Source organism: Micromonospora sp. WMMD708, from assembly GCF_049315245.1.
In the GTDB taxonomy this organism is placed as follows: domain Bacteria; phylum Actinomycetota; class Actinomycetes; order Mycobacteriales; family Micromonosporaceae; genus Micromonospora; species Micromonospora wenchangensis.
On the sequence record NZ_CP186060.1, the window covers coordinates 2,125,247 to 2,355,932 of the forward strand.

Consider the following 230,686-nt stretch of genomic DNA (forward strand, 5'->3'; position numbering starts at 1 on the left):
CGCAGATCCCGCGCAGTGAAGCGGGGTCGGTCAGGTCGCCACGGACGTCCCGCGCCGGGTCGGCCGGTGCGGTCGGGTCGTCTGCGCGCAGCATCCGACGGATGTCCGGCAGGCCGGCCCGGGTGAGGCCGCGGTGAACCGCCGAGCCGATGAACCCGGTGGCACCGGTGAGGAGTACACGGGGTTTCGTGCCTTTCACCATGAGGTTTCCTGTCGATTAAGGCTTGCGGTGCGAGGTACCTGTCCGAGAAAATACCGAACGACCGGTTTCTTTAGAGGGGGCGGACCATGGCGAGGCAGGCGCGTGCCGAGATGACGAGGTCCACCATCATCAAGGCGGCTGCGGACCTCTTCGACCGTTACGGGTACGTTGCCACCAGCCTTGTGGACATCATCGCCCACGCCGGGGTGACCAAGGGGTCACTCTACTTCCACTTCTCCTCCAAAGAGGAGCTGGCGCACGCGGTGGTGCAGGAGCAGCATGCCATCTGGACCGACCACGCCCGCTCCTTCATCGACGACGACCCTGCCCTGGAGGCGCTGATCCGGATGTCGTTCAGCCTCTCCATCCAGCTCGTCGAACACCCCCTGGTGCGTGGTGGCATCCGGCTCACCCTGGAACAGGGCACCTTCCAGCGTCCGCTGCCCGACCCGTACCTCGACTGGATCATGATCGTCCGCAGCCTGCTCGAACGCGCGACGGCGGAGCGTGACGTCCGTACCAGCGTCGAGCTGGACCGGCTCGCGAAGTTCATCGTCAGCTCCTTCACGGGTCTCCAACTGGTCGCGCAGGTCCTCAACGAGCGGCGTAACCTGCCCGACCGCATGGTGGATCTCTGGCAGGTCGTCCTGCCCGGCCTGGTGTTGTCCAAGCGGCTGCACTATTACCTGAACTACCTGGTCGCGGTCCACAAGGAGCTCTCCGAGGGCTGAACCGTTCGGCGGGGAAGAGCCGAGCCGACGTGCGCCGACAGGATCCCGGCCTGCCGGATCGTCTCGGCGGCCAGCAGGGGGTCGAACCGGCCGTCCCGTACGCCGCGGAAGGAGTTCCCCCGCGGCCACTGCGCGGCGAGGGCGAACGTGGTCGGGCCCGTCTGCTGCCGGTCGGCGAGCAGGACCTCGGCGACGGGTGGCCGGTGTACCAACTGACGGGGGACCGTGGAGTCGTAGCACAGCTTCATCGGATCGCCGCCGTGTCCCTGCGAAGCTCCGCAGCAGACGCATCGGTCATGACCAGGCCCCCGTAGTCGGTCGACTGGCAGGAGAAAAAGATACCAGTCAGGCTGTTATGACTGGTGTGACGTTTATCACCGTCGATACCTTCCACTCAGCGCGCTGGTCTGAATTGACCAATTAACGATTGATTTATCCAGGCAAATTCCATGATCGCTCGCTGGAGGACCCCAGGTCGGCGGTGACAAAGAGTCATCAGCGATGCGCAATTCCGGTTTGACGAAACGGGTCGGTCGGTTTCTTATTGGAAGTACCGGGGCGTCGTCCCCGAGGTTCCATCAGCACCGCCGCCCGGCGCGTCGACGTGCCGGTCGAGACCGCCGAGTTGTCGTATCGCATGAACCGGGGGAGCCACGTGCACGTACTTGCGGTTGAGCATGACGGTTTCGCGGCGGACCGGCTCGTCGGCTGCGCACGCCGCCTGGGCTATCGCGCCACACCGGTGCACAGTGGGAGGGAGGCGCTCTCCTCCTTCGAGGACAGTGACCTGATCCTGCTCGGCCTGGACCTGCCTGACATCGACGGACTCGACGTGTGCCGGCACATCCGCGCCGCGGGCGACATCCCGATAATCGCCTTCTCCACCGGCAACAGCGAAGCCGATCGGGTGCTGGGCCTGCAAGCCGGCGCGGACGACTGCATGGGTAAGCCGTACGGGCTGCGTGAGCTGGCCGCCCGCATGGAGGCACTGCTGCGCCGCAGCTATCCGGCCCGCGACGGCGGGATGCTGCAGTACGGCGCACTGCGGATCGATCCGGCCCTGCGTCAGGTCGCCGTGGGTCCGCGACCGCTCGCGCTGACCCGCAAGGAGTTCGACCTGCTGTATCTGCTCGCCTCCCACCCCGACCGGGTGTTCACCAGGGAGGAGTTGATGGCACGGGTCTGGCAGGACGGCGGTGCCGTGGCCCGGCGGTCGTCGCGGGCCAGTCGGACCCTGGACACCCATGTGGGCACCCTGCGCCAGAAGATCGGGACGGCTGGTTCGATCATCACCGTGCGGGGTGTCGGGTTCCGCTTCGGCTTCGGTCCGGCGCACGCCCTCGCCTCCTGAGCGACCCGTCGCGCCGGGTGGCCGGGCGGGCGGGGGATGCCGTGCTCCAGTTCCCCCGCCGGCTGCTCCCCGCCCCGTTCGTCGGGCACGGCCGGGCGAACCGGCGGCGTCCCGCCGAGAGGTCCTCAGGGCATGATGACGAGCTTGCCACGTACGTGGCCCTGCTCGCTCACCCGCTGCGCCTCGACGGCCTCCTCGAGTCGGTAGGTGCCGGCGACCGCCAGACGTAGCAGGCCCTGCGCCGCGAGCGTCGCCGCGACGGCGATCCGCTCCGCGGCGCCGGCGGAGCCGGTGGAGATGAACCGGACACCGTGCTGCTGCGCAGCGGGATCGGCGATGGTGAGCACCCGCTGTGGGCCACCGGCGGCCGCGACGAGGGTCGGCAGGCCGCCCCGTCCGGAGGCGTCCAGCGCCGCGTCGACTCCTGCGGGGGCGATCGCCCGGATCCGTTCGGTCAGTCCTTCGCCGTAGGCGACCGGCTGGATCCCGAGCAGGCGCAGGTACTCGTGGTTGGCCTCGCTTGCCGTACCGATGACGTTGGCTCCGGCGCGGAGCGCGAGTTGGCCGGCCACGGTGCCCACCCCACCGGCCGCTGCGTCGATCAGGAGCGTCTCCCCTGCTGCGAGGCCGAGTTCGCCGAGCGCGTACGCGGCGGTGTTGGACGCGATCGGCAGTCCGCCGGCGACGTCCCACGGGAGTCCGGCCGGCTTGGTCGCGACCGTGTCGGCGGGGGCGAGGACCTGCTCGGCGTACCCACCGACACCGGTGGTGCCGAGAACCTCGTCGCCGACGGCGAAGCGGGTGACGCCCGGCCCCACCGCGTCGACGACGCCGGAGACCTCTCCGCCGGGCACGGCCGGGAAGTCGACCCGGATGAACGGAGCCTTCCCGCTGCGCAGTTTCCAGTCGAGCGGGTTCACCCCGGCCGCGCGCACGGCGATGCGTACCTGGCCGCGTCCGGGCGCCTCGACCGGCCGTTCGATCATCCGCAGCACCTCGGGGTCGCCGAACTCGAAGAACGCGACGGCCCGGTAGTGCTTCGTCACCGCGCTTCCTTCCCTGATCCCGCCACTGCCGACGCCACCACCATATGCCGCCGGTCGCGACGGTGAGGGGCGGGTGGGTCGGAGGAACCATGACCTGCGGGACCGACGGGTGCGCAGGCGCGGCCGGCGTGCCGTCGGACGGTGGACGCAGCGGTGCTGTGCCGTACCGCAGGCGTCGTGGCCGCCTCGATCCCGGTCTGCGCCGGGCCGCTCGCCCCGGCCCGGCGCGGCTCGGGCTGATGGAAAGTTTCCGGCTTCGATCCCGATAGTTTCCGTCCACCGACCCTCTCGTCATTGACGAATGTGCATGTCATGCGTAGTGTCCGCTGTGGAAATGTTTCTTGGCGGGGCCCGTTGTCGGCTCCGTGTCCCCGCTGCGAGAAAACCGGGCGCGCGGCGATCGACACGGAAGGGCCCGTCGGGACCGGTGCCGGGGTCCCGCGCCATGGCCGACGGTCGCGCGCCGAAGCCGACCCTCCCGTGGCGGGGAGTGGTCCGGGCGCACCCAGTCCATCCCCGAGAAGGGTCCCCATGAAGAACAGACGCCTCGCGATCTGGGCAACGATCGCTCTCCTCGCCGTCGGCGGTGTCGCGACGGGCGCGGTGGTGGCACCGGTCCACGGTGCGACCGCGGCAGCCGCGAACGACTCGTCAGGTGCGGCCGCCGGCGGCTGCGTCGCCGACCCCGCCCTGCGTGGCGCGACGAAGAGCACGCTCTACACCGTCACGGCGGACGCCAACCCGCTGTTCGTCGAGAAGATGACCAAGTACGCCCCGGAGATGCAGGTGCACTACGCGCACTGCTCGATGGCGGCGGCGGGTACCGCCCAGTTCTCGGTCACCGTCGCCGAGGGCTTCAACTCGTACACCGTGAGCCCCAAGAGCCGGAAGCTCGCCGTCGCCCGCAGCGGCAACACGATCAGCTTCACCAGCGGCCCCAACTACCTGATCGTCCAGTTCGACGCCAAGGAGTTGCTGTTCGTCCTGATCGACGCGCCCGAGGCGGACGCGCCGCAGGTGGGCGACGCCGACGTCAAGAGCCTGGCCGACTACGGCGTCGACAACACCGGGGGGACGCTGGTCACCTCCAAGATCCAGAGCGCGATCAACGCCGCGTCCGGTGCGACCCGGAACATCCTGTACGTGCCGCCGGGCCGGTACCAGGTCGGTGAGCTGTGGATGAAGAGCAACATGACCCTCTACCTGGCCGCCGGCGCGGTCCTCTACGGCTCGAACCAGAAGGCGGACTTCAACACCGGCAGCGGCGGGGTGAACATCGAGGGCATGCAGCACGCCTCGCTGCGGATGTACCAGGTGCGCAACGCGAAACTGCTGGGTCGTGGGGTCATCGACGGCAACGGCAAGTACCTGCGGGCCCAGGGCATCAACCTGGCCGTGCTGAAGATCGAGGAGAGCTCCGACATCCTGGTCGACGGCGTCACCGTCCGCGACTCCAGCTACTGGAACACCCTGGTCTACCGCAGCGACCGGGTCACCATCCGGAACTACAAGCTGATCAACTGCCGGCCGAACTCGGGGTACAACAACACCGACGGCGTGGACTTCGACGAGTCGACCAACAGCCTGCTGTCGAACGCGTTCCTCTACACCGGCGACGACAACATGGCGACCAAGAACGAGTTCGCCAACGGCATCGTCAACACCAGGAACGTCGTCCACGAGCACGTCGTCTGCTACAGCAACTCCGCCTGCGCGAAGATCGGCACCAAGACCGAGGGCACGTCGATGGACGGGATCGTCTTCCGCGACATCGACGTGGTGAAGGCGGGGCGCTCGATGGTGATCGACGCGGTCGACACCGCCGTCGTGTCGAACACCCGGTGGGAGGACGTCCGGGTCGAACAGACCGACAGCCTGATCGACCTCCAGGAGGACCGCCCGCCGTCCTGGCGGACGGTGAAGAACACCTCGACGATTCGCAACGCCTACTTCACCAACGTCTCCTCGGACGTGAAGAAGGTCGTCAACCTGCACGGACGCTCCTCGACGGTCAACATCAGCGGGGTGCACTTCACCAACTTCACCGTCCAGGGTCGACCGGTCACCAGCCAGACCGACTCGGACGCGAGCTGGAACATCAACTCCTACGTCTCGAACATCACCTTCACCACCACGCCGCCGACCACCCCGCCCCCCACCACGCCGCCGCCCACCACGCCGCCGCCGACCACGCCCCCGCCCACCACGCCCCCACCCACCACGCCTCCCCCCACCACGCCGCCGCCGGGTCAGTCCGGTGACTGCGCGGTGGGCTACACGATGAACTCCTGGAACGACGGGTTCACCGCCAGCATCCGCATCACCAACCTCGGCACGTCGGCGATCGACGGGTGGACCCTGGCCTTCACCCTGCCCGCCGGGCAGACGCTCACCAACGGCTGGAACGCCACCTACACCGGCACCAGCGGCCAGGTCTCCGCCCGCAACGTCTCGTACAACGGGACGCTGGCGGCCGGTGGCTCCACCGACATCGGCTTCCAGGCCACCCACACCGGCAACACCGGTCGGCCCGCCTCCTTCACCCTCAACGGGGTCAGCTGCGTCGTCTCCTGACCCGACCGTCACACCGGCCGGTGTGACCGCCTCCCCTCGGAGCCGCGGTCACACCGGCCGTCCATGTGTGCACGCGGGTCCCGTGGTCCATCCGCCCGCCCGCCCTCCCGGCCCGGTCCTCCCGGCGGACGGCCCGACCGGAGGCCCGACCCGGGACGCCTCCGGTCGGCGACGGTTACCCGTCGCGCTTGGTCGACTACTCCACAAGGTGTATCCCGTCAGGTGAGACGGCCATTGCAAGCCTACTAATCCTATCGACAGGATAGGAAATGAACGGGCTGGCATTTTCGTGCTGGTCACCGGTCTGCCGGCGTCGAGAACGACGCGGCTCATGTACCGAAGGATGGGATGTCGATGACCGTCACGCACCCCGTCGGCGTCGAGGAGGTCGTGCTCGGCGGCGGGCGGTCACCCGCGCCGCCGGACCGTCCACCCGTCACCGGCGTCGCCGCGCGCCTCACCCGGCCCCTGCCCGCGCTGCTGCTCGTCGGCCTGCTCGCGGCCGGCTGGCAGCTCATGGCACACACCGCCGGCAGCGCCCTGATCCCCGGCCTCGGCGCGGTCGCCCGCAACCTGGCCGACATCACCACCAGCGGCGCGCTGGCGGAGAACGTCCGGGTCACCCTCACCCGCGTCGTGCTCGGCTTCGCGGCGGCCTTCGTCGTCTCCGTCGCCGCCGGCATCGCGATGGGCCGCAGCGAGTGGCTGCGCCGCTTCCTGGAGCCCGCCGTGCTCATCGGACTGGCCACCCCCGGCCTGGTCAAAGCCCTGCTGTGCGTCATCTGGTTCGGGGTGAGCCTGCTCAACCCCGTCCTCACCGTCGCACTCGCGGCGGCTCCCGCACTGACCATCAACGTCGCACAGGGCGTCCGGTCGGTCGACCCGGCGCTGAGCGAGATGGCCCACGTCTACCGGTTCGACGCGCTGACCCGGCTGCGCTATGTGTGGCTGCCCGCCATCCTCCCCGACCTGTTCACCGGGGCACGCCTGGGCATCGCGATGGCCTGGAAGGTCATCGTGCTGGTGGAGATCTTCGGCCTCGCCGACGGCGTCGGCTACCAGCTCAACCTGGAGTTCTCCCAGCACAACGTGGCCGGCGTGCTCGCCTGGACCGTCGCCTTCGCCCTGGTCATGGCCGCCATCGAGTACGGGCTGCTACAGACCCTGGAACACCGCTCGGTGCGCTGGCGGCGGGTGGCCCTGCGATGAGCGTCCGGATCAGCGTCGACGGCGTCGACAAGGCGTTCACCAGCCGGCGCACCGGCGAACGGCAACAGATCTTCCGCGACTTCTCCCTCACCCTCGCCCCCGACGAACTGGTCGCCGTGGTCGGCGGCTCCGGCACCGGCAAGACCACCCTGATGCACCTGATCGCCGGCCTGGAACGCCCCGACGCGGGCACCGTCTCCACCGGCGACGGGCGGCCCCGCCTCGGCATGGTGTTCCAGCAGCCCCGGCTGCTCGACTGGACCTCCGTCGAGACCAACGTGCGGCTCGCCGCCACGGCGGCCGGGGTCGACCCCGCCGAGGTCGCCCCGATCCTCGACGCCGTCGGCCTGACCGAGTACGCCCGGTCGTATCCGTCGGTGCTCTCCGGTGGGCAACGTCAACGCGTCGCCGTGGCCCGCGCGTTCGTCGTCCGCCCCGAGGTGCTGCTGCTCGACGAGCCGTTCAGCGCGCTGGACGAGCTGACCGCCCGCCGCCTGCGGCTGCTGCTGCAACAGCTCTGGCTGCGCACCCCGCGCACCGGCCTGCTGGTCACCCACAACGCGCTGGAGGCCGCGTTCCTCGCTGACCGGGTGGTGGTGCTCGGCGGACGCCCCGCCGAGGTGGTCGGGGAGTACCGCATCGACCGCCCGCGCCCCCGCAGCCCCGAGGACCCCGACCTGTTCGACGTGCATCGCCGCATCGTCGCCGCCCTCACCTGAACCCGCCCCACCCCTCGGCGCGGCCACCGGCCCGCCACCCACACCCCGCGAGCCGGGGCACCCCTGAACCACCTGGAAGGAACCCCCGTGTCCACGACACCCCTCACTCGACGATCCCTACTGCGCGCCGCCGGGCTTGTCGCCGGCGGCGCCGGCGCGGCCACCCTGCTGAGCGCCTGCGGCACCGACGAGCCGGCCGCCGCCGGCACCCGCAGCGCCAAGGTGCAGCCCCGCAGCCCCGGCACGGCGGGGGCGATCCGCGACTCCGTGGCCGAGCAGTTCGGCCTGGAGGCCAAACACGGGCTCCGCCTCGACCGCAAGGCCGGCGGCGGTCCGGGCGCGGGACAGGAGCAGCTGCTCACCGGCGTGCTCGACATCTACGCCTTCGGCCCGCTGGGCGCGACCGAGGTCAACACCAGCGGCCACGACGTGGTCATCGTCGGACCGTCCCTGTGGAACCACGGCCGCTGGATCGTCCCCGCCGACAGTCCCTACCAGAGCATCGCCGACCTGAAGGGCAGGAAGGTCGGCGTACAGCCACCCAGCAGCGACACCTACCGGGCGGCGGCGCTCGCCGCAGCCGTCAACGGCATCCGCTTCGACCGGGAGTTCAAGCTGTTCACCGGGCAGCCGATCGCCAACCTCGCGCTGTACGAACGCGGCGACCTCGACGCGATCATCGCCATCGAACCCAACGCCACCCGCCTGGTCGGCTCCGGCAACCGGCAGCTCGCCTCCGTCGACGAGCTGTGGCGTAAGGGCACCGGCGAGCGCAGCCCGCTGTTCCTCAACGGCACCGCCGTCCGCCGCGACTGGCTGGCCGCCCACCGGGAGACCGCCAGGGCGTACGTCGACTTCACCCTGGAAGCCTGGCAACTGATCAAGCAGGACCCCACCCTGATCGGGAGGTACCACGCCGACTACGGCGTTCCCGCCACCGAGAAGAAGGCCATCGAGCTGCTGCCGGAGCGGCTCGCCCCGGTGTACGCCGACGTGTGGGACGACACCGTCTTCGCCAACCTGGAGAAGCAGATCGACCTGGCCGTCGAGGTCGGCGTGCTGAAGAAGCGGGCCGGCAAGCCGGTGTACGAGAAGCTCTGAGCCGGCGATGTCCCTGCCCTGGCGCAGCCGCGCCGCCCTGCTGGTGTGCTGCGGCACGCTGTTCCTCGGCGTCCTCGACGGCGCGGCGTTGAACCTCGCCCTGCCGTCGGTGCACCGCGAACTGCGGCTGAGCACGACCGAGTTGCAGTGGGTGGCGACCAGCAACGCCCTGGTGCGGGCCAGCCTCACCCTGCTCTGCGGCGCGGTCGCCGACCGGTTCGGGCGGCGGCGGACGTTCCGGGTCGGGCTGCTGGTGTTCGCGGCGGGGTCGGTGCTGTGCGGGGCGGCCCCGCACGCGCCCGCCCTGATCGCCGCCCGGGGCGTGCAGGGCGTCGGGGGAGCGTTGATGGCCCCGCCCGCCCTCGCGCTCATCGCCAACCTGTTCCCCGACGCGGTACGGCGCGGCCGGGCACTGGGCACCTGGAGCGCGACAGCCGGGGTGTCGGCCGCCTGCGGACCCCTGGTCGGCGGGGTGCTGGTGCAGGCCGCCGGCTGGCGCAGCCTGTTCGCCGTGAGCGTCGGCGGCGCGGCGCTGCTGTACCTGGGCACCCGGCTGTTGCCGCCGGGCGTCGTGGCCGGTCCACCCCGCCGCCTCGACGGGCTGGGCAACACCCTGGCCGCCCTGGTCCTGGTCGGCTTCACGTTCGCCCTGATCGACGGCCCCAGCCGGGGCTGGCTGACCGGCCCGGTCCTGGTCGCCGTCGCCGTGGCGGTGGCCGCCGCCGTCGGGTACGTGCCGGCGGCCCGCCGTCGCCCCGACCCGGTGCTCGACCCACGTCACCTGGCGATCCCCGCGCTGCGCGGCGCGGTGCTCACCGCGGTCGTGGCCTACCTGGCGCTGGGCGGGTTCAACTTCGTCAACACCTTCTATCTGCAACAGGTCCACGGATACAGCCCGCTGGCCACCGGTCTGCTGACCCTGCCGACCACCCTCGGCACGCTGGTGCTCGCCAACGTCTCCGGCCGGATCGTCGGCCGGCGCGGCGGCCGGCTGCCCGCCACCGTCGGGCACCTGTCGTTCGTGGCGTCGATGACCCTGCTCGCCCTGACCGTCACCACCGACGCGGGCCTGGCCCCGCTGCTCGGCGGCTACCTCCTGCTCGGCGCCGGCATGGGCCTGGTCAACCCGCCGGCCACCAACACCGCCGTGAACAGCCTGCCTCGCGACCGGGCCGGGGTGGCCAGCGCCATCACCAGCGCCTCCCGCCAGATCGGCACCAACCTCGGCGTCGCCGTCCTCGGGGCGGTGGTGGTGTCGGTGCTGGCCCTGACCGGTCAGCCCACCGACGACGTCGCCCGGGTCGCCGCCGAAGCGCCCGACGACTTCACCACCGCCCTGCGCGTGGCGTACGGGCTCGTCGCGGCCACCACCGTGTACTGCGCGTACGCGACGTGGCGGCTGTTCCGGCCGCCGTCCGGACCAACCACGGGAGAGGAGGTGGTGGGCAACGGGGACCCGTCGACGGCAGCACCGACCGCCACACCCGCCCGATAACGCACAGCACGACACCAGCACAGAAAGGACCACCACGGTGGCACTCACGAAGGTCAGGAGCGTCCGCAGCGGCGCCATCTTCACCCTGCCGTACCTCGTCGGCATGGAGCACGGCTACTTCGCCGAGGAGGGCATCGACCTGGAACTGGTCGCCCCCGGTTCGTACGACGCGGTGCTCAAGCCGATCGAGGAACACGAACTGGTCAGCTCGTTCGGCGGCATCTCCAAGCCGTTCGAGAGCGGCGACGTCTCCCTCTACCGGGCCTGCGAGTGGGGGCAGATCCGCCGTTCCCACGACAGTGGACGCGGAGGCCAGATCATCGCCAAGCGGGCCTCCGTGGCCAGCCAGGCGATCTTCGTACGGCCCGACTCCGGCATCAGGCATCCGCAGGCCCTGGCCAACAAGACCGTCGGCGTCAACTTCCACCACGGCTCGCACTACCTGGCCATCCAGTCCCTGGAGGGCTTTCTGGAATCCGACGAGATCAAGGTGGTGCACGCCGGCGGACCGGCCGAACGGTTCCGCAGGCTGCGCGACGGCGAGATCGACGCGGTGGCGCTGATGGAGCCGTGGACCACCGCCGCCGAGAAGCTCGGCTACGTGCTGATAACCGAGGCGTTCTACGTCGGCTCGGAGATCGCCAGCGCCGACGTCGACCCGGAGACCTTCGCCGCCGTCGACCGGGCCGTCCGCCGGGCCGTCGCGAAGATCAACGAGGACATCCGGCCGTACCTGCACCACTTCGTCGCCGAGGTGCCCGAGGACCTGGTGAAGCTGGAACCGGCGGACTTCCGGCTGGGCCGGCTGCGCTACGTCGACCCGGAGCCGTACCCGGAGGCCGAGTTCGAGCGCACCTACCGGTGGATGGTGAAGTGGGGACTGATCACCCCCGAGTCGACGTTCGACTCCATCGTGGACAACCGGGTCGTCACGGTCTGACCCTGCTCCGGGGCCGGCCCGTCCGACGCAGGCCGGGCCGGCCCCGTGCCTTCCTCGACGCCGCCACCGCCGGTGGCCTGCCGGTCAGCCCGGCGGCAGGTCGACCAGGCGGTGCAGCAGGCGGCTGAGCCGGGCGCGTTCGGCCGGGGTGAGTCCCCTGAGCACACTTCGTCCTGGGCGGCGTCGACCTTGCCGACCACGACCTGCCGCACCTCGACGAGCCGGTCCCGGCCGCCATGGGGCCCGAGCACGGCACCGCCGCGCACACCCGCCGACCCCCGCTACGCGAGAACCAGCTGTCCGAGTTCCTGGGTGCACCGGGTGAGCGCGACGTAGAGGCCGTTCCAACCGCGCGGCCCGGCGGCGATGCCCTGGGGGTCGACGAGGAGCGCCGCATCCCATTCCAGTCCCTTGGCCTGGACCGCGGTGAGCACCGGCACGTCACCCGGTACGGCGTGGAGTTCGGCGATACGGTCGGCGGGGGCGATGACGCCCACCGTGCCGCCGTGCCAACGTTGCTGCAACTGCCGGACGGCCCGGGCAACGGTGGCGGCAAGCTCCGCAGGGGCGACCGTGCGCACCCAGGGGTCGATGCCGCAGGAACGCACCGCCCGGGGCGGGGAGTTGCGGCTACCGGCCCGCTTCAGGACGGGCCCGGTGAGGTCCATGACCTCGCGCGGGGTGCGGTAGCAGATGGTGAGTTCCGCCGCGGTCCACCGTTCGCCGAAAGCTGCCCGTACCGCCTGTGCCCAGGTGGTGTGCCGGTGCGCCGCCTCCGTCTGATCGATGTCGCCGACCGCCGTGACGGATCGACTGGGACAACGCCGCAGCACCATCTGCCACTGCATCTCGGACAGCTCCTGCGCCTCGTCGATGACGACGTGGCCGTACACCCAGCCGCGCTGCCGGCGGGCGTGGTCGGCGACGAACTCGCCGGGCGGTGGCGGGGCCTCGGTTTCGCCGAGCAGGTCGGCGACGGCGTCGAGCAGGGGGATGTCGCTCGGAGCCCACGGTGCGGGCTCGGTCGATACGGCGGTGATCTCCGCTTCGGACAACCGGGGAACGAAGCGGGTGAGCAGGGAGCGGTCGGTCAGGAGACCTCTCACCAGCTCTTCGGCGTCGAGGGTGGGCCACCAGGCCTCGACGAACCGGGCGATGGCCGCGTCCTCCCCGATACGACCACGGAGAATGTCGATCTCCTCCTCGGAGAGCAGCCCGTCGACGTCACTGCCGGTGGGCCCTCCGCCGGGCCGGTCGTCCTGCTCCATGCTCCGGTCGACGCGGGCGAGGATGTCCTCGAAGCCCTCCTCCATCGCGTGCATCAGCGCCTCGCGTTGATCGACGACGGCTTCGGTCAGGAGGTGGTGCAGCTGCTCGGCGCACGCCTCGCGGGCCCGGTGGTAGGGACGTCCCCGTACCGAGGCGAGCATCTGGACGACCGTCCCGGCGGGGATGACGTAGAACTCGCCCTCCCAGCGCAGCTTCAACTCACGGGGCCGGGGGAACAGCGAGCCGACGTAGTTCTCGAGCGCGGCCTGCCACAGGGCGCGGCCCTTGATCTCGGCGAGAGCGCGGCTCTCATCGCGGCCCACGCGGATGTCGGGCAGCAGGGTGTCGCAGGTCGCCGAGACGACGGCGGTCTCACCGAGCGCGGGCAGCACCTGGGCGATGTACCGGAGGAACCGCGGGGAGGGACCGAGGACCAGGACCGCCTGGTCGGCCATCGTCGGATGGGCGAACAGGAGATAGGCGACGCGGTGCAGGGCCACCACCGTCTTGCCGGTGCCGGGGCCGCCCTGCACGATCAGCGGGCCGGTCGCCTCCGCCCGGATGATGTCGTCCTGTTCGCGTTGCAGCGTGGAGATCGCTGCCGACATGTGACCGGTGCGCCGCTGGTCCAGGGCGGCCAGCAGCGCGCCCTCACCGACGAGTTCCGCTGTCATGGTCCCGTCCAGCGGCTCGTCGTCCACCCCGACGACCACCGGTCCCGTCGTGCGGATGTGCCGACGCCGTGCCTGCCCCTGCGGGTCGACAGCCGTCGCGGTGTAGAACGGCCGGGCCGCAGGAGCGCGCCAGTCCAGCAGCAGCGGCTCACCGTCGCCGTCGTCGCTGCGCAGGCCGACCCGGCCCACGTGCCGCACGGTGCCGTCGAGACCGTCGAGGCGGCCGAAGACCAACCGTTCCTGCGCCCGCCGCAGCTGCTCGTACTGCTGGCGGAGCATGCGCAGCCGCGCCCGTTCCAACACGTCCAGGGCGGCTGAGGCAAGCTCTGCCTGGAGGTGCTCGACGAGAGTGTCGCGCCGGGCCATGGCCGAGTCGAGAAACTCCTGTTCCTCGGCGACCGCGGCTCGGCGCGCGGCGTCCGCTGCGGGGGAGGTCGACGTTCCACTGCGGGTAATTGCCGTGCTGACGTCAGCGATGTCATTGTCCAGAGCAGATTTCCGACGCATTCGCAGATCCTCGGACCGGTGCTTTTCCTGCCGCCCGACCGGCCGCAGGTATTCCGGCGACAAGCGTAGGGTCGCCGTCTCCTCGTCGTGGCCCGATGCGGTCGGCGGAGATCAGCATCTCAATAGCTCGCAGTTTCTTGCCGATCGTGGCCCGGTCCTATCGTGGCGGGTCGGGCCACCCCTTTCGGGGTCGGACGCCGGCGGCAGGGCATGCGTTGACATGTGTCGATGCCTGGGTTAGCTTCGGGGAAAACACGAATGCAATGATCCCGACATTTTTGTCGACGTCGCGTCGTGTCGGCACCACGCTGCCCGGCGCCCGACCCAGGGAACTGTCGTGACCACTTCGCCCGCCTCCGTACAGCATCCGTCCACCCTCCGCCGGCTGGCGTCGGTCTGCCTGTCGGTCGTGCTGGTGGCCGCCGGCATCGCCGGAGGATCACCGTCGGCGTCGACGGCCGCGCCCCGGGTGGCGGCGACCCCCACCACGCCACCCGCGTCCTACCCCGGCCCGGGCCGGGTCACCGGGGACGTCGGGGTGCACGACCCGACGATCGTGATCCGCCCCGGTGGCGGCTACCTGGTCGCGCACACCGGCACCAACATCGCGCTCAAGACCTCCACCGACCGGACCGCGTTCCGCAACGCCGGCACGGTGTTCCCGGGCGGCGCGCCGTGGACCACCACGTACACCGGCGGCAGCAGCAACCTGTGGGCGCCGGACCTGACCTACCGCGACGGCCGGTACTGGCTGTACTACTCGGCCTCCACGTTCGGCTCCAACCGGTCGGCGATCTTCCTGGCCACCAGCACCACCGGCGCGTCGGGCAGCTGGACCAACCAGGGTCTGGTGGTCGAGTCCCGGACGTCGGACAACTTCAACGCGATCGACCCCAACCTGGTGGTCGACGCGTCCGGCCGGTGGTGGCTCAGCTTCGGATCGTTCTGGTCCGGCATCAAGATGGTGGCGCTGAACCCGGCCACCGGGAAACGCTCCGACACGACCCTGCACAGCATCGCGGGACGCAACGGCGGAGCCATCGAAGCCCCGGTGATCGTCCGGCACGGCAACTACTACTACCTGTGGGTGTCGTTCGACCGCTGCTGCCAGGGCGCGGCGAGCACCTACCGGGTCATGGTGGGCAGATCCACGTCGGTCACCGGGCCGTACGTCGACCGCAACGGGGTGCCGATGACCGCCGGCGGTGGCACCCAGGTGCTCGCCGGGCACGGCAGCGTCCACGGACCCGGGCACCAGGCGGTGTTCACCGACACCGACGCCGAGGTGCTCGTCTACCACTACTACGCCGACAACGGCGCGTCGTTGCTCGGCATCAACCTGCTCGGCTACGACACCGCCGGCTGGCCGTTCGTCTACTGACCGGGGCGGGGCCCGTCCCCCGTGCCCCCGGCCGCCGCCGGCCGGGCGTCGTCGGCCACGGCGGCGGCGAGGCGGGCGGCGAGCGCGGCCACCGCCGCCCGCAGCTCGGGCCCCTCCTCGACGGTGAAACCGAACGGGACGGCGGCCAGCCACTCCCCGGCGTACATCCGGGTGTTGGTGGTGCTGCCGGTGAGCACGCAGCGCTCGCCGGCCGGCTCCAGCCGGCCCATCGTCGGCCCGACCCAGGGGGCCACCCGTTCGTAGGGCTCGTGGAACACCACCCGGGTCGGGTACTTCCACCCGGAGCCCAGGTGCGCCTCCAGGGTGGCGACGGGGTCGAGGTCGGCGGGCGGGGTGAACGGCTGCGGCAGCTGCCGTACGGCCCCGATCCGGTCGATGCGGTACGTGCGGACCGCGTCCGCCCGGTGCGAGTGGCACAGCAGGTACCAGCGGCCGTGACGCACCACCACCGCCCACGGGTCGACCTCGGCCTCCCACGAGGCGCCACCCTCGGTGGTGTAGCGCACGGCCACCCGACGACGGTCGGCCACGGCCGTGACCAGCGCGCTGGTCGTGGTCGGGTCGGCGTGCACCGCCCGTCGGTCTGCGGCGGCCGCCGCGTACGTGCGCAGCGCCGCCGCCTGCCGTCCGACGCTGTCGGGCAGCGCCCGGATGAGTTTGCTCAACGCGGCACCGACCAGCCCGTCGGCGTCGATCGCGGCCGGCTGCCCGTCGAGCACGGCCATCACCAGCCCGAGGACCTGCTCCTGGGTGAACACGACGGCCGGCAGCCGCGCGCCCCGGCCGAGCCGGTAACCCCCGTACGGCCCCCGGACGGACTCGACCGGGATGCCGGCCTCCCGGAGGACCTCGACGTAGCGGCGCGCGGCGCGCTCGGTCACGCCGAGGCCCGCGGCGAGCTGGGCGGCCGTCGTGCCGGGCCGGTCGCGCAGGATGTCGAGCGTCCGCAGGGCGCGGGCGGTGGGGCTGACGTTCTCCACGCGACGGACGGTACCGGAAGGAAAACGTCCGGAACCGGCTCTAGGTTGACCCCTATGACGGATGAACGGATCGTCCTGGTCGGTGGTCTCTGGCTCGACGCCCCGGTGTGGGACGGCGTGGTGGCCGAACTGGCGGCACGCGATCGGGACGCGGTGGCGGTACGCCTGCCCGGCCAGGGTGACGGCAACACCACGGCGACGCTCGACGACCAGATCGACGCGGTGCTGGCCGCCGTCGACGCGGCACCGGGCGGGTCGGTGGTGGTGGGGCACTCGGCCGCCTGCTCGCTGGCCTGGCTGGCCGCCGACGCCCGGCCCTCGACGGTGCGCAGGGTGGTGCTGATCGGCGGGTTCCCACCGGGCGACGGCGACTCCTACGCCGACTTCTTCCCGATCGAGGACGGGGTGATGCCTTTCCCCGGCTGGGCGCCCTTCGAGGGCCCGGACGCGGCCGACCTCGACGACCGGGCCCGGCGGGAGTTCGCCGCCGCCGCCGTCCCGGTGCCCGAGCGGGTCGCCCGGGGGACCGTGCGGCTGACCGACACCCGACGGTACGAGGTGCCGGTCGTGCTGGTCTGTCCCGAGTTCTCCCCGGCCCAGGCGCAGGCCCTGATCGACGCCGGTGACCTGCCCGAACTCGCCAAGGCCCGGCGCGTCGACCTGGTCGACATCGACTCCGGGCACTGGCCGATGCTCAGCCGGCCGGTCGAACTGGCCGGCCTCCTGGCCGACCTCTGACGGTTCCGGCGCGCATCCGGCGGACCTGCCGGGCGCGACGGGTGACCCGGCGGCACCGGGCGACGGTGAACGGGGGCGCACCGGTGCGGCCGGCTCACCCGGCCGGGGCCAACGGGGCGGGACGCCACGGCGACGGTCCGGGTACCGTAGCCGGCGAGTCGAGAGGAGCACCGCGTGCAGGATCAGCCCGAGCCGCTCACCGCGACCACGGTGGGGATCAGTCCGGCCACCCCGCCCAGCGGCCCCGGCTGCGTCGAGTGCGAGTCGTCCGGCGGATGGTGGTTCCACCTGCGCCGCTGCGCGGCCTGCGGCCACGTCGGCTGCTGCGACTCGTCGCCGGGCCAGCACGCGACGGCGCACGCCGCCACCGAGGGGCATCCGGTGGTGCAGAGTTTCGAACCCGGCGAGGACTGGTTCTGGGACTACCCGGCGGACCGGTTCCACCCGCACGGCCCGGAGCTGGCCCCGCCGCACTCGCGTCCGTCCGACCAGCCGGCACCCGGCCCCGCCGGCCGGGTGCCGGGGGACTGGAAGCGTCGGCTGCACTGACGGGCGCGCCCGGCGGGAACGGTCCGTTTGGCTCGGTGACCGGCCGGGCAGAACGCCGTGATGACCGCCGCCGATGAACCGCCCGCCATCGAGTTCCGTCGCTCCCGCCGGCGTCAGGTCGCCGTGCTGGCCACGGGCGTGCTGACGGCGGCGCTGGCGGTGGCGGTGGCCAACCTGATCTCCGGTGACCCGTGGTGGGACGGGCTGTGGACACCCGCGCTGTGGATCCTGGCCCTCGGCCTCCTGCGCGGGGCGGCCCGTCCGTCGGCCACCGGTCACCAGCCGCAGCTGCCGCTGCGGCTCACCGCGGACCACCTCGAGGTGTCCGGCCCGGGTGGGCGCACCCTCGTCGTCGGGTGGTCGAACGTCGCCCGCGCGGAGATCACGGGGCGGCTGTACCCGGTCCTGGTGATCGAGCCGGCCGACCCGGAGCAGACCATCCCTCCGCTGGCCCGGTGGGAGTGGGCGGTCGCCGGGCAGAGCCGGCCGTACGAGGTCCGGGTTCCACTGGTCTACCAGCGCCCCGGCCGTGACCTGCTGCGCCGGGAACTGGCCCGCCGCCTGCCCGGCCCGGCCGCCGGCGGCCGGTAGAGCCGGGTGCCCCGGTCGCGGGTCACCGGCCCGCGGCAGGACCGACGCCGGGCCGCCGCACCGGGGTCGGTGCGGCGGCCGGACCGGTCGTCAGACGGCCGTGCGGGACCACTGCTGGTTGGCGCCGCTGTTGCAGGTGTACTGCTTGAGCACCTGGCCGTCGGCGGTCGACGAGGCCGGCACGTCCACGCACTTGTTGCTGTGCCGGGCCCGCAGCTGGAAGTAGCTGCCGTTGGTGACCATCTGGAACTGCTGGTTGGTGCCGCTGCCGCAGGTGTACTGGATGAGTTCGGCACCGTCGGCGGTGGAGGCGCTGGTCACGTCGAGGCACTTTCCGCTGTGCCGGCTGACCAGCCGCCACCAGCCGCTGCCCGCGTCGACGAACTGCCACTGCTGCCAGGCGTTGCCGGCGTAGGCGTACTGGCCGACCCGCGCGCCGTTGTCGGTGTTCGGCTGCTGGACGTCCATCGCCTTGCCGCTGTGCCGCACGGTGACCCGGTAGTACGTTCCCGTGCTCGGCGGCGGCGTGGTGGGGCCGTCGCCGACGGTGTCGCCCCACCCGTAGCGGACCCGGTCGGCCCCGGAGGGGTTGCGGACGCTCAGGTTGAGGTCGGTGCCGCTGCCGCTGAGCGCGTACATCGAGTACCAGTCGTAGCCGATGGTGCCGGGCTTGCCGCCGAGGGCGGGCCAGTAGGTGCCGCCCATCTGGTTGTCCCGCATCACCTGGGCCATCGCCCGGATGTGCCGGACGAAGTTGTCGGAGCTGTTGGCGTCGGCGTAGTTGCGGCCGTCGTTCATCGGCGCGCCCCACTCGGTGGCGACGGCGCGGGAGGCGCAGTTGCCCAGCCGGGTCTGGATGTGGCTGCGGAAGGCGTCGTAGCTCATCTCGCTGTAGAAGAACGCGTAGTGGTGGAAGGAGAGCAGCGTCGCGTTGAACCGGCTGTCGTTGCAGATGTCCCGCAGGTCCTGGCTGAAGCCGGTGCCGCCGATGAGCACCCGGCCGGGCACCGCCGAGTAGTGGTAGCTGAGCCAGTTGGCGGCCACGTTGCGCCACTCCGTCGAGCTGTAACCGTGCGGCTCGTTCATCGGTTCGAAGTAGACGTTGGGGTTGGAGCCGTACGTGTTGGTCACCGTGGACCACATCGCGTTCCAGGCGGCGAGGTTGGTGATCCGGCCACCGGAGGCGGCACCGTCCTCCCAGTACGCCAGGATGACCTTGAAGCCGCGTGCGGTGGCGGCGTCGATGGCCCCCCGGTACGCCTCCCACCACGCCGTCCCGACCGTGTGCGTGTTGACCGGCAGCCGGACGGTGTTGACCCCCATGGTGGCGGCCATGTCGTCGTAGAGGGCGTTGGCCTTGGCCCGTACCGTCGCGTTGCTGTCGGAGGCGCTGAGTCCCTGTACGACGAGCGGGCCGGTGCTGAAGTTGTCGCCCAGCACGGCCCAGTTCATGCCACGGAACCCGCTGGTGGCGGCGGTGGCCGGGGACGACACGACGACCGCGCCGCCGACCATCGCGGTCGCCACGGCGGCCAGCGTGACCAGCAGCCGGCGTAGCGGACGGTGTCGCCGCGCCGCCGCTGAGGGCGACGTGATCCGGGTCGGGGAGTGGTCGGTCACGTGATCGGGCCTCTCTGGTCGGGACATCGCACCGAGATCGCTGTGAGCGTTAACATTGGTGCGTCGCGTCCGGTGCCCTGATTGTTGCCTACGTGTTGCAGACAAGTCTCAGCGATCGTTTCCGGGGTGTCAATAATCGACGGGCATCGTTCGATGAGGGGTGGTGTCGTCGTCGGGCGGCACCCGGTCACGGTGGATCGAAAGGCCCTGGCGTGCTCGCGTCGTCGGCCCGCGACCTCGCCCCCGTCCCGCCCCGACCGACCGTGCGTCGACGGTGCCGCAGCTCCACCGGCAGGCAGCCCACCGCCGTCGCGGCGGCGACGAGCAGCAGCACCACGGCGAGGTTGCGGCCGTACGGCAGCGGCAGCACCGACGGATCGTCCGGCGGGTGGCCGAAGCCCAGCACCAGTGGCAGCGCCACGACGGTGAGCGCGGCGGAACCGATCACCCCGGCCCGTACCACCGGCCGGTGCCGGCGCGGGACGAACCGGGCCAGCAGCGCCCCGACGGCCAGCACCCCGGCCATCCAGACGACGTCGTGCCCGACCAGCACCCCGGCCAGGAACACCAGCACCCCCGCCGGGGCCAGCTCCGGGTCGGCCCACGCGCCCACCACGGCGTACCCGATGAGCAGGGTGCCGGCCGCGACGAGCGCCACCCGGGCCCTCACCCCGCCTCCCGGACGACGAGCCGGCCGACCCACTTGGTCTGGAGCACGCCCGGCCGGTTCGGCGCGATCAACCGGGCCGGGTAGCCGTGGTCGGGATGCAGCGGCTCCCCGCCCAGCCGCAACGCGATAAGCGTCGCCGGGTCGGCCACGTGCGCCGGCCCGACCGTTGACGCCCGGTAGCGGCCGGCCGCCTCCAACGACTCGACGCGGACGCTCGCCCGGCCCGGGTCCGCCCCGACCAGCGCGACCAGGTCCCGCAGCCGCACCCCCGTCCACCGCCCGGTCGCGCTCCACCCCTCCACGCAGGCGATCGGCAGGTCGGCGGTGTGCTGCGGCAGGGCGTGCAGGGCGGCGAGATCCAACGCGACCCGTCCGCCCGGACCGTCGACCACCAGCCGGTACGCCGGATCCCCGACGTCCACCCCGGCGCGGCGGGCGGTCCGGTTCACCGGCAGCCCCTGCGGGCCGACGTCCGGCCGGCGCGGGGCGAGCACCGCCAGGCCGGACAGCGGCCGGACGGTCTGCCCGACCGTGGTCAGGGTGATCAGCCCGGCCGCGGCGGCCACCCCGGCGAGCAACCCGCGCCGGCTGAGCCGCTCCTGCGGCGACCCGACGTCCGGGCGGGCCAGCGCGGCCCGGACCGCCGGCAACTGCACGCCGACGTGCACCAGCAGCGCGCCCACCGCCAGCCACGCCACCCGGTAGTGCCCGGCGGTGAAGAAGAACGGCATCGGCGCGTACCAGCGGGCGACGTTCAACACCCCGCCGACCACCTCGAACAGGGCCGCGGCGACCAGCACGCCGACGCTCGCGCGTTCGACCGCGTGCGCGACCGACCGCACCGGCGGCCAGCGGAACAGGTGGTGGTAGACCGACCACAGCTTGGCCCCGAGCAGCGGCACCGTGGCCAGCCCGGTCGCCACGTGCAGCCCCTGGGTGAACCGGTAGAGCCCCACCGGCCGGGCCGGCCACCGGAACCAGCCCGGCGGGTGCTGGATCAGGTGGCTGAGCAACCCGGTGAGGAAACAGACGGCGAACGCCACCCCGAGCGCGACGCCGAGCTGACTGGTCAGCCGGGTCGTCCGTAGCGGGGACGGGAACCGGTCGGGGCGCAGGGCCGCCGGCGGTGCCATCCACCGCCGCAGCACCGGCGTACGGCCGCTCACGGCAGGTCGAGGGTGGCGAACCACCGGCCCGCCTCGGTCCAGGTGTCCCGTACCCGCAGCGCCGTCTGTGCGGCCAGCGCCGACAGACCGTCCAGGGGTACGCAGGCCCAGGGCAACGGGCCGTCGGTACCGTCCGGCGTCCGCACCGTGGTCGTACCGGACCAGGCCGGTGTCCCGGGCGGGGCGAACTCGACGTGCAACCGACCGTCGGCGGCCAGCAGCCGGCGGCACCGGCGCAGCAGCCGGTACGGGTCACCACCGATGCCCACGTTGCCGTCGGCCAGCAGCAGGTGCCGCCACCGCCCGGCCCCCGGCACCGGCCCGAACACGTCCCGGCGCAGGGCCACCGCGCCGCGCCGCCGGGCCAACCGGACGGCGGTGGCGCTGACGTCGATGCCGAGCGCGGGCCGCCCGGCGTCGATCAACGCACCGGTGAGCCGGCCCGGTCCACACCCGACGTCGAGGGTCGGGCCGGTGCACCGGGCCAGCAGCGACGCGTCCCCGGCGACGGCGTCGCGGCACCACAGCGCCGGGTCGAACCGCAGCACCCCGCCGCTGGGGTGCCGGGCGGTGAACGCGGCGGGGACACCCGACGCGGCCCGGTCGAACGCGGCGTCGAACAACGCCACCGCGTTCACCCGGCCACCGCCGTGGGCGACGGCACGTCGACGGCGACCGCGCGGGCGAACCGGCTGCCCGGCGGGCACAGCGCCGCCACCGCGTGGGCGTCGACGGCGGTGTCCACGTCCCGCAGCCGGGGCAGCAGGTGCACCCGCAGGCCCCGGCGGCGCAACGCGGCCAGGGTCAGTGCGCCGGTGCTCGCCACGGAGGTGGGGACCGTCCGCAGCACCGTGGCGTGGCCGGGGTCGCGCAGCCCCAGCGTCCACCAGCCGCCGTCGTCGGCCGGACCGAGCACCGCGTCCGGCCCGTCCGTCCGGCCGAGCAGGTCCCGCGCGGTCTCCAGGTGCGCGGCGGTGAGCTGCGGGGTGTCCATGCCGACCAGCAGGGTCGCCGCGCCCGCCGTACGGGTGTCGAGGAACGCGTGGGTGAGCCGGTCGGCGAGCGGGCCACCGCGCTGGGCGAGCCGCGTCCAGCCCGGCGGGGCCGGCAGGTCACCGTCGACGACCAGCACCCGGGCGTCGACCGTGGCCGTGCCGACGGTGTCCAGGGTGTCGGCCAGGGCCGCCGCGGCGACCCGGGCGGCCTGCGCGGGCGTACAGGGCGGACAGAGCCGCGTCTTGACCCGGCCGGGCACCGGCGTCTTGGCCAGCACCAGCACCCGCAGGGCGGCCGGTGGACGGTGGGCTTTCACCGGGCCAGCACCGTGCCCATGTCCCGCACGGCGCGGGCGGTGCCGAGCACGGTGCCTGTCACCTTCGACCGGGTGCCGGCCGCCCGGGGATGGTAATCGACGTCGACCTCCAGCACCCGCCAGCCCGCCCGGCCGGCCGCGATCAGCAACTCCAGCGGATAACCGAAGCGGCGGTCCCGCAACCCCAGCGCCAGCAGGTCGTCGCGGCGGACGGCCCGGATCGGCCCGATGTCGTGCACGTCGAGGCCGGTGGTGCGGCGCAGCCGGTGGGCCAGCACGGCGTTGCCGACCCGGGCGTGCCACGGCCACACCCCACGCCCCGTCGGCCGACGCCGGCCGGTGCCCAGGTGCACCGCACCGGACCGCACCGGATCGGCCAGCCGGGGCAGCTGCGCCGGGTCGAACGACCCGTCGGCGTCCAGCACGCACACCACCCCGTCGACCGGGTCGGCCGCCAGCACCCCGGCGTGCACGGCCGCACCGTACCCGGGCTCGGCCACGCTGATCACCTCGGCCCCGCAGGCCCGGGCCACCGCCGCCGACCCGTCGGTCGAGCCGTTGTCCACCACGATCGGCCGGTAGCCGGCCGGCATCCGGGCCAGCAGGTCGGGCAGGGCCGGGGCCTCGTCGCGGCAGGGAAGAACCACATCGGTCATGTAGCGGGACGCTAGGGCACCACCGGCTGCGAAATTCTTACCTGACGATGACGGAATCCCCGACCGCCGCGCAGTTCTTACGAACCACTGACGGCTGGTCGCGGCCGGCGTACGACGGCGGCCACCGGCCCTACCGTCGGCGGGTGACCCACGTACTCGTCACCGGCGGCGCCGGTTTCATCGGCACCCATGTGGTGACCGCCCTGCACGACGCCGGCCACCGGGTGACCGTGGTGGACTCCGGCCACCCCGGCGCGCATCGCCGGCCGTTGCCGGACACCGTGGCGGGCGCACCGCTGCTCCGGCTCGACGTCCGGGACCGGCCGGCCCTCGCCGCCGTCCTGGCCGACGGGGTCGACGCGGTGGTGCACCAGGCCGCCATGGTGGGCCTCGGCGTCGACCTCGACGACCTGCCCGAGTACGTCGGCTGCAACGACCTCGGCACCGCCGTGCTGCTCGCCGCGATGGCCCGGGCGGGCGTGCACCGGCTGGTGCTGGCCAGCTCCATGGTGGTCTACGGCGAGGGCGCGTACGCCTGCGCCGGGCACGGTCCGGTGCGTCCCGCGCCGCGTACCGTCGCCGACCTGGCCGCCGGCCGGTACGAGCCGACCTGCCCGCGCTGCGCCGCCACGCTCACCCCGGGACTGGTCGACGAGGACGATCCGCTGGACCCGCGCAGCGGGTACGCCGCCAGCAAGGCCGCCCAGGAACACCTGACCGCGGCGTGGGCGCGACAGACCGGTGGCGCGGTGGTGGCGCTGCGGTACCACAACGTCTACGGGCCGGGGATGCCCCGCGACACCCCGTACAGCGGGGTCGCGGCGATCTTCCGGTCCGCGCTGGAGGCCGGTCGCGCGCCCCGGGTCTTCGAGGACGGCGGGCAGCGCCGCGACTTCGTGCACGTCCGCGACGTGGCGGCGGCCAACCTCGCCGCGCTGGACGCGACCGGCACCGGCACCGGCTGGCGGGCGTACAACGTGGCCTCCGGCCGGCCGGTCACCATCGCCGAGGTCGCCACGGAGCTGGCCCGCGCCGCCGACGGGCCGCCGCCCGTGGTCACCGGCGAGTTCCGGCTCGGCGACGTGCGGCACGTGGTCGCCTCGCCCACCCGGGCGGAAACCGAACTCGGGTTCCGGGCCGCCGTGGGGCTCGCCGAGGGGATCGCCGAGTTCGCCCACGCCCCCCTGCGCGGGTGAGCGGCACCCCCGGCAACCGTCCGGCCCGGACGCCCGGCACCCGTCCGGCTCCGCCCGAGCGAACGGGCGGCCGTCGGGGCGAGCTGGACGGCGGCGTTCACCGTCGCCCACCGCGCGCCGACGTGATCGCCGCCGCTGCCGCCGCCTGCCTGTTCGCGGTGGCCGCCGTCACCGGCGGGGTGCTCTACCTGCTCGGCCACCCGGTGCACGCCAGCGCCGCGCCGCTGTTCGCACAGTGGCTGCCGCACCTCGGCATCGGCACCCCGGCGGCCCTGCTGGTGGCCGCGCTGGTCTGCTGGCGCGGGCCGGCGGTGGCCACCCGGCTGCCCTGGCGACCGCTGCTCGCGCTCGGCTACGTCACCGCCGTGGCCTGGACGCTGTCGCTGGCCCTGGTCGACGGCTGGCACCGGGGCGTCGCCGGACGGCTGACGACCCGCCACGAATACCTGCACGAGGTCCCCGGCGTCACCGACGTCCCCGCCATGCTGGCCGGCTTCACCGGTCGGATCCTCGACGGGCAACCGGACTCCTGGACCACCCACGTCTCCGGCCACCCGCCGGGGGCGCTGCTCGTCTTCGTCGGGCTCGACCGGATCGGGCTGTCCGGCGGAGGTTGGGCGGGGACGCTGTGCATCCTGGTAGCGGGCCTCGTCGCCGTCGCCGTGCCGCACACCGTACGACTGCTCGGCACCGAGGCGGCGGCCCGCGCGGTGCTGCCGTTCGTGGTGCTGTTCCCCGGGGCGGTCTGGGCCGGGGTGTCGGCCGACGGGCTGTTCGCCGGGGTGACCGCCACCGGGATCGCCCTGCTGGCCCACGGCCTCACCCGGGGGCGTGCGGTGGGGGCGCTCGCCGGTGGGGCCCTGTTGGCGTTCGGCTGCTACCTGTCGTACGGGCTGGTGCTGATGGGCCCGCTCGCGCTGGCGGTCGTCGTGCTGGCCGGCCGGCACCGGCGCACCGTGGGGTGGGCTTTCGTCGGGGCGCTGCCGGTCGCCGCCGGGTTCACCGCCGCCGGATTCTGGTGGCCCACCGGCTACCACCTGGTCATCGAACGCTACTACCAGGGGATCGCCACCGACCGGGCGTACGGCTACTGGGTCTGGGCCGACCTGGCGCTGGTCGTGGTGGCCGCCGGCCCGGTGGCGGCGGTGATCCTGCGGCGGGCGGTGCCGGCCGCCCGGCGGGCCCTCGCGGCGCGGCGGCCGGACGCGGAGCACGCCGCCTGGCTGCTGCCGCTCGCCGCCACGGTGATGATCGTCGCGGCGGACCTGTCCGGTTACAGCAAGGCCGAGGTGGAACGCATCTGGCTGCCGTTCACCGTCTGGCTGACGGCCGGCGCGGCCCTGATCCCCGCGGCCGACCGGCGCGGCTGGCTGGTGGTGCAGGCGGCGGTCGCGCTCACGGTCAACCACCTGCTCCTGACCACCTGGTAGCACCGGTGGGACTTCTTACCGAACCATGACGTACCCGCCCGACGGTGACCGTTGCCCACCCGCCGGGCCGTACCCCCGGGCGACAGCACATCACCGCAGCCGGCTTCCGGCCTGGAGGAGAATTCCGATGAACCGCAGACCCGACGGGACCCCGCTGGTCCACACCCGGCCGGCCCGGATCGCCCTGGCCGCACTGGTGCTGGCGGCCACCGGTGCGCTCACCGCCACCTTCGTCTCCGGTGGCGGCCGGGGCACCGCGGACGCCGCCACCAGCCTGGACCAGTTCGTGCCGATCGAGAAGGTGCCGCCGAACGTACGCGTCCCGCAGCCGGCCCCCGGCGGGTCGACCGGCCGGTTCACCGTGGACTGCGGCACGAACGGCAACGGCAAGTTCAGCCCGGACAACCCGGTGGCGCAGCCCGGCATCCGCAACGGCGCCGAACACGTCCACGACTTCGTCGGCAACCTGGCGATCACCGCCAACTCCTCCGACGCCGACCTGGACGCCTCCGGCACCACCTGCCGCAACGGCGACAGGTCGTCCTACTTCTGGCCGGTGGTGCGCATCGACAAAAGCGTCCGCAACGACGCCCAGGTGCGGCAGGCCCTCGCCCAGACCCAGCCGCTGGTCGTCTGCCCCTCGGTCGGCAAGCGGCTGCGCGCGGTCCCGACCGGGGCCCGGGGCACCGTCGACCGGCTGCTGTCCGACCTGGACCGCCAGCAGGCCGCCGCGAACCAGCGGATGACGGCCAGCCGGGGCCGCATCGACGCCGCGTTCAACCGGGAGGTCACCGACGCGTTGCGGGCCCGCCGCGCCGCGACGATCAAGCAGATCAGCAGCGCGGTCACCACCGCCGGCGGCAACCAGCCCGGCCTGGTCTCGCTGGTCGAGTGCGACATCAGCTACGACGACATGCACGCCCGGATGCCCGGCGACGCCCACCGCGCCAGCGTCACGGCGGCCCAGGAGGCCAACCCGCGCATCCAGTGCCCCACCGTGCGGGACAAGCTGCCCGGCGTGCCCGCCGGGGCGCTCGCCGAGGTGAACCGCAACCTCGACGAACTCGACAGGCAGCTCTCCGAGGCCAACGAACGCCTCGTCACCAGCCGGGGCCAGGGCGGCCCGGACTTCGTCGACAACGCCATCCTCGGCCCGCTGCGCGCCAAGCGGATCGCGGTGCTCGACCGGATCGCCATCGCGATCGGCCGGCAGGCCGCCCGCCCGCAGGGCCTCGACGCGTTCGCCACCTGCACCCTGGACCAGGCCCCCGCCCCGGCGGGCACCCCCACCGCAGCCGCATCCACCACCGCAGCCGCACCCACCACCGCAGCCGCGCTGCCCGACCCGCAGGGGCCCGACCTGGAACTGCCCGGCAACACCGGTGGCATCGTCCGCCCGGCGCAGGTGCTGATCGAGTACCGCGGCAACCCCGTCAGCCGGGTGGTGCCGATGCCGAAGTTCCTCCGGGCGCTCACCGGTGACGCCAAGCCCACCAGCCGTGGCCCGGCCAACGCCCGCGCCACCTGGACCTGCTCGGGCTTCGCCGACCGGCTGGCCGACAGGTACCCGATCTGCCCCGCCGGCAGCCAGGTGCAGCGGGTGCACGACTTCCCCGGCTGCTGGGACGGCCGCAACGTCGACAGCGACAACCACCGCAACCACGTCGCGTTCGCCGACAAGGCCACCGGCGCGTGCCCGCAGGGCTTCCGGGCGATCCCGCAGCTGCGGATCACCGTCGGCTACGACATCCCCCGGGACGTGCAGCTCAAGGGCCAGTACGCGCTCGACTCGTTCCCGGAGGAGAACCACAACCCGTTCTCCGACCACAACGACTTCGTCAACGTCAACTCCGCCCAGACCATGCAGCGCATCGCCACCTGCATCAACAAGGGCAGGAACTGTTCCTGATCCCGTGCGCGTCCGGCGCGGGAGGGCGCGACACCACCGCCACGCCGAGGGCGGTGGTGTCGCGCCGACCCGGACGCACCCGGCGTGGGTCGGGCGGGGCCGGTTACGGGGTCACGGAGAGCAGGTGGGCCCGGTAGCCCTCGCCGTAGCTCTTCGTCGGGGTGCCGCTGTAGTCCTCGATGAGCACGTTGCCGCCGCTGCAACCCCACGGGTTCCAGGTCCAGGCGGTGTAGCCCAGCCGCTCGCTGTCCAGCCAGGTCATCAACCGGTCGATGTAGTCGTGGGCGCAGGTGTCCTGGCCGATCTCCCCGGCGTGCACCGGCACCTGCGCGGCCACCGGCGCGATCTGGGTGTCCCAGCAGGTCTCGGTGACGCAGGCGTTGAAGTTGTACGAGTGCCAGGAGGCGACGAGGTTGTTGCGCGGGTCGGTCGGCTTGTAGGCCAGCCACTGGGTCAGGTCGTTGGTCCAGGTCAGGCCGGGGACGAGTAGGACGTTGGTGGCCCCGGTGGCGCGGACGGCGTCGACCAGGCTCTGCATGCCGGCCACCGGGTACTCGATGCCGGTGCAGGTGCCGCCGTCACGCAGGCAGCGCCACGCGGCCGTCATGTCCGACCAGTTGTTGGCGGCGTCCGGGTACGGCTCGTTGAACAGGTCGAACAGCACTGCGTCGTTGCCCTTGAACACGGTGGCCACCCCGGTCCAGAACTGCGGCGTGTACTGCCTGCTCGGCATCGGCTTCTGGCAGGTGGCGTTCACGTCGGGGCAGGCGGAGATGTTGCCCGTGTACTGGCCGTGGGTCCAGTGCAGGTCGAGGATCGGGTTGATCCCGTTGGCGACGAGCAGGTTCACGTACGCCTTGACCGCCTGCTGGTAGGCGGCCCCGCTGGGCGACCCGGACAGGCCGAGCCAGCAGTCCTCGTTGAGCGGGATGCGCACCGCACGGATGTTCCAGGCCTTCATCGCGTCGACGGAGGCCTGGTCGACCGGCCCGCTGTCCCACATGCCCTTGCCCTGGACGCAGGCGAACTCGCCGCTGGCCCGGTTGACGCCGAGCAGACGGTAGGTCGCCCCGGCCGCGGTGACCAGACGGTTGCCCGAGACCCGCAGGCTCGGCGCGGCCCCACTGGGCGGCGGGGTGGTGGTCGGCGGCGGCGTGGTCGGCGGGGGAGTGGTGGGTGGCGGCGTGGTGGGCGGTGGGGTGGTCGGCGGTGGCGTCGTCGTGGGCGGTGGCGTGGGTGTCGTCGGGCTGACCACGCCGGTGCAGGTCGTCCCGTTGAGCGCGAACGACGTGGGAACGGGGTTGGTCCCGCTCCACGCGCCGTTGAAGCCGATCGTGGTGGACGCGCCGGTGTTCAGCGCGCTGTTCCAGCTCATGCTGGCGGCCGACACCCGGGCACCGGACTGCGACCAGGTGGCGCTCCAGCCCTGGGTGACCCGCTGGTCGGTGTCCGGGAAGTCGAACGTCAACGTCCAGCCGGTCAGCGCCGCGCCGAGGTTGGTGATGGCGACGTTGCCGCTGAACCCGCCGTTCCACTGGCTCTGCACGGTGTAGGTGACGGCACAGCCCGCGGCGGCGGCCGAGGCGGGCAGGGTGGCCGCGGTCAGGCTGGCGGCCACCAGCGTGCCGGCGGCTGTCGCCGCCAGCAGGGCATGACGACGTGTCATGAAGCTCTCCTAGGCATAGAGGGGAGCGTCGATGGGAGCGCGCCTGCGAGCTTTCTTTATTCGCCTTACTAAGTCAAGCGTATCGATGCCTTTTCGACGGGTTGCCAGGTGGAACGCGTTCCCGTGCTACCGGGGTGGGCCGGTCGTGCCCCGGGCGACCACCGTCTCGGTGGCACACCAGCGCTGCGGCACCGGTTCACCGGCGACCAGCCGCAGCACCGCCTCACCGACCGCCTCGCCGAACGAGTGCACGTCGAGGCTCATCGTGGTCAGCGCGGGCGACGCCAGCCGGCAGAGGCTGGAGTCGTCCCAGGCGATCAGGCTGACGTCCCGAGGCACCCGGTGACCCCGCTCGGTGACCGCGTGCAGGCCCGCCACCGCCATCAGGTCGTTGTCGTAGATGATCGCGGTGGGCGGTGCGGGCCCGTCCAACAGCCCGGTGGTCAACCGCGCCCCCGACTCCGCCGAGTAGTCTCCCGCCACCACCACGGCGTCCACGGCCGACTCCGCCGCCGCCGTCAGCATCGCGGCCGTCCGGGTCCGGGTGTGCAGCAGCGCGTCCGGCCCGCTGACCCGGGCCACCCGCCGGTGCCCCAGTTCCACCAGGTGCGCCAGGGCCGCCCGCATCGACCCGGCGTCGTCCCGGCGGACCGCCGGGTTGTCGCCGGTGGGCTCACCCGCGACCACCACGGGCAGCCGCAGGTCCCGCAGCACCGCCGGCCGGGCGTCGTCGACCGACGGGTTCACCAGCACGACCGCGTCGACCAGCCGCTGCCGCGCCCACCGACGGTACGCGGCGATCTCGGCGTCGTGGTGCGCGACGACGTGCAGCAGCACCGACCGGCCGTGCGCGGCGAGCCGCTCCTCGATACCCGCGATGAACTCCATGAAGAACGGCTCGGTGCCGAGCAGGCGGGGCGGCCGGGCCAGCACCAGCCCCACCGCGCTCGTGCGCCACGTGTCGTCCATCGCGTACCCCCGGGTTCCTCAGCCTGCCGATTCGGTGAGCCGGACCCGCTGACCGGACACCTGCTCGGGCGGGCGGGGCCCGTGGCCCGGCGGGACCAGCTCGGACTCGAGGACCAGCGCCGCCGCGCCGATGGCCGAGGCCGTCGCGGCGGAACGGGACAGCCGGACGTCGACGGTGTGCGTACCCCGGGCGAAGCAGGCGCGCAGCTCGTGCCGGACGATCGGCAGGTACACCGACCCGGCGGTGGCCAGGCTCGGGCCGGTCAGCACCAGCACCTCCAGGTCCATCAGGTTCGCCAGCGTCCGGGCGGCCACCCCGACGTGCCGGGCCGACCGCTCCAGCAACGCCAGCGCGTGCGGCTCGCCCCGGCGGGCGGCCCGGCTGATCGCGGCGAAGTCGGCGACCACCGAGGGGCGTCGGACGCCGGGCGTGAACCCCACCGCCCGTGCCGTCGCCGGCTCCGACCGGGCGGCGGCGACCACCGCCGCCGGCCCGGCCAGCGCCTCCACGCAGCCCCGCGCCCCGCACCAGCACCGGGGCCCGTCGGCCGACACGCACACGTGCCCCAGCTCGCCGACGTTGCCGCTCGGCCCCCGATAGGTGCTGCCGTTGATGACCAGCCCGGCGCCGATGCCGGTGCCCATGTAGAGGGCGGCGGCCGAGGTCGCCGTGCCGAACCCGCCCGTCCAGTGCTCGCCCAGCGCCGCCGCGGTCGCGTCGTTGTCCAGCGCCACCGGCAGGGTCGTCACCTGTTCCAGCGCCGCGCCCAGCGGGAACCCGTTCCACTGCCGCATGGCGGGGGCGAGCCCCACGTCCGGCGGGCCACCCATGCCCCGGGTGGCGTTGACCGGTCCGGGGAACACCAGGCCGACGCCGAGGATGCGGTCCCGCTCCACCCCGACCCCGTCGATCAGCGCGGCGATCTCGGTGGCGATCCGGGCCACCACCACCGTCGGCTCCAGCGCGCCGGCACCCGGGCGGGAGATCCGGGCCACCACCGTGCCGCCCAGGTTGGTCAGGGCGTACGTGATGACGCCGTGGTCCAGGTGCACGCCGACGGCGTACCGGGAGGCGTGGTTGAGCTGGAGCAGGACCCGGCGCTTGCCGCCTGTCGACTTCGCGTGACCGGTCTCGACCACCAGGTCCTCGTTGATCAGCTTGCGGACCAGGGTGGAGATGGTCGGCGCGGTGAAACCGGTGGCCCGGATCAGCCCGACCCGGCTGATCGTCCCGGCCGCGCGGATCGCGTCGAGAACGACCGACCTGCTGCTCACCTGGGGTTTGCTCGCTGCTGGTCCGCTCACTGCTTCTCTGCCAGGGGCTGTTAGGTCGGCGGACCAGAGTATACAAGTATCCCGATGGCACAGGATCGTGGTCGAACCGGCCATGTCCGGGTGGCCCGCCCCGGACCGGCGGGCCGGGTGGCTCAGTCGTCGACGGCCGGGCCCGTCCCGTGCCACCCGACGACCGTCGCGTCGTCGGTGGCGACCCCGTGCCGGGCCTCGGCCTCCCGGACCCGGCGGATGATCCCGCCCGGCCCGGCGGTGTCCAGCAGGCGCAGCAGGCCCGCCCAGTCGGTGAGCCCGAAGGTGTCCACGAGCCGGCTCGCCCCGTTGCTCAGCAGCGCCGCCACCGTCACCCCGGCCACCGGGCAGTCGCCGGTGACCGCCTCGTCGACCACCCGGGGGTCGTCCTTGGCCACCCAGAAACCGCCCGGGGCGTTGCGGCGCGCCCGCAGTTCGGCAAGCAACCGCCGGTGCTCCCCGCTGCCCTCGGCGACGCCCACCAGCCGCTGTTCGAAGGACCGGGCGATCACCGGCTCGCGGGGGTCGTGGGCGACGAGCGGCCCGCCGGCCACCCGGCCGACGACCGCCACCGCGTCCCCGAGCACCAGGTGCTCGACCAGCCCGCCTGCGCACCGCAGCACCGCCACCGCCGCGTACGGGCTGCTCGGGTGGGCGACGTCGCAGGTGTCCCGGTGCGCGTCGGTGACCTGCCCGATGCCCTCGGCCAGCACCGACCGCAGGCTCCCGCCCGTCGACAGCCCGCCCAGCAGTGCGCCGCCGAGCCGTCGGGCGTACCAGGCCACGCCGTGCCGGCAGACCTCGCCGGCCCCGGGGACACCGCCCGCGCCGTCGACCAGCACCAGGCCGGCCGGTACCGCCCCGGCGAAGTCCTCGTTGTCCCGCCCGGGGTGCCCCGCGTCGGTCGCCAGCACCACCCGCACCCGCCGATCATCACACGGTCGGGGCTCAGCCGGTGGCGCCACAGTCGACAAGGATCTTCACCTCGCCACCGGCGGCGAGCGCCCGGAACGCCTCGGCCACCTCGGGCAGCGGCACGACCCGGGTGACCAGCCGCCCGGCGGGCACCAGCCCGGCGTGCACCAACCGGACGGCCTCGGTGTAGTCCTCCCGCTCGTACACCCGCACCCCGATCAGCTCCAGCTCGCGCCAGAACACGCGGTGCAGGTCCACCTCCCGGGGGGTGGGGTGGATCGCCACGACGACCAGTCGGCCGCGGGCGGCGAGCAGGTCGGTCGCGGTGCGCACCCCGGCGGCGGACCCGGACACCTCGAAGGCCACCGCCGCCCCGGCCCCACCTGTCGTCTCGTGCACGTGCCGGGCGACGTCGACCGTCGCCGGGTCGACGGTACGCAGCCCGAGTTCGGTGGCGAGGGCCCGGCGGCGCGGGTCGAGTTCGAGCACCGTCACCTCGGCCCCGCCTGCCCGGGCGACCATCCCGATGAGCAGGCCGACCGGCCCGGCGCCGACGACCACCGCGTGTTCCCCGGCGGTCAGCCGGGACCGGCGTACGTCGTGCACGGCGACGGCGGTCGGCTCGATCAGCGCGGCGTGGGTCAGTGGCAGGTCCGCCGGCAGCGGCACCACGATCCGTGCGGGCACCGTCCACGAACGCTGCATCGCGCCGGGGGAGTCGATGCCGACGAAGGTGAGCCGGTGGCAGATGTGGCTGTTGCCGGCCCGGCAGGCGGGGCAGTCACCGCACCAGTCCAGCGGCATCACGGTCACCGGGTCGCCCACCCGGTGTCCCGGCACCCCGGGGCCGACCTCGGCGATGCGTCCGGACATCTCGTGGCCGATCACCGCCGGCACCCGGACCCGCTGGTCCATCGCGCCGTGCGCCACGTGCAGGTCGGTGCCGCAGATCCCGGTGTACGCGACGTCGATGCGCACCTCGCCGGGGCCGGGCGGTACGACGGCGGTCCGCTCGACGACGAAGGTGTGGTCGCCGACGTAGTACGCGCTGTGGTTCACGACTCCTCCTCGGACAGGTGCCAGATCTCCCGCATCGGCGCCCACCAGTGCCCCGGGCCGGGTTCGGCGACCGGCTCCTGGCACGGGTCGGTCAGCGTCCACCACTGCTGCGTCCGGGGGTCGGCGGCGATGCGCCGCTGGTCGGCGTCGTGGTCCTCACCGACGTACTCGTAGTAGCCGAAGAGCAGGTCGCCGTGCAGGAAGATGCTGTAGTTGCGGATGTTCGCCGCGCGTAGCGTCCGTTCGACGTCGGGCCACACGGCGGCGTGCAGGCGCAGATAGGTCTCGCGGTGCTCCGGTCGGAGCCGGATCAACCAGCCGTAGCGCTGCACGTCACGCCTTTCCACTGCGGATGGCGGCGGCGGGACGACCGCCGCCGGGGAAAACATCGGATGTCTCTATATTGGTGGGGGTCGCCGTCGGCCGTCTGCGCCGCAGCGGCCGGGACGACGCGCGACCGGCCGGCCGGAGGGGGACGTGATGGCACTGACCGACGACGCGATCGCCAAGATCCGGAGCATGGTCCAGAGCGGTGAGCTGCCGCCGGGTGCCCGGCTGCCCCCCGAGCCGCAGCTCGCCGAGCAGATGGGCCTGTCGCGCAGCGGGGTCCGGGAGGCGGTCAAGGTCCTCGAGTCGGCCCGGGTGCTCGACGTACGCCGGGGCGACGGGACGTACGTCACCAGCCTCGCCCCCCGGCTGCTGCTGCAGGGGCTGGGGGTCGCGGTGGAGCTGCTGCGCGACGACACCCTGCTGGAGGTCATGGAGGTGCGGCGGCTGCTGGAACCGATGGCCACCGGGCTGGCGGCGCTGCGGATGACCGACGCCCAGCTCGACGACCTCGGCGGCATCCTGGAGGAGATGCGGGCGGCGGCCGACGACGCCGAGAAGCTGATCCGGTTCGACACCGCGTTCCACCACACCGTCGTCGCCACCACCGGTAACGAGACCCTGACCTCGCTGCTGGACGGGTTGTCCAGCCGTACCCTGCGGGCCCGGGTGTGGCGCGGGCTGATCGAGGGCAACTCGGCGCACACCACCATCGACGAGCACCACGCGATCTACCGCGCGCTGCGCTCGCGGGACCAGCTGCTCGCCCAGGCGAGCGCGTTGATGCACGTCAACACCTCCGAGGCGTGGCTGCGTACGGTGCTGGCCGCCAAGGCGGGAGCCGCCTGACCCGGCCGGCCTCACGCGGGCCCCGCCGGGTGGACCGCGCCGACCCGCTGCGCCAGGCCGTAGGTGCGTACGGCGGTGCCGGCGAGGATCTCCCGGTGGTCCCGCTCCGACAGCGGCGGCAGCGCCGCCGTCAACGCCCGCAGCACCCCGGGATAGTCCGACCGGAGCAGGCAGACCGGCCAGTCCGAACCGAACATCAGCCGCTGTGCGCCGAACTCGGCGACGGCCACCTCGACGAACGGGCGCAGGTCGTCCGGTGTCCACGTCGGGGCGGCCTCGGTGACCAGGCCGGACAGCTTCGCGGTGACGTTGGGGTTGGCGGCGAGCGCGGCCAGCGGACCGCGCCAGGTGCGCAGTCCCGCGTCGCCCTGGTCGATGCGGGGCTTGCCCAGGTGGTCCAGGACGAACCGTAACCCCGGCACCGCGCGGGCCGCCCGCGCCGCCGCCGGTAGCTGGTCGGCGCGGATCACCAGGTCGAACGTGAGCCCGGCGTCGGCGAGTGCGGCGAGCCCGCGCCGCACGTCGGGCCGGTCCAGGTGGTCCGGGTCCGCCTCGCCCTGCACCTGCGAGCGGACTCCGGCCAGGTGTCCGCCGCCGCGCAGCCGGCGGTAGCGGGCCACGGTGGCGGGCACGTCGTCGGCGGCGACGTCGAGCCAGGCCACCACCGCCAGGATCGGTGCGGTGTCGGCGGCGTAGCCGAGGAACTCGGCGGCCTCGTCGCGATGGCAGCGTCCGCCCTCGACGAGCACGGTGCCGGTGACCCCGGCGGCGGCGAGTTCGGCGGTCAGGTCCGCCGGGGTGAACGGCCGCCGGATGGCCGCCAGCCCGGGCGCGTCCAGCCAGGTGTACCCGCGTTCGGGCCGCCACAGGTGGTGATGCGCGTCGATGATCACGGCGTCACCGGGTCCGGGGTCGCGGCGGCGTCGGCCCACTGCGGGCCGTCCGGGAACCGGTACGCGGCCAGGGACTCCGGCCGGATCTGCCCGCTCATGCCCGGGGCGGTGGGGGCCAGGTACCGCCCGCCGGTGACCCGGACCGGGTCGACGAAGTGGTCGTGCAGGTGGTCGACGTACTCGATGGCCCGGTCCTCGGTGCTGCCGCTGACCGCGACGAAGTCGAACATCGCCAGGTGCTGCACCAGTTCGCACAGGCCCACGCCGCCGGCGTGCGGGCAGACCGGCACCCCGAACCGCGCGGCGAGCAGCAGGACCGCCAGGTTCTCGTTGACCCCGGCGACCCGGCAGGCGTCGATCTGCACCACGTCGACCGCGTCGGCCTGGAGCAGCTGCTTGAACACCACCGCGTTGTGCACGTGCTCACCGGTGGCGACCCGGATCGGGCTGAGCGCCTTGCGGACGGCGGCGTGCCCGAGGACGTCGTCCGGCGACGTCGGTTCCTCGATCCAGTACGGGTCGAACGCGGCCAGCTCCCGCATCCACCCGATCGCCTCGGGCACCCCCCAGATCTGGTTGGCGTCGACCGCGAGGCGGACCTGCGGCCCGACGGCCTGCCGGGCGATGCCCATCCGGCGTACGTCGTCGGCCAGGTCCCCGCCGACCTTGAGCTTGATCAGCCGGTAGCCGTCGCGGACGGCCTCCGCGCAGAGCCGGGCCAGCTTCTCGTCGTCGTAGCCCAACCACCCCGGCGTCGTGGTGTACGCGGGGTAGCCCTCGGCCCGCAGCCGCTGTTCCCGTTCGGCCCGGCCGTCGGCGGCCCGCCGCAGCAGGGTCAGCGCCTCGTCCTCGGTGAGGGCGTCGCGCAGGTAGCGGAAGTCGACCTGCGCGACTATCTGTTCCGGGCTGAGGTCGGCGAGCAGCTTCCACAGTGGTTTGCCGGCGCGGCGGGCGGCGAGGTCCCACACCGCGTTGACCAGGCCACCGGCGGCCATGTGCACGACTCCCTTGGCCGGGCCGAGCCAGCGGATCTGGCTGTCGCCGACGAGCCGTCGCGCCAGCGCCCCGGGGTCGGCGGTCAGCTCGTCGACGGGCTGGCCGATCACCATGGGGGCCAGCGACCGTACGGCGGCGACCTGGATCTCGGTGCCGCGTCCCACGGTGAAGACCAGCCCGTGTCCCTCGCCGCCCGCCGAGGTCCGCAGGACGACGTAGGCGGCCGAGTAGTCGGGGAACGGGTTCATCGCGTCCGACCCGTCGCGGTGCAGGGAGGTGGGGAAGCGGACGTCGATCGTGTCCACCGCGGTGATGCGCTCAGTCAACGGAACTCCTGGTTGAGGGGGTCGGGGCGTCGGCGGCCCGCCTCGTGGGCGGGGCGCGCGGGATCGGGCCGGCGGGGGCCGTTCAGGTCTGCGCCCTGCCGCCGGTGATGCGGGAGACCACCAGGGCGATCAGGATGACCGCGCCGTTGAGGAAGTTCGTCCACTGTGCAGGCACCCCGGCCAGAGTCAACACGTTGATGATCATGAAGAGCAGCAGGACGCCGGTGAACGCGCCGAAGACGCTGCCCCGACCGCCGTTGAGGCTGACCCCGCCGATCACCGCCGCCGCGAACACCTGGAAGATCGCGCCGTCGCCCTGGGCCGCCGGCACCGCCGCCAGCCGGCCGCTGATCAGCAGCCCGGCCAGGGCGGCGAGCACGCTCGCCACGACCAGCGCGACCCACAGCACCCGGTCGGTGCGGATACCGGCGGCGCGGGCCGCGTCGGCGTTGCCGCCGATGGCGTACAGCGCGCGGCCGGCGCGGGTGTGGCCGAGCACCACGATCCCGGCGGCGAACAGCAGCAGCGACACCCAGACCGAGGCCGGCACCCCGAGCCAGCTCGTCGAGCCGAGGTACGTCATCGACCCGGGCAGCGCGAAGAAGGTCTGCCCGCCGGAGATGCCGGTGAGCAGGCCGCGCAGGATGATCAGCATGCCCAGCGTCACGATGAAGCCGTTGAGGCCGAACCGGACGATGAGCAGCCCGTTGAACGCCCCGACCAGTGCCCCGACCAGCAGCACCACCGGCACCGCCCAGGCGTCCGGGAGCAGGCCGAGCCCCAACCCCCGGGTCAGCTCCGGGTCGACGACCAGCCAGGCGGCGATGCCCGGGGCGAGCCCGAAGGTGGACTCCAGCGACAGGTCCATCTTGCCGGTGATCAGCACGATGGTCTGGGCCAGCACCAGGATCGCGATCTCCGACATGCTCTGCAGCACGTTGAGGACGTTGTCGGTGCTGAGGAAGACCGGACTGATGATCCACCCGACGATCGCCACCGCGACGATCGCCGGCACCAGCGCCAGGTCCCGCAGCCGGGCGACGGCCAGGTGCCGCGACGACGGGCGGGTCGGCGGGGGCGCCGACGCCGGCACCGTGCCGGTGGACAGCGTGTCAGACATGGTGGAGGTCCACCCCTTCCATGGCGGCTACCAGATCGTTGTCACTCCAGCCGTGGGCCATCTCGGCGATCACCCGGCCCTGGAACATCACCAGCACCCGGTCGCAGATGCGCAGGTCGTCCAGCTCGTCGGAGACCACCAGTACGGTGGAGCCCCGGCGGCGGACGTCCTCGACGACACCGAGCAGGGTCTGCTTGGACCGCACGTCGACCCCGGCGGTGGGCGTGATCAGCACCAGCAGCCGCGGATCGTTGGCCAACGCCCGGCCCATCACGACCTTCTGCTGGTTGCCACCGGACAGGTCGGCCACCGGCGTCTGCGGCCCGGACGCCTTGATCGTCAGCGCGGCGATGGTGTCCCGGGCCAGCGCGTCCCGGCGGGCCCGGGAGATGAGTCCGTAGCGCCCGATCCGCTGCGGCACGGTCATCGTGACGTTCTCCGCGATCGACAGCCCCGGCACCAGGCCCTCCCGGTGCCGGTCCTGCGGCACCAGCCCCACCCCGGCGGCGAGGGCGTCGGGCACGCTGCCCGGCCGCAGCACCCGGCCGGCGAGGATGACCGACCCGGCCACCGGGCGCGCCAGACCGACGACCGCCTCGGCGACCTCGACCTTGCCGCTGCCACCACCACCGGCGATGCCGACCACCTCGCCCGCCCGGACCTCCGTCGACAACCCGGCCCCGGACGCGGTGACCAGGTCCCGCACCGACAGCAGCACCGGTGCGTCGGACGCGGGCGGCCGGTGGTCGGCCTCCGGCATGCTCACGTCCTCCCCGGTGATCGCGGCGACCAGCGCCTGCCGGCTCAACCCGGCGACGGGGGCGGTGAGGATGTGCCGGGCGTCGCGGAAGACCGTCACCCGGTCGCACAGGTCGTAGATCTCCTGGAGGTGGTGGCTGATGAACAGGAACGTCACCCCCTGCGCCCGCAGGTCCCGGATGCGGGTGAACAGGCGGTCGATTCCGGCGGCGTCGAGCTGGGCGGTCGGTTCGTCGAGGACGATGAACCGGGCACCGAAGGACAGCGCGCGGGCGATCTCCACGAACTGCCGCTGCTCGACCGAGAGCGTCGCGGCGGGCTGCCGGACGTCGACGTCGACCGACCACTGTGCCAGCAGGTGTCGCGCCTCCCGCCGCAGGCTCGACCAGCGGATCAGGCCGGCGCGGGAGCGGGCGTGCCGGTTGAGGAACAGGTTCTCCGCCACGGTGAGGGTGGGGATGATCGTCGACTTCTGGTAGACGCAGGCCACCCGTCGCCGCCAGGCGTCCCGGTCGGCCAGCGGCGGTGCCGGCCGGCCGTCGAAGGCGACCACCCCGCCGTCGGCGGCCAGCAGCCCGGTCAGGATGCCGACCAGCGTCGACTTGCCGGCACCGTTACGGCCGACCAGGGCGTGCGTCTCGCCGCGCCGGACCATGATCCCCGCCCCGGACAGGGCGAGCGTGGAGCCGAAGCGTTTGGTGACGTCGACCGCCTCGACGACCGGTGGCTCGTCGTGGCGGGGGTGGTGCGGGGCGGTGGTCATCCCTGCCGGCCCCACAGCGAGGGGTCGTCGTACCTCACCGTGGGCTGCCCGGCGACCGGCGCGCCGTCCAGGGTCACCAGGGGTGCCGGGAGCTGGTCCTCCAGCAGGCCGTCGCGCACCTGGATGATGGTGCTGCCGTGGTCGGTGGGTCCGGGCTGGAACGTCCTGCCCCCGATCGCCGCCTTGGCGTACTCCAGCCCGTAGCGGGCGTACAGGTCGGCGGGTTGGCTGACGGTGGCGTCGATCAGGCCCTCGCCGATGTTCTTCAGTTCCTCGGGGATGCCGTCGTTGGACACGACGAAGACGTGCTTCGGGTCGGTCGGCGGCACCTGGAGACCCCGCTGCTTGAGGATCTGCAGGGTGCCCGACAGCGCGAACGACGACTGCATGTAGACGCCCCGGATGTCCGGGTCGGAGGCGAAGCGGGTCTGCAACTTCGACGCCGCGACGTCGGCCTTCCAGTCGGTCGCCTCCCCGAAGACCTTGATGCCGGGGAACTGCTTGCCCATGCACTCGCTGAACGCCTCGGTGCGGTCCCGGCCGTTGATGGAGTCCAGGCCGCCCTGGAGCATGACGACCTTGCCCCGGCCGCCGAGCTTGGTGCCCAGGAACTGGCAGGCCCTGGTCCCGTACGCCCGGTTGTCGGCGCGGACCACCATGAACACCTTGCCGGTGTCGGGCCGGGTGTCGATGGTGACCACCGGGATCTTGCGGCTCTCCAGTTGGGCCAGGGTCGGCGCGATCGCGGCGGTGTCCTGCGGGGCCATCACCACCGCCTTGACGCCCTGGCTCATGAAGGTCTGGGCGTTCGAGATGAGGTTCGCGATGTCGTTCTGCGAGTTGGTGGTCTTGAGGTCGATCCCCAACTCCCCGGCGGACTGCGGCACGTACCTGATGTAGGAGTTCCAGAAGTCGGTGTCCGAGCGGGGGTAGTCGACCCCGATGAGCGGCTTGCCGCCGCCCGTGCCGGTTCCGGCACCCCGGTCGCCGCAGCCGGCGGTGAGGGCGACCGTCGCGCCGAGCAGCACCGTCAGCCCCGCGCTCACCAGACGTCCGTGGTTCATCGTGTTCGCTCCGTTTCTGCGGGAGTGCTCCGGCGGGCACGGCCGTCGTGTGGGGCGGTGGCCGTACGCCCGGATGGCGCACTGCGGGTCGGGCGTGCTGGAACCTTGCGCCGGCTGCCGGGTCGGTAACGGCACACGGAAGGCCCCTCCCCGGGTGGGAGGTGGGTGGTGCCGACGTACCCGGTCGAGACATCAGACGTTAGAGTTTCCATTGTGTAACGTCAATGCCTCGCAGGTGGTGGCGAGGAACGGCGTCGAGTTGCCGGCCGGTGTGCCGGAACCTCCGCCGCGACACCCAGACGTCCTATCAATGCCGAGCCCGGACGGCCGCTGCGCCGCGGATCTAAGAGATTTCCCATCTGCATTGGCCAGCATCGATTCCGATCGCCGCGCAGGGCGGCCGGTCAGAACAGGAGCGGCCCATGTCCGTACGACAGACCACCGACGACACCGCCAGCCACCCGGTCGGCACCCTCCCGGCCGGGCCGGACGGCTGGCGGTCGGTCCTGCTGGACCACCTCCCACCGCGTGACCGGCGGCTGTTCCACCGGTTCGGTCAGGGCCCCCGGGTGCCCGCCCCCGACCTGCGCATCCATCAGGCGTTCGCCAGGTGGGCCGCCACCACCCCGGACGCCGTCGCCGCCGAGCACCTCGGGGTACGGATCGGCTACCGCGAACTGGACCGCCAGGCCAACCGGCTCGCCGCCCAGCTCGTCACCCTCGGCGTGCGCACCGGCGACACCGTGGGCGTGTTCACCAGCCGGTCCCTGCCGATGCTGGTGGGCATCCTGGCCACCCTCAAGGCCGGGGCGGCCTACGTCCCGCAGGACGTCCGGATCGCCCCCGCCGCGCAGTTGCGCCAGGTCGCCTCGACCGCCCGCTGCCGGGTGCTGCTGACCACGTCGGCGACCCTGGACGCGGTGCCGGCGCCGCCCGGTGTGCCCCGGCTCGCGGTCGACGCGATGATGGCCGAGCCGCTGCCCCCCGGCGGGCACCTCACCGCCCCCGTCCCGGACCGCCCGGTACGCGCCGACGACGGCTGCTACGTGCTGTTCACCTCCGGCACCACGGGCACCCCCAACGGCGTGACCGTCACCCACGGCAACGTCGCCAACATCCTGCTCACCAGCCCCGGTGACCTGGGGATACGGCCCGGGCGGACGGTCGCCCAACTGCTCAACGTCGCCTTCGACATGGCCGCCTGGGAGATCCTCGGCTGCCTCGCCAACGGCGGCACCCTGCTGGTGCGCGACCGGGACCTCACCGCCACCGCGGCCCGCGCCGACGTGGTGGTCGCCACCCCCTCGGTGCTCGCCCGGATCGACCCGGACCGGTGCGCCGGGGTGCGGGTGGTCGCGGTGGCGGGGGAGCCCTGCCCGCGTCCGCTGGCCGACCGGTGGGCCGCCGGCCGGATCTTCTACAACTGCTGCGGGCCGACCGAGACCACCATCGTCAACACCATGCACCGGCACCGGCCGGGTGCGCCGCTGACAATCGGCCGGCCGACCCCGAACAACACCGTCTACGTCCTGGACGACGACGGGCGGCCCTGCCGCATCGGCGAGGTCGGCGAGATGTGGGCCGGCGGCGACTGCGTCTCCGCCGGCTACCTGGACAATGACGCGCTCAACACCGAGCGGTACGCCCCGGACCCGTTCCTCGGCGACGGCCGGTTGATGTTCCGCACCCGCGACCGGGGCCGCTGGCGCGCGGACGGGGAACTGGAGCATCTCGGCCGCACCGACGACCAGGTGAAGGTCCGGGGTTTCCGGGTGGAGCTGGACGCGGTCTCGACCGTGCTGGAGACGGTGCCGGGCTGCCGGCGCGCGGTCACCCTCCGGCTCACCGACCGGGACCTGGTCTCCTTCGTCACCCCCGCGGAGCTGGACCCGCAGCGGTGCCGGGAGACGGTGGCCGCCGCGCTGCCCTACTACTGCGTGCCGGCGGCCGTGCACCCGCTGCCGGAACTGCCGATGACCGGCCGGGGCAAGGTCGACCGGGACGCGCTGTCGAGGCTCGCCCTCGACCTGCGGTGGCAGTGGGCCCACGTCGAGGAGGCGGCGGCGTGACCACCACCGGTCTGCGACCCGTGTCGACGCCGCCGCGCACCGGCCCGGCGGGCCACCCCGACGAGGTGCTTCCCCCGCCGGTGTCGACGCTGCGCCGGGTCCTGGCCCATCCCCGGTTCATGCACCACCACCGGCTCGTCGCGGCGGTGCTCGCCGGCAACGCCGCGCTGCTGGCGTACGGGCTGGCCGCCGGCTGGTGGCACGGCCCCGGGGCCGCCGATGCGCTGGGCGTCGCCGCGCTGGGCAACGTCGCGCTGGCCGTGCTGATCCGCCAGCAGTACGTGATCAACCTGCTGTTCCGGCTGGCCACCCGGGCACCCACCAGGTGGCCGCTGCGGGTGCGGGCCACGTTGGGCAAGGTCTACCACTTCGGGGGGCTGCACGTCGGCGCGGCGCTGGCCGGCACCGCCTGGTTCCTCGCCCAGCTCGGCGCGTTGACCGTGCGGGGCGGCCCGACGGGCGCGCTGGTCACCGGGTACGCGGTGGCCGTCCTGCTGCTGGCCGTCGTCGGCACCGCGCTGCCGCCCGTGCGGTCCCGCCGGCACGACCTGTTCGAGCGTACCCACCGCCTCGGCGGCTGGGCGGCCCTGCTGCTGCTCTGGGCGCAGGCCGGTTTCCTGGCCGGTGGGCCGGTCGCGCTGGCCACCTCCCCGCAGGGGTTGGTGCTCGCGGTGCTGACCGTCAGCATCGCCCTGCCCTGGCTGCGGCTGCGCCGGGTGCCGGTGGTGGTGCACCGTCCGTCGTCGCACGTGGCGCTGGTCCACTTCGACCACGGGGTGACGCCGTTCCCCGGCTCGTCCACGGCGGTGAGTCGCAGCCCGCTGTGGGAGTGGCACTCCTTCGCCAACGTGCCGGCGCCGGGTCGCAGTGGGTTCCGGCTGACCGTGAGCCGGGCCGGTGACTGGACCGGCCGGTTCGTCGACGATCCGCCGCGGCGGGTCTGGGTGAAGGGGATCAGCACCGCCGGGGTGGCCAACATCGAGACCCTGTTCCGGCGGGTGCTGTACGTGGCGACCGGCAGCGGGATCGGCCCGGTGCTGCCGCACCTGCTGGCCGGGCAGGTGCCGGCCCACCTGGTCTGGGTGGCCCGCCGGCACCGGGAGACCTTCGGCGACGACCTGGTCGACGAGATCCTCGCCCACCAGCCCGACGCGCTGCTGTGGGACACCGCCCGCGACGGCAAGCCCGACATGCTGCGGCTGGCCTGGCAGGCGTGCCGCCGCTACGACGCCGAGGCGGTCATCTGCATCTCGAACCGCCCACTGACCTGGCAGGTGGTGCGGGGCATGGAGGAACGCGGGGTGCCCGCGTACGGCGCGATCTGGGATTCCTGAGGAGAGGGAGGCGACGATGAGGATCACCGTGGAGAAGGACGACCGGGTGGTAACGGTGCGGCTGTGCCGGCCCGAGGTGCGCAACGCGCTGGACACGGCGCTGCTGACCGAGCTGGTCGAGACGCTGCGCCCGCTGGACCGCGACCCGGGGGTGGGCTGTTTCGTGCTCACCGGCTCGGACGAGGTCTTCGCGGCCGGGGCGGACATCCGGGAGATGGCCGGGAAGTCCTTCCTGGACGTGGCGTCGGACGACCACTTCGCCGGTTGGGACGCGTTCGCCGCGCTGCGTACCCCGAAGATCGCGGCGGTGGCCGGCTACGCCCTCGGCGGCGGGTGCGAGCTGGCGATGATGTGCGACCTGATCTTCGCGGCGGACAACGCCCGGTTCGGCCAGCCGGAGCTGCGGCTGGGGGTGATGCCCGGCATCGGCGGCACCCAGCGGCTGACCCGGCTGGTGGGCGCGGCCAGGGCGATGGACCTGGTGCTCACCGGTCGGCAGCTCGACGCAGCGCAGGCGTACCGCTGGGGCCTGGTGTCCCGGGTGGTGCCGACGGACCGGCTGCTGGCCGAGGCGAAGGCCGCGGCGGCGGTGGTGGCCGGGTATCCGAAGCTCGCGACGATGCTGGCCCGGGAGGCGGTCCGGCAGGCCGAGGAGGTCGGCGTGCAGGCCGGGGTGCTGTTCGAACGGCGGGCCTTCCACGCCCTGTTCGCCACCGAGGACCAGCGCGAGGGGATGGCCGCCTTCCTGGAGAAGCGCCCGGCCCGGTTCGTGGGTCGCTGAGCCACCGCGCCGCCCGGGGCCGTCGGGCCCCGGGCGGCCGGCTCACAGGGCGCCGATCTGGTAGCCGAGGCCGTGCACGGTGCGCACCACCCGGTCGCCGAGCTTGCGCCGCAGGTAGTGCACGTACGTGTCGACCACCGCCTCGGTGCGGTCCGCGCCGAACACCCGCCCCCGCAGCTGGCTGCGACTGTGCACCATCCGGGGTTGGCTGGCGAGCAGCCGGATCAGCTCGAACTCCCGGCCGCTGAGGGTCACCTCCCGCCCGTCGGGCAGCCGCACCCCGCGCTGGGCCAGGTCGAGCTGACCGGCCCCGATGGGAATCAGTTCGGCCCCGTCGAAGCGGCGGCGGGTCAACGCCCGGACCCGGGCCATCAGCTCGGTCACCTCGAACGGTTTGGGCAGGTAGTCGTCGGCGCCCGCGTCGAGACCCCGGATGCGTTCGTCGAGGTCGCCGAGTGCGCTGAGCATCAGCACCCGGGCGGCGACGGAGCGCCGTCGTAGCCGGATGAGCAGGTCGACGCCGTCGATCGCCGGCAGCCGCCGGTCCAACATGATCACCTGGTAGGGGCCGCGCAGCGCCAGGTGCAGGCCCCGCTGACCGTCGCGGGCCAGATCGATCCGGTACCCCGCCCGGTGGAACAGCTCGACCAGCATGTCGGCCAGTTCCGCGTCGTCCTCGACGAGGAGCAACGGGCCGTGCGCCGGGGGTGACGGGTCGGTCATCCGTTCATGGTCGCACCGAAACGGCAGAAGGTTGACCGGTGGAATTTCTCGCCGGTCAGAATCTGCTGGTCGCGCGTTCCCCGCCCGCCCGGTCCCGGCCCGCCCACCAGCAGAAGGGCCACCGGCCGCCGCCCGGGTCGCCGTCCGTCGACAGGCCACCGGCCCGCCCCCCGTCGGACACCGGCAGCCGTACGGTGAAGGTCGCGCCCGCCCCGGGCCGGCCGGTGGCGCTGATCGTGCCGCCGTGCGCGGTGACCACCTCGCGGACCAGCGCCAACCCGAGCCCGGCCCGGCGGTCCCCGGCGTCGGGGCCCCGGTGGAACCGGTCGAAGATCCGGCCGGCGTGCCGGGGGTCGAACCCCCGGCCGGAGTCGCTGACCACCAGTTCGACCCGGTCCGCTCCCGCCGGACGCAACCGCACCTGCACCCGCCCGCCAGCCGGGGTGTGGTGCAGGGCGTTCGCCAGCAGTTCCGCCACCACCCGGTGCAGCGCGGGCCCGACACCGCGTACCGGCACCGGGTGGTCCGCGCCGGTCACCCCGAGCGTCACCCCGAGGGCGGCGGCGCGCGGCGCGTCGGCCCCGATCGCCTCGACGACGAGCGCGGCGAGGTCGACGGTGGCCGGCGGCCCGGTCATCGCCGCCGGATCGGCCAGCCGGGCCGACAGGAGCAACTCGTCGACGATCTCCCCGAGCCGTCGGGTGGTGTGCAACAGCCGGTCCAGGTCCTGCCGGTCCTCGTGGTGCGCCGCGCCGCTCGTGCGCTGGGCCAGCAACTGGGCCGCCGTGTGCACCCGGGTGATCGGGGCGCGCAGCTCGTGGCTGGCGTCGGCGACGAACCGGCGTTGCCGGTCGAGCGCCTCGGTCAGCGGCAGCACCGACCGGCGACGCAGCCGCAGGTCCGTCGCGGTCGCCGCGACCAGGACGGCCAGCGCGGCGGTCGACACCGCCCACAGCAGGTGACGCCGTTCGGCGAGCTGGAAGCGGGCGTCGAAGACCACCTGGACGACCTCGCCGTCGCGCCACTGGGTACGCAGGTGGTAGACGGTGCCGTTGCGGGCGACCTGCCCGACCTGGGGGCGGCCGGTGCGGGCCACGGTGTGGATCGCCCCGTGGTCCGGGAACCCGGCCGGCGGCGCGCCACCGTGCCCGGTGTCGCTCGCGCCGCCGAAGATCCAGGTGCAGCCGGACGGGTCGGCCGGGCGGCCGTGCACCATCGCCCAGTCCAGCTCGTGGCGGATCCTGGCCTGCTGGACGTGCACCAGGGCGGCGTAGCCGACCCCGCCGGCCAGCGCCAGCAGGGCGACGACCAGCAGCCCGACGGCCAGCCCGGTACGCGGCCGGGCGTGGGTCGCCCGCATCCGGCTGCCCGGTATCCGGCCGGGGTCACCGCCGGCGCGTCGGCCAGCGGCGCTGGTCAGCGGCATCGTGCCGCCGCCCCGTAGCTGCGGATCCGATCTCGTCCGCCTGCCCGGCCACCGACCCGCATCCATCGAAGATGACACATCACGCACCGGATCGGAAGGGATCACCGTCGTCTCCCGGATGCCGGACCGGCCCGGCGTTCCGGGGCCCGGGACGCGGAGTGGTGAACGTTAACAGTCGGCCAGGAAGGCTGACCGGCAACGGATCGTGACCGGTACGGCGAGGTGGGCGGGCGCGGGGCGCAACCCTTGAGCCACCCGAAACCCTTTGGTAACATCGCCGGATCTGAATGGAGCCCCTGCCGGTCCGTTCGCCCCCACCAAACCGATCATGCACCCTTTTCGACACGCACTGACCGATGTGAGCGTTCACACTCGCCGGTCGGCTCCGTGTCGACACGGAGCCTCGGTCGGTCAGACCACCTGAGGCCCTCGGCGACCACGTCACCGGGGGCCGCCGCGCAGGGGCCACCCGTCCTTGAGAAGGAGCACCCCATGCACCTCCCGGCTGAGCATCCCGGCCCGGCTCTGCGCCGTCCCGGCCGTCGGCGCTGGCTGTTGTCGGCGGCCACCGCGCTCGTGACCGCCCTGAGCGGCGGTGCCGTCGTCGCGGTCACCGCGACGGAGGCCGCCGCGGCCACGATCGACACCGGCGCGTCGTACGTGCTGGTCAACCGCAACAGCGGCAAGGCCCTCGACGTCTACAACCTGGCCACCAACGACGGGGCCCGGATCACCCAGTGGACCCGCAACGACGGCAGCCAGCAGCAGTGGCAGTTCGTCGACTCCGGCGGCGGCTACTACCGGCTGAAGTCGAAGCTGTCCGGCAAGGTGCTCGACGTCTACAACTGGTCGACCGCCGACGGCGGGTCGATCGTGCAGTGGACCGACAACAACGCGGCCAACCAGCAGTTCAGCATCCAGGACATCGACGGCTACATCCAGCTGATCAACCGCAACAGCGGCAGGGCCGTCGAGGTGCAGGGCGCGTCCACCGCCGACGGCGGCAACATCGTGCAGTACGCCGACTGGAACGGCACCAACCAGCAGTGGCAGCTCGTCAAGATCGGTGGCACCACCACCCCGCCGCCCACCACCCCGCCGCCGAGCGGCAACTGCACGCTGCCGTCGACCTACCGGTGGTCGTCGACCGGTCCGCTGGCCACCCCGAAGTCGGGCTGGGTGTCGCTGAAGGACTTCACGGTCGCCCCGTACAACGGCAGGCAGCTCGTCTACGCCACCACACACGACTTCGGCAGCTCGTGGGGGTCGATGAACTTCGGCCTGTTCACCAACTGGTCGGAGATGGCCTCCGCGTCGCAGAACGGCATGAACTCCGGCACTGTCGCGCCGTCGCTGTTCTACTTCGCGCCGAAGAACATCTGGGTGCTCGCCTACCAGTGGGGCGGCGCGGCGTTCTCCTACCGCACGTCGACCGACCCGACCAACCCGAACGGTTGGGGCCCGGCCCAGACGATGTTCACCGGCAGCATCACCGGCTCCGGTACCGGCCCGATCGACCAGACGCTGATCGCCGACAGCCAGAACATGTACCTGTTCTTCGCCGGTGACAACGGCAAGATCTACCGGGCGAGCATGCCGATCGGGAACTTCCCCGGCAACTTCGGTTCCAACTACACGACCATCATGAGCGACACCACGAACAACCTGTTCGAGGCGCCGCAGGTCTACAAGGTCGCGGGCCAGAACCAGTACCTGATGATCGTCGAGGCGATCGGGGCCCGGGGCCGTTACTTCCGCTCCTTCACCGCCACCAGCCTCAACGGCAACTGGACCCCGCAGGCGGCCACCGAGAGCAACCCGTTCGCCGGCAAGGCCAACAGCGGTGCCACCTGGACCAACGACATCAGCCACGGTGAGCTGCTGCGCACCAGCGCGGACCAGACGATGACCATCGACCCGTGCAACCTGCAACTGCTCTACCAGGGCCGCTCGCCCAGCTCCGACGGCGTCGACTACGGCCTGCTGCCCTACCGGCCGGGCCTGCTCACCCGGCAGCGCTGAGAATGCGCACCGGCGGACCTCGGGGGTTCCCGAGGTCCGCCGGTGGCCTGGGACGAGTCGGGTCACCGGACACCTGAACGACCTCCGCACCACCGATCGGCAGGGCCCGCACCTCGGGCCCTGCCGATCACCGTCTGCCCGCACACAACCTGGTCGCGGGCTGCCGACCTGCCGGCCCGGACCGTCCGGCGGCGTCCACGACCGGGCCGTTTCGTACGTCGGCCGCCTGGCGGCGGAGGTTCCGTCCCGTCGCGCGGCAGCGATCCGGCATCCCGCTGACCATCGCGCCGGCTCGGACCGGGACGGCCCGCCTGCCACCCGGGGTGGGCGGGGCCCCGACGCGAACGGAGAGGGCCGGCTCCGATGTCCGGAGCCGGCCCTCCCGGCCTGCCACCGCCGCGACGGCGGCGGACCGTGCGTCACACCTGGGTGAACCGCCACTGCTGGTTGCTGGCGCCGTGGCAGGTCCACTGCAACAGCCGGGCGCCGTCGGTGGTGGCGGCACCGTTGACGTCCAGGCAGAGCCCGCTCTGCACGTTGCGCACCGTGTAGACCCCGGCCGTGGTGGTGGCCGTGGCGGTGAACTTCTGCCGGTCGGTGTTGTTGCAGGTGGCCTGCTGGAGGAACGCACCCGCCGTGGTGGAGCCGCCGATCACCTCGGCGCACTTGTTGCTGTGCACCGCCTTCAGGTAGACCGCGCCGCTACCGGCGTCGACGGCCTGCCATTTCTGGTTGTTGCCGCCGGTGGCCGCCCACTGGGTGAGCTGCGCGCCGTCGGCGGTGGAGACGCCGCTGACGTCCATCAGCTTGCCGCTGTGCAGCGCGGTGAGCGTCCAGGTCTTCCCCGCCACGCCGGTGCCGGTCCCCGTGCCCGGCTGGCCGACCCCGTTGCCGCCGAAGGTGTGCGAGTCGAGGTCGAACCAGTTGTTCGTGCTGCCCTTGAACACCAGGTAGAGCGGGTGGGTGCCGGACAACGCGGCCACGCTGACCGGCGCGGTGGACTGGTAGTTGTCCCAGCCACCCGTGCTGGGCACCGCAGTGGTGGCCAGCAGCGTGCCGGTCGGCGAGTCGGCCCGCAGCTCGATCGTGCCGCCACCGGACGGCGACGACAGCCGGTAGCTGACCGTCGAGATGCCCGCCAGGCTCATCGGGTTGAACGCGATCCAGTCGTTGTTGGAGATGTCACCGACCCGCTTGGTGCTCTCCGCGGCGGCCTGGTCGACGACCCGGACGCCGGAGCTGCTGCTGAAGTACTCGGCCTGCTTGTGCTTGGGTTGCAGGATCGCCTGCGCGGTGCCGGTGAGCGGGGACGCCCCGCCCGGGCCGCCGCTGTCGGTGTAGCGGGCGTTGAGCACGTAGAACAGGTTCGCCCCGTCGGGGTGCCCGCCGAGCAGGTCGGTGGAGATGGTGCCCGAGCAGCCCGGGTACTCGGTTGTCTCGTGGGCGTGGTCGTCGTGACCCAGCGCCGGGTTGACGACCACCTTGCTGCAGTCGACCGTGCCGCCGTCCGGATCGGTGACGCTGATCTGGTACGACACCTTGTCCCCGAAGGTGAGCATGCCACCGTTGGCCGGGGTGGTGATGGTGACCACCGGCGCGGAGTTGCCGACGGTGATCTGGACGTTGGCGAAGCCCGTCTTGCCGGTGTTGTCGGTGACCTTCAGCTGCGCCGTGTAGTTGCCGTTGCTGGTGTAGACGTGCGACGGGTTGGCCGCCGTCGAGGTGGTGCCGTCGCCGAACGTCCACTGGTAGCTCAGCGTGTTGCCCGGGTCCGGGTCGGTGGTGCCGGCGCTGCTGAACTGGACGGTCAGCGGGGCGAGGCCGCTGGTGGGCGTGCCGACGGCCTTGGCGATCGGCGACCGGCCGCCCTGGATGTAGTCGATCCGGTAGAGCCCGGAGTCGCTGTTGCCGCCGCCGAAGTTGGTGCCCCACTCCAGCACGTAGAGCGAGCCGTCCTTGCCGAACTCCAGGTCCATCGGCTTGTTGAACCGTCCCCCGGGCAGGAACGAGTTGGTGCGGGTCACCGCCGTCGCGGAGTCGAAGTGCACCTCCTTGATGTAGCTGCGGGACCACTCGTAGAAGAAGTGCACGCCGTCGTAGTAGGGCGGGAACTTGGTGGCCGACGGGTTCGCCGGGTCGTAGCGGTAGACCGGCCCGCCCATCGGGCCGGAGCCGCCGGAGCCCAGCTCCGGGAAGTTCGACGAGGTGCCGTAGCCGTACCACATGTTGGGGGCGACGATCGGCTTCAGGCTGGTCAGGCCGGTGTTGTTGGGCGAGTTGTTGACCGGGGCGTTGCAGTTGAACTTGGCCCCGACCACGCCGGTGTCCGGGTTGAACGGCGCGTACGGCTGGTTGTCGCCGTGGCAGAACGGCCACCCGTAGTTGCCGGGCGACTTGATCACGTTGAGTTCGACCAGGCCCTCGGGGCCCCGGTTGGTGGTGGGCGGGTTGCGGTCCGGCCCGTAGTCGGCCAGGTAGACCCAGCCGTTGGCCGGGTCGATCGAGAACCGGAACGGGTTGCGGAAACCCATCGCGTAGATCTCCGGCCGGGTCTGCGCCGTGCCCTGGGGGTAGAGGTTGCCGGTCGGGACGGTGTAGCCGCCGTTGTCCGACGGGCGGATGCGCAGCAGCTTGCCCCGCAGGTCGTTGGTGTTGCCGGCGCTGCGGGCGGCGTCGAGGTTGGCCTTGCCGGGACGCCAGTCCAGCGGCGCGTAGCCCTGCCAGTTGGGGTCGAGGTTCGGCGGGGTGTCGTCGCCGGTGCCGATGTAGAGGTTGCCGTCCGGGCCGAAGTCGATGTAGCCGCCGGTGTGGCCGGGCTCGGGGAAGGTGCGGTCCCGGTAGGCCGGGATGTCGATGATCCGGGCCTCGGTGGAGAGGTTGAGGGTGTCCCCGGACAGCGTGTAGCGGGAGACGCGGTTGACGTCGGTGCTGCTGCTCGCCGGTGAGTGGTACAGGTACACGTAGCCGTTGGTGGCGAAGTTCGGGTCGATCGCCATGCCGGTGAGACCGTCCTCGCCGCCGGTGTAGACGCTCAGCGTGGCGGCGGTCACGGTGCTGTTGGTGGCCGGCTTGAAGATCTTGACCTGGCCGCCGCGCTGGACGTACATCACCCGGCCGTCGGGCAGCACGTTGAGTGCCATCGGGTCGACCGTGTTGTCGTCCAGGGTGCGCTTCTCGAAGTTGCCCCACACGGTGCCGCCGCAGTCGCCGGGCAGGTTGCCGGCCGCCCACTTCACGCCGCCGAGGACGTGGTTGCGGAAGTTCGTCTCGCTGTAGGAGGCGATCGCATGGCCCATCGCGGTGGCCCACACCCGTCCGCCGGCCGCGCTGCGGCACCAGGAGATCGGGTGGTCCGGGCCCATCGCCCGGGAGCCCGGGTTGTACGTCCGCTCGTCGGCGGTCACCAGCACGTGCACGTTGCCGCGCGGGTTGGTGTCGAAGTTGTACCACTCCTCGCTGCGGTTCCACCGGTCCGGCAGGCCCGTCGTCGACGGGTGCTGCTTGTCGGCGACGATGGCGGTGCCGGGCAGTACGCCGGGGGAGTGCTCGGGCATGTGGGCGCCGCCGTTGAGGGTCTGGTCCCACCAGGGGTACTCGGCCTCGATGCCCATGTCCAGGGCGTTGTGGATGCCGACGATGCCCTTGCCGCTGGCGAGGTAACCCTCCACGGCCTGCCGCTGGGCGGCCGAGGTCCAGACCATGCCGGAGGTCTGGAACATGATGATCACGTCGAACGTGGCGAGGTTGGCCGGGGTGAAGACGCTGGAGTCCTCGGTCTGCACCAGCTCGAAGTTCTCCGCCGCCGCCTGCTGCTGGAACATGCTGATCCCGGCGGGGATCGAGTCGTGCCGGTAGCCCACCGTCTTGGTGAACAGCAGGGCGCGGAAGGCCGGGGCCGCCGACGCGGGTGGTGCGAGGCCGAGCGACAGTAACAGCCCGGCGATCATGCCGATGAGCAACGTGGTGCGACGCATGCCGTCTCCTAGGTGTCGGCGGGAACTTCCGGTGGCGACCACGGCCCGTCGGCGTCTCCGGTGGATGCCGGGGACGCGCGCGGGCACGAGCGTGCTGGCCGGGGTCGGTCTGCCGTCCGCCGCAACGGTCGTCCGCCCTGTGCTGCGTCACTGAGAGTGACGTCGATGATGTGCTCGCCCGGTGGGCCGCGAGGCCAGGATGGGTCAGTCATCGATGACTGTCAATGGATAGGGTGAGGTTCGATGTTTCGACGGTCCGGCTGCGGGCGTGCGCCGACCACCGACCCGGTGTCCACGCCGCTCGGGTGCCCGGACCGGCTGTCGCCGAAGATCGAGGATTGTGGACAGGCATCGAAACATCTATCTTCATACGTGTGATGTTTCGTCGATGTCAAGGAAAGTTTGCTCCTTGGCGACGTAAGCGCTCACGAGCGACAGCGAAAGTTCACCGGCCGGCAGCTCGACCGTGCCGGACACGGAACACCGACCACGCCGATGACTACTTTCTGTGAGGGTTTCCGGGATGCCCGATCCGCCGCCGGCACCACTGCTGACCCTCCGGGGCATCGGCAAGTCCTTCCTCGGGGTACGCGTGCTCGACGGGGTCGACCTCGACGTCGCACCGGGCGAGGTGCACGCCGTCGTCGGGGAGAACGGGGCCGGCAAGTCCACCCTCATGAAGATCGTCTCCGGCGGGTACGCCCCCGACGCGGGCACCGTCGAGGTCGCCGGTGCACGCCTGGTCTTCCGGGGCCCCCGCGACGCCCAGCGGGCCGGGATCGGCATCATCCACCAGGAGTTCAACCTCCTGCCGGAGCGCACCGTCGCCGAGAACGTCCACCTGGGACACGAACCGGCCCGGCGCGGGCTGGTCGACCGGCGGGCGATGCGGGAGCGCACCCGGGACCTGCTCGCCTCGATCGGTGAGTCCGACCTGGCCCCCGACACCCGGGTGGGGCGGCTCGGCGTCGCCCAGCAGCAGGTCGTCGAGATCGCGAAGGCGCTCGCCCTGGACGCCCGACTGCTCATCATGGACGAACCCACCGCCGCGCTGGCCGACCACGAGGTCGAGTTGCTCTACGGGCTGGTCCGCCGGCTCCAGCAGCGCGGCATCGGCGTGCTCTACGTCTCGCACCGGCTCACCGAGGTCTTCGACCTGTCCGACCGGATCACGGTGCTCAAGGACGGCCGCCGGGTCACCACCGTGGACACCGCCGACACCTGCGCCGACGACCTGGTCCGGCACATGGTCGGCCGGGAACTGTCCAGCTACTACCCCGACCGGGCCGGCCCCGACGACCTCGGCCCGGTACGCCTGACCGTCCGGGGCGCCGGCAACCGGAAGCTGCGCGCCGTCGACCTGGACCTGCGGGCCGGCGAGGTGCTCGGCGTCGGCGGGTTGCAGGGCTCCGGGCGCTCGGCGCTGGCCCGTGCGCTGTTCGGCGTCGCCCCGTTCACCACCGGCGAGGTGAGGCTGGACGGCCGGCCGGTGCGGCTGCGCTCACCGCGTACCGCGATGCGGTCCGGCATCGCCTACGTCACCGAGGACCGCAAGGGGGAGGGGATCCTGCCCCGGCAGTCGGTGCTCGACAACGCGCTGCTCGCCGGGCGGGCCGTCTTCCCGGCCCGCTCCGGGTACGCCGCCCGCGCCCGCCGGGTCCGCGACCTGCTCGCCACCGTCGAGGTCCGTGCCGCCGGTGACGACCAGGAGATCCGTTTCCTGTCCGGCGGCAACCAGCAGAAGGTCGTCCTGGCCCGCTGGTTGGCGCTGGACCCCCGGGTGCTGCTGTTCGACGAGCCGACCCGGGGCATCGACGTGGGGGCGAAGTCGGCCATCCACGACCTCGTCCGTCGGCTGGCCCGCGACGGCGCGGCGGTCCTGATGATCTCGTCGGACCTGACGGAGCTGCTGGGGATGAGCGACCGGATCGTCGTCATGCGCGACGGCCGGATAGCCGGCGAACTCCCCGCCGGTGCCACCGAGCAGGACGTCGTCGCCCTCGCCGTCGGCCACACCCCGCAGTCGCGAACGGAGATCGACCGGTGAGCGCTCTGGCGTTGCTACCGGCCCGACGTCGGGTGCCGGGGGTGTTCGTGGCGCTGGCCCTGACCCTGGCGGTCGGCTGGCTGGTCGTCCTGGCCGACGGTGGGCAACTGTTCAACCAGGCTACGACGGTGAGCCTGCTGCACGTCGCCGCCGGTCTCGGGCTCGTCGCCGTCGGCCAGACGCTCGTCATCCTCGGCGGGTCGCTGGACCTCTCGGTGGCGTACGTGATCAGTCTGAGCACCCTGGTCGCGGCCGAGACGATGAACGGCAGCGACGGCGCGCTGCTGCCGGCGGTCGGCCTGGCGCTGGCGGTCAGCGCCGGGATCGGGCTGCTCAACGGGCTGCTCGTGACCCGGTTGCGGGTCAACGCGTTCATCGCCACCCTCGGCGTGGGGCTGCTGCTCAAGGGATACCTCGACAGCAACTACGACGGACCGGCCGGGGCCACCTCGCCCGCGCTGGTGCAGTCGTTGGGCTACCAGCGGGTCGGTCCGGTGCCGTTGTCGTTCCTGTTGCTGCTGGCGTTGACCGGGGCGGCCTGGTTCGCGCTGTCGCGGACCCGCTTCGGCCACCACCTGGTGGCCGTCGGCGGTGATCCGGAGGTGGCCCGGCTCTCCGGGGTCCGCAACGACCGGGTCCTCGTCACCGCCCACGTGCTGTGCTCGCTGTGTGCCGGGCTCGCCGGGATCTACCTGGCCAGCCGGCTCGGTTCGGGAGCACCCCGGGTGGGCACCGAGGGCCTCTACGACCTGGAGTCGATCGCCGCGGTGGTGATCGGCGGTACGGCGCTCGCCGGTGGGCGGGGCGGGGTCGTCGGCACGGTCGGCGGGGTGCTGCTGCTCGCCAGCATCGACGCGATCTTCAACCAGCTCGAGGTGGACGCCTTCTTCAAGCAGGTGATCCGGGGCGTCATCATCATCGCCGCGGTCGCCGTCTACGCCCGTCGGGCCCTGCGGAAGGCGGCGTCCTGACCATGCCGACCGTCGCGCGTCGTGCGCTGTCCCCGATCCGCGTCCGGGTGCGCCCCGGCGGGGTGCTGCCGATCCTGGCCCTCCTCGCGGTGCTGCTGGTACTCGTCGGCATCCGGCAGCCCGACTTCCTCGACCCGCCGTCGCTGATGTCCTTCCTCGGCCGGTCGGCACCGGTCATCCTGCTCGCGGCCGGCCAGTACTTCGTGATCGTCTCCGGCGAGTTCGACCTGTCGGTGGGCTCGCTGGTCACCGCGCAGGTGGTGGTGGCGGCCCGGCTGATCGACAGCGACCCGGCCCGCACCTGGCCGGTGGTGCTGCTCCTGCTCGTCTCCGGCGCGCTGGTCGGGCTGGTCAACGGGCTGGTCACGACGCGGCTGCGGGTGCCGTCGTTCATCACCACCCTGGGCATGTTCCTGATCCTGGTCGGCGCGGTCTACCTGTGGTCCGACGGCGCGCCGAAGGGCGGGCTCTCCGAGGAGTTCCGCCGGTTCGGCCGGCGGGCGGTCGAGGACGTGCCGCTGCTCGGCCGGGTGCCGTACGCGCTGCTGGTGCTGGTGGTCGTCGCGGCGCTCGCGGTGCTGCTGATGCGCTCGGACTTCGGCCGGACCCTGGTCGCCGTCGGCGACAACGCGCGCACCGCGCAGCTGAGCGGGGTACGCGTCTGGCGTACCCGCACGGTCGCCTTCGTCCTCAGCGGGCTCGCGGCGGCCGTGGCGGCGATCCTGCTCGGCGGCTACAGCGGGGTGTCCTTCCAGGCCGGGGCGGGCCTGGAGTTCGGGGCGATCACCGCGGTGGTGCTCGGTGGCGTGGCGCTGGGCGGGGGGCGCGGCTCGGTCGTCGGCGCGATGCTCGGCGCGCTCAGCCTCGAACTGCTCTTCGCGCTGATGAACTTCTACGGCGTCCCCGGCGCCCTCAGGTCCACCGTCCAGGGCGCGATCATCCTGCTCGCCGTGGCGGTCTCGGCTACCCGTTCGTCGTCTCGATAAGGGGAAACATAGTGCGACGTTGCCTGGCGGCGCTGGCCGCCGTCACCCTGCTCTCGCTGACCGCCTGCGCCACCGACGAACCGGGCGGAGGGCCGGGTGGCGGTTCCACCTCGGCCGCCGGCTCGGGCACCGGGGAGCAGTCGAAGTTCTTCGTGCAGGCCGACTACGACGCCGAGTTGGCGCTGCTCGGCGCGACCCCGACCGGCCCGGCGGACAAGCCGTGGGAACAGATGCTCAACCCGACCATGGTGGACACCACGAAGTTCAGGAAGGCCGGGCCGCACAAGCTGTGCTTCTCCAACGCGGCGTTGAACAACCCGTGGCGGCAGGTCGGGTTCAAGACCATGCAGGCCGAGGTCGAGGCGCAGGGCAGCCGGATCAGCGAGTTCGTGCACGTCGACGCCGAGGGCAAGGACCAGAAGCAGATCGCCGACATCAACGACCTGCTCGGCAAGGGCTGTGACGCGCTGATCGTCTCGCCGAACACCACCGCCACGCTCACCCCGGCGGTCGAGGCGGCCTGCAAGGCGGGGCTGCCGGTGGTCGTCTTCGACCGTGGGGTCAGCACGAAGTGCCCGGTGACGTTCGTCAACCCGATCGGCGGCTACGGCTTCGGCCACGTCGGGGCCGAGTTCGTCAGCCAGAAGATGAAGCCGGGCGGCAAGGTCCTCGCCCTGCGCATCCTGCCCGGCGTCGACGTGCTGGAGACCCGCTGGTCGGCGGCGAAGGTGGCGTTCGACAAGGCGAAGGTCGACGTGGTGGGGGTCGAGTTCACCGACGGCGACCCGGCCAAGACCAAGAAGATCGTCGACGACTACCTCCAGCGGTACGGCACCATCGACGGCGTGTGGATGGACGCGGGCGCGGTCGCCGTCGCGGCGGTCGAGGCGTTCCAGGACGCGGGCAAGCCGGTGCCGCCGATCAACGGCGAGGACCAGCTCGACTTCCTGAAGGTGTGGAAGGACAAGGGCCTGACCGCGATCGCGCCGACGTACCCGACGTACCAGTGGCGTACGCCGGTCATCGCCGCGCTGCGCATCCTCGACGGTCAGCAGGTGGCCAACCCGTGGAAGCTGCCCCAGCCGACCATCACCCAGGACAACCTGGACCGGTACCTCGATCCGGGCATGCCGCCGCTGCACTACGCGATGTGCGGCTGCACCGACCTGCCCGGTTACCCGCAGCGCTGGAAGTAGGCCCGGTGTACGCCTTCGGGGTGAACCCCTGGGTGTGGGCGTCGCCCGTCGACGACGGGGCCCTCGCCACGCTGGTGCCGCGGATCGCGTCGTTCGGCTTCGAGGCGGTGGAACTGCCGATCGAGCAGCCGGGCGACTGGGACCCGGCCCGGACCCGGGACCTGCTGGCCGCGCACGGTCTGGTCGCGGCGGCGGTCTGCGCGGTCACGCCGCCAGGTCGGGAGCTGGTCGACGCCGCCCCGGCGGTGGTGGAGTCGACGGTCGACTACCTGCGGGGGTGCGTGGCGGCTGCGGCGGCGGTCGGCGCGCCCTGTGTGGGCGGCCCGGTGTACGCCTCGGTCGGGCGTACCTGGCGGATGTCACCGGCGGCGCGGGCGGCCTGCCACGCGGATTTCCGGCGGGCGCTGGCGCCGGTGGCCGAGCAGGCCGGTGAGGTCGGCGTGAGCATCGGGGTGGAGGCACTGAACCGGTACGAGACGAGCGTGGTCAACACCGTCGCGCAGACGATCGAGCTGATCGACGGGTTGCCGTCGAGCGTCGGCATCATGATCGACACGTACCACATGAACATCGAGGAGTCCGATCCGTACGCGGCGCTGGCCGCCGCCGGCCCGTACGTCAAGCACGTCCAGGTCAGCGGGACCCACCGGGGCGCACCGGGGTCGGACCACTTCGACTGGCCACGGTTCTTCGCGGTGCTGGGGGAGACCGGGTACCGGGGTGCGGTCTGCATCGAGTCGTTCACGGCGGAGAACGACACCATCGCCACGGCCGCGGCGATCTGGCGTCCGCTGGCCCCCTCGCAGGACCGGCTCGCCACCGACGGCCTGCGGCACCTGCGGGCGGTCACGGCGGGCGTCCCCGCCGGGGGATAGGACCTTCAGGGCGGCCCGTCGGGACGTCCCGTCGGGGTGGCCGGACGAAGGTCCGGCCACCCCGACGTCCTGCCGGCGGCAGGACTCTCTGCCTTGTCTTGACAAGGCGAGCGGAACCGCAGGACAGTCGTCGTACCTATTGATAATCAACGATTCGTGGCGGGGTGTGACATGCGAAAGTCGCTGACGGCCGTGATCGCCGTCGTTGTCGGCATGGTCGGCGTGCTGGCAGCGGTCCTGCACGCCGGTACGGCCAGCGCCGCCGCCGGGTGCCGGGTGGACTACGTCGTCACCAGCCAGTGGAACGGTGGCTTCCAGGCCGACATCGCGGTCACCAACCTCGGCGCGCCGGTCAACGGCTGGACGCTGCGGTTCGCGTTCCCCGCCGTCGACCAGCAGATCGCCCAGAGCTGGAGCGCCACCTGGGCCCAGACCGGCCAGCAGGTCAGCGCGACCAACCTCAGCTGGAACGCGACCCTGGGCACCAACAGCTCGGCGAACATCGGTTTCGTCGGTTCCTGGTTCCTCAGCAACCCCAAGCCGGCGGCGTTCACCCTCAACGGGATCGCCTGCACGGGCGGGGTCGTGCCCACCGTGACGCCGACCCGCACGACGCCACCGCCGGTCGCCGACTACCCGGCGATCGTCACCTGGATCAGCCCGGCCGCCGGGGCGGTCCACACCGCGCCGGGTCCCATTGCGCTGGCGGCGACCGCCACGGTCGGCGGCGGCCACTACATCACCTCGGTGTCGTTCCGGGTTGACGGCGTCACGGTGGCCCAGGGGACGAGGTCCGGCGGCGACCGGTTCGACGCGTCGTGGACCCCGCCGGTCGGGGCCCCCGGCACCAGCACCACCTACGTGCTGAACGTCTCCGCCGGCACCGACCAGTCGCTGTCCGGCGGTGCCCCACCCCGCCTGATCACCGTGGTCACGCCCCCGACCAGCGGTGCCAACCAGCCCCCGGCCGTGGCGCTGAGCACCCCCGGCGGGCAGACCTACTTCCTCGAACCGACCACCGTCACGCTGGTCGCCGACGTCACCGACGCCGACGCCGGGGACACCGTCGACCGGGTGGAGCTGTACCTCGGCGGGACCCGGGTGGCCGCGACGCCGACCCGCACCGGACAGCGCTTCCAGTTCCAGCTCGACCTGGCGGCGGCCACGTCGTCGACCTTCACCGTCCGGGCGTACGACGCCCACGGGGGCGTGGGCATCTCGAACCCGCTGACCTTCACCATCCGCTAGTCCGGCACCGTCCGCCAGTCCGGCGGCGGCTTTCCCGGCCCGACCCACCCGCACACTGATGTCCTAGGATGCTTTAGAGGCCGTGCCCCGCGTCACCGGCGCGGGGCACGACCACGACCACGCGGCCACGCGCGAGTAGGGGTTCCGGATCGGTCCCCGCCCACTACCATGGGTGCTGCGCCGGAGACGGCGCGACGACGTCTTGTTCTGGTGGCTCGTGTTTCGTGGGGTGGTGGTCGCGGTGGCGGTCGGTACGATTCTCAGCTTCGACGACGTGAAGGGTTACGGCTTCATCAGCCCGGAGGGCGGTGGTGAGGACGTCTTCGTGCACGCGAACGACTTCGGCGACCAGCGGCCGTCGGTCGCACCCGGAATGCGGGTGGAGTTCGAGTCGGTGGAGGGCAACCGCGGGATCAAGGCGCTCTACGCGCGCCTGCTCAACCCCGGTGCCCCGGGCGCACCCCGTGCGGCGGCGTCCGCCGCGCCGACCGTGACCCGGCTGCCGGTGACCGACCGGGGCGACGACGAGGAGTGCGACGTCCTGACCGCGTTCACCTTCCGGTCCAACATCACCGACCTGCTGGTGGAGCAGGTGCCGACGCTCACCGGCGCCCAGATCAGCCAGATCCGGCAGCACCTCACGCAGTTCGCCCGCTCCCACGGGTGGATCGAGGACTGACCCTCGTCCGGTGCGGGCCCACCGGCAGTGGGCCCGCACCGGCGTCAGCCGGCGGCGTAGGCGTACCGCGAGATCCGCTCGGCGAGCCAGAGCCACCGACGCCGCACCTCGCCGCTGGTGGCCGCGACCATGCCGAGCGCGTCGGCGGACACGGCGGCCAGCGCCGCACCGGTCGCGCCCGGATCGTCGAGCAGCGCCGCGCCGTCGCGGAACGCCTCCGCCTCGGCCGCGCCGCCGAACCGGGGCGCGACCTCGTCACGCCAGAAGTCGGCCCAGGCCAGTTCCGGGTCCCAGGAGAACCGGGCGTACGCCAGGTAGCTGATCTCGTTGGTCGGGTGGTAGGCGGACGGCTCGGCGAAGATGGTCAGTCCGCGCATCCCGGCCGCCCCGGACCGGGCGGCCATGTCGGCGTACATCTCGGGGACCCAGGAGTGGCGCTGTCGGTTCCACTGAGAACCGGCGTGGGTGCGCAGCACGTTCGTGGTGTGCGGGAGCCGATCGACGTGCGCGGCGGTCAGCCGGTCCCGCTGGTCGTACCAGAAGGCCCGGTTCACGCAGTACTGGTAGGCGACGTCGTCGGGCAGGTCGGCCAGCGGCTTCTGGGCGTCGAGGTCGAAGATGTTGTCCCAGTACACCTCGACGAGGTGGCGCAGCGGCACCCCGGCCGGTCCGGGCCGCCGGGCCGTCGCAAGCAGCGTCGGGTACACCGACCGCATCGCCTCGTACGACCAGGAGGTGCGCTCGCCCCCGGTGCGGGTGGCGCACCGGGCGCAGGCGCAACTGCCGTAGTCGCCGGTCTCGAAGTTGATCCCGCCCACCGGCAGGGTGTCGAGCAGCCAGTCGATGGCGTCGCGGTGCCAGGCCAGGTTGTCCGGCTGGGACGGGCAGGCCGCCATCATGTACTCGCTGGCCGGGAAGTGCAGGTCACCGAACTCGTCGATGTCGAAGCCGACCTTCTTCGGCAACTCGGCGGCGAGGTCGGGGCGCTGTCGCAGCCAGGTGGCCAGGTTGTAGCGGTGCCGGCCGTCGAAGTAGATGCCGCCGTAGGCGTTGATGCCCACCCCGGCGATGATCCGCACACCCCGGGCGTTGGCGTACCCGCACAGGTCGCGGGCCGCGGCGACGCCGCCGTGGGCGTCGCGCAGCAGCCCGTACACGACGATGCCGCCGATGCGTTCCCGGGAGCAGAAGTCGACCAGGCGGCGGTAGTCGGCGCCGAACGCGTCGGCGGACTTCGCGTACGGGTTGAGCGCGCCGATCTCCTGCTGGCCGAGCTGGCGGGTGTCCCAGTTGGTGGAGTGGTCCCAGGTCCACAGGGTGCGCAGCGGCAGCCCGGGGGCGCTCACCGTGCTGCCCACCGGCAGCCCGGCGGGGGTGGCGGCGGCGACCAGGGCGCGGGCGGCGTACACCAGGCCGGCGAACGGGTCGCCGACCAGCCGGATCTCACCCTGTTCCGGCACGTCGACGCGGTGGCCGCCCTCGGGCAGCGCCGGGTCGGCGACGAACCGGACCGGCACGGCGTCGGCACCGCCCTCACCCCACGCCGCGCGGAGCAGGTCGGCGGCGAACGGGGCGTGCTCGGCCCCGAGCACCCGCACCCCGGAAAGCTTTCGGAACGACGACATCATGACCTCCCGATGGTCGGTGCGGTGGCGGCCAGGTAGTCGACCACGTCGATCGCGGTCCACACCCCGTGCCGCCAGTAGGGGTCCTGTTCGAGAAGGGCGCGGGCGGCGGGCGCGTCGGTGGCCCGCAGCACCAGCACCGAGGCGCGCAGGTCGGCGCGGGCCCCGACGACGAGGGCGGTGCCGTGGGCGAGCAGGTCGCGCATGTGCGCCAGGTGCGCGGCCCGGTGCGGTTCCCGCCGGAGCGCGGCGTCGGCGGCGAAGGTGGCGGTGACCAGGTAGGTCGGTACGAAGCGCAGCTGTCCGGTGGCGGGGTGGCTCACGTGTCGGCTCCGATCGCGCCGAGCAGTCGCTGCATGGCGACCCGGTAGACGGTCTGCGGGCGGCCCGCGCCGGTGCTGACGTGCACCCCGACCTCCTCGGCGAAGCCGGCCGCCCGCAGCGCGTTGAGCAGCCGGCGGGCCGAGCGGGCCTCCACCCCGTACGCGTCGGCGAGGCCCCGGGCGGTGATCTGGTCGGGGTCCATCTGGTGCAGCGCCTCCAGCAGCCGTCGGGTGGACAGTGGGCCGATCCGGAGCTGCTCGGAGACGCGCAGCATGCCGGGGCCGGTTTCGCGTAGCCGGGGACGCACGGCGGTCTGCCGGCTGGAGTGGACCTCCCCGTCGGGGAAGACCACGTGGGTGTCGCCGCTGTGCCGGCCCAGCGCCAGGGCCTTGCGGGCGTTGTCCTCGGCGGCGGCGATGGTGGTGCCGGCGCCGAAGCCGACGGCGTGCTCGACGTCGATGCCGCGCAGGGTGAGCAGCGAGGCGTGCCCGTCGCGGTGCCGGGCCAGGGCGCTCTCCACGGTTCCCCGGGTGGTGGTGATGATCATCGTCCGGTCGTCGACGGTGGCGAGTCGGCCGCGCATCCGTTCGGCGTGCTCCAGCAGCGCCTCGCGGACCCGTAGCCGCTGCCGCTCGGCCTGGTACGGGTCCTGTGCCCGCTGGGTGGGGGCGCCCAGGTCGACCATCATCACCGCGATCTGGGTGGCCCGGGACTGGCGTACCTCGGCGGCGAGCCAGGCCCGGCGCAGCGCGTCACGGACCGACGCCCGGGTGTGCTCGACGCGCCACACCGGCACCCCGCTGTCGGCGAGGTCCCGGTGCACCGCGCCGAGGCAGGTCAGGCACGCCTCGACCGCGCCGGAGGCGTACCGTTCCCGGTGGTAGGCGGTGATCTCGTCGAGGCCGGAGAAGAGCAGCCCGGACGAGTCGGCGATGGGCAGGATCTCGGTGGGCGGCTCGACCTCGATGTCGTGGTACGTCTCCCGGACGGTCTCCGCCTCGATGGTGTCGACGCTGACCCGGGGCAGCCGCCCGCCGGTGGCCAGCAGCATCCGCGACAGCGTGCGGTAGAGGTCGATGCCGGCGTGCCGGACGTAGTCGATCTCGGCGCGCAGTTCGCCGGTGGCCGTGGCGAAGGCGTACGGGATGCGCCCGGTGAACAGCAGCACCTGGCACATCTCGTCCAGCTCGCGGGCCAGGTCGGGGGCCTGCTCCGGCCGGGTGTACGCGCGGGTGGTGATCGACTCCGCGCGGCCCTCCCCGGCCGCGACCTCCCGGACGAGCCGGATCGAGTCCTCCGGGCCGATGATGCCGATCACAATGCCTCCACGTGGTGTGCCGCTGCCCTGGTGGGTGGGGTGCTCAGCCGGTACAGACCGTGCCGGTGAGGCCGGCGCTCGCCGGCGACGCCAGCAGGACCAGCGCCGAGGCGACGTCCTCCGGGCGACCCAGCGCGGCCTCGACGGCGGCGATCCGTCCGCCGTCGGCGCCGTTGGCCCGTGCCTCGGACAGCGACCGCCGCATCAGTGGCGTGTCGATGTCGCCGGGGCAGAGCGTGTGCACCCGGATCCCCTGTGGACCGAGTTGGCGGGCCAGTGTGAGCGCCAGACCGTGCAACCCTCCCTTGCTCGCGCCGTAGGGTACCGAGCCGGAGCCGTTCTGCACGCCCGCCTTGGAGCCGACCAGCACGAGCACCCCGCCGTGGGGGAGCAGGTGCCGGGTGGCGTGCTTGGCGACGAGGAACGGTCCGGTGAGGTTGACGGCGATGACCTGGGCCCAGAGCGCGACCGGCACGTCCCGGACGTCGAGGCCCTGCCCGCGCATCACCCCGGCGACGTGCAGCACGGCGTCGATCCCGCCGAGGTCGGCGGCGGCGGCGTCGAGCGCCTCGGCGACCTCGGTCTCGACGGTGACGTCCACCCGGTGCGCGCAGGCCCGGCCGCCGGTGGCGCGGACCTGCGTGGCGGCGGTGTCCGCGCCGTCGGCGTCGGCGTCGAGGACGGCGACGGCCGCGCCGGCCGCCGCGGCGGCGGCGACGGTGGCCCGGCCGATGCCGGACGCGCCGCCGACGACCACCACCCGCCGGCCGGCGAGCAGGCCGGCGTGTGCGGTGCCGGGGGTGCCGACGCCGGCCGGCGGGGTGCCGCCGTGCGGGTGCGCGGCGGCCGGCCGTTCGTCGCGTGGGCCGGCGGCGGGCGGGACCGTGTCGTTCACGCCCGGACCGTCCGGCGGACGGCGTCGGCGACGGTCGCCGCCTCGGGCACCACGACCGCCTGGAGGGCGGGTGCGGCGGGCATCGGCACGTCCGGGGCGGCGACCCGGGCGATCGGGGCGCGCAGGTCGGTGAAGCACTCGGTGGCGGCGCGGGCGGCGATCTCCGCGCCGAAGCCGCCGGTCAGGTTCGCCTCGTGGGCGACGACCAGCCGGCCGGTGCGGGCCACCGACGCGGCGACGGTGTCGAAGTCGAGCGGGTTGAGCCAGCGCAGGTCGACCACCTCGACGTCGATGCCCTCCTCGGCCAGGGTGCCGGCGGCGTCGAGGGCGGCGGAGACCATCCGGGACCAGGCCACGACGGTGACGTCGGTGCCGGGGCGGACCACCCGGGCCCCGCCGACGGGCTCGACCGGGGCGTCGGTGCGCACCTGACCCCGGGTCGGGTAGAGCATCCGGGCCTCGGCGACCACCACCGGGTCGTCGCTGACCACGGCCGTGCGCAGCATCTGGTACGCGTCGTCCGGGGTGGCCGGCAGGGCGACCCGCAGGCCGGGGGTGTGCGCGAAGTACGCCTCCGGCGAGTGCGAGTGCTGGGCGCACGCGCCGGGGGAGTAGCCCTGCTGCATCCGGATCACCAGCGGGGCCTTCCACCGGCCGGCGCTGGAGTAGTGGATGGTGGCGATCTGGTTGACGATCTGGTCCATCGCGACGAACGAGAAGTCGGCGTACATGATCTCGGCGATGGGGCGCAGGCCGGTCATGGCCGCGCCGAGGGCCATGCCGAGGAAGCCGGTCTCGGAGATCGGGGTGTCGAAGATCCGGTCGGAGCCGAACCGCTTGTGCAGTCCCTTGGTCGCGCCGAACGGCCCGCCGGGCAGCGCGACGTCCTCGCCGAAGTAGATGGTGTCGGTCCGGCTGTCCAGGGCCCAGGTGAGGGCGGCGTTGACGGCCTGGATGTAGCGCAGCGACTCAGACATAGACGTGCTCCTCGGCGGTCGCCGGGTCCGGGTGGGGGACGGCGCGGGCGGCGGTGACGGCGGTTTCGATCTCGGCGGCCACCTCGGCGTCGATGGCGTCGAGCCGGGCGGTCAGGTCGGCGTCGGCGGCCTGGCGGATTCGCGCCAGGGGTTCGCGTTGCCGGGCGGCGGCGATCTCGCCGGCGGGACGGTAGTGCTGTGCGTCGCCGCTGTAGTGACCGACGAGGCGTTCGGTCATCGCCTCCACGATGGACGGGCCGGAGCCTTCCCGGGCCCGGTCGACGGCCTCGGTGACCGCCTCGGCGACGGCGTCGGGGTCGTTGCCGTCGACCACCCGCGCGGGCAGGCCGTAGCCGGCGGCCCGTTCGGCGAGCTGCTTCACGCGCACCATGTCGGAGATCCGGGACATCTCGGAGTAGACGTTGTTCTCCACCACCAGCACCAGCGGCAGGTCGAGCACGGCGGCGAGGTTGAGCGCCTCGTGCACGTTGCCCTGGTTCATCGCGCCGTCGCCGATGCTGACCACGCTGACCGCTCCGCTGCCGGTGCGCTGGGCGGTGAGCGCCGCGCCGGTGGCGATCGGCACCCCGGCGCCGACGATGGAGTTCTCGCCGACGAACCAGCGTCCCGGGTCGGACAGGTACGGCGAGGCCGCCCGTCCGCCGCACAGCGCGGAGTCGCGTCCCATCATCTCGGCGAACAGGCCGGTCAGGTCGACGCCGCGGGCGATCGCCCAGCCGTGGCCGCGGTAGGTGGCGGTGACGTGGTCGCCGTCGCGCAGCGCCCGGCACGCGCCGACCGGGATGGCCTCCTGCCCGTTGCACAGGTGGATCGAGCCCGGGATCTCGCCGGCGTCCTTGAGGGCGGTCAGCCGCTCCTCGAACCGGCGGATCCGGGCCATCAGCCGATAGTCGTCGAGCTGCCCCATCACACCCCCAGAGATAATTGAGCCCTATTCCGGCTCGTTGGTTGAGGAGCCTAGACCAGCAGTCCAGGGCTATGGAAGAGTGCACAAGCAAGTTTGTGGCCGTTATTGGTCTCTAATTGGGGGGAGTCGGCATGGAGATCGTCGAGGTGGAGTCGGCCGTACGCGGGGACGCGCACTTCGTCCAGGTACGCACGTCCGACGGGCGGACCGGGGTGGGCCAGTCCGCGTGCTGGGGATACCCCGACGCGGTGCACGCCGTGGTGCAGACGTTCCGGCCGTACCTGCTCGGGGCCGACCCGGACCGCATCGAGCACCACTGGCACCACCTCTACCGGATGGGCCCGTTCCGGGGCTCGGTGCTCACCGCCGCCGTCTCCGCCGTCGACCTGGCGCTGTGGGACCTGCTGGGCAAGCGGCTCGGGGTGCCGGTGTGGCAGCTGCTCGGCGGCCGGGTCCGCGACCGCATCCGGCTGCACCTGCTGCTGCCCGGCACCGGCGCGCAGGCGCTCGCCGAACAGGCCGCCGCCGCGGTCGCCGACGGCTTCACCGCCGTGAAGTTCGACCCGCTGCCGGCCGCCTACGGCGACCTGTCCCAGGCCCGGCTGGTGGCCGAGACCGAGGCCACCACCGCCGCCGTCCGCGACACCGTCGGCCCGGACGTCGACCTGCTCATCGAGCTGCACCGCAAGCTCACCCCGTTGCAGGCGCAGGCGGTGGTGCCGGCGCTGGCCCGGCACCTGCCGCTGCTGGTCGAGGACCCGGTCCAGATCGACAGCGTGAGCAGCCAGGCCGAGGTGGGCCGGCGGGCACCGCAGGTGCCGATGGCCAACGGGGAGCGGCTGCACACCATCTGGGAGTTCAAGGAGCTGCTGGCCCAGGCCGGCGCGCAGTACGTCCGGCCCGACGTCGGGCTGGCCGGTGGGCTCAGCCACGCCCGCAAGATCGCCGCGCTGGCCGAGGCGCACCACGCGGCCGTGGTCACCCACAACTGCCTGGGACCGCTGCTCACCATGGCTTCGGTGCAGCTCGACACGGCCATCCCGAACTTCGTCACCCAGGAGTACTCGCCGCTGGACGACCAGCTCGCCGACGGCCCGGCGCGGGCCTGCGTCCGCCGCGAGGGCGGGTTCCTGCCGGTGCCACAGGAGCCCGGCCTGGGCGTCACCCTCGACCTGACCGACACCCGGACGCTGGACCTGACCGGCCGGCCGCTGACCCGCATCCCGCTGCGCGCCGACGGTTCGGTCGCGTACGCGGTCTGACGGCGGGCACCGCGACGGCCCGGCGGGGACCTCCCCACCGGGCCGTCGCGGCACGGTCGCGCCGTTCACGGCGGCGGCTGCCCCGGATGGTGGAACACCGGGTACGCCCACAGCGGCTCACCGTCGGCGTCGGCGATCTCGGCGAACAGCTCCGCCAGCGACGCCGTCCAGCGGGCCTGCACCGGCGAGGCGGCGGTCACCGCGCGGGCCTCGGCGAACCCCCGACGGGTACGCAGCACGCAGATCAGCAGCAGGTCGTGCCGGTAGATGTGGTAGTCGTAGACGCCTGCCTCGTCGAGCAGCGCGGACAGCTCCGGCCACACCCGGGCGTGCCGCCGCTCGTACTCGGCCTGCGCGCCGGGGCGCAGCCGGTAGAGGTGGCACACCTGCTCACCCGGCCCGGCCGCCCCGCTCACCGTCGCCCCCGCCGCAGCGGACCGGCCGGCGTCACCCGGGCGGCCGGAGTCACCCGGCTCCGGTCGGCCGGCGTCACTTGCCGGAGCCGGCGAGCGCGCCGGAGACGAGTTGCCGCTGGAAGACCAGGTAGACGATCAGCACCGGCAGCAGCGCCACGATCAGGCCGGCGCTGACCAGCGGCACCGACACGTCGTACTGGCCGCTGAGCAGGGAGACACCCACCATCAGCGTCTTGCTGTCCGAGCCGCCCATGATGACCAGCGGCAGCAGCAGGTCGTTCCACATCCAGACGAAGTTGAAGATGGCCAGCGCCGCGATGGCCGGGGTGGCGATCGGGGCGAGCAGCCGGAACAGGATGGTCAGGTGCCCCGCGCCGTCGACCCGGGCCGCCTCGATCAGCTCGTCGGGCACCTGCTGGAAGTAGCCGGCGAGCTGGTAGGTGCCCAGCGGCAGCCCGAACGCCGCGTACGCCAGGATCAGGCCCTGGTACTGGCCGGACATGCCCAGGTCCAGCACCGTCTGGTAGAGCGGGTAGATGATCGCCTGGCTGGGGATGGTCAGCGTCACGATGATCAGTAGGAAGACCACCTTGCCGCCCCGGAACCGCAGCTTGGTCACCGCGTACGCGACCAGCAGGGCGGCGAGCACCGACAGCACCAACCCGCCGAGCGTGGTGACCAGCGAGTTCAGCAGCAGCCGGGGCATGTCCATCCGGCGGAACGCCTCCAGGTAGTTCTCGAAGGTGATCCCGGCCGGCAGGCCCAGCGGGTCGTCGGCGAAACCGGACTGCGTCTTCACCGAGCTGACCACGGTGAACAGCAGCGGGTAGATCGCCGCGACGGCGACGACGACCAGCGCGAAGGTCAACAGGTAGCGCCCGATCCGGGCGAAGTGTCGCGGGTTCATCGCGGCTTACGCGTCCCCTCGGTGAACATGTGCCGGACGCTGAAGACGGACAGCACGGCGACGAAGACGAACAGGGCGATGCCGATGGCCGAGCCGTAGCCGCGGTCCAGGAACTGGAAGGTGGTGAGGAAGACCAGGTACTCGGGGAGCATGGTGGCGTCGCCCGGCCCACCCTGGGTCAGCGCGTAGATCAGCGGGAACAGCCAGATCAGCACGCCCGAGGCGCACAGCACGCTCCAGTACGCCACGGTCGGGCGCAGCATCGGCACGACCACCGACCACAGCCGCCGGAAGAACCCGGCCCCGTCCAGGTAGGCCGCCTCCAGGGTCTCCTCGGGGATGGTGGCCAGGCCGGCGAGGTAGGTCATCACGCCGAGCCCGAAGAAGCTCCACAGGGCGACCGCCACCAGCGAGAACAGCGCGCTGTAGCGGCCGTTGAGCCACTCGATGGCCAGCGGCTCCAGGCCGACGAACCGCAGCAGGGCGTTCAACGGCCCGTCGGGGGCGAGGATCTGCCGGAACATGATGCCGACCACGATCGGCGCGATGGTGTACGGCACGAAGTACACCGCCCGGAAGAACTTCCAGCCGGGCGAGCGCTGGTGGATCAGCAGCGCCAGGATCAGCGGGAGCACGATCCACACCGGCAGGGTGGCCACCACCAGCAGCGCGTTGCGGAAGCTGGTGAGCACCATCGGGTCGTCGAACATCCGGGTGTAGTTGTCCGCCCCGGCGAACTCGCTGCCACCGAACCCGCTGGACGACTCGAAGCTGGTGACCACCCCCCGGACCAGCGGCACCAGCTTGAACAGCACGGCCAGCACCACGGCGGGGAGCACCAGCGCGGCGCCCAGCCACCACTCCCGGGCGTGCCCGGGGCGCCGCCGGCGGGTCGGCGCGGGTGGGGCGTCGGCGGCCACCGGGTCCGACACCGGCGCGGTGGAGATCGTCATCAGGGTTCCTCTCCCCGGGTCGGGTGGGCGGGGCGACATGGCGTCGCCCCGCCCACCGGTGGTTACTTGCCCTGCTTCTTCGTGGGGCTGCGCTCCAGCGCCTGCTGCATCTGGTCGGCCCACTTGTCCACGGTGAGCTGGCCGAGGGTGACCTGCTGCCAGCCCCGGGCCAGGGCGTCGGCCTCCGGGCCGGAGAGCATCACGCCGGCGTGCAGGGTCGGCTGGGCGACCAGCTCCTGGATCTTGAGGAAGGCCGGCGACGACGGCAGCAGCGCCTTGTCGACGGTCCTGTTCAGCGGCTGGCCCTTGCCGTACTTCACCCAGAGCTCGCCGTTCTCCTTACCGGCGAGCCAGCTGATGAACTCCAGCCCGGCCTGCTTCTTCTCGCTCCACTGGGTGACCCCGTAGACCGCGCCCTCGATGCCGGAGAACTTGCCGGCCAGCGGCGCGGCCGGGTCGATCGCCGGCCAGCGGGTGACGCCGAGCTTGTCGTCGCCCAGCGCCTTGCCGAACGCCTCCCAGTTCACCGCGTCGGAGATGATGGTGCCGGCGAACGCGGCGTCACCGCGCTGGAAGATGTCCGCGCCGTCGGGCAGCATGGTGATCGACGGGGCGTTCTTGTTGGCCCAGCCCTTGGTGGTGATCTCGGCCAGCTTGCCGAGCACCGACACCAGCTTCGGGTCCTTCCAGGACAGCTTCCCGGCGAGCAGCGCCCGGATGTCGTCCTCGGTGAGATAGTTACGGGCGATCTCCGGGAAGTCCCAGTACGCGGGGAAGGTGCCGGACAGGCCCAGCGCCAGGCAGGTCTTGCCGGCCTTCTTCACCGCCTCGCAGGCGGCCCCGAACTCGTCCCAGGTGGCCGGCGGCTGCTCCGGGTTCAACCCGGCGGCGGTCAGGACGGCCTTGTTGTAGTACAGGACGTTGCCCTGGTAGGAGAACGGCACCCCGTAGCAGGTCTTGCTCGTGTCGAAGCCCTCGCAGGCCCCGCTGTAGGTGACCAGGTCCTTGGTGATCTCGGCGGCCTTGTCGCCCAGCGGCACGTACGCGCCACGCCTGTCGAACAGCTCCAGCCCGGCGTTGTTGGCCATCACGTCCGGCCCCGACTGCGAGGTGATGTACGGGCCCTGCACCTCGGGGTACTTGTCGAACGGGACGGACTGCATCTCCAGCCTGATGTCCGGGTGGCTGCCCTCGAAGCTGGTCTTGACCTGCTTCCAGTACTCGGCCCCACCCGGCTCCCAGGTCAGCACCTTGAGGGTGACCGGGCCGTCGGCGGCGTCGTCGCCACCGCATCCGGTCAACAGGGCGGCGGCGGCCATGCCGGCGGCGAGGGCGCCGGCCAATCTCCGTCGAAACATCGGTTAGCTCCTGTCACAAGTGGGGGGCTCAGGGGAGTCGGCGGACCGCGCCACCGCTGTCGGCGCTGCCGGCCACGGCCTCGGCGACCTGCACCACGTGCAGTCCGTCGGCGAGCGGGACGACCGCCGTCGGTGCGGTGCCGTCGATCCGGCTCAGGAAGTGCCGCAGCTCGGCGGCGAGCGCGCCGCCGCCGCCGACCGGGGACAACAGCCAGTCCGGCGCCTCGGTCGGCTCGCCCTGGACGAGCAGCGTGGGGTGGCCGAGGTCGACGTGGGCGACCCCGTCGGTGCCGTACACCTCGACCAGGTCCGAGGTGTGGTGGGGAGTGTTCTCGGGAAGCAGGTAGCTGTTGCGGATCGACGACACGACGTCGTTGGCGTGTCGCAGCTCCGCCCACACCAGGACCGGGGTCGCCGATCCGGGTCGGGTCCGGGCCGCCGCGCGGACCTCGACCACCGGCGCTCCGGCGTACCAGAGGGCCAGGTCGATGTCGTGGACGGCGGTGAGCAGCGCGGGGTGTTCGCGCGGGAAGAGCCGGCTCAGGGTGCGGGGCCGGTCGCGGCGGGACGACACGGCGAGCACGTCGCCCAGCCGGCCGGCACGGATCGCGTCGTGCAGGGCCCGGTGCGGCGGGCTGTGCCGCAGAATGTGCCCCGGCTGGCAGAGCACGCCGGTGCGGCCGGCGGTGGCGACGATGGCGGCGGCGTCGGTGACGGTGGTGGCGAGCGGCTTCTCCACCAGCACCGGCACCCCGGCGTCGAGCAGCGCCACGGCCACCGTCCGGTGCGCCGGGCCGGGCACGCAGACCGAGGCGGCGTCCGGCGTCGCGTCGGCGAGCAGGCCGGCGATGTCGGCGTACGCCTGCGGCACCTGGTACTGGGCGGCCACCCGGGCGCGGGTCGCGGGGTCCGGCTCGACCAGGGCGGTCACCGGCACCCCGAGCGACCGGTACGCGGCCAGGTGCCGGACCCCGAACGCCCCGGCCCCGATCACGGCCACCGACGGGCGGCTCATGCCCGGACCGCCTCGACGGCGCCGACCCGGTCACCCGGGCCGGGCCGGCCGGCCCCGGCGTCCCCGTGACCGTCGGGAGCGGCCAGCCGGCCGTCGAGCACCGCCCGGGTGAGCCGCTCCAGCGCGGCCACCCCGACGCCTAGGCAGCGTTCGTCGACGTCGAACGCGCCGGAGTGCAGCGGCGCGCCGCCCTGCTCGCCGGTGACGCCGAGCTTGACGTACAGGCTGGGGCCGAGCGCGGCGAGCAGTGCGAAGTCGTCGGTGGTCAGTGGGGGTTCGGTCAGGTCGGCGACCTCGACCACCCCGGGCAGTTCGGTGCGGGCGAGCGCCACCAGGGCTGCCGCGTTGCGGACCGGCGGCATCTCGTTGGCCCAGGTGAACCGCAGCCCGAGGTCGAGCGCGGCGGCCTGCTGCCGGGCGATCCGCTCGATGACCTCCTTGAGCCGGGCGCGGACGGCCTCGTCGTGGGTGCGCAGCGTGCCGGTGGCCTCGGCCCGTTCGGCGACCTGGCTCTGGCTGGCCCCGCCGGCGATCGTGCCGATGTTGAAGGCCACCAGTTCGTGCGGGTTGCGGGAGCGGGCCACCCCGGCGTGCAGCAGGTTGACGATGCCGGCGAGGCCGAGGATCGCGTCGCGGCCCAGGGCCGGGGTGGCGGCGTGCGCGGCCCGGCCGGTCACCTCGAACCGGAAGGCGTCCTTGGCCGCCATCGCGGTCACCCGGTCCACTCCGATCGTCCCCACCGGCAGGTCCGGCCAGCAGTGCAGGCCGAGGACGGCGTCGAAGCGCCGGTCGCGCAGGGCCTCGTCGGCGAGCACCGCGGCGGCGCCGGAGGTCGCGCCGAACGGGATCTCCTCGGCCGGCTGGAACAGCACGGTCACCGAACCCCGGGCGGGTGGGTCGGCGGCGAGCCGGGCGGCGACGCCGGCCATCACGGTCATGTGCACGTCGTGCCCGCAGGCGTGACAGACCCCCGGGTTGGTCGACGCCCATCCCACCTGCTTGGCGTCCTGCACCGGATAGGCGTCCATATCGGCCCGAAGCAACACCGAGGGTCCTTCGGCATGTCCTTCGATCTCCGCGAGCAGGCCGGTGCCGGCGACGCCGGTGCGCACCCGGGCGATCGGCGCGAGCCGCCCGGCGAGCACGGTGGCGGTCTGCTGTTCAGTGAACCGCAGCTCGGGGTGCTGGTGAAGCTGCCGACGCAGCCGTACCAGATCGTCAACGTCCTCGTGCGCCTGCACCACGCGGTTCACTCCTCGCCTACGTCCGATAATCCGGACCTAATTGAGACAAGAACCTAAGCGAGGGGTCCTCCCGCGTCAATGGGCAGCTCAGAATCGGTTAGGGTCCGCCCCATGGAACGCGCCGACGCCCACCTGCACCTGTTCGCCGACGGTTATCCCGGCCGGTACGGAAGGTCACCGGCCGGGGGTGACGAACTCGCCGTCTACCGGACGTTGCGCCACGAACACGGCATCTCCCGGGCCCTCGTGGTCGGCTACGAGGGCGGCCAGGAGTTCACCGGCAACAACCGGCACCTCGCCCGGCTCGCCGCCGCGCACGACTGGATCGCCCCCCTGGCGTACGTTCCGGTCACCGGCGTCGACCCCGCCGGGCTGGACCGCCTCCGGTCGGCGGGATTCGCCGGCCTCGCCGCGTACCTGCCGGACCCGGCCGCCGCCGACACCTTCGCCGAGTGGCTGACGCAGGTCGCCGGGGCGCTCACCGACGCGGCAACGGTCCTCAGCCTCAACGCCCCACCCGAGGCCGCCGGACGCCTCGGCCGGGCGCTGGCCGCCCTCGACGGGTGCCCGGTGCTGTTCAGCCACCTCGGCCTGCCCGGCCGGCAGCCGACCGTCCCGGACGCCCCGACCGCCGCCGCCAGGCTCGCCCCGCTGACCGACCTGGCCCGGCTGCCCCATGTCGGGGTCAAGGTCTCCGGCCTGTACGCGGTCAGCGACCCCGCCGAGGGCTACCCGCACCCCGCCGCCCGGCCCTTCGTCGAGACGCTGCTGCACCACTTCGGCGCGCAGCGGCTCTACTGGGGTTCCGACTTCGCCCCCAGCCTCGACCACGTGTCGTTCGCCCAGACCCTGCACCCGGTCGGCCTCGACGGGCTCTCCGCCGCCGAGGCCGCCGACGTGTTCGGCGGCAATCTGCTGCGCGCCCTGAACCGCCGCGCCGCGGCGACGCGCTGAGCGGGGCGGACCGGCCCGGCAGGCGCCGGCGTCCGACCTGCGGGGCAGCGGGCCGCCAGCGTTTTCGGACACTTGACGTCATCGATGTTAGCGATAACGTACGGGAACCACCGCCACCCCGCCGCCACCACCCCGAGGTGACCCGTTGAAGCGTCGTACCCTGCTGTCCGCCACCGGTGCCGCCCTCGCCGGTGCCACCCTGCTGCGCCCCGCCACCGCGTCCGCCGCCCCCGGTGACGGCTACGTGATGGCCTACTTCACCGAGTCGCCGAGCATGACCGCCGCCAACTACGGCCTGCACCTCGCCGTCAGCACCGACGGTCTGAACTGGACCCCGCTGAACCAGAACCGCCCCGTCGCCACCCCGACGCTGGGCAGCCGGGGCCTGCGCGACCCGTTCGTCCTGCGCCGGCAGAACGGCGGGTTCGTGGTGCTCGCGACCGACCTCAACGGCACCGACTGGAACTACCAGAGCCAGTACCTGCACGTCTGGGACTCCGCCGACCTGCGCACCTTCACCGGCTACCGGCTGCTCAAGGTGCACTCCCTGGCCACCCACGCCTGGGCGCCCGAGGCGTACTGGGACCCCGGACGCGGGCAGTACGCGGTCGTCTACTCCGCCGTCACCGGCGGCCGCAACGTGCTGATGGTCAACTACACCGGCGACTTCGTGACCGCGTCCGCCCCGCAGACGTTCTTCGACCCCGGCTACGACGCCATCGACGGCAGCTTCGTCAGCGTCAACGGGATCAACTACATGTACTTCAAGAACAACACCAACAGCACCCTGCTCGGCACCCGCTCCACCACCCTCAACCCGGGCAGCTTCAGCGTCCACACCGCCGCCATCGGCCCCGGCCGGGGAGTCGAGGCCCCACAGATCGTCAAGTCCCACACCGGGAACACCTGGTACCTGTGGGGCGACACGTGGAGCCCCAACGGCCGGTTCTTCTGCTGGCAGACCAGCAACGTGGCAGGCGGCGCGTGGACCCTGCTCAACGACCGGGCGTACACCCAGCCGCTGAACTCCAAGCACCCCGGGATCGTCCCGGTCACCGCGGCCGAACTCACCGCGCTCACCACCGCCTGGGGGCTGCCCACCTGGAACCGGATCAAGTCGTACAACTTCCCCGACCGCTACGTGCGGCACGCCGACAACGTCGGCCGCATCGACACGTACCCGTTCGAGCCGTACCAGGACCAGCTGTGGACCCTGGTGCCCGGCCTGGCCGACCCGACCGGGGTGTCGTTGCGCTCGGTGAACTACCCCGACCGGTACCTGCGCCACTACGACTACACGATCCGGTTGGCGGCCAACGACGGCACCAGCGCGTTCCGGGGCGACGCCACGTTCTACCGCACGGCCGGCCTCGCGGACTCCTCGTGGACGTCGTTCCGCTCCTACAACTTCCCCGACCGGTACCTGCGCCACTACGACTACCTGCTGCGCATCGACCCGCTCACCAGCGGCTCACCGGCCACCGACCGGCAGGACGCCACCTTCCGGATCGGCTACTGACACGTCCGGAACTGCGCACGGCACACCGGCGGTCGGTCAGCCCTGCCCGCCGGTGCCGGCGCGACCGGTCCTATTCTGGCGCGATGTCGTACGCCGAACTCCGTGTCGATGAGTGGAACGACCGGTCCGAGCAGGCCGCCGGCCGACTCGCCCGGGAGATCGCGGCGCGGCACGACCTGACCGTGGTGGGCCTGCGGGACACCGGTTACGCGGGACGCCGGCACCGCACCGCGCTGTTCGACCGGGGCGGGCTGCGGTTCGCGCTGGTGCCCGGCGGCCGGCCGACGCTCGGCTACGACGGGACGCGGTTCCACCCCGGCGCGGGCCAGGCGGCCAGCTACGCCGACAGCGCCGAGGAGTACGGCCTGCCGCCGCTGACCGAGTACGTCGACGCGATGACCTCGCCGGTGCGCGACGTCGACCTGCCGGCGATGCTGGTCGCGGTGGAGGCGTTCGAACCCGGCGAGATGCCGGTGCCGCCGGACGACCCGCGGGTCGGCGAACTCGTCGCGTCCCTCGACCACCGGGGCGACGGGGTGGCCACCGTGAGTTCCGCCGACGGCCTGACCGTCGAGCTGGACGCGACCGGCCGGGTGACCCGCGCGGTGCTGGTCGAGGAGTTCGACCACGACGAGGCGATGGCCGCCCTGACCGCCCTCGGCCTGCGGACCACCAGTCCGGACGAGTGGGAGTGGGCCTGCGGCGCGGGCGCGACCACCCTGTTCCGCTGGGGCGACGACACCCCCGACGACGGCTACCCGGTCGAGCACCGCACCGGGGCGCACCGGACGCCGAACCTGTGGGGGCTGGCGATCGGCCAGGACCCCTACCGGTACGAGGTGACGACCGAGCCGACGGTGGTCTGCGGCGGCGACGGCGGTGTCGTCACCTGCGGCGGCAGTGGCTTCTTCCTCGGCTGGCTGACCCTCGCGACCGCCTACCGCGACGGGGACTTCGGCCGGTGGCTCGCCTCCGACGACGGCTACGCCGACGAGACCCTGACCCGACCGGTGATCAGCCTGACCTGATCCGCCGACCGGCGCGGGCGGTGCCCGGAACCGGTGCGGAAGTGCCGGTCAGCGCAGGCCCACCCGACCCTGGCGGGCGTGTTCGCGGTCGTAGGCCTCCTGCGCGTCGAGCATCGCGCCGAGGTGGTCGTGCGCCCACCGCACGGCCAGCGCGATGGCGGGCAACAGGGTCCGGCCCAGCTCCGTCAGCGCATAGTGGACGCTGCGGGGTGGGCCGGGATGCTCCGTGCGGGCGACGAACCCGTCCCGCTCCAGGTCACGTAGCGCCGTCGTCAGCACCTTCGCCGTGACCGGACCGATCTGCGCCCGGATGGTGGAGTACCGCATCGGCTCCTGCGCCAGCAGGGAGATCACCATCGCCGTCCACCTGTCGCCGATGCGGATCGGCGCGATGCCGGACGGGCAGACCGGATCGAAGCGCGCGGCGGGGTCCGTCACCGGTCCAGCCTAACGAGGTTTCCCGGAGGAAACCCCGGTGCCCGCTACCGTGGCGCAGCCGGTGCCGTCCGCCACCGTACGCGCGGGTGGCACCGGAACACCGGCAGCGCGGGAGAGGAACGAGCAGTGGCCAGGATCGTCGTGTTCGGTGCAGGTGGAAAGGCGGGCAGGGCGGTCGTGGCCGAGGCCGCCGGCCGTGGGCACGAGGTCGTCGCGGTCGTCCGGGACACCGCCCGGTACGCCGACCTCGCGGGCTGCGGCGTCGCGGTGGTCGCGGGCGACGTCACCGACCGGTCGCAGGTCGCCGCCCTGGTCGAGGGCGCGGGCGCGGTGGTGAACGCGGTCGCCCCCGACGCCGGGGACGACCCGCGGACGTTCTTCACCGCCGCCGCGAACGCGCTCGTCGACGCCGTCGCCGCGACCGGCCGGGGCCGCCTGGTGGCCATCGGCCTGGCGGCCTACCTCGACGTCGCGCCCGGCGTCCGGATCATGGACACCCCCGGATTCCCGGCGCAGTTCCAGGAATTCGCCAGGGCCCACGCGGCGGCGCTGGACGTGCTGCGGGAGGCACCGGCGACGGTGGAGTGGTCGGTGGTGGTGCCGGCGACGGAGTTCGACCCGCAGGGCGGGCGGACCGGGACGTACCGCGCGGGCGGCACCGGCCTGCTGACCGACGCCGACGGCGTCAGCCGCATCTCCTACCGCGACTTCGCCGTCGCCGTCCTGGACGAGGCCGAGCAGGGCGCACACCCGCGCGCGCACTTCGCCGTCGCCTACTGACCGCCGGCGACGTGGCGGTGCGGCACCGACCGGCACGGTCACCGCACCGGGATGACGCCCCCCCGGTCTCAGCCCTTCAACGGGTACGGGATGAAGGTGCTGCGGTTCTCGTCCAGGTCGAGCCGGCCGGTGATCGGCGCGGCGGCCCGCTGCGGGCAGGTCATCCGTTCGCAGGTCTTGCACCCCGGGCCGATCGAGGTGACGGCGTCGGCGTCGTACAGGTCGATGCCCCGGGAGTAGACCAGCCGGTCGGCGTGCCGGATCTCGCAGCCGAGCCCGATCGCGTAGACCTTGCCGGGCTGGTTGTAGCCGCCGTGGTGCCGGGTGATGGTGCGGGCGATCCACAGGTAGCGCTGCCCGTCGGGCATCGCGGCCACCTGCACCACCACCCGACCGGGCGCGCCGAACGCCTCGTAGACGTTCCACAGCGGACAGGTGCCGCCGGTGAGCGAGAACGGGAAACCGGTGGCGGACTGGCGTTTGGACAGGTTGCCGGCCCGGTCGACCCGGACGAACGAGAACGGCACCCCGCGCGCCCGGGGCCGTTGCAGGGTGCTCAGCCGGTGGCAGACCGTCTCCCAGCCCATCGTGAAGTGCTGGGTGAGCAGGTCGATGTCGTACCGGTGCTGTTCGGCCGCCGCGAGGAACGGCCCGTACGGCAGGATCAGCGCGGCGGCGAAGTAGTTGGCCAGGCCGACCCGGGTGAGGATCTGGGTCTGCGGGTCGTCGAACCGTTCCTCCTCCACGATCTCGTCGATCACGTCGGCGTACTCCAGCAGGGCGATCTGCGCGGCCATCCGCATCGCCTCCTGCCCGGCCCGCAGCGACGTCGACAGGTGCAGGGTGCGGGTCTGCGGCCGGTAGCGGTGCAGCTCGTCGCCGAGCAGGGTGGCGTCGTCGCGGCGGACCTGCACGCCGTGCCGCTGGGCGAGCCGGTCCTGGAGGGTGGACCGGACCTCGCCGCGACGCATCCCGATCGTCGCGGCGAGCCGCTCGGCCGCCTCGTCCAGATCCGGCACGTAGTTCTGCCGCCGGTAGAAGAACTCGGTCACCCGGTCGTGCGGGCTGCGCCCGACCGTCTCCCGGTCGCCCAGCAGCTCGGCGAGCTGCTCGTCGGCCTGCCGGTAGCGGCGGTGCAGGTCGAGGACGGCCTCGGCGACCTCGGGCAGCCGGGTGGCGAGTTCGGTGAGGTCGGCGACGCCCGGCCGGCCGGGCAGCGCCTCGCGCAGCCCGGCGACCAGCCGGGGGGTGTCCCGGGGGGCGAAGACCGTCGGGTCGACGCCGAACACCTCGGTGATGCGCATCAGCACCGGCACGGTCAGCGGCCGGGTGTCGTGCTCGATCTGGTTGAGGTAGCTGGGCGAGATGTTGAGCAGCCGGGCCAGCCGGGACTGGCTCAACGCGCGGTCCTCGCGCATCCGGCGTAGCCGGGCACCCGCGAAGGTCTTGCTCACCACGATCACCTCCCTGCTGCTCTTTCGGCAGCCCAGCACCCCTTGGCAGAGTGCGAATATACCTGTTCGCAACTTCGCAGAACCGGGTGTGAACTTCTCAGAACTTGGCTTCTTCCGTCCCTCGACCATGCCCCGGGCACCGTGTGACCGTGGGTGACACGCCGGCCGGGCGCCGCGTCCGCACCGCCGGACGGCACGACGGCCGGTGCCGGCGTCACGACATCCGAGGAGACGAGATCATGCAGAACGACGTGGAGCGGTTGCGTACCGAGTGGGAGACCGACCCCCGCTGGCAGGGGGTGCGCCGCAGCTACCGCGCCGAGGACGTGGTGCGTCTGCGGGGGACCGTGCAGGAGGAGCACACCCTGGCCCGTCGTGGGGCGGAGCGGCTGTGGGAGCTGCTGCACACCGAGGACTACATCCACGCCCTGGGCGCGCTCACCGGCAACCAGGCCGTGCAGATGGTCCGGGCCGGACTCAAGGCCATCTACCTCTCCGGCTGGCAGGTGGCCGCCGACGCCAACCTCGCCGGACACACCTACCCCGACCAGAGCCTGTACCCCGCCAACTCGGTGCCCGCCGTGGTGCGCCGGATCAACAACGCGTTGCTGCGCGCCGGCCAGATCACCACCGCCGAGGGCGACGACGGCGGCATCGACTGGCTCGCGCCGATCGTCGCCGATGCCGAGGCCGGCTTCGGCGGCCCGCTCAACGCCTACGAGCTGATGACCGCCATGATCGGGGCCGGTGCCGCCGGGGTGCACTGGGAGGACCAGCTCGCCGCCGAGAAGAAGTGCGGCCACCTGGGCGGAAAGGTGCTCGTCCCGACCGGCCAGCACGTCCGTACGCTGGAGGCGGCGCGCCTCGCGGCCGACGTGGCCGGGGTGCCGTCGGTGGTGATCGCCCGCACCGACGCGCAGGCCGCCACGCTGCTCACCACCGACGTCGACGAGCGGGACCGGCCGTTCGTCACCGGCGAGCGCACCGCTGAGGGGTTCTACCGGGTGCGCAACGGCATCGAGCCGTGCATCGCCCGGGGCCTGGCCTACGCCCCGCACGCCGACCTGCTGTGGATGGAGACCTCCACCCCCGACCTGGACGTCGCCCGCCGCTTCGCCGAGGCGATCAAGGCCGAGTACCCGGACCAGCTCCTCGCCTACAACTGCTCGCCGTCGTTCAACTGGCGCAAGCACCTCGACGACTCGACCATCGCGAAGTTCCAGCGCGAACTCGGCCACCTCGGCTACCGGTTCCAGTTCATCACCCTGGCCGGCTTCCACGCCCTCAACTACTCGATGTTCGACCTGGCCCGGGGCTACGCCGCCGACGGCATGTCCGCCTACGTGGCGTTGCAGGAGCGGGAGTTCGCCGCCGAGCCGGCCGGCTACACCGCCGTCAAGCACCAGCGCGAGGTCGGCACCGGCTACTTCGACCTGATCAGCACCGTGCTCAACCCGGCCGCCGAGACCACCGCCCTGCGTGGCTCCACCGAAGAGGAGCAGTTCGCATGAGATACGAGATCATCGGCCCGCTGGCCGACCGGTTCGACGAGGTCCTCACCCCCGGGGCGCTGGAGTTCCTGGTGGCGCTGGACAGCGAGTTCGCCGCCCGCCGGGTGGCCCTGCTGGACACCCGGCGGGCCCGCCGGGACCGCTACGCCACCGGCCAGTTCCCCGACTTCCTGCCGGAGACCGCCGCGATCCGGGCCGACCCCGACTGGCGGGTGGCCCCGCCCGCACCCGGTCTCACCGACCGGCGGGTCGAGATCACCGGTCCGACCGACCGGAAGATGACCGTCAACGCGCTCAACTCCGGAGCCCGGGTGTGGCTCGCCGACTTCGAGGACGCCACCGCGCCGACCTGGGACAACGTCATCTCCGGTCAGCTCAACCTGATCGACGCCCTGGACCGGCGGATCGACTTCACCGACCCGCGCGGCAAGCGGTACGCCCTCGGCGCGCAGCTCGCCACGATCGTCGTCCGGCCGCGCGGCTGGCACCTGGTGGAGAAGGGCATCGTGGTGGACGGGCGGCCCATCTCGGCCAGCCTGGTCGACTTCGGTCTCTACCTGTTCCACTGCGCGCAGCGGCAGCTCGACGCGGGTGCCGGGCCGTACTTCTACCTGCCGAAGCTGGAGGGGCACCGGGAGGCACGGCTGTGGAACGACATCTTCGTCTTCGCCCAGCAGCGCCTGGGCCTGCCCCGGGGCACCATCCGGGCGACCACGCTGATCGAGACGATCACCGCCGCCTTCGAGATGGAGGAGATCCTCTACGAGCTGCGGGAACACTCGGCGGGGCTGAACGCCGGCCGGTGGGACTACATCTTCAGCGTGATCAAGAACTTCGGGCAGTGGACCGACTTCGTCCTGCCCGACCGGTCCGAGGTCACCATGACGGTGCCGTTCATGCGGGCGTACACCGAACTGCTGGTGGCGACCTGCCACCGGCGCGGGGCGCACGCGATCGGCGGGATGGCCGCGTTCATCCCGAGCCGGGACCCGCAGGTCAACGAGGTGGCCCTCGACCGGGTCCGGGCGGACAAGCGGCGTGAGGCCGGCGACGGGTTCGACGGCTCCTGGGTGGCCCACCCGGGCCTGGTCGACATCTGCCGCCGGGAGTTCGACGCGGTGCTCGGCGACCGCCCGCACCAGCTCGACCGGCTGCGCGACGACGTCGCCGTCACCGCCGCCGACCTGCTCGCCGTCGACAAGACCCCCGGCCGGGTCACCGCCGCCGGGGTGCGGGCCAACCTCGCCGTCGCGGTGCGCTACGTCGACGCGTGGCTCGGCGGCACCGGCGCGGTGGCGTTGGGCAACCTGATGGAGGACGCGGCCACCGCCGAGATCGCCCGCTGCCAGGTCTGGCAGTGGCTGCACCACGGCACCCCGCTGGCAGACGGCGGCTGCGTGACCGAGGACCTGGTCCGGTCGATCCTCGCCGAGGAGTTGGCCGCCCTGGTCGCCGGGCGCGACGGCGTCGACCGGGAACGGGCCGGTCAGGCGGCGCGGATCGTCGAGGAGACCGCCCTCGGCGAGGACCTGCCCGCGTTCTTCACCACCGGCGCGTACGCCCGGCACCTCGGCCCGGCCCGACGGCCCGTGCCGGTGGGCTGACCCGTCACCGCGTGGCCGGGAGGGGCCGAGGACCTCTCCCGGCCCGGCGACGGCCGGCGGGGCGACGGCCGGTACCGCCGCGTGGACCCGACCCGGTGGGGCAGCAGGCGGTGCCGCCGGCATGGGATCGTGGGCCGGGTATCCATCCCGGTCACGATCCCAGGAGGTTGGCGGATGAATCCGGTCGGAGCCGACGCGGTGACCGGGGGTGTCGCCGGCTGGCCCGACGGCACCTTCGCCAATCCGGTGCTGGCCGGCTTCCACCCCGACCCGAGCGTCTGCCGGGTCGGCGACGACTACTACCTGGCCTGCTCCAGCTTCGAGTACTTCCCCGGGGTGCCGCTGTTCCACAGCCGCGACCTGGTTCACTGGGAGCAGATCGGCAACGTGCTCGACCGGCCCGGCCAGCTCACCCTGCCGGTCGACATGCCGTCGTCGGCCGGGGTGTACGCGCCGACCCTGCGCCACCACGACGGCCGGTTCTGGCTGATCGTCACGAACTGTGCCGACGGCGGCGGCACCCTGATCTGCACCGCCACCGACCCGGCCGGCCCCTGGTCGGACCCGGTCCGGGCACCCGGGGTGGACGGCATCGACCCCGACCTCGCCTGGGACGACGACGGCACCTGCTGGTGTACGTACGCCGGGATCGGGCAGGTGCGCCTCGACCCGGAGACCGGACGCACCGTCGGCCCGGTCCGGCGGCTGTGGTCCGGCGCACCGGGCGCACAGGCCCCGGAGGCGCCGCACCTGTACCGGATCGGCGACCACTGGTACCTGCTGATCGCCGAGGGCGGAACCGAACGCGGGCACGCCGTCTCGATCGCCCGGGCGACCAGGCCCGACGGCCCGTACGAGCCCAACCCGGCCAACCCGGTCCTCACCCACCGGGGCACCCACCGGCCGATCCAGAACACCGGCCACGCCGACCTGGTGCGGGGGCCCGACGGATCGTGGTGGCTGGTGCTGCTCGGGGTCCGCCCCGGCGGCGGCACCCCCGGCTGGCACGTGCTCGGGCGGGAGACGTTCCTGGCCCCGGTGACCTGGGTCGACGGTTGGCCGGTGGTCGGGGACCTCGCACCGGTGATGCCCGCCCCGCCGTGGGCCGCGCACCCCGTGCCGCCGCCGCCCGTACGCGACGACTTCGACGCCGACCGGCTGCACCCCCGCTGGGTGTCGGTGCGGTCCCGGCCGGCGGAGGTCTGGTCGTTGGCCGAACGGCCCGGCTGGCTCACGTTGCGGGCCCGGGGCGCGTCCCCGGACGCGCCGGACGTCACGTTCGTCGGCCGCCGCCAGCAGCACCCCTCGTGCCGGGTCCGGACCGTGGTCGACCCGGGCGACGGGCACGGCGGTCTGGTGGTGCGCCTCGACGAGCGGCACCACTACGACATCGAGGTGGGCGGCGGCGAGGTGCGGGTCGTGGCCCGGATCGGGTCGGTGCGCTCGACGCCGGCCACCCGGCCGGTCGGGGCCGGCCCGGTCCACCTGCGGATCGAGGTGCTCGCCCCGGCCCCCGGCGACTGGCACCCCGCCAAGGAACCCGACCTGCTCCGGCTCGGTGTCGAGCGCCCGGACGGGACCTTCGACGTGCTGGCCGAACTCGACGGCCGGTACCTGTCCACCGAGGTCGCCGGCGGCTTCACCGGGCGGGTGATCGGCATGTACGCCGCCCGGGGCACCGTCGCCTTCGACTGGTTCGACTACGAGCCGCGCTAGCCACCCACGTCCGGCGTGCGTCGGTGTCGGGCCGACCGGGTTATCCTGGTCCGGTCGACCCGGTAGGGGACAGTTCGACCAGGACAGGGAGCAGATCATGGCAGGTGACGACGACATCTCCGGGTGAACACCCGGTCGCGGTGACCGACGGCGGATGACCGCCCCGTCGCGTCGCCCCTGTCGTCCTGCCCTGTTCATCCCGGGCAGCGCCCGCGCGCCCGGACCACCTGCCTCCGAGGTTCACCATGTCCGACAGTTTCGTCGTCTGCTCCCACCTGTCCTTCTCCTGGCCGGACGACACCCCGGTCGTCGAGGACCTGTCGTTCTCCCTGCCCGGCGGCCGCACCGGCCTGGTCGCGGCGAACGGCGCCGGCAAGTCCACCCTGCTGCGGCTCATCGCCGGCGAGCTGCGTCCCACCGCGGGCAGCGTCACCGTCGAGGGGGTGCTGGGCCACCTGCCGCAGCACCTGCCCTTCGCGACGCGACAGACCGTCGCCGAGGTGCTCGGGGTCGACCGCGTCGTCGCCGCCCTGCACGCCATCGAGGCCGGTGACGCCACCGAGGAGAACTTCGCCACCGTCGGCGACGACTGGGACGTCGAGGACCGCACCCGTCTCGCCCTCGACCGGCTCGGCCTGACCGGGGTGACGCTGGACCGCCGGCTCGGCACCCTCAGCGGCGGTGAGGTGGTTTCCCTCGGCCTCGCCGCCGAGCTGCTCAGACGGCCCGACGTGCTGCTGCTCGACGAGCCCACCAACAACCTCGACCGACCGGCGCGGGAACGCCTGCTCACCGTGCTGCGGTCCTGGCCGGGCGCGCTGCTCGTGGTCAGCCACGACCGGGAACTGCTGGACGGGATGGACCGCATCGCCGCCCTCGACCACGGCGACATCCGCTGGTACGGCGGCAACTTCACCCACTACGAACAGACGGTACGGGCCGAACGGGAGGTAGCCGAGCGGCAGGTGCGCCAGGCCGAGCAGGACGTGAAGCGGCAGAAGCGGGAACTCCAGCAGGCCCGGGAGCGGGCGGCCCGCCGGGCGTCGACCGCCGCCCGGAACCTGTCCGACGCGGGGCTGCCCCGGATCGTCGCCGGCAACCTCAAGCGGGACGCGCAGGTGTCGGCGGGCCGGGCCGACGATGTGCACACCGCCCGGGTCGCCGACGCCCAGGCCCGGCTGGACCAGGCAGGCGGGGCGGCCCGCCGCGACGACCAGCTCGTCCTGGACCTGCCCGACACCACGGTGCCCGCCGGGCGCACGGTCTTCGCCGGCCACGCGATGCGGGTCGGCTACGCGGGTCGGCCGGTCTTCGCCGGTGACGGGGTCGACCTGACCGTCCGGGGGCCCGAACGGATCGCCCTGACCGGGCCCAACGGTGCGGGCAAGTCGACGCTGCTGCGGCTGGTCGGTGGTCGGCAGGAGCCGGACGCGGGCACCGTCGCGCGGGCGTCGGGGCGGGTGGCGTACCTGTCGCAGCGCCTCGACCTGCTCGACCCGGCCCGTACGGTCGCGGAGAACCTCGCCGGGTTCGCGCCGTCGAGGACCGACGCGGAGCGGATGAACCTGCTGGCCCGGTTCCTGTTCCGGGGTGCCCGTGTCCACCTGCCGGCCGGCGTGCTCTCCGGCGGTGAGCTGCTGCGCGCCACCCTGGCCTGCCTGCTGTCCGCCGAGCCGGCACCGCACCTGCTGCTGCTCGACGAGCCCACCAACAACCTGGACCTGGTCAGCGTGGCGCAGTTGGAGAGCGCGCTGCTGGCGTACCGGGGGGCGTTCGTGGTGGTCAGTCACGACGACCGGTTCCTGGTCGGGATCGCCGTGGACCGGTGGCTGCGGCTGGCCGACGGCCGGCTCACCGAGACCGGGCCTCCGGGGTGACCGGAGGGCGCGTGGTCCGGTCCGGTGCCGCGTCGCGCCACCGGACCGGACCCGGCCAGCACGGGGTCCGGTCCGCCGCGCGGAGCTGCTGCCCTGGCCGCGGCCCGCGCTGGTCGGGCTAGAAGTCGTCGTCGAAGGTGACGCTGCCGCTGACCCCCACCTGGTAGGCCGACACCCGACGCTCGAAGAAGTTCGACAGCTCCTGCACGTCCTGCAGATCCATGAACGCGAACGGATTCTGCGCCCCGTAGCGCGGCGCGATGCCGAGCTGGGCGAGCCGCCGGTCGGCGACATGCTCCAGGTAGGCCCGCATGTCCTTAAGTGACAGCCCCGACACGCCCTGGTCGAGCAGGTCCTCGGCGAACTGCACCTCGCACTCGACGGCCTCGGCGAGCATCTCGGTCACCTGACGTTCCAGGTCGGCGTCGAACAGGTCCGGCTCCTCCCGCCGGGCGGTCTCCACCACGTCGAAGGCGAACGCCATGTGCATCGACTCGTCGCGGAACACCCAGTTGGTGCCCGACGCCAACCCGTTGAGCAGGCCCCGGGACCGCAGGAAGTAGACGTAGGCGAACGCCCCGTAGAAGAACAGCCCCTCGATGCAGGCGGCGAAGCAGATCAGGTTGAGCAGGAACGCCCGCCGGTCGGCGCGGGTACGCAGCTCCCGCAGCCCGAAGACCGAGTCGATCCAGCGGAAGCAGAACTCGGCCTTACGCCGGATCGACGGGATGTTCTCGATGGCGGCGAACGCGGCGAACCGTTCCTGCTCGTCGGGCACGTACGTGTCGAGCAGGTTCAGGTAGAACTGCACGTGCACGGCTTCCTCGAACAGCTGCCGGGACAGGTAGAGCCGGCCTTCGGGAGAGTTGACGTGCTGATAGAGGTTGAGCACCAGGTTGTTGGCGACGATCGTGTCACCGGTGGCGAAGAACGCCACCAGCCGGGACACCAGGTGCCGCTCGGCCGGCGACAGCCGCTCCAGGTCGGCCAGGTCGGAGTGCAGGTCGACCTCCTCCACCGTCCAGGTGTTGCGGATGGCGTCGCGGAACCGGTCGAAGAAGTGCGGGTAGCGCATCGGCCGCAGGGTGAGGTCCATGCCGGGGTCGAGCAGCAGCTGCCGCCCGGCGGTGCGGGGTTCGTCGACGGTGGTCACTGGCACGCCTCGCAGCTCTCGGGGTTCTCCAGGGAACACGCCAGCGCCTCCGCGTCGGCTGCGACGACCGGGGCGACGGTGACGGTGGCCTGCTGGATCCGGGTCGCCGGACGCGACCGCAGGTAGTAGGTGGTCTTCAGCCCGGACTTCCAGGCGTACAGGTACATCGAAGACAGCTTGCCGATGGTCGGCGCGCTGAGGAACAGGTTCAGCGACTGCGACTGGTCGATGTACGGCGCGCGCGCGGCGGCCAGGTCGATCAGCGCCCGCTGCGGCAGCTCCCACGCCGTACGGAACAACTCCCGCACCTCGGCGGGCAGCTCGACGATGCCCTGCACCGAGCCCTCGGCCCGCTTGATCCGGTCGCGGATCTCCGCCGTCCACAGCCCGCGTGCCTTCAGCTCCCGCACCAGGTACGTGTTGATCTGGAGGAACTCCCCGGACATGGTCTCGCGCTTGAACAGGTTGGACACCTGCGGCTCGATGCACTCGTAGCAGCCGGCGATCGACGCGATCGTGGCGGTCGGCGCGATCGCCACCAGCAGCGAGTTGCGCAGACCGTGCGCCGCGATCCGGGTACGCAGCGCCGCCCAGCGCGCGGTCTGGGTCGGTTCGACCCCCCACAGATCCGGATGCAGGTCACCCCGGGCCGCCCGGGTCTGCGGGTACGCCGGGTGCGCGCCGAACCGTTCGGCCAGGTCGGTCGACGTCTCCAGGGCGGTCAGGAAGATCTCCTCCTGGACCCGGGTGGACAGCTCCCGCGCCCCGGCGGAGTCGAACGGCAGCCGCAGCGCGAACAACGCGTCCTGTAGGCCCATCAGCCCCAGCCCGACGGGCCGCCAGCGCGGGTTCGACGCCGCCGCCTGCTCGGCCGGGTAGTAGTTGATGTCGATCACCCGGTCCAGGAACACCAGCGCCGTGCGGACCGTCTCGCGCAGCTTCTCCCAGTCGATGCCGTCGTCGGTGAGGTGCGCGCCGAGGTTGACCGACCCGAGGTTGCACACCGCCGTCTCGGTGTCGCTGTTCACCTCCAGGATCTCGGTGCACAGGTTGGACAGGTGGATCGTGTTGCCCGGCACGCCGGTCTGGTTGGACAGCCGGTTCGCCGGGTCCTTGAACGTCATCCACCCGTTGCCGGTCTGCGCCAGGGTGCGCATCATCCGCCCGTACAGGTCCCGGGCCTTCACCGTGCGGACCGCCTTCTTCTCGGCGACCCGGTACGCGGCGTCGAACTCCGCGCCGTACAGGTCGGGCAGCTCCGGGGCGTCCGACGGGTCGATCAGCGACCAGTCGGCGTCGGCCTCGACCCGGCGCATGAACTCGTCGGGGATCCAGTTGGCCAGGTTGAGGTTGTGGGTCCGCCGGGCCTCCTCACCGGTGTTGTCCCGCAGCTCCAGGAACTCCTCGACGTCCGGGTGCCAGGGTTCCAGGTAGACGCAGGCCGCCCCCTTGCGCCGGCCGCCCTGGTTGACCGCCGCCACCCCGGCGTCGAGGGTCTTCAGGAACGGCACGATCCCGTTCGACCTGCCGTTGGTGCCCCGGATCAGCGCGCCCCGGCCACGTACCCGCGTGAAGGAGATGCCGATGCCGCCGGAGAACTTCGACAGCTTCGCCACCTGGTGGTAGCGCTCGTAGATCGAGTCCAGTTCGTCGCGCGGCGAGTCGACCAGGAAACACGACGACATCTGGGTGTGCCGGGTGCCCGAGTTGAACAACGTCGGGGAACTCGGCAGGTAGGCCAGCGACGACATCAGCCGGTAGAACCCGACCGCCTCGTCGGCCGTGGTGGACAGCCCGCAGGCCACCCGCAGCAGCCAGTACTGCGGGGTCTCCACCACCAGCCGCGACTGCGGGTGCCGCAGCAGGTAACGGTCGGCCACCGTACGTAGCCCGAAGTACTCGAACCGCAGGTCACCGGCCGGGTCGACGGCGTCGTCGAGCTGACGGGCGTGCCGGGCCACGAACGCGGCGGTGTCGTCGGCGATCAGGCCGAGGCCGTGGGCGTACCGGATGGACTCGCTGAACGAGGTCACCTCCTGCCCACGGACCTCCTTGTCCACGTACGCGGCCAGCAGCCGGGCCGCCAGCCGGGAGTACTGCGGTTCCACGCCGATCAGCTCCGCCGCCGTCTGGATCGACAACGTGTCCAGCTCGGCCGTGGTCGCCCCGTCGTAGAGGCCGCTGATCGTCCTGGTGGCCACCCGCAGCGGGTCGACCTCGTCCAGGTCGGCGGTCCACCGGGCGACGGCCGTGACGATCCGGTTGACGTCCACCGGCTCGGTGTCGCCGTCGCGCTTGCGTACCCGCATCGCGGACCGGCGCGGCTGCGCGCCGTCGACCTCGGACGGTGGGCTCTGCGCTGTGCTCGTCATGACCTCTCCTCGCTGTCACCGATGGCCATCGGGACGCGGGAGGACGCCGACGGGCGCGGCGCGACGGCCGGCCCGGGTGCTGGCGTCGGTCGTCCCGCGCGACCTCCGACCGCCGCGCGCAGCAGCGCGCGGCGCACTGGCAGGTCTTCGGACTCGCGGGCGTGACCGGGGTCGGTCGCCTACTGGCCGTCGCTTCCCGGACCTCGCGGTCCAGTGCTCGATGACGGCGGTCGTTCCCACTTACCGCTGCGGGGCAGTCCCGGATTTCCACCGGGTTCCCTGTTGCCTCGACCGGACCACCGGGACCGGCCGAACCAGCTGCGTGGCACACCATATATGGCGTGGATGGGGGAGAGGCAACACTAGATGTCGCGTCGTCGTGTTGGATAGCTCTCATCCGACCGGCCGGTTGCCCGCAGTGACGCCAGCAGCTGCAGCGCGTCGGCGTCGGCGCTGCCCGGCTCGGCGGTGAAGACCAGCATGACCGGGCCGGGGCTGCCGGGCAGCGGGTAGGTGTCCCAGTCCAGGACGATGTCACCGACCTCGGGGACCTGGAAGGTCTTGGTGCCGCTGACCGACCCGCGCACGTCGTGCCGGGCCCACAGCCGCCGGAACTCGGCGCTACGGATGCTCAGCTCACCGACGACGGCGGTGGCCCGGGGGTGGGTGGGGTCCGTGGCGACGGCGGCGCGCATCATGCCGATGTAGTCCATGGCCTGCTGTTCCCAGGAGGCGCAGCGCCGCAACGGGGCCGCCGCCTCGTCGAACATCAGCAGCAGCATGTTGAGCCGGTCCGGCGGGTGGTCCGCCGGGTCGCCGAGCAGCGCCACCGCCCACGCGTTCCAGGCGAGCAGGTCCAGGTGGCGGCCGAGCACCACCGCCGGGGTGTCCAGCACCCGCAGCAGCCGCCGGGTGCTCTCCGGCACCCGCTCCGGCCCGTGGTCGACCCGGGCCGGCACCGGCCGGCGGGCGGCGCGGGCCAGGGTGAACAGGTGCCGGCGTTCCTCGTCGTCGAGGCCGAGCGCGGCGGCGAGCCCGTCCAGCACGTCGTCGGACGGCCGCACCTCCCGACCCTGCTCCATCCGCTGGTAGTAGTCGGTGCTCAGCCCGGCCAGCAGCGCCAGTTCCTCGCGGCGCAGCCCGGTCACCCGGCGACGGCCGCCCGGCTCCAGGCCGACGTCGCGGGGGCGTAGCCGCCCGCGCCGGGCGCGCAGAAAATCGCCGAGTTCTCGGGCGTACGGATGGGTCATGTCGCCAGTGTGGCGTGGCCCGGACCGGCGTGGGTAGGTCTGCGGCACCTAGGCAACCGGGTACGACCGGTCCCGCCCGGCCGGGCTCTAGCGTCGACGGTCCGATCCGACCGTCAGGGAGCAGCAGATGACCTGGACCGCCGACCACATCCCCGACCAGCACGGCCGTACCGCCGTCGTGACCGGCGCGAACTCCGGCCTCGGCCTGGTCACCGCCGCCGCCCTGGCCCGCCGGGGCGCGCGGGTCGTGCTCGCCGTGCGCGACACCGCCGCCGGCCGGCGGGCCGCCCGGCAGATCGGCGGCGACGTCGAGGTACGCGAGCTCGACCTCGCCTGCCTGGCCTCGGTACGGGCGTTCGCGACGGCGTTGGCCGCCGACCGTCCGGTGCTCGACCTGCTGGTCAACAACGCCGGTGCGGTGCTGCTCGGCCCGCGCCGGACCAGCGTGGACGGCCACGAGCTGCACCTCGCCACCAACCTGCTGGGGCACTTCGCGCTGACCGGCCTGCTGCTGGGCAACCTGGGCGCGGCGCGGGCGGCCCGGGTGGTCAGCCTCAGCTCGATCACCCACCGCAACGCCCACCTGGACTTCACCGACCTGATGGTGGAGCGCGGCTACCGGGGCAGTACCGCGTACGGCCGGTCCAAGCTCGCCACCACCGTCTTCGGCATCGAACTGGACCGCCGGCTGCGCGCCACCGGATCGCCGGTGCTCAGCGTGCTGGCCCATCCCGGTGTCACCCGCACCAACCTGACCCCCCGGGCCTGGTCCCACCAGGGCCGGCGCGGCCGGGTGATCGCCCGGCTCAGCCTGCTCGCCACCCAACCGGTCGAGCAGGGCGCGCTGCCCCAACTGCGCGCCGCCACCGACCCGGGGGTCCACGGCGGCCAGTTCTTCGGCCCGGCCCGGTTCTTCCAGACCTGGGGTCCGGTCACCGAGGTGCGGGCCAGCCGGGAGGCCGCCGATCCCGCCGTCGGCCGGCGGCTGTGGACGGCGGCCGAGGAACTGACCGGCGTGCGCTACCTCTGACGCAGGGCCGCACTAGCATGGCTGCGGTCGGTGACGGCGGTGGAGACGAGGCGACATGGGATGGCTCGGGCGGGTGCTGGGTGGCGGGGGCCGGCAGGCCCAGAACGATCCGGTCCGGCAGGCGGCGCTGTCGGCCGAGGTGCGGCAGCGCTTCGGCGCCCACCTGGCCGTCCGCCCGGCCGAGCAGGTGGCGGCGATGGTCGGCCTGCTCGACGACGGCGACGGCCTGGCGGTGGCGGCCGGCATCGTCGGTGAGTTCGCCGACGCGGCCCACGCGGACCTGCTGGCCCAGACGACGGAGCTGTACCGGCGTACCGGCCAGCGGTTCCCGGTGGACCGGCGCAACTACCGGCCACTGTGGCGTGAGGCCGGTGGACGGTTGCACTGGCCGCTGTTCGCGCTGCCGGGCGGCCTGCACCCGTACGTGCACGTCGCCGCCGCCACCACTGTCGTCGGCACCCGGGCCGCCCAGTTCGTCCGGGCGACCGACCCCCATCCGCTGCTCGCCCGCCTGTTCGAGGTGCTCGACCTCACCACCTGCGGCTGGGAGTACGGCCGGGTGCGGGTGGACCACGACGGGGCGTCGCTGGTCGGCCGGCTGATCTCGACCACCCGGGACGTCCGGGCGGCGATGAAGGAACCCCCGTCGCTGCCGCCGTCGGTGCGGGAACTCATGCGCACCAACCGGACGGTCGACGTCTTCGACCTCACCGGCGACCGGGTGGTCGGCACGATCAACGTGGGCGGCGAACTGCGGCCGGCCCTGCTCACCTGAGGTCGCCCGGGGTGGACGGCCGTCCACCCCGGGCTGCCGGTCAGGCGACGCGGTGCGGGGCGAACCCGTTGGCGCAGTCGGCGATGGTGACGCTCTGCGAGAAGCGCAGCGCGTCCCGCCGGGCCCACCCGTTGATCCCGGTGGAGGTGTTGCGGACGAAGAACCACAGGTCACCGGTGAGCGTGGCGCAGTGCACGTCGATGTTCTGGTTCGGGTACCCCTGGCCCCTGGACTGGCAGTCCTGGTGCGGGTAGGCGCGGATGTAGGTCCCGTTGCCCCAGGAGATCCCGCCTCCGCTGTAGAGGTCCGGGTGCTGCCCGTGACCGTCGCAGTGTGCGCTGGCGGGGCTGGCGGGTATCAGGGCCAGCACCGAGCCGCTCACGGCGAGGGTCAGCGCGGAGGCGACGGAGAGAATCTTGGATCGCATGGAAGTCCCCTGTCGATAGGTGACGATCATTGTCCACAGAGGATCGCACGGGTGGGGTGCGCCCGCACGGCGAACGGTCCGCACCCGGGCGACGCCCACCCGGCCCGACGGCCCCTCGTCAGGCGAAGAGCAGGTCCAACTGGTGGTCGAGGGCGGCGGTCGCCTGGGCCGGGGTGTACTGCCCGCCGAGCAGGTACACCCCCAGCCCCTCCACCAGCGCCAGCAGCCCCGCCGCGGCGTCCGACGCCGGTGCACGCGGCAGCAGCCCGGCGATGAAGTCCACCAGTTGCGCGGTGTCCGGCCGCAGGCCGGGGGTCGCCGCCGGGTGCAGGGCGGTCCAGGACAGGAACGCCAACGCCACCCGCCCGTCCTCGCGTGCCGCCTCGTCCAGCGGCAGCAACGCCGCCAGCAGGGTGCGCAGCAGCAGCCGGGGCTGCGGGTCCGGGCCGAGCGCCGCGACCGCCGACTCGACCCGGGCCCGGCCCCGGTCACGGACGACGGACAGCGCGAAGGCCATCATCTCGTCCTTGGTGGTGAAGTAGTGCTGCACCATGCCGGCGGACACCCCCGCCTCGGCGGCCACGTGCCGCAGGCTCACCGCCTCCAGACCCCGGTCGGCGGCGACCCGCATGAGCGCGTCCGCGATCAGCGTGCGGCGCTGACGGGGATCGACCTTCCTGGGCATCGGGGCCTACCGCGCCGTCGTCACGGTGCCGGCCGCGCCGTCCACGGTGATCACCTGGCCGGTGACGATCCGCGACGTGGCGCCCGGCACGCTGATCACGGCCGGGATGCCGTACTCGCGGGCCACCGTGGGACCGTGCGCCATGATCGCGCCGGTCTCGGTGACCAGCGCCCCGGCGGTCAGGAACAGCGGCGTCCAGCCCGGGTCGGTGGTGGCGGTCACGAGGATCTCCCCGGGTTCGAGGTGCGCGGTGGCCGGGTCGGTGACCACCCGGGCCGGGCCGGTCACCCTACCGGTCGCCGCTCCCACGCCCCGCAGCAGTCCCGCCCCGTCGGCGGGGGCCGGCAGGGTGCTCTCCACGTCGGTCCCGTCGGACAGCAGCGCCACCGGCACCACCCGGCGGCGCAGCTCGCGCCGGTGCGTCGCCCGGCGTCGCGCGACCAGCCCGCTCAGGGCGGCACCGTCGAGGGCCGCCTCGACCTCGTCCAGGGTGAGGAACATGACGTCGTCCGCCGCCGGGAACAGCGTCGCCCCGATGAGCAGCAACTGCTCGCGTACGGCCCGGAGCCGGTACAACCCGGCGAACTTGCCGGACTCCCGCAGCCCCGCCAGCCGCCGTGCCCGCCGCAGCAGGAAGACCGCGATCCGGCCCCGCACCGGGCGACGTCGGCGGACCCGGGCGGCCAATTCGTCGAGCGCGGCCTCGGCGGCCGCCGTGGCGTCGGCGAACCGGCGGTCGGGTGCCTGCGCGGGGTCGGTCAGCCGCAGGTAGTTGGCGACGGCCGCGAAGACCGGGGTCGGGTCCTCGGCCCAGCGCGGCACTCCGACGTCGGCTTCGGCCGCCGCCCGGTGGCCGTAGCGGGACAGGAAGACGGACAGGCCGATCTCGGGAAGCGTGCCCCGCAGGTACCGGGCCGAAAGTTCCGCCGGTGGCGTGTCGAGGAGCAGGTCGCGGTGCTCGCGGGCGGCGCTGGCCAGCGCCCACAGCGCGAGGTCCATCTCGATGGTCACGTTGTGCGGGACGCCGCGCAGCACGGCGTGGACGTCGTCCTCGGTGGCGACGCCCTTGAGCAGCTGGGCGGGCAGCGCCGAGGCGAGCATCCCGGCCACGATGGGCCAGGTGACGTCGTCGGCGGCACCGCTCTCGCCGTCGCCGTGGTCGCGGACGAACCGCAGCCGCTCGTGAGCCGTCCGCAGGTGCGCCGGTGCCGCAGCCTCGGCCCGTAGCCGGTCGACGGCCGCGACCAGCCGACGCCGTGCCGCGTCCGGTCGCGCCAGCGCCCGCAGGATGCCCCACAGGGCCCGCAGCGCCGTGCCCACCGAGGCGTCCGCCGGGCGACGGCGGGGGTTGTCGCCGGACGGTGCGAACCGGGGGTCCCGCAGGACGTGCTCCATCACCGCCTGGGCGCGCGGCCCGAAGTCGACGGCCATCAGCCGGACGAGCCGCCGGCGGCTGGCGGGCCGGCGGACCAGGTCTGTCAGGTCACCGTAGAGCCGCCCGCCGATGTCGACGATCTCCACCCGCATCCCGAGCGAGGCGACCATGGCGGCGATCATCGCGCGGAGCGTGGCCATGCCCATCGGGGTGACCGGTCGCAGCATCCCCTGCACGTTGCCGAACTCGACGTACACCCGCAGGTCGTCGGTCTGCGGCGGCGCCGGGAACAGCGTGCTGACCGGCCGCGACTGGAGCAACCACAGCGTCCCGTCCTGGTCGGTCGCCCACTCGACGTCCTGCGGCGTGCCGAAGTGCGCCTGCACCCGCCGGCCGGCGGCCCACAGCTCGCCCTGCCACCCGGGGTCCGCGCTGCCGGCCGGATCGGCCAGCACGACGCGCGTCACCTCGGTGCGGCCGTCGACGACCGACGTGCCGGGCCCGACCTCGACGAGCATCTCGGTGCGGTTGCCGGTGACCGGGTTCGCCGTGTAGAGCACGCCGGCCCGCACCGGGGTGACCATCCGCTGCACCACCACCGCCATGTGCACGTCGGCGGGGTCGGTCCCGTGTGCCTGGCGGTAGGCCGCCGCCCGGCTGCCGTGCAGCGACTTCCAGCACGTGCCGATCGCCGCCAGCAGGTCCGCCTCGCCCTCCACGTCGAGCACCGTGTCGTGCTGGCCGGCGAAGCTGGCGTCCGGCAGGTCCTCGTCCGTCGCACTCGACCGCACCGCCACCGGCCCGCCGCCCAGCCGCGCGTACGCCGTCCGGACCTCGTCCTGCGGGACCACCCCGGCCCGGTGCGCGTCGGTGGTCACGCAGAAACCCTCGGGCACCCGCTCGCCCGCGCGGATCAGCTCGCCGAGACCGGCCGCCTTGCCGCCGACCAGCGAAACCAGTCCGGCATGTGCCTCCGCCAGGGGGATCACCGACACCTGTGCCTCCCGTTTGCAATACGACTGCATTGCAAAGAAGGTACGCGGGTTGCAGTGCAACTGCAATGCAAAAACTCGGGCATGGCGGCGGAGACAGACGGCGGCGGGGTTCAGCCCCGCGCCGGGACGACGATCGGCAGCCGGACGGTGAAGGTGCTGCCCTGACCGGGGACGCTCTCGACGCCGATCGTGCCGCCGTGCGCCTCGGCGAGCTTGCGGGCGATCGACAACCCGAGCCCGCTGCCGCCGGTGCTGCGGGTGCGGGAGTCGTCGGCCCGCCAGAACCGGTCGAAGATCTTCGCCTGGTCGGCGGGGGCGATGCCGGTGCCGGTGTCGGACACGGCGATGGCGAGCTGGTCGTCGCGCACCTCCAGGCGTACGACCACCGAGCCACCCGCCGGGGTGTGCCGCACCGCGTTGGCGACGATGTTGCCGACGATCTGCCGTAGCCGGGCGCCGTCGACCGCCATCTCCAGGTCGACGCCCACCGAGGTGCCCAACCGGACCCCGGCCGCCTCGGCCGCGCCCCGGTGCGCCTCGACGACCTGCTCCAACAGGTCGGCCACGAAGTACGGCTCACGGTGGATCCGCAGGTCACCGGCATCGGCGGCGGCCAGGTCACGCAGGTCGTCGATGATGTGCTGCAGCAGCAGCGCCTCGTCGAGCAGCAGGGTGAGCAGCTGCGTGTCGAGCTGCGCCAGACCGTCCTGCGCGGCCTCCAGCCAGCTGCGCATGTTGGTCAACGGCGTCCGCAACTCGTGCGCCACGTCGCTGACCATGCTCCGGCGCAACGCCTCGGTCTGCTCACGCCGGGCGGCGAGATCGTTGAGCGCGGTGGCCAGCATGCCGATCTCGTCACGGGTGGTCACCGGCACCCGGGCCGGTTCGTCCATCGGCTGCCGGGTCGCGTCGGTGAGCGCCCGCAGCGGCCGGACCAGCCGCCGCCCGACCAGCACGGTGATCAGCACGGTGGCCACCAGCACCGCGCCGGTCACCTGGGCGATGCGGACCACGTTCGCCCGGGACAGGTTGAACACCGGCTCGGCGCCGCCCTGCGCCTTGTCGGTGACGAACAGCAGCGCCGGTGGCGCCACGTACGCCCGGAGCTGGGCCGTCCGGGCCTTCTGCAGACAGCCGTCGATCTGCCGGTCGAAGCGGGCGTCGCGGCTCGGTACCGCGGTCCGGTCGGCGCGGATCTCGACCCGGGTCGGTGCGCCCAGCTCCCGCAGGCAGTTCCTGGTCAGGGTCTCCAACTGGGCGATCCCGGCGACCTCGCTCGGCATCGGGCTCGTCAGCTCGTCGGGCAGGCAGAACCCGACGATGCCCCGGTCCTTCGGGTCGCTCACCTGCACCGAGGCACGGCCGGCGGGATCCACCACGACCCGCGCGTCCGCCCGGGACTCGGCGCGCACGCAGCCGAGCTGCCGCTCGGCCATCTCCCGGGTGGTGTTGCTCTCCCGCTTGGTCAGCCGGTACGGCCCGACCGCGCGCGGATCGACGCGTTCGGTCCCGCCGGTCAGGCCCAGGTCGACCTGCAACGGGTCGACGGTCGCCGACGGCCGGGCGGTCTGCAACGACGGGCCGTCCGGCGCGGAGTCGGCGATCACCTGCCGGTCCGGGGTCATCAGGGTGATCCGCCGTTGCAGCCGGTCGGCCCGTTCGGTGAGCACCGCGTCGACCCCGGCCCAGTCCCGGTGGGTCGCCGCGTGGTCCAGCAGCGTGTCGTAGATGCTCTTGTCGTCGGCGAGCGAGCGGCCCTGCTCCTGTCGGATCGCCCGGGTGGTCGACTGCACGGCCAGCCAGGTCGTCGCCAGGATCGCGCAGACCGCGACCAGCAGCGAGGTGGCCAGCAGCCGCACGACCAGACTGCGGTGCAGGGGAACCCGTGGTTGCCGGGTCACGACGTGCCGGCGCTGAGCTTGTAGCCGACGCCGTAGACGGTCAGCAACTGCTGCGGCCGGCGCGGGTTCGCCTCGATCTTGCGGCGCAGGTTCATCACGTGGACGTCGATGGTGCGCCCGGTCGACTCCCGGTCGACGCCCCGGGTGTGTTCGAGCAGTTGCACCCGGCTGAACACCCGGCCGGGCTGACGGATCATCGCGGCGAGGATGGCGAACTCGCCGGCGGTGCAGTCGACCGTGGTGTCCCCGGCGGTGACCAGGCGTCGTGACTCGTCGACGGTGAGCCGCCCGAGCCGGTGCACCGGTGACTCCTGGGGTGTCGTACGCACCCGCCGCAGCAGGGTGCGCACCCGGGCCACCAGCTCGCGCGGGCTGTACGGCTTGGTCATGTAGTCGTCGGCGCCCAGGTCCAGCCCGCGCAGCAGGTCATCCTCGGCGGACCGCGCGGTCAGCATCAGCACCGGCACGTCCGACTCCTGCCGCAGGATCCGGCATACCTGCATGCCGTCCAGTTTCGGCAGCATCACGTCGAGCAGGAGAAGGTCGAACGCCTGCTCCCGGGCCTGGCGCAGCGCCGTCTCGCCGTCGGCCACGACCGTCGCCCGGTGGCCCGCCGCGGTGAGGTAGCGGCGCAACGCCTCGGCCTGCCGCGGATCGTCCTCCGCGAGCATCACGTGTGCGCACATGCTGGGGAATATAGAGCAGGTCAGAGGGGTCGAAGATCGGGCGGAAGGCGGTGACACCCGGCATCTCCAGGTCGGTGCGCAGCTCGGCGGGCGGGTGGCGGGGAGATCCGGCGATCGTGAGAAAAAGGTCATGCTCGGCCCTGACCGGTTCCTGACAAACCGGTGGCACCATCTCCGGTGGGACGACCGTCGGCGGCGTCGCCCGGGGGAGGGCGACGCCGCCTGGTGGTACGGCTACTTGCGCTTCGCGGCGACCTCGCGCTCACACGCAGGGGAGTACTTCAACCCCTTGGAGATCGACTCGGGGTCGTTGTTCTTACCGCCGAAAGCCCAGCCCGTGCCGTCGGCACCCACCTCGACGTACCGGACGCCCTTGTCCCTGAGGCACTTCACCACGTCCCGGGCGAAGTCCTTGGCCTCCGGGTTGGCCGGGTCGAACTCCCAGGGCGGCAGCGGCATCAGGTGCTCACACGCCTTGCCGGCCTTGCTGGTCGCGTCCGCGCCGGTGCCGTCGCTGCGCCGCCTGGTGATGTCGACGCCGTGCTCGGTCAGGCACTTCGTGTACGGCTTGAGGCGTTCCTTCTTGTCCTCAGGGGTGTCGTCGAGGCGTTCCCGTGGCCGCTCGTCCTGCGCCGGCGTCGCCGACGCGGCGGGGGTGGGCGCGCCGGTCCGCAGGGTGGCCACCTCCGCCCCACCGGTGCTGCCGGCTGCGGGTGGGGCCTCCTCGGCGGTCGAGCACCCGCCGACCAGCAGTACGCCGCTGCACAGCGCGGCCATCAGTTGCTTCCTCATCGTCCCGCCTCCGGTCAACTCTGCGGCGATCTCGCCGGGGCCAGCATCACCGTCGACTGTCAGGAAGCTGTTTGCCGCGACGGGCCCGCCCGGTGTCGTACCGGTGGGGGAGACTGCCGGGCATGACGGAACGCGACGATCCGAAGGCGGCACTGCGGCACTACCTCCAGGTCACCCGCGACGACCTGGTGTGGAAGCTGGACGGGCTCGACGAACGCGAGGCCCGGCTGCCCCGCACCGTCACCGGCAACAACCTGCTGGGCCTGCTCAAGCACTGTCTGAACGTCGAGGCCGGCTACTTCGGCCCCACCTTCGGCCGGCAGTTCCCGTCGCCCGACGAGCTGGTCCCCATGGCCGCGTACGACGAGGACCCGCAGGCGGACTGGTACGCGCGGGCGGACGAGACGAAGGACGGCCTGATCGACCTGTACCGCCGGGTGGCCGAGTTCGCCGACCGGACGATCGCCGAGCTGCCGCTCGACGCGCCGGGGCGGGTGCCGTGGTGGCGGCCGGGGCACCAGGACGTGACCCTGCACCAGATCATCATCCACGTGACCTGCGATCTCGCCCGGCACGCCGGCCACGCCGACATCATGCGCGAGCAGCATGACGCGACGGTCGGCTGGCGGCGGGAGAACCCGCAGGTCATCGACGACCAGGAGTGGCCGGCGTACGTCGCCAAGCTGACCGCGCTCGCCGACCGGTTCGCCTAGACCCGCGGCGGTGTGCCCGACGTGGCGACCGACGCCTGGGTGTCGTGGTCGGACGGGTGAACGCCGTGCCCGCCCCGGGCGGTCACGGCCGGATCGCCGACACCTCGCCGCCTACGGACGGCCACGGCCAGGGCGCCGACGCCGATGACTGCCAGGACGGCCACCGTGACCGGGGTGGACATCCAATGGATCGAGTGGGCGGCCAGGTAGCCGCCGCCGGCCTCCACGCAGGCCCAGGTGACGGCGGCGCCGACGCTGTAGGGGGCGACCCGTCGGTACGGCACTCCGGTCGCCCCGGCCAGGTGCGGCACCAGGGTCCGCAGCAGGGGGACGAACCGCGCCACCGCGACCGCCCGGCCGCCGTGCCGGTGCATGACCGACTCCGCGCGGGCCCAAGCGACCGCAGAGATCATCTGGCCGATCCGGTTGGTGCGGAGCCGGCCTCCCAGCCGGCTGCCCACGGCATAGCCGATCAGGTCGGCCGTCACCACGGAGCCTGCGGCGACGGCGACGACCACCGGCAGGTCGAGGTGTCCGGCACCGGCCAGCGCTCCGGCGGTGACCATCAACGTGAGAGTGGGTACGAAGACCCCGAACAGGAGATTCGACTCGATCAGCAGGGCGGCTGCCAGGAGCGTGTAGGCGGCCGGTGCGGGTACCCCGCCGAGCACGTCGGCAAGCCGGTCCGTCATCGGGGGCCGGTCGAGACGGCGTGCGGGGCCGCTGTCGCGGCGTAGTCCCGGGTGGCGGTTGCGGTCATGGTTCGACGCTAGCCATCGGCGTCGCCGGGGGAACCTGCCGTTCTGCGACGGTGATCCCCGACGAAAGTAGGGGGGCGGCCCGCCCTTACCTGCCCAGGCCGGCGTCGCGGGCCAGCAGCGCGGCCTGCACCCGGTTGGTGACGTCGAGGGCGGCCAGGATGCGGCTGACGTGTGCCTTGACCGTGCTCTCCCGCATGGCGAGGCGTTCGGCGATGTCGGCGTTGGTGTCACCCCTGGCGAGTAGGAAGAGGACGTCGCGTTCCCGCGGGGTGAGCCGCTTGATGCGCGACTGCGCGGCGGCGGACTGCGGCGTGGTCGTGGCGTGGTAGCGGTCGATCAGGCGGCGGGCGGCAGCGGGATGCAGCATGGCCGAGCCGGCCGCCACCAGGTGCACGGCGCGTAGGATCTCGGCCGGATCGGTGTCCTTGAGCAGGAATCCGTCGGCGCCTGCGGCGAGCGCCCGGTAAACGTAGTCGTCGAGGTCGAACGTGGTCAGCGTGATGATCCGGGGCGGGCGCGGCAGCCTGCGTAGTTCGGCGATTGCGGCGATGCCGTCCAGGCGTGGCATCCGGACGTCCATCAGCGCGATGTCGACCTGCCCGGCGGCCGCCTTCTCGACGGCCTCGACGCCGTCGGCGGCCTGGGCCACGACGGTGATCTCCGGGTCACCCTCCAGCAGGTCCGACAGGCCGAGCCGGACCAGGGCGTCGTCATCGACGATCATGACGCGGATCACGGTGTCGGCCCGTCCGTCGGGGTGTGCGGGCGGGGCGGATGCGGGATCTCGGCATGGACCCGCCAGGCGCCGACACCGGTCGCCCCGGTCTGCAACCGGCCGCCGAGGGCGGTGATCCGTTCGCGGAGACCGACGAGCCCGTACCCGGAGGGGACCCGGTCCGGTGCCGCCGTGCCGCCGGTGTTGGTGACCTCGACCGTGGTGACCGGCGGCCGGTAGTCGATGTGCACCGTCGTGGCCGCGCCCGCCGCGTGTTTCCGGGCGTTGGTCAGCGCCTCCTGCACCACCCGGTACACGCCGAGCCGGTGCGTGGTGGGCACCTCGTCCGCGCTGCCCTCGATCACCAGGTCGACCGACTGGCCCACCGACCGCGACTCGTCGACGAGGTGCCGTACCTGGCCCGGCACGGGGGCCGTCACGGCGGCGGTCGCCGGCACCTGGAGCGCCCCGAGCACGTCGCGGAGGTCGGCCATCGCGGCGGTGGAGGTGGCCCGCAGGAGCCGCAACCGGTCGGTGACCCGCTCGGGAAGCTCGTCGCCACGGGCCACGAGCACGCCTGTGTGCAGGGCGATCAGACTCAGCCGGTGGGCCAGCACGTCGTGCATCTCCGCGGCGATCCGGGAACGTTCCTGGCTACGGGCGGCCTCCTCCCGTAACGTCGCCTCGACCCGCAGGTGTTCGACCTGGTTGGCGAGCAGTTGCAGGTTACGCTGCCGGCTGCCTCGCCACAGCCCGATGACCAGCGACAACAGGGCGAGGATCGCTGCCGGGACATAGTCGTACGCCACCCAGCGCGAGGTGGTGGCCAGCTCGACCACGGCGTTGACCACCAGCACACCGGCGAACCCGGCGACCGCCACCCGGGCGCGACGATCCACCGCCAGGTCGTAGACCGCTACGCAGACCAGCAGGAGCGGGGTCGACACGCCCAGCAGCGCCGCCGTCGCGAACAGCAGGGCCGGGGCGGCGAACCAGGGCAGCCGGCGCACCAGGAGGGCGACGGCACAGACCGGGAGGAGCACACAGGCGACGACCCGTTCCCGCCCCGTGGTGGTGAGGACCGCGTTGTTCACCGTCAGGGCCGTGAACCACGCCACCAGGGCGAAACGTCCGATCCGTGCTCCTGCCGGAAATGCGTCCACGCCCATGATCCTAGGCAGCCGGGCAGGTCGGGACCGCCCACTTCCGGCCACGTCCCATCCCCCACGAAAGTAGGGGGAGCCGAGCGGAATTCGGCGGATCACCGCACCGGACCACGCTCATAGCGTCGTCATCCATGAACCGCGACAATGCAGCGGCCACCGGAACCCGCAGCCCCTTTTCCTTCTGTGTCGAGGCTTTTCGCCATCCCCGCGCCGTCGGCGCCGTGGCACCCAGCAGCAGGGCTCTGGCCAGGGCACTCGTCCACCCGATACGTGACCGCTGCGGCGGCCCGCTGACAGTGCTCGAAGTCGGCGCCGGCACCGGCGCGGTGACCCGGACCATTCTCGACGTGCTGCCCCCGGCCAGTCGTCTCGACCTCGTCGAGGTCAGTCCGACATTCGTCGCCCGGTTGCGTGACACCGTCCGCACCGCCACGGTGTCCGTCGACATCCACCGTACGGAAATCGAGGAATATCGAACCTCTCGGGCGTACGACGTCATCGTTTCCGGCCTACCGATGACCAATTTCGATCCGGCGCAGGTGTCCGGAATCATGGCGCGGTTCGTCCGGCTGCTGCGGCCGGGCGGCTCACTGACGTATTTCGCCTATCGGGGCACCCGCCCGGCGAGGCGGGTCTTCGCCGGTTCCGCCGAGGCCCGTCGGCACGCAGCAGTCGACAGCGTCATGCGGTCCTACCAGCGCGCCTACGCCATCGGGCAGCGCACCGTCTGGCGTAACCTGCCGCCGGCACGCGTCTGGCACCTGCGCCGGCCCGGGGCGGCCTGACCCGGCACCTCCACCCGGCTGCTCAGCCGGTGGCGGCTAGCGTCGCCGGGCGGGTCGCCGCGACCGGGTTGGGCCGCCGCCTGCGGATCAGCCACTCGGCGACGAGCAGGTTGAGCGTCCAGGCCGCCCCCATGAGCAACGCCCGGGACAGCTCGGTCGTCGGTCCCACCGCCAGCGCCCAGGTCGACAGCAGCACGCCCTGGGTGCCCGCGCCCTGGGCGATCGCATAGCCCCGCATCATCCAGGCCCGGTGCTGGGGCAACCGTCGTCGTCGGACGGCCACGAACCCGGCGGCGACGGCGACGAACATGCCGGCGGCGAACAGGTAGCGCAGCACCATGAGCAGCGGGCCGTCGCCCGGTGGCAGCGGATAGGTGGCGTTCATCCACCATCCGGACGCGGCCACCACCAGTCCACAGCCGACCAGCGCCCGGCCCGCCCGGCGGTGCCACGCCCGGTGCCGCTGCCGGAACCCCGGTGCGAACTGGAACGCTCCCAGCAGGCTGAACGTGACGGCGGCGGCGATGTGCAGCAGCACCGGGACCGGCGCGGCGAAGAAGCGTTCGTTGGCGGGGGTCACCTCGGCCCCACCGGCGAGGGCGGCCACCCGTAGCGCGCTGCCGAGGGTGGGCAGCGCGCTGAGCGCGATGAGCCCGGTGAGGAGGGGCCAGTCCCGTCGTCGCGTCGTCATGACCCGAGCATGGCGACCTGATCCGGCCGGCTCATCGGTCCACGGGCCGCCGTCGGACCGGCCGATGGTCGGGTTCGCCGAACGTACTTTCGGCGGCCGTCCACGGTGGAGGGAAACGGCGGGGGCCGGCCTCAGCCGCCGCGCAGCCGGTCGGTCTCGTACGCCCACATCGCGACCTCGACCCGGTTACGGGCCCCCAGCTTCGCCATCAGGCTGGCGACGTGCGTCTTGACCGTGCTCAGCGTGATGTGCAGCTCGGCGGAGATCTCGGTGTTGGTGCGTCCCCGGGCCACCGCCCCCAGCACCTGCTCCTCCCGGTCGGTGAGCCGGTCGACCGGCTGGCGGGGCGGGGTGGCCGGGCCGGCGTCGGCGAACGCCCGGAGCAGCCGGGTGGTGACCTGCGGCGCGATCAGCGCGTCCCCGGCGGCCGCCGCGTGGACGGCCTGGGTGAGCAGGGCCGGGCCGCAGTCCTTGAGCAGGAAGCCCCGGGCCCCGGCGCGCAGCGCGGCGTAGACGTACTCGTCCAGGTCGAACGTCGTGATGACCACCACCGCCATCGGGTCCGCGACCCCCGGACCGGCCAGCAGCCGGGTCGCCTCGATCCCATCCACGCCGGGCATCCGGATGTCGAACAGGCACACGTCGGGGCGCAGCCGCCGGGCCAGCTCGACCGCCCGCTGCCCGGTGGCCGCCTCGCCGACTACCTCGACGTCGGGCTGCGCGGCGAGGATCATCGCCAGCCCGGTCCGCACGATCTCCTGGTCGTCGGCCACGAGCACCCGTACCCGGGTCCCGCCGTTCATGACACGGCCCGGGGCAGCGCGGCGGTGACCGTCCACCCGTGGTCCTCCTCGGGGCCGGCGTCGAGCGAGCCGCCGAGCAGGTGGGCCCGTTCCCGCATCCCGACCAGCCCGTAGCCGTCACGTCGGGGTGCCGGCGGGCCGACGCCGTCGTCGTTGACCCGCAGCCGTACCGTGTCCTCGTCGGCCACGACCCGGACTGTGATCCGGGTCGCCTCCCGGGCGTGGCGGCGGGCGTTGGTGACCGACTCCCGGGCCAGCCGGCAGATCGTGGCCGCCACCGGGGCCGGCAGGCCGTCCAGGTCGCCGACCAGGTCCACCTCGACGGCCGGACCGTCACCGGTCCGGTCCGCCAACTGCCGCAGGTCGGCGATGCGGGGGCTCGGCTCCCGGTCGGCCGGCTCGTCGCGGCGCAGGGCCCGGACCAGGGTGCGCATCTCGGTCAGGGCCTGGCTCGCCTCCGTCTCGATCAGCCGTAACGCGTCGGCGGCGGCCGAGGGTCGGGTCTCCAGCAGGGCGAGCCCGGCCTGGGCCCGGACGGCTATCGCGGACACGTGGTGGGCGACCGTGTCGTGCAGGTCGCGGGCCAGCCGTTCCCGCTCGCGCAGCGTCACCTGCTCGACCTCCCGCCGGCGGGCCCGGTCCCGCCAGCGCAGCGCGGCCCCGACCGCGAGCGCCGCCGCGACCACCCCGGCCCCCGTGAGGGCGTCGTCCGGGCCGAGGTGGCCGACCACAGTCGACCAGGTGATCTTCGCGGCGACGAGGATCGCACCGAACCCGGCCTCCCGCCCCGACCCCCAGCGGGTCAGCGCGAACACCGCCAGCAGCAGGTAGGCAAGCGTGTGCAGGCCGAGGTCGCCCCCGACGATGACCTCGCCCACGGCGCAGACCGGGAAGGCGACGAGCGTCACGAGCAGCGGCCGGCTCCGCCGCCACAGCAGGACCGGGGCGAGACCGACACCGATCAGGACCGGCACGGCCGCCGGCTGCGGCAGGCTGCCCCACCGGATGAGCCCCTCCACCAGCGCCACCGCCGCGAGCAGGGCGATCAGCATCCGGTCGCGCCACCCGTGCGGCGCAGGGCGCGCCGGGCGGGGCTCACGCCACCAGGATCGCAGCAGCTCGCGCACGGGGAAATCGTACGGGCGGCGGGCGTCCGTCCGGTGCCCCGGCGGCGCGGGTGGGCAGCGTCGTCGGGGTGCCCTCCCGGGGTCAGCCGGCCGGCAGCACCCGGGCGAGCGCGTTGCGGACGGCGACACCCGGGCGACTCCTCGGGACCAGCACCGACGCCACGAGGCCGGTGGACCGCCCGCGACGGTCGGTGCGGCGACGGTGCTCGGCCTCGTAGCGGCGCAGGGCGGCGGCGGGTTCGTGCCCGGCGAGGGCGGCGGCCAGGGTCCGGGCCCCGGCGATGGCCAGGCTCGACCCGTCGCCGAACAACGACACCGAGGCCGCCGCGTCGCCGAGCAACGTGACCCGCCCGCTGGACCAGCACGGCAGCACCACCCGGGTGACCGCGTCGAAGTAGAGGTCGTCCGCCTGCCGGGCCCGGGCCAGCAACTCGGGGATCCGCCAGCCACGTTCCCGGGCGTACGCGTCGGTGAGGATCTGCCGGTGCCGGGCCGTGTCGGTGTGGTCGAAGTCGGCGACGGCCGGGTGCCGGAAGATGAAGGCGACCCCCGCCTCGCCCCGGACCGGGTGGATCGCGACGAGCCGGCCCGGTGTGTTGTGCAGCAGGACGTCGTGGGGGTGCTCCGGTGCCTCGCCGAGCGGTGTGGTGGCCACGTAGAGGCCGAGGTGGCGGACGACGTCGCGTTCCGGGCCGAAGGCGAGCCGGCGGACCGTCGAGTGCAGCCCGTCCGCGCCGACGACCAGGTCGAACCGGCGGGGCGGGCCGGTGGCGAAGGTGACGTCCACCCCGTCGGGGTCCTGGTCGAGTCGGGTGACGGTGTCGTCGTACCGGAACTCGGCGTCGTCGCGGGCCGCGTCGTGCAGGATGCGGGCGAGGTCGGCGCGGGGCACCTCGATCTCCGCCGTGCCGGCCGGGCTGCGGGTGGCGGGCATCGCGATGCGGCGACCGGGCCGGCCGGCCGGGTCGACGAGCCGCACGCCCTTGGCGTGGGTGGCCGCCGCCCGCAGGGCATCCACCAGGCCCATCTGTTCGACGACCGGCAGGGCCGGGCCGCGGACGTCGACCGGGTTGCCGCTGGACCGTTGCCCGGCCGCGCGTTCGACCACCGTGGGCCGCCAGCCCGCGCGGGCCAGCCAGTAGGCGAGGGTCGGGCCGGCCACGCCGGCCCCGGAGATGAGGACTGTACGCACGACCCGAACTTTTCCGCACTCAGTGCAGAATTGCAATGAGTGCTGATTTGCGCTCGGTGCGGTAAGGTGTGCCGATGTTCCTCCGCGACCGCAAGCGGGCCCGCACCCGGCAGGCGCTTGTCGACGCCGCCGTCGACCTGTTCGGACGCCAGGGCTACGAGGCGACCACCATCGCCGAGATCGCCGCCGCCGCCGACATCGGCACCCGCACCTTCTTCAGCTACTTCCCGAGCAAGGAGGACCTGCTCTTCCCGGAAGCCGACCGTCGGGTACGCGTCGCGGTCGACGCCATCGCCGGGCGGTCGCCCGACGAGGAACCGGCCGAGGTGCTGTTGCGCGCGCTGCGGCAGGCCAACGACGAGAGCGGGGACATGACCGGTCCGCTTGCCGCGCTGCGGATCCGGCTGACCATGGAGGTGCCCGCCGTCCGGGGTCGGGCCCTGCAACTGCAGTGGGAGAGTCAACGCGAGATCGCCCGGCACCTCGCCGCCGCCTATCCCGACCGTCTCGACGAGGTGAGCGCCGCCGCCCTGGTCGGCGCGTTCGTCGGTGCGGCCACCGCCGCCCTGACCACGCTCCTGGAGGACCCGCGACGCCGGGCCGACCCGGCCGCGCTCCGGGCCTCCCTCCAGCAGGCCACCGAGGTCGCCCTGCGCCCGTGGACGCCCCGGGCCTGAGCCGCATCCCACCCACCGGGGGCCAGTCCGTCGGCGGTGCCGCGATCCGCGCGGGCCGATCGTGTCGGCGGATCCGGGTACGGTTTCCAGTGCCCGGCCGGCACGCCCGCCGGCGGCACGGCGCCGGCCGACCGACGGTCGACCGTGGAGGGAGCGAGCGTGACGCAGCGCAGAGCACTGGTGGTTCGCGGTGGCTGGGAGGGCCACCAGCCGGTCCGGGCGACGGAGTTGTTCCTGCCGTTCCTTGAGGACAACGGCTACTCCGTACGCATCGAGGAGTCCACCGAGGTCTACGCCGACGCCGACGCGATGGCCGGCACCGACCTCGTCGTGCAGTGCATGACCATGGCCGAGATCACCGCCGACCAGGTGGCCGGGCTGCGGGCGGCGGTCGTCGCCGGCACGGGCCTGACCGGCTGGCACGGCGGCATCGTGGACGCGTTCCGCGCCTCGTCGGACTACCTGCACCTGGTGGGCGGCCAGTTCGCGACCCACCCGGGGCGGGAGCCCTGCGAGCGGCGCGGCGGCGAGGAGGACAACTTCCTTCCGCACACGGTGACGGTCACCGACCTCGGCCGCCAGCATCCGATCACCGCCGGGATCGCCGACTTCGAGCTGGTCACCGAGCAGTACTGGGTGCTGCACGACGACCTGGTCGACGTCCTGGCCACCACCGTCCACCCCACCCGGGACTGGCACCCCTGGCACCGGCCGGTCACCTCGCCGGCGATCTGGACCCGGAACTGGGGCGCCGGCCGGGTCGTCGTGACGACCCCCGGGCACAGCCTCGACGTGCTGGAGCACCCGTCCGTGCGGACCGTCATCGAGAGGGGCATGCTGTGGGCGACCCGCACCGCGTCGGCGTCGTAGGGCTCGGGGTCATCTCCCGCGCCTATCTGGACACCCTGGCCCACCACCCCGAGCTGCGCATCGTCGCGGTGGCCGACCTCGACGCCGACCGGTCGGCCGCGGCCGCGGCGGCCCTCCCCGACGCCGAGGCGACGAGCGTCGCGCGCCTGTTCGACCACCCCGACGTGCAGACGGTGCTCAACCTCACCATCCCCGCCGCCCACGTGGAGGTCTCGCTCGCCGCGATCGACGCCGGCAAGCACGTGTACGTCGAGAAGCCGCTCGCCGTGGAACTGCCGCAGGGCCGTACGGTCCTCGACCGGGCCGCCGCGGCCGGGGTACGGGTGGGCTGCGCGCCCGACACCGTCCTGGGCACCGGCACCCAGACGGCCCGCGCGGCGATCGACGACGGGCTGATCGGGCGTCCGCTGGCCGCCTCGGCCGTCATGGTCACCCCCGGGCACGAGCGCTGGCACCCCCACCCGGACTTCTACTACGCCCCGGGTGGCGGCCCGTTGCTGGACATGGGGCCCTACTACCTGTCGGCGCTGATCCACCTGCTCGGTCCGGTGCGCGCGGTGACCGGGGCGGCCAGCCGGCTGCGCCCGGAGCGGGTCATCGGCAACGGCCCGCGCCTCGGCCAGCGTGTCCCCGTCCTGGTGGACACCCACGTGTCGGGCGTGCTCGAACACGACAGCGGGGTGCTGTCCACCATCACCACCAGTTTCGAGGGGGTGACCACGACGGCCGCGCCGATCGAGGTGCACGGGGAGGCCGGCACCCTCGCCGTACCCGACCCGAACTACTTCGACGGCGAGGTCCGGCTGTGCCCGCTCGGCGGCGACGGCTGGCAGGTGCTCGCCCCGTCGGCGGGTTACCAGGCCGGCGCCCGGGGTCTCGGCCTGATCGACGCGGTCCGGGCCGACGCCACCCGGGCCCCCCGGGCGGGCGGTGACCTGGCGTTGCACGTCCTCGACACGATGACCGGGCTGCTGCGGTCGGCGGCCGAGGGTCGGCGGATCACGTTGGACACGACGGTGCGGCGACCCCACCCCGTGCCGCTCACCGCAGCCGAGGACTGGCAGGGCCGTCCGGGGACGACAGGAGGCGGCGCGGGCTCCCGCTGACCCGCACCGCCCGACCCGCCTCCACCGTCCGGGTGTCCGGCCTGGACGAAAGGTCAATTCCATGTGCGTCGGGCGGCGTTCCCTGCGTAGAACGGAGGCATGGCCGACGAGGTGACCGTTCCGCTGCTGCCCTGTGCCTCCATCGACGACACCCTCGCCTTCTACGGGGCGCTCGGATTCCACACCACCTACCGGCAACGCCGACCCAACCCGTACGTGGTCGTCCAATGGGAGGACCTGTGCCTGCACTTCTTCGAGATCGCCGGCTTCGACCCGGAGCAGTCGTACGGCTCGTGCCTGGTCGTCACCCCCGACATCGAGGGCATGCACCGGGCGTTCGCCGCCGGACTGCGCGCCGCCTACGGCAGGGTGCCGGTGTCGGGTCGGCCCCGGATGACCCGGCCCCGGGCGCGGCGTAACGCCGACGGGGTGACGGGGTTCAGCATCGTCGACCCGGGCGGCAACTGGGTCCGTGTCGTCCACCGCGGTGGCGCTTCGTCGGCACCGCCCGTCGGTCGGCTGGCCCGGGCGTTGGCCGACGCCGTGGTGCAGGCCGACTCGCGGGGTGACCTGCGTCAGGCCGTCCGGATCCTCGACGGCGCCCTGGCCCGCCCCGGCGCGGCGGACGACCCGGTCGTCCACGTGGAGGCCCTGGTCTACCGCGCGGAACTGGCGCTGGGTCTGGACGACCCGGCGACCGCGACCGAACTGTTGGACCGCGCCGGGCGGGTGGTGCTCACCGCCGACGAGGCGCGACGGGCCGCGTCCGCCCGGGAGAACGCCGCCGCGCTCGCGGCCACCCTGGGTTAGCTAGCCCTCGGCCGGATCCCGGGCGAGGCAGACGGTGCCGTCCGGGCTGGACACCGGCACCGACCGGTAGCCCATCCGCTGGTAGAGGTCGATGTTGCGGTGGCTCCGGGCACCGGTGAACAGCAGCATGCGGTGGCACTGCGGCCCGGCGGTCGCCTCGGCGGCGCGCAGCAGCCACCGGCCCAACCCCCGACCGCGCAGGTCGGGTACGACGGCGAGCCGCCCGAGGTGGCAGTCGGTGCCGTCGGTGCGGGTCCGCACCATGCCCAGCAGCCGACCGTCGCGCCAGAGGCCGATGGTGTGCCAGTCCGCCAGCCACTGGCGCACCTCCGGCACCGACTCGTGCAGCGGGGGGATGGCCAGTGTGTCGTTGACCAGGGCCTCCTCCGTCCAGCAGCATCGTTGCAGCACGGTGACCTCGGGCGCGTCGTCGCCGGTGAGCCGTCGGGCGTAGGACCCGGGTAGCGGGCCGGGGGTGGCCCGGTCGCGTTCGCGCATCGGCCGCAGGGCGTGGGCGAGCCGGACCACCTCGTCGAGCAGGGCGACGCCGGCCGCGTCGCGGTCGGTGTCCGGCCGCAGCCGGCCGTCGCGCACGGCGTCGCCGATGCGCACGGCGACCGTGACGCCCGTCGGGACCATCCGCAGGGCGGTCACCACCTGCTTGGCGTGCTCGACGGCGCGGGTGCCGGCCGAGGTGTGCCCGTAGCTGACGAAACCGATCGGCTTCCACGCCCACTCGACGGCGAGGTAGTCCAGCGCGTTCTTCAGCGTCGCCGGCATCCCGTGGTTGTACTCCGGGGTGACCGCGATGAAACCGTCCGCCGCATCGACTGTCGCGCTCCAGCGGCGGGTGTGGTCGTGCCGGTGGACGCCCGACGACGGCGACTCCTCCTCGTCGAGGAACGGCAGTTCCAGGTCGCCGAGCGCCACCGGAACCACCTCGACGTCGAGTGTCGCAGCCCGGCCGGTGACCGCGTCGAGCAGCCACCGGCTCACGGCGGGACCGAGCGCGCCCGGACGGGTGGCGCAGGTCAGCGCGAGGACACGGAGCGGTTTCGTTGACATGGAAACGAAGACTAGATGCTAGATTGATTACATGTCAACGAAGTCGGGGTCGGTGCGGTGGCTGACGCCCGCCGAGGAACGGGCCTGGCGGGCCCTGCGGCGCGTGATGGTCGCCGTCCAGGCCGGCACCGCGCACGACCTGGCGGCGATCGGCCTGTCCGAAGCCGACTACGAGGTGTTGAGCACCCTGTCGGAACAGCCCGCACAGACCAGCACCCTCGGCGTGCAGGCCGACAAGATGGGCTGGTCACGCAGCCGGCTGTCCCGGCACGCCAGCCGGATGGAAGCCCGCGGACTGCTCCGCCGCGCGCCCGACCCGGCGGACGGGCGCGGTTGCCTGCTCGTGCTGACCGGGCAGGGGATGGCCGCCCTGCGCGACGCCGCGCCGGTCCACGTCGAGTCGGTACGGCGGCACCTCGTCGACCGGCTCACCCCGCAGGACCTCGTCGCCCTGGAACGGATCGCCGGCCGGTTGGCGCAGCCCCCGGCCGACGACGACCGTGCCGGGCCACCGCCGACGGGAGCGGGCCGACCCTAGAGCGGGAAGCGTCCGTGCCGCCAGTGCCAGTGGCCACCGGCGGCCAGGTGGTCGATGATCGCGCGTTGCAGCACGGTCCGCCGGGGCAGCCGGTCGAGCGGGGTGCTGAGCGTACGGAAGGCGAACCTGAGCACCTCGACGTCGGCGTCCGGGCCGTCGGCCGGCACGTAGGGGAGCAACTCGAACCGGCGCTGGAACCGGACGATGTTGGAATCCTCGGGGAGGTAGTCGCGCAGCTGCGGGTCGAGCAGCCAGGAGCCGCAGGAGAACGCGGTGTAGTGCTCGTCGGGGAAGTGCCGGGGAAAGAACTCGCGGGCCTCGTCGAGGGACGCGTCGACCGCCTCCGGGCTCATCGGCCCCGCATCGGGGACGTGCAGGCCGATGGCGGTGCCGGCCCGCTCGTGCTGGAGCCGGCCCAGCTCGTAGAGGCCGCCCCGGACGTGCAGGGTCAGCCAGCTCTGCATGACCGGCCAGCCCTCGCCACGCATCCGCCTGTCGATCGCCAGGTTACGGCCCAGGTCGGCCAGCGTCGCCCAGGTGACGGCCCCGGCGACGCCGTGCTCGCGGTGGTATCCGCCGACCACGTCGACCAGGGCGAGGTAGACGTACACGTAGAGATGCCGCCAGGCCGGCCCCCGGTCGCGGGGCAGCTCCGGGCCGGGCGACAGCCACTCGTGCCCGCCGAGATCGGCGCGGACCAGGGCGGTCGAGCGGTCGAGCAGCCAGCGCAGCTCCGGCGTCCACTCCGGAGAGTCGGGGTCCGGCCAGCCGGCCATGATCTCGGCGGCGTCGTCCGGTAGCACCCCCAGCCGGTCGAGGAGCGCGGGCGCGTCGGCGCGGGCGGGCAGCGGGGCCGACGGCCGGTCACCGGCGAGTCGGTGCACCCGCTCGACCTCCCCGACGGGCACCCCGAGCCGGGCGGCCACGACATCCAGGTCCACCCGCCGATCCTACCGACCGCCGCCCCGCTGCACGCCCCGCCGGGAGGCCAGCGGTGCACCGCCCACACCGCGCGGACCACGAAGGTCAGGTGGGTCCAGCACGTGGGTCGACGCCGCGACGACCAGGCCGCGCGGGCGTCGGGCGACGACCGCGAGCGGCAGCGCGAAGACCGCCACCGTGCCCCTTCCGCTCACCCGGGCCGGCGGGAGCCCCGCCTGGTGAGCGAGGCGGCGGCGACGAGCAGGGCCACCACGAGCGCGCCGAGGACGGTCAGGCCGGCCACCCGGGCGGCCCGCGACGGGCCGGGCGCGGCCGGCACGACGACCGGCCCGGCCGGGACCGGCACCGGCGGGTCGCCCTGCCGGGGCGCGAGCGCGGCGACCGCCGCGTACGCGTCGAGCGTCCCACCGCCGACCGCCCGGGACGACCCGCCACCCGGGATCGCCGTGTGCTCCAGCCGGGCGCGCACCTCGGCCTGGGACAACCCCGGGTGGTACGCCCGGACCAACGCGGCGACCCCGGCGACGTACGCGGCGGCGACCGGCGCACCGCCGACCCGGTAGTGGCCGGACCCGCTCGGGGCGATCCCCAGCCCGGCCCCGGGGGCGGCCAGGTCGGTGCCCGCGTCGGCCGCCACCGGACCGGCCGCTCCGTCGACACCGACCGCGTTCACCGCCAGCACCGTGGGGAACCCGGCCGGATAGCCGACCGGAGGGTCCCCGCCGTTCTCCCCGCCCCGGTCGGTGACGGCGGCGACCACCAGGATGTCCCGGGCGACCGCGGCCCGTACCGCGTCGGCCAGGTCCGGGGTCGCCGAGGTGACCCCGGCGGCCACCAGGATCACGTCCGCTCCGGCGGTGGTGGCGAGCCGGATGCCGGCGGCGAGCCGGGCCGGGCTGGTCCGCCGGTTCGCGTCGGTGATCCGCACCGGCAGGATCTCGGCGTCCGGGGCGATTCCGCCCGGCCCCCCGTCGCCGGTCGGCCGGGCCGCGACGATGCCGGCCAGGGCGGTGCCCCGACCAACGCAGTCGCTGTCGGCCCGCCCACCGGAGACGTCGACGCCCGGACGGACCGCCCCGGCCAGGGCGGGTGCGGCGGCGCTCACCCCGGTGTCCACGACGGCGACCACCACCCCGGCCCCCCGGGTCAACGGCCAGCTGGTCTGCGGGGCGAGCAGGCGCAGCGCCCACGGCGTCTCCCGGACCGTCACCGGCGACGGTCCGACACAGCGTCCCGCCGTCGTCGGCAGCGGAGGTGGCTCCCCGGCTGCGGCGGAACCGGCCGGCGGGGCGAGGAGAACCCCGAGGCCGACCAGCATTCCGACGACCCCGGCGCGACCCCGGCCGGCCCGACCGGTCACGGCAGCGCACCCCGCGTCACCGTCGTCGGTCCGCCAGGTGCCGTCGGCCCGTCCGGCTCCGGCGACCCGGGGGGTACCGCCGGCCCGTGCGGGACGGCGACCGGGTGCGGTGCCGCCGTGCCCTGAGGTGCCGCAGGGTCGGGGCGTGCCGTCGGGGCGGGGTGTGCGGTCGCGTCCCACTGTGCCGCCGGGTCGTCCGGCGTGGACGGGGGCGTCGGTGTCACGGGCCCGGCGGTGACCGCCGCCCGGTGGGTGAGCCGGCGGGCCCGCCGGGCGAACACCCCCACCACGGCGAGCAGGAGGACACCCAGCCCGACGGCCACCAGCGCGGGCCAGGTGGCGGAGTCGGCACGGGCCGGCGGCGTCGCGTCCGGGCCGGTGCTGACCGCCGCCAGCGGGTCGACCATGCCCCAGCCGTTCTCGGGACTCGGGCTCGACCGGGTCCCCGGGGCGGCGGTGGTGGTGATCCGGCGGGCCACCTGGACGGCGTCCGCCCCGGGTAGCGCCGTCCGGACCAGTGCGGCGACACCGGCGACGTAGGCGACGGCGTACTCGGTGCCGGTGCGGTTCTGCGGCGTGGTGGCACCGACGCCGAGCGTCGGCACGTCCAGGCCGGGCGCGGTCACGTCGACCCCACCGGCCGGGTACGCCAGGACGGGCCGACGGTCGGGACCGACGCCGGCGACCCGGAGCAGCCCCTCCTGGGCCGGCGCCGGGGAGCCGTCGGCGGTGGCGGCGGGGGCGACCACCACCACGTCGTGCGCCACGGCCGACCGGACGGCCTCGGTCACGGCGGGATCGGTGAGTTTCGCGTACCCGCCCAGGGCCACCACCGTCGCGCCGGCCGAGACGGCGACCTCGATGCCGAGGGCGGTCCGCTGCGGATCGGCGTCGGTGGCGTCGGCGACGATCCGTACCGGCAGGACCGCCGCCTCGGGGGCGACGCCGACCACCGGTGGCGCGGGTGACCCGGTGCCGGAGGCGGCCGCGATCACACTCGCCATCGCTGTGCCGGTGCCCAGGCAGTCGGTGTCGGCGCGGGCCTTGCCGGTGATGACGTCCGACCCGGGGACGACCCGCCCGGCGAGGGCGGCCAGTTCCCCGTCGATGCCGGAGTCGACCACCGCCACCAACGCCCCGGCACCCGTGCTGTGCGGCCAGGCGCGCGCCGGGGACAACTTTGGGTCCGTCCACGGGGAGCCGCCGTCCCCGGAGGTGGCGGGGACACAGCCCTTACCGACCGTGCCCGGGGCGGGGCGGGCCGGTTTCGCCGTCGGGACGTTCGCCGGCAGTAGGCCGTAGCGGACCTCGTCGCCGGAGGCGTCCCACGGCAGCACCAGCAGCCAACCGGGGGACAGCCGCTGCCCGACGGCGGTCAGGGCCCGGCCGTCGGGTTGCCGGCGTCCCTCGTTGAGCCGGTAGACCTCGTCGGCCCGGTCGGGATCGGCCAGGAACCGCGCGGCCACCCCGGTCAGGTCCGTCACCGCACCGTCGGTCCCGTCGGACACCGGGTAGTACTTGACGTACGTCGGAGATGGCGGTGGGGCCGCCCGGACCGGGGCGGGCGGGGTGAGCACCAGCGTGCAGGTCGCCACGAGGCAACCGAGCGACCGGGCCCAGGACACCAGTAACCGGCTCATCCACCGTCTCCTCGTCACCAGCGGGCATCGGCCGGTGCGACGCCCCGGCCCGGCGGGGCCGGCCGACGTGGCACCCCGGGACCACAACGGCGCACCGCCGGTCACGGTTCACCCGGGTCGCCGGGAAACCGACCGCCGGTCACGGTGTGCCGCCGTCTGCGGAGAGCCCGCCGTCGGGTGACCCGCCGCCGTGCGCCGCACCGGCCGGGACGGCGGCGACGAGTTCGGGAGAGGAGGCGCCCGGTCGGACGGTCACCGACCAGCGGGCGCGCAACGCCCGGCCGACGACGATCGGCACCAGTCGGTGCCCGGTCAGGGCGGCGATCCGGCGGGCGAAGGCCAACTCGGGGCCGGACAGGGCGGCGCTGCACAGCACCCCGGTGCCGGCGGGCAGGTCCGCCTCCCCGGTGGGGAAGGCCGCCCGGCGGACCCAACCGTCGGGTAGGTCGGGTCCGAACAGGTCACCGATCACGGTGACCGTGTGCCCGGCGGCGTGCACCTGCTCGGCGATCGTCCGGGCCCGGTGGCGGGCGGCCTCGACCGGGCCGGTGACCGTGAACACGTCCGAGGTGGCGGCCAGGTCGACCCAGAGCGCCCAGCCCCGCCGGTGGCCGAGCCGGACCGGGAGCCGCATCGACGGCCGGGGCTGCGCCGGGATCTGCCAGGCGTGGTGCGGCTGCCCGCCGCCCGCCACCCCGGGTACCCGGACCACCAGGGTGCCGGCGGGCGAGGTCACCTCGGTGTCGAGGGCGCCGTCGACGTCCGGCACCGGGCCGGCGTCGGCGACCTCGACCGTACGACCCGGGGTGGGCCGGGCCGCCGCGTCGACGCGTGCCCCCGGGGCGGCCGGGTCCATGGGGGACTGTCGTCGTGCCGTGCCGGGTCGTGCCGGGTCCGGGGTTCCGGTCGGCCCGGCGGTGGGGACACCGTCGATGGACGGGGCGAATCCGGCGGACGGGTGCGGGAGAGGCGGTGTCGTGCCGCCTGCGGCGAGGGCGAGCCGGGCGGGGCGGCCGGGCAGGGCACGACGACGTCGGGGCGACCGGCGCAGCAGGGTGGCGACGAGCAGGGCGACGGCGGCGAGTCCGGCCAGCACGACCAGTTGGCCGGTGTGCCCCGGGTCGGCCGTGGCCGGTGGGGTGGCGTCCGCGCCGGTCGGGGGCAGCGGGCCGATGCGCACCCCCGGCCCCCGCGCGTCGGGGGGCAGCGCCAGCACCCAGCCGGGGCGCAGTTCGGTCGGGTCGGTCAACCGTCCGCCGTCGGGCTGGCGGCGGCCCCGGTTCAGCTCGAAGACCTCCCGGTACCGGTTGCCGTCGCCGAGGGTGGTGGCCGCGATCTGGTACAGGTACTCCCGCTGACCGCCCACCGGCGGCCCCACCACGTAGTACCGCCCGGCCGGCGTCGCGTCGGCGGAGTTCGTGGCGGTCGGCGTCGGGTCGGCGGACACCGTCCCGACCGACCCCACGTGTGACGGTGCCGGGTGGACGGACCCCCGGTCGGTCGGCGTCGCCCTGGCGGGCACCGTCCCTGCGGCGTGGGCGGCGGCGAGCAGGAGGGCGGCCAGGACCGCCGCCGTCGTGACGACGATGCCGCGCCGCCTCGACCGGAGGGTGAACCGTCGGGTCACCTGTCGCCCGGTGCCGGTAGTGGTCGGGAGTCGCACGCTCAGCCTCCTTGGTCCTCCACCGGGGTGCAGCCCTTCCCCGGCCGCTGCCTACAACGGCGGCGACCGGCGATCTGTTCAGTCCGGCTTCGCCGTCCGCCCGTACGGTTGGCCGAATCGCAATCGACCGGACCCGGGGTCGGTACGGGGAAGGCCGTAGCCTGGGCGGGCCACGACGACGCTGGGAGGTAGCGCTGTCCCGCCCGCTTCCGGTGACCGGACGCCACCGGACCCGCTGGTCACGCCTGTTGGTCGCCCTGCTGCTCGGTGGGCTCGCCGTCCCGGCGTCGACGGTGGCCGTGGCGGCACCGGCGACGGCCGCCCCCGTGCCCTCGCCCACGGCCGCGCCGGCCCGGCCGGGCACCGCGCCGACCGGCTTCGTGAAGTACCTGGTGGTCGGCGCGGAGCAGGGCCGGGTCGAACACCTCTGGGAGGTCGCGTTGCGGGTCCTCGGCGACGCACAGCGGTACCCGGAGATCTTCGCCCTGAACAAGGGCCGGGTCCAGCCGGACGGCATCGCGGTCACCGACCCCGCCGTGCTGCGTCCTGGCTGGGTCCTGGTGCTGCCCTGGGACGCCGTCGGCGAGGGCGTCAGCTACGGCCCGCTGCCGACCTTCACCCCGGCCCGCCCGGCGGCGACCCCCCGCCCCCGGCCGAGCGCCGCGCCGACCAGCGCCCTGGTCTGCACGGTGCCCCCGAAGCGGCGGATCGGCGGGGTGCCCTGGGCGCAGTTACGACTGACCCCGGAGGTGGCCTGGACCCGGGGCCGGGGCGCGGGGGTCACGGTCGCGGTCATCGACTCCGGAGTGGACGCCACCCCGCCGGCCCTGGCCGGCCGGGTCCGTCCCGGTGCGGACGCCGGCGCCGGCGGCGACGCCCGGGGGGACCGGGACTGCACCGGGCACGGCACCGCGCTGGCCGGGATCGTCGCCGCCGCCCGGCAGCGGGGCAACGGTTTCGTCGGTCTCGCCCCCGAGGCGACAGTCCTGCCCGTCCGGGTCGGCATGGCCGCCGGGACGGCGGAGTCGACCGAGCTGGTCGCCGCGCTGCGGGTGGCGACCACGGCCGGAGCCAGGGTGGCCGTGGTCGGCGGCTCGGTGGACACCGCCGACAAGCGGGTGGTCGCGGCGTTGCGCGCGGCGGTCACCCAGGGGACCACCGTGGTGGTGGCGGCCCGCCCGGCGACGGCGGCGAAGGGCGCCGCTGTGCCCCCGGGGGTGCTGCGGGTCGGTGCGGTGGGCCCGGACGACAGGTTGGCCGAGGTGCACCGGCCGGGGGAGGTCGACGTGGTGGCGCCGGGCGTGGACGTGGTGGGTCTCGGGATCGGCTCGGGCGAGGTGCAGGGCACCGGCACGGACTACGCCGTGGGGTTCGTCGCCGGGCTGGTCGCCCTGGTCCGCTCCAGCGCGCCCCGGTTGGACGCGGTCGAGGCGGCGGCCCGGGTCACGGCCACGGCCGACGGGGCGGCACCCCCGGCGGCCGGACCCGACCCGTGGCACGGCTGGGGCATGATCAATCCGGCGGCGGCGGTGAACGCCACCCCGGCCGGCGTCGCCACCACCGTCCAGCGCAGGAGCCCGGCCGGCGCGATCACCGTGCTGGCGGCGATCCTCACGCTGGTCACCCTCACCGTCGGCCTGCGGCGTCGGCGTCGGCGCTGACCCGGCCCGGCGCACCACCGCCCCTGCGGCACCACCGGCCCGGCCAGCCCCGCCGCACCACCGGGGCCCGTGCCGCCCGGACGGCGGTCAGCCGACCGGCACGGGGTCGGGTTCGACGTACGCGGTCTGGATCATCCGGTGTCCGCGTCGGGTCAGCACCATCGCCCGGCCGGGCGGCAGGTGCCGCCCCTTCACCCCGCCCAGCAGCGGCCCCTCCGTCGGCGGGCAGGACAGTGCGACGTCCGGGCTGCTGGCCTCCTGGAGGCGACGCAGCAGCGGGTCCATCGACATCCGCATCAGGTTCGCGGTGCCCCGGACGACCACCATGTGCAACCCGATGTCGACACCGTGCGGGACGTACGGGATGAGGGGTTGCAGGGGGTTGTCCTGCCCGGCGAGCATCTCGAAGTCGTCGACCAGCACGAACAGCCGCGGTCCGGTCCACCAGTCGCGGCGGCGCAACTGCTCGGGGCTGATCTCCTTGCCCGGCAACCGTCCCTTGAGGCCGACCACGGCGTCGGCGACGGTCTCCCGGGTGGAGTCGGTGGAGACCGAGTAGCCGAGGCGGTACTCGGCGGGCACCGAGTCGAACAGCTGCCGTCGGTAGTCGACGATCAGGATGCGCGCCTCGGCCGGGGTGAACCGGCCGACGATCATGCGGGCCAGGTGGCGCAGCAGGTTGGTCTTGCCGCTCTGGCTGTCGCCGAGCCCGGTCAGGTGCGGCAGCTCCGCGAAGTCGTGCCAGTACGGCTTCAGATCCGTCTCGTCCAGGCCGAGCGGCACCCACAGGTCGCCCTCGGCCGGCGGCAGGTCGGCGGCGGGCAGCACCGCCGGCAGGGTACGCACCGGCGACGCCACCGGCCCGGCCCAGAACTCGGCCACCGTGCCGGCCAGCTCACGCGCCCCCTCGGCGGTGCTCGCCGGGTCGGCCACCCCGTCGATGCGCGGCAGCGCCCCCAGGAAGTGCAGCTTCTCGGGGGTGAGGCCGTGCCCCGGCGCACGCGGCACGGTGGCCGCCAACCGCAGGTCGATGGCCGAGTCGACGGCGTCACCGAGACGCAGTTCCAGTTTGATGCCGAGCTGGTCGCGCATGCTGTGGTGCACCTCCGACCAGCGGGCCGCGCTGACGATCAGGTGGACACCGAAGTTGAGCCCCCGGGCGGCGATCTGCCGCAGCGCCACCTCCAGCGGCTCGAACTCCTGCCGTAGCGTGAACCAGCCGTCGACCACCAGGAACACGTCGCCGTACGGGTCGTCGGCGACCTGACCCTCGGCGCGCAGCCGGCGGTAGGTCTGGATGCTGTCGATGCCCTGCTCGGTGAAACGCCGTTCCCGCTGGTTGATCAGGCCCGTCACCTCGGCGACGGTCCGGCCGACCCGGTCGGTGTCGAGCCGGCCGGCGACGCTGCCCACGTGCGGCAGGCCGGCGACGGTGCCCAGGGTGCCGCCGCCGAAGTCCAGGCAGTAGAACTGCACGTCGGTGGGGCGGTGGGTGAGCGCCAGCGCGCAGATCAGGGTCCGGATCAGGGTGCTCTTGCCGCTGCGGGTGCCGCCGGCCACGCCGATGTGCCCACCCACCCCGGACAGGTCCACGGTGAGCAGGTCGCGCAGCTGCTCGTAGGGCTTGTCGATGAAACCGAGCGGGACGACCAGCCGGCCGTTGCCGGGCCAGTCCGCGGCGACCAGCCCGAGGTCGGGGTCGGGGGTCAGCGCCGGCAGCAGGCTGTCCAGGGTGGGGGATTCGCCCAGCGGCGGCAGCCAGACCTGGTGGGCCGGTGGCCCGGAGTCGACGAGCTGGTCGGTGACGATCGCGAACACGCTGCGCGCGGCCGGCTCCGCCCCGTCCACCGGCGGTGTGGCGGACTCCGCCGGACCGGCCGCTGCGGTCGGCCTGTCCGGTCGGGCCGGGTCGGTCGCGGGTGCGGTGTCGACGGGCCGCACCGGCGGGGTCGGCTGCTCCGCCGTCACCGGGTCCAGCCGGTAGGGCACCACCTGCCGCTGGACCACCTCCTGCCGGACCCGGGCCCGGCGGGGACGGTACTCGCCGGAGACGTACGCGGCCTTGAACCGCAGCAGTGTCGAGACGTCCATCCGCAGGTAGCCGTTGCCCGGGGCGGCCGGCAACTCGTAGGCGTCGGGCACCCCGATCACCGAGCGGGACTCCATCGCCGAGAAGGTCCGCAAGCCGATCCGGTACGACAGGTGCGACTCCAACTGCCCGATCCGGCCGTCGTCGACGCGCTGGCTGGCCAGCAGCAGGTGCACGGCCAGCGAACGGCCGAGCCGCCCGATCATCACGAACAGGTCGATGAAGTCCCGGTGCGCGGCGAGCAGCTCGGAGAACTCGTCGACGACCACGAAGAGGGTGGGCAACGGGTCCAGCGGGGTGCCGCCGGCCCGGGCCTTCTCGTACTCCAGCACCGAGCTGTAGCCGCCGGCGGCCCGCAGCAGCTCCTGCCGGCGGACCAGCTCGCCGTGCAGGGCGTCGCGCATCCGGCCGACCAGCGACGCCTCGTCGGCCAGGTTGGTGATCACCGCCGAGGTGTGCGGCAGCCGGTCCAGGCCGAGGAACGTCGCCCCGCCCTTGAAGTCGACCAGGACCAGGTTGAGCGTCTCCGAGGAGTGCGTGACGGCCAACGCCAGCACCAGCGTCCGCAGCAGCTCGCTCTTGCCGGAGCCGGTCGCGCCGATCAGCATCCCGTGCGGGCCCATGCCGCCCAGCGCGGACTCCTTGAGGTCCAGCTCGACCGGGGCGCCGGTGGCGTCCACCCCGATCGGCACCCGCAGCCGCTCGTCCGGCCCGCGCCGGTCGCGCAGCGCGGCCAGCTCCAACCGTTCCAGGTCGGGGATGCTCAGCAGCGTGCCCAGGTCGAAGTCGGCCTTCATCGGTTCGGGGGCCAGTTCGGTGCTGACCGCCAGCCGGTAGGGCGACAGCAGCCGGGCGACCGTGCGGGCCGCCGCCGGGCCGAGCAGGTCGGGGGCGGCGAGCACCTGCCGGGTCTCCTGGCCCACCCGGTCCCGCCCGAGCATGGTCAGCGTGCCGTCGGCGACCTCCAGGTTGAGGATGCCCTTGCCGGTGGCGACCGGCGGGTCGTCCAGGTCGACGAAGACCGCGTTGCGGTAGCCGCCGGTGGTGAGCCGGTGACCGGCCGGCACCCGGCCGCCGTCGCGGACCACCACCACGTACGGCTCCTCCCGGTCGGGGGTGACGCCCGGCTCGTAGCGGGGACGGCCGGTGAACTCCGCGCCGAGCAGCCGTTCGAGGCGTTCGATCCCGTCGGCGGCCAGCCGCGCCGCCCCGGCGGCGTCCTGTTCGGTGGGGTGCTGGGCGTGTGGCAGCCACTTGACCCACTCCCAGGCCGCCGACCCGGCCGGGTCGACGCAGAGCGCCACCCGGACCTCCTCCGGCGCGTGCAACGCGCCGAGCTGGGTGAGCAGGGCCCGCAGCAGCGCCCGCGCCGCCGCCCGGTCCCCGGTCACCCGGATCTCGGCGAAGCCCGGCAGGAACAGCGCCACCGGCTGGTCCGGCAGGGTGCTGTACGCCCGGATGAACCGGCGCAGCGCCTTCGCGGCGACCGGTTCGAGGTCCTCGACCGGTTTGGTCTGCATCGGCGCGATCCGGACCGCCAGCCGCTGTTCGCCGGTGCCGACCCGGATCTCCAGGAAGTCCGGGTGGGTGGGGCGGCGTTCCCAGCGTCGGGTGGTCATCGCCAGCGACCACAGCGACGCCGGGTCGGGGTGCCGCCACAGGCTGGAGTCACGCTGGTCCTGGGCGAACCGGCGGACCCGGCGGCGGTGCTGGGCGAGATAGCGCAGGTAGTCGCGGCGGTCACCGCCGTGGCGTTGCTTGCGTTCCCCGCTGCTGGCGATGACGGAACCGATCATCACCCCGCCCATGGCCACCGCCATCATGCCGGCCATCACCCAGGTCAGCGGGCCCCGTGACGGGCCCATGAACATCAGCATCATCACGCCGGTCATCAGCGCCATCGGCAGCACCATCATCGCCTGCCGGGCGCCGTTGTGCTGCGGCTCGCTCAGCTCGGGCGGCTCCTGGAGGGTCAGCTCCCCGGTGGGCATCTCCGGCCCGCCGCGCCGTGCCGGCCGCCGGAACAGCACCGTACCCATGCTCTTCTCCCTCCACCCGGGCCGTCGGCCCCCCTCCACAACGGAGCACGGGCCGATCCGGGTCGATCCCGGTTTCCGGGCGGGGCCTGCCGGCGGGCGGAGAAAATTCGTCCGGGCCGTTGAACGTTCTGCGGGCGGCTGTCGTTGAAGGGGCCGTGACAGGCACCGAGACCGAGCAGATGTGCCGGCTGGTCGTACGCGGACCGAGCCGGCAGATCGAGGTCGCCGTGCCGGTCGGGGTGGTCGTGGCCGACCTGTTGCCGGCGCTGCTGCACCACCTCGGCGACGGGCTCGCCGACACGGGGTTGAGTCACGGCGGTTGGGTGCTGCAACGCGCCGGCTCGGCCCCGCTGGACGAGGAGAGCAGCGTCGCCGCGCTCGACCTGCACGACGGCGACCTGGTGTATCTGCGTCCGCGCGCCGACCAGTTGCCCGAGGTCGACTTCGACGACCTCGTCGACGGGATGGCGACCGGGGTGCGGGACCGCCCCGGCCGGTGGCGTCCCGAGCTGGTCCGCCCGGTGGTGCTGGGGCTGGCCGGGCTGCTGTTCGCCGTCGGTCTGGTGGCCCTGGCGCTGCCGGGCCCGGTGCCGCTGCGGGCGGTGGCGGCGCTGGCGGTGGCGGCGGTGGCGTTGGGCGGCGGGGCCGCCGTGGTCCGGGCCGCTGCCGAGCGGGGGTTCGGCGTGCTGATGGCCGTCGCCGCGACCGGCTACGCCGGCCTGGCCGGCCTGGTGCTGCCCGGCGACGGCGGGACGGTCGGCGCGGGGGTGACGGGGCCGCAGGTGCTCGGCGGGACCGCCACCGGGGCGGCGGTGGCGGTGCTCGCCGCCGGCCTGCTCGGCGCGGCCACCGCGCTGTTCGTCGCCGGCTCCGTCGCGCTGCTGCTGGGGGTGCTCGGCGGGGCCGCCGTCACGGCCGGCGGGCTGACCGGGCCGCAGGCCGGGGCGGTGGTGGCGCTGGCCGCGACCGCCCTGGTGCTGACGGTGCCCCTGTTCGCGTTCCGGCTGGCCGGGATGCGCCTCGCCCCGCTGCCGACCCGACCCGAGCACCTGCAGGAGGACATCGATCCGGAACCCGCCGGCCCGCTGATGGACCGGGCGCGCGCAGTCGACCGGCTGATGACCGCCCTGTACGCCGGCCTCGCGGCGGCCACCGCCGTGGCGCTGCTGCCGGTGGCGCACCGGGCGGGCTGGGCGGAGGTGACCCTGGTGCTGCTGGTCGCGCTGGTCTGGTCGCTCAACGCCCGGCCGATGACCAGCGCCTGGCACCGGCTGACCCAGGCGGTACCGGCGCTGGTCGGGCTCGTCGCCGTCGCCGTGGACACCCTGGCCGGGGCGGAACCGCTGACCCGGGTGCTGGCGTTGGCGGTGCTGCCGGTCGCCGTACCGGCGTTGCTGCTGGCCGGGCGCAGCCTCACCGCGCGGCGGGTGACGCCGTACTGGGGGCGGGTCGGTGACCTCACCCTGACCGCGGCGGCGGTGGCGCTGCTGCCGATCGGGCTCGCCGTCCTGCACGTGTACGACTACTTCCGGGCGATCGGGGGCTGAGGTCGTGCAGTCCCGACGTGACCAGGTGCAGGCGCAGTCGCACCTGCTGGGCCGGTTGACCGCCGCGCTGGTGGCCGGCGAACCGGACGGCCTGGAGACGCCGCACCGGCGGACCATCGTGGGGTTGCTCGCCGGGGTCCTGGTCGCCGTGCTGGTGGTCGGCGGCTTCACCCTGTACGGCTTCTTCGCCCCCGGCGGGGCCACCGCCTGGCGCAGGGCCGGGGCGCTGGTGGTGGAGAAGGAGACCGGCTCGCGCTACCTCTACCTTTCCGGGCGGCTGCGCCCGGTGCTCAACTACGCCTCGGCCCGGCTGCTGCTCGGCGAGGAACTGGCCGTGGTCACCGTGTCGGCGAAGTCGCTGCGCGGGGTGGCACACGGGCAGCCGCTGGGCATCGTCGGCGCTCCCGACGTGCTGCCGGCCGCCGGGCTGGCCGGCGTCGACTGGACCGCCTGCGCGCCCGGCGGCACCGGTCCGGCCGGGGCCGGGACGACCGCGCTCACCCTCGCCGTCGCCCCGGCGTCCGACGGGACACCGCTGTCCGCCGACCGGGCGGTGCTGGCCCGGCCGGCCGGCGACCCGACCGGCGACCATCTGATCTGGAACGGTCACCGGTTCCGGCTCACCGCGCCGTGGCTGCCGGCCGTGCTCGGTCACGACGCGCCCCCGGTCACCGTCCCGGCGGCCTGGTTGGACCTGCTGCCCGCCGGGGCGGACCTGGGGCCGGTGCCGGTGCCCGGACGCGGCGCGGCCGGGCCGACGGTGGACGGGCAGCCGACCCGGATCGGTCAACTCTTCACCGCCCGGCCGGCCGACGGCGAGCAACGCCACTACCTGCTGCGCCGCGACGGGCTGGCCCGGCTGACTCCCCTGGCGTACGCGCTGCTGGCCGCCGACCCGGCGACCGTCGTCGGGTACGGCGGTGGGGCGGTGACGCCGACCGTGCTCAGCCCGGCGGCGCTGGCCCGGGTACCGGTCGCGGCGCGGGCACCGCTTGCCGAGGAACTGCCGGCCGTGGCGCCCGGGGCCGCCACCCGGGCCCCCGGCCTCGCCTGGTGCCTGCGCTTCGGGGCCGACGGACGGCCCCGGGTCGTCGCGGCCCGGCCGGCACCGGCGTCCGGCGTCGTGCGCGGCGGTGTCGGGGTGACCCGGACGACGCACACCGCCGACGCGGTGACCGTCGCGCCCGGACGCGGCGGGCTGGTGGTCGCCGGCCGGGCCGGGCAGCCCGGCACCTCCTACCACCTGGTGACCGACGCCGGGGTGAAGTATCCGCTCGCCGGTGCGGCGGTGGCGCAACGGCTGGGTTACGACCCCGCCGACGCGACCGTCGTCGCCCCGGAACTGATCGACCTGCTGCCGACCGGTCCCGCCCTTGACCCGGCCCGGGTCGTCGGATGAGACCGGCCCGGCCAGTGCAGCCGGCGGCGCGGAACCGCCGCGACCGCCCGAACCGGAAGGAGCGCCGATGCCACTCGGCAACGAGGTAGACGAGCAGACCATCCGCAACACCATCTCGGCGATGAACCAGACCGACGCCCAGTGCGATGCGGCGCAGCGCGCCGTCGACAACACGTCCAGCTTCCTGGACACCCAGTGGCGTGGGGAGGCGAAGACGACCTTCACCACCTCCATCCAGCAGTGGCTGGAGGGGTTGAGCAAGGTCAAGCAGGGGCTGCTCGACCTGAACAGCGCGATGACCACGCACTACCAGACCAGCGCGCAGGTGGAGCAGGACAACGCCCTCTCCGCGAGCTGGACCTGACCACCGACCGACCCCTCACGAAGGACGACCCATGCCGTCGTACGGACTCAACCCCAACGGTCTGCTGGACAGCTCGGCCGAGTTGCAGGGCGTGACCACCAGCATCCAGAACGCGATCGACGAACTCAACACCGTCGTCCAGACGTACGTCAACGCCAACTCCGGTGACACCCGGGAGGCGTTCACCGCGGCGCAGGCCAAGTGGAACACCGGGATCACCGAGATGCGCCAGGCGCTCGCCGACGCCTCGTCCCGGCTGGACCAGATCCACGACAACTACCGGCTGGGCGACGCGCGGGGTGCCGCGCTGTTCCAGGGCAACGTCTGACCTGCGGTGCGGCGGGCGGTTCCGGGCCGCCCGCCCCACCCCCACCCAACGGAGGAACCGATGCCGATCGTCATCGACGAGCCGTACATCAACCAGCTCATCGCGAAGCTCAACAGCCTGCGGGACGCGGTCGACACCGCCACCTCCGGGCAGGGCCAGTACGTCTCGCAGACGCTGCGTGACCTGGTCGTCTCGGCCGGGACGAACAACTTCGAACCCGGCCGGACCATCCGCGACCAGGTCAACAAGACAGGTGACACGCTGCTGGCCCGGATGACCAGCCACCGGACCACGATGAACAGCCTCGCGGTGGGGTTGACCGAACTGCTGGCGAACTCGGAGTACATCGAGTCGCTCAACGCCGTCACCGCCGAACGGTTCCTGGAGTTCCTGCCGGGTACCGGCACCGCGCCCAACCCCACCCCCAACCCGACGGCGTGACCCGGTGACCGCGCCGTACCAGGACATGGCCCAGTGGACCTGGGAGTCGATGCTGCAGAACGTGCTGGGGGAGGGCAGGGACGGCCCGGACGGCACCAGCGGCACCGTGCTGGACCGCAGGCTGGTGGCCGGCCCGGACGTGCGGTGGCTGCGCCTGGTCGACCACACCGACGCGGTGACCGAGTCCTCGGACCCGCCCAGCGACGCCGACTACACCGACCGGATCGACTCGCTGGACGGCAACGAGTTCTTCCTCTACCGGATCAGCACGGTCGGGTCGGTGCGCGACGGGAAGCCCCACTACACCACCCGGACCCAGTTCATCCAGGTGAAGATCGTGTTCAGTGACTCGCAGACCGAGGGGGCGCCCTCGCCGCGTGGGGCGTTCGAGACCTTCTACAAGTCCAGTGAGGGGGCGTTGCAGCGGCTGGCCAGCGGCTCCAACCCCGTGTTCAGCTGGAAGAGCTTCACCGACGCCGCCAAGATGCTGCACGACGTGGAGAGCAACCTGGTCAGCACCGAACGGGAGCTGAAGACCATCCTGGACCGGGTCGGCGACGACGCCTCCGGCTTCCAGGGCAACGCCTCCGGGGTGTTCATCGGGACGATGGCGAACCTGCGCCGCGACGTCCACCGGCTCGCCGTCGACATGAACGCGAACAGCACCGACCGGGCGTGGTCCGATCAGGTCGACGACCTGGTCGACGACATGACCACCTTCCGCAACAAGATCGCCAGCTCGTTCCGGGAGTTCAGCGACCACACCTTCCAGTGGTTCAACGGCTACAACCCGACCACGTTGATCGACTCGTTGAAGAAGATCGTCACGCAGGTCAGGACGGGCAACTTCAGCCAGGTCACGATCACCCTGCCGGACGCATACGGCAACGGCACGGTCAACAGCGGCACCTTCAACCTGATGACCGAGGCCGGCTGGCAGAGCGTCGACAACATGATCAAGGGCGCCTGGTTGGGCCAGTTGCGGGAGCTGGACGCCACGATGCGTACCGAGCTGGCGCGGCTGACCACCCGGCTGCGGGCCGTCACCCACCTGGTGAGCGTCATCTCCCCGCCACCGACCCGGGCCACCACCACGCCGCCACCGGGGGGCACCCCCGACGTCGACGTACCGGATCTCAACGGTGGCGGTGGCCCCGACCTGAACGGCGGTGGCGATCCGGGCCTGGGCGGCGGTGGCGACCTGGGCCTCGGTGGCGGCGGTGACCTGGGTACGGGCGGCGGCGGTGACCTGGGCCTCGGCGGCGGTGGCGACCTCGGGCTGGGTGCCGGTGGCGACCTCGGCGTGGGCGGTGGTGGCGGCCTCGGCGTGGGCGGTGGTTCCGGCCTCGGCCTCGGTGGCGACCTGGGGCTGGGCGGTGGATCCGGGCTGGGACTGGGCGGTGGAAGCGGTTCCGGGCTGGGCCTCGGCGGCGACCTCGGCTCCGGCGGCACGGCCGGCGCCGGTGGCATCGACTGGGACGACCTGCTCGGCGGTGGCACCGGGTCCGGCTCGGCGGGCGGCGGCGGGACCGGCAGTGGGACCGGCGGCGGAACCGGGATCCCCGGCGGTGGGGTCGTCCTGCCCGGCCTGCCGTCGGGCGGATGGGGCAACCCCGGTTCCTCCGGCGGCGGCCTGGGCGGCGTCAAGGGCGGTGGCGCGGGCGGTCTCGACGACGGGACGACCAACCCGTCGGCCCAGTTCCCGACCGACGTCGACGGGGTCGACGTGGGCAACCTGGGCGGCGGCTCACCTGGCGAGTCGTCGACCAGCGGAATGGCGCTCGGCAGCGAACTGGCCGCGTTGCTCGGCGAACCGGCAGGCTTCGGACCCGGCGGCAGCGGGGCGCGCGGCGCGGATTCCGCGACCGCCACGGCCGGCGGGTTCCCGATGATGCCCCCGATGGGTGGCATGGGCGGCATGGGCGGGGCCGGCCAGCAGGGGGAGAAGGACCGGGAACGCAAGACCTGGCTGGAGGAGGACGAGGACGTCTGGGGCACCGACCCGGAGTGCGGGATGGCCGTCATCGGCCGGTCCGAGCACGCCGAGGAACCGGTCACCCCGGTGCCGGCCGCGCCGCGCCGCACCGGCGGACCGCTCGGCCCCACCCGGGCGACGGGACGTCGCCGTGGCTGAGCGCCGACGCGGGCGGGCCGCGCGGTGACCGCCCCGAATCCGGAGTACGCCGGCTGGACCTGGGAACGGATGCTCCAGGACGTACTCAATGAGGGCCGCGACGGCACCGACCAGGCCACCGGCACACCGATCGACCGCAACCAGGTCGCCGGCCACGGCGTCACCTGGGTCCGGTTCGTCGAACGGCGCACCCAGGAGTTGGACCGGGGCACCCGTCCCACGGTCGACCCCGGCGACCGGGAACTGGTCGGCTACCGCCGGGTCGGCCCCGGGGTCGACGATCCGCAACGGGACCTCTGGGAGATCGTGCGCGGCCACGTCACCTTCTGGGAGGGGACCGGCGGCCTCCCGCCGAGCAGCGCGTTCGACAGCTTCTACCGGGGCAGCGTCGGTGCCCTCACCCGGTTGTACGCCGGCACCAACGGCTGGTTCAGCGAACGCAGCTTCACCGACGCCGGCAACCTGCTCTGGCGGGTCGAGCAGACGCTGCTCACCACCGCCGCCGAGCTGCGGGTGCTGCGCGACGGGATCAGCGGGACCGGCTCCGGCTTCGACGGGTCGGCCTCGGCGGTCTTCGTGGCGGCCCTGAACTCCCTGCACGCCGACATCGACCGGCTCACCCGCGACATGAACGCGGCCGACGAGGCCAACGCCTGGTCGGACCGGGTCTTCCGGCAGTCCAACGACCTGCTGATGTTCCGCGAGCGGATCAACGACGCCTGGCGGGAGTTCAGCGACCACACCCACGAGTGGTACAACACGTACCATCCGAGCGCGCTGTTCGGCACGGTCCGCACCATCCTCGAACAGGTCGACCGGGGCAGCCTGAACGCGGTGTCGGTCACCATCGAGGACACCTACGGCACCGGCCCGGTCGGCGGGACGTTCGACCTGACCACCGCGGCCGGCTGGACCGCCCTCGACGTGCTGCTGCGTACCGCCTGGCTGCGGCAGCTCGTCCGGCTCGACCTGGCGATGCGCGACGCGTTGGCGCAGCTCGTCGCCGCGTTGCGGGAGACCGGCGGAATCGTCAACCGGTTCACGGGTCCGTCCGGTGGCGGGCAGCAACCCCCACCACCGCCGGGGTCCGCGCAGGGTCCCACCGAGGGCCCACCGCCGCCCGACGAGGTGCGGTTCACCAGCACCCGGTCCGGTGGCACCGGTTTCGCCGGGGCGGGTTTCGACGGTGCCGGTGGCGGCGGTCCCGGGCTGGCGTTCTCCTCCTCGGGGGCCGGCGGGCCGGGGAACCTGCCGGCCGGCGGACCGGTGGTCATCGGCGCGGTCGGCGCGTTCGGCGGCGGGTTCGGCGGGGCGGGCCTGCCCGCCCTCGGCGCGACGAACCTGACAGGCGTCGGCGGCCCCGGCACGTCGGGCGCGGCCGGCGGCAGCGTCGCAGCGATCGGTGCCGCCGACCGCAGCGGCGTCGGCGGCTGGAACCCCGCGTCGGTGGCCGGGGTCGGGGCCCTGGCCGGCGGTGTCGGCCCGGTGATCGGTGGACGGGCCGGCGGCGTCGCGGACATCGACCGCCGCTCCGGTGGCGCGCTGGGTGGCTGGGCCGCCGGCGGTGCCGACATCGGCGACCTGGCCGACGCGTCGGCCCCCGCCGGGGGTGCGGCGGTCGGTGGTTCCGCCGTCGGCCGGGAACTCGCCGCCCTGCTTGCCGGCCCGCCGGGCGGTGCCGGCGGTCCGGGGCTCGTCGGCGTCGGGTCGGCCGGCGGTGGCGGGGGTGCGGGGCTGCCGGGCGCGGCGGGTGGCGGTCTCCCGGCCGCCGGGCCGCCCGGCCCCGGCCGGCCCGGTGGCCCCCCGCTGCTGCCCGCGGTCGGCGCGCCGGGCAGCCGGTCGGACGGCGGCGATACCCGACGCGGCACCCGGCTGACCGAGGACGAGCAGGTCTGGGGGACCGACCCGACGGGTACGGCGGCCGTGGTCGGTCGGACCGATCCGCCCCGCCGACGGCCGGTGGCGGCACCGGCCGAGATGCCGCAGATCCCCGCGACCGGCCCGGTGGTGCACGGCCGGGAGCAGGCGCACGGCCGGGGCTGACCGGACCCGGTGCCGGGCCGGGACCGCGACCGGAACCCGCCCACAGCAGAGACGAACCGTGAACCAGGAGGTGAGGACATGTCCAGCCCGTTGTCCAACCAGGTCGAGCAGGCGCTGGCCGAACTCGAACGGCAGAAGGCCGCGATCGACGAGATCCAGGGTGGCCTGCACAGCGTGCACAGCACGGTCACCGCCAAGAACCGGGCGGTGTCGGTGACCGTGGACAGCCGGGGGGCGGTCACCGCGGTCAAGTTCCCGACCTCGGCCTACCGGTCGATGGCCGGCCCCGAACTGGGTGAGCTGCTTGTCGACACGATCGAGACGGCCCGCAGCGAGGCGATGGCCCGGACCGTGGCCGCGTTCGAGTCGCTGCTGCCCGCCGGGCTGCCGATGGTCGACCTGCTGACCGGTGGGGCCGACCCCGAGCACGGCCCGCTGCCGATGGACAAGCTGCTCGCCGAGATGTTCCGCACCGCCGGGCCGGACGACGACCCGACGCCACCCACCCCGGCGGGGGGCCGCTGATGCCACCGGCCGAAGGGCCGATCGGTGCCGACACCGGCCGGTTGACCAACCCGAACTTCGACCCGTTCACCGAGGAACTCGACCGGGTGCAGCAGACGTTGCGGCGCGCCGACACCGAGTCCCCCGGACTCGTCGGTGCCCCGTACGCCGACATCGACGAGTTGGTGGCCAACCTGCCGAAGGCGTCGCTCGGCGCCGACCTGATCAAGCTCCTGGGTGCGGTGCCCCAGGGCTACCAGGAGGACCTGCGGAAGCTGGGGCAGATCCTGGCGAGCGTGGAGGCCACCAACGCCGACATCTCCGGCGGGGTCGACACCGGCCGGCACACCTAGCCGCCGGCAGCGGTTCCCGTAACACCGACAGTGGTCCGACGACGAGGGGTGGTCTCCGGTGGCGATCGAGGTTTCGGCCGAGATGGCGAACTTCCTGCGCTTCCTGATCGGGGAGAAGTTCCCGAAGGCCGACGAGACCAACCTCTTCGCCACCGCCGAGGCGCTGCGACGGGCCGCCGAGCAGGTGGTCACGTCGGCCGAGACCTTCGGTGACGGGGTACGGGCGTACCGGGCCGGGGTGAACGGGCAGGCCGAGGACTCCTTCGTCGACACGATGGAGCGTTACGTCCTGCACAGCCCCGGCTACCTCGGCCTGGTGTCGAAGTACACCAACCGGATGGGGGACAGCTACCGGGGCACCGCGACCGAGGTGCAGTACGCCAAGCTGATGATCATCGCGTCGCTGCTCGCGCTGATGCTCGAACTGCTGGCCGCCCTGGCGATCGCCTGGATCAACCCGGCCGCCGCGCTGGCCCGGCTCGCGGTCGGCAAGGTGATCATGCGGATCATCTTCCAGAACGTCACCACCCGGGTGCTGTTCCAGGTCGCCATGGCACAGGCCGTCGGGATCGGCCTCCAGACGGTGATGGACCGGCTGGTGCAGCTCTACCAGATCCGCAACCACACCCGCGACGGTTGGAACGACGAGTTGACCCGGGCCGCCGCAGAGGTCGGTTCGCTCGGCGGCGCGGTCGGCCTCGGCCTCGGCGGGCTGATGCAGGGCCTGGAGCGGCTGGCCCGGTCGACGAACATCGGCCGGCGGGTCGGGCTGACGGCATCGTCGAACCTGCCGGACCCGCACGGGTTCCGGCCCGGCGAGGCCGCCCAGGAGGTCATCAACGAGGGGGTCAGCGAGTGGCTGACCGAGTTCCTCTACAACGGCATGACCACCGGCGAGTGGGAGGCCGACGGGGCGGCCGTCATCGCGGGCGCGGCGTCGGGGATGGCGAGTGTCGCCGGCACCGCCATCGGCCAGCAGCTGAACAAGGCCACCGGCGGGGACCGGGACCGCACGGCGAAGTCGACGGTGTCCGCCGAGCCGAAACCGCCGGCCGTCGCGGGCACGGCGGTCGAGGAGCCGCTGCCCCCGTACGACCCGGTCCGGTTGCCGGCGTACGACGGGCCGCCCTCGTACGCCGACGCGGTGACCGTCGTGCCCGGCGCGGGTGCCGCCGCGACCGGCGGCACCGGTGGCCCGGGCCGGGGCGGTACGGGTGCCGGGGCCGGTGGGACCGGACCGACGACCCGTACGGGTGCCGGCGACGGCGACGTGGCCGCCCGACCCCGTCGGGCCGACGCCGGGTCGCCGCCGCCGGACCCCGCCGGACCGCAACCGGTGGACCCGGCCACCGCCACCGGCGCTGCCGGCCCCGACCTGCCGGCCCCGACGGACCCCGCCGCATCCGGCCTGCCCGTCCCGTCGACCGTGACCGTCCCGGCCGGCGTGACCGTCCCGGCCGGCGTGACCGTCCCGGCCACGACCGGTCCGGCCACCGTGGCCGGCGTGCCGCCGTCGGGCGGATCCGCCGGGTCCGGCCTGACGGGTGCGGGTGCCGGCCAGCCGGGTGCCGCCGGGGCGGCGGCCCGCAGCGGTGGGTCGGGTCCGGCCCCGGTCGCCGGGGCGGAGACCGCAGCCGGTGGCGCAAGGGCGTCCGGACCGGCTGGCACCACCCCGGGCCGGCCGGCCGCCGGGTCCTGGCCGGGTGGACCCCAGCCGGTCGGGTCGGCACTGACCGGCAGCCTCGGCGCGCAGGTCGCGGCTGGCGTCGGCCCACAGGCGGCGGGCAGCCCCGGCACGGTCGCGGGCAGCCCTGGCGCACCGGTGGCAGCGGGCGGTCCCGGCACGAGGGGGGCGGATGGCGTCGGCACCCAGCCTGCCGCCGGCCCGCAGCCGGTGACCGGCGCGCCGGCGGCGGTGGACCCGCCGCCGGTGGGTGGGGTGACCGACCCCACCGTGGCCGTCGCCGGCCGCCGGGCCGCCCTGGAGCGGCGGTTGAGCGAGGTGCTGCCGCCCTACGACGGCACGGCGGCCGACTGTGTGCTGCGGTTGACGGCCGTGATCGACGGGCTGTCGGCGGCACCCCGGGCGAACCGGGACGACACCACCGTCGACTCCGTGCGTCCCGAGCAGGACCTCGCCGCCCGGCTGGGCGTCGACTGGCAGCCGGTCTCCGGCTGGGACCAGATCGTGGGGTCCGTGGGCCGGGCCGGCCCACGGGCGTTGGCGGCGGTGCTGGTGGCGCCTCCGAACGCCCCACGGCACGCCTTCGCCCTGGTCAACGAGGGTGGTGAACTGTTCTGGGTGGAGACCCAGGCCAGGCCCGACCGGCGGGTCCGGCCGGTCGGGGAACCGCCGGAGCTGCCGGTGGGCGCGCGGGTCATCCTGCTCGACGGGCAGGGTGCACCGATCCGGTCCGCACCGGACGCCACGGCGACCGTGGACGCCCTGCTGGATCCCGCCACCACCCGCCGGTACGGCAGGTCACGCCCGGAGGCGGCACCCGCCACCGCGACGCCCCCGCCCGTCACCGCGACCGCCCCGCCCGTCACCGCGACGACCACGACCGTCCCGCCCGCCGTCACGTCGACCCCGGTGGTCGTGCCGCCGGCCGAGCGGGCCACCGGGTCGGACCTGCCGGCCGACCTGGTGCGGGTGCCGGCGGACGGGCGGTGCCTGCTCTTCGCCGTGCTCACCTCGGCACCGGGACAGGTGGCGCAGCGGTTGGCGCGGGCCGGACTGCTGACACCCGTGCTGCGGAGCTGGCTGGCCGACACCGACCGGGTACGCGCGGAGGTGGGCGGGTACGCCGAGGCGTACTCCACCAACCTGACGTCGGTGCCCAAGGACTCCCCGGCCGACCTCGTCGCCACCGCCCTGGCCACGCTCGTCGCCCGCCATCTGCACACCCACCGGGACACCCTGCCGGCCCTGCTCCCGGCGGTCCGCTTCGCGCTGGCCGACCAGGAGCGGGAGAGCCCGGACGTGGCGGCCCGCGCGGACCGGCTCGCCGAGCTGCGTCGGCAGAACCCGGCCCTGGCCGAGGTGACCGACGACGACCTGCACGCCCGGTACCTCGACGGGTACGCCTTCGACACCGGTCCGTTGACCGATGCCGAGGTCGGGGCGTTGCAGTCGGCCGTGGCGAACTGGTCGACCTCCTGGCGGGAACCGGTCGGTACGGCGCTGCTGCCGCTGCTGGCGGACGCCCTGGACCTGCCGCTGAGGGTGCGTAGCCGCCGCGACGGCCGCGAACGCGCGGTGTACGGCCCGCCGGACGTCCCCCCGGTGACCATCTACCACAACGACGACGCCCACTACGACGCCTCGTCGTCCAACCCGGAGGTCACCGACCTCCCCGACCTCCCGGAACCCCCCGCCACACCCGAGCCCGACCAGCCCCGTCCCGAGCCCGACCAGCCGGTGGACCTCGACGACGTCTACGGGCCGGCGGTGCGGGCGGGACGCATCACCCCGGCGGAACGCGACGAGGCCGGTGACGTACGGCTGAATCCGCTCTGGTACCGGCTGGCCGACTTTCCGGCCCACCTGCTCGACCCGACGCGGGCCCGCACCTGGCTCTACGTGGTGGCGCAGGACGGCGAGGTCTACCTCGGCGCCGCCGACGCCGCTGCCGCGATGCGGCAGCGGGACTTCCGGGCCCTGCTCGCCGGCATGCGGGAACGCGACCCGGAGCTGACCGCCGAGCAGCTGCGCGAGCGGCTCGGCGGCCAGGGGCACGCCGGCCTCGCGGTCGGGTTCGACGCGCGGGGCCGGGCCATCGAGCGGCACGCCCGGGTCGGTGGCGAACTCACCTGGAACGAGGCGACCGGTCGGTGGCGGGTCGACGACCGGTCGGCGCAGTTCATGGGCGCGGCCCGTGCGGCGGCGACCCCGGAGCAGGTCCAGGGCTGGCTGGACGCCGTCGCGACGGCGGTCGGCGAACGGTTCGACCTGCCTGTCGTCGCGACCCGGCGGGGCACCTCGGAGCCCGGCCCGTACGACCCGGTCACCATCGACTTCGCCGAGGGCGAGCGGGTGGCCGGTCACGGCCGGCGGGCCGAACTGGACGCGTTCGTCGACCAGGTGGTCGCGCAGGCCCGCCACGCGTGGGACGACGACCGGCCCCGGGTGGTGCGGGTGCGGATCGAGGGCGGCGGCAACGGCTCCGGGCGGCTGCGGCTGCGGGCCGGCCGGACCGGCCGGCGGCGGGCGACCTCGCTGGCGGAACTGGTCGGTGCTCAGGTGGCGGCGCGGTTGAAGGCCGAGGGGATTCCGCTGGGGATGGTCCGGGTCGAGCAGACCAGCCGGGGCGCCGGCCGGTCGACGAGCCCCGGTGGTACGCGGCGGCCGACGACGCCGCAGCAGCGTCGCCGGGCGGTGCTCTGGACCGAGCCGGGACCCGCGTTCACCGACCGCGTCCGCCGCCCCGCCCCCACTGGCCGTGCCGGTCGGGACCGGGTGGGTCGGGACCGCCGTCGGCTGCGCATCCCCGGCCGGTCCGCCCCGGGGCGGCTACGGCAGCGCGCGGACGGGAGCTGGTGGGTCGGCGACGGTCAGGTGGTCGTGCACGACGTGCCCGGCCGGCCGGGGAGCATCGCCCTGCTGCCGGCCCGGGAGTGGGACCGGCTGGCCGGCGACCCCCGGCTGCCCGACGCGACCGACACCGTGACCGTGCTGGTGCACGGGGCCGGCGACCGGTTCCGGGTGCCGCTGCGCCACCGCGACGGGCGGACCAGCGACACGACACTGACCGCCGACGAGCTGTACACCCTGTTGGAGTCCCCCGAGCGGGACGGCCGGCGGCTGGCGCTGCTGTCCTGCGCGGCCGGCCGGATCGGCGCGCGGTCCGTGCAGCGCCTGGCCGACCTGCGCGCCACCGACGTCGTCGCGCCCGAGGGTGACCTGGTGGTGACCGGCGCGGCGGGACACCTGCCGCTCTCGGTCGACGGCCGGCCGTGGGCGCTGTTCGTCCCCGACGGCACCGGGGCCTGGGACGTGGTCAACGACGAGATCGCCGACCCCGGCCGGCCGGACCCGGTGCCCTTCGCCGGGTACGCCAGCCGGGCCGGGACCGCCGACGGGAGCGGCGTACGGCTGACCAACGCGCCGTTGCCGCCGACCGAATGGGACCGGGTCCGCATCGTCGGGGACGGCCTCTGCCTGCTCAGCGCGGCCGCCGTCGCGGTGCCGGAGGCGATGACCGGCATCGCGGGTATGCCGCCGGACGCGCTGGACCGGCTGCTGCGGGTCCGGCGTACCCGGTCACACGACGTCGATCTGGGTGACGTCGACGCGGCGTTGCGCGAGGAGATCCGGCGGCGGTTGGCCGACCCGTCGCCCACGATGGTGGAACTGTTCAACCACGTGGCCACGACCTGGCTGTTCCCGGAGGGACACGACGTGCAGGCCACCCTGCTCGACGTGGTCGACACCTGGGACTGGCGGCGTCCGCTGCCCGTCGAGGACGGCACTGCCGCCGGTGGCCGGGCCGGTGACGTGCTGCCCCTGGTGATCGGCGCGGCGCTCGGCCGGCCGGTGTGGCAGGGCCGGGTCGACCCGCCGTCGGCCACGGTGCTCTGGCCGGACGGCACCGGCGAGCCGGTCCGACTGCTCTACAACGGACGCGACCACTACGACGCCTGGGTCCCCACCGCCGTCGCGGCACGCGGCGACGGACGCGCCGTCGAACGGCCGGACAGCGGCAAGGGCCCCGGCTGGCTGGGGGTGCTGCGCACGCCCCGGCAGCGGGGTGTGCTGTGGCCCTGGGACGGCGACGACGAGTCGATGTCGATGGCCACGCTCATCCGGCAGGTCGACGCGGTCGACCTGCCCGGCGAACACCTGCTCGTCCTGCTCGCCGACGAGAACTACGCCCTGCTGTTCGGCGACCGGGTGCCCCCGGGCGGGGTGTTGGGCACCGTGTTCGCCGGTGGTCCCCCCGGGGCGCGGTGGGTCGTGGCCACGACCGTCGACCCCCGCGCGCCGATGGTGCTCACCGTGGTCAGCGACAACGACGAGCACGCGGTGGCGTTCGGCCGGGCCGTCGAGCGGGAACTGCGGCACCGGCTGGACGCAGGGCTGCCGACGCCGAGCCACCTGAGTGTGGTCACCATGTTCACCAACGAGGTGCCGATCGAGCCGGTGCGCCTGCCGCGTCTACGTTTCCGGCTGCCCGCGCCGCCTCCCGGTCAGCTCTCCCAGGCCCACCTCGCCGACCTGCCCGCCCGGATCCGGCAGGCGTACGTCACCCCACCCGGCTACACCGAGGGGACGCTGCTCGGCGCCGCCGCGTGGCGCGAGGGGTTGCCCCCGTTCACCCCGTCGGTGGCCCCGGAGCCGGCGGTCACCCCGTCGCCCGACGACGCGCCCCCCACGTACGGCCGGGTCCAGCAGGACCGGCGGCACGAGGAGCGGGTGCGGCAGGAGGAGGAGTTCCGGACTGCGGCGGCCCGGCAGGCGGAACGGCTCGCCGCGGAGGTCCCCCCGGACGGCCCGGTGCGGCGGGTCACCGTCCCCGACACCGGACTGGCCGACGGTCTGGGCGGGCACCGGGGCTGGCTGCTGCACGGCGGATGGCCACCACCGACCGACGGCCCCACCGGGGCGGACCCGGTGGAACTCGCCGTGGCGGTCCCGAACGACGCGGTCCGGCTGGTGCGGATGTCGCTGCCCGCTGTCGAGGACCAGCCGGCGCTGGAGGTGCAGGCGCTGGTCGAGCCGCCGGGGGCGGCGGTCGACGTCGAACCGCACCTGCTGCCCGTGCTGTCGATGTGGCGCAACGACTTCACCGACGGGCCGGTGGCCCAACCGATCCTGGACCCGCCCGAGATGGTCCGGCGGGCCTGGCTGTACCTGATCGACGACACGGAGCAGACCGAGGCGGCCACGATCCGGGCCGAGCGCGGCGACGACCCCGACGCCGACGTCGACCGCGAGATGCTGCGGGCCCGCGTGCTGGCCACGGTCCGGGAGACCTTCTGGGAGACGTTCGGGGAGAGCCCCGCGTACGCCGCCGGGTTGACCGCGATGGTCAGGCTGCCCGGGGACATGCCGCTGCCCGACTACTGGACCGTCGGGCCGGTCCGCGAGCTGATCATGCGGTACCCGTGGCGGATCCTGTCCACGGAGATCGGGTCGTACGTGCAGCGGTTCGGTTGGCGCAACGCGCACCGGATCGTCCTGCAACCCGGTGTGCTGGACGGCGCGTCGGACGACGTCCTGGTCACGCCGGACGGCGTCCGCCACCACGCGACCGACTACCTGGCCCGGCTGGCCGGCACCGACGGCGGTAGCCGGGTGCTGATCCTGCCCGACCTCGACCACGCCACGGCGGCGCAGTCCGCCTTCGTCCGGACGGTACGCGCCTCCGCCGTCGTCGTCCTGCCGACGCTGCTGCCCGTCGACGTCCAGTGGACGGTGTCCGGCACCAGCGCCGCCACCGGCAACGAGATGGACACCCTGGTGGGCACCCTCGACGAGGCGCTCGCCCGGGCCGTCCTGCACGCCGCCGACCCGGTCGAGGGCCGGCGGTGGGCCGAGATGCTGCTCGCCGACCCCGACCTGCGGGTCGGCGAGAACGACGACTGGCTCACCGAGATCTTCGACAGCGCGGTGCTGACCACACCGAACGAACCCGTGCGTTTCATGGTCGACGGTGGGGAGCCGGTCGACGCCGGGGAACTCCGGTCACGGTTACGGGACAGCGGGGTCATGCTCGTCGATCCGTACCGGCTGCCGGAGCACCGTGTGCTGATCGAGATCACCGACCCCCGTCCGGAACTCGTGCAGTACGCCACCGTCGACCGGGACGGCACGCGACTGCGCCAGTTGGTCGTCGACGGCAGTTACGCCGCCGAGCACCCCGACACCTGGCGGGTGGTGGAGGAGCCCTGGTCGCGCATCCAGTCCTGGCTGGCGATCCTCGACCCGGACCGCACCTATCCCTGGGACCCGTTCCTGCTGACCCTGGCGTACCGGGACCGGCTGCTGCTCCCCGTCGACGAGCGGCCCGGCGCGTGGCCCGGGGCCGGCCACCGGTTCGTCCCGGTGCATGCCGCCGCACTCGCCGAGGTACGGGAGGTGTTCGCCGGCCGGTCCCCGCGCGACGGGGTGATCTGGACGACCCAGGGGGAACCCCGCGGGACGCTGCTGCTGGTGGACGAGGGCACCCGGGTCATCGTCGACTATCCGATGGTCCACCTCGTACCCCGGCCCACGGCGGCACGGGCGGCGGTGACGGTGCCCGACGCCGAGGACCTGAACGACCGGGGGCTGGTCGTCGCCGTCGGGCAGCTCGACGGCGACCGGTTGACCGGTGACGGCTGGGAGGTGACCGCCGACGAGCTGATCGACAGCGAGGCGTTACGGGCGCATCCCCGGGTCGTCCTGCTCGACCGGTCGCCGCCGGTGGACAGCCCGTTCGTCCAGCGGCTGCTGGACAACGGCGTCGGCGTGCTCGCCCCCGACGCCGAGCTGGACGGGTGGACCGCCGTCTACCAGTTGCCCGGCTGGCAGGTGGAGCTGACCGGCCCGGACAGCGCCGACCTGCTGCGCCGACTCCGGGCCGAGTTCGACACCGTGGTGCTCGGCGCCGCCACCGCCCACCACCGGACACCGGCCCGGACCGCGCTGGTCCGCGCCGCCTTCGACCTGCTCGGCCGCCCGTACGGGCAGGAGGTGGTCGACGGGCACCTGCATCTGCACCTGGACCGCTGGGCGACCGCCGAGGCGTTCGCGGCGGACGCCGCCCGCGACGGGATACTCCTCCTCGGCGGTCCGGACCGGCACGGGCACGACCTGACGCTGCGGGTGCCGGTCGAACAGGTCCGGGTGTTCCCCCACTGGTCGGGCGAACAGCTCTACCTGGTCACGGCGGACCCGGCCACCGTCGCCCCGGTGACGGACCTCATCCGCGACCGGCTCGCGACCGCCCCCGTCGTACGGTGGACGCCCGACCTGGGCCGGGCGGCGCGGGCGGCGGACGTCGGGACGGCCGCCAGCCACCAGGTCAGCCACGGCGGCCTGCCCATCGCGCCCGACCACGTCGGGAACCTGGTCGAGACGGTCGAGGCGCATCCGTCGTGGCGGACCATCGCCTGGACGGTCGACGCGCAGACGTACGACGACGCCGAGGCGTTGGTGTGGCTGGGCGCCGGGATGGCCGCCCTGGAGCTTCCGGTCGACGACACGCAGACCGGCTTCGCCGTGGCCATGCCGTCGTGGGCGGTGCCCACCGTCGACCGGTACGACAACGGCGTGGTGCTCTGGTCGCCCGGCCGCACCGGCCTGCCGGCGGCCCTGCGCGCGGCGTTCCGGGTGGCCGTGGCCCCGGTGTCCGAACTGGACGACGTCGTCAACGTCGTCCGGGCGGGCGACCGGGCGGCCGAGGCGGTCGCGCTGCTGATGGAACGGCTGCCCGAGGGCACCCGGATCGTCGTGGTGCCCGGGGAGTTCGACACCATCCAGGAGATCCCGGTGATCTTCGACTCGGTGTTCGCGGTGGTGGTCCGGTCCGAGGCCGGCGACCCCGGGACGTGGACGGGATACTGGCGGGTCGAGGGGGAGCAGCGGATCGCCGTGCTGACCGGCACCGACCTGTCCTACGTCATCGCCGGCCTGGCCGCCGAGGATCCGCAGGCCAGGCCGGTGTACGAGCCCGGACCGCAGATGCTGGCACTGCCGCAGGCCGCCGTACGGTTCCTGGTGGAGGCGACGGACGACGCGGGCGACGACGGTCCGCCCGGCGCCCGCGCCACCGACGTCGCGTTCGTGGCCGCCGACGAGATCACCGCCGCCGACCACCTCTACACCCTGCCGCCCGGTGCGGCCCACCGGGTCGTGGCGCCCGGTCCGGACGGGGAGGTCGTCCTGCAGGGCTGGGCCATCGACGCCGAGACGTTGGCCGCGGCCGGGCACGACCTCCTGGTGGAGGACGAGGGCCCGGCCGGCGCGGTGCTGGCGAGCGAACTCGCCAAGGAGCAGAGCCCCGAGGCGCGGACCCTGCTGCTCGAACTGGCCCACCTCGTCGGCATCGGGCACCTGGTCACCGACAACCCGCTGCGCCGGCACGGTCTCGGCCCCGTCGACCGCACGTTCGTCCCCGACTGGGTGGCCCCGGTGGGCGTACCGGTCGGACCGGCCTGGTGGGTCGGCACGGACGTGGTGGCCATCGAGATCACCGCGGCCGCCGCCGGCCAGCTCCCCGCCCGGCAGATGCTGGCGTGGGACGTCGACGACCCGGACCAGTTCAGCAATCCCCTTTTGCCGCCGCAGTTGATGGCGGTGCCGTACCGGGACGGACCGCTGGTGCGGCTCCTGCCCGACCAGATATGGGCCCTGGGGCTGGGCCCGCTGCTGGGTGAACGGGGCATCCTCGTCGAGCCCGGCACGGTGACCGCTGCCGGGGTGACCACCGGGCGGCCTGACGGGCGCGGCGCGCTGCCCGCCGCCGCGTACCGGGCGATCCTGCCCGAGACCAACGCCGGCATTCCTGTCGTCGTGTTCCTCGACCACGGCCCGGAGGTGGAGTCGTTCGCCCGCGCGCTCGCCGCGCAGGCGGCCGTGGCGCTGGTGCGGACCGACGACGGGCTGTGGCGCGCCCACCATGCCCGGCCGGGCACCGGCGACACCGAAGAGCTGACCGATTTCCAGGCGTTCCGGCTGGTCGGCCATGCGGTCGCGGCGGTCACCGCCGACCTTGCCGGGCTGACCGGACTGGTCAACACCCGGGGCCGCGAGCTGGGTTCGCGGGCCTGGCTGGACGGGGTCGGCGTGTTGCGCCGGTTGTCCGGCCTGCCGGTCGGCACTGCGCAGGACCGGGCCGAACTGCTCGCCTCGGCCCTGTTCGGGCTGGACCGGTTGCGGGCCGTCGTCGACGGGGAATCCGGCGGCCGGTCGGTGGGGCACGTGCTCACCCGCCTCGGTCTGCCCGGTCCGTCCGGGTCGGACCGGACGGTGCTGGCCCGCCGGCTCGACGCGACGCCCACCCCGGTGACGGCGGCGGCCCTCGGCCTGCTGCCGGCCAACGCGGTCGCCCCGGTGTGGCGCGACGACGCCGTGGCCCTCGTCCACCGCGCACCCGACGGTGCGTTGACGCTGGTCCTGCCGGACGCCGGGCCGGATGCCCGGCTGACCCCGCTCGACCCGGACGAGCTGCCCGGCCCGTTGACGATGCTGCTGGACCGGGGACGGACGGTGGCCGTCCGCGTCGCGACCGGGGAACGGGTCCTCGGCGGTCAGGCCGCACCCGACCGGGACTCCGACTCCGATTCCGGCTCGGACTCGGACTGGGATCCTGGTCCCGACCAGGACCAGGACCACGGCCGGGACCAGGACCCGGACCCGGAGCTGCCGTCGGAGCCGTACCCGTACTCGTACTGGATCGGGGATTCGGATTCGGAGTCGGGACAGGACCCGGCTGCTGCGCAGGACCCGGGAGCGGGGGAGCAGCCGACCCCGCCGGGCACCCCGGACACCGCACCGGTGTCCACCGGATTCCCGACGGACCCCGTCCCGCCCGGACCGTCGACGGCGGCGGTGGACGCCGTGGGGGAGGCGCTGCGCCGGCTGCCGGCGGCCCGCCTCGCATCCGGCCGGCAGGTCCGCCGGGGCCGGCCGTCGCTGACCCGGCTCGCCGACTGGGTCGACGCGGTGCAGGTCGACGAGACCGCCGCCAGCACGGCCAGTTCCCTGGTCCGGGCGGTCGCCGCCTACCTCGTCCTGCACGGTCGGATCGGCGACCTCACCGTGACCGCACCGGCGGCGACCCGGCTCGGCCTGGACGGGTTCCACCGCGCGCTGGGCGGACGACCGGTGCCGTCGGACGTCACCCACCCGGGGGCTGCGGTCCAGGCGTTGACCCGCCGGCCGGGGACGATGCTGCTGGTCCACGACCAGCCGCCGGACGCACCCGACCGGGTCTTCTGGCTGGTCGCCGACGACCGGGACGGCGTGGTCACCCCCCGGGTGGTCGACCCCGCCCGGCCCGGCGTGTTCGCCCGGTCCGCCGTCGACGACCCGGTCACCGCCGCGGCGTTGACCCGCGCCGGCACCACCGTGCTGGCCGTGGACGCCCGGGGCGACGCGATGGACCTCGCCGACTTCCTGGCCCCGTCGCCGGCCGGGCTGATCGCAGCCGCCGCCGATCCGACGCTTGTCGTGACCGACGCCACCGACCTGCTCCGGGCCATGGTGCGGCTGGTCGACGGCTACTACGGGCGGACCCCCCGCACGCTCGACGCGCAGCTGACGGTGACCCCGGAGACGATCCCCGGCACCCTGGCCGCCGCGCTGGGCGGACAGTTCGAACCGCTGCACGACGTCCGGGCCACCGTCGACGCCCTGCGCGCCGCTCCGGGCTCGCTGGCGCTGGCCTACCTGCCCCGGGCCGAGGAACCCGGCCGGCTGCTCATGTTCGTCGCCGAACCGGCGCTGGCGACGGTGCCGGCCCAGCTCACCGTGGTCGGGGTCGACGTCGCCGACCTCAGCGACGCCGACCTGACCGCCGCACTGTCCAGCGGCCGGGCCCAGGTGCTGCTGCTCGACCCGACCGGCGGGGCCCGCCAGGTGCCCGGCCGGCAACCCACCGCGGAGCAGGTCACCGCCGTCCGGACCGCGATCACCGCGCAGCCGCTGCTGATCGGGGTGCCGCACACCGCACACCCGGCCTGGACCGATGTGCTCCACGCCCGGGTGACCAGGCGGCTGCGCACCCTGGGCGTGACCATGCCCACCGCCCGCCCCCTGCTGCGCGCCCTGGCCACCGACCCCACCGAGTTCCTGCACCACGGCTCCGGCCACCCCGTCCGGGTCGGCCGGGAGCGGCGCTTCGCCTGGGTACGCCTCGTCCCCCGACCGACCGAAGCCGACGAGGTGCGCCTCGCCCCCGGGCTCGGCGGCATCGAGGACCGGCGGACCGCGACCGTGTCGACGTCGGCGTGGGCGCAGCCGCAGGCCGCCACCGCCCGGGTGGTGGTGCCGATCCCGGCCGGAGGCGTGGGGGTGACCCTGCTCGGCGGGGTGCTGAGTAGCCGGGCGGTCCGCACGGTCGGGCAGTCCCTCACCACCGGCGACAACCAGATGATGATCGGCGTACCCGACTCGTTCCTCACCCGCAGCGCGGTCGTCGTCCAGGTGGAGATCACCGCGCGGCCCACCCCGCCGGCCTGGGCGGCAGTCCCGGCGAACTGGGTACCCGCCGACGGCGACCACTTCTGGTTCCGTACCCCCGAGGTGCTCGCCATGATGCGGCCGGTCCGCGACGGCGACCCGCTGACGGTCGGTCCCGCCGCCGCGGCCTTCCTGCGCGACGCGAGCTACACCACGCACGTGGTCGACGACGGCGGGCTGGCCACCACCGCGCTCACCGGCATTCCCGAGGTGACCCGCCGCCGCGGGAGCAACCTGCGGCTCTGGCGACTCTGGGGCGGCCAGCGGGCCGTCGACGCGGTGCAGCCCGGCGCGGCCGGTCTCACCGCGACCAGTTCATCGTGGCTGCGGCGGCCCAGCTACGCCCAGGGGGTCCGGCCCGTGCTGCGGCTGACCCGGCTCACCCCGGTCGGTGAGCTGCCCGAGTCGGCGCTGCTGCGCGTGGCGGCATCGGTCACCGCCGGTCAGTCGGTGCAGTCCGCCTCGGACCGAGGTGGCTTCCTCGCGGCGCTGATCGGCCGGGCGTTCGGCCTGTTCCGGCTCTCCGTCGGGCCGACCGTCTCGGTCGTGGACCGGCGCGCGCAGGCCCTCGCGCCGCAGGTCGAGAACGTCACCGGGCAGGAGACGGGCGACCACGTGCTCGGGCTCTACCTGGCCGAGTACACCGGCACCGTGCAGTGGAGCATGTACCGGTCGGTCACCCGGTCGCTGGCGTACCGGGGACTGCGGCACGGGCCGCGACCGGTGACGGTGCGTACCCTGCTGGTCGTCCCGCAGCAGCAGGTGGCGGCGCTGGGCGACGTCGCGTCGTCGGCCCGGCCCGACCGCGACCTCGTCGCCCTGCTGGCCGGCACCGTCGAGAACGACCCGGACGACCAGCGCACCCTGCCCGACCACCTGTGGCGGGGCGACCGGCTGCGCATCGGACGCGGCTTCCTGCACGGCGGGGACCTCGTCGCCGGCCTGGTCGCCGGGCGGCTGCGGCAACTGCTCGCCGACGAGCGCAACGCCGTCCACCGGCGGTACCTGCCCGACTGGAACGACCCGAAGGTGCAGACCGCCCGCATCCGGCGGGCCCTGGACCGGCTCGGCAACGAGGAGCACCTCGCCGCGCAGAACAGCCCCGGCCGCTACTCGGCGCGACTGCTCGGCGTCGCCGACGGTGAACTGCTGATCGAACTGCGGGTCCGCGACATCCTCTCCGGCCGGACGCTGGAGGTCCGGATCGGGGTACGCCGTCGCGACCCCGACACCGCACCGCGCTACCTGGGGCGGCGGGGCACCCACCCCGACCCGGTCACCGCCGACGTCCCCGAACCCACCGACAGCGAGTCGGGTGAATCCGAGGACGACGAGCCCACGGTGAAGCTGCGGACCAGCCAGGGCCGGGCGCAGGCGGCGACGGATCGGGCGGCCCGTACCGTCGCCACCGGCGTGCAGGCCACCGCCGCGGTGGGCAGCGACGCGATCGGCGGGTCCGCCGGGATCGGCCTGCGGGCGCAGGGCGTCTGGCGGGACGTGATCGAGGTGACCCAGGGCAGCCAGGCCGGTGTCGTCGGCATCGGCGGGGGAGCGGTCGCCGTCTTCGCCGACCACGTCCGGTTGGAGCTGTCGGCGTCGGTGGTCGTCGAGTACCGCGGCTATCTCGTCGACGCCTGGCGGTGGTTGTCCGACCGACCCGTCCACGCCCGACCGCTGAGCTTCGCCGGGAACCACACCGCCGACCTCGAACTCGGTTTCTCGGTGCCGTTCACCCAGACCGTCGCGGTCGGACAGCCACCACCGGTCGTGCTGCCCACCCCGGCCGGCGGGCCCAGTGCGGGCATCGTGCTGCGCGAGGCGCTCGGCGAACTGCTGCCGCCGGAGGTGACCCCGCAGCGGCAACGGCTGCGGAACCTCGGCGCGGCACTGGCCCAGCACACCGTCACCCACCACCTCCACGGGCTGCCGGAGCTGCGCACCCAGCTCCTGGACGCGTTGCGGGCCGCCACCGCGGACTACATGGACGCCGGGCATCTGCCCGGCGGCGCGGGCGGTCGCCGCCGGGGCACGGCCTTCAGCGGTGACATTCCCGGCACACCCCTGCACCAGTGGCTCAACGCCTTCGTCGACCAGGGGCACCTGGCCGCGCTGCTGGCACCGGCCACCCAGCAGCCCCAACCGGTGCACGCCCCCAGCGTGGTCGTCGGCGACGACGTGCCGGTCACGGTGTTCGTCTTCGCCGAGGTGACCGGGCACGACCAGACGCCGTCCGGCGCGGTCACCGGCGACGGGTACGAAAGTGCCGTCGCCGGCTTCGCGGTGCGTCGTTCCGCTGCGGAACGCGGCGCGCAGGTCCGGCTGGAGGCCGGCGGGGGCGGCGCGGCGTGGCGGGCGGCGGAACCCGCCGCGCCCACCGGCCCCTCCGGAGCCACACCCGGGGGTCAGCCCCCCGCCCCCAACCCCACCCAGCCGGCCAGCCGGACCCCCACCCAGCCGCCCGCGACGGTGGCGCTGCGGTTGTTCGGCCGGCGGCAGGTCGAGTGGATCTCGGGTGAGACGGTGCTCGCCGCCGCCGAGGTCGAACGCACCGTCAAGCACTCCGAGTCCCGGACGGTCCTGCTGGGCGTGCACGGCCGGCTGCGGGTGCACCTCGCCGTGGTGCTCACCGAACCCAAGTGGGTGCTGCCCGACCGGACGTTCACCCGCTACCGGCAGGTCGGCGACGTGTCGCTGCTGGGACAGATGTCGGTCGAGGAGTACCGGCGGGCCGTCGGGACACCCGCCGGTGGCTGGCGGCTGCCCCGTCAGGTCACCCCGCCGGCGGTGCAGGTGATGCACCAGACCAGCCGGCTGGTGGACACCCCCGCCATCGGCCAGGCCATGCTGGGCTGGCTGCGTGGCCTGCGCCTCGGCGGGGACGAGGGGATGGAACTGGTCGGCCACGACCGGAACACCGCCCTGAACGTCAGCACCGTCCTGCACCACACCGACCCGGTCACCATCGCCGCGCATCTCGGCGACCTCTTCGACGGTGGCCTGAGCTTCGTGCTGCGCTACCCGGGCCTGCTCGGCCGCCCGGCGGTGCAGATCATCGTCCGCGCCGTACCCGCCGACGTCCCGGCCCGGGTGGGTGAGCTGCGCGCCGGCACCGGCAACCTGGAACTGAGCACCGTCAGCGAGGTCGGTGGCGGTCACCAGTCCGGTGAGGCCGTCACCGACGAGGTGGTCCCGGTGGCGCACCTCGGGGAACGGGCGGCGCTCAACGCGCTCGGCACCCTCGGCCGGACCGCCGCCGGCCGGACCGGCGACGTCACGGTCAGCCGGGCGGTGACCTCGGTGGAGACGCCCGGCCCGTGGCTGCCTGTCGACTACGGCCCGCAACGCCTGGTGTTCACGGCTTACCGCCGCCGGCAGGAGATCGGCCGGCACGAGATGACCGTCCCCCTGCGCACCGAGACGGCCGCCGAACACCTGAACCTCACCTACCGGCCGGTCGGCCCGGCCGCCGTGCTGCCCGACCCGACCGAGGTGGTCGACGCACCGCTGACCGTGGACGGCCCGGCCGGGCCGCTGCGGCTGGTCACCATTCCCACCGACAACTGGCAGGCCTGGCGGGACGGTGCGGTCGCGTTGCCCGGCCAGTTCGCCGCGCTCGGTTTCAATGGGGCCGCCGCCCTCCAGGCCGCCGCCGTGCGGGCTCTGCGGATCGTCGGCTCCGGGCCGCTGCCCGGCGCGCCCGGATCGACCCTCAACCACCAGCTGATGACCCTGCTGGGGCGGACCCACCTGTGGGCGGCGACCCCGCACCGGATGGCCGGACCCTACGAGATCGCCCTCACCGACGGCTACCGCCTCGTCCTGCACACCCGGGTCATCTCGGTCCGGCTGGACACCGTGCTCGTGCCCGCCGAGGGAATGCGCGGTGGCGGCGGGGCCGGTCGGCACGGCAACGCCCGACTGGTGGCCCGCGCCGACGCCGCGCTGCCCGACACCCTCGGCACGTCCGTCGGGTACGTGCCGGCGCTCGGCGTCTCTATGCCCGGCAGCTCCGGCCAGCAGGAGAGCACCGGCCACCGTACGGACGTGCTGGTCGGCGGACTCGTCGACGAGGGCGCGCAGGCGAAGGTGTGGTGGACCACCGAGACGGTCGTGGTGGCCGAACACACCGACCTCACCGGTACCCGCCGCACCGCCGTGCAGGTGACGCTGCCCGACTCGCAGCCGGTGCTGGTCGACCAGGTCGACGTCCTGGACCACCTGCTGGCCGGCGGCACGTCGGGGGACGGCCCCGTGGACCGGTTGCTCGTCACCAGCTACCTGGAGCAGGCGGTGCACGCCGCCGAGCAGGCGCAGCAGGCGTTGAAGACCTGGCGGGAGCTGGAACGGATCGCCCTGGTGGCCGGGTTCCCGGGCGACGCCGACTCCGCCGCCGGCATCCTCGCCCGGGCCGCCGCCGGCAACGCGACCGAACGGGCCGAGGCGGAGGCGGCGGCGCACCGCCGGTGGCTGGAGGCCCGCGCCGAGGTCGAACGCCTGGTCGGTCTGGCGGTCGGGCACCTGGGACGGGACCCGGTCGCCGAACCGGCCCGCCTCCCGACGGTCGACGACACCGACCCGGCACCCCCTGCCGGACGCCCCGGCCCGCCCCGACCGGACGCCCCTGCCCGGTCGCCCGTCGAACGGTCGGACGACCCCGTCCGGTCGGCACCGGGTGGGTCGGATGCCCCGTCGGCCGTCCCGACGCCGCCGGTCCCGGTCGGGGTGGACGCCGACGACCGGTTCACCGCGTTGCCGCCCCCCACCGACGGGGAACTCGTGGACGTCGACCGCACCGGTCTGTGCCTGCTCGAATCCGCTGTGGTCAGTGCCCTGCCCGAGGTGCGGGAGCTGCTGCCCGGCTCGTACGGGCGGGACCTCGACGAGATCCAGGCGTGGCGCGACGGCCGCCGACCCGTCGACGTGACCCTCCCCGCCCACCTGCGGCCCGTGGTCCTGCGGGTCGCCGAGGGGCTGCGTGCCCGCATCCACTTCCTGCTGGTGACCGGCCGGCTCGCCGCAGTGGAACAGGCGATCGCCGGCAACGGCCTGCTGGGCGGGGGCGTCGGGGCGGCCGGGCTCGTGCGCCGGCAACTCGTCCGCACCGTCGGCCGGTGGCGGACGGACTGGGCGGCCGACGCGGGCGACTACCTCGCCCTGCTGCTCGGCGCGGCGCTGGACCGGCCGGTGGTGGTGGCCACCCCGCTCCCGCCGGTCGCACCCGTCGACCCCGACGGGCCCCCGCCGCCGCCCCGGTGGTCGGTGCGGACGGTCTACAACCCGAGGTTCGACGGCACCGAGGCCGCGCTCGGCGAGGAGCCGGTGCTGCTGTATCTCGCCGACGGCCACTACCGGGCCTGGCTGCCGGAGCCCGCGGTGCTGGACCTGGCCCGGCGTCGGGAGGAGGCGATCGCGGTGCCCCGCCCGGGTCGGCCCGACACCGACCCGGTGCGACCCACCGACACCGACGCGGCGCTCAGCGAGGTCGCCGACGACGTCGGGTCCAGCGACGCGGACAGCGTCGTCGCGACGCCCCGGCGTACGGCCCGGCGGGGGCGGCACCCGCTGACCCCGGCCGGGTTGGAGACGGCCGTCCAGGCGACCGTCGACGCCCAGGCCGCCGTCCGCGCCCCCGACCCGGCCACGTCCGGTAGGGACGCGAACCCGCCGGAGGACCCGCAGTCGTGCCTCGCCCTGGCCCGTCGGTTCGCCACCGTCCTGCACCCCGGCGTCGACGGGTTCACCCGGCCGGGGCTGCGGGTCGCCCGGACCCGCGACGACGCCACGGTCGGCACCCGCTGGGCCGGCGGGTTCGCCGGTGACCGCGCCGACTGGGCCGTGGTGGACTCCTGGGCGCAGGTCGAGGCGGCCCTGTCCGCCGCCGCGCCCGGCACCTCGGCCTTCGTCCTGCTGGAACGCCCCGGCCACGCTCCCGGGCACGCCTTCGCCGGCTACCGGCTGGACCGCGACACCGACCCGGTGCGGTGGGTCCAGTTCGGCGGCGAGCGGGGCGCGGTGCTGCTCCCGCAGGCCGCCGCCCACGCCAGGCTGCCGCAGCTCAACGCCCTCGGCCCGGAGGTCGCCGCCCGCGCGGTCCTCGTCGACCCCGACGGTACGGTCGACCCGACGGCGCTGGTCGACCCGGAAGCGTCCCCGCCGGTCGCCTCGACCTCGGTGGCGCGGGCAATGGTGGACGCGCCGGTGAACCGGGCCGTCCTCGGGCACGGCGCGGAGTTCGAGTTCTTCGAGGTGCTCGACCTCAGCGGGGCGCTCGACCTGGTCGAGGACGCCACCGTCGAGAACGTCGCCGACCTCACCCGCGCGGACCCCCTCGCCCTGGACCCCGCCGGGACGATCGTCATCGAGGTGGAGACGAAGACCTACTACCGCGACAGCGGGGACGGCCGGCTCTACCGTCGGCGGGTTCCGGAGCCGGACGGCGCAACCCCCGACCGGCCGGCGTCGGTACGGACCCCGGAGACGGTCGCCATCGTCGAGGTCATCGTCGGCGTGGTGCCCGACACCGACGCCGAGCAGGACGCGCATCTCGGTGACGAGTCGCTGTTCACCGCCATGGCCGCCTTCGAGGACGCCCTGGCGGCGCTGACCGGACCCGTTCCGTTCGCCGACGTCCTGGCCGGACTCCAGGCCGCCGGTCACCTGCCCGGGGTGGCGCTGACACCGCTCGGGGAGCGGGCGCAGATCGGGCCGCGTCCGCCGGACAGCGATCCCGGTGCCCGGGTGCACCACAGCGTCGGCGTTCCGCTCGCCGGGGCGTACTCGTTCCTGAGCTATGTCGCCGCCCGCACCTGGCGCAGCCCGACGAGCGTCTCCCCCTCCTTCGCCCGCCCCCACCTGGAGGACGCGCTGACGTTCGCCGACACGGTGGCCGGCCACTTCGCCGCCCAGGGCGGCAGCGCCCGGGACGTCGCGGAGCTGCGCGGCGTCGCCGCCGTGCTGTACGCCAACACGGCCGGCATGACCGGGATCTGGCTGCATCCGGGCCTGGTCAAGGAGAACGTGGCGGTGCTCTCCCGGCACGACATGGGCACGCTGATCGGGGAACTGCCGGACGGCACGGTCTCCTACCTGCGGGAGAACTTCGCCGACATCGCCGAACTGTTCCAGGAGCTGTTCACGACCCGGCTGCCCGATCTCGCCGAGCGGTACGAGCGGAAGTTGAAGGTTCCGCTGACCGGCGACTTCTTCGCGCTGCCGGGCCTCGACGGGAAGAGCACGGTCATCGACTACCTGGGCGGCGGGATGTCCCAGCAGGCCGCGTACGGGGGGATGACCGTGCTGGACGGCCTCGACGACGCCAACGGCGCGCTGCCGCTGATGGTGCTGGAGGTCCGCTACTTCGGTGCCCAGCATGTCGACGGCCTCGCCGCCCAGGCCGAGGCGGCGGCCCTGCGGCATGCAGCGGGCGCGGCATTCGACGAGGCGTTGCGGGTCACCGGCACCACGGTGCCACGGCCCGGCGGCGTGCAGTTGGCGCTCCCGACCGACGAGCGGTTCTGGCCCATGTGGCGGGTCGCCGGCCCACCGGGGCTGCTCACCGTCGAACTGCCCCTGGACGACCCGGACACGTCGCTGCGCCCGCTGCTGCCGCTCCCCGACGAGGTGACGGCGATCCGTGTCGTACGGCAGGTGGCCCGCACCGAACACGGCGTCGTCCTGCAACGCCTCGCGGATCTCACCGGCCGGCCCGTCTACGCACTGTCCGACGAGGTGACGGCGAGCTGGGATCCGGAGCGGGAGGACGTGCGGACCGACGGGCCCGACGGCGTACGACCCTGGCTGGAGTTCCTGCCGACGGCGTACGACGCCGCCACCGCCCCGCACCGCCGGTGGGGGATCGGCCCCGGGGGCGTGCTGACGCCGCTGGACGTCGACGCCGACGTGACGCCCCCGGTGACCGTCCACCTGCACGTGGAGTCGCCGGACCCGCAGGACGCCCTGCCTCCCGTCCTCGGCACCGACGACCCGGCCGTGCTCGCCGTCCTGCCGCTGATCCAGGCCCCGCCCGGCTACCAGGTGGTCTTCGCCGGTTCCGACGCGCCGTCCGACGTCGCCGGCTGGGCGGAGGTGGTCGTCCGGGCGGTCACCGCGGCGGCCGTACCGGTCGACGGAATCCTGCTGATCGGGCATCCGCTGCCGTACCTGGCGGCGCAGACCCTTGTCGACACGCTCGGCCGGGCGGTGGCCGACCAACCGAGGGTCACCATCGCGCCGGTCGTGGTGACCCACGGCGCGACCCTCGACGTCTCGACCCGCACCGGCGAGGTCAGGACGGTGCCCGCCACCGGCCACGACGAGTTGGAGGGGTGGCGCGTCTTCCGGCCGGAGCACGCGGGCCGGACGGGCGCCCTCCCCGCCGACCTGCGTACCGCGATCACCGGCCCGACGCCCGACGTGGCCGGACCGGGGACCACCGACGACGAGCGGGTCCTGCTGCACACCCACACCGGGGCGGTGCTACGCGCGCGGGACGAGCCGGTGCAGTGGACGGTGCGCCGGCTGATGGCGCCGGTCGCCGTCCGGGAACACCACTGGGTCGACCCGGTGAGCCGGCCCGGCCCCGAGCCGGGTGACCGGTACGAGGTCACCTCACGCTTCGAGGTCCGCCGGTTCCGTCACGACGGCCAGCCGGTGGTCGACCTGACCGTACGGGTGTGGCTCGACGACGACCCCGACGCGACGATGCTCGCCACCCTCCAGCGGGGGGTGCACCGGGTGTTCAACGGCGACGGCTACGCCGAGGAGGCCGCGTACGTGCTGCCCAACCGGCGTGGCGACCGGCTGCACGTGACCGTGGCGCGGGCCACCTCCCCGCGCGACGCCCACCTCGTGGTGCAGGTCGTCGACGACGGGCCGACCGACCAGTACCACTGGCGCACCGACGCCGAGGAGGAGGAGTTGGCGCACGAGCTGGCCCACCAGCTCGGCCTGCGCGACGAGTCCCGGGACAGCACCGCCCCGCACCGCCCGGACGTGCCGGGCAGCCTCCTCGGCGACCTCGCCCGCGTGCCCGGTGACGCGTTCGGCGACGAGGAACGGGCCGCGTTGTCCGACGACGAACAGGCCCAGCTGCGGGCCATGCGGTGGGGCGGGCTGCGACCACGTCACCTGCACCTGCTGGCGGCGCTGATCGGGGAGCCGGACGCCGACGGGGCGTACCGGGGCACGGACCCGGTCCGGCCCCCGACCGGTGTCGCGCCCTACGCCCCGCAGAACGGCACGGACCCGGCGCGGCGGCGACCACCGCCCGACGGCCGGGCGGGTCGGCCGGCGACGGGGGACGAGCCGACCACGGGGGAGGAACCGGCTGCGGCGGCGCTGGAACGGGCGTGGCGGGCACTACCCGGACGGGCCGAGGTCGAGTTCCCGGTCCGGGTAGCGACGCGTCCCGCCCTCCTGGCGGTCCTCGACCGGGTGGACCTGGCCCCGCAGCCGTGGGACCTGGAGCTGCTCGGTGACACCGCACCCCCGACCGCCACCGCCGAGCAGCACCGGCTCAGCGCCGCCGAACCGGTCAGCGACTGGATGCTGGTGCCCGCACAGGCACGCCTGGCGCTGGCCGGCCGGGCGGCGGTGGTGGCGTCCTGGCTGGCGGGGCCGGCGCAGCCGGTGGCCCACCGTACGGTGCTGGAGTTCGACCTGGTCCTGCGGGTGCATCCGGAGGTGCTCATGGTGCCCCGGGACACCGCGGCGGCCGGGGTTCTCGCCGCCACCGCGGCCGACTTCCTGCGGGGGCAGGTCGACGCCCGGCTGCCCGTCGGGGTGCCGCCGGTGCGGGTCCTTCCCCGGGTGACCTCCCTCGTCCGGCCCGGCAACCCGGGGGAGATGCGCGTCGAGGTGTCCCTACGCCGGGTGGCACCCGCCGACGATCCGCCGCCCCGGGGGGCGGTCGGCGGCGTGTACGACGGGCGGGAACTGCGGGGCGACCTGCTGCTGCGGGTCGCCGAGGCACGCACGGCCCTCGCCGGGCTGCCCGCCGGGGCGGTCCGGGACGTCCCGGCCCTGGCCGTCCTGCGACTCGGCTCCGTCCTGGTCCGGCTGCTGCCGGTGCTCGCCACCCCCACTCTCGCCGTCGCGTTGCGGGCCCGACCCGGGCGGGTCGGTGGCCTGTTCGACGACTTCCGCTGGCTGGCGGGTCAGTGGGCGCGGCAGTGGCGTACCGGGGAGGTCGACGTCGCGGCCGTCGCCGCGCGGGCCGTCGCGGCGCTCGACGCGGTCGTGGACCTGGTGCCGCTGATCGACCTCGCTCCGGCCGCCCACCGCGACCTCGACCTGGCCTCCGACGCAGAGCAGCCGGACGACACCGACCCCGTCGCGGCGCTGGCCCGGTTCCGCGCCACCGTGGCTGAGCTGCGCGGCGACGCCGGGATCGTGCTCGACGGGCCGGTCGTGCAGGTGTACGGCTGGCAACTGCTGACCCGGGCGCTCGGCGCACTGTGGTTCGCCGCGCCGGACGACACCGGCCCGGTTCCCGACGGGCATCTCTCCGGGGCGGTCGACGCGGCGCTCGACGCGTACCAGGGGGTGGTCGACGGGCTCGGCGACGGGACCCCGGACCCCGCCGCGGTCGACCGGGCCGCCGGGGCCGTCGAGTTGCTGGCCCGCCGGTCGACCGGTCCGCTGGACGTGACCGCCGCCGGCACTCCCGTCGGCGGTGAGGGGGCGGCCGGCCGGAGGCTGCTGGGTGTCGACACCGACGCCCGTTCCCGGCCACGCCCCGACCGCGCCCCGGTTCCGGTGCCGGCCGCCGTGGTCCCGCCGGACGTGGTGCCGGGTGAGGTGACGCCGCCGGACGTGGTGCCGGGCGGGGTGGGGGTGGGTGCGGTGCTCGCCGCGACGATCCGGTCGGACACCGTCGTCGTGCCCGGCCTCGGTGACGTCCTACCGACCGGCGACACCGCACTGCCGGTGTACCCGCCCGGTGCGTCGTCGACGACGCCCGTGCCCGTGCCGGACCGTCCCGGTGGCCCCCCGCGCCGCCGGCGGCGCAGCCCCCGACCGGTGACCGACCGGGCGTGACCGGTTCAGGGTGAACCGGCGAGCACCGGGGGCCGTTGAGGGGGCATGACCACGACGACCGGGCCGACCACCGATCGGCGTACCGCCGTGCACCGGCTGCTGCTGCGCCTCGCCGGGCAGGCCCCGGACGAGGTGGTCAGCGCGGCCCGGCAGTGGCTCGCGACCGGTCAGCTCGCCGAGGTGGCCCAGGCGGTGGCGTTCACCTGCCTGACCGCAGGGATCGGACTCACCGCGTCCGAGCGCGTGCTGCTGGCCGGGGTCCTGGCCGACGCCGGTGCGGACGACGACGTGCTCGCCGGGCTGTCCACCGGCGAAGCCCCGCCGGTGGCGTACGGGATGGCCCCGGTGGGCCCGCAGGTGCTGGCCGGGGCCGGCGGGCGGCTGCCGTACAGCATGGACCTGACGGTGGGTGGCGACGGTCCGGGCGGGCCCGACGACCTCGACCGGGCGGCCGTGGCCGCGGTGCCTGCCGCACCGGGGCCGGTGGGGCTCTGGCGGGCCTGGCGGTACCCGGCCGTGGACACGCCGTATCCGGCGCCGAAGCGGCTCTACCTCGTGCAGGGCGCGGATCCGGTCGTCCTCGCGGCCCGGATCGGGTCCGCCCTGGAGGCGGCCGGGGAACGGCATCCGCTGGTGGAGGCGTTCGGTGAGCCGGTGGAGCTGCCGGAGTACCAGCGGCGGGCGTTGGCCTACTCGGCGCTGCTGTGGGCGGACCGCCCCGCCGCCCCGCTGCGGACGGCCGCCCCGCCGGACCCCGCCGACCCACCCGGCACCCTCGCCGACGACGAGGCGGAACGGGTCGTGGCCTACCTCGGCGCGGGTGTGCCGCTGCTGACCAGCCCGCACCGGTCGGCTGACGGCTTCGATCCGGCGTCGGCCGCCGACCAGGTGCCCACGGGCGTGCGGGGCGACGGGCGGTGGCTGTGGTCGGAGGCGGTCACCTACTACGCCGACCAGTACGGGTTCGCCCCCGAACCGGACCTGCTCGCGGCGATCCGGGCCGCCGACTACACCGCCCCGACCCTCGACGCGGTGGCGGTGCACCGTTCGCTGTCGTACCTCTTCGCGGCGATGTGCGACCCCGCCCGGACCGGGGTGAACCAGCACGTCGAGCCGGCCGTTGTGGAGGCATGAGCGTGCCGTCGGCGATGCACCGGCTCCTGCTGCGGATCGCCGGGCAGGCCCCCGCCGCGCTGCTCGGCACCGCCCGCGCCCGGCTGGCCGACGGTCAGGTGACCGAGGTCGCCCGGATGGTGGCCTTCGCCGCCGCTACCCGGCAGATCCGGCTGACCGACCCCGACGTGCTGCTGCTCACCGCCGCCGGTGCGCCCGACGACCTGCTCGCCGGCCTGCCCCGCGCCGGGGACGCCCGCACCCCGCCCTACCTCTGGACGCCGGACCCGCCCACCGGCCCCACGCCGCCCGGTGGCAGCCACGCCGCCGGCCCGCCCGGGTCGGCCGCCTCCGGCGTGGACGCCCACGCCGCGTCCGATGGGGTGGACGAGGTCGACCGGGCCGCCGTCGACGCCCTCGTCGACGCCCTCGCCAGCGGGGAGGCGAAGCCGGTCGGGCTGTGGCGGGTCTGGCGACGGCCCGCCCCGGCGACGCCGTACCCGCCGGCCACCCGGGTCTACCTGGTGCAGGCCCGCGCCGGGGCGGTCGCGCTCACCGCGCGGCTCCAGGCCGCCCTGGTGGCGGTGGGCGGGACCGACCCGCTGGTCGAGGTCTTCGGGCACCTCGCCGGGCTGCCGGCGCACCACCGGCGGGCGCTTGCGGGGGCCGTCCTGCTCTGGGCCGCCCGACCGGCCGGGCGGGTACGCATTGCGGCCATCTTCGACACCCTCGACGCGACCGGGAACCCGACGTTCGGCCCCGACCGGGCCCGACTGTCGACCGTGGAGGCGAACCGGGTCGCCGGCTACCTCGCCGCCGGGGTCCCCCTCGTCACGAGTCCGGCCCGGGTGCCCGACGTGGTCACCCCGGGCCGCACGGTGCCGGTGGACCTGCTCGGCGACGGCCGGTGGATCTGGTCCGCCGCCACCGCGCACTACCTCACCCGGTACCGGATCGCCCCGGACGAGGGCCTGCTGGCGGCGGTCCGGGCGGCCGGCTACGCACCCCCCGACGTGGACGCGGTGGCGGTGCACCGGTGCCGGGCGGCGCTGGCCGAGGCCACCGGCGCGGTCCGACGGGCGGCGGGCTGACCACGATGACCGACCCGCCCGATCACGTACACGCCGCCGTCGCCGGTGCCGTGCTCGTCGTCCATACCGCCACGGAGCCGTCCGCCGCCCTGGCCGGGGTGGCCGACCGGCTGCCGGCCGACCCGGACCGTACCGTGGTGCTCTGCTCGGCGACCGTGTCGGCCCGGCCGGACCTGTTCGCTCTCCTGGCCGATCTGCTGCCCCGCCAGCTCGGCGGGTCGGCCGCCGGGTTCCGGCTGGTCCCGCTCGGCGGTTACGCCGACCCGGTGGCGGTGCCTGACCTGGCGGCCGGGCTCGCCACGGATCTCGGGATCGACGGGGCGGTGCCGCTGGACGCCCCGGCCGTGTCCACCCGGGCGGTACCGGTGGCCCACCGGTGGATCGTCGCCGACGGTGGGCCGGCCCGACCGGAGCAGCCGCCCGCCGCCTGGTGCCCGCCACCTGCCGGGCCGTCCCGGCCGGTCGGCGGCCCCGAGGGCTGGCTGGTCGCCCCGGTCGGAGACGGCTACACCTGGCTGCCCGCCGCCTGGCCACCACCGGCCGCCGGGCCCGTCGGGTCCGTTGAGGACGCGGGACGGCCGGGGCGGACGGGTGGTGGCGGTCCGGCTGCTCCCGGCGGGCAGCCGGCCGTTGACCGGGGCCGCCCGCCGGGACGACCGGTCCCCGGTGGCTGGTCCTTTCTGCCCGACCCCGCCGGGACGCCGCCCACCGGGACTCCCGTGGGGCGGGACGATCTCCCGGGCCCCGGAGGGCGGGCGCCGGTGCCGCTCGACGTCTTCCTGGTCGAGGTGGCGCTCGGCGCGGGCGGCTTCCAGGTGAACGGGCGGCCGGTGCCACCCGGGGTGCTCGCCGGTCACCTGGCGGCCCTGCGGCGTGCCGGGCGACCCGTGGTGCTCTGCGGGGACGCGCCGTACCCCGCTGCGGCCGGGATGCTGTTCGGAGCCCTCGCCGACGCCCTGGGCGCTCCGGTCGTCGCCGGTGACGCCCGGGTGGAGGTCACCGCGACGGGGCTGCTGACCACCTCGGGCACGTTCCGCAGGTGGCGTCCCCGGCCGGCGGCCGGCACCGCCCGCACGGTGACCGACCTCGGCCCGGTCCTCCCCACCCCGGCCGCCCTGCCCACCGCGCCTCCCACGCCACCCATCGCGCCCGCCACCCCCGGACCATCCGACGACGCGCCCGCCACGACCGGTGCCGCGCCGGCCACGACCGGTGCCGCGCCCGCCACGACCGGTGCCGCGCCGGCCACGACCGGCACCGCGCCCGTCATGACCCGTGCCGAGCCTGCCGTGACCGCCGCCCGCCGGGCCGGGCCGGCCGCCGCGCCGTCGGACGGTGCCGGTGCGGCCCCGTACACCCCGGGCGTGCTCCTGATCGGCGTGTCCGCGTCGGCCGTCGACCCGGCAACCGTGCCGGTGGACTGTGCGGACCGCTGGCGGCGGGTCGCCGCTCCCCGGCTCGACCTGCTGCGGGTCGGGTCGCCGGAGGGGGCCGGGGACGGCCGTCCGCCGGCCCCGGAGCCGACGGACGCGTCCCCACCCGGCCCGGAGAGTCCGGCCCCCGACCCGACCCTGCCACCCGCCGCAGCCCACGACCAACCGGCCCCGGCCCCGGCACCCGACCGTCCGGACATCCCGGTCGGGACGCCCGACACAGCACCCGGCCGAGCGGAACCGGCGTCCGGCCCGGTGACCGGCGACCCCGGCGTGCCGCCGGCCGCTGTCCCCGGACCGCGACCGGCCCCGCCGGGCCCGACGCGGGTCCCGGTGACGTTCCGGCTGGACGGGAGTGCGCCCACCGCCGGGGACCGGACGGCGCTGCGGCGGATCCTCGCCGGCCGCTACGACTCGTACACGCAGGTGGTGACCCGGACCCTGGCGGAGGAACCCGGCCTGCGGGTGGCCGCGGTGAGCGCGCCGGACCTGCCGGTGGGCCTGGTCGCGGTCCGCGCCTACTGCACCGGGGAACGGGAGACGGTGAACGCGGTCCTGCGGGGCGACGCCGCCCCGGCCGACGATCCGGTGGCGCTGGCCCGCTGGGTGGGCTACGGGCTGCGTCGCCTGCCGGTGGTCTTCGGCCCGGTCTTCCGCGCCGCGGCCGTCGCACCGCCGGGCGGCTACCCGCCCGGCACGCTGCTGGTGGAGCCGGCCTTCCTCGACGTCGACCCGACGCCCGCGCCGGTGCCGGACGCCGGGGTGCGGTTCGTGATCTGGTCCGTCGGCGCGCGCCGGTTGGGCGGTCTCGGTACGGCCGGCACCGGGGCCCGTGCCACGCCGGCCGGCGTCCACACCGGACCCCGGACCGAGGGTACGGCGGTCTTCCCCGCCGGGACCTGCTTCCAGGTGCTGGCGGACGAGCCGGTGGGCGACCGGGAGTTGCGGCTGGTTTTCCTGCGGGAGTTGCCGGCCGGCCGGCCGACCCGGGGCGGGGAGCAGACGCTGGAGCGGTTGCGGGCGGCCGTCGGGGTGGGGGACGCGGCAGCCGGCGGCACCCCGCCGCTACCGGTGGGGGTCGGCGTCGACGGGACGGGGCGGCTGTTCGCCCCGCCGTCGGGGTGACCGCCCGTGGCGGGGCGCATGGAGTCAACCAGACGAGAGGGTGGTGAGGGGTGAACAGCACCGTGATGGCGGTCTCCCAGACGGAAGCGGGGTGCCCGCCGACGATCGCCGGCGCGTTGGCCGTCGCCCCGGCCGGTGCCACCGTCGTCGTGCAGCCCGGGGTGTACCGGGAACAGCTCCAGCTCGGCGGCGACGTGACGCTGATCGCCGAGGAGGGGCCGGGCACGGTCACCATCGACGGTGGCGACGGGGTGGCGCTGCACGTCGGCGCGGGCGAGGTGACGCTGCACGGGATCGAGCTGCTCGGTGGTGGCGGGAACATGCCGGCCGTCCAGGTCGGCGGCGGTCGGTTGAAGCTGACCCGGTGCGGCGTACGGGCCGGTGGTGTGGTCGCGGTGCACGTGCCCCGGGGCGAGCTGTCCATGCGGGACTGTCGGGTGGGCAACCCCGCCGGGGCGGGCCTGCTGTTCGAACGGGCCGGCACCGGTGAGATCGTCCGTACCACGGTCGCCGGGATCGGCACCGTGGCGGTCGCCGTCACCGGCGGCGACCCGGTGCTGCGCGGCTGCACGATCACCGACGTACGCGGCAGCGGGCTGTTGTGCACCGGCGGCGGCCGGGGGCTGGTGGAGCAGTGCGTGGTCTCCGCCGTCGACGGTCCCGGGGTGGTGGTCGAGGACGGCACGGTCCGGCTGGTCGACACCCGGATCGTGGACACCGGTGGCATCCCGGTGCTGGTGACCGGGGGCAGTCCCGAGTTGACCGGCTGCGAGATCCGTACGGCGACCGGCCCGGCGGTGCTGGTCGACGGGGCCGCCGACCCGACGCTGCGCGACTGCGTCCTCGGCGTCGAGGGCGGGCACGGGCTGAGCGTGCAGGCCGCCGCCACCGGCAGTTACCTGGGGTTACGGGTTGAGACGACGACCGGCGCTGCGGTGGTGGTCAGCGGCACGGCGGCGCCCCGGATCGACGGCGGCACGCTGACCGCCACCGACGGGGTCGGTCTGCTCTTCGCCGACGCGGCGACCGGCAGCGCCCGGGAGATGACGATCGTCCGGACCCGGTCCGGGCTGCTGGCCCGGGGCACCTCCCGGCCCGAGGTCGACGACCTGACCGTCACCGCGCCGACGCAGGAGGGGCTGCGGGTCGCGGAGTCGGCGCGGCTCCGGGCGCGAGGGGGAGCGGTGACCGACGCCGGGTCGGCCGGGGTGTCGGTGACCGACGGGGAGTTGGCCGTGGAGGGGATGACCCTGCGCGACTGCGCCACCGGTCTCGTCGTGTCGGCCGGGCGGCTGCGGGCCACCGGCGTGGACGTGCTCGACAGCCGGGGTGCGGGGTTGACCGTCCAACGGGGGGCGACGGTGCAGCTGCGGCGCAGCCGGGTGAGGGGTGGCGACGGGCCGGGGGTGTGGTTCGCCGGGGAGTCGCAGGGCGAGGTGACCGGGTGCGAGGTGTTCGGTAACACCGGGCCGGGGGTGCTGGTGCAGACGCGTCGGCCGGTGCGGCTGGTCGAGACGGAGCTGCGGGGCAACGCGGGCGGGCGGCTGCGTACCACGGTGGACGACGCCGCGGTGGAACTCGTCGGCACCGACGCCGAGCCCGCACCCACCGGCCGCGCCGGTGACCTCGGCCCGGCGGCGGACGGGCCGAACCGGCCGCCGCAGCCGGCCGGGCGGCCCGACCCGGCCGCTCCGGTGCGGGCCGCCGATCCCGCCGTGCCGGTGCCGGCGACGCCGTCGGCCGGTGCCCCGCCCGCCGACGACCCGGCCGCGCCGCTGCTGGCCGAACTGGACGCGCTGGTCGGCCTGGCCGGGGTGAAGCGGGAGGTGGCGACCCTGGTCGGGTTGCACCGGATCAGCCGGCGGCGGGCCGCCGCCGGGCTGCCCGCCCCACCCATGTCCCGGCACATGATCTTCGCGGGCGCGCCGGGCACCGGGAAGACCACCGTGGCCCGGCTCTACGGCCGCATCCTGGCCGCCCTCGGCGTGCTGCCCGGCGGGCAACTCGTCGAGGTGGCGCGCGCCGACCTGGTCGCCGAACACATCGGCGGTACGGCGGTGAAGACCACTGAACGGTTCACCGAGGCGATCGGCGGGGTGCTGTTCATCGACGAGGCGTACACCCTGGCCCCGGTCGACGGCGGCGGCTCGGGGCACGACTTCGGCCGGGAGGCGGTCGACACCCTGGTCAAGCTGATGGAGGACCACCGTGACGAGGTGGTGGTGATCGTCGCCGGCTACTCCGCGCAGATGCGCACGTTCCTGGCGGCGAACCCGGGGCTGGCCTCCCGGTTCTCCAAGACCGTCGAGTTCGAGAGCTACACCTCACCGGAGCTGGTGCAGATCGTCGAGCGGCTGTGCAGCAGCCACCACTACGCCCTGGAGTACGACACCCGGATCGCCCTGGAGTCGTGGTTCGAGTCGATGCCGCGTACCGGGTCGTTCGGCAACGCCCGGGTGGCCCGGCAGACCTTCGAGGAGATGGTCAGCCGGCAGGCGTTCCGGCTGTCCGGCAGCGGTGCCGCCTCCGGGGTGGAGCTGGCCCAGTTGCTGCCGCAGGACCTCGACGAGTCGGCGGCCGGCCCGGCCGACGACGGGCCGCCCGCCGGTGCGGTGGACGCGCTGCTGGCCCGGCTGCACGCCATGATCGGGTTGGACGCGGTGAAGCAGGAGGTGGCCGACCTGATCGACCTGCTGGCCGCCGTACGGACCCGGGTGCGGGCCGGCCTTCCCGCACCGTCGGTCTCCCGGCACCTGGTGTTCTCCGGGCCACCGGGCACCGGCAAGACCACTGTGGCCCGTCTCTACGGGCAACTGCTGACCGCGCTGGGGGTGCTGCGCGGCGGCCAACTCGTCGAGGTGGCCCGCGCCGACCTGGTCGGCGAGTACGTCGGGCACACCGCGCACCGCACCCGGGAGGCGTTCGAACGGGCCCGGGGCGGGGTGCTGTTCATCGACGAGGCGTACACGTTGGCACCACCGGACGCCCGCAACGACTTCGGTCGGGAGGCGATCGACACGCTGGTCAAGCTGATGGAGGACCACCGCGACGAGGTGGTGGTGATCGTCGCCGGCTACGAGGCGGAGATCGAACAGTTCCTCGCCGCGAACGCCGGCCTGGCCTCCCGCTTCTCCCGACGGGTCCACTTCGCCCCGTACACCGCCGACGAACTGGTCGCCATCTTCGAGGGGCTGGCCCGCGCCGGCGGGTACGACTGCCCCGGCGACACGCTGACCGCGCTGCGCCAGCACTTCGAGCAGGCCCCGCACGGTCCGGCCTTCGGCAACGGCCGGTACGCCCGCCAGGTGCTCGACGAGGCGGTGACCCGGCAGGCGGGCCGGCTGCGCGGCCTGACCGGGCCGACCGTCGCGGACCTGCGTACCCTGCGGGCCGAGGACGTCACCCCCGCGACGGTCCCGCATGGCTGACCGACCCGGTGGGACCGTGTGGCGGCTGCGGCCGGTGGACCGTCCGCATCGGAGCCGGTTACGCCGTCGGGCGACCGGCGGCATCAGCGACAGCGGGTCCGACGGTGCCCCGTATGCTCTCCTGGATCGACGTGGGACCGGAGGGGCGGGCGTGCCCGCGCGGCCGGTCACGCGGACGGTGAGCGTGCTGGGGAGGCACCGGTTGGCAGGTCTTTCTCGCGGGCCGGACGCGGACGCGCCGGGCGGGGCCGGCATCGGGGTGGCGGCAGCCGTCGACGCCGACGTGTCGGCCGTCGACGCCGGGCCCCCGCCACCCGCCGCCGACCTGGCCCCCGACGCGCGGCTGCGGGAGCTGCACGCGGTGCACGCCGAGCCGCTGTTCCGGTTCCTGCTCCGGCTGGCCTCAGGTGAACGGCAGCTCGCCGAGGACCTGCTCCAGGAGACGATGATGCGGGCCTGGCGCAGCATCGACAGCCTCGCCGCCGATCTGGAGACCCAACGGCGCTGGCTGTTCACCGTGGCCCGCCGGGTCGCCATCGACGTGGCGCGGGCCCGGCAGGCCCGCCCGACCGAGGTCGGCGCGCTGGATCTCAGCCGGATGCCGGCGACCGCCGACGTGGCCGAGCGGGTGGTGACGGCGCGGACCATCCGTGACGCCCTGCCGAAGATCAGCGTCGAGCACCGTCGGGTGGTGGAGGCCGTCTACTTCCGGGGGCTGTCCACCGCCGAGATCGCGGCGGAGTTCGGTATCGCCGAGGGCACCGTCAAGTCCCGCGCCCACTACGCCCTGCGCGCGTTGCGCGCCGTCATCGGGGAGGTCGACGGTGCGTGAGGCGTCCACCACGACCGCGATGGCATACGATTGTGGCGGCGGGGCCGCGAGGCGCTGCCTCCCCGAGCAGAGCTGACAGGCCATGACCGACCTCCGAAGCGACAGCGACGCCCCCGGTCCGGTGGCCCACGCCCCCCTTCAGCAGTGCGCCCCCTACCTGTGGGGTGACCTCGACCCGCAGGACGAGTGGGAGTTCGAACGCCACCTCGGCACCTGCACGATCTGCCTCGACGAGTGCGACCGGCTGGGCCCCCTGGTGGGGGCGTTCTCCGGGCTCACTCCCGGCGAGATCGCCGACCTGCGCACCGGTCCGGCCGCCGAGGCCGAGGCCCTACCGGCCGTCGGGTCGCCGCCTGCCCCCGAACTCCCGCCTGCCCCCGAACTCCCGCCTGCCCCCGGCGTCACGCCGGCCCCCGAACTCTCGCCGGCCGTCGACGCCGCATCGCGTCCGTCGGCAGCCCCATCCGGTCCGTCGCAGTCGCGTCCGGGGCCGGCGGACCGGCCGCCCTCCCGGGACGCGGACGGGCGGGGTCCGGGAGGCCGCGCGCCCGACCGGGCCCGGCGGGGTCGACGGCGCTGGCTCGTCGCCGGCACGCTCGCCATGGTCGCGGCGGTGTCCCTGGGGGTCACGCTCGGGCAGCGGCAGCAGGGCGGCGCGCCCGACGCCCGACAGTCCACGGTCAACCCGGTCGCCGCCGGGGTGACGGTGGAGGGGGTGGGGGCCGCCACCCGGCTGTCCGTCACCGTCTCGGCCCGCACCGACGGCCCCGGCCCGGCCTCCGACGTCCGGGCAACCGTGGTCGGCCTGACGGCGGGGGTGCGGTACCGCCTCTACGCGGTCGCCGCCGACACCCGCACTTACCAGGTGGCGCAGTGGACGGCGACGGCCGGGCCGCAGGAGGTGACCGGGGAGATCCCCGCCGCGATCGACACGCTGGCGTTCTTCGCCGTCGCGGAGGCCGACGGGACGGCGCTGGTGTCGGCCCGGATCGGCCGCCCCGCCGGCCCCCGCTAGACCTTCACCCGCGTCCACTTCTGGTTGGCCTCACCGGTGCACGTCCACAGTTGCAGGCCGGTGCCGTTGGCGGTGGACCAGTCCCGGATGTCGACGCACCTGCCGATCGCCGAGTTGACCAGATCGCCGGAGCCGTTGATCCAGAACTTCTGCGCCCAGCCGCCGTTGCAGGTCGCCAGCTGGATGCGGGTGCCGTCGGCGCTGGAGGCGTCCGCCAGGTCCATGCAGAGTGATCCCATCCGGATCGTGCCGTCGCCGCCGAACGTCCACTTCTGCCGGGCCGAGCCGTTGCAGTCCCAGACCACCAGCTGCTGGCCGTCGGCGGCGCTGGGCGCGTACACGCAGTTCCCGCCGTACCCACGGATGCGGTAACCGGTGGCGGCCGCGGCCGGCGGCGCGGTGGTCGGGCGGGCGGCGGCCGTCGTGGGCCGGGTGGTGACCGGGGCCGGCCTGGTCGCGGCGGCGCCGGGTCGTGCCGGGCCGGCCCCGGCGACGGTGGGGGCGGCGGGGGTAGGCAGGGCCAGTACCGGTCCCCGGGTGGTGTCCGACAGTGGGGGACGCGGGGACGGACGCCCACCCAACCGGGGGTCCTGGGCGTAGAAGGCGGCGTAGGCGAGGACCCGGCCCGCGTTCTCGTCCACCGTGCCCAGGTCGGGTGCGCCGCCGGCCTGCACCCCCGGGCCCCACTGGAAGGCGGCCAGCGCGAGCGGGTACGGGTCGGCGGTGAGCCCACCCAGGTCGGTGGTGAGGGCGCACATCGTCTTGCCGAGCGTGGCGATCGCCGTGGCGGCGTCCCACGGTGACTGGCCGGCGGTCGCGTAGCGGCTCCACACGGTGGGGAGGAACTGGGCGATGCCCTGCGCGCCGTTGGGGCCGAGCAGGTTCGGGTTGAACCCGGACGCCGCCATGAGCTGACCGGCGATCTTCGCCGGGGTCACCGCCGGGCAGGTCCGGCCGGCGGCGAGGATCGCCGCCAGGTGCTCGTCGGGGATGGGGCGTGGCGCGCTGCCGGCGGGTGGCGCGGGTGGGGCGGGCGTCGGTGACGCGTCCGCCGCGTCCGGGTCGAAGTCGGGCTGACGGGAGTACCACTCGGCGTAGCCGACGACGGTCCGCACGTATCCGGCCGCCGCCTCGGGGACGCCCCGGTCGGCCTGGACGGCGGGCATCCCGGAACGGTGTGCGGCGAGCGCGAGCTGCCAGGTGTCCCCGTCGATATCGCCGTGCGACACCTGCCCGACGAGGTCGCACATGTGGTGGGCCAGCGCGACGATGTTCGCGGCGACGTCCAGCCGGGGCGCGTCGGGCCAGGGCAGCCACCGCTGCCAGAGCTCGTCGGTGAGGCCGGCCACCCCGGAGCCGCCGTCGTCGGTGCGGGCGTCGGCCACGAACCCGGAGGCGGCCATGAGCTGACCGGCCAGCCGGGGCGCGGTGAGGGTCGGGCAGGAGAGGGCGGCCTGGGCGATCAGGGGCACCTGCTCGGCGGGGACCGGTTTGCCCTCCACGGTCTGGGCGGTGGCCGTGCCGAATCCGGTGCTGGCGGCGAAGCCGGCGAGGACGGCGAGCGCCAGCGCCATCAGCCCGGCGACGATCCGTGCCACGATCGGCGGGCCGGGCAGGCGGGACATTCCCCGTCGGACGACGCCGGTCAGTGGTGACAGCCGTTGCCGCACCCCACCGACGAGTCGTTCCAGCCGTTGGCGGTGGGACGTGGAGGTCAGTGGCACCGGTGCGCTCCTCGACAGGCTGTGGCTTCGACCTCTCAACGCACCGAGCCAGCCGAAGGTTCAGTCGGATCAGCGTGGAGTTTGCCGGGTGCCGTTGATCGCGGCGCTGTCGGGGTGGGTGGTCCGGGTCGTCCGGCAGGTCGGCACGCCGCCGACCTGCCGGACGTCCACTCGATTGGTCTTTCGTTCGCGGCTGCGGGGCTCCGCTGCGCTGCGCTCCTCGCGCTCACCTGATGACGAGGCTGTCGAGGTAGCCGGTCACGTTGCGGCGGATCTCGGCCACCGAGTCACCACCGAACTTCTCCACCACCGCCTCCGCGAGGACCAACGCCACCATCGCCTCCGCGACCACCGCCGCCGCCGGCACCGCACACACATCCGACCGCTGATTGATCGCCGTCGCCGCCTCACCGGTCGTGACGTCAACCGTGGACAGGGCCCGGTTCAACGACGAGATCGGCTTCATCGCCGCCCGCACCCGCACCGGCTCACCCGTCGTGATCCCACCCTCCAACCCACCCGCCCGATCCGTCACCCGACGCACACCCGTCGCCGTCGGCACGATCTCGTCATGCGCCTCCGACCCCCGCGACCGCGCCTGCACCCACCCGTCCCCGATCTCCACACCCTTGATCGCCTGAATCGACATCAACGCCGTCGCCAACCGGGCATCCAACTTCCGATCCCACTGCACATGACTACCCAGACCCGGCGGCACCCCATAGGCAAGAACCTCCACCACCCCACCCAACGTGTCCGCAGCCTTCTTCGCCGCATCCACCTCCGCCACCATCCGCGCACTCGCATCCGGATCGAGGCACCGCAACGGATCCGCGTCGATCCGCTCCGCATCCTCCGGCACCGGCCGCAACCCCGGCTTCGCGGCCACCGAACCGAGCTCCACCACGTGCGACACGATCTCGATACCGACCGCCTGCCTCACCAGGGCCTTCGCCACCGCACCCACGGCCACCCGGGCGGCGGTCTCCCGGGCGCTGGCCCGTTCCAGGATCGGCCGGGCATCGGTATGACCGTACTTCTGCATGCCGGCCAGGTCGGCATGACCGGGCCGGGGACGCGTCAGCGGCGCGTTGCGGGCCTGACCCGCCAACTCCTCCGCATCGACCGGGTCGGCGGCCATCACCGTCCGCCACTTCGGCCACTCCGAATTACCCACCCGCACCGCCACCGGACTACCCAGGGTGACACCGTGCCGCAGACCACCGACGACCTCGACCTCATCCTGCTCGAACGCCATCCGCGCACCCCGGCCATAACCCAACCGACGACGCGCCAACTCACCCGCGATATCGGCAGAAGTCACCGCCACCCCGGCCGGCACCCCCTCCACCAACGCCACCAGAGCCGGACCATGCGATTCACCTGCAGTCAGCCAACGCAACACCGCCGTCACCCCCGCACGCCGGGCAGGGCGTGCGCCACCCCGACGGCGACCGGGGCGTCGGCGGCGGCCGGGTTCCCGAGGTCGGCCAGGTGGCGGGCGTGGGCGGCGGCGAGCTGGCCCCCGGTCCGGGCGGTGCTGATCAGCACCGCCATGTTGGCCCGGGAGGACCGGCCCTGGGTGGCCGCGTCGACGGCGCGCATCAGGTACTTGGTGATGGCGTTGCCGCGTACCCCGTCCCGCCGGGCGGCCACCATCGCCTCCTCGATGGCCCGGTCGACCTCGGCGTCGTCGACGGCCTCCGTGGCGTCGACCGGGGTGGTGATCAGGAAGGCGCTGTGGTTGCCCAGGGCCCAGTGGTTCTCCACCGCGCGGGCGATGACCGTCGCGTCGTCGACCCGGCAGGGGCTGGGGATGCCGCTGGAGACGCAGTAGAAGGCCGGGAAGTCGGCGGAGCGGTAGGAGACCACCGGCACCGAGTGGGTCTCCAGGTATTCCATGGTCAGCCCGAGGTCGAGGATCTTCTTGGCCCCGGCGCACACCACGGCCACCCGGGAACGGGTGAACTGGATGAGGTCCGAGGAGATGTCCATGCTCGTCTCGGCACCCCGGTGCACCCCGCCGATACCGGCGGAGGCGAAGAACGCGATGCCGGCCAGGTCGGCCGCGATCAGCGAACTCGCCACGGTCAGCGCGCCCATGCCACCCCGGGCGAGCGCCACCGGCAGGTCCCGGGCACTGACCTTGGGGATGCCCGGGGTGGCGGCGAACCGTTCGATGTCCGCCGCCGTCATGCCGACCCGGATCACCCCGTCGTCGACGGCGACCGTCGCCGGCACCGCACCGCCCTCCCGGACGGCGTCCTCCACCCGGTGCGCGGTGGCGGCGTTGTCCGGGTACCGCAGGCCGTGGGTGATCACGTTGGACTCCAACGCCACCACGGCCCGTCCCTCGGCGAGGGCGTCGGCGACCTCCTCACTCAACCGCACCTCGACGGTGGAGTGGACCTTGCGTGTCATGCTGGCTCCTCGGTCGGTCCGGTCCGGTGCCCCGGGACCGGGTTCGGGCAGGGCGGGGTTCGGGGTAGGGCGGGTGCGGGCCGGGCCCGGCTCACTCCTCCAGGACCGCCTCCAGTGCGATGGACACCGCGTCCTCGTCGCAGCCGAAGGCCCGGGTCATGGCACGGGTGACGGCGGTCACCAGCCGGTTGTGCTGCTCGTCGGTGAGTGCGATCGGCAGGTGGGTGATGCTCACGTGCGGGCGGACCGGGCGACGGCGGGACCGGGCGGGCAGCGCCGCCACCACCTGGTGCACCCCGGGTTCGCGCAGCACCCCGTAGTGGTCGGCGGCCAGGTCGACGACGACGGGGGACAGGGAGCGGCGGGCGACGGGGGTGTCCAGGAAGGACTCCTGGTCGCCCCGGGTACGCAGCACCGTCACCGGGGCCCGCACCGGCCGCCTGGCGAGTTCGGCCTCGGTGTGTCGCAGCCCGTACGTGCGGGCGACGACCCCGGTGATCCGGCGGACCAGCGGCAGGTCCAGGGCGGGGAAGTGCCGTCGGACGAACGCGGTGAAGCCCTTCTCGTCCGTGACGGTGGCGAGGCACTCCTCGATCACCGGACCGGTGACCGTGCCGGCGAACACGGAGCACAGCACCGCCAGGTACGTCGGGTTGGCGAAGTCCGCCGTGTCGGCCGTGCCCGGGGGTACCGGCACCCGGACCCGGGGTGACCCGGGGGCGATCAGGACGAGCTGGTCCACCTGTTCGCCGGCCTGCTCCAACTGGTACGCCGCCTCGACGGCGACCCGGGTGCCGAACGAGTAGCCCCACAGCGTGTACGGGCCCCGGGGCTGCCGTTCCCGGATCGCCCGGATGTCCTCGGCCGCCATCCGGGCGATCGTGCGGTAGGGCTCCTCGCCCGGGTTCACGCCGTACGCCTGCACGCCGTGGAAGGGACGTCCGACGGTGCCGGCGAGCAGCCGCAGGTTCATCGGGTAGCCGCCGAGGCCCGGCCAGCAGTAGACGGAACGCCCCTGTCGGCCCCGCGCCAACGGCACCAGCCGGGACCCGCTCACCTGGTCCCGTTGCGCGACCCGCCGGGCGAGTTGGGCGACCGTCGGGTTGTCGAAGATGACCTGCATCGGCAGCGCCGCGCCGAACACCCGGTTGAGCCGGTTGATCAGGGCGACGGCGATCAGCGAGTTGCCGCCGCAGGCGAAGAAGTCGTCGTGGACGGAGACCTCGTCCTGGCGGACCGCCTCGGCCCACAGGCGGGCGATGCGACGTTCCAGGTCGGTGCGGGGCGCGACGAACGGCCGTTGCGGGCCCGGGTCGTCGGCGACCCGGGCGGCGAGCGCCGTGAGGTCGGTCTTGCCGTTGGCGGTCAACGGCATCCGGTCGAGGATCACCACCTTGTTCGGCAGCATGTAGTCCGGCAGTCGACCGGCCAGGTCGTCGCGGATCAGCTCCGCCGGGCCCTTCATGTGGACGACGTCCTCCTTCATGCCCCGGCCGGCCACCTGGGCGGCGCTGACCCGCCCGCCGACGGCGAAGTACGACGGCCCGTCGGGCAGCCCGTGCCGGCGCAGGATGCCCCGGATGCGGTGGGCCGACGGCAGGTCGTGGCCGGTCTCGGAGCTGTAGCCGGAGGACATGAAGCCGAAGCCGAGGTCGTTCATGGACAGCCGTTGCAGGGCGCGTCCCAGGTCGACGTAGCGCCGCCACCGGGTGGACGTGGTGCTGATCATGCTGATGCCGATCGCGGCCCGGTCGTACACCTGCTGGTTGATGGCGATGACGTGCTGCCGCTGCACCAGGGCGTCGTCGAGGCGGACCAACTCGCCGCCGTGGTAGCGGTACTGCCCGGCGGGCAGGTCGACGTCCCGGTCCGGGTGGACCTGGACGTACAGGTCGATCTCGTCGTCGGGCGGCGGGGCGTACGGCGTGACCGCGAAGCTGCCGAGGTAGAGGTCCTCGGCGGCACAGTCGAGGTGCCGGAGGGTCTGCGGCGTGTGGTTGGTGGCGGTGATGCCCAGCCCGTACCCGGGCAGCACCTGTTCCAGCAGGCCGACCAGGTGCCCGGTCTCGATCTCCAGGACCTCGCGGATGTTGTTCTGGTAGACCGGTTCGATGGCCCGGCGTCGGCCGACGAGGTGCAGCCGCACGGTCGGCTCGGGCCGGGGCGGGGCGGGGCTGATCAGGACCAGCTCGTGGGTGAGCGGGTGGTGGTAGTAGTAGCCGGACGGCTGCCCCCACAGCTGGTGCAGTTCACAGTAGACCTGGGTGGCGTTGAGCGCCCCGGGTGAGGCGTAGCCGTACTTGGGTAGCAGCCGTTCGTCGCTGACGAACTGCCCGAGGTAGCGGACGATCTCCCCGAAGGTGGCCAGGTCGAGCTGCCCGAGCGGGCGCGGCGGCACCGGGTCGGGCCGGGCCGGGCGCAGCAGCGCCAGCAGGTCGGCGCGGGTGACCGGCGGGCCCTCGTAGAACCGGTACGTCTTGCGGGCGAACACCCGCCGCACCTGCTCCGCGGTGGGTTCGGCCCCGGGCAGCGCGAGCACCGGCCGTCCGGCCAGCTCCTGCGGGGCACGCACCCCGACGTGCGACAACTGCGCCCGGACCTGGAGCCGGCTCTCCTTCGACCGGTGGTGGGCGCTCTGCCGGCCCTGGTCCATCAGCGCCGCCTCGCGCGGGTTGAGTTCGACGACGGCGAGCAGGTGCGGATGCCCGGTACGCGGATCGTCGCGGACCAGCACCCCCGCGTGCCGGACCCACTGGTGGGCCTCCACGGCGAGGCGTACCTCGTCGAGTTCGACCCGGAACCCGCGCAGCTTCACCTGGTTGTCGACCCGGCCGACGAACCGTACGGTGCCGTCGGCCTGCCAGGCGGCCAGGTCGCCGGTGCGGTAGAGCCGTTCCCCGGTGACCGGGTCGGGCACGAACCGTTGCGCGGTCATCGCCGGCCGGTGCAGGTAGCCCCGGGCGAGCTGGACGCCGCCGATGAGCAGTTCCCCGACGGCGTCGCCGGTGACCGGGGCGTCGTCGGCGTCGACGATGACGTAGCGCAGGCCGGTGACGGGCCGGCCGATCGACACGGACTGCCCGGTGGGGTCGAGCCCGGCCGGGTCGACGGTGAACGCCGAGGAGTTGATCGTGCACTCGGTGGGGCCGTAGAGGTTGACCAGCGTCGCCGGGTGCGCTTTGAGTACGTCGGCGGCCAGCGTGGTGGACAGTGCCTCGCCGCCGGTGAAGATCTGCCGCAGGCTGGTGCAGGTGCCGAGGCGCTCGGTGTCGACGAGCGCCCGCAGCAGGGTCGGCACGCACTGCAACGCGGTCACACCGTGCCGGCGGATGCTCGCGATGATGGCCTCGGGGTCGCGGTGCAGGCCGGGGGTGCCGGCGACGACGGTGCCACCGCAGGCCGGGGCGAGGATCTCCCACTGCGCGGCGTCGAAGCTCATCGGCGTCTTCTGCAGGATGACGGCCTCGTCGAGCCGGTAGGTGTCGCGCAGCCAGCGCAGTTGGCTGACGATGCTGCGGTGTTCGATCATCACCCCCTTGGGCCGCCCGGTGCTGCCGGAGGTGTAGATGACGTAGGCCAGGTCGCGGGGGCGGGGCCGGTGCCCGGGTACGTCGGGTCCGGACGTGTCGTGCCAGGCGCTCAGCGGCACGACGGCGGTGTCGGGCGGGACCAGGTCGGTCAGCCGTTCGACGAGGTCGTCCTGGGCGACGACGAGGCGGATCCGGGCATCGGCGGCCATGTAGCGCAGCCGCTCGTCGGGGTAGTCCGGGGCCAGCGGCAGGTAGGCCGCCGAGGCGTACAGGATGCCCCAGGCCCCGACGACGAGCCCGACGGACGGCTCGGCGAACAGGCCGACCCGGTCGTCGGGGCCGGCGCCGCGTTCGCGGAGCTGGGCGGCGAGGGCACGGGCGCGGCGGGCCAGTTCCCGGCGGGTGACGCCGTCCGGCCCGTGCCGGACGGCGACCGCGCCGGGGTCCGCCCGGACCTGCTCGTCGAGCAGGTCCGGCAGGGTGGCGGGTGTTTGGTGGGTGTCGGTGGTGGCGGGCGTGGTGCGCATGCTTCCCCCTGTGGTGGGTGACGCCTCACCGGCTGGTCAGCGCGGGTGACGCCACCGGCTCCGCGGCGGGTGGCGGTGCCGGTGGGGACGACCTGCGTTGGGCGAGGGCGACTGCGGCGACGATGACCAGGCCGCCGACGAGCTGCGTCAGGCTGAGCCGTTGGTCGAGGAAGGCGAAGCCCAGCAGGCTGGCGACGATCGGGCTGACCAGGCTGAGGAACGACGCGGCCAGGGCGGGCAGCCGTTCCAGGCCGCGGAACCAGACGGCGTAGCCGAACAGCGAGCCGACGATCCCCAGGTAGGCCAGGCCGGCGAGGTTGGGGCCGGTGAGGTGGTCGGGCAGCCCCTCCATCAGCAGGGTGGTGGGGAGCAGGACGAGCCCGCCGGCGGTGAGCTGCCAGCCGGTGAACTGCAACACCCCCACCCCGGGCGGTCGGGCCCAGCGTTTGGTCAGCACGATCCCGCTGGCCATGCTGGCCGCGCCGGCCAGGGCCGCGACGACGCCGAGCGGGTCGAGCGCGGCGGTCGGGCGCAGCACCAGCAGCGCGACCCCGGTCGCCCCGAGCAGGCACGCCACGACGTGCAGCGGCCGGATGCGGTCGCGCAGCAGCAGCGCGGCGAGGATCAGCACCAGCATCGGCTGGAACGACATGATCAGCGCAGCGACGCCGCCGGGCAGCCGGTAGGCGGCGACGAAGAGCAGCACGAAGAACAGGCCGATGTTGAGGGTGCCGAGCACCAGCGCCCGCCAGATCCACGCGCCGCGCGGCACCACCCGACCGAGCGCCATCAGGGCGAGCCCGGCGGGCAGGGCGCGGGCCAGGGCGGCCAGGTAGGGCCGGCCCGGGGGCAGCAGCTCGGTGGTGACGAGATACGTGCTGCCCCAGATCGCCGGGGCCAGTGCGGTGAGGCCGACGTCGCCGATTCCGCCGCGCCTCATCGGGGTTGGTCCGTGCCGAAGTAGCGGTCACCGAAGTCGCCGATGCCGGGCACCATGTAGGCGTCGGCGTTGAGGCGCTCCTCGATGGCGGAGGTGACGATCCGCACCCGGGGGTGGTGGGCGTGCACGGCGCTGATGCCCTCCGGCGAGGAGAGCAGGGTGACGAAGACGACGTCCTCCTCGAACACCCCGTACTCACGCAGCAGCGCGAGGGCGGCCAGCGCGGTGCCGCCGGTGGCGAGCATCGGGTCCAGCAGCAGCACCTGGGACGTGGCGATGTCCGGCGGCAGAGCCGCGTAGTGCAGGTGCGGCAGCTTCGTCGTCCGGTCCCGCTGGATCAGGATCTTGCCGATCCGGGTCTGCGGCAGCATGGCCCGCAGTTCGGACTCCATGCTCTCGCCCGCGCGGGCGATGGACACCCCGCAGACCGGCGCGGCCGGGCGCAGCCCGTGGTAGGTCTGCCCGACCGGGGTGCGCACCGGCGCGGGAACGACCGGGAGCAGGTCCAGGGCGGTGTCGAGGAGCTGCCGGAAGATCTGGGCGGAGGTCTGCACGAAGTCGGCCCGGGAGGCGTCGCGGTCCCGGATGACCGTGTGCAGCGTGCGCAGCCGGTTGGTCTGCGGCAGCAGGTGCAGCCGGTCGGCCACGGCGGGGGTGGTCACGGTGGGGGCGATGGCGGTGTCGGTCATGGCTCTCAGTCCTGTCCGGCGAGGTCGGCGAACGCCTGGCGGGCGGCGGTGACGAACCGGCGTACCTTGGCCCGGTCCTTGCGGCGGTCGGGGCCCTCCAGGCCGGTGTGCGCGTCGACGGCGGCGGGGCGTACGGCCGCGATGGCCGCCGCCACGTTGTCGGGGTTCAGGCCACCGGCGAGCATCAGCGGCCGGGGTGCGATCCGGACCAGCTCGGCGCTGACCGACCAGTCGTGGGTCAGGCCGGTCGCGCCCTTGGCCCCGGTGGCGGGGTTGAAGCTGTCGGTGATGTACATGTCGACCCACTCGGCGCTCTCGTCGACGATCTTGGTCAGCTCGTCGATGTTGTCCTCCTTGACCACCAGGCTCTTGAGGACGTAGAGGTCGGGGTCGATCCGGCGCAGCTTCTCCAGCTGGGCGGGCTCGACGTCGCCGTGCAGCTGCACGGCGGTGACGCCGAGTTCGGCGCAGAACTGCCGGATCTCGTCGGCCTCGGTCAGGTAGGTGATCAGGACGCCCCGGTGCCGGGGCTGGATCGCCGCGACGATGGCCGCGGCGTCGGCCTCGGACAGGTCCTCGTTCTTCGCCGGCAGCCGCAGGGCGAACCCCAGCCAGTCGGCGCCCTCCGCGCAGATCAGGTCGGCCTCGTCCTGGTCGATGACCCCGGCCACCTGGATCAGTCCCTGCATCTGCTGCTCCCTCTCTGTGCGAAAAAGCCGGTCGGAATCTCCACCGACGGAAATCCCACGTGTGCGTCGACCAATCCGTGGCATCCGGGGAACCGGAACGGGGCCCGGCCGCGCGGTCGACTCGACGAGAGAAACGTACGAAACGAACGGCACCGGGGGACAGGCCCATGTCCGGCCGTGCGTCGGTGCCACTTCCACCGGTGGCCCCACCCGACGACGAAGCGGCCCCACCTGCGCACGGTGGAGCCGAAAAGGATTCGCCATGTCATTGTTTGAATTCTCGCGAACAATTCATGAATGGCGTCGCCCCGTTGAGCGCGAAACGGTCGCCTACGGCGGGACACGCCGTCACGATGATGCCACGGAATTGCCCGGACCCCTTGCTATCACTGTGCCGAGGAGGTCCACCAGTGACAACGAGTTCCACACCCGCCGCGGTTTCCGTCTCCGCGGCCGACCCGCACCCGCGCCGGCGCATCGAGCTGTGCGGTACCCACCTGTCGTACGTCGACGTGGGGGCCGGCGACCCGATCGTGTTCCTGCACGGCAACCCCACGTCCTCGTACCTGTGGCGCAACGTCATCCCGGCGGTCCGCGACCTGGGTCGCTGCCTCGCCCCCGACCTGGTCGGCATGGGCGACTCCGGCCCGGCGTCCGACGGCGGCTACCGCTTCACCGACCAGGTGCGCCACCTCGACGCCTGGTTCGACGCCGTGGTGGGCGACCAGCCGGTCACGCTGGTGCTGCACGACTGGGGTTCGGCGCTGGGGTTCCACTGGGCGGCCCGGCACCCCGACCGGGTCCGGGCCGTCGCCTACATGGAGGCGATCGTCCAACCCCGCCTGTGGAGCGACTTCGAGGCCGGCCGCGACCAGCTCTTCCGCGCCATGCGCTCGCCCGAGGGGGAACGCCTGGTGCTCGAGGAGAACTTCTTCGTCGAGGTGGTGCTGCCCCGCAGCGTGGTGCGGCCGCTGTCGGAGGCGGAACTGGACCGCTACCGTCGGCCGTTCGGTGACCCCGACTCCCGGCGGCCAACCCTCGCCTTTCCCCGGGAGCTGCCCATCGAGGGCGAACCGGCGGACGTGACCGCCGTGGTCGAGGAGTACGGCCGCTGGCTGGCCGCGTCCCCGGTGCCGAAGCTGCTGGTGGTCGCCGAGCCGGGGGCGTTGCTGACCGGCCGGGCCCTGGCGTTCGCCCGGACCTTCCCCAACCAGCGCGAGGTCACCGTCACCGGCAGCCACTACGTGCAGGAGGACTCGCCGGACGAGATCGGTGCCGCCCTGCGCGACTTCCTCACCGGACGGTGAGCACGGCCGTGGGGCGGGCGGCGGAACCGCCCACCCCACGGAGCCGGTCAGGCGGCCGAGGTGGCCCGCTCCTGCTGCGGCGTCTCGACCGAGGCGCTCAGCTCCCGCAGGATCGACTGCTCGGTGCGGGTCCGTGCCACGTCCAGCCCACCGTCCTCGTCGGTCAGCAGGAGCTGGGCGAACTGCGCGCGCACCTCACGCTTGAGCACCTTGCCGGTGACCCCCAGCGGGATCTTGGTGTCCCCCTTGGAGATGACCGTCGCGGCCAGCTCGTGCTTGCCCGCCGCCCGCAGCGCCCGGTTGATCCGGGTCAGCAGTTCCTCGGCGGTGAGGTCCGACCCGTCGATCAGGCGCAGCGCGGCGATCGGGGCGAACGAGGTCGGCTCGACCGGGTCGACCACCCCGACGACGGCGCAGTCCACCACCGCCCGGCACGCCTTGAAGATCTCCTCCTCGATGGTGAGGCTGTAGACCGGGCCGCGCCGGGTCGTGATCACGTCCGTGGTCCGGTCGTAGTGGTAGAACCGACCCTTGTCGTCCTTGTAGCCGATGTCACCGGTGAGCCAGTAGCCGTTGCGGATCGACTTGTGCGTCAGCTCGTGGTTGCCCCAGTAGCCCAGCGTCACCGTCGGGGTGTGCACCGCCAGGTAGCCGACCTGGTTGGGGCCCAGCTCCCGACCTTCCTCGTCGAAGACGACGGCGTCCTCGACGATCGGTTCCGGGTAGCCGACACAGCGGTTGTAGGCGTTGGTCTTGGGGCCGTGGATGTTCAGGAACAGGGCCATGCCCATCTCCGAGGCGCCCAGCCCGTCGAGGTAGTGCGAGCCCGGCCGCCAGGTGCCGTTCTCCCGGTGCCGGCCGAGCCGGACCAGCTCCCGGACGTGGGCCTCGTGCGAGGCGTCCGCCGTGCTGATCCAGGTCGTCACGTTCGACGCGGCGGACGGCTCCAGGCCGAGCGCGAGCATCTCGGTGAAGGTGATCGGGAAGCCGGTCACCACGCTGGGCTTCCACCACCGCATCGCCTCGGCCACCGTCGCCCCGTCCTGGGACTCCATGACCAGGGTGGGCAGGCCGATCAGGGTGGCCATCATCATGTAGCTGTAGCCCGACGAGTGCGAGGCCGGGAAGGCCAGCAGCATCTTGTCGTCCGGGCCCGACGGCAGCGTCATGATCCGGGGGCGCTTGCCGGCGAAGAACTGGCGGTGGCCGAACGTGGCGGCCTTCGGCATGCCGGTGGTGCCCGAGGAGTGCGAGATGAGCACCGGGTCGCGGTCGCCGTGCCGGTACGGGTAGACCCCGGGCAGCGGGCCGGCCGGCGGCGCGGCGTGCATCGCCTCCTGCGAGGCGGTGAACCGGAACGGACGCGCGTCGGCCATCCCGTTGAGCAGCGGGCCGAGCTTGTCCGCGTCGACCACCACGCCGACCGCGTCGAGCCGGGACAGGTACTTGGCGGCGGTGTCGGGCACCATGTTCGGGTTGATCACGGCGGGGATCGCGCCGAGGCTGTTGAGCGCCAGGAAGTGCACGAAGCTCGCCATGCCGTTGCGGGTGAAGACCCCGACCCGGTCGCCGTGGGTGACCCCGGCGTTGTGGTACCACCGGGCGTACCGCTCGGTCTGGTCGCGCAGTGTCGCCAGGCTGTAGACGACCAGGTCGTCCGGGCCGCCGCCGGGCGGCAGGTGGTGGAACAGCGGGGCGTCGTGGTCCTGCCCCCGTTCCAGGGCGTGCCACAGGAAGTCACCCGCGCCGAGCTGACGGGTGGCCAGCAGCTCCAGCCGGGCCCGCAGCCCCCGGTGCGACCGCCCGAAGTGCATACGCGGGACCGATGCCAGATGACGCTGTAGTGACCTGAGCTTCATGGTGCCTCCTCGGTGCTTCGGTGCGGCCAGATGGCCTCGGGGTCGGGCAGGGGTTCGGTCAGCGCGTCGAGATGGGCGCGCCAGTCGTGCAACCGCCGCGCGTCGACGGGGGCGGTCGGCTCTCCGTTGATCCGGGTCAGGACCCGGATTCCGTGCAGGGCACTGGTGATCCACACCTCGCTGTCGAGCAGCTCCGCCACGCCGGGCAGCCGGTGCCGTACCGGCATGCCCAGCTCGGCGCAGCGGTCCAGCAGCAGCCGCCGGGTGACGCCGGGCAGGATCCGCCCGTCCTCCGGTGGGGTGTGCAGGACCCCCGACGACCACCAGTAGACGGTGCTGAACGCCCCCTCGCGGACCCGACCGTGCTCGTCGCAGAGCAGGGCCTCGTCGGCGTCCGCGTCGTGGGCGGCGGCTCTGATCTTCTCCAGCTCCTCGAAGTCCGGCCCCTTGAGGTGGGGCAGCCGCCGGGGGTCCGGATGCGGCCACACCCAGCCACGTGCCTGGCCCACCCGGGGTGGGGCGGGCCGCAGCCGCAGGGCCAGCCGCTGCGTGGGAACCAGGTGCAGTTCGATGCGGGGGAACCACACCCCGGAACGGGGCAGCGCCGTGGTGACCGACGCCCCGAAGGACGCCACCCGGTGCGCCGAGACCCCGAACCGCCGTACGGCCGCGGCGAAGCGCTGCCAGTGCAGGCGGTACGCCCGGGCCCGGCCGTCGGTCAGGAGCCAGGAGTCGGCCACCACGGGGCGGTACCGACTGTCCTCGATCCCTTCGCGGACCCCCGTCTCCCACAGCAGCAGGGGGACGGCCCGAGTCGCCGGCGGCATCTTCTTCTCCGATCCGTGGTGTGTCGCCGATTGGCTGGGCCGACCATAGGGCGGCCGTCAGGCCGTGCTCCAGAGCCACGTTGAGGCCGTACTCCGGGCCACTTGTCGCCGCCCGGGTTTGGTCCCGTGCGGACCACTGATGTGGCCCTGTACCGACCGTGGTCGGGTGCCTATCGTCGCTACCTACCGTGATCGCTGTTCACATTCGTCACCGTCCGTCGGCACGTCCGGCCCGGTGGGGGCGGGGGCACCGACCGCACGGACCGGCAGCCCGAGCCGCCGCGTTTTCCAGCCATACAGAGGGGAGTACGCCGTGACCGCCGTCATCGAACCCACTCAGGACACCTACCGGGTGGACGAGTTCGTCGAGGCCGCCCGAGCCAGGGCGGGAGTTCCGGACTTCGAGTTCGCGCACCTGGACGCCCTCGACCGGCTGCTGCGGGCGTTGGATACCGAGGGTGGCCTGAACGAGGCCGGCCGCCGGTCGGTCCGGGGCGCCCTGGTCGCCGCGCTGGCCACCCAGGCCGCCGCGCACCGGGCCCGGGTGAAGAACCCGGAGATCGCCTCGGTGGAGATCAACCAGCCGGTGTTCATCACGGGCATGACCCGCAGCGGCACCACGCTGATGCACAACCTGCTGGGCCAGCACCCGGACCTGCGGTCCCCCGACCTGTGGGAGCTGATGGCCCCGGCGACCGACGACCGCGACGAGGCGACCCGGCAGGCGCTCGTGCAGGCCGCGGAGAACTTCTGCGTCGACTACTACACCGTCGCGCCGAAGCTGAAGCCGGTGCACCTGTGGGAGCCGCACCGTCCCGACGAGGACCACCGGCTGACCGCCCCGACGTTCAAGACGATGGCGTACGAGCTGCGCTACACCGTGCCCTCCTACGGCGAGTGGCTGCGGACCCAGGACCAGTACGACGCCTACGACTACCACCGGTACCTGATGCAGCACATCGTCTGGCGGGTGCCCACCGACACGCTGGTCCTCAAGGACCCGTTCCACCTGTGGCGGGCCGACGCGCTCGTCCGCACCTACCCGGACGCCCGGCTGATCTACATGCACCGCGCCCCGAGCGTCACCATCCCCTCCACCTGCAGCCTCACCGAGATCATTCGACTCGCGCGCGCCGACCGGGTGGACCGCCTCGCGCTCGGTAAGCTCTGGACCGAGCGCTTCGCCCAGATGCTCGACCTGTACGCGCGGGCCGAGCAGGGTGCGCTGACCGGCAAGCCGGTGCTCGACGTCGACTATCAGCGCCTGATGGCCGACCCGATCGCGGTGATGGCCGAGATCTGCGACTTCCTCGGTGCCCGCTGGGACGGCGAGGTCGAGAAGGCGTTCCGCGACTACCTCGCCGCGAACCGCAAGGACAAGCTCGGCAAGCACGTCTACCGGGCCGAGGACTACGGCCTGGACGCCGACGAGCTGGACGAGCGCTTCTCCGCGTACCTGACGAAGTACCAGATCGGAGGACGGGCGTGAGCACCACGTCGGAACCCACAGTGCTGGAGACGGTCACCGAGCAGGTCCGCGCCTTCGCCCGTACGGTCGACGGCGCCCCCACGGTCACCATCGGCATCGTGACCCCGCTGTCCCTGCCGGGCGACCCGACGGCCGGCACGCTGACCGCACGCGGGGCCCTGATCGGCGCGGAGTACGTCCGCGACCACGGCGGCATCCGCGACGGCCTGCAGTTCGACTTCGTCGTCCGCGACGACCAGGAGACCGTCACCCTCGACGGCGGCACGATGCCCCGCTCGGCGGTCGGCGCGCTGGCGAAGGTCGCGATCGTCGACCGGGCGTTGGCCGTGCTCGGGCCCTGGCACCTGCGCTACACCGAGGAGGTCGCCGACCTCGCCGACCGGATCGGGGTGCCGCTGTTCATCGAGAACGCCCACCCCGAGGTCACCGCGCGCAAGCGCCGGGCGGTCTTCCGCACGTTCACCTCGATGGCCGAACGCGCCCCGGTGCTGATCCGGTTCGCCGCCGACCAGGGCTTCCGGCGGGTCGGTCTGGTCCACGCCGACACGGTCTTCGGGCGCAGCGCCGCCGCGCTGCTCACCGCCGAGCTGAAGGCGGCCGAGGAGCCCATGGAGCTGTACTCCGTGGAGTTCGACCAGGAGTCCACGACGGACCTGCGTCCCCAGCTGCGCGAGATCCAGCAGTGGGGGCCGGACGTGGTGATCAACGTCGGGGTGGTGCGCACCAACCACCTCATCGTGCAGCAGGCGGCGGAGATCGGGCTGCTGCCGCAGGTGCCCATGCTGGCCCCGTTCCAGTGGCCGCTGCGGGCGCCTGACTACTGGAAGGCGCTCGGCGCGCACGGCCTGCACCTGGTGTGGCCGGCCACCCAGTTCAGCCCGAACTGGTCGGGGCTGACCCCGATCGGCAGGTGGTTCGTGGACCGCTACCGCGACACGTACGGCACGATGCCGCCGGACACCGCCCTCAACGCCTTCACCGACATCACGATCATCGCGCAGGCCCTGCGGCAGGCGGACCGGGTCGGTCGGGCGGAGCTGATCGACGCGCTGGAGAAGGGCACCTTCGACACCTGGCGCGGCCCGGTCAGCTTCACCCGGGGCGAGACCCACTGGCACCACAGCCCGCCCCCGGTGGTGCTGCAGCAGTACCAGGAGATCGACCAGGACATCTCCACCGTGCCGATCGTCTACCCGCCCGAGCTGCGTACCGCCGGGTACGTGCGGCCGGGCTCCTCGACCTGACCGGCCCGACCGGCCGACACCTGTGGGGAGACAACGCCATGGCGTTCACTTCGACCGCATCCGAGACCTCACCCGACCTGCGGATGTCCTACCTCGACGTGCTTGAGGCCGAGGCGGTGCACATCATCCGGGAGGTGGCGGGCACGCTGGAGCGTCCCGTCCTGCTCTTCAGCGGCGGCAAGGACTCCGCCGTCATGCTCCACCTGGCCCGCAAGGCGTTCCTGCCGGGCCAGCTGCCCTTCCCCGTACTGCACGTCGACACCGGGCACAACTTCCCCGAGGTGATCGAGTACCGCGACAAGGTCGTGGCGGAGCACCAGCTCACGCTGCGGGTGGCGCACGTGCAGGACTACATCGACGACGGTCGGCTCACCGAGCGGCCCGACGGCAGCCGTAACCCGTTGCAGACCGTCCCGCTGCTCGACGCCATCACCCAGCACCGCTTCGACGCCGTGTTCGGCGGCGGGCGGCGCGACGAGGAGAAGGCCCGGGCCAAGGAGCGGGTGTTCTCGCTGCGCGACGAGTTCGGGCAGTGGGACCCCCGCCAGCAGCGCCCCGAGCTGTGGAACCTGTACAACGGCCGGCACGATCCGGGCGGGCACGTACGGGTCTTCCCGCTGTCGAACTGGACCGAGCTCGACGTGTGGCACTACATCGCCCGGGAGGAGATCCCCCTGCCGGCCATCTACTTCGCCCACCGCCGTGAGGTCTTCCTGCGCAACGGGATGTGGCTGGCGCCGGGGGAGTGGGGCGGTCCGCGCCGCGACGAGCAGGTGCAGGAACGCACCGTGCGGTACCGCACCGTCGGTGACATGTCCTGCACGGGCGCCCTGGAGTCCGGGGCCGCGACCATCGACGAGGTGATCGCCGAGATCAGTCGGTCCCGGATCACCGAGCGTGGTTCGAGCCGGGCCGACGACCGGATGTCCGACACCGCCATGGAGGACCGCAAGCGGGAGGGGTACTTCTAGTGACCACGCTCAGCCTCGACACCACGCGCGACGGCGAGCTGCTGCGGCTCGCCACCGCAGGTAGCGTCGACGACGGAAAGTCCACCCTGGTGGGCCGGCTGCTCTACGACTCCAAGTCGGTGCTGGCCGACCAGTTGGAGGCGGTCGAGTCCGCCAGCCGCGCCCGCGGCTACGGCCAGGCCGACCTCGCCCTGCTGACCGACGGGCTCCGGGCCGAACGCGAGCAGGGCATCACCATCGACGTCGCCTACCGCTACTTCGCCACCGGCAACCGTCGGTTCATCCTGGCCGACACCCCCGGGCACGTGCAGTACACCCGGAACATGGTCACCGGCGCGTCCACCGCGCACCTGGCCGTGATCCTGGTCGACGCCCGGCACGGCGTGGTGACCCAGACCCGGCGGCACACCGCGGTGGCCGCGCTGCTACGCACCCCGCACGTGGTGCTTGCTGTCAACAAGATGGACCTGGTCGGCTTCGCCGAGGACCGGTTCGCCGAGATCGACGACGAGTTCCGTCGGCTGGCGGGTTCGCTCGGTGTCCCCGACGTACGGTCCATCCCGTTGTCGGCGCTGCGCGGCGACAACGTCGTCGACCCCTCGACCGAGATGCCCTGGTACACCGGGCCGACCTTCCTGCAGCACCTGGAGCAGGTGGACCTCGACGAGGACCTGACCGCCCTGCCGGCCCGGCTGCCGGTGCAGTACGTCCTGCCCGACGGGTCGCTCGCCGGTCAGCTCGTCGCCGGTCAGCTCCGTCTCGGGCAGCAGGTCCTGGTCACGCCGGCCGGCCGGCCGGCGGTGGTCACCGCCATCGGGCGGCTCGGCACGCCTGTCGAGAACGCCCGTGCCGGCATGTCGATCAGTGTGAAGCTCGACGGGGCGGGCGAGGTGGGACGCGGCGACATGATCGTCGCGGCGGACCGGATCCCGACGACGACCCGGCAGGTCACCGCGACGCTGTGCCACGTCGCCGAGCGTCGTCTCGGCGAGGGGGCCCGGGTCCTCGTGCAGCACCAGACCCGGGTGGTCGATGCGACGGTGGCGTCGATCGTCGACCGCCTCGACCTGGCCACCCTGGAGCACACCCCGAACTCCGACCCGCTGGTGGTCAACGACATCGCGACCGTGGTGCTGGACCTCGACGAGCCGATCGCCGCGGACCCGTACCGGCTCATCCGGGGCACCGGGTCGCTGCTGCTCATCGACCCCGCCGACGGGGCGACCCTCAGTGCCGGCCTGGTCGGCCCGGCTTTCCGTTGAATCAACCGAAGGATGTACGACGGTGCCCGAAGTGAACCGAATCCTGGTGGACATGTTCGTCGACCCGGTGTGCCCGTGGGCGTGGCTGACGTCCCGGTGGCTGCTCGACGCTGAGCGGCAGCGCCCGATCGACGTACGGTTCAAGATCATGAGCCTGTCCGCCCTCAACGAGGGACGTGCCGACATCGACGCGTTCTACCAGCGCAACATCGGACCGTGGCGGCGTCCGGTGCGGGTGCTGATGGCGGCCGAGCAGCAGCACGGGCCGGACGCCGTCCGGTCGCTCTACGACGCCATGGGCACCCGCCGGCACGTCAAGGGCCAGTCGTACGGGCCGGCCCTGTACAAGGCGGCGCTCGCCGAGTGCGGGCTGCCCGGTGAGCTGGCCGACGCGGCGGACGACGCCGGGCTCGACGACGCGGTGCGCAAGAGCCACCAGGCGGGGATGCAGCCGGTCGGGCTGGACGTCGGCACCCCGACGATCCACGTGCACGTGCCCGGCGGCGACCCGGTGGCGCTGTTCGGCCCGGTGGTCACCCCCGCCCCGAAGGGCGAGGACGCGGCCCGGCTCTGGGACGGCTTCCTGCTGGTCGCCCAGACACCCGGGTTCTACGAGCTCAAGCGCAGCCGCACGAGTGGCCCGCAGACCCGCTGACGACCGGCCGGGGCGGTGTCATCTCCACCGATGGCACCGCCCCGGCGTTTTTCCCAGAGAAGGTGACCGTCCCGACATGCAGGAGCCGTCTGTGCCCAGGCTCGGTGACGAGGTGGTCCGCCGCTACCTCGCCCGCCTGGACGAGCCCGGCCGGCCCAGGGTGAACCTGGCGACGCTGGTCCGGTTGCACGAGCGTCACGTCCGGCGGGTTCCGTACCACAATCTCGACATCCAGTTGGGGCTGCCCACCGACGTCGACCCGGCGAGCAACGCCGCCCGGCTGGCCGACGGCGACGCCGGCTACTGCTTCCACCTCAACGGCGCGTTCGCCGCCCTGCTGGCCGCGCTGGGGTTCGACGTGACCCTGCACCGGGGCCAGGTGAAGAAGGCGCCCGCCCTGCCCGACGGCGTGCAGTTCGCCAACCACCTGACGATGACCGTCCGGCTGGACGGCCGGCGCTGGTTCGTCGACGTCGGGCTCGGCGACGGGCTGCTGGGTCCGGTGCCGTTACGTCCCGGCGTGGTCCGGCATCCGCCACTGACCTTCGGCTTCGCCGAGGCGGCGTGGGGGTGGCGGTTCACCCATGATCCCCGCGGGTCGTTCACGGTGATGGACTGGGAGGACCGGCCGGCACGGCCGGAGGATTTCGTCGCCGCCCACCAGCTGCTCTCGACCGCGTCGAGCTCCACCTTCGTCCGCCGGTTCATCGTCACCAACCGGGGTCCGGGCGAGGTGGTGTGGTCGCTGGTCGACCGGCTGCTGACCCGCGTCGACGGCGACGGCGTGCACCGGCGGGAGCTGACCACCTTCGACCGGTGGCGCCGGGAGTTGGCGGAGACGTTCCTGCTGCGGCTCGACGACCGGCACACCGCCGGGCTGCGGCTGCTGTGGCAGCGGTTGCCGCAGCGTCCCGGCATCCCCACCGGCTGACCCACGCCGCAGGACAGGAGACGACATGCAGATCAGCACCGGCCCCGACGGGGTGCCGCGCTGCGGGTGGTGCACCGGCACCCCCGTCTACGTCGCGTACCACGACGACGAGTGGGGGCGTCCCGTGCACGGTGACGCCCCGCTCTTCGAACACCTGGCCCTGGAGGCGTTCCAGGCGGGGTTGTCGTGGTCGACGATCCTGCACAAGCGGGACGCCTTCCGGTCGGCCTTCGCCGGCTTCGACCCGGAGACGGTCGCCGGCTACGGCGACGCCGACGTGGAGCGGCTGCTCGCCACCGACGGCATCGTGCGCAACCGGGCCAAGATCGAGGCGACCATCGACAACGCCCGGCTCGTCGTCGCGCTGAACGGCGGCCTCGACGCCCTGCTGTGGTCGTACGCGCCGGACACCGTCCGGCCCCGGCCCCGCTCCACCTCGGAGGTGCCGGCCCGTACGCCCGAGTCGACGGCGATGGCGCGGGAGCTGAAGCGGCGCGGGTTCCGGTTCATCGGCCCGGTCGGCGCGTACGCCCTGATGCAGTCGACCGGGATGGTCGACGACCACCTGGTGGGCTGCCACCTGGCCGTGGACGGCTGAACCCGCTGCGGGTGCGGCCCCACCGTCGACGACGGTGGGGCCGCACCCGGTCGTGTCTCACGCCGCGACGCCCAGCAACCGCTGCATCGTCGGCAGGTCCCCGCGCAGCTCGGGGGTGGGGCACCGGTGGACGATCCGGCCCCGGACCATCACCGCCGCCTCCTCGGTCACCCCGAGCGCCAGGTGCAGGTCGTGCTCCACGAGCAGCAGCGTCAGCCCGTCGCGCACCACCGCCCGCAGCGCCTCGGCCACCTCGTCGACGACGATCGGCGCCAGCCCCTCGGACGGCTCGTCCATCAGGACCAGCCGCGGGTCGGTGGCCAGGGCCCGGCCGATCACGAGCATCTGCTGCTCCCCACCGGACAGCTGGCCGGCGAGGTGCCGTCGCCGCTGCGCCAGCCGGGGGAACAGCTCGTAGACCCGCCCGGTCGGCCAGGTCCGGCCGCCGTGCCGGGTGGCCAGGGCCAGATGCTCGTGCACCGTCAGCGTCGGCCACACCCGCCGCCCCTGCGGTACCAGCGCCACCCCGGCGCGGGCGAGCCGGTCGGCCCGCCAGCCGGTGACGTCCCGCCCGTCGAGCAGCACCCGGCCGCCGGTGGGCCGCAGCAGCCCGGCGAGGGTGGACACGAAGGTGGTCTTGCCGACCCCGTTGCGGCCCAGCAGGGCCAGCGCCTGCCCGGCGGACAGGTCGAGATCCAGCCCGTGCAGCACCTGCCCCTGCCCGTAGCCGGCCGACAGTTCACGCACCGCCAGGAACACCGCGCACCTCCTCCATCCGGCCGCCGAGGTACGCCTGCTGCACCTCGGGGCTACGCCGTACCTGCTCGGGCGTGCCGCTGCACAGCACGGTGCCGAGGTGCAGGACGCTGACCCGGGTCGCGACGTCGAAGACGACGTCCAGGTCGTGCTCGACGAACACGATCGTCACGGTGGGTGGCACGCCGCGCAGCAGCTCCACCAACCCACCCCGTTCCTCGCCGGACATGCCGGCCGCCGGCTCGTCCAGCAGCAGCAGCTGCGGTCTGGCCGCGAGCGCCACCGCGATCTCCAGCCGCCGGCACTGGCTGTACGACAGCGCCGCGACCGGCACCTCGGCCTGGCCCTCCAGACCGACGGAGGCGAGCGCGGCGGCCACCTCGGCGCGGCGGTGCCGGTCGGTCCGCCGGGCCAGCACCCGGCCACCGGTCAGCGCCAGGCTCACGTTCTGTGCGACGGTCAGCGACCCCAGCAGGGTGGAGTGCTGGAAGCTGCGCCCGATGCCCGCGCGGGCCCGCCGGTGCACCGGTTCCCGGGTGACGTCGCGCCCCCGGTAGTGGACGGTGCCCGAAGTGGGGCGTTCCTCGCCGGCGATCAGCTTGAGCAGGGTGCTCTTGCCGGCGCCGTTGGGCCCGATGAGCGCGTGCCGCTCCCCGGCGGCCACCGTCAGCCGCACCCCCCGCAGCACGCTCAGCGCGCCGTACCGGTGGTGGACGTCGTCGCAGCGGAGCACGTCGATCATGAGGCGGCCCTCCTCAGCCGGATGTGGGCGATCCCCGTGGGCAGCAGGTAGACGACGAGCACGAACAGCAGCCCCAGGGCCAGCGGGCCGTGCCCGTCGAGGGTCGTGCCCAGCGAGTCCCGCACGACGATGACCAGGGCCGCGCCGAGGCAGGGCCCCCACCAGGAGCCGGTTCCCCCGATCACCACGGCCAGCAGGGCGAGCGCGGAGGTCTCGAAACCGGCGTCGGCCGGGGTGACCAGCCGCTGCTGGGCGGCGAGGAGCCCGCCGGCCAGCCCGGCGACGGCGCCGGCGAAGACGAACGCCCCGAGCTTGACCAGCGTGGTCCGGTAGCCCAGGGCCCGCATCCGGTCCTCGCTGTCGCGGATGCCCCGCAGCACCACCCCGGTGGCGGAGGTGGACGCCAGGCGCAGGGCGGACAGCCCGACGAGGAAGAAGGCCAGCACGTACCAGTAGGTCGTCGCGGGCTGGTCGAGGACCAGGCCGGACAGCGTCGGCGCGGGTACGCCGTACAGGCCGTTGGAGCCGCCGGTGACCGACTCCCAACTGTCGGCCGCCTGCTGGGTCAGCTCCCCGACCGCCAGGGTGAGCATCAGGAAGAAGACCCCGCCGGCCCGGACGGCGACCGCCCCGGCGACCAGCGCGACCAGGGCGGCGGCGGCCATCCCGAGCAGGAGCGCCGACACGCCCGACGTGCCGTGCAGGGCGCTGAAGGCCGCCGCGTACGCGCCGACGCCGAAGAACGCGGCGTGCCCGAGCGACGGCAGCCCGACGACGCCGACCAGCAGGTTGAGGCTCGCCGCGAGCAACCCGAAGACGAGGATGCGGGTCAACGTCGTCGTCGCGTACGGGGCGAGGTAGAGCGGGGCGGCGGCCAGCAGCAGGGTGCCGGCGGCCACGCCTGTCGCTTTCCGCACGGCGGGACGCAGCCGGGGACGGGTGGCGGGGTGGGTCGTGGCCAGGGATGTCATCGTCGTCCTCCCGGGGCGAGGGTGAACAGGCCGCGCGGCCGGACGACGAGCACCGCCGCGAGCGTGCCGAAGAGCAGGAAGGAGGCCAGGCCGGGCAGCACCGCCCGGCCGACGGATTCGACCTGGCCGAACAGCAGCGCGGCGATCAGCGGCCCCCGGATGGAGCCGAGCCCGCCGACCACCACGACCACCAGGGCGAGCACCAGGATGGTGGTGTCCAGCCCGGGACGGGCGTGGTAGATGGGTGCGCCGAGCAGCCCGGCGAGGGTGGCCAGCACCGAACCCAGCACGAACACCCCACCGCGGACCAGGCGCGGGTCCACCCCGACGGCGGCGACCATGTCCCGGTCGCCGACGGTGGCGCGGAACAGCGCGCCGAGCGAGGTGCGCTCGACGGTCCAGTACACGGCGGCGGCGAGCAGGGCGGCGACCCCGACCAGGGCGAGCCGGTAGCTGGGGTAGCTCCAGCCGGCGACGGTCACGGTGCCGGCCAGGCCGGCCGGTGGTTCGGTGGCGCGGACGTCGTCGCCGAACAGCGCGGACAGGACGTCGGCGGCCACCAGGGCGATGCCGAGGGTGAGCAGCGCCTGTTCGAGGTGGGAGCGGCGGGACAGCGGCGCGGTCAGCAGGGACAGCAGGCCACCGGCGGCGGCCCCGAACACGACGACGGCGACGACCGCCCGGCCCAGCGAGGGCCAGGTCTGCTGCTCACCGCCGATCCACCAGGCCAGGTAGGCGCCGGTGAGGAACAGCGCCCCGTGGGCGAGGTTCAGCACGTCCATCATGCCGAAGATCAGGGACAGGCCGGCGGCGGTGATGAACAGCAGCAGCCCGATGGCCAGCCCGTTCACCATCGCGGTCAGCGCGATCTGCGCGGTGGGCATCGTGATGCTCCGTCCGCTGACCCGGTCAGGCCTGCGGGTCGAGCGGACCGAGGTCCTCGACCACGCCGTTGACCGGTGCGCCGGCCCGGGTCTGCACCCGGCGCAGGTAGAAGTTCTGCCGGGGCGACTGCTCCACGAACGACCACGGGCCGCGCGGGCTGTCGGTGATGACGCCGACCGAGCCGAGCGCCCCGGCGAGGCTGTCGCCGTCGACGGCCTCGGCCTGCGCGATGGCGCGGGAGAGCACCTCGGCGGCGTCCCACGCCTGCACCGCGTAGACGGTGGGGGCGGCGTCGTAGGCGGCGCGGAACGCCTTCCCGAACGCGGTGTTGGCGGGGTTGTCCAGTTCGGAGGTGTAGTGCAGCGTCGACAGCACGCCGTCGGCCGCCGCGCCCTGCGCGGTGAGCACCCCGCCCTCGACGAGGAACCCGGAGGCGTACAGCGGGATGGTGCGGGAGAGACCGAACTGGGCGTACTGCTTGACGAAGGCCACCGACTCGGCTCCGCCGAAGAAGCAGAAGGTGCCCTGGGCGCCGGAGGACTGGATGCGGCTGAGGAACGGCTGGTAGTCCTGGGTCTTGCCGAACGGCGGCTGGCTCTGCCCGACGATGGTGCCCCCACCGGCCCGGTACGCGTCGCTGAACCCCTTGATCGCCTCGGCGCCGGCGACGTAGTCGGGGGCGATGGCGTAGGCCCGGCGTACGCCGCTGGCGGCCAGGTGACGTCCCATCGCGGCGGCGACCTGGGCGTTGGTGAACGAGGTGCGCCAGATGTAGGGGCTGCGGTTGGCACCGGTGATGGCCCCGGCGCCCGCGTTGGCGATCACGAGCAGCCGGCGGGCGCTGGTGACGAGGTCCCGGACGCCGAGCGCGGTTGCTGAGCTGACGATGCCGACCAGCACGTCGACCCGGTCGTTCTGGAGCAGCTTCTGCACCGCCGGCACGCCGGTCTGCGGGCCCTCGCCCTCGTCGGCGACGACGGTGGTGACCCGGCGACCACCCAGCCGGCCGTCGTGCTGGCGCAGCCAGAGGTCCCAGCCCCGCTGGATGTCCACGCCCAGCGGGGTGTAGACCCCGGCCTGGGGGATGACGAGGCCGACCTTGACGGTGTTGCTGTCGCCGCCGCTGGCGGCGGTGGCGCCGAGGCTGCTGCCGCAGCCGGTGAGGCCGGCGACGCCGAGGCCGGCGGTGATGCCGAGGAATGTCCTGCGGTTGATTCCGGTCATGGCTTGACTCCCGAACGTATCGAGCAGGATTGGTGGCCTGAAGGTATGGCCGGCAGTCGGGGGCGGCCAGTGCCACATCGCCGCCCGGTCCGGAACCACTCCGCCACCCGCCGGGCCTGGTCCCGGGCGGCGGCGATTGGCTCTGTCGGACGGCGGCAAGTGGCCGTTTCCCGTACCGCCGGGCCGTGGCACGCTGCTGGACGCCGTCCGGTCCTTCCCGGTCAACGGCCGGCGCGTCCGCCCGGACGGCACCCGGCGTCGACCGTCTAATGGGCGGTGCGCCCCGCCCGCGGGCGTCGTGCCCGCTGACCCGGAGGGAACCGACAATGCTGACACCCGAGCAGGTACGGGAGTTCGCTCTCGCCATGCCGGAGGCGGTGGAACAGGAGACGTGGGGTCACCCCACGTTCCGGGTGCGCGACCGTATCTTCGCCAGCACCTCCGCCGACGGTGTGGTGGCGATCATCCGGGCCTCCAAGGAGGACCAGGCCGAGCTGATGGCGGCCGACCCGGACACCTACGACCCGGCGGACTACTTCGGCCGGTACGGCTGGGTCCGCGCCCAGCTCGCCTCGGCCGACCCGGACGAGATCCGGGAGCTGGTGGTGGAGGGGTGGCGGCGGGCGGCGCCGAAGCGTCTGGTGGCGCGGTACGACGGCACGCCCGCGCGGACGTCGGGGCGGTGACCGGGTGGCCGCGATCATCCTGGGCTGGAACCCGCAGCGGTGGAACGGGTGGACGCCGAGCTACGAGGCGCTGACGCCGGGGGTCTGTCCGCAGCGCACCCTGGCCGGGTCGTGGACGGTGGGTCGGCGGGTGAACATCCCGGTCGGTGCGGACGCCTGGCTGTTGATGCAGGGCCGCCAGCGGGGGCTGGTCGGGCACGGCGTGGTGACCCGGACGCCCTATCCCGGCCCGCACGACCGGGACCCGGCGGTGACGACGAACTACGTGGACGTGGCGTGGGACGGGCTGTTGCCGGTGGCGGAGCGGATCCTGCCGGAGGTGCTGAAGACGGAGGCGTCCGGGGTCGCCTGGGACTACGTGTTCAGCTCGGGCACCGGGGTGCCGGCCACCGCCGAGGCGCAGGTCCACCAGCTCTGGCAGCGGCACGCCCTGGACTGATCCGTGGGGCCGGCCCCGGTGGTACGCCGTGCGCGTACCACCGGGGCCGGCCCCACGGTCTTCACCTGCCGACCGGTACGGGTTCGGCGGCCGGCGCGGGCGTCTCGTCGTACGACGCGGCGCGGGTGGCCAGCAGCGGTCCGGCCATCGCCGTGGTCACCAGGGCCATGATGACCATCATGGTGAACATCTGCCCGTCGAGGACGCCGAGGGAGACGCCGATGTTGAGCACGATCAGCTCGGTCAGTCCCCGGGTGTTCATGAGCACGCCCAACCGGCGTGCCTGCGGCCAGGGCAGGCCGAAGGCACGGGCGGGCAGGGTCGCGCCGGCCATCTTGCCGACGCAGGCCACCAGGACGATGGCGGTGAGTTCGAGCAGGTTGGTCGGGCTCAGCGCGGCGATGTCGACGCTCAGCCCGGTGACGATGAAGAAGACCGGCAGCAGGACCAGGCCGATGTTCTCGAAGGGCACCCGGACGTGCTTGACCAGCGCCTCCGCGGGCTGGCGGGGCATCACGAAGCCGAACGCGAAGGCCCCGAAGATGGCATGGATGCCGATCCAGGTGGTCGCGTAGGAGGACAGGAAGACGCCGGCGGCGGTGATGGCCGCGAGCTGGTAGGTGTTGGGGCCCACCCGGCGGATCAGGGCGGCCAGGCCGGGCCGGACGGCGAGGGCCATCACGGCGATGTACCCGGCGGACATGAGGACCACCTGGGCGAGGTCGGTGGCGTCACGGGCGGTGGCGACCGCGGCGACCACCGCCAGGATGCACCAGGCCAGCACGTCGTCGATGGCGGCGCTGGCCAGCGCCAGCACGCCGACCCGGGTGTGGGTGAGGCGGCGGTCGCGCAGGATGCGGGCCAGCACGGGGAACGCGGTGATGGCCATGGCGGCACCGAGGAACAGGGCGAACGCCAGGAACGGCACGGGTTTGCCGGCGATCGTGGCGTGCCGGGGGTAGATGAGGTTGGCCAGGCCGACGCCGAGGGCGAAGGCGAGGGCGATGGAGCACACCGACACCGACAGGGTGAGGCTCTTGTGCCGGGAGACCACGCGCCGGTCGAACTCCCACCCGATGAGGAACATGAACAGCAGGAGGCCGACCTGGGAGATAGCCGACAGGTACGGTCGGGCGGCGGCGGGGAAGAGCACGGCGGTCAGGTCGCCCGGGAGCAGGCCGAGCAGGCTGGGCCCCAGCGCGATGCCGGCGACGATCTCGCCGATCACCACGGGCTGCCCGAGCCGTCTGGCGATTCCGCCGAACACGTGGGCTACCAGCAGGACGAGGGCGATGTCGGCCATCACGATTGCCACGGTGAGCTCGGCCGGGGTGGCTACGGACTTCATGAGATCTCCGGATCTGAGCGGGAGAGGGCTGGTCCGCCGGCCGGCGCCGTTAACGCGGGGCCTGCGCGGGTCACCGACCGTAGCAGCGGATTCTGCCGCCCGACATGTCCATGTCCGGCCGATCGGGGGTGCCATTTGCCAGCCCGGTCGCGGCGTGCGGGAGGTCGGTGGGAAACACGTCCGGTGGGTGTTTCGCCGCCGTTTACGGTCGGGCATCCGCGCGGTCACCGGGTTGAATGCGGAAAGCCGACTCGTAACTGACGGGTCAGGTTGCCGACATCGGCTGGTTAACGCGAAATGCTGCATTCCAGCGGTCGGTGCCGATGATGGGCGTCTATAACCAGCCTTTCCGAGGCCATTTGGTCACCTGTTGTGACGGTGTGCTCACGGCGTGATATCGATGCTGGGTAGTGGACTGCCCAGTGGCACTGTCTGAGATCGGAAAATGGCTCTGGTTGCCCCACGGTCGGTGGGTTAGCCTTCCTGACGTTCCGTTCTTCCGGCGACACAGAGAGTGCAACCATGACACCTTTGTCGGCTTTCGGCAGTCAGTGCGGTCGGTCCGGGGCGACCCTGTCCGGTGCGCTGCGGGGGCGGGTCGAGAAGTGACCAGACTGCTGCACGTCAAGGCCACTCCGACGGGCCCGCGAAGCCGATCGGCCGCCGTCGCCGAGGCGTTTGTCGACGCATTCCTCGAGTGTCACCCGCAGGCGACCCTCGATGTGCTGGACCTTTCCGCGACCGCCCTGCCCCCGGTGGGGGCGGTGGCGGTGGCGGCCAAGAAAAACGCCATCTCGGGCACCACCGGCTCCGCCGATGAGGCGATGTCGTGGCAACAGACCCGGGAACTCGTACGCCGGTTCACCGATGCTGACCACTATCTGTTTTCCGTGCCGATGTGGAACTTCGGAATCCCCTACCTGCTCAAGCACTTCATTGATATCGTCACCCAGCCCGGGCTGACGTTCCGCCTCGATCCGCGACACGGTTACCAGGGCCTGCTCACCGGCCGCCGGGCCTGTGTCGTCTACACCAGCGGTGTCTACACCCCCGGGTGCCCGCCGGAGTTCGGCGTCGACTTCCAGTCGGCGTACCTCAACTACTGGCTGCGCACCATCGGCGTCGACCCGGTGATCGAGGTCGCGCTGCGGCCCACCGACTTCACCCGTTCCCTGGCCGCGGACCTCGACCGCGCCCGCGAGGACGCGCGCAAGGCCGCCCACACCATCTGACCACACCGCCGGCCGGCGACCCGTCGGCCCGTGCCACAGGAGGGAAGAAGCATGTCCGTCTGGTTCGTCACCGGCGCCTCACGGGGCTTCGGCCTGGAGATCGTCCGGCAGCTGCTGGAGCGTGGCGAACAGGTCGTCGCCACGGCGCGCAACACCAGCAGCCTGGCCGAGCTGTCCTACCCCGACCGGCTGCTCGTGGTCCCGCTCGACGTCACCGACCAGTCCCAGGCCGACCGGGCGGTGCTCGCCGCGGTGGAGAGCTTCGGCGGCATCGACGTGCTGGTCAACAACGCCGGCCGGGGCCTGCTCGGGGCCGTCGAGGAGGCCACCGACGCCGAGACCCGGGCGGTGTTCGACACCAACGTGTTCGGCCTGCTGAACGTCACCCGCAGCGTGCTGCCCGTGCTGCGGCGGCAGCGCCGGGGCCGGATCATCAACATCAGCTCGGTCCTCGGCTTCAGCGCCAAGATGGGCTGGGGCGTCTACGCGGCGACGAAGTTCGCGGTGGAGGGGCTCAGCGAGGCGCTGCGGGTGGAGCTGGAGCCGGTCGGCGTCCAGGTGTGCCTGGTGGAACCCGGCCTGTTCCGGACCGACTTCCTCGACCCTTCCTCGCTGCACTTCGCCGGCCGTGAGTTCCCGGAGTACGCCGAGACCTCCGGGCGGGTCCGCGCCTGGTCGGTCGGGCAGAACCACGCGCAGGCCGGCGACCCCGCGCGGGCGGCGGCGGCCATCATCGACCTCGGCCGCAACCCGCAACCGCCGTTCCGGCTCCCGCTCGGCGTGGACTCCGTGCAGCGCATCGGCGAGAAGCTGACCGAGGTGTCGCAGGAGCTCGAGGCCACCCGCGAGATCGGGCTGTCGATGTCCTACCCGGAGCCCGCGGTCGCCGCCCACTGAGGCGGTCCGACCCATCCACCACCAGACGATCGGCGAGGAGCGAGCATGAACACGATGACCACGACGGCGGTGGCGTCGAGTCCCGTCGAGACCTTCGACGAGCGGCTCCGACGGCTGCTGCGCTGGCACTTCGACCCTCAGACCGGCTCGCCGTTCTGGCTGCGCCAGCGCGGGCTGCTCGACTTCGATCCGCTGCGCGACATCGACACCGCCGCCGACCTGGTGCGCTTCCCGGATCTCACCGACCAACTGCGGCACGTCCCGGTCGGCGACCTGATCCCGCGCGGCCTGACCGGCACCGGCTTCCGGGTGTACGAGTCAGGCGGCACCAGCGGCGCGCCCAAGCGCATCATCGACCGGGACTACCGGCGTCGGCTGCTCACCTGGGCGATGCAGCGGCTGCGCGCGCACCACATCGCCGACCCGGCGCACTGGCTGCACCTCGGCCCGAGCGGGCCGCACGTCTTCGCCTACGACTGCGCCCGCTACGCCGCCCTGGGCAACGGCCTGTTCCACACCGTCGACTTCGACCCGCGCTGGGTCAAGAAGTTGGTGGCGGCGGGCGAGGCCGACACGGTCAAGCGGTACGTGCGGCACCTGCTGGACCAGGCGGCCGAGGTGCTGCGCTCGCAACCGGTCAAGGTGCTCAGCACGACGCCCCCGCTGATCGAGGCGATCTGCGCCGACCCGGAGCTGCACGCGGCCGTCGAACGGACCGTCGAGACGGTCATCTGGGCCGGCACCTCGTTCAGCCCGGAGAGCCTGCGTCAGGTGGAGGAGGTGTTCTTCCCGGACACCACGATCGTGGGCATCTACGGCAACACCCTGATGGGTGTCGCCCCGCAGCGGCCCCGGCGCCCCGACGACCGGCACCTGTGCGTGTTCGAGCCGTACGCCGAGGCGGTCTGGATCGACGTGGTCGACGACGACGGTGCGGTGGTCGACTACGGTCAGCGTGGCCGGGTCCGGCTGAGTCTGGTCAGCGACGAGATGTTCCTGCCCAACGTCATCGAGCGGGACACCGCCGTGCGGGTGGAGCCCGTCGGCGACGCCACGGTCGACGGCCTGGCCGAGGTCGGCACCGTGGCCGAGGTGGGCGACGTCCGGGTGATCGAGGGGGTGTACTGAGTGGCCGGCATCGTGGTGGAGCCGATCGTCTGCGGCCGGCCGGTGGCCAGCCTCGACCGGGCCCCGCTCGCCGACGTCCGGGGCGACCTGCTGGGCGAGGTGGGCATGGCGCCCCGGCTGATGGCCGTCGGCGCGGTGACCCGGGCCCGGCGGTCGGCCGACGGCACGCCGGTCGACCACGACCTGCTGCTGCGGGCCGCCGACCTGTTCGCCACCGCCGACCTCGACGGGGAGACCCCGCAGGAGTACGAGCGGCGGGTCGCGCTCGCCGCCGGCCTGCCCCGGGTGACCGTCCGCAACGCCGTGGCCGACATCGTGCGCAGCCTCACCCACCTGCCCGCCACCACCCGGGCCGAGTTGCCCGGCACCCGGCTCGGCGACGGCTACGACACGGCCTGGGTGCCGGCCGGTCGGCTCTTCGCGGCCGTGATGGCCAGCAACCACCCGGCCCCCAACGACTCGTGGCTGCACGCGCTGGCACTGGGCTACAGCGTGCTGGTGCGCCCCGGCACCCGGGAGCCGTTCACCGCCCGCCGGTTGACCCTCGCCCTGCTCGCCGCCGGCCTGGCGGAACACCGGATCTCCTTCCTCCCGTGCGGGCGCGCGGTGGGGGAGTACCTCCTGGAGGCCGCCGACCGGGGCATCGTGTACGGCGGCAGCGACGCCGTACGGCGGTGGGCCGACAGCGCGACGGTCACCACCCGGGGGCCGGGGCGCAGCCGGGTCCTGCTCGACCGGCCGGTGACCGACGAGGTCCTCGACCACCTCACCGTCAGCGCGGCGCACGACGGCGGCACCCGGTGCAACAACATCTCCCTGGTGCTGACCACCGGTGACCCCCGGCAGGTCGCCGCCGCGCTCGCCGCCCGCTTCGACGCGCTGGCCAGCCCGGAGGTGTCGGCGTCCGACGCCACCCTGCCCGTGGTCGACGCCGCCCGTGCCGAGGGCCTGCGCCGGCAGCTCGCCGGGTTGACCGGGGGCGGGGCGGTGGTGCACACGGCGGCCGGCGCGGACCCGCTGGTGCGGCTGCCGGACGGGTCGCACCGGCCGCTGCCCACGGTGCTGTCCACGGACGACCTGCGGCACCCGGCGGTGGGTGTGGAGCTGCCGTTCCCGTTCGTCGTGGTGGCGCCCTGGCGGCGTACGGACGGCACCGCCGCCCTCGGCGACGCGCTGGTGCTCAACCTGCTGACCGACGACGCCGACCTGCGGGCCGCCGTGGTGGCCGACCCGAGCGTCCGTAAGGTCACGTGCGGGCTGACCCTGCCCTGGGACAGCACGCCCGGAATCCCGCACGAGGGCAACCTGTCGCTGTTCCTGCTGAAGGCCAAGGGCGTCGTGACGACCGGAGCGAGGGATCATGCGTTGGCTTGAGGAGTTGCTCTCCGACAGGTGGTGGGCCACCGGTCAGGCGGTGCGGTTCCAGCTGCCCAACCAGAGCGAGTCGTCGATCACCTACGGCGACCTGCTACGTCAGGCGGCGACGCTGGCCGGCCGGATCGGTGAGCCCGGTGACGGCGCGCAGACCCGGCTGGCCATCCTGACCACGGGCAGCGCGGAGGGGCTGGTGGCCCTGATCGCCGGGCTGATCGTCGGCGCGGTGGTGATCTCGACGCCCATCCAGACCCCGAGCCCCTGGTCGGCCGACCTGCTGGGCGACCCGGACGTGGTGCTGACCGACGCGACGGGTGCGGCGGTGCTGCAGTGTCACGAGCGGCTGACCGGGGTACGTCCGCGGTACCGGGTGATCGGTGTCGACCTGACCGAGCCGGCCAAGGCCACCGTCCGGCCGGACATCTGCGCCGACCAGGACGACGTCTGCAAGATCGCCTATCTGGACCCGGGTCGCTCGCCGCTGGTGGTGGGGCTGACCGGGTTCGCTCTCGACTCCGCCGTCCGGCAGCCGGAACGCCGCCCGGTGGTCGCGGCGGGTGGGCTCGGCACTCTCACCGGTCAGCTGGCCACCTACCGGACGCTGGCCGCGGGGGGCGTCGTCGACCTGACCACCTCCCGTCCGGCGGGACGGTCCATTCTGGACGCCGCGATGCCGGTGACCCTGCCGCGCCGGCCGCAGGACGGTGCGGCCGACTCCAGCACCACCTTTCCGTACATCGTGGACAACGCGGCCCAGTTGGACAAACTTGTGTCAGGAATCGTCCTACCGGCCGGGTCCGTCGCGCTTCCGTCGGTAGCTAAGTTGTAGGCATGGTCATTTCCGTTTCTTGAGCCTCCTCGGTCGGGAGATGGATCGTCAGCGCGGCCGGGCCCACAAGCAATCCCGGCCGCGCCCGATCGGGCAAGGACAAATGCATGCCACGTGAGTCTCCCGCGCTGCCGGGAAGCGGTTTCCTCATCGACCGTGATTCGACGGCGCCGCTCTACCAACAGTTGTACGAACAGTTACGGTGGAGCATCGAGGCGGGTCAACTCACCCCGGGCACCCGACTGCCGGCCACCCGTACCCTGGCCAAGGAGTTGGGGGTTTCCCGCAACACCGTGCTGGTGGCCTACGACCGGCTGCTGGCCGAGGGTTATCTCGACGGCCGGGTGGGTTCCGGCACCCGGGTGGCCACCCGGCAGAGCGTGCGGGAGATGGAGTCCCAACTGCCCCGCCCGGCCACCAAGACCCCCCTGCGGATCACCCGGGCCGCCCGCCGGATGGCCGAGGCATCGGCCTACTTCACCCCGGCGCACGACCAGCTGCGCTACCCGGACCGGCCGTTCACCCTCGGCATGCCCGCCCTGGACCTCTTCCCGTCGAAGGTCTGGGGCCAGATCATGTTCAGCAAGTCGCACCAGCTCACCAGCGCCCTCTACACGCACCGCGATCCGGCCGGCTACTGGCCGCTGCGCAAGGGCATCGCGGCCATGCTGGGGCTGATGCGGGGCGTCCGGTGCACCCCGGAACAGGTGATCATCCAGCCGAGCGCCCAGATCGCCGTGCACGTGATGGCCCTGACCCTGCTGGAACCGGGGGAGAGGGTCCTGGTGGAGGACCCCGGCCTGCAGGCCATCCGGGGTGCCCTGCACTCCGCCGGCGCGGACACCTGCCCCGTCCCGGTCGACGCCGAGGGCATGTGCGTGGCCGTGGGCAGGGCCCGTTACCCGGACGCGCGGATGGCGGTGGTGACGCCCAACAACCAGTTCCCCCTGTCGGTGCGGATGTCCGCCGCCCGCCGGGCCGAGGTGCTCGCCTGGGCCCGGGACAACGACGCCTGGATCATCGAGGACGACTACGACGGCGAGTTCTGGGCGGAGAATCCCGGCCCGCCGCTGCACCAGGGCGACGAGGACGGGCGCGTCATCTATGTCGGGACCTTCAGCAAGGTGCTGTTCCCCGGGTTGTGCCTGGCCTATCTGGTGGTCCCGCCGGATCTGGTCGACATCGTCACCGAGGTGCAGCGGGCGACGGTCAACTCACTCAACATCCTCACCCAGGCGGCGCTCGCGGAGTTCATCGAGGCGAATCACCTCGCCCGGCACGTCCGTCGAATGCGCGACGTCTACCGGGAACGCGGCGACATTCTCGTCGGCGCGCTGCGGGGCCGGCTCGACGGGTTCGTCACGATCGACACCGCCCCACGGGGCACCCATCTGGTCGCCAGCCTGCCCGACACCGCCGACGAACAACGCCTGGCCCGGCTGGGTCGGGAGGCGCGGTTGCGGGTCTATCCACTGTCGTCGTTCGGCGACGAACTCGAAGGGATCGGTCGGGGCCTGGTCCTCGGTTACGCGGCCACCCCACCCGAGAAGATCCTCTCCGGCGTGACCCGCCTGACGGCGGTTGTGGAGCAGTTCACCGGTCGTTCGCATTCGAACAACCGGGCTGCATTGAGGAAGAGCGTATAAGTAGTCCCGGCCGGGCCAAAGGTCCATGTAGCCAAATAGTCAGGTGCCAATCCCAGTGGTACTAGCGAGATGGCGTACATGGCCCTGTGCCAATCGTCTCCCCCGCCTATACGGTCCGTACCGGATCGCGGCGCCTTCTTCGGTGACCGGGCCGCCCCGAAGAATACAGGGGGAGAGACTTATGCCATCACCACAGCTTCTCGTACGGCGCCCCGAGGCGCCCACCACCGACAGCTGGAGTCCCGCCGGTTGGCGGACGCTGCCCATCGCGCAGCAGCCGACCTGGCCGGACCGGGACGAGCTCGACGCTGTCGCCGACTACCTGTCCGGCCTGCCCGCGCTGACCGAGGTCGCGGAGATCAGGCGGCTGAGTGAGGACATCGCCCGCGCCAGCGCGGGTGAGGCGTTCGTGCTCCAGGCCGGCGACTGCGCCGAGCCGCTCGGCATGGCCGCCACCACCTCGGCACGGGCCAAACACCTGGCCATCACGGCCCTCGGCGAGCGCCTGGCCCGCGAGCTGCGCCGCCCGACCATCGGCGTGGGGCGGCTCGCCGGCCAGTTCGCCAAGCCCCGCTCGGAGCCCTTCGAGGCGGTCGACGGCCAACTGCTGCCGGTGTTCCGCGGGCTGATGGTCAACGAGCCGGAGGCCACCGCCGCCGCCCGCCAGGCCGACCCGTACCGGCTGCTGTCCTGCTACTACACCGCCCGGCAGGTGGTCGCGGAGCTGGCGGCGGCCGGCAGCGGCGTACGGACCAGCCACGAGGTGCTGATCCTCGAGTACGAGCAGGCGCTGACCCGCCTCGACGAGGCCAGCGGCGAGTGGTTCCTGCGCTCGACGCACCTGCCCTGGGTGGGTGAGCGCACCCGCGCGGTCGACGGCGCCCACCTGCACTTCCTGGCGGGACTGGGCAACCCGGTCGCGGTCAAGGTCGGCCCCGGCGCCACGGTCGACGAGGTGCTGCGGATCTGTGCCCTGCTCGACCCGCACCGCCGGCCCGGCCGGCTCACCCTGATCAGCCGGATGGGTCACCGCAAGATCGCCGACCACCTGCCGTCGCTGGTCCGGGCGGTGGCCGACGCCGGGCACCCGGTCGCCTGGATGTGCGACGCCATGCACGGCAACACCGTCCGCGGTGCCGGTGGGGTGAAGACCCGCCACCTGGACGCCATCGTGGACGAGTTGACCACCTTCGTCGAGGTGCTGCGCAGCCACGGCCGGGAGCCGGCGGGCCTGCACCTGGAGATCGCCGCGGACGACGTCACCGAGTGCGTCGGCGCGGGCGTGGTCGACGACAGCCAGCTCGGTCGCGCGTACCGGTCGCTGTGCGACCCGCGGCTGAACCACGAGCAGGCCGACGCGGTCGTCGACGCGCTCGTCGCCGCGATGCACCGCTGAACACCAGTCCCCACACACCTCGTGACCCGAGCGGAGGAGGCATCAGTGCGTACCCTGCTGGTCGACAACTACGACTCCTACACCTACAACCTGTTCCAGCTCATCGCCGTGGTCAACGGCGTCGAGCCCACCGTCGTCCGCCACGACGACCCGGCCGTGGCCACCCTGGATCTGCGCCGGTTCGACAACGTGGTCATCTCGCCCGGACCGGGCCGACCCGACCGGGAGAAGGACTTCGGCTTCTCCGCACAGGTCATCGCGGAGTCCCCGGTACCGGTGCTCGGCGTCTGCCTGGGCCACCAGGGCATCGCCTCGGGGCACGGCGCGGCCGTGCACTCCGCGCCCGTACCCCGGCACGGGCACCTGGCGTCGATCACGCACGACTCCGAGGGCCTGTTCGCCGGCATCCCGCAACACTTCACCGCCGTGCGCTACCACTCGCTGTGCGTGTCGGACCTGCCCCCGGAACTGGTCGCCACCGCCTGGGCCGAGGACGGGGTGATCATGGGGCTGCGGCACGTCGACCGGCCGATGTGGGGACTCCAGTTCCACCCCGAGTCGATCTGCACCGAGTACGGGCAGACCCTGCTCGGCAACTTCCGCGACCTGACCCGGGCCCACCAGGCCCGGGAGAGCATCCAGGTGGCCGCCCCGCCGCCCATCGCCGCGCCGACGCACCAACTGCACGTGCGCACCCTCGGCTGGGAGACCGACGCCGAGCAGGCGTTCACCCGGTTGTTCCGGGACTCGACCCACGCCTTCTGGCTGGACAGCGCCCGGGTCGAGGAGGGACTGTCGCGTTTCTCCTACCTCGGCGACGCCTCCGGGCCGCTGTCCGAGGTGGTCCGCTACGACGTCGGCACCGGCGCGGTAGAGGTCACCACGGCGGCCGGCGCCCCGACCCGGGTGCCCGGCACCATCCTGTCCTACCTCCAGCAGCGGCTGGCCGGCATCCACCTCGACTCGTCTGCCCTGCCCACCGACCTGACCTGTGGCTACGTGGGCTACTTCGGCTACGAGCTGAAGGGTGACCTGGGCGCTGCCGGGCCGCACCGCGCCGACACCCCGGACGCGTACTGGATCTTCGCCGACCGGTTCGTCGCGGTCGACCACCGGGACCGGCAGACCTATCTGGTGGCGCTGTCCGACGGCAGCGAGGGCAGCGACGACGCGGCGCGGGACTGGGTCGAGGCCGTCGTCGAGCAGCTCACCGCCATCCCCGAGGCGGGACCGGTCACCCCGCTCACCCCGCCGCCTGTCGACACCAGCTCGCTCGTCACGTCGCTGGAACGCGACCGCGAGCAGTACCTGGCCGACATCGCCGCCTGCAAGCGGGAACTGGTCGCCGGGGAGAGCTACGAGATCTGCCTGACCAACGGGCTGCGCCTGCCGCGCCCCCGCGACGGGTTCGCCTTCTACCGGGCCATGCGCCGGTACAACCCGGCGCCCTACTCGGCCTACCTGCGGCTGGGCGACATCGAGGTGGCCTGCTCCTCCCCGGAGCGCTTCCTGCGGCTGACCGCCGACCGGGTGGTCGAGACCAAGCCGATCAAGGGGACCGCGCCCCGGCACCCCGACCCGACGGTCGACGCGGCGCTGCGCGACGAGCTGACCACCAGCGACAAGACCCGCGCCGAGAACCTGATGATCGTCGACCTGCTCCGCAACGACCTCGGCCGGGTGTGCGAGGTCGGCAGCGTCACCGTCCCCAAGCTGATGCAGACCGAGTCGTACGCGAGCGTGCACCAGCTCGTCTCGACCATCCGGGGTCGGCTGCGGGCCGAGGCCACCGCCGTCGACTGCGTCGAGGCGTGCTTCCCCGGCGGCTCGATGACCGGGGCGCCGAAGCTGCGGACGCTGGAGATCATCGACGGGCTGGAGACCACCGCCCGGGGCATCTACTCCGGTTCGCTGGGCTTCCTGAGCTGCAACGGCACCGCCGACCTCAACATCGTCATCCGCACCGCGGTGCTGTCCGGCGACGGCATGCGGGTCGGCGCGGGCGGGGCCATCATCCTCGACTCCGATCCGGAGGGGGAGTTCGACGAGATGCTGCTGAAGGCCGCCGCCCCGTTGCGCGCGCTGCTCAGCGGCGGCTACCGGGAGGACGTCGATGTCTACCAGTGATCCGCTGTCGGTGTGCATCGTCGGCATGGGGCCCCGTGGGCTCTGCGTGCTGGAGCGCCTGGTCAGCAACGCCGCCGCCGACCCCGACCGGCCGGTACGCGTCGACGTCGTCGACCCGTACCCGCCCGGGGCGGGCCGGGTGTGGCGGGCCGACCAGTCCGACCGGCTGCTGATGAACACCGTGGCCTCCCAGGTGACCGTGTTCCCCGACCCGACGGTGGAGCTGGCCGGCCGGCTCCGCGAGGGCCCCAGCCTCTACGAGTGGGCCCGGTTCCAGGTGCTGATGGGCGACCTCGGCCGGTTCCCGGCCGACGTCGCCGAGGAACTGCGCGTGGTGGGACCCGACACCTACTCCACCCGCCGGCTGTTCGGCCACTACCTGGCCTGGGTCTACCGGCGGGTGGTCGACACCGCACCGGCCAACGTCACCGTCCGCGCCCACGCCACGGTCGCCGTCGCGCTGTGGGACGAGTCCGACGGCCGGCAGTGCGTGCAGTTGCAGACCGGCGACCGGCTCCCCGGCCTGGACGCGGTGGTGCTGGCGCAGGGCCACTACCCGGTCACCCCGACCGCGCAGGAGCAGACGCTCGCCGAGTTCGCCGTCGAGCGGGGGCTGACGTACATCCTGCCGGCCAACCCGGCCGACGTGGACCTGTCGATGGTGCGGCCCGGCGAACCCACCCTGCTGCGCGGGCTCGGGCTCTGCTTCTTCGACTACCTGGCGCTGCTCACCGAGGGACGCGCCGGCCGCTACGTCCGCGCCGACGACGGCCGGCTGACCTACCTGCCGTCCGGGTTGGAGCCGCAACTGCTGGCCGGCTCCCGCCGGGGCATCCCGTACCGGGCGCGGGGGCGCAACGAGAAGGGTGCACACGGGCGGCACGAGCCGCGGGTGCTCACCGTCGCGCTGGTCGAGCGGCTGCGCGCGGCCGGTGACGGGACCGCGATGGACTTCATGACCGACCTGTGGCCGCTGATCGCCAAGGAGGTGGAGACCGCCTTCTACGTGGCGGTGCTGCGTCGGGCCGGTTGCCGTGGCAAGGCCCGCCGGTTCGAGGCCGAGTACCTCCAGGTGCCCCGGGGCGACGCGCGGGAGGACGAGATCCGTCAGCGCTTCGGGATCACCGAGCGGTGGGACTGGGACACGGTGCTGGACCCGGCCCGGGGCGAAACCTTCACCGGGTCGGCGGCGTTGCAGGAGTGGATGCTGCGCTACCTCGACGAGGACGCCCGCACGGCGGACGAGGGCAACGTCAGCGGTCCGCTCAAGGCGGCCATGGACGTCCTGCGCGACCTGCGCAACGAGGTCCGCCTCGCCGTCGACCACGGCGGTCTGCGGGGTGCCTCGCACCGTGAGCACCTGGACCGCTGGTACACCCCGATGAACGCCTTCCTCAGCATCGGTCCCCCGGCCCACCGGGTCGAGCAACTGGCCGCGCTCATCCGCGCCGGTGTGCTGCGGATCGTCGGGGCCGAGATGCGGGTGACGCCGTGCCCCGAGCAGGCCGGGTTCCTCGTCGAGTCGCCCCGCACGCCGGGGAGCCGGGACGTGGTGACCGCCATGATCGAGGCACGGCTGCCGGAGGTGGACCTGCGGCGTACCGCCGATCCGTTGCTCGGCTGGATGCTCGCGCACCGGTCCTGCGCGCCGCACGTGGTGCCCGACCGGGAGGCCGGGCCGCACGTCACCGGCGGACTGGCGGTGACCGGCCGGCCGTTCCACCCGGTGTCGGCGGCCGGCGAGCGACACACCCGTCGGTTCGTGTTCGGGGTGCCCACCGAAGGCGCACACTGGGCCACCGCGGCGGGCGCGCGGCCGGGAGTCAACTCGGTGATGCTCGGCGACGCGGACGCGATCAGCCTGTCGGTGCTCGCCCTCACCGCGCAGGCGGCAACCACGACGGGAGCGGTGACGACATGACCGAAGGCTTCGACCACGGGCTGCTCAGCCCCAGCAGCGCCGGCCGGGGCATCGAGAACGCCGTCCGGGACCGGGCGGTCCTGCAGGCGATGCTCGACGCGGAGGCCGCCCTGGTGCGGGCCCAGGCCCGGCTGGGGGTGGTGCCCCGGGAACACGCGGACACCATCACCGCCGTCGCCGACGCCCGCCGGGTCGACCTCGACGCGGTGGCCCGCCGGGCGACCGAGACGGCGAACCCGGTGGTGGCGGTGGTCGCCGCGCTCACCGAACTGGTCACGGCGCTGGACCCGGCCGCCGCGGAGTACGTGCACCGTGGCTCCACCAGTCAGGACATCCTGGACACCGCGCTGATCCTGGTGGCGGAGCGGGCGTTGCGGGTGATCGACGCGGACCTGGCCGCGACCGCCGACGCGCTGGCAGCCCTCGCCGACCGGCACCGGGGCACGCCGCTGGCCGGCCGGACCCTGACCCAGCACGCCGTGCCGACCACGTTCGGCCTGAAGGCGGCGACCTGGCTCTCCGGCGTCCTGGACGCCCGGCAGGCGGTCAACGCCCTGCTCACCGAGGGGCTGCCGGTGCAGCTCGGCGGGGCCGCCGGCACCCTCGGCGCGTACCTGGAGTTCGCCCGGCTGGCCGGGGACACCGACGACGGTTACGCCGAGAAGCTGATCCACGCCTTCGCCGGGGAACTGTCCCTGGCCGAACCGCACGCGCCCTGGCACACCGTACGTACGCCGCTGCACGCCGTCGCTGGCGTCCTGGGCCTCACCACCGGCGTGCTCGGGGCGATGGCGGCGGACGTGCAGGTCATGGCGCGTACCGAGATCGGGGAGCTGGCCGAGCCGACCGGCCCGGGACGCGGGGTGTCCTCGGCGATGCCGCACAAACGCAACCCGGTGCTGGCCACCCGGATCCGGGCGGCGGCCACCCAGGTGCCGATGCTCGCCGCGACCGTCGCGCACTGCCTCGTCGCCGAGGACGAACGCCCCGGCGGGGCCTGGCACGCCGAGTGGCAGCCGTTCCGGGAGGCGTTACGGCTGGCCGGCGGGGCCGCCGACGCGGCGGCCGAGCTGACCGCCGGGTTGACGGTGTTCCCCGACCGGATGCGCGCCAACCTCGACCTCGCCGGGGAGTTCATGGCCTCGGAACGGTTGGCCGTGCGACTCGCCCCGCTGCTCGGCAAGGCGGTGGCGAAGGAACTGCTGACCACCCTGACCGGTCGGGCGGTGCAGACCGGCCAGCCGCTGTGCGACCTGGTGGCGGCCGACCCCCGGGTCACCGCCGTCCTCGACCCGGCCGAGATCGCCACCCTGCTCGACCCGGCCGGCTACGTCGGCGCCGCCGACCTGCTGGTGGACCGGGTCCTGCACCGCCACCGGACGGTCGGCGCGCGGTCGACCCCCGCGACCGAGGGCCGGCGGCCGTGAGCGGGCCGGGCCCCCTGGCGCGACCGGTGGTCGGCGCGCCGATGGCGGGGGGAGTCAGCACGCCCGCCCTCGTCGCGGCCGTCGGCGACGCCGGGGGGCTCGGCTTCCTGGCCGCCGGCTACCTCCGTCCGGCGGACCTGGCGGCCGACATCGACCGGGTCCGTCGCAGCACCACCGCACCGTTCGGGGTCAACGTCTTCGTGCCGGAGTCCCGACCGGTGGACCGGGCCGCCGTCGCGCGGTTCCGCGAGGCGTTGCTGCCCGAGGCGACCCACCGGGGGGTGACCCTGCCCGAGCCGCCCGAGCGGGACACCGACCACTTCGCCGACAAGATCGAGGTGGTGCTGGCCGCGCGGGTGCCGGTGGTCAGCTTCACCTTCGGCTGCCCGTCCCGCGCGGTCGTCGACCGGCTGCACGCCGCCGGGTCGCAGGTCGTCGTCACGGTCACCGATGTCGCGGAGGCGCTGGTGGCCGTCGCGGCCGGGGCCGACGCGCTCTGCGTGCAGAGCGCCGACGCCGGCGGGCACCGGGCGAGCTTCACCTCCGAACGTCGCCCCGACCCGCAGCCGGGCACGGCCGAACTGGTCGGCGCGGTCCGGCGGGCCGTCGCGGTGCCGCTGATCGCCGCCGGGGGGATCACCGGCCCGGCGCAGGTCGACGCGGTGGTCGCGGCCGGCGCGTCGGCGGTGCAGGTCGGCACCGCGCTGCTGCTGACCCCGCAGGCCGGCACCCATCCGGCGCACCGGGCCGCGCTGACCGAGCCCGGCCGCCCCGGCACCGTCGTCACCCGGGCCTTCTCGGGCCGACCGGCGCGGGGGCTGCGCAACCGGTTCGTCGACTCCTTCGACGCGCTGGCCCCCGCCGCCTACCCGCAGGTGCACCACCTGACCAAACCGTTGCGCGCGGCGGCGGCGGCCCGTGGCGACGCCGAGCACATGGCGCTCTGGGCCGGCACCGGCTACCGGTCGGCCCGGCCGGAGCCCGCCGGTCGGGTGGTCGCCCGCCTCGCCGCCGCAGTGGCCGCCGCGACCCCACCGCACCCCGCATCCCGTTGACCAGTCGTATTCCCCAGGAGGACCCGATGCCGCACATCAACATCAAGTTTTTCCCGGTCGACCTGCACCGGGACACCGAGCAGCAGCTCGTCGACGAGCTGACCGAGGCCGTCACCACCGCCTTCGGGTGCAGCCCGAACGTGGTGTCCATCGCCCTGGAACCGGTGGAGGAGCAGCGCTGGCAGGCGCAGGTCTACCAGCCGGAGATCGTCGAACGGCAGCACCTGCTGCGCAAGGTGCCCAACTACTGACACCCCGGCCCCTTGAGGAGGTGGAGACCGCCATGGCGCAGCCGACCCGTACCCTCGCACCGAGACCGTTACCCAGCATCGCCGACGGCATCGACGACCTCGTCGGCAACACACCGCTGTTGCGCCTGCCCGTCGAGCACCGGGCACCCGGTGCGGAGGTGCTGGCGAAGCTGGAGTGCGCGAACCCGGCCGCCAGCGTGAAGGACCGCGCGGCGCTCTACATGCTCCGCGCGGCGGAGGCCGACGGGCGGCTGCGTCCCGGCGGCGTCGTGGTGGAGGCGACGTCGGGCAACACCGGCATCGCGTTGGCCGCCCTGTGCGCGGCGCGCGGGTACCGCTGCATCATCGTGCTGCCGGACAACGCCACCCCGGAGCGGATCGGCCTGCTGCGCCGGTTCGGCGCCGACGTGGTGCTGACCCCGCGTGAGGCGCGCTACCAGGGCGCGGTCGACAAGGCCGAGGAGATCTGCGCGATGACCCCGGGCGCGTGGTTCGTCCGGCAACACGACAACGACGACAACCCCCGGGCCCACCGGGAGACCACCGGCCCGGAGATCTGGGCCGACACCGGCGGCCGGGTCGACATCCTGGTCTGCGGGGTCGGCACCGGCGGCACGCTCAGCGGCACCGCCGGCTACCTCAAGGAGCGCAACCCCGCGCTGCGGGCGGTCGCGGTGGAGCCGGCGGGTTCGCCGCTGCTGTCCGGGGGTACGGCCGGCACCCACGCCATCCCCGGTTTCAACGGCGGGTTCGTCGCCCCCACCACCGACCTGAGCCTGATCGACGAGGTCGTCACCGTCACCGACGACGAGGCGGCGCAGACGAGCAGCTGGCTGGCCCGCCGCGTCGGCGTCCTCGCCGGGGTGTCCTCCGGGGCGGCCACCCACGTGGCGCTGCGGGTGGCCCGCCGGCGCGACAGCGTCGACAAGCGGATCGTCGTCATCCTCCCCGACACCGGGGAGCGCTACCTGAGCATGTGGTCGGAGCGTCCGTGAGACGCCGGAGATTCGAAGGGGACGGTCCCGTGCGGACACTGCTACTCGTCGGTGGCGTCGACGACACCGCCGTCGCGGCGAAGGAACTGGGTCTGCGGGTGCTGCTGCTCCAGCACCCCACCAAGATCACCGAGCGGCAGCGGCAGGTGGCCGACGTCGTGGAGGTGCTGGACTACACCGACTGGACGCTCACCGCGCCGGTCGTGACCCGGCTGCACCAGCGGTGGCGCATCGACCAGGTGGTGTCGCTCACCGAGCCGGGCCTGGACATCGCGGCCCGTGCCCGGGACCTGCTCGGCCTCGACGGCACCAGCTACCCCGTGTCCCGCCGGTTCCGGGACAAGCTGGCCATGCGCCGCCACCTGGTCCGCCGCGACGCCGGGGCGGTCGCGGCGGCGCCCCTGCGCGACTTCGACGACCTGCGCGCCTTCGGCGTCCGGCACGGGTACCCGTTCGTGGTGAAGCCGACCGCCGCCACCGCCAGCATCGGGGTGTTCCGGGTCGACGACCCGTCCGGGCACGAAGCCGTGTGGGAGCAGGTGTGCCGGCTGCGGGGGACCCGCACCGACCGGGTGTCGACCCTGCTGGTGCTCGACGACTTCCTGATGGAGGAGTACGTCCACGGCCGGGAGTTCAGCGTCGAGACGTTCAGCTTCGCCGGCCGGCACGTGGTCGTCACGGTCACCGAGAAGATGACCGACCCGGGGCACTTCGCCGAACTCGGCCACGCCGTGCCGGCCCGGCTGACCGAGGACGCCTGGGACCGGGTCGGCGAGTGCGTCGGCACCTTCCTCGACCATCTGGGTTTCACCGACGGCCCCTGCCACACCGAGGTCCGCCTCAGCGGCACCCGGGCCCGCATCATCGAGGGCCACCACCGCTACGGCGGCGACGCCATCGGCGAACTGGTCCGCGCCGTGTACGGCATCGACCTGGACCGGCTCGCCGTCGGCTGGCCGTTCCGCCTGGTCGACCCGTTGCCGGACAGCCCCGCGCCCCGGGGGGCGGGCTGTGTGCGTGCCGTCGTCGGCCCACCCGGTCGGGTGCTGTCCGTCGAGGGGGTGCAGGAGGCGGCCCGCCAGCCCGACGTCCTGGCGGTCCGGATCAGCGCCCGGCCCGGCGACGAGGTGCGCCCGCTGCGGGACAACTGGGACCGGCTCGGCCTGGTCGCCGTCACCGGCCCCACGGTCGCCGCCGCCGCCGAGCGGGGTGCCCGGCTCGTCGACGAGTTCATCCGCATCCGCATCCGCGACGACCGGGGTGTCGAGCACCTGGCCCGGGTCGCCGAGGTGCACCAGCTGACCGGGGCGGTGGGGTAGGTGAGCGTGCTGATCCTGCACCGCAATCCGCTGGAGCCGTTCCCGTACCGGGACTGGCTGGCCGACCACGACCGGCCGGCGGTGGTGATCGCCGCCCGCGACAAGATCGAGTCCTTCGGCGAGCAGGTACCGACCGACACCCTCGGCCTGGCCCACCTGGAGGTGCTCGACCACTACGACCGGGACGTGGCGGCCCGTGCCACCGCGCTCGCCGCCCGCCACCGGCCCCGGCACGTCGTCGCCCTGCACGAGGCGGACCTGGAACTCGCCGCCGAGCTGCGGGTCCGCTGGGGGTTGCCGGGCCCCCGACCCGCCGACATCCGGCCGTTCCGCGACAAGCTGCTGATGAAGCAGCGGGCGACGGCCGCCGGCATCGAGGTGGCCCCGCACGCCCTGGCGGCCACGGCCGGGCAGGTACGGGCCTTCGCGGCCGACCACGGGTACCCGGTGGTGCTCAAGCAGCGGGCCGGCTACAACTCCGTCGGGTTGCGCATCGTGCGCTCCGCCGGGGACCTGGACGCCCACCTGGACGAGCTGTACCGCGACGGCGACCGCGACGACCTGCTCGTCGAGCGGTTCGTGCCCGGCCGGATGTGCCACGTCGACGGGTTCGTCCGGGCCGGCCGTACCGTGCTGGCGTGGCCGTCGCAGTACCAGTACGACCTCGCCTCGTTCGGCAGCGACCCCGGCCCGCGCATCGACGTCACCCTCGACCCGGACGACCCGCTCACCGGGCGGCTGCTCGACCTCGTCGACCGGGTGCTGGCCGCCCTCACCCGCCGCCCCGGCGGCCTCACCGACCACGCCTTCCACGCGGAGGTGTTCCACACCCCCGACGACCGGCTGGTGCTCTGCGAGATCGCCTGCCGCAGCGGCGGGGCGAAGATCCGCGAGGTGTTCGAGGTGATGTTCGGTGTCAACCTGGCGGAGGCGGAGCTGCGTACCCAGTTGGGGCTGCCCGTACCGGTGCTGGACCGGCTCACCGGCGACGCCCGCCCACGTCCGCGCAGCATGTCCGGCCAGATGCTGATGATGAAACGTCCCGGGCTGGTCCGCACGGTGCCCAGCCCGCCGACCGAGCCGTGGGTACGCCGGTTCTGGTGCTGGGCCCGACCCGGGCAGGTGATCCCGCCGGCCGCCGGGTCGGCCGACTTCCTCACCGCCGCCGTCGCCGCCGCCCCCACCCGGGGCGAGTGCGAGGCGCGGCTACGCCGGCTCGGCGACCGGGTCGCCGCGCAGATCCAGATCGGGGAGGCGTCGTGACCGGCCGGGGAGTCCAGGCCCGCTACATGACGGCGATGGTGATCGACGCCACCGGTAGCGGCATGTACCTGCCGCTGTCGCTGATCTACTTCCAGCACAGCACCGGCCTGTCCGTCGGGCGGGTCGGCGCGATCGTCAGCGCGGCGGCGGTGCTCGGCCTGATCGCCAACCCGCTGACCGGGGTGCTCGTCGACCGGTTCGGCGCACGCGCCGTGGTGGTGGGCGGCTACCTGCTGCGCGCCGCCGCGTTCGCCTGTTACCCCCTGGTCGACTCGGCGGGGCCGCTGTTCCTGGCCGTGCTGGTGGTGGCGTTCGGTGACGTGTCGTTCTCCCCGTCGGTGCACTCGCTGGTCGCGGAGATCGCCAGCGGCAGCGCCCGGGACAGGCTGATCGCCGCGCAGCGGAGCCTGCGCAACGCCGGGCTCGGCGCGGGTGGTCTGCTGGCCGGGGCGGCGCTCACGGTGCGGGCCGACCGGGCGTTCACCGTGATCGTGCTGACCAGCGCGGTCGCCTTCACCGTCGCGGCCGGGCTGATCCGCGCGATCCCCGTGCAGCGTCGGTCCGGCGGCACCCCCCGTACGACGCAGGGTCGGGGCTACCGGCTGGTGGCCCGCAACCGCCCGTTCCTCGCCCTCACCCTGCTCAACGTGCCGACCGCGTTCGGCTACATGGTGCTTTCGGTGAGCCTGCCCGTCTACGTGACGCTGCACCTGGGGCAGCCGCCCTCGCTCGTCGGTGCGCTCTACGCGGTGAACACCATCGGCATCGCGGTGGCGCAGATCCCGGTCACCCGGGCGTTGACCCGGTTCCGCCGGTCGAGGGCCGTTGCGGCCGGGGCCGGCGTGTTCGGGCTGTCGTTCGTGTCGTTCGCGGTGCTCGGCGCGACGGCCGGCGGGGCGGTGCTGCTGGCCGGCGTGTTCGCCGCGACCGCGCTGTTCACCGTCGGGGAACTCCTGCACGGGGCGACCGCGTCCGCGCTGGTGGTCAACGCGGCCCCCGAGCAGACCCGGGGCCGGCACCTCGCCGTCTACCAGTTGTCCTGGGCGGTGCCGGGCGCGTTGGCGCCGGCGGTGCTGACCGCGCTGCTGTCGCTGTCGCCGACCGGCATGTGGCTCGTGCTGGCCGCCGGTGTGGCCGTGTCGGCCCTCGGCGTGCTGCGCCTCGAATCCCACCTGCCCCCGGCGGCGGTCGGGGCCCCGTCCACACCGGAGACCACCGACGGGCCGACCCCGCCGCCACCCGGGGACACCCCTCCCGGACCCCACGGCGGTCCCGCCGCTGCTGATCCCCCCGGTGGCGCGCCCGCCGCCGGTTCCCCCGACGGTCGCGACGCCGACCTCGTACGAGTCAGGGAGAGTCACTGATGGGAGTTGCCAGCTGGGTGGTCCTCACCGGCGACGATCCGCGGCACGCGCCACCGGCAGCCGCCGGCCAGTGCGGCTGGGTGAGTCAGATCGCCCCTCTGATCACCGAGTTCAGCCGGCCGGGGGACCTGGTGTTCGACCCGTTCGCCGGGTGGGGGACCAGCCTCGTCGCGGCCTCGGTCACCGGCCGGCGCGGCATCGGCCTGGAGATCTCCCCGGACCGGGCCAAGCAGGCGGCGCGTCGCCTGGAGGCGTACCCCGGCCAGGTGGTGATCTGCGGTGACGCCCGCCGGCCCCCGGTGCCCGACCGCAGCGTCGACTTCCTCGTCACCGACCTGCCCTACTTCGGCACCGCGCTCGACACCGACTCCCCGGTCGACGGCCAGTTCTACGCGCTGCGCGACTACTCCGCCTACCTGACCGCCCTCGACCACGCCTTCCACGCGCTGGCCCGGGTGCTCAAGCGGGGCGCGTACGCGGTCGTCGCGGTGCAGAACCGGCGGGTCGCCGACCGGTTCGTGCCGCTGGCGTGGGACGTCGGCCGGGTGCTCGGCGGTCACCTCACCCTCGGCGACGAGCGCATCCACCTCTACCCGCGCCCGGTCACCGAGGGGGACCCGATGGTCAACAACCGGGCGCACGAGTACCTGCTCGTCGCGCGGAAGCGGTAGCCGCCGTTCAGGAGCCGACGCCCACGCCCAGGGCGCGCTTGTCCGGTTTGCCGCTCGGCCCCACCGGCACCCCGGCGATCACCTCGACGGTCGTCGGGACGGCGGCCGCACCCAGGGCCGCCGCGACCAGGGCGCGCAGCCGGTCGACGTCCACCGGGCGACCGCCGGCCGGCACCACGTACGCGTGCACCGCCTCGCCGGTGACGTCGTCGGGCCGGCTGACCACGTACGCCTCGGCGACGGCGGGGTCGGTGGCGAGCACCCGCTCGATCGGGCCGGCGTACACCAGGTTGGCGTTGACGATGATCACGTCCCGGGCCCGGCCGTACAGGTGCAGGTAGCCGTCGGCGTCCAACCGGGCCAGGTCGCGGGTGCGTACCCAGCCGTCGGTGAACACCTCGGCGGTCTCGGCCGGGTCGCCCCAGTAGGCGGCGGCCTGCGCCGGGGTCCGGACGAACAGTTCACCCTCGGTCGCCGGCCGGCCGTCGGCGTCCCGGACGGACAGGTCGACCACCGCCGGGGCGCGCCCGACCGAGGCCAGCCGGCGCGGGTCGGCCAGCAACTCGGTCGGGGTGACCATCGAGATCATTCCGGTCTCGGTCTGCCCGTAGCCGTGGAAGACCACCGGGCCGAGCACGTCGAGCGCCTCAGCCAGCCGGGACGCGGTGAGCGGGGAACCGGAGACCACGAGCGCCCGTAGGCTGCCCAGGTCGACCGGGTCGGCACGCTGGTCGCGGACGAGCTGGTGCAGCTTGCCGACGGTGATCACGCTCGCGGTGGCCCGGTGCCGGGTGATCATGCCGGGGAAGCCGGGCGGTCGGGCGGCGACCAGGGTGCCCCCGGCGGCCAGGGTGAGGATGCCGTACTCCAGCATCACCTGGCTGCTCAGCGAGCCGAAGACCAGGTAGCGCCCCAGCCTTGGGGCGAGTTCGGCGATCGCCGGCGGCCACCGGTCGGGGTGGGCCGCCCAGGCCGCGCTCATCGCCGCGTACGTCTGGGCGCAGCCCTTGGGATGGCCGGTGCTGCCGCTGGTCCAGGTGATCCGGGCGACGTCGCCGGGCCGGCCGGCGGCGACCAGCGGGCTGCCGTCGTCGGTGGTGCCCGCCAGGGTGGCGAGCCGGGCGTCGTCGACGAGCAGCGCGTCGTCGCTGGCGAGTAACCGGTCGAGTTGCGCCGGGGTCAGCTCCGGCCGGATGCCGGACACCCGTGCGCCGATGGTGAACGCGGCGAGGACACCGGCGAGCGCCTCCGGGGTGACCCCGATCCGCAACGCCACCGCCCGACCCGGTCCGATGCCGGCGGCGCGCAGCCCGCTGGCGATCCGCCGGACCAGGTCCGCCAGCTCGGCCGCGCCGACGGTCCGGTCGCCGTCCTCGAAGACCGGCCGGTCGCCACCGGTGGCGAGCAGCCGCAGCACGGGCTGCGGCCACAGCTCACCACCGGCGGCGGCCCCGGCCCGGTCGCGGTCCGCCGACCCGCGACCGGTCCGGTCGTGCCCGCCGTGCCGGCCGGGCCCCGTGACGCGATGGTCGGCGTCCGCCGCGCCACGGCCGTCGTGGTGGTGTTCAGCCGGCATCGGACAGGACGCCCTTGAGGAACAGCGCCAGCGGCTGCTGGTGCACGCCGGGCAGGTCCCAGTTGTTCTCCAGGTTCTCGGCGAGGTGGTGGGTGGCGACGACCTGCCCACCCCGGTGCACCCGGACGACGGGGTGCAGGTAGCTGGCGTCGTGGGCGCGTTCGGCGTCGTTCTCGGCGATCCGGGGGACGGTGATGTCGAACGGGTCGACCTGGTCGTGGTCCGGGCCGTACTCCAGGGTGGTCACCACCGCGAACGGCTCGGGCCCCAGGCCGCCGTCGTGCAGGTGGGCCACCGGCACCTCCTCGTGGTAGCGCGCGACACCGTCGGCGATCACGACGACGTCACCGAGGACGGTGAACTGCTGCCACAGCGCCGAGGTGCGGTTGATCCGGGCGATGATCGCGTCGGTGATCGCCTCCGGGGTGGCGTCCAGGGTGACCGACGGCCACGGGGTGCCGTGGTACCGGGCGTCGAGCATCCGGTGCAGGGCGCGTACGCCGTACCGGAAACCGTGGATGAAGCCGTTGGTGGAGCGCTTGAAGTCGCGCTGCTGGGTGAGGGTGCCGGCGAAGAACAGGCCGGGCACGTTCACCGACTCGAAGCCGGAGGTCTGCTCGGGGAAACGGTCGTTGATGACCAGCCGGGGCCGCGCCGACGGGTCGAAGATGTCCGCGTCGAACCGGAAACCGGTGCACAGGATGATCCGGTCGTAGTCGATCTGCCGTAGCGACTCGCGGGTGCGGGCGTACCGGAAGTCGATGCGGTAGCCACCGTCGTCGCGGCGGGCGATCCGCTCGACGGTGCCGTCGAGGACCGCGTTCTGCGACTTGAGCTGGTAGGTGTCGAGGAAGTTGTTGTTCACCGCGCGCAGGTGCCCGACGTAGTGCGTCTGCCAGGCCAGCCGGATCGAGTGCGGGCCGGCGACGTGGATGACGGCGGCGGTCCCGACCAGGGCGTCGGCGGTCTCGAAGGCCGAGTTGCCCTTGCCGATGATCAGGACCCGCTGGTTGGTGAAGTCGTCCGGGTCGACGCTGACGGTGTCGTAGCGTTCGGCGAGTTCGACGCCCTCGATCGGCGGCACGTACAACTGGGAGACGCCGGTGGCCACGACGACCCGACGGGCGGTCAGGGTGTCGTCGCCGGCCGCGACGGTGAACAGGTCGCCGTCGCGGGCGATCCGGGTGACCCGGGTGTCGTAGCGGACCCGCAGCCCCTGCGCGAAGGCGGCGAGGTAGCGCACCATGTCGTCGGCGTCGGGGAAGTAGCGCCGGCTGAAGTTGCGGAACAGCAGCGCCGGATCGTCGGTGAGCAGCGAGTTCCAGTCGGAGCGCAGGTTGAACTCCGGATCGTCGGAACCGGTCCAGACCTTGTTGATCGAGATCAACTGGCGGTGCCGCGGGTAGCGGCTGAAGAACGTGCCCGGCGCCGGTCCGGCCTCCAGCACCAGATGGTCGCGGCCGTCGCGCTCCAGCAGGGCGGCGAGTTGGAGCCCGGCCGGCCCGGCTCCGATGATCAGGTAGTCGAGCGTCATGCGGCGCACCGTATCGGCCCGATTTCAAAGCGTTCTGAGAATCGCTCTCTAGGGTCCGGTCGCATGACGACAGAGGTTGATCTCGCGGCACCGCTGCGGATCGCCGACCTGAGCGCCGCCCGCGACCCGGTCCGGGTCGTGGTCGGCGCCCAGGTCCGCGACCGGGTCACCCGCACCCGCACCTTCCTGTCCGCGGTGCTCGGCGAGGACCGCGCGGTGTACGGCAGCACCACCGGCTTCGGTGCCCTCGTCGGGTACGCCGGCCGCGCCGACCTGCGCGACCAGGCCGACAACACCCTCGCCCACCTCGGTGCGGGACACGGCCCGGATCTCGACCCCGGGATCGTCCGGGCCACCGTGCTGGTCCGGGCCTGGTCGCTGGCCCGGGGCGCGTCGGGGGTGTCCCCGCACGTCGTCGACGCGCTGGCGGCGATGCTCGGGACCACCTTCGTGCCCGCCGTGCCGAGGTGGGGTTCGGTGGGCGCGAGCGGGGACCTGATCCCGTTGGGCGCGGCGGCCCAGGCGCTGCGCGGTCGCGGCCACGCCTACCTCGACGGGGTACGCCTGCCGGCCGCGCAGGCGCTGGAGAAGGCCGGCCTGACCCCGTTGCCACTGGACGGCCGGGACGCCCTGGCCCTGGTCAACGGCACCTCGCTGACCACCGCGGCGACGGCGCTGGCGTTGTCCGCCGTACGCGCCGCGCACCGGGCGGCGCAGGCGCTCACCTGCCTGCTGGCCGATCTGCTCGGCTGCGACCCGCAGTTCCTCGACGCCCGGCTGCTGCGCGCGTACGGGCATCCGGGCGCGATCGACGTCGGCGCGCGGATGCGGCAGGTCGGCGAGGGTCTGGTCGGGTCGGGCAAGCGCCCGTTGCAGGAGCCGTACAGCATCCGGTGCGCGCCGCAACTGCTCGGCGCGGCCGAGGACGCGCTGCGCCACGTCGATTCCGTGGTCACCGCCGACCTGGGCAGCGTCAGCGACAACCCGCTGTTCTTCCCCGACGACGACCTCGTGGTGCACGGCGGCAACTTCTTCGGCCAGCCCGCCGCGTTCGCCGCCGACCTGCTGTCGATGGTGGTGGCGCAGGTCGGCAACCTCGTCGAGCGGCAACTCGACCTGCTCGTCGACCCGCACCGCAACGGTGGCCTGCCGCCGATGCTGGCCGCCGGCCCGGGGCAGCAGCACGGCCTCCAGGGGGTGCAGCTGGCCTCGACCGCGCTGATCGCCGAGATCCGCCGGGACGCCATGCCGGCGAGCATGCAGAGCCTGCCCACCAACCTGCACAACCAGGACGTCATCCCGCTCGGCACCCAGGCCGCCCTGCGGGTCTTCGACCAGGCCGGGCTGCTGCGGCTGATCGTCGGCTCGTTGGCGCTGGGGCTGCGTCAGGCCGCGTACGTGGGCGCTCGCACGCCCACCGCGCCGGGCTGCGCCCGGGTGCTGGCGGCGCTGGTCGCGGCGATCCCCCCGGTCGACCCGGACCGGCCGCTCGACGGCGACGTCCGGCGCGCCGCCGACGTCATGGACGCACTGGAACCCCCGTTGACCCCTCTCACCCTGGATGGCCCGTCGTGACGCTCGACTGTCTGATCATCGGAGCCGGCCCCGCCGGCCTGCAACTGGCCGCCCTGCTCGAGGCCGACGGCCGGCGTGACTACCTGGTGCTGGAGGGCGCGGACATCCCGGGCGCGTTCTTCGCCACCTACCCCCGGCACCGGCAACTGATCTCCATCAACAAGCCGCACACCGGCTCCGACGACCCGGAGTTCAACCTGCGGCTGGACTGGAACTCGCTGCTCAGCGACGATCCGGAGCTGCGGTTCACCAGGTACACCGAACGGTACTTCCCGGACGCCGACCAGATGGTCCGCTACCTGGCCGACTTCGCCGCGAAGACCGGGGTGAAGGTGCGCTACGGCGCGCGGGTCACCTCGGTGTCCAAGGTGGACGGCATCTTCGAGGTGCACGCCGGGGAGACCTTCCGGGCCCGGCGGCTGGTCGTCGCCACCGGCGTGTCCCGGCCGTACCTGCCGGACATCCCCGGGCTGGAGCTGGCCGAGCAGTACGCGGACATGCCCGTCGACCCGCGTGACTACCTCGACCAGAAGGTGCTGATCATCGGCAAGGGCAACTCCGCGTTCGAGACGGCCGACAACCTGATGGAGACCACCACCCTGATCCACCTGGCCGGGCCCAGCTCGGTGCGGATGGCCTGGCGCACCCACTACGTCGGGCACCTGCGGGCGGTGAACAACAACTTCCTCGACACCTACCAGCTCAAGTCGGCCAACGCGGTCCTGGACGGCACCGTCCGGCGGATCACCCGCGACGCCGACGGTTACACGGTGACGTTCGCGTTCTCCCGCGCCGACGAGGTGACCAAGGAGCTGCGCTACGACCGGGTGCTCGTCTGCACCGGGTTCGCCTTCGACGCGTCGATCTTCGACGGGTCGTGCCGGCCGCAGCTGGCGATCCGGGACCGCTTCCCGGCCCAGACCGCGCAGTGGGAGTCGGTGAACGTGCCCGACCTGTTCTTCGCCGGCACCATCACCCAGCAGCGGGACTTCAAGCGTTCGACCAACGGGTTCATCCACGGCTTCCGCTACGCCGTACGGGCCCTGCACCGGATCCTCGAACGCCGGTACGGGGACACGCCGTGGCCGGCGGAGAAGCTGGACGCGAGCGGGTCGTCGATCGCCGACGCGATCATCGCCCGGGTGAACCGCACCTCCGCGCTGTGGCAGCAGTTCGACGTCCTCGCCGACGTGGTGACCGTCGCCGACGCCGACGCGCGATACCACGAGGAGGTGCCGGTGGACTACTTCACCGAGACCGGCCTGCGCACCGCCGACCACGACTACTCCGACGCGTTCGTGGTCACCCTGGAGTACGGCCCGGAGCACGACCAGGTGGACCCGTTCGACGTGACGGTGAAACGGGTCGCCCAGGACGTCATCGGTCAGGCCCACGACGCGGCGTACCTGCATCCGGTGGTGCGCCACCACCGGGCGGGGCAGGTCGTCGCGACCCACCACCTGGCGGAGAACCTGGAGAACCGGTGGGACCGGCCGCAGGTGCACGTGACGCCGCTTGTCGCCTTCGTCGACCGGTGCCTGCGCGGGGCCGGGGACTGACGTGCCGGCCCTCGACGAGGTGGGGCTGAACCTGGCCGACGTGGCCGCCGCCGCCCGCCGCCGCCTCGACCCGGTGCACTGGGACTTCTTCGCGGGCGGGGCCGGCGACGAACGTACCCTGCGGGCCAACGAGGCGGCCTTCGCCCGACGCTGGCTGCTGCCCCGGGTGCTGCGCGCCACCGGCGACCGGGACCTGCGGATCTCGCTGCTCGGCAGCGAGGTGTCGATGCCGGTGCTGGTCGCGCCGACCGCGTTCCACCGGTTGGCCCACCCCGACGGCGAGGTGGCCACCGCCCGCGCCGCCGCCGGGGCCGGCACGGTGATGGTGGTGAGCATGGCGGCCACCCGTCCGGTCGAGCAGATCGCGGCGGCCGGCGGGACGCTGTGGTTCCAGCTCTACCCGCACACCGACCTGGAGTTCACCACCACCGTGGTACGGCGGGCGGTGGCCGCCGGCTGCCGGGCCCTGGTCGTCACGGTCGACTCGCCCGTGTTCGGTCGGCGCGAGCGCGACCTGCGGCACGGATTCGTCGACCTGCCACCCGGCATGGTCTGCGAGAACATGCGTGACGCGAACGGCCGGGTCCGGGACGTCGAGATGAACGCCCGGGCGAGCTGGGAGCTGGTCGCCGTGCTGCGTCGGCTCACCACGGTGCCCATCCTGCTCAAGGGGGTGCTGCACCCCGAGGATGCCCGGCTGGCCGTCGAGCACGGGGTGGACGGGGTGGTGGTCTCCAACCACGGCGGCCGGCAACTCGACGGGGTGACGGCCACCCTGGACGCGTTGCCGGCCGTCGTGGCGGCCGTCGGCGGCCGGCTACCGGTGCTCGTCGACGGCGGGCTGCGGCGCGGGGTCGACGTCCTTGTCGCGATGGCGCTCGGGGCGACGGCCGTGCTGGTCGGCCGCCCGGTGCTGTGGGGGCTGGCGGCGGGCGGGACGGCCGGGGTGCGGCACGTGCTCGACCTGCTGCACGCCGACCTCGACCGGGCGCTGGCGCTGGTGGGCGTCGCGCGGCCGGGCGACCTGTGCCCCGGCCTGGTCACCACGGGAGCCCCGGCGTGAGCGCGCCGGTGCTGTGCGGCGTGCTGCTCGTGGCCGGGGTGGGCTGGACCCTGCCCCGGTGGCTGCCGGCGGCGGTGGTGCGGCTACGACAGTGGGTGTTCGCCCGGGTCAACGGCGGGGAGGGCATCCCGGTGCCCGGCCCGCTCGTCGACGTCGAGGACTTCGAGCGGCTGTACGCCGATCCGGCGGCCGACGGGCGTAGCCGGGGCGCCGGTCTGTCCGACCTGTTCTGGTACTGGCTGTCGCCCGGCCCGCACATGCACCAGGAGCACCTGGAGCCGGGGGAGCGGTACCGCACCGTGGCCGGGGTGACCCGGCAGGTGCTCGCGGTCCGGCCCCAGCGCGCCGACGCGCTCGCCACCGCCGCCACCCGGCGGGTGCTCGACGAGTTGCCGGCCGGGCGGGTCCACGTCCGGCTGCGGGATCTGATGATGCCGGTGTGGGCGGAGGTCTTCCACGAGCTGATCTTCGGTGAGGTGTGCCCGCCGCAGGTCCGGGCGTTGTTCGTCGCCAACGCCGCCGACGTGGCCGCCGCCCTGAAGTGCACCGGCCTGCGGCACCTGGACCGGCGGGACCCGTTGACCCGGTACCTGCGTGCCCGGGTCGAGGCGGGCACCTGCCCGGTGACGTTGCCGCCGTCGTTCACCACCGGGGAGACGGCCTGGTACCTGCACGGCGCGTTCGGCACCACGGCGGTGGTGCAGATGTCCGAGGCGATGGCGCACGTGCTGCTGGCCCTGGCCAACCGGCCGGACCTGCAGCGGGGTCTGGACGACGAAGCGTTGGACCGGGTGATCGACGAGACGCTGCGGGTGCATCCGCTGTTCGGCGTCGCGCACCGGATCACCTCCGCGCCGATCGGGTTGCCCTCCGGGGTGACCCTGCCCGCCGGGTCGGTGCTGCTCTTCAACTACCTGGCGTTCCAGCGCAGCGGACCGGCCGGCGACGAGCGGTTCGACCCGGACCGGTGGCGCACGTTGCGTCGCCGCGACGCCCGGTTCATCCCGTACGGCGTCACCGCGAACCGGGCCTGCCCGGCGCGCGGGGTCGCGCCGGTGATGCTGCGCGCCGCGACCCGTGAGGTGCTGCGCCGGTACGCCCTGGCGTCCTCGGCCGCGCACAGCCGGTCGCTGCCCAGCCGGGGCCCGGCGTACCTGACCCCGGTCGGGGTGGCCGGCCCGGGGCGGCTGCGGCTGGCCGCGATGCGGTGGCGGGACCGCTGGGCCGACGTGGGTCGCAGCCTGCGGCAACTCGTGTTCGGCGCCTGGATGGTCGTCGACGCGCGACGGCAACGCTTGTGCACCAACTATTTCGAGGAGGCGGTCCGGTGACCCCCACCCAGTTGGCTCCACGGTTCTTCATCGCGGTCGCGGTGATCCTGATCTTCTGCAAGGCGGTGGCCTGGCTGCTCGGCCGGGTGGGCCAGCCGGCCGTGGTCAGCGAGATGCTCGCCGGTGTCCTGCTGGGCCCGTCGCTGCTCGGTTTCGTGCTGCCGGACGTGAAGGACGCGCTGTTCCCGACCGCGCTGCTGCCGGTCCTGTACGTGGTGGGCCAGGTCGGCCTGGTGCTGTTCATGTTCCAGGCCGGGTACGCCTTCAGCGCCCACCGGGTCACCGGCCTGGCCGGCACCGCCGGGTTGGTGTCCCTGGCCGGGGTGACCGCGCCGCTGGTCCTGGGGGTGGGGCTGGTCCTGGTCACCGCGGACGCCGTGCCGATGCGGGCCGAGGGGACGTCGATCGGGGTCTCGGCGGCGTTCGTCGGGGTGGCACTGGCCATCACCGCCTTCCCGATGCTGGCCCGGATCATCACCGAACGCGGACACGCCGGCACCCGGCACGGCACCTTGTCGTTGGCCAGTGGTGCGATCGACGACATGGTCGCCTGGATCATGCTGGCCGTGGTGCTGGCGTTCGCCTCCGGCCGGGCCGGGCCGGCGGTGGTCACCGCCGGTGGGGCGGTGCTGTTCGCGCTGGTGCTCTGGCTGTGCGGGCGGCGGGTGACCACGGCGTTGATGACCAGTTCCCGCCTCAACGACTCCGCCCGGGTGCTCGGCACGGTGGCCCTGCTCTTCCTGGTGGCCTGGTACACCGACGAGATCGGGCTGTACGCGGTGTTCGGCGCGTTCGCGGTCGGCGTGGTGATGCCCCACAACGAGAACACCGACCGGGTGGTGGACACCCTCACCCCGGTCGCCGCGACGGTCTTCCTGCCGCTGTTCTTCACCTATTCGGGGCTGCGGACGGAGTTCGGGCTGCTCGGCAGCCCGCCGGTGCTGCTGTTCGCGGCGGCCTGCGTGACGGCGGCGATCGTCGGCAAGTTCGGTGCCTGCTGGGCGGCGGCCCGGCTGCGGGGCGAGTCGCAGGGCGTCGCGCTGCGGGTGGGCGCGTTGATGAACGCCCGGGGTCTGATGCAGCTCATCGCGCTCAACGTCGGCCTGGAGGCGGGCATCGTGAACGCTTCGCTGTTCACCGTGCTGGTGCTGGTGGCCCTGATCACCACGATGATGACGACCCCGTTGCTGAGTTGGATCGAGCGCCGGGAGGCCCGTCGGGGCGACGGTGTCGGGCCACGGACACTCGCGACGGTGAAATGATAAAAAGATAGCTATCACTTTTTAGGCTCTCTCTGTGCGATTGTGGAGGCATGCACGGGGGAGGACCTAACCGGTTGCTGTTGGTCGAGGACGACGAGGAACTGGCCGACCTGCTCACCGAGACACTGAGTGGTGAGGGCTTCCTCGTCGACCGGGCCGCCGACGGCCAGCGTGGCCTGCACCTGGGGTTGACCCGGAGCTACGACGTGCTGGTCGTCGACCGGATGCTGCCGGCGCTGGACGGCCTCGACCTGGTCACCCGGCTGCGGTCCCGGGCGGTCCCGACCCGGGCGCTGATGCTCACCGCGCTCGGTGGGGTCGGCGACCGGATCGCCGGGCTGGACGCCGGCGCCGACGACTACCTGGGCAAGCCGTTCGACCTGGACGAGTTGAGCGCCCGGGTCCGGGCGTTGTGCCGGCGCGGCGCGGAATCCACCACCGTGCTGCGCATCGGCACCGGGCGGCTCGACCTGACCTCGCACGACGTGGTGCTCGCCGACGGCACCCGGGTGGCGCTGTCCGCCCGGGAGTTCGAGCTGCTGCGGGTGCTGGCGGCCCGGCCGAGCACCGTGCACTCCCGGGGTGAGCTGCGCCGCCGGGTCTTCGACGCGGCCGCGGCGACGTCGCTTGTGGACACCTACGTCTACTACCTGCGCCGCAAGCTCGGCCGGTCGGTGATCCGGACCGTGCACGGGCTCGGCTACCGACTCGGAGCGCTGTGATGGAGCTGGTGGAGCAGTCGATGGTACGCCGGGCCCGGCTGCGGATCGGGCTGCTGGTGGGGCTGGCCATCAGCACGCTGCTGCTGCTGGCCGGCGGCCTCTCGTACGCCGTCCTGGTCCGTAGCCAGGAGGCGCAGATCCACCGGGAGCTGGCCTGGGGCGTCCAACACGCCACCATCCCCGGCCCGCCCGCGTGCAGCTGGGTTTTCCGGTACAACGGGCTCACCACCGACACCGGCCTCAACCCGCCACCGGCGGGCTTCCCGTTGACCGCGGCGTTGCGGTCGGTGGCGGCCTCCGGGATGACCGAGGTCACCACCGTCACCCGCAACGGCACCACCTACCACGTTCGTACCGAGTCCCGCAGCGACGGGGCCGTCGTGCAGGCGGTGTTCGACGCCCGGTTCCAGTTGTCCGACCGCCGGCACCTGCTGCTGGCATTCAGCCTCGCCGCGACGGTCGGGTTGTTCGTCGCGGTGCTGACCGGCGCCCTGGTCGGGCGGCGGGCCGTCGCGCCGCTGGCGGAGGCGCTGACCCGGCAACGACGGTTCATCGCCGACGCCAGCCACGAGCTGCGGACCCCGATCGCCCAGGTGCACATCCGGGCCCAGTTGATGGCGCGGCGGGCCCGGACCGGGGGCGCCGCCACCAGCGTGGAGGATCTCGACCGGCTGATCGGCGGCACCCGCCGGCTGGGCGAGATCGTCGACGACCTGCTGCTCTCCGCCCAGCTCGCCGCCGCTCCCGCCGACCGCCGGCCGTTCCCTCCGGTCGACCTGACCGCGCTCGTCTCGGCGGCCGTCGCCGCCGAGACGGAACGGGCCGCCGAGCGGCAGGTCACGCTCGCCGCCGATCTGCCCGACGGGCCGCTGCCGGTGCCGGGGGTCGCGTCGGCGCTGCGCCGGGTGGCCGGTGAGCTGCTGGCGAACGCGCTCGCCCACACCCCGCCCGGCGGCCGGATCGACGTGTCGTTGCGGGCCGGTGGCGACTACGTCGAGTTCGTGGTCGCCGACACCGGGGTCGGGTTCGACCAGGCCGACGCGCGGCGCATCTTCGACCGCTTCCACCGGGGCGGGGCTTCCGGCGAGCACCGGTTCGGGCTGGGGTTGGCCCTGCTCCAGGAGGTCGTGACGAGTCACCGGGGCACGATCGAGGCCGAGGGCCGGCCGAACCAGGGGGCGGCGTTCACCGTCCGCCTGCCCGCCACCCGGGCATCCGAGCTGCCGGAACGGACGTCGGGCATCCGCCGCCTGCGGGTACGCCAACTCGTCGACAGGTGAGCCGCGTCGGCCGCGACACCCGGGGCGGAAATGTTCCGCCGCCGGTGTCGAGAACGGCGGGCCGGCTCCGTCCCCGGGGTGAACGCGGCCAGAATGGGGGTCGCGCCGGCACCGAGGAGAGACCCGATGGCGAAGTACCTGCTGCTCAAGCACTACCGGGGTGCCCCACCTGCGGTCAACGACGTCCCGATGGACCAGTGGACGCCCGAGGAGATCACCGCCCACGTGCGGTACATGAACGACTTCGCGGCCCGGCTGGAGGGCACCGGCGAGTTCGTCGACGGGCAGGCCCTGGCCCCCGAGGGGACGTTCGTCAGGTACGACGGGCCGGGGCGTCCGCCGGTCACCGACGGGCCGTTCGCCGAGACCAAGGACCTCGTCGCCGGCTGGATGGTGATCGACGTGGACAGCTACGACCGGGCCGTCGAGCTGGCCGGGGAGTTGTCGGCCGCGCCGGGCGCGGGTGGGAAGCCGATCCACGAGT

174 protein-coding genes, 2 pseudogenes and 1 riboswitch (2 of these 177 cut by a window edge) are annotated in these 230,686 nt (G+C 73.6%); of the genes and pseudogenes, 98 read left to right on the forward strand and 78 right to left on the reverse strand.

Translation table 11 applies throughout. The features are described 5' to 3' along the window. Positions 1 to 202, reverse strand: the 5' end (the start) of a protein-coding gene (locus tag ACN260_RS09625) for an NAD-dependent epimerase/dehydratase family protein (protein WP_422755615.1). It extends 746 nt beyond the left edge of the window; the window shows 202 of its 948 coding nt (coding positions 1-202); its start codon is at positions 200 to 202; its stop codon lies off the left edge, out of view. A gap of 86 nt (positions 203 to 288) precedes the next feature. Here ACN260_RS09625 and ACN260_RS09630 point away from each other — a divergent pair, with 86 nt between their 5' ends. After that, the gene (locus ACN260_RS09630) at positions 289 to 933 is read left to right on the forward strand and encodes a ScbR family autoregulator-binding transcription factor (RefSeq protein ID WP_422755616.1); all 645 of its coding nucleotides are present in this window, start codon (positions 289 to 291) and stop codon (positions 931 to 933) included. Here ACN260_RS09630 and ACN260_RS09635 read toward each other — a convergent pair. Next, the gene (locus ACN260_RS09635) at positions 894 to 1,181 is read right to left on the reverse strand and encodes an AfsA-related hotdog domain-containing protein (protein ID WP_422755617.1); all 288 of its coding nucleotides are present in this window, start codon (positions 1,179 to 1,181) and stop codon (positions 894 to 896) included. The two genes, ACN260_RS09630 and ACN260_RS09635, sit on opposite strands and share 40 nt — an antisense overlap. Before the next feature lie 356 nt (positions 1,182 to 1,537). On the opposite strand from ACN260_RS09635, the gene ACN260_RS09640 reads away from it, so the two are divergent. Beyond that, entirely contained in the window at positions 1,538 to 2,284 is a 747-nt protein-coding gene (locus ACN260_RS09640; RefSeq protein ID WP_422755618.1) for a response regulator transcription factor, read from the forward strand. Positions 2,285 to 2,409: 125 nt separating this feature from the next. Here ACN260_RS09640 and ACN260_RS09645 read toward each other — a convergent pair whose 3' ends face one another. Then, positions 2,410 to 3,270 carry an NADP-dependent oxidoreductase gene (locus ACN260_RS09645; protein WP_422756677.1) on the reverse strand — a complete coding sequence of 287 codons (861 nt, stop codon included), beginning with the start codon at positions 3,268 to 3,270 and terminating at the stop codon, positions 2,410 to 2,412. 867 nt (positions 3,271 to 4,137) lie between these two features. Here ACN260_RS09645 and ACN260_RS09650 point away from each other — a divergent pair. From ACN260_RS09650 to ACN260_RS09680, 7 genes and pseudogenes are all read left to right on the forward strand, one after another. Then, positions 4,138 to 5,385 (forward strand): annotated as a pseudogene (locus ACN260_RS09650) (glycosyl hydrolase family 28 protein); the annotation flags it as partial. A gap of 84 nt (positions 5,386 to 5,469) precedes the next feature. Further along, positions 5,470 to 5,904, forward strand: a pseudogene (locus tag ACN260_RS09655) (cellulose binding domain-containing protein); the annotation flags it as partial. Positions 5,905 to 6,258: 354 nt separating this feature from the next. Then, positions 6,259 to 7,113, forward strand: coding sequence for an ABC transporter permease (locus tag ACN260_RS09660; RefSeq protein ID WP_422755619.1), 855 nt, complete (start codon positions 6,259 to 6,261; stop codon positions 7,111 to 7,113). Then, on the forward strand, positions 7,110 to 7,832 hold the full coding sequence (locus ACN260_RS09665) for an ABC transporter ATP-binding protein (RefSeq protein WP_422755620.1): 723 nt from the start codon (positions 7,110 to 7,112) through the stop codon (positions 7,830 to 7,832). Before ACN260_RS09660 ends, ACN260_RS09665 begins: the two co-directional genes overlap by 4 nt. Positions 7,833 to 7,919: 87 nt before the next feature. Next, positions 7,920 to 8,933, forward strand: a complete 1,014-nt coding sequence (locus tag ACN260_RS09670; RefSeq protein ID WP_422755621.1) for an ABC transporter substrate-binding protein — start codon at positions 7,920 to 7,922, stop codon at positions 8,931 to 8,933. Positions 8,934 to 8,940: 7 nt separating this feature from the next. After that, complete coding sequence (locus ACN260_RS09675; RefSeq protein ID WP_422755622.1) at positions 8,941 to 10,428, forward strand: MFS transporter; 1,488 nt, start codon at positions 8,941 to 8,943, stop codon at positions 10,426 to 10,428. A gap of 37 nt (positions 10,429 to 10,465) precedes the next feature. Further along, positions 10,466 to 11,368: an ABC transporter substrate-binding protein gene (locus ACN260_RS09680; protein WP_422755623.1), complete on the forward strand. Its 903-nt coding sequence runs from the start codon at positions 10,466 to 10,468 to the stop codon at positions 11,366 to 11,368. A gap of 281 nt (positions 11,369 to 11,649) precedes the next feature. Here the strand turns inward: ACN260_RS09680 and ACN260_RS09685 are convergent, their stop codons facing one another. After that, positions 11,650 to 13,677, reverse strand: coding sequence for a HelD family protein (locus ACN260_RS09685; RefSeq protein ID WP_422755624.1), 2,028 nt, complete (start codon positions 13,675 to 13,677; stop codon positions 11,650 to 11,652). A gap of 478 nt (positions 13,678 to 14,155) precedes the next feature. Between ACN260_RS09685 and ACN260_RS09690 the strand changes: the two genes are divergently transcribed. Continuing rightward, entirely contained in the window at positions 14,156 to 15,199 is a 1,044-nt protein-coding gene (locus ACN260_RS09690; protein ID WP_422755625.1) for an arabinan endo-1,5-alpha-L-arabinosidase, read from the forward strand. Here ACN260_RS09690 and ACN260_RS09695 read toward each other — a convergent pair. Beyond that, positions 15,193 to 16,200 (reverse strand): helix-turn-helix transcriptional regulator, encoded by a 1,008-nt coding sequence (locus ACN260_RS09695; protein ID WP_422755626.1) that lies wholly within the window; start codon positions 16,198 to 16,200, stop codon positions 15,193 to 15,195. The two genes, ACN260_RS09690 and ACN260_RS09695, sit on opposite strands and share 7 nt — an antisense overlap. A 54-nt stretch (positions 16,201 to 16,254) precedes the next feature. Here ACN260_RS09695 and ACN260_RS09700 point away from each other — a divergent pair, with 54 nt between their 5' ends. From ACN260_RS09700 to ACN260_RS09710, 3 genes are all read left to right on the forward strand, one after another. After that, positions 16,255 to 16,938, forward strand: a complete 684-nt coding sequence (locus ACN260_RS09700; RefSeq protein ID WP_422755627.1) for an alpha/beta fold hydrolase — start codon at positions 16,255 to 16,257, stop codon at positions 16,936 to 16,938. 174 nt (positions 16,939 to 17,112) lie between these two features. Further along, a complete protein-coding gene (locus ACN260_RS09705; protein WP_422755628.1) occupies positions 17,113 to 17,487 on the forward strand; it encodes a UBP-type zinc finger domain-containing protein in 375 nt (124 codons plus the stop codon). Between the two features lie 60 nt (positions 17,488 to 17,547). After that, positions 17,548 to 18,078 carry a hypothetical protein gene (locus tag ACN260_RS09710; protein WP_422755629.1) on the forward strand — a complete coding sequence of 177 codons (531 nt, stop codon included), beginning with the start codon at positions 17,548 to 17,550 and terminating at the stop codon, positions 18,076 to 18,078. A 90-nt stretch (positions 18,079 to 18,168) separates the two neighbouring features. Here the strand turns inward: ACN260_RS09710 and ACN260_RS09715 are convergent, their stop codons facing one another. The 6 genes from ACN260_RS09715 to ACN260_RS09740 form a co-directional block, all read right to left on the reverse strand. Further along, positions 18,169 to 19,698, reverse strand: a complete 1,530-nt coding sequence (locus ACN260_RS09715) for an RICIN domain-containing protein (protein ID WP_422755630.1) — start codon at positions 19,696 to 19,698, stop codon at positions 18,169 to 18,171. Positions 19,699 to 19,885: 187 nt separating this feature from the next. Next, positions 19,886 to 20,368, reverse strand: a complete 483-nt coding sequence (locus tag ACN260_RS09720) for a hypothetical protein (RefSeq protein ID WP_422755631.1) — start codon at positions 20,366 to 20,368, stop codon at positions 19,886 to 19,888. Next, a complete protein-coding gene (locus ACN260_RS09725; RefSeq protein ID WP_422755632.1) occupies positions 20,365 to 21,534 on the reverse strand; it encodes a molybdopterin-dependent oxidoreductase in 1,170 nt (389 codons plus the stop codon). Before ACN260_RS09725 ends, ACN260_RS09720 begins: the two co-directional genes overlap by 4 nt. Further along, positions 21,531 to 22,082: a methyltransferase domain-containing protein gene (locus tag ACN260_RS09730; RefSeq protein WP_422756678.1), complete on the reverse strand. Its 552-nt coding sequence runs from the start codon at positions 22,080 to 22,082 to the stop codon at positions 21,531 to 21,533. The genes ACN260_RS09725 and ACN260_RS09730 overlap by 4 nt, the downstream gene beginning before the upstream one ends. 86 nt (positions 22,083 to 22,168) lie before the next feature. Further along, on the reverse strand, positions 22,169 to 22,846 hold the full coding sequence (locus ACN260_RS09735) for a TIGR04282 family arsenosugar biosynthesis glycosyltransferase (RefSeq protein WP_422755633.1): 678 nt from the start codon (positions 22,844 to 22,846) through the stop codon (positions 22,169 to 22,171). Beyond that, on the reverse strand, positions 22,843 to 23,502 hold the full coding sequence (locus ACN260_RS09740; protein ID WP_422755634.1) for a glycosyltransferase family 2 protein: 660 nt from the start codon (positions 23,500 to 23,502) through the stop codon (positions 22,843 to 22,845). The genes ACN260_RS09735 and ACN260_RS09740 overlap by 4 nt, the downstream gene beginning before the upstream one ends. A 143-nt stretch (positions 23,503 to 23,645) precedes the next feature. Here ACN260_RS09740 and ACN260_RS09745 point away from each other — a divergent pair, with 143 nt between their 5' ends. The 3 genes from ACN260_RS09745 (at position 23,646) to ACN260_RS09755 (ending at position 28,037) form a co-directional block, all read left to right on the forward strand. Further along, a complete protein-coding gene (locus ACN260_RS09745; protein WP_422755635.1) occupies positions 23,646 to 24,698 on the forward strand; it encodes an NAD-dependent epimerase/dehydratase family protein in 1,053 nt (350 codons plus the stop codon). Further along, positions 24,695 to 26,128: a hypothetical protein gene (locus tag ACN260_RS09750; protein ID WP_422755636.1), complete on the forward strand. Its 1,434-nt coding sequence runs from the start codon at positions 24,695 to 24,697 to the stop codon at positions 26,126 to 26,128. The genes ACN260_RS09745 and ACN260_RS09750 overlap by 4 nt, the downstream gene beginning before the upstream one ends. Positions 26,129 to 26,255: 127 nt before the next feature. Beyond that, positions 26,256 to 28,037: a DUF1996 domain-containing protein gene (locus tag ACN260_RS09755; protein ID WP_422755637.1), complete on the forward strand. Its 1,782-nt coding sequence runs from the start codon at positions 26,256 to 26,258 to the stop codon at positions 28,035 to 28,037. A 103-nt stretch (positions 28,038 to 28,140) separates the two neighbouring features. On the opposite strand, the gene ACN260_RS09760 is transcribed toward ACN260_RS09755, so the two are convergent. From ACN260_RS09760 to ACN260_RS09785, 6 genes are all read right to left on the reverse strand, one after another. Then, positions 28,141 to 29,703, reverse strand: a complete 1,563-nt coding sequence (locus tag ACN260_RS09760) for a cellulase family glycosylhydrolase (protein ID WP_422755638.1) — start codon at positions 29,701 to 29,703, stop codon at positions 28,141 to 28,143. 126 nt (positions 29,704 to 29,829) lie between these two features. Next, positions 29,830 to 30,672 (reverse strand): LacI family DNA-binding transcriptional regulator, encoded by an 843-nt coding sequence (locus ACN260_RS09765; protein ID WP_422755639.1) that lies wholly within the window; start codon positions 30,670 to 30,672, stop codon positions 29,830 to 29,832. A gap of 18 nt (positions 30,673 to 30,690) precedes the next feature. Beyond that, positions 30,691 to 31,947 carry an ROK family protein gene (locus ACN260_RS09770; protein WP_422755640.1) on the reverse strand — a complete coding sequence of 419 codons (1,257 nt, stop codon included), beginning with the start codon at positions 31,945 to 31,947 and terminating at the stop codon, positions 30,691 to 30,693. A 152-nt stretch (positions 31,948 to 32,099) separates the two neighbouring features. Continuing rightward, entirely contained in the window at positions 32,100 to 32,900 is an 801-nt protein-coding gene (locus ACN260_RS09775) for a hypothetical protein (protein ID WP_422755641.1), read from the reverse strand. Between the two features lie 25 nt (positions 32,901 to 32,925). Further along, positions 32,926 to 33,951, reverse strand: a complete 1,026-nt coding sequence (locus ACN260_RS09780) for a zinc-dependent alcohol dehydrogenase (protein WP_422755642.1) — start codon at positions 33,949 to 33,951, stop codon at positions 32,926 to 32,928. Beyond that, the gene (locus tag ACN260_RS09785) at positions 33,948 to 34,340 is read right to left on the reverse strand and encodes an L-rhamnose mutarotase (protein WP_422755643.1); all 393 of its coding nucleotides are present in this window, start codon (positions 34,338 to 34,340) and stop codon (positions 33,948 to 33,950) included. The genes ACN260_RS09780 and ACN260_RS09785 overlap by 4 nt, the downstream gene beginning before the upstream one ends. A 91-nt stretch (positions 34,341 to 34,431) precedes the next feature. On the opposite strand from ACN260_RS09785, the gene ACN260_RS09790 reads away from it, so the two are divergent. Then, the gene (locus tag ACN260_RS09790) at positions 34,432 to 35,127 is read left to right on the forward strand and encodes a FadR/GntR family transcriptional regulator (RefSeq protein WP_422755644.1); all 696 of its coding nucleotides are present in this window, start codon (positions 34,432 to 34,434) and stop codon (positions 35,125 to 35,127) included. An 11-nt stretch (positions 35,128 to 35,138) separates the two neighbouring features. Here ACN260_RS09790 and ACN260_RS09795 read toward each other — a convergent pair whose 3' ends face one another. From ACN260_RS09795 to ACN260_RS09815, 5 genes are all read right to left on the reverse strand, one after another. Then, positions 35,139 to 36,020 carry an amidohydrolase family protein gene (locus tag ACN260_RS09795; RefSeq protein WP_422755645.1) on the reverse strand — a complete coding sequence of 294 codons (882 nt, stop codon included), beginning with the start codon at positions 36,018 to 36,020 and terminating at the stop codon, positions 35,139 to 35,141. Continuing rightward, positions 36,017 to 37,342: an enolase C-terminal domain-like protein gene (locus ACN260_RS09800; RefSeq protein WP_422755646.1), complete on the reverse strand. Its 1,326-nt coding sequence runs from the start codon at positions 37,340 to 37,342 to the stop codon at positions 36,017 to 36,019. Before ACN260_RS09800 ends, ACN260_RS09795 begins: the two co-directional genes overlap by 4 nt. Positions 37,343 to 37,424: 82 nt before the next feature. Continuing rightward, complete coding sequence (locus tag ACN260_RS09805; protein WP_422755647.1) at positions 37,425 to 38,462, reverse strand: ABC transporter permease; 1,038 nt, start codon at positions 38,460 to 38,462, stop codon at positions 37,425 to 37,427. Then, a complete protein-coding gene (locus tag ACN260_RS09810; protein WP_422755648.1) occupies positions 38,455 to 39,984 on the reverse strand; it encodes a sugar ABC transporter ATP-binding protein in 1,530 nt (509 codons plus the stop codon). Before ACN260_RS09810 ends, ACN260_RS09805 begins: the two co-directional genes overlap by 8 nt. Then, positions 39,981 to 41,048, reverse strand: coding sequence for a sugar ABC transporter substrate-binding protein (locus tag ACN260_RS09815; RefSeq protein ID WP_422755649.1), 1,068 nt, complete (start codon positions 41,046 to 41,048; stop codon positions 39,981 to 39,983). Before ACN260_RS09815 ends, ACN260_RS09810 begins: the two co-directional genes overlap by 4 nt. Before the next feature lie 422 nt (positions 41,049 to 41,470). On the opposite strand from ACN260_RS09815, the gene ACN260_RS09820 reads away from it, so the two are divergent. From ACN260_RS09820 to ACN260_RS09830, 3 genes are read left to right on the forward strand one after another with little or no spacing between them, the layout of a single operon-like run. Then, entirely contained in the window at positions 41,471 to 43,117 is a 1,647-nt protein-coding gene (locus tag ACN260_RS09820; protein WP_422755650.1) for an amino acid adenylation domain-containing protein, read from the forward strand. After that, positions 43,114 to 44,451 carry a hypothetical protein gene (locus ACN260_RS09825; RefSeq protein WP_422755651.1) on the forward strand — a complete coding sequence of 446 codons (1,338 nt, stop codon included), beginning with the start codon at positions 43,114 to 43,116 and terminating at the stop codon, positions 44,449 to 44,451. The genes ACN260_RS09820 and ACN260_RS09825 overlap by 4 nt, the downstream gene beginning before the upstream one ends. Positions 44,452 to 44,467: 16 nt before the next feature. Then, complete coding sequence (locus ACN260_RS09830; protein ID WP_422755652.1) at positions 44,468 to 45,232, forward strand: enoyl-CoA hydratase-related protein; 765 nt, start codon at positions 44,468 to 44,470, stop codon at positions 45,230 to 45,232. A 42-nt stretch (positions 45,233 to 45,274) separates the two neighbouring features. Here ACN260_RS09830 and ACN260_RS09835 read toward each other — a convergent pair whose 3' ends face one another. After that, complete coding sequence (locus ACN260_RS09835) at positions 45,275 to 45,955, reverse strand: response regulator transcription factor (RefSeq protein ID WP_420117458.1); 681 nt, start codon at positions 45,953 to 45,955, stop codon at positions 45,275 to 45,277. Positions 45,956 to 46,010: 55 nt separating this feature from the next. Further along, positions 46,011 to 47,315, reverse strand: coding sequence for a sensor histidine kinase (locus ACN260_RS09840; RefSeq protein WP_422755653.1), 1,305 nt, complete (start codon positions 47,313 to 47,315; stop codon positions 46,011 to 46,013). A 558-nt stretch (positions 47,316 to 47,873) separates the two neighbouring features. On the opposite strand from ACN260_RS09840, the gene ACN260_RS09845 reads away from it, so the two are divergent. Continuing rightward, positions 47,874 to 49,403 (forward strand): non-reducing end alpha-L-arabinofuranosidase family hydrolase, encoded by a 1,530-nt coding sequence (locus ACN260_RS09845; RefSeq protein ID WP_422755654.1) that lies wholly within the window; start codon positions 47,874 to 47,876, stop codon positions 49,401 to 49,403. A gap of 419 nt (positions 49,404 to 49,822) precedes the next feature. On the opposite strand, the gene ACN260_RS09850 is transcribed toward ACN260_RS09845, so the two are convergent. Next, positions 49,823 to 53,377 carry a ThuA domain-containing protein gene (locus tag ACN260_RS09850; protein ID WP_422755655.1) on the reverse strand — a complete coding sequence of 1,185 codons (3,555 nt, stop codon included), beginning with the start codon at positions 53,375 to 53,377 and terminating at the stop codon, positions 49,823 to 49,825. 523 nt (positions 53,378 to 53,900) lie between these two features. Between ACN260_RS09850 and ACN260_RS09855 the strand changes: the two genes are divergently transcribed. From ACN260_RS09855 to ACN260_RS09885, 7 genes are all read left to right on the forward strand, one after another. Further along, a complete protein-coding gene (locus ACN260_RS09855) occupies positions 53,901 to 55,424 on the forward strand; it encodes a sugar ABC transporter ATP-binding protein (protein WP_422755656.1) in 1,524 nt (507 codons plus the stop codon). Further along, positions 55,421 to 56,395: an ABC transporter permease gene (locus tag ACN260_RS09860; protein WP_422755657.1), complete on the forward strand. Its 975-nt coding sequence runs from the start codon at positions 55,421 to 55,423 to the stop codon at positions 56,393 to 56,395. The genes ACN260_RS09855 and ACN260_RS09860 overlap by 4 nt, the downstream gene beginning before the upstream one ends. 2 nt (positions 56,396 to 56,397) lie before the next feature. Continuing rightward, complete coding sequence (locus tag ACN260_RS09865) at positions 56,398 to 57,381, forward strand: ABC transporter permease (RefSeq protein ID WP_422755658.1); 984 nt, start codon at positions 56,398 to 56,400, stop codon at positions 57,379 to 57,381. An 11-nt stretch (positions 57,382 to 57,392) separates the two neighbouring features. After that, on the forward strand, positions 57,393 to 58,577 hold the full coding sequence (locus ACN260_RS09870) for a substrate-binding domain-containing protein (protein ID WP_422755659.1): 1,185 nt from the start codon (positions 57,393 to 57,395) through the stop codon (positions 58,575 to 58,577). A gap of 5 nt (positions 58,578 to 58,582) precedes the next feature. Further along, entirely contained in the window at positions 58,583 to 59,452 is an 870-nt protein-coding gene (locus ACN260_RS09875; protein ID WP_422755660.1) for a sugar phosphate isomerase/epimerase family protein, read from the forward strand. 171 nt (positions 59,453 to 59,623) lie between these two features. Next, positions 59,624 to 60,700, forward strand: a complete 1,077-nt coding sequence (locus ACN260_RS09880; RefSeq protein WP_422755661.1) for a cellulose binding domain-containing protein — start codon at positions 59,624 to 59,626, stop codon at positions 60,698 to 60,700. A gap of 241 nt (positions 60,701 to 60,941) precedes the next feature. Next, a complete protein-coding gene (locus tag ACN260_RS09885; protein ID WP_422755662.1) occupies positions 60,942 to 61,379 on the forward strand; it encodes a cold-shock protein in 438 nt (145 codons plus the stop codon). A gap of 44 nt (positions 61,380 to 61,423) precedes the next feature. Here ACN260_RS09885 and ACN260_RS09890 read toward each other — a convergent pair whose 3' ends face one another. Genes ACN260_RS09890 through ACN260_RS09915 form a run of 6 tightly spaced genes read right to left on the reverse strand, consistent with a single transcriptional unit; the run spans position 61,424 to position 67,446 of the window. After that, the gene (locus tag ACN260_RS09890; protein WP_422755663.1) at positions 61,424 to 63,004 is read right to left on the reverse strand and encodes a hypothetical protein; all 1,581 of its coding nucleotides are present in this window, start codon (positions 63,002 to 63,004) and stop codon (positions 61,424 to 61,426) included. Beyond that, positions 63,004 to 63,327, reverse strand: coding sequence for a YciI family protein (locus ACN260_RS09895; protein ID WP_422755664.1), 324 nt, complete (start codon positions 63,325 to 63,327; stop codon positions 63,004 to 63,006). Before ACN260_RS09895 ends, ACN260_RS09890 begins: the two co-directional genes overlap by 1 nt. After that, a complete protein-coding gene (locus ACN260_RS09900; protein WP_422755665.1) occupies positions 63,324 to 64,646 on the reverse strand; it encodes a hypothetical protein in 1,323 nt (440 codons plus the stop codon). Before ACN260_RS09900 ends, ACN260_RS09895 begins: the two co-directional genes overlap by 4 nt. 43 nt (positions 64,647 to 64,689) lie before the next feature. Next, a complete protein-coding gene (locus ACN260_RS09905; RefSeq protein ID WP_422755666.1) occupies positions 64,690 to 65,541 on the reverse strand; it encodes an SDR family NAD(P)-dependent oxidoreductase in 852 nt (283 codons plus the stop codon). Next, a complete protein-coding gene (locus ACN260_RS09910) occupies positions 65,538 to 66,518 on the reverse strand; it encodes an alpha-ketoacid dehydrogenase subunit beta (protein WP_422755667.1) in 981 nt (326 codons plus the stop codon). The genes ACN260_RS09905 and ACN260_RS09910 overlap by 4 nt, the downstream gene beginning before the upstream one ends. Continuing rightward, on the reverse strand, positions 66,511 to 67,446 hold the full coding sequence (locus tag ACN260_RS09915; protein ID WP_422755668.1) for a thiamine pyrophosphate-dependent dehydrogenase E1 component subunit alpha: 936 nt from the start codon (positions 67,444 to 67,446) through the stop codon (positions 66,511 to 66,513). Before ACN260_RS09915 ends, ACN260_RS09910 begins: the two co-directional genes overlap by 8 nt. A 131-nt stretch (positions 67,447 to 67,577) precedes the next feature. On the opposite strand from ACN260_RS09915, the gene ACN260_RS09920 reads away from it, so the two are divergent. Further along, positions 67,578 to 68,708, forward strand: coding sequence for a mandelate racemase/muconate lactonizing enzyme family protein (locus ACN260_RS09920; protein ID WP_422755669.1), 1,131 nt, complete (start codon positions 67,578 to 67,580; stop codon positions 68,706 to 68,708). Between the two features lie 65 nt (positions 68,709 to 68,773). Here the strand turns inward: ACN260_RS09920 and ACN260_RS09925 are convergent, their stop codons facing one another. The 6 genes from ACN260_RS09925 to ACN260_RS09950 form a co-directional block, all read right to left on the reverse strand. Then, positions 68,774 to 69,124: an L-rhamnose mutarotase gene (locus tag ACN260_RS09925; RefSeq protein ID WP_422755670.1), complete on the reverse strand. Its 351-nt coding sequence runs from the start codon at positions 69,122 to 69,124 to the stop codon at positions 68,774 to 68,776. A 73-nt stretch (positions 69,125 to 69,197) separates the two neighbouring features. Then, entirely contained in the window at positions 69,198 to 70,031 is an 834-nt protein-coding gene (locus ACN260_RS09930; RefSeq protein ID WP_088644292.1) for a carbohydrate ABC transporter permease, read from the reverse strand. Beyond that, the gene (locus ACN260_RS09935) at positions 70,028 to 70,984 is read right to left on the reverse strand and encodes a carbohydrate ABC transporter permease (RefSeq protein ID WP_422755671.1); all 957 of its coding nucleotides are present in this window, start codon (positions 70,982 to 70,984) and stop codon (positions 70,028 to 70,030) included. The genes ACN260_RS09930 and ACN260_RS09935 overlap by 4 nt, the downstream gene beginning before the upstream one ends. A 62-nt stretch (positions 70,985 to 71,046) precedes the next feature. Beyond that, positions 71,047 to 72,342 carry an ABC transporter substrate-binding protein gene (locus ACN260_RS09940; protein WP_422755672.1) on the reverse strand — a complete coding sequence of 432 codons (1,296 nt, stop codon included), beginning with the start codon at positions 72,340 to 72,342 and terminating at the stop codon, positions 71,047 to 71,049. Positions 72,343 to 72,370: 28 nt separating this feature from the next. Then, complete coding sequence (locus tag ACN260_RS09945) at positions 72,371 to 73,357, reverse strand: Gfo/Idh/MocA family protein (RefSeq protein ID WP_422755673.1); 987 nt, start codon at positions 73,355 to 73,357, stop codon at positions 72,371 to 72,373. Continuing rightward, the gene (locus ACN260_RS09950) at positions 73,354 to 74,601 is read right to left on the reverse strand and encodes a M20 metallopeptidase family protein (RefSeq protein WP_422755674.1); all 1,248 of its coding nucleotides are present in this window, start codon (positions 74,599 to 74,601) and stop codon (positions 73,354 to 73,356) included. Before ACN260_RS09950 ends, ACN260_RS09945 begins: the two co-directional genes overlap by 4 nt. Before the next feature lie 111 nt (positions 74,602 to 74,712). On the opposite strand from ACN260_RS09950, the gene ACN260_RS09955 reads away from it, so the two are divergent. The 3 genes from ACN260_RS09955 to ACN260_RS09965 all read left to right on the forward strand — a co-directional run bounded on the left by ACN260_RS09955 (position 74,713) and on the right by ACN260_RS09965 (position 78,102). Beyond that, positions 74,713 to 75,555, forward strand: coding sequence for an amidohydrolase family protein (locus tag ACN260_RS09955; RefSeq protein ID WP_422755675.1), 843 nt, complete (start codon positions 74,713 to 74,715; stop codon positions 75,553 to 75,555). Positions 75,556 to 75,700: 145 nt separating this feature from the next. After that, the gene (locus ACN260_RS09960; protein ID WP_422755676.1) at positions 75,701 to 77,074 is read left to right on the forward strand and encodes a glycoside hydrolase family 43 protein; all 1,374 of its coding nucleotides are present in this window, start codon (positions 75,701 to 75,703) and stop codon (positions 77,072 to 77,074) included. 83 nt (positions 77,075 to 77,157) lie between these two features. Next, positions 77,158 to 78,102 (forward strand): hypothetical protein, encoded by a 945-nt coding sequence (locus tag ACN260_RS09965; RefSeq protein WP_422755677.1) that lies wholly within the window; start codon positions 77,158 to 77,160, stop codon positions 78,100 to 78,102. A gap of 48 nt (positions 78,103 to 78,150) precedes the next feature. Here ACN260_RS09965 and ACN260_RS09970 read toward each other — a convergent pair whose 3' ends face one another. After that, positions 78,151 to 78,540: a winged helix-turn-helix transcriptional regulator gene (locus ACN260_RS09970; protein ID WP_422755678.1), complete on the reverse strand. Its 390-nt coding sequence runs from the start codon at positions 78,538 to 78,540 to the stop codon at positions 78,151 to 78,153. A 126-nt stretch (positions 78,541 to 78,666) separates the two neighbouring features. Here ACN260_RS09970 and ACN260_RS09975 point away from each other — a divergent pair, with 126 nt between their 5' ends. Beyond that, a complete protein-coding gene (locus ACN260_RS09975) occupies positions 78,667 to 79,320 on the forward strand; it encodes an NAD(P)-dependent oxidoreductase (RefSeq protein ID WP_422755679.1) in 654 nt (217 codons plus the stop codon). 68 nt (positions 79,321 to 79,388) lie between these two features. Here the strand turns inward: ACN260_RS09975 and ACN260_RS09980 are convergent, their stop codons facing one another. Then, positions 79,389 to 80,774, reverse strand: a complete 1,386-nt coding sequence (locus ACN260_RS09980; RefSeq protein WP_421482774.1) for a short-chain fatty acyl-CoA regulator family protein — start codon at positions 80,772 to 80,774, stop codon at positions 79,389 to 79,391. A 239-nt stretch (positions 80,775 to 81,013) separates the two neighbouring features. Between ACN260_RS09980 and aceA the strand changes: the two genes are divergently transcribed. The 4 genes from aceA to ACN260_RS10000 all read left to right on the forward strand — a co-directional run bounded on the left by aceA (position 81,014) and on the right by ACN260_RS10000 (position 87,482). Next, positions 81,014 to 82,285: an isocitrate lyase gene (gene aceA, locus ACN260_RS09985; RefSeq protein WP_422755680.1), complete on the forward strand. Its 1,272-nt coding sequence runs from the start codon at positions 81,014 to 81,016 to the stop codon at positions 82,283 to 82,285. After that, a complete protein-coding gene (aceB, locus tag ACN260_RS09990) occupies positions 82,282 to 83,889 on the forward strand; it encodes a malate synthase A (protein WP_422755681.1) in 1,608 nt (535 codons plus the stop codon). Before aceA ends, aceB begins: the two co-directional genes overlap by 4 nt. A gap of 174 nt (positions 83,890 to 84,063) precedes the next feature. After that, positions 84,064 to 85,605 (forward strand): glycoside hydrolase family 43 protein, encoded by a 1,542-nt coding sequence (locus tag ACN260_RS09995; protein ID WP_422755682.1) that lies wholly within the window; start codon positions 84,064 to 84,066, stop codon positions 85,603 to 85,605. 245 nt (positions 85,606 to 85,850) lie between these two features. After that, a complete protein-coding gene (locus ACN260_RS10000; protein WP_422755683.1) occupies positions 85,851 to 87,482 on the forward strand; it encodes an ABC-F family ATP-binding cassette domain-containing protein in 1,632 nt (543 codons plus the stop codon). Positions 87,483 to 87,600: 118 nt separating this feature from the next. Here ACN260_RS10000 and ACN260_RS10005 read toward each other — a convergent pair whose 3' ends face one another. The 3 genes from ACN260_RS10005 to ACN260_RS10015 form a co-directional block, all read right to left on the reverse strand. Further along, positions 87,601 to 88,578: a ribonucleotide-diphosphate reductase subunit beta gene (locus ACN260_RS10005; RefSeq protein WP_422756679.1), complete on the reverse strand. Its 978-nt coding sequence runs from the start codon at positions 88,576 to 88,578 to the stop codon at positions 87,601 to 87,603. Positions 88,579 to 88,631: 53 nt separating this feature from the next. Beyond that, positions 88,632 to 91,007, reverse strand: a complete 2,376-nt coding sequence (locus ACN260_RS10010; RefSeq protein ID WP_422755684.1) for a ribonucleoside-diphosphate reductase subunit alpha — start codon at positions 91,005 to 91,007, stop codon at positions 88,632 to 88,634. A 121-nt stretch (positions 91,008 to 91,128) separates the two neighbouring features. Next, positions 91,129 to 91,342, reverse strand: a riboswitch (cobalamin riboswitch). A gap of 27 nt (positions 91,343 to 91,369) precedes the next feature. After that, the gene (locus ACN260_RS10015) at positions 91,370 to 92,257 is read right to left on the reverse strand and encodes a helix-turn-helix transcriptional regulator (RefSeq protein ID WP_422755685.1); all 888 of its coding nucleotides are present in this window, start codon (positions 92,255 to 92,257) and stop codon (positions 91,370 to 91,372) included. Between the two features lie 127 nt (positions 92,258 to 92,384). On the opposite strand from ACN260_RS10015, the gene ACN260_RS10020 reads away from it, so the two are divergent. Together ACN260_RS10020 and ACN260_RS10025 are read left to right on the forward strand one after the other, a co-directional pair. After that, entirely contained in the window at positions 92,385 to 93,287 is a 903-nt protein-coding gene (locus ACN260_RS10020) for an oxidoreductase (protein WP_422755686.1), read from the forward strand. Positions 93,288 to 93,342: 55 nt separating this feature from the next. After that, entirely contained in the window at positions 93,343 to 94,062 is a 720-nt protein-coding gene (locus ACN260_RS10025) for a hypothetical protein (RefSeq protein WP_422755687.1), read from the forward strand. A 40-nt stretch (positions 94,063 to 94,102) separates the two neighbouring features. On the opposite strand, the gene ACN260_RS10030 is transcribed toward ACN260_RS10025, so the two are convergent. The 6 genes from ACN260_RS10030 to ACN260_RS10055 all read right to left on the reverse strand — a co-directional run bounded on the left by ACN260_RS10030 (position 94,103) and on the right by ACN260_RS10055 (position 100,923). Next, positions 94,103 to 94,489, reverse strand: coding sequence for a hypothetical protein (locus ACN260_RS10030; RefSeq protein ID WP_422755688.1), 387 nt, complete (start codon positions 94,487 to 94,489; stop codon positions 94,103 to 94,105). Between the two features lie 118 nt (positions 94,490 to 94,607). Next, positions 94,608 to 95,174: a TetR/AcrR family transcriptional regulator gene (locus tag ACN260_RS10035; protein WP_422755689.1), complete on the reverse strand. Its 567-nt coding sequence runs from the start codon at positions 95,172 to 95,174 to the stop codon at positions 94,608 to 94,610. A 6-nt stretch (positions 95,175 to 95,180) separates the two neighbouring features. Continuing rightward, complete coding sequence (locus ACN260_RS10040; protein ID WP_422755690.1) at positions 95,181 to 97,544, reverse strand: PEP/pyruvate-binding domain-containing protein; 2,364 nt, start codon at positions 97,542 to 97,544, stop codon at positions 95,181 to 95,183. Positions 97,545 to 97,654: 110 nt separating this feature from the next. Next, positions 97,655 to 99,445, reverse strand: a complete 1,791-nt coding sequence (locus tag ACN260_RS10045; RefSeq protein ID WP_422755691.1) for a sensor histidine kinase — start codon at positions 99,443 to 99,445, stop codon at positions 97,655 to 97,657. After that, positions 99,442 to 100,131 carry a response regulator transcription factor gene (locus tag ACN260_RS10050; protein ID WP_422755692.1) on the reverse strand — a complete coding sequence of 230 codons (690 nt, stop codon included), beginning with the start codon at positions 100,129 to 100,131 and terminating at the stop codon, positions 99,442 to 99,444. The genes ACN260_RS10045 and ACN260_RS10050 overlap by 4 nt, the downstream gene beginning before the upstream one ends. 234 nt (positions 100,132 to 100,365) lie before the next feature. Then, the gene (locus ACN260_RS10055) at positions 100,366 to 100,923 is read right to left on the reverse strand and encodes a hypothetical protein (protein ID WP_422755693.1); all 558 of its coding nucleotides are present in this window, start codon (positions 100,921 to 100,923) and stop codon (positions 100,366 to 100,368) included. Positions 100,924 to 101,045: 122 nt separating this feature from the next. Here ACN260_RS10055 and ACN260_RS10060 point away from each other — a divergent pair, with 122 nt between their 5' ends. Continuing rightward, positions 101,046 to 101,636 carry a DinB family protein gene (locus ACN260_RS10060; protein ID WP_422755694.1) on the forward strand — a complete coding sequence of 197 codons (591 nt, stop codon included), beginning with the start codon at positions 101,046 to 101,048 and terminating at the stop codon, positions 101,634 to 101,636. Here the strand turns inward: ACN260_RS10060 and ACN260_RS10065 are convergent. From ACN260_RS10065 to ACN260_RS10075, 3 genes are all read right to left on the reverse strand, one after another. Then, positions 101,633 to 102,328, reverse strand: a complete 696-nt coding sequence (locus ACN260_RS10065; protein WP_422755695.1) for a DedA family protein — start codon at positions 102,326 to 102,328, stop codon at positions 101,633 to 101,635. The genes ACN260_RS10060 and ACN260_RS10065 overlap by 4 nt on opposite strands. A 154-nt stretch (positions 102,329 to 102,482) precedes the next feature. After that, positions 102,483 to 103,121 carry a response regulator gene (locus ACN260_RS10070; protein ID WP_422755696.1) on the reverse strand — a complete coding sequence of 213 codons (639 nt, stop codon included), beginning with the start codon at positions 103,119 to 103,121 and terminating at the stop codon, positions 102,483 to 102,485. Between the two features lie 8 nt (positions 103,122 to 103,129). After that, positions 103,130 to 104,275, reverse strand: a complete 1,146-nt coding sequence (locus ACN260_RS10075; protein ID WP_204923352.1) for a sensor histidine kinase — start codon at positions 104,273 to 104,275, stop codon at positions 103,130 to 103,132. A gap of 134 nt (positions 104,276 to 104,409) precedes the next feature. Here ACN260_RS10075 and ACN260_RS10080 point away from each other — a divergent pair, with 134 nt between their 5' ends. After that, positions 104,410 to 105,063, forward strand: coding sequence for a class I SAM-dependent methyltransferase (locus ACN260_RS10080; protein ID WP_204923350.1), 654 nt, complete (start codon positions 104,410 to 104,412; stop codon positions 105,061 to 105,063). A gap of 22 nt (positions 105,064 to 105,085) precedes the next feature. Here the strand turns inward: ACN260_RS10080 and ACN260_RS10085 are convergent, their stop codons facing one another. The 4 genes from ACN260_RS10085 to ACN260_RS10100 all read right to left on the reverse strand — a co-directional run bounded on the left by ACN260_RS10085 (position 105,086) and on the right by ACN260_RS10100 (position 108,876). Next, on the reverse strand, positions 105,086 to 105,754 hold the full coding sequence (locus ACN260_RS10085; RefSeq protein WP_422755697.1) for a DUF2306 domain-containing protein: 669 nt from the start codon (positions 105,752 to 105,754) through the stop codon (positions 105,086 to 105,088). A 131-nt stretch (positions 105,755 to 105,885) separates the two neighbouring features. Beyond that, positions 105,886 to 106,557: a response regulator transcription factor gene (locus ACN260_RS10090; RefSeq protein WP_307826029.1), complete on the reverse strand. Its 672-nt coding sequence runs from the start codon at positions 106,555 to 106,557 to the stop codon at positions 105,886 to 105,888. Continuing rightward, a complete protein-coding gene (locus ACN260_RS10095; RefSeq protein WP_422755698.1) occupies positions 106,554 to 107,684 on the reverse strand; it encodes a sensor histidine kinase in 1,131 nt (376 codons plus the stop codon). Before ACN260_RS10095 ends, ACN260_RS10090 begins: the two co-directional genes overlap by 4 nt. 82 nt (positions 107,685 to 107,766) lie before the next feature. Continuing rightward, positions 107,767 to 108,876, reverse strand: a complete 1,110-nt coding sequence (locus tag ACN260_RS10100) for an FAD-dependent monooxygenase (protein ID WP_422755699.1) — start codon at positions 108,874 to 108,876, stop codon at positions 107,767 to 107,769. A 74-nt stretch (positions 108,877 to 108,950) separates the two neighbouring features. Between ACN260_RS10100 and ACN260_RS10105 the strand changes: the two genes are divergently transcribed. The 4 genes from ACN260_RS10105 (at position 108,951) to ACN260_RS10120 (ending at position 112,339) form a co-directional block, all read left to right on the forward strand. Next, positions 108,951 to 109,553: a TetR/AcrR family transcriptional regulator gene (locus ACN260_RS10105; RefSeq protein ID WP_422755700.1), complete on the forward strand. Its 603-nt coding sequence runs from the start codon at positions 108,951 to 108,953 to the stop codon at positions 109,551 to 109,553. A gap of 159 nt (positions 109,554 to 109,712) precedes the next feature. Further along, complete coding sequence (locus tag ACN260_RS10110; RefSeq protein ID WP_422755701.1) at positions 109,713 to 110,423, forward strand: ThuA domain-containing protein; 711 nt, start codon at positions 109,713 to 109,715, stop codon at positions 110,421 to 110,423. Further along, a complete protein-coding gene (locus ACN260_RS10115) occupies positions 110,393 to 111,529 on the forward strand; it encodes a Gfo/Idh/MocA family protein (protein WP_422755702.1) in 1,137 nt (378 codons plus the stop codon). The genes ACN260_RS10110 and ACN260_RS10115 overlap by 31 nt, the downstream gene beginning before the upstream one ends. Positions 111,530 to 111,628: 99 nt before the next feature. After that, positions 111,629 to 112,339, forward strand: a complete 711-nt coding sequence (locus ACN260_RS10120) for a VOC family protein (RefSeq protein WP_422755703.1) — start codon at positions 111,629 to 111,631, stop codon at positions 112,337 to 112,339. On the opposite strand, the gene ACN260_RS10125 is transcribed toward ACN260_RS10120, so the two are convergent. Continuing rightward, entirely contained in the window at positions 112,340 to 113,404 is a 1,065-nt protein-coding gene (locus ACN260_RS10125; RefSeq protein WP_422755704.1) for a GNAT family N-acetyltransferase, read from the reverse strand. 31 nt (positions 113,405 to 113,435) lie between these two features. On the opposite strand from ACN260_RS10125, the gene ACN260_RS10130 reads away from it, so the two are divergent. Continuing rightward, positions 113,436 to 113,942: a MarR family winged helix-turn-helix transcriptional regulator gene (locus tag ACN260_RS10130; RefSeq protein ID WP_422755705.1), complete on the forward strand. Its 507-nt coding sequence runs from the start codon at positions 113,436 to 113,438 to the stop codon at positions 113,940 to 113,942. Here ACN260_RS10130 and ACN260_RS10135 read toward each other — a convergent pair. The 4 genes from ACN260_RS10135 to ACN260_RS10150 form a co-directional block, all read right to left on the reverse strand. Continuing rightward, the gene (locus ACN260_RS10135) at positions 113,939 to 114,883 is read right to left on the reverse strand and encodes an acyltransferase domain-containing protein (RefSeq protein ID WP_422755706.1); all 945 of its coding nucleotides are present in this window, start codon (positions 114,881 to 114,883) and stop codon (positions 113,939 to 113,941) included. The two genes, ACN260_RS10130 and ACN260_RS10135, sit on opposite strands and share 4 nt — an antisense overlap. A 191-nt stretch (positions 114,884 to 115,074) precedes the next feature. Further along, a complete protein-coding gene (locus ACN260_RS10140) occupies positions 115,075 to 116,244 on the reverse strand; it encodes a S8 family serine peptidase (RefSeq protein ID WP_422755707.1) in 1,170 nt (389 codons plus the stop codon). Next, complete coding sequence (locus tag ACN260_RS10145; RefSeq protein ID WP_422755708.1) at positions 116,241 to 117,884, reverse strand: S8 family serine peptidase; 1,644 nt, start codon at positions 117,882 to 117,884, stop codon at positions 116,241 to 116,243. The genes ACN260_RS10140 and ACN260_RS10145 overlap by 4 nt, the downstream gene beginning before the upstream one ends. 139 nt (positions 117,885 to 118,023) lie before the next feature. Further along, a complete protein-coding gene (locus tag ACN260_RS10150; protein WP_422755709.1) occupies positions 118,024 to 119,547 on the reverse strand; it encodes a hypothetical protein in 1,524 nt (507 codons plus the stop codon). Positions 119,548 to 119,759: 212 nt separating this feature from the next. Here ACN260_RS10150 and ACN260_RS10155 point away from each other — a divergent pair, with 212 nt between their 5' ends. Continuing rightward, a complete protein-coding gene (locus ACN260_RS10155; RefSeq protein ID WP_422755710.1) occupies positions 119,760 to 121,208 on the forward strand; it encodes a S8 family peptidase in 1,449 nt (482 codons plus the stop codon). An 87-nt stretch (positions 121,209 to 121,295) separates the two neighbouring features. Here ACN260_RS10155 and eccCa read toward each other — a convergent pair whose 3' ends face one another. Beyond that, positions 121,296 to 125,336: a type VII secretion protein EccCa gene (eccCa, locus tag ACN260_RS10160; RefSeq protein ID WP_422755711.1), complete on the reverse strand. Its 4,041-nt coding sequence runs from the start codon at positions 125,334 to 125,336 to the stop codon at positions 121,296 to 121,298. A gap of 155 nt (positions 125,337 to 125,491) precedes the next feature. Here eccCa and eccD point away from each other — a divergent pair, with 155 nt between their 5' ends. The 16 genes from eccD to ACN260_RS10240 all read left to right on the forward strand — a co-directional run bounded on the left by eccD (position 125,492) and on the right by ACN260_RS10240 (position 168,691). Beyond that, positions 125,492 to 126,883 carry a type VII secretion integral membrane protein EccD gene (gene eccD / locus ACN260_RS10165; RefSeq protein WP_422755712.1) on the forward strand — a complete coding sequence of 464 codons (1,392 nt, stop codon included), beginning with the start codon at positions 125,492 to 125,494 and terminating at the stop codon, positions 126,881 to 126,883. Positions 126,884 to 126,887: 4 nt separating this feature from the next. Further along, positions 126,888 to 128,282: a type VII secretion protein EccB gene (gene eccB, locus ACN260_RS10170; protein WP_422755713.1), complete on the forward strand. Its 1,395-nt coding sequence runs from the start codon at positions 126,888 to 126,890 to the stop codon at positions 128,280 to 128,282. A gap of 67 nt (positions 128,283 to 128,349) precedes the next feature. Beyond that, a complete protein-coding gene (locus ACN260_RS10175; protein WP_422755714.1) occupies positions 128,350 to 128,646 on the forward strand; it encodes a WXG100 family type VII secretion target in 297 nt (98 codons plus the stop codon). 31 nt (positions 128,647 to 128,677) lie between these two features. Further along, positions 128,678 to 128,974 (forward strand): WXG100 family type VII secretion target, encoded by a 297-nt coding sequence (locus tag ACN260_RS10180; RefSeq protein WP_067307529.1) that lies wholly within the window; start codon positions 128,678 to 128,680, stop codon positions 128,972 to 128,974. 60 nt (positions 128,975 to 129,034) lie between these two features. After that, entirely contained in the window at positions 129,035 to 129,415 is a 381-nt protein-coding gene (locus tag ACN260_RS10185; protein ID WP_422755715.1) for a hypothetical protein, read from the forward strand. 4 nt (positions 129,416 to 129,419) lie between these two features. After that, positions 129,420 to 131,549 carry a hypothetical protein gene (locus ACN260_RS10190; protein WP_422755716.1) on the forward strand — a complete coding sequence of 710 codons (2,130 nt, stop codon included), beginning with the start codon at positions 129,420 to 129,422 and terminating at the stop codon, positions 131,547 to 131,549. Between the two features lie 24 nt (positions 131,550 to 131,573). Next, a complete protein-coding gene (locus ACN260_RS10195) occupies positions 131,574 to 133,592 on the forward strand; it encodes a hypothetical protein (protein WP_422755717.1) in 2,019 nt (672 codons plus the stop codon). Positions 133,593 to 133,670: 78 nt separating this feature from the next. Beyond that, complete coding sequence (locus tag ACN260_RS10200; RefSeq protein WP_422755718.1) at positions 133,671 to 134,117, forward strand: YbaB/EbfC family nucleoid-associated protein; 447 nt, start codon at positions 133,671 to 133,673, stop codon at positions 134,115 to 134,117. Next, the gene (locus ACN260_RS10205; protein WP_422755719.1) at positions 134,117 to 134,449 is read left to right on the forward strand and encodes a hypothetical protein; all 333 of its coding nucleotides are present in this window, start codon (positions 134,117 to 134,119) and stop codon (positions 134,447 to 134,449) included. Before ACN260_RS10200 ends, ACN260_RS10205 begins: the two co-directional genes overlap by 1 nt. A gap of 58 nt (positions 134,450 to 134,507) precedes the next feature. Further along, complete coding sequence (locus tag ACN260_RS10210; RefSeq protein ID WP_422755720.1) at positions 134,508 to 158,654, forward strand: hypothetical protein; 24,147 nt, start codon at positions 134,508 to 134,510, stop codon at positions 158,652 to 158,654. Positions 158,655 to 158,699: 45 nt separating this feature from the next. Then, positions 158,700 to 159,788 carry a hypothetical protein gene (locus tag ACN260_RS10215; protein ID WP_422755721.1) on the forward strand — a complete coding sequence of 363 codons (1,089 nt, stop codon included), beginning with the start codon at positions 158,700 to 158,702 and terminating at the stop codon, positions 159,786 to 159,788. After that, complete coding sequence (locus ACN260_RS10220; RefSeq protein WP_422755722.1) at positions 159,785 to 160,858, forward strand: hypothetical protein; 1,074 nt, start codon at positions 159,785 to 159,787, stop codon at positions 160,856 to 160,858. Before ACN260_RS10215 ends, ACN260_RS10220 begins: the two co-directional genes overlap by 4 nt. 5 nt (positions 160,859 to 160,863) lie before the next feature. Then, a complete protein-coding gene (locus tag ACN260_RS10225; RefSeq protein ID WP_422755723.1) occupies positions 160,864 to 163,416 on the forward strand; it encodes a hypothetical protein in 2,553 nt (850 codons plus the stop codon). A gap of 50 nt (positions 163,417 to 163,466) precedes the next feature. Continuing rightward, positions 163,467 to 166,844, forward strand: a complete 3,378-nt coding sequence (locus ACN260_RS10230) for an AAA family ATPase (RefSeq protein ID WP_422755724.1) — start codon at positions 163,467 to 163,469, stop codon at positions 166,842 to 166,844. 202 nt (positions 166,845 to 167,046) lie between these two features. Next, positions 167,047 to 167,676, forward strand: a complete 630-nt coding sequence (locus ACN260_RS10235) for a sigma-70 family RNA polymerase sigma factor (RefSeq protein WP_422755725.1) — start codon at positions 167,047 to 167,049, stop codon at positions 167,674 to 167,676. A gap of 82 nt (positions 167,677 to 167,758) precedes the next feature. Continuing rightward, the gene (locus ACN260_RS10240; RefSeq protein WP_422755726.1) at positions 167,759 to 168,691 is read left to right on the forward strand and encodes a hypothetical protein; all 933 of its coding nucleotides are present in this window, start codon (positions 167,759 to 167,761) and stop codon (positions 168,689 to 168,691) included. Here ACN260_RS10240 and ACN260_RS10245 read toward each other — a convergent pair. From ACN260_RS10245 to ACN260_RS10275, 7 genes are all read right to left on the reverse strand, one after another. Next, positions 168,688 to 170,415, reverse strand: a complete 1,728-nt coding sequence (locus tag ACN260_RS10245) for a ricin-type beta-trefoil lectin domain protein (RefSeq protein WP_422755727.1) — start codon at positions 170,413 to 170,415, stop codon at positions 168,688 to 168,690. The genes ACN260_RS10240 and ACN260_RS10245 overlap by 4 nt on opposite strands. A gap of 226 nt (positions 170,416 to 170,641) precedes the next feature. Then, entirely contained in the window at positions 170,642 to 171,820 is a 1,179-nt protein-coding gene (gene aroC / locus ACN260_RS10250; protein ID WP_422755728.1) for a chorismate synthase, read from the reverse strand. A gap of 5 nt (positions 171,821 to 171,825) precedes the next feature. After that, complete coding sequence (locus ACN260_RS10255) at positions 171,826 to 172,836, reverse strand: pseudouridine-5'-phosphate glycosidase (protein ID WP_422755729.1); 1,011 nt, start codon at positions 172,834 to 172,836, stop codon at positions 171,826 to 171,828. A 91-nt stretch (positions 172,837 to 172,927) separates the two neighbouring features. Beyond that, positions 172,928 to 176,893: an amino acid adenylation domain-containing protein gene (locus ACN260_RS10260; protein WP_422755730.1), complete on the reverse strand. Its 3,966-nt coding sequence runs from the start codon at positions 176,891 to 176,893 to the stop codon at positions 172,928 to 172,930. A gap of 25 nt (positions 176,894 to 176,918) precedes the next feature. Beyond that, positions 176,919 to 177,833: an EamA family transporter gene (locus ACN260_RS10265; RefSeq protein ID WP_422755731.1), complete on the reverse strand. Its 915-nt coding sequence runs from the start codon at positions 177,831 to 177,833 to the stop codon at positions 176,919 to 176,921. Then, entirely contained in the window at positions 177,830 to 178,522 is a 693-nt protein-coding gene (gene upp, locus ACN260_RS10270) for a uracil phosphoribosyltransferase (protein ID WP_422755732.1), read from the reverse strand. Before upp ends, ACN260_RS10265 begins: the two co-directional genes overlap by 4 nt. Positions 178,523 to 178,527: 5 nt before the next feature. Continuing rightward, the gene (locus ACN260_RS10275; protein ID WP_204923268.1) at positions 178,528 to 179,211 is read right to left on the reverse strand and encodes a phosphoribosylanthranilate isomerase; all 684 of its coding nucleotides are present in this window, start codon (positions 179,209 to 179,211) and stop codon (positions 178,528 to 178,530) included. A gap of 410 nt (positions 179,212 to 179,621) precedes the next feature. Between ACN260_RS10275 and ACN260_RS10280 the strand changes: the two genes are divergently transcribed. Beyond that, complete coding sequence (locus ACN260_RS10280) at positions 179,622 to 180,518, forward strand: haloalkane dehalogenase (protein ID WP_422755733.1); 897 nt, start codon at positions 179,622 to 179,624, stop codon at positions 180,516 to 180,518. A 47-nt stretch (positions 180,519 to 180,565) separates the two neighbouring features. Here ACN260_RS10280 and ACN260_RS10285 read toward each other — a convergent pair whose 3' ends face one another. Together ACN260_RS10285 and ACN260_RS10290 are read right to left on the reverse strand one after the other, a co-directional pair. Beyond that, a complete protein-coding gene (locus ACN260_RS10285; protein WP_422755734.1) occupies positions 180,566 to 182,377 on the reverse strand; it encodes a class I adenylate-forming enzyme family protein in 1,812 nt (603 codons plus the stop codon). Then, entirely contained in the window at positions 182,374 to 183,204 is an 831-nt protein-coding gene (locus ACN260_RS10290; RefSeq protein WP_422755735.1) for an aminotransferase class IV, read from the reverse strand. Before ACN260_RS10290 ends, ACN260_RS10285 begins: the two co-directional genes overlap by 4 nt. A gap of 313 nt (positions 183,205 to 183,517) precedes the next feature. Here ACN260_RS10290 and ACN260_RS10295 point away from each other — a divergent pair, with 313 nt between their 5' ends. The 7 genes from ACN260_RS10295 to ACN260_RS10325 all read left to right on the forward strand — a co-directional run bounded on the left by ACN260_RS10295 (position 183,518) and on the right by ACN260_RS10325 (position 190,354). Further along, the gene (locus tag ACN260_RS10295; protein WP_422755736.1) at positions 183,518 to 184,693 is read left to right on the forward strand and encodes a sulfotransferase family protein; all 1,176 of its coding nucleotides are present in this window, start codon (positions 183,518 to 183,520) and stop codon (positions 184,691 to 184,693) included. Continuing rightward, entirely contained in the window at positions 184,690 to 185,937 is a 1,248-nt protein-coding gene (locus tag ACN260_RS10300) for an ABC transporter substrate-binding protein (protein WP_422755737.1), read from the forward strand. The genes ACN260_RS10295 and ACN260_RS10300 overlap by 4 nt, the downstream gene beginning before the upstream one ends. A gap of 38 nt (positions 185,938 to 185,975) precedes the next feature. Further along, on the forward strand, positions 185,976 to 186,908 hold the full coding sequence (cysD, locus tag ACN260_RS10305) for a sulfate adenylyltransferase subunit CysD (protein WP_422755738.1): 933 nt from the start codon (positions 185,976 to 185,978) through the stop codon (positions 186,906 to 186,908). After that, on the forward strand, positions 186,908 to 188,170 hold the full coding sequence (locus tag ACN260_RS10310; RefSeq protein ID WP_422755739.1) for a sulfate adenylyltransferase subunit 1: 1,263 nt from the start codon (positions 186,908 to 186,910) through the stop codon (positions 188,168 to 188,170). Before cysD ends, ACN260_RS10310 begins: the two co-directional genes overlap by 1 nt. A 52-nt stretch (positions 188,171 to 188,222) precedes the next feature. Continuing rightward, positions 188,223 to 188,825, forward strand: a complete 603-nt coding sequence (locus ACN260_RS10315) for a disulfide bond formation protein DsbA (RefSeq protein WP_422756680.1) — start codon at positions 188,223 to 188,225, stop codon at positions 188,823 to 188,825. A gap of 76 nt (positions 188,826 to 188,901) precedes the next feature. Further along, on the forward strand, positions 188,902 to 189,756 hold the full coding sequence (locus tag ACN260_RS10320; protein WP_422755740.1) for an arylamine N-acetyltransferase family protein: 855 nt from the start codon (positions 188,902 to 188,904) through the stop codon (positions 189,754 to 189,756). A gap of 25 nt (positions 189,757 to 189,781) precedes the next feature. Then, on the forward strand, positions 189,782 to 190,354 hold the full coding sequence (locus ACN260_RS10325) for a DNA-3-methyladenine glycosylase I (protein WP_422755741.1): 573 nt from the start codon (positions 189,782 to 189,784) through the stop codon (positions 190,352 to 190,354). 57 nt (positions 190,355 to 190,411) lie between these two features. Here the strand turns inward: ACN260_RS10325 and ACN260_RS10330 are convergent, their stop codons facing one another. The 5 genes from ACN260_RS10330 to ACN260_RS10350 are packed head-to-tail and all read right to left on the reverse strand — an operon-like array spanning position 190,412 to position 194,932. Further along, positions 190,412 to 191,113, reverse strand: a complete 702-nt coding sequence (locus ACN260_RS10330) for an ABC transporter ATP-binding protein (RefSeq protein WP_422755742.1) — start codon at positions 191,111 to 191,113, stop codon at positions 190,412 to 190,414. Further along, a complete protein-coding gene (locus ACN260_RS10335; RefSeq protein ID WP_422755743.1) occupies positions 191,094 to 191,852 on the reverse strand; it encodes an ABC transporter ATP-binding protein in 759 nt (252 codons plus the stop codon). The genes ACN260_RS10330 and ACN260_RS10335 overlap by 20 nt, the downstream gene beginning before the upstream one ends. Then, entirely contained in the window at positions 191,849 to 192,823 is a 975-nt protein-coding gene (locus ACN260_RS10340) for a branched-chain amino acid ABC transporter permease (RefSeq protein WP_422755744.1), read from the reverse strand. The genes ACN260_RS10335 and ACN260_RS10340 overlap by 4 nt, the downstream gene beginning before the upstream one ends. Beyond that, complete coding sequence (locus ACN260_RS10345; protein WP_088647215.1) at positions 192,820 to 193,707, reverse strand: branched-chain amino acid ABC transporter permease; 888 nt, start codon at positions 193,705 to 193,707, stop codon at positions 192,820 to 192,822. Before ACN260_RS10345 ends, ACN260_RS10340 begins: the two co-directional genes overlap by 4 nt. Before the next feature lie 25 nt (positions 193,708 to 193,732). Next, on the reverse strand, positions 193,733 to 194,932 hold the full coding sequence (locus ACN260_RS10350; protein WP_422755745.1) for an ABC transporter substrate-binding protein: 1,200 nt from the start codon (positions 194,930 to 194,932) through the stop codon (positions 193,733 to 193,735). Between the two features lie 326 nt (positions 194,933 to 195,258). Here ACN260_RS10350 and ACN260_RS10355 point away from each other — a divergent pair, with 326 nt between their 5' ends. Together ACN260_RS10355 and ACN260_RS10360 are read left to right on the forward strand one after the other, a co-directional pair. Beyond that, on the forward strand, positions 195,259 to 195,618 hold the full coding sequence (locus ACN260_RS10355; protein ID WP_422755746.1) for an MmcQ/YjbR family DNA-binding protein: 360 nt from the start codon (positions 195,259 to 195,261) through the stop codon (positions 195,616 to 195,618). Between the two features lie 4 nt (positions 195,619 to 195,622). Further along, positions 195,623 to 196,057 carry a hypothetical protein gene (locus ACN260_RS10360; protein WP_422755747.1) on the forward strand — a complete coding sequence of 145 codons (435 nt, stop codon included), beginning with the start codon at positions 195,623 to 195,625 and terminating at the stop codon, positions 196,055 to 196,057. A 61-nt stretch (positions 196,058 to 196,118) separates the two neighbouring features. Here ACN260_RS10360 and ACN260_RS10365 read toward each other — a convergent pair whose 3' ends face one another. Further along, complete coding sequence (locus ACN260_RS10365) at positions 196,119 to 197,405, reverse strand: cation:proton antiporter (protein ID WP_422755748.1); 1,287 nt, start codon at positions 197,403 to 197,405, stop codon at positions 196,119 to 196,121. Positions 197,406 to 198,010: 605 nt separating this feature from the next. Between ACN260_RS10365 and ACN260_RS10370 the strand changes: the two genes are divergently transcribed. The 17 genes from ACN260_RS10370 to ACN260_RS10450 all read left to right on the forward strand — a co-directional run bounded on the left by ACN260_RS10370 (position 198,011) and on the right by ACN260_RS10450 (position 218,300). Next, positions 198,011 to 198,637 carry an FMN-dependent NADH-azoreductase gene (locus ACN260_RS10370; RefSeq protein ID WP_422755749.1) on the forward strand — a complete coding sequence of 209 codons (627 nt, stop codon included), beginning with the start codon at positions 198,011 to 198,013 and terminating at the stop codon, positions 198,635 to 198,637. A 51-nt stretch (positions 198,638 to 198,688) separates the two neighbouring features. Next, on the forward strand, positions 198,689 to 199,534 hold the full coding sequence (locus tag ACN260_RS10375; protein WP_422755750.1) for an SDR family NAD(P)-dependent oxidoreductase: 846 nt from the start codon (positions 198,689 to 198,691) through the stop codon (positions 199,532 to 199,534). A 45-nt stretch (positions 199,535 to 199,579) separates the two neighbouring features. Continuing rightward, positions 199,580 to 200,662, forward strand: coding sequence for a hypothetical protein (locus ACN260_RS10380; protein ID WP_422755751.1), 1,083 nt, complete (start codon positions 199,580 to 199,582; stop codon positions 200,660 to 200,662). Further along, positions 200,663 to 202,036 (forward strand): aldehyde dehydrogenase family protein, encoded by a 1,374-nt coding sequence (locus ACN260_RS10385; protein ID WP_422755752.1) that lies wholly within the window; start codon positions 200,663 to 200,665, stop codon positions 202,034 to 202,036. Then, the gene (locus ACN260_RS10390) at positions 202,023 to 202,865 is read left to right on the forward strand and encodes a hypothetical protein (RefSeq protein ID WP_422755753.1); all 843 of its coding nucleotides are present in this window, start codon (positions 202,023 to 202,025) and stop codon (positions 202,863 to 202,865) included. The genes ACN260_RS10385 and ACN260_RS10390 overlap by 14 nt, the downstream gene beginning before the upstream one ends. A 107-nt stretch (positions 202,866 to 202,972) precedes the next feature. Continuing rightward, complete coding sequence (locus tag ACN260_RS10395) at positions 202,973 to 204,511, forward strand: PLP-dependent aminotransferase family protein (protein ID WP_422755754.1); 1,539 nt, start codon at positions 202,973 to 202,975, stop codon at positions 204,509 to 204,511. Positions 204,512 to 204,692: 181 nt separating this feature from the next. After that, positions 204,693 to 205,907, forward strand: coding sequence for a 3-deoxy-7-phosphoheptulonate synthase (locus ACN260_RS10400; RefSeq protein ID WP_422755755.1), 1,215 nt, complete (start codon positions 204,693 to 204,695; stop codon positions 205,905 to 205,907). Positions 205,908 to 205,952: 45 nt separating this feature from the next. Next, positions 205,953 to 208,034, forward strand: a complete 2,082-nt coding sequence (pabB, locus tag ACN260_RS10405) for an aminodeoxychorismate synthase component I (RefSeq protein ID WP_422755756.1) — start codon at positions 205,953 to 205,955, stop codon at positions 208,032 to 208,034. Then, positions 208,021 to 209,955 (forward strand): FAD/NAD(P)-binding protein, encoded by a 1,935-nt coding sequence (locus tag ACN260_RS10410; protein ID WP_422755757.1) that lies wholly within the window; start codon positions 208,021 to 208,023, stop codon positions 209,953 to 209,955. Before pabB ends, ACN260_RS10410 begins: the two co-directional genes overlap by 14 nt. Further along, positions 209,952 to 211,382, forward strand: a complete 1,431-nt coding sequence (gene pcaB, locus ACN260_RS10415; RefSeq protein WP_422755758.1) for a 3-carboxy-cis,cis-muconate cycloisomerase — start codon at positions 209,952 to 209,954, stop codon at positions 211,380 to 211,382. Before ACN260_RS10410 ends, pcaB begins: the two co-directional genes overlap by 4 nt. Before the next feature lie 26 nt (positions 211,383 to 211,408). Further along, positions 211,409 to 212,437 carry a nitronate monooxygenase gene (locus ACN260_RS10420; protein ID WP_422756681.1) on the forward strand — a complete coding sequence of 343 codons (1,029 nt, stop codon included), beginning with the start codon at positions 211,409 to 211,411 and terminating at the stop codon, positions 212,435 to 212,437. A 26-nt stretch (positions 212,438 to 212,463) separates the two neighbouring features. After that, positions 212,464 to 212,688: a tautomerase family protein gene (locus tag ACN260_RS10425; RefSeq protein WP_088647261.1), complete on the forward strand. Its 225-nt coding sequence runs from the start codon at positions 212,464 to 212,466 to the stop codon at positions 212,686 to 212,688. Positions 212,689 to 212,720: 32 nt separating this feature from the next. After that, complete coding sequence (cysK, locus tag ACN260_RS10430; protein ID WP_422755759.1) at positions 212,721 to 213,683, forward strand: cysteine synthase A; 963 nt, start codon at positions 212,721 to 212,723, stop codon at positions 213,681 to 213,683. A gap of 29 nt (positions 213,684 to 213,712) precedes the next feature. Next, positions 213,713 to 215,002: an ATP-grasp domain-containing protein gene (locus ACN260_RS10435; RefSeq protein ID WP_422755760.1), complete on the forward strand. Its 1,290-nt coding sequence runs from the start codon at positions 213,713 to 213,715 to the stop codon at positions 215,000 to 215,002. Continuing rightward, a complete protein-coding gene (locus tag ACN260_RS10440) occupies positions 215,003 to 216,265 on the forward strand; it encodes a hypothetical protein (protein WP_422755761.1) in 1,263 nt (420 codons plus the stop codon). Further along, on the forward strand, positions 216,262 to 217,629 hold the full coding sequence (locus ACN260_RS10445) for an MFS transporter (protein ID WP_422755762.1): 1,368 nt from the start codon (positions 216,262 to 216,264) through the stop codon (positions 217,627 to 217,629). Before ACN260_RS10440 ends, ACN260_RS10445 begins: the two co-directional genes overlap by 4 nt. After that, entirely contained in the window at positions 217,629 to 218,300 is a 672-nt protein-coding gene (locus ACN260_RS10450; protein WP_422755763.1) for a TRM11 family SAM-dependent methyltransferase, read from the forward strand. The genes ACN260_RS10445 and ACN260_RS10450 overlap by 1 nt, the downstream gene beginning before the upstream one ends. Positions 218,301 to 218,307: 7 nt before the next feature. Here the strand turns inward: ACN260_RS10450 and ACN260_RS10455 are convergent, their stop codons facing one another. Together ACN260_RS10455 and ACN260_RS10460 are read right to left on the reverse strand one after the other, a co-directional pair. Then, complete coding sequence (locus tag ACN260_RS10455; protein ID WP_422755764.1) at positions 218,308 to 219,876, reverse strand: class I adenylate-forming enzyme family protein; 1,569 nt, start codon at positions 219,874 to 219,876, stop codon at positions 218,308 to 218,310. After that, the gene (locus ACN260_RS10460; RefSeq protein WP_422755765.1) at positions 219,866 to 221,410 is read right to left on the reverse strand and encodes an NAD(P)-binding domain-containing protein; all 1,545 of its coding nucleotides are present in this window, start codon (positions 221,408 to 221,410) and stop codon (positions 219,866 to 219,868) included. The genes ACN260_RS10455 and ACN260_RS10460 overlap by 11 nt, the downstream gene beginning before the upstream one ends. Positions 221,411 to 221,473: 63 nt before the next feature. Between ACN260_RS10460 and ACN260_RS10465 the strand changes: the two genes are divergently transcribed. From ACN260_RS10465 to ACN260_RS10500, 8 genes are all read left to right on the forward strand, one after another. Then, positions 221,474 to 222,985 carry an aromatic amino acid ammonia-lyase gene (locus ACN260_RS10465; protein WP_422755766.1) on the forward strand — a complete coding sequence of 504 codons (1,512 nt, stop codon included), beginning with the start codon at positions 221,474 to 221,476 and terminating at the stop codon, positions 222,983 to 222,985. Continuing rightward, the gene (locus ACN260_RS10470; RefSeq protein WP_422755767.1) at positions 222,982 to 224,544 is read left to right on the forward strand and encodes an NAD(P)-binding domain-containing protein; all 1,563 of its coding nucleotides are present in this window, start codon (positions 222,982 to 222,984) and stop codon (positions 224,542 to 224,544) included. Before ACN260_RS10465 ends, ACN260_RS10470 begins: the two co-directional genes overlap by 4 nt. 1 nt (position 224,545) lies before the next feature. Then, positions 224,546 to 225,607: an alpha-hydroxy acid oxidase gene (locus ACN260_RS10475; RefSeq protein ID WP_422755768.1), complete on the forward strand. Its 1,062-nt coding sequence runs from the start codon at positions 224,546 to 224,548 to the stop codon at positions 225,605 to 225,607. Beyond that, positions 225,604 to 226,938: a cytochrome P450 gene (locus ACN260_RS10480; protein WP_422755769.1), complete on the forward strand. Its 1,335-nt coding sequence runs from the start codon at positions 225,604 to 225,606 to the stop codon at positions 226,936 to 226,938. The genes ACN260_RS10475 and ACN260_RS10480 overlap by 4 nt, the downstream gene beginning before the upstream one ends. After that, a complete protein-coding gene (locus ACN260_RS10485; RefSeq protein WP_422755770.1) occupies positions 226,935 to 228,200 on the forward strand; it encodes a cation:proton antiporter in 1,266 nt (421 codons plus the stop codon). Before ACN260_RS10480 ends, ACN260_RS10485 begins: the two co-directional genes overlap by 4 nt. A gap of 74 nt (positions 228,201 to 228,274) precedes the next feature. Then, a complete protein-coding gene (locus ACN260_RS10490; RefSeq protein WP_422755771.1) occupies positions 228,275 to 228,922 on the forward strand; it encodes a response regulator transcription factor in 648 nt (215 codons plus the stop codon). Continuing rightward, positions 228,922 to 230,202 (forward strand): sensor histidine kinase, encoded by a 1,281-nt coding sequence (locus ACN260_RS10495; RefSeq protein WP_422755772.1) that lies wholly within the window; start codon positions 228,922 to 228,924, stop codon positions 230,200 to 230,202. Before ACN260_RS10490 ends, ACN260_RS10495 begins: the two co-directional genes overlap by 1 nt. 126 nt (positions 230,203 to 230,328) lie before the next feature. Then, a protein-coding gene (locus ACN260_RS10500) for a YciI family protein (RefSeq protein WP_088647355.1) crosses the window boundary here: on the forward strand, positions 230,329 to 230,686 show its 5' portion. The gene runs 50 nt beyond the window's last position; 358 of the gene's 408 nt are visible here — the first part of the coding sequence; its start codon is at positions 230,329 to 230,331; its stop codon lies off the right edge, out of view.

Bases quoted from the DNA above. Each gene is read 5' to 3' on its own strand.
- ACN260_RS09630 (WP_422755616.1), top strand. From the start codon at position 289: ATGGCGAGGCAGGCGCGTGCCGAGATGACGAGGTCCACCATCATCAAG.
- ACN260_RS09635 (WP_422755617.1), bottom strand. From the start codon at position 1,181: ATGAAGCTGTGCTACGACTCCACGGTCCCCCGTCAGTTGGTACACCGG.
- ACN260_RS09645 (WP_422756677.1), bottom strand. From the start codon at position 3,270: ATGATCGAACGGCCGGTCGAGGCGCCCGGACGCGGCCAGGTACGCATC.
- ACN260_RS09660 (WP_422755619.1), top strand. From the start codon at position 6,259: ATGACCGTCACGCACCCCGTCGGCGTCGAGGAGGTCGTGCTCGGCGGC.
- ACN260_RS09665 (WP_422755620.1), top strand. From the start codon at position 7,110: ATGAGCGTCCGGATCAGCGTCGACGGCGTCGACAAGGCGTTCACCAGC.
- ACN260_RS09675 (WP_422755622.1), top strand. From the start codon at position 8,941: ATGTCCCTGCCCTGGCGCAGCCGCGCCGCCCTGCTGGTGTGCTGCGGC.
- ACN260_RS09685 (WP_422755624.1), bottom strand. From the start codon at position 13,677: ATGGCCCGGCGCGACACTCTCGTCGAGCACCTCCAGGCAGAGCTTGCC.
- ACN260_RS09700 (WP_422755627.1), top strand. From the start codon at position 16,255: ATGACGGATGAACGGATCGTCCTGGTCGGTGGTCTCTGGCTCGACGCC.
- ACN260_RS09710 (WP_422755629.1), top strand. From the start codon at position 17,548: ATGACCGCCGCCGATGAACCGCCCGCCATCGAGTTCCGTCGCTCCCGC.
- ACN260_RS09740 (WP_422755634.1), bottom strand. From the start codon at position 23,502: ATGACCGATGTGGTTCTTCCCTGCCGCGACGAGGCCCCGGCCCTGCCC.
- ACN260_RS09755 (WP_422755637.1), top strand. From the start codon at position 26,256: ATGAACCGCAGACCCGACGGGACCCCGCTGGTCCACACCCGGCCGGCC.
- ACN260_RS09760 (WP_422755638.1), bottom strand. From the start codon at position 29,703: ATGACACGTCGTCATGCCCTGCTGGCGGCGACAGCCGCCGGCACGCTG.
- ACN260_RS09765 (WP_422755639.1), bottom strand. From the start codon at position 30,672: ATGGACGACACGTGGCGCACGAGCGCGGTGGGGCTGGTGCTGGCCCGG.
- ACN260_RS09785 (WP_422755643.1), bottom strand. From the start codon at position 34,340: ATGTTTTCCCCGGCGGCGGTCGTCCCGCCGCCGCCATCCGCAGTGGAA.
- ACN260_RS09790 (WP_422755644.1), top strand. From the start codon at position 34,432: ATGGCACTGACCGACGACGCGATCGCCAAGATCCGGAGCATGGTCCAG.
- ACN260_RS09805 (WP_422755647.1), bottom strand. From the start codon at position 38,462: ATGTCTGACACGCTGTCCACCGGCACGGTGCCGGCGTCGGCGCCCCCG.
- ACN260_RS09810 (WP_422755648.1), bottom strand. From the start codon at position 39,984: ATGACCACCGCCCCGCACCACCCCCGCCACGACGAGCCACCGGTCGTC.
- ACN260_RS09815 (WP_422755649.1), bottom strand. From the start codon at position 41,048: ATGAACCACGGACGTCTGGTGAGCGCGGGGCTGACGGTGCTGCTCGGC.
- ACN260_RS09820 (WP_422755650.1), top strand. From the start codon at position 41,471: ATGTCCGTACGACAGACCACCGACGACACCGCCAGCCACCCGGTCGGC.
- ACN260_RS09830 (WP_422755652.1), top strand. From the start codon at position 44,468: ATGAGGATCACCGTGGAGAAGGACGACCGGGTGGTAACGGTGCGGCTG.
- ACN260_RS09835 (WP_420117458.1), bottom strand. From the start codon at position 45,955: ATGACCGACCCGTCACCCCCGGCGCACGGCCCGTTGCTCCTCGTCGAG.
- ACN260_RS09840 (WP_422755653.1), bottom strand. From the start codon at position 47,315: ATGCGGGCGACCCACGCCCGGCCGCGTACCGGGCTGGCCGTCGGGCTG.
- ACN260_RS09845 (WP_422755654.1), top strand. From the start codon at position 47,874: ATGCACCTCCCGGCTGAGCATCCCGGCCCGGCTCTGCGCCGTCCCGGC.
- ACN260_RS09850 (WP_422755655.1), bottom strand. From the start codon at position 53,377: ATGCGTCGCACCACGTTGCTCATCGGCATGATCGCCGGGCTGTTACTG.
- ACN260_RS09855 (WP_422755656.1), top strand. From the start codon at position 53,901: ATGCCCGATCCGCCGCCGGCACCACTGCTGACCCTCCGGGGCATCGGC.
- ACN260_RS09865 (WP_422755658.1), top strand. From the start codon at position 56,398: ATGCCGACCGTCGCGCGTCGTGCGCTGTCCCCGATCCGCGTCCGGGTG.
- ACN260_RS09880 (WP_422755661.1), top strand. From the start codon at position 59,624: ATGCGAAAGTCGCTGACGGCCGTGATCGCCGTCGTTGTCGGCATGGTC.
- ACN260_RS09890 (WP_422755663.1), bottom strand. From the start codon at position 63,004: ATGTCGTCGTTCCGAAAGCTTTCCGGGGTGCGGGTGCTCGGGGCCGAG.
- ACN260_RS09910 (WP_422755667.1), bottom strand. From the start codon at position 66,518: ATGTCTGAGTCGCTGCGCTACATCCAGGCCGTCAACGCCGCCCTCACC.
- ACN260_RS09915 (WP_422755668.1), bottom strand. From the start codon at position 67,446: ATGGGGCAGCTCGACGACTATCGGCTGATGGCCCGGATCCGCCGGTTC.
- ACN260_RS09920 (WP_422755669.1), top strand. From the start codon at position 67,578: ATGGAGATCGTCGAGGTGGAGTCGGCCGTACGCGGGGACGCGCACTTC.
- ACN260_RS09930 (WP_088644292.1), bottom strand. From the start codon at position 70,031: ATGAACCCGCGACACTTCGCCCGGATCGGGCGCTACCTGTTGACCTTC.
- ACN260_RS09935 (WP_422755671.1), bottom strand. From the start codon at position 70,984: ATGACGATCTCCACCGCGCCGGTGTCGGACCCGGTGGCCGCCGACGCC.
- ACN260_RS09940 (WP_422755672.1), bottom strand. From the start codon at position 72,342: ATGTTTCGACGGAGATTGGCCGGCGCCCTCGCCGCCGGCATGGCCGCC.
- ACN260_RS09945 (WP_422755673.1), bottom strand. From the start codon at position 73,357: ATGAGCCGCCCGTCGGTGGCCGTGATCGGGGCCGGGGCGTTCGGGGTC.
- ACN260_RS09955 (WP_422755675.1), top strand. From the start codon at position 74,713: ATGGAACGCGCCGACGCCCACCTGCACCTGTTCGCCGACGGTTATCCC.
- ACN260_RS09965 (WP_422755677.1), top strand. From the start codon at position 77,158: ATGTCGTACGCCGAACTCCGTGTCGATGAGTGGAACGACCGGTCCGAG.
- aceA (WP_422755680.1), top strand. From the start codon at position 81,014: ATGCAGAACGACGTGGAGCGGTTGCGTACCGAGTGGGAGACCGACCCC.
- aceB (WP_422755681.1), top strand. From the start codon at position 82,282: ATGAGATACGAGATCATCGGCCCGCTGGCCGACCGGTTCGACGAGGTC.
- ACN260_RS09995 (WP_422755682.1), top strand. From the start codon at position 84,064: ATGAATCCGGTCGGAGCCGACGCGGTGACCGGGGGTGTCGCCGGCTGG.
- ACN260_RS10000 (WP_422755683.1), top strand. From the start codon at position 85,851: ATGTCCGACAGTTTCGTCGTCTGCTCCCACCTGTCCTTCTCCTGGCCG.
- ACN260_RS10005 (WP_422756679.1), bottom strand. From the start codon at position 88,578: ATGGACCTCACCCTGCGGCCGATGCGCTACCCGCACTTCTTCGACCGG.
- ACN260_RS10010 (WP_422755684.1), bottom strand. From the start codon at position 91,007: ATGACGAGCACAGCGCAGAGCCCACCGTCCGAGGTCGACGGCGCGCAG.
- ACN260_RS10015 (WP_422755685.1), bottom strand. From the start codon at position 92,257: ATGACCCATCCGTACGCCCGAGAACTCGGCGATTTTCTGCGCGCCCGG.
- ACN260_RS10020 (WP_422755686.1), top strand. From the start codon at position 92,385: ATGACCTGGACCGCCGACCACATCCCCGACCAGCACGGCCGTACCGCC.
- ACN260_RS10025 (WP_422755687.1), top strand. From the start codon at position 93,343: ATGGGATGGCTCGGGCGGGTGCTGGGTGGCGGGGGCCGGCAGGCCCAG.
- ACN260_RS10030 (WP_422755688.1), bottom strand. From the start codon at position 94,489: ATGCGATCCAAGATTCTCTCCGTCGCCTCCGCGCTGACCCTCGCCGTG.
- ACN260_RS10035 (WP_422755689.1), bottom strand. From the start codon at position 95,174: ATGCCCAGGAAGGTCGATCCCCGTCAGCGCCGCACGCTGATCGCGGAC.
- ACN260_RS10050 (WP_422755692.1), bottom strand. From the start codon at position 100,131: ATGTGCGCACACGTGATGCTCGCGGAGGACGATCCGCGGCAGGCCGAG.
- ACN260_RS10055 (WP_422755693.1), bottom strand. From the start codon at position 100,923: ATGAGGAAGCAACTGATGGCCGCGCTGTGCAGCGGCGTACTGCTGGTC.
- ACN260_RS10060 (WP_422755694.1), top strand. From the start codon at position 101,046: ATGACGGAACGCGACGATCCGAAGGCGGCACTGCGGCACTACCTCCAG.
- ACN260_RS10065 (WP_422755695.1), bottom strand. From the start codon at position 102,328: ATGACGGACCGGCTTGCCGACGTGCTCGGCGGGGTACCCGCACCGGCC.
- ACN260_RS10070 (WP_422755696.1), bottom strand. From the start codon at position 103,121: ATGATCGTCGATGACGACGCCCTGGTCCGGCTCGGCCTGTCGGACCTG.
- ACN260_RS10080 (WP_204923350.1), top strand. From the start codon at position 104,410: ATGAACCGCGACAATGCAGCGGCCACCGGAACCCGCAGCCCCTTTTCC.
- ACN260_RS10085 (WP_422755697.1), bottom strand. From the start codon at position 105,754: ATGACGACGCGACGACGGGACTGGCCCCTCCTCACCGGGCTCATCGCG.
- ACN260_RS10090 (WP_307826029.1), bottom strand. From the start codon at position 106,557: ATGAACGGCGGGACCCGGGTACGGGTGCTCGTGGCCGACGACCAGGAG.
- ACN260_RS10105 (WP_422755700.1), top strand. From the start codon at position 108,951: ATGTTCCTCCGCGACCGCAAGCGGGCCCGCACCCGGCAGGCGCTTGTC.
- ACN260_RS10120 (WP_422755703.1), top strand. From the start codon at position 111,629: ATGGCCGACGAGGTGACCGTTCCGCTGCTGCCCTGTGCCTCCATCGAC.
- ACN260_RS10125 (WP_422755704.1), bottom strand. From the start codon at position 113,404: ATGTCAACGAAACCGCTCCGTGTCCTCGCGCTGACCTGCGCCACCCGT.
- ACN260_RS10130 (WP_422755705.1), top strand. From the start codon at position 113,436: ATGTCAACGAAGTCGGGGTCGGTGCGGTGGCTGACGCCCGCCGAGGAA.
- ACN260_RS10145 (WP_422755708.1), bottom strand. From the start codon at position 117,884: ATGAGCCGGTTACTGGTGTCCTGGGCCCGGTCGCTCGGTTGCCTCGTG.
- eccCa (WP_422755711.1), bottom strand. From the start codon at position 125,336: ATGGGTACGGTGCTGTTCCGGCGGCCGGCACGGCGCGGCGGGCCGGAG.
- ACN260_RS10175 (WP_422755714.1), top strand. From the start codon at position 128,350: ATGCCACTCGGCAACGAGGTAGACGAGCAGACCATCCGCAACACCATC.
- ACN260_RS10180 (WP_067307529.1), top strand. From the start codon at position 128,678: ATGCCGTCGTACGGACTCAACCCCAACGGTCTGCTGGACAGCTCGGCC.
- ACN260_RS10185 (WP_422755715.1), top strand. From the start codon at position 129,035: ATGCCGATCGTCATCGACGAGCCGTACATCAACCAGCTCATCGCGAAG.
- ACN260_RS10200 (WP_422755718.1), top strand. From the start codon at position 133,671: ATGTCCAGCCCGTTGTCCAACCAGGTCGAGCAGGCGCTGGCCGAACTC.
- ACN260_RS10205 (WP_422755719.1), top strand. From the start codon at position 134,117: ATGCCACCGGCCGAAGGGCCGATCGGTGCCGACACCGGCCGGTTGACC.
- ACN260_RS10215 (WP_422755721.1), top strand. From the start codon at position 158,700: ATGACCACGACGACCGGGCCGACCACCGATCGGCGTACCGCCGTGCAC.
- ACN260_RS10220 (WP_422755722.1), top strand. From the start codon at position 159,785: ATGAGCGTGCCGTCGGCGATGCACCGGCTCCTGCTGCGGATCGCCGGG.
- ACN260_RS10225 (WP_422755723.1), top strand. From the start codon at position 160,864: ATGACCGACCCGCCCGATCACGTACACGCCGCCGTCGCCGGTGCCGTG.
- ACN260_RS10240 (WP_422755726.1), top strand. From the start codon at position 167,759: ATGACCGACCTCCGAAGCGACAGCGACGCCCCCGGTCCGGTGGCCCAC.
- ACN260_RS10255 (WP_422755729.1), bottom strand. From the start codon at position 172,836: ATGACACGCAAGGTCCACTCCACCGTCGAGGTGCGGTTGAGTGAGGAG.
- ACN260_RS10260 (WP_422755730.1), bottom strand. From the start codon at position 176,893: ATGCGCACCACGCCCGCCACCACCGACACCCACCAAACACCCGCCACC.
- ACN260_RS10265 (WP_422755731.1), bottom strand. From the start codon at position 177,833: ATGAGGCGCGGCGGAATCGGCGACGTCGGCCTCACCGCACTGGCCCCG.
- upp (WP_422755732.1), bottom strand. From the start codon at position 178,522: ATGACCGACACCGCCATCGCCCCCACCGTGACCACCCCCGCCGTGGCC.
- ACN260_RS10275 (WP_204923268.1), bottom strand. From the start codon at position 179,211: ATGCAGGGACTGATCCAGGTGGCCGGGGTCATCGACCAGGACGAGGCC.
- ACN260_RS10285 (WP_422755734.1), bottom strand. From the start codon at position 182,377: ATGAAGCTCAGGTCACTACAGCGTCATCTGGCATCGGTCCCGCGTATG.
- ACN260_RS10290 (WP_422755735.1), bottom strand. From the start codon at position 183,204: ATGCCGCCGGCGACTCGGGCCGTCCCCCTGCTGCTGTGGGAGACGGGG.
- cysD (WP_422755738.1), top strand. From the start codon at position 185,976: ATGGCGTTCACTTCGACCGCATCCGAGACCTCACCCGACCTGCGGATG.
- ACN260_RS10315 (WP_422756680.1), top strand. From the start codon at position 188,223: ATGTTCGTCGACCCGGTGTGCCCGTGGGCGTGGCTGACGTCCCGGTGG.
- ACN260_RS10320 (WP_422755740.1), top strand. From the start codon at position 188,902: ATGCAGGAGCCGTCTGTGCCCAGGCTCGGTGACGAGGTGGTCCGCCGC.
- ACN260_RS10325 (WP_422755741.1), top strand. From the start codon at position 189,782: ATGCAGATCAGCACCGGCCCCGACGGGGTGCCGCGCTGCGGGTGGTGC.
- ACN260_RS10335 (WP_422755743.1), bottom strand. From the start codon at position 191,852: ATGATCGACGTGCTCCGCTGCGACGACGTCCACCACCGGTACGGCGCG.
- ACN260_RS10340 (WP_422755744.1), bottom strand. From the start codon at position 192,823: ATGACATCCCTGGCCACGACCCACCCCGCCACCCGTCCCCGGCTGCGT.
- ACN260_RS10345 (WP_088647215.1), bottom strand. From the start codon at position 193,707: ATGCCCACCGCGCAGATCGCGCTGACCGCGATGGTGAACGGGCTGGCC.
- ACN260_RS10350 (WP_422755745.1), bottom strand. From the start codon at position 194,932: ATGACCGGAATCAACCGCAGGACATTCCTCGGCATCACCGCCGGCCTC.
- ACN260_RS10355 (WP_422755746.1), top strand. From the start codon at position 195,259: ATGCTGACACCCGAGCAGGTACGGGAGTTCGCTCTCGCCATGCCGGAG.
- ACN260_RS10365 (WP_422755748.1), bottom strand. From the start codon at position 197,405: ATGAAGTCCGTAGCCACCCCGGCCGAGCTCACCGTGGCAATCGTGATG.
- ACN260_RS10375 (WP_422755750.1), top strand. From the start codon at position 198,689: ATGTCCGTCTGGTTCGTCACCGGCGCCTCACGGGGCTTCGGCCTGGAG.
- ACN260_RS10380 (WP_422755751.1), top strand. From the start codon at position 199,580: ATGAACACGATGACCACGACGGCGGTGGCGTCGAGTCCCGTCGAGACC.
- ACN260_RS10390 (WP_422755753.1), top strand. From the start codon at position 202,023: ATGCGTTGGCTTGAGGAGTTGCTCTCCGACAGGTGGTGGGCCACCGGT.
- ACN260_RS10395 (WP_422755754.1), top strand. From the start codon at position 202,973: ATGCCACGTGAGTCTCCCGCGCTGCCGGGAAGCGGTTTCCTCATCGAC.
- ACN260_RS10400 (WP_422755755.1), top strand. From the start codon at position 204,693: ATGCCATCACCACAGCTTCTCGTACGGCGCCCCGAGGCGCCCACCACC.
- ACN260_RS10410 (WP_422755757.1), top strand. From the start codon at position 208,021: ATGTCTACCAGTGATCCGCTGTCGGTGTGCATCGTCGGCATGGGGCCC.
- pcaB (WP_422755758.1), top strand. From the start codon at position 209,952: ATGACCGAAGGCTTCGACCACGGGCTGCTCAGCCCCAGCAGCGCCGGC.
- ACN260_RS10425 (WP_088647261.1), top strand. From the start codon at position 212,464: ATGCCGCACATCAACATCAAGTTTTTCCCGGTCGACCTGCACCGGGAC.
- cysK (WP_422755759.1), top strand. From the start codon at position 212,721: ATGGCGCAGCCGACCCGTACCCTCGCACCGAGACCGTTACCCAGCATC.
- ACN260_RS10450 (WP_422755763.1), top strand. From the start codon at position 217,629: ATGGGAGTTGCCAGCTGGGTGGTCCTCACCGGCGACGATCCGCGGCAC.
- ACN260_RS10455 (WP_422755764.1), bottom strand. From the start codon at position 219,876: ATGCCGGCTGAACACCACCACGACGGCCGTGGCGCGGCGGACGCCGAC.
- ACN260_RS10460 (WP_422755765.1), bottom strand. From the start codon at position 221,410: ATGACGCTCGACTACCTGATCATCGGAGCCGGGCCGGCCGGGCTCCAA.
- ACN260_RS10465 (WP_422755766.1), top strand. From the start codon at position 221,474: ATGACGACAGAGGTTGATCTCGCGGCACCGCTGCGGATCGCCGACCTG.
- ACN260_RS10495 (WP_422755772.1), top strand. From the start codon at position 228,922: ATGGAGCTGGTGGAGCAGTCGATGGTACGCCGGGCCCGGCTGCGGATC.